At 39.7% G+C, this 230,686-nt stretch carries 207 protein-coding genes, 6 pseudogenes and 3 riboswitches (2 of these 216 running past the window's edge); of the genes and pseudogenes, 163 read left to right on the forward strand and 50 right to left on the reverse strand.

What is annotated here, in order from left to right; genetic code table 11:
* The 3 genes from NSQ41_RS06175 to NSQ41_RS06185 all read right to left on the reverse strand — a co-directional run.
* On the reverse strand, window positions 1-935 hold the 5' portion of the coding sequence (locus NSQ41_RS06175) for a cytochrome d ubiquinol oxidase subunit II (RefSeq protein WP_063386398.1). 85 nt of this gene lie to the left of the window's left edge; only the first 935 of its 1,020 coding nucleotides appear in the window; its start codon is at window positions 933-935; the stop codon falls past the left edge of the window.
* Window positions 932-2,272 (reverse strand): cytochrome ubiquinol oxidase subunit I, encoded by a 1,341-nt coding sequence (locus NSQ41_RS06180; protein ID WP_339211235.1) that lies wholly within the window; start codon window positions 2,270-2,272, stop codon window positions 932-934. The genes NSQ41_RS06175 and NSQ41_RS06180 overlap by 4 nt, the downstream gene beginning before the upstream one ends.
* 369 nt (window positions 2,273-2,641) lie before the next feature.
* Window positions 2,642-2,836, reverse strand: coding sequence for a hypothetical protein (locus NSQ41_RS06185; RefSeq protein WP_339211236.1), 195 nt, complete (start codon window positions 2,834-2,836; stop codon window positions 2,642-2,644).
* Between the two features lie 153 nt (window positions 2,837-2,989).
* On the opposite strand from NSQ41_RS06185, the gene NSQ41_RS06190 reads away from it, so the two are divergent.
* The 10 genes from NSQ41_RS06190 to NSQ41_RS06235 all read left to right on the forward strand — a co-directional run bounded on the left by NSQ41_RS06190 (window position 2,990) and on the right by NSQ41_RS06235 (window position 15,141).
* The gene (locus tag NSQ41_RS06190) at window positions 2,990-3,286 is read left to right on the forward strand and encodes a DUF3219 family protein (RefSeq protein WP_094245447.1); all 297 of its coding nucleotides are present in this window, start codon (window positions 2,990-2,992) and stop codon (window positions 3,284-3,286) included.
* A gap of 57 nt (window positions 3,287-3,343) precedes the next feature.
* Window positions 3,344-4,324, forward strand: coding sequence for an ATP-binding cassette domain-containing protein (locus NSQ41_RS06195; protein WP_311067090.1), 981 nt, complete (start codon window positions 3,344-3,346; stop codon window positions 4,322-4,324).
* Window positions 4,314-5,090, forward strand: a complete 777-nt coding sequence (locus NSQ41_RS06200) for an ABC-2 family transporter protein (protein ID WP_339211238.1) — start codon at window positions 4,314-4,316, stop codon at window positions 5,088-5,090. Before NSQ41_RS06195 ends, NSQ41_RS06200 begins: the two co-directional genes overlap by 11 nt.
* A 1-nt stretch (window position 5,091) precedes the next feature.
* Entirely contained in the window at window positions 5,092-5,880 is a 789-nt protein-coding gene (locus NSQ41_RS06205) for an ABC-2 family transporter protein (protein ID WP_327863096.1), read from the forward strand.
* A 402-nt stretch (window positions 5,881-6,282) separates the two neighbouring features.
* Window positions 6,283-7,071 (forward strand): formate dehydrogenase accessory sulfurtransferase FdhD, encoded by a 789-nt coding sequence (gene fdhD, locus NSQ41_RS06210; RefSeq protein WP_339194869.1) that lies wholly within the window; start codon window positions 6,283-6,285, stop codon window positions 7,069-7,071.
* 12 nt (window positions 7,072-7,083) lie between these two features.
* Window positions 7,084-10,029 carry a formate dehydrogenase subunit alpha gene (fdhF, locus tag NSQ41_RS06215; RefSeq protein WP_094245451.1) on the forward strand — a complete coding sequence of 982 codons (2,946 nt, stop codon included), beginning with the start codon at window positions 7,084-7,086 and terminating at the stop codon, window positions 10,027-10,029.
* Window positions 10,022-10,492 carry a DUF1641 domain-containing protein gene (locus NSQ41_RS06220; RefSeq protein ID WP_063386390.1) on the forward strand — a complete coding sequence of 157 codons (471 nt, stop codon included), beginning with the start codon at window positions 10,022-10,024 and terminating at the stop codon, window positions 10,490-10,492. The genes fdhF and NSQ41_RS06220 overlap by 8 nt, the downstream gene beginning before the upstream one ends.
* A 304-nt stretch (window positions 10,493-10,796) precedes the next feature.
* Complete coding sequence (gene htpG / locus NSQ41_RS06225; RefSeq protein ID WP_339211239.1) at window positions 10,797-12,671, forward strand: molecular chaperone HtpG; 1,875 nt, start codon at window positions 10,797-10,799, stop codon at window positions 12,669-12,671.
* Between the two features lie 404 nt (window positions 12,672-13,075).
* On the forward strand, window positions 13,076-13,891 hold the full coding sequence (locus tag NSQ41_RS06230) for a metallophosphoesterase (protein WP_339211241.1): 816 nt from the start codon (window positions 13,076-13,078) through the stop codon (window positions 13,889-13,891).
* A gap of 761 nt (window positions 13,892-14,652) precedes the next feature.
* A complete protein-coding gene (locus NSQ41_RS06235) occupies window positions 14,653-15,141 on the forward strand; it encodes a hypothetical protein (protein WP_311067093.1) in 489 nt (162 codons plus the stop codon).
* 247 nt (window positions 15,142-15,388) lie between these two features.
* On the opposite strand, the gene NSQ41_RS06240 is transcribed toward NSQ41_RS06235, so the two are convergent.
* Genes NSQ41_RS06240 through garR form a run of 3 tightly spaced genes read right to left on the reverse strand, consistent with a single transcriptional unit; the run spans window position 15,389 to window position 19,056 of the window.
* Window positions 15,389-16,738: a gluconate:H+ symporter gene (locus tag NSQ41_RS06240; protein WP_144597495.1), complete on the reverse strand. Its 1,350-nt coding sequence runs from the start codon at window positions 16,736-16,738 to the stop codon at window positions 15,389-15,391.
* Window positions 16,738-18,165 carry a four-carbon acid sugar kinase family protein gene (locus tag NSQ41_RS06245; RefSeq protein ID WP_339211243.1) on the reverse strand — a complete coding sequence of 476 codons (1,428 nt, stop codon included), beginning with the start codon at window positions 18,163-18,165 and terminating at the stop codon, window positions 16,738-16,740. The genes NSQ41_RS06240 and NSQ41_RS06245 overlap by 1 nt, the downstream gene beginning before the upstream one ends.
* Window positions 18,166-18,168: 3 nt before the next feature.
* Entirely contained in the window at window positions 18,169-19,056 is an 888-nt protein-coding gene (gene garR / locus NSQ41_RS06250) for a 2-hydroxy-3-oxopropionate reductase (RefSeq protein WP_130156769.1), read from the reverse strand.
* Between the two features lie 170 nt (window positions 19,057-19,226).
* On the opposite strand from garR, the gene NSQ41_RS06255 reads away from it, so the two are divergent.
* Window positions 19,227-19,844 (forward strand): GntR family transcriptional regulator, encoded by a 618-nt coding sequence (locus NSQ41_RS06255; protein ID WP_144597489.1) that lies wholly within the window; start codon window positions 19,227-19,229, stop codon window positions 19,842-19,844.
* Between the two features lie 98 nt (window positions 19,845-19,942).
* Here the strand turns inward: NSQ41_RS06255 and NSQ41_RS06260 are convergent, their stop codons facing one another.
* The 3 genes and pseudogenes from NSQ41_RS06260 to NSQ41_RS06270 form a co-directional block, all read right to left on the reverse strand.
* The gene (locus NSQ41_RS06260; RefSeq protein ID WP_063386464.1) at window positions 19,943-21,163 is read right to left on the reverse strand and encodes an MFS transporter; all 1,221 of its coding nucleotides are present in this window, start codon (window positions 21,161-21,163) and stop codon (window positions 19,943-19,945) included.
* Window positions 21,164-21,368: 205 nt separating this feature from the next.
* A complete protein-coding gene (locus NSQ41_RS06265) occupies window positions 21,369-22,559 on the reverse strand; it encodes an FAD-dependent monooxygenase (RefSeq protein WP_327874002.1) in 1,191 nt (396 codons plus the stop codon).
* A 16-nt stretch (window positions 22,560-22,575) separates the two neighbouring features.
* Window positions 22,576-22,936: pseudogene (locus tag NSQ41_RS06270) on the reverse strand (hypothetical protein); the annotation flags it as partial.
* Window positions 22,937-23,294: 358 nt separating this feature from the next.
* Here NSQ41_RS06270 and NSQ41_RS06275 point away from each other — a divergent pair.
* From NSQ41_RS06275 to NSQ41_RS06310, 8 genes are all read left to right on the forward strand, one after another.
* Complete coding sequence (locus NSQ41_RS06275) at window positions 23,295-24,068, forward strand: IclR family transcriptional regulator (RefSeq protein ID WP_339211245.1); 774 nt, start codon at window positions 23,295-23,297, stop codon at window positions 24,066-24,068.
* Between the two features lie 219 nt (window positions 24,069-24,287).
* A complete protein-coding gene (locus NSQ41_RS06280; protein ID WP_066251664.1) occupies window positions 24,288-25,313 on the forward strand; it encodes a TRAP transporter substrate-binding protein in 1,026 nt (341 codons plus the stop codon).
* A gap of 13 nt (window positions 25,314-25,326) precedes the next feature.
* Entirely contained in the window at window positions 25,327-25,818 is a 492-nt protein-coding gene (locus tag NSQ41_RS06285; protein WP_066251662.1) for a TRAP transporter small permease, read from the forward strand.
* Between the two features lies 1 nt (window position 25,819).
* Window positions 25,820-27,094: a TRAP transporter large permease gene (locus tag NSQ41_RS06290; RefSeq protein ID WP_066251657.1), complete on the forward strand. Its 1,275-nt coding sequence runs from the start codon at window positions 25,820-25,822 to the stop codon at window positions 27,092-27,094.
* Between the two features lie 766 nt (window positions 27,095-27,860).
* On the forward strand, window positions 27,861-28,976 hold the full coding sequence (locus NSQ41_RS06295; protein ID WP_066251654.1) for a cupin domain-containing protein: 1,116 nt from the start codon (window positions 27,861-27,863) through the stop codon (window positions 28,974-28,976).
* A gap of 46 nt (window positions 28,977-29,022) precedes the next feature.
* Window positions 29,023-29,871, forward strand: coding sequence for a fumarylacetoacetate hydrolase family protein (locus tag NSQ41_RS06300; RefSeq protein WP_066251651.1), 849 nt, complete (start codon window positions 29,023-29,025; stop codon window positions 29,869-29,871).
* A gap of 11 nt (window positions 29,872-29,882) precedes the next feature.
* A complete protein-coding gene (locus NSQ41_RS06305) occupies window positions 29,883-30,284 on the forward strand; it encodes a thioesterase family protein (protein WP_063386378.1) in 402 nt (133 codons plus the stop codon).
* A gap of 102 nt (window positions 30,285-30,386) precedes the next feature.
* Window positions 30,387-31,976 carry a class I adenylate-forming enzyme family protein gene (locus tag NSQ41_RS06310; RefSeq protein WP_261308806.1) on the forward strand — a complete coding sequence of 530 codons (1,590 nt, stop codon included), beginning with the start codon at window positions 30,387-30,389 and terminating at the stop codon, window positions 31,974-31,976.
* Window positions 31,977-32,205: 229 nt separating this feature from the next.
* Here the strand turns inward: NSQ41_RS06310 and NSQ41_RS06315 are convergent, their stop codons facing one another.
* A complete protein-coding gene (locus NSQ41_RS06315; protein WP_339211247.1) occupies window positions 32,206-32,655 on the reverse strand; it encodes a hypothetical protein in 450 nt (149 codons plus the stop codon).
* Complete coding sequence (locus tag NSQ41_RS06320; protein ID WP_339211249.1) at window positions 32,645-33,121, reverse strand: ATP-binding cassette domain-containing protein; 477 nt, start codon at window positions 33,119-33,121, stop codon at window positions 32,645-32,647. Before NSQ41_RS06320 ends, NSQ41_RS06315 begins: the two co-directional genes overlap by 11 nt.
* A gap of 632 nt (window positions 33,122-33,753) precedes the next feature.
* Here NSQ41_RS06320 and NSQ41_RS06325 point away from each other — a divergent pair.
* The 9 genes from NSQ41_RS06325 (at window position 33,754) to NSQ41_RS06365 (ending at window position 43,661) form a co-directional block, all read left to right on the forward strand.
* Window positions 33,754-33,915 carry a hypothetical protein gene (locus NSQ41_RS06325; RefSeq protein ID WP_161939838.1) on the forward strand — a complete coding sequence of 54 codons (162 nt, stop codon included), beginning with the start codon at window positions 33,754-33,756 and terminating at the stop codon, window positions 33,913-33,915.
* 269 nt (window positions 33,916-34,184) lie between these two features.
* Window positions 34,185-34,883 (forward strand): helix-turn-helix transcriptional regulator, encoded by a 699-nt coding sequence (locus NSQ41_RS06330; protein WP_339211251.1) that lies wholly within the window; start codon window positions 34,185-34,187, stop codon window positions 34,881-34,883.
* A 932-nt stretch (window positions 34,884-35,815) separates the two neighbouring features.
* Entirely contained in the window at window positions 35,816-36,568 is a 753-nt protein-coding gene (locus tag NSQ41_RS06335) for an IclR family transcriptional regulator (RefSeq protein ID WP_063389445.1), read from the forward strand.
* 172 nt (window positions 36,569-36,740) lie between these two features.
* On the forward strand, window positions 36,741-37,637 hold the full coding sequence (locus tag NSQ41_RS06340) for a hypothetical protein (RefSeq protein ID WP_339211253.1): 897 nt from the start codon (window positions 36,741-36,743) through the stop codon (window positions 37,635-37,637).
* The gene (locus NSQ41_RS06345) at window positions 37,625-38,332 is read left to right on the forward strand and encodes a hypothetical protein (protein WP_339211255.1); all 708 of its coding nucleotides are present in this window, start codon (window positions 37,625-37,627) and stop codon (window positions 38,330-38,332) included. The genes NSQ41_RS06340 and NSQ41_RS06345 overlap by 13 nt, the downstream gene beginning before the upstream one ends.
* Complete coding sequence (locus tag NSQ41_RS06350) at window positions 38,314-39,672, forward strand: FMN-binding glutamate synthase family protein (protein ID WP_063389442.1); 1,359 nt, start codon at window positions 38,314-38,316, stop codon at window positions 39,670-39,672. Before NSQ41_RS06345 ends, NSQ41_RS06350 begins: the two co-directional genes overlap by 19 nt.
* Window positions 39,673-39,695: 23 nt before the next feature.
* Complete coding sequence (gene glnT / locus NSQ41_RS06355; RefSeq protein ID WP_199757349.1) at window positions 39,696-41,054, forward strand: type III glutamate--ammonia ligase; 1,359 nt, start codon at window positions 39,696-39,698, stop codon at window positions 41,052-41,054.
* 35 nt (window positions 41,055-41,089) lie between these two features.
* The gene (gene solA, locus NSQ41_RS06360; RefSeq protein ID WP_063389441.1) at window positions 41,090-42,247 is read left to right on the forward strand and encodes an N-methyl-L-tryptophan oxidase; all 1,158 of its coding nucleotides are present in this window, start codon (window positions 41,090-41,092) and stop codon (window positions 42,245-42,247) included.
* A 31-nt stretch (window positions 42,248-42,278) separates the two neighbouring features.
* Window positions 42,279-43,661, forward strand: a complete 1,383-nt coding sequence (locus tag NSQ41_RS06365; RefSeq protein WP_066251084.1) for an ammonium transporter — start codon at window positions 42,279-42,281, stop codon at window positions 43,659-43,661.
* Window positions 43,662-44,093: 432 nt separating this feature from the next.
* On the opposite strand, the gene NSQ41_RS06370 is transcribed toward NSQ41_RS06365, so the two are convergent.
* Window positions 44,094-45,314, reverse strand: coding sequence for an acyl-CoA dehydrogenase family protein (locus tag NSQ41_RS06370; protein WP_339211256.1), 1,221 nt, complete (start codon window positions 45,312-45,314; stop codon window positions 44,094-44,096).
* 432 nt (window positions 45,315-45,746) lie between these two features.
* On the opposite strand from NSQ41_RS06370, the gene NSQ41_RS06375 reads away from it, so the two are divergent.
* The 8 genes from NSQ41_RS06375 (at window position 45,747) to NSQ41_RS06410 (ending at window position 53,297) form a co-directional block, all read left to right on the forward strand.
* Entirely contained in the window at window positions 45,747-46,976 is a 1,230-nt protein-coding gene (locus NSQ41_RS06375) for an IS110 family transposase (RefSeq protein WP_027725928.1), read from the forward strand.
* Window positions 46,977-47,592: 616 nt separating this feature from the next.
* Entirely contained in the window at window positions 47,593-48,009 is a 417-nt protein-coding gene (locus tag NSQ41_RS06380; RefSeq protein ID WP_066251087.1) for a hypothetical protein, read from the forward strand.
* 87 nt (window positions 48,010-48,096) lie between these two features.
* Window positions 48,097-49,071, forward strand: coding sequence for a DUF3445 domain-containing protein (locus NSQ41_RS06385; RefSeq protein WP_339211258.1), 975 nt, complete (start codon window positions 48,097-48,099; stop codon window positions 49,069-49,071).
* 71 nt (window positions 49,072-49,142) lie between these two features.
* Window positions 49,143-50,099, forward strand: coding sequence for a PDR/VanB family oxidoreductase (locus NSQ41_RS06390; RefSeq protein ID WP_339194919.1), 957 nt, complete (start codon window positions 49,143-49,145; stop codon window positions 50,097-50,099).
* A gap of 29 nt (window positions 50,100-50,128) precedes the next feature.
* A complete protein-coding gene (locus tag NSQ41_RS06395) occupies window positions 50,129-50,860 on the forward strand; it encodes a hypothetical protein (protein WP_339211259.1) in 732 nt (243 codons plus the stop codon).
* A 173-nt stretch (window positions 50,861-51,033) separates the two neighbouring features.
* Entirely contained in the window at window positions 51,034-51,621 is a 588-nt protein-coding gene (locus NSQ41_RS06400) for a dimethylamine monooxygenase subunit DmmA family protein (RefSeq protein WP_063389436.1), read from the forward strand.
* A 71-nt stretch (window positions 51,622-51,692) separates the two neighbouring features.
* Entirely contained in the window at window positions 51,693-53,012 is a 1,320-nt protein-coding gene (locus NSQ41_RS06405) for a hypothetical protein (RefSeq protein WP_339211261.1), read from the forward strand.
* A 33-nt stretch (window positions 53,013-53,045) separates the two neighbouring features.
* Complete coding sequence (locus tag NSQ41_RS06410) at window positions 53,046-53,297, forward strand: hypothetical protein (RefSeq protein ID WP_327847659.1); 252 nt, start codon at window positions 53,046-53,048, stop codon at window positions 53,295-53,297.
* A 216-nt stretch (window positions 53,298-53,513) separates the two neighbouring features.
* Here the strand turns inward: NSQ41_RS06410 and NSQ41_RS06415 are convergent, their stop codons facing one another.
* Together NSQ41_RS06415 and NSQ41_RS06420 are read right to left on the reverse strand one after the other, a co-directional pair.
* Window positions 53,514-54,641: an IS110 family transposase gene (locus NSQ41_RS06415; protein ID WP_339211600.1), complete on the reverse strand. Its 1,128-nt coding sequence runs from the start codon at window positions 54,639-54,641 to the stop codon at window positions 53,514-53,516.
* A 617-nt stretch (window positions 54,642-55,258) separates the two neighbouring features.
* Window positions 55,259-56,023: an IclR family transcriptional regulator gene (locus NSQ41_RS06420; RefSeq protein WP_094245469.1), complete on the reverse strand. Its 765-nt coding sequence runs from the start codon at window positions 56,021-56,023 to the stop codon at window positions 55,259-55,261.
* Between the two features lie 601 nt (window positions 56,024-56,624).
* Here NSQ41_RS06420 and NSQ41_RS06425 point away from each other — a divergent pair.
* From NSQ41_RS06425 to NSQ41_RS06510, 18 genes are all read left to right on the forward strand, one after another.
* On the forward strand, window positions 56,625-57,917 hold the full coding sequence (locus NSQ41_RS06425; protein WP_327873741.1) for a homocysteine synthase: 1,293 nt from the start codon (window positions 56,625-56,627) through the stop codon (window positions 57,915-57,917).
* A 723-nt stretch (window positions 57,918-58,640) separates the two neighbouring features.
* Window positions 58,641-59,498, forward strand: coding sequence for a 3-hydroxyacyl-CoA dehydrogenase NAD-binding domain-containing protein (locus NSQ41_RS06430; protein ID WP_130156789.1), 858 nt, complete (start codon window positions 58,641-58,643; stop codon window positions 59,496-59,498).
* Window positions 59,488-60,213, forward strand: a complete 726-nt coding sequence (locus tag NSQ41_RS06435; RefSeq protein WP_066251107.1) for a 3-hydroxyacyl-CoA dehydrogenase family protein — start codon at window positions 59,488-59,490, stop codon at window positions 60,211-60,213. The genes NSQ41_RS06430 and NSQ41_RS06435 overlap by 11 nt, the downstream gene beginning before the upstream one ends.
* 85 nt (window positions 60,214-60,298) lie before the next feature.
* Window positions 60,299-61,498: a thiolase family protein gene (locus NSQ41_RS06440; RefSeq protein ID WP_063389429.1), complete on the forward strand. Its 1,200-nt coding sequence runs from the start codon at window positions 60,299-60,301 to the stop codon at window positions 61,496-61,498.
* A gap of 6 nt (window positions 61,499-61,504) precedes the next feature.
* A complete protein-coding gene (locus tag NSQ41_RS06445; protein WP_339199467.1) occupies window positions 61,505-62,989 on the forward strand; it encodes an aldehyde dehydrogenase family protein in 1,485 nt (494 codons plus the stop codon).
* A 121-nt stretch (window positions 62,990-63,110) separates the two neighbouring features.
* On the forward strand, window positions 63,111-63,911 hold the full coding sequence (locus NSQ41_RS06450; protein WP_339199470.1) for an enoyl-CoA hydratase/isomerase family protein: 801 nt from the start codon (window positions 63,111-63,113) through the stop codon (window positions 63,909-63,911).
* A gap of 266 nt (window positions 63,912-64,177) precedes the next feature.
* Entirely contained in the window at window positions 64,178-65,053 is an 876-nt protein-coding gene (locus NSQ41_RS06455; protein ID WP_066251023.1) for a PaaX family transcriptional regulator C-terminal domain-containing protein, read from the forward strand.
* 22 nt (window positions 65,054-65,075) lie between these two features.
* Window positions 65,076-66,050 (forward strand): MBL fold metallo-hydrolase, encoded by a 975-nt coding sequence (locus tag NSQ41_RS06460; protein ID WP_311067109.1) that lies wholly within the window; start codon window positions 65,076-65,078, stop codon window positions 66,048-66,050.
* A 207-nt stretch (window positions 66,051-66,257) separates the two neighbouring features.
* A complete protein-coding gene (locus NSQ41_RS06465; protein WP_066251026.1) occupies window positions 66,258-67,193 on the forward strand; it encodes a Phenylacetic acid catabolic protein in 936 nt (311 codons plus the stop codon).
* Window positions 67,193-67,519 carry a metal-sulfur cluster assembly factor gene (locus tag NSQ41_RS06470; protein WP_066251029.1) on the forward strand — a complete coding sequence of 109 codons (327 nt, stop codon included), beginning with the start codon at window positions 67,193-67,195 and terminating at the stop codon, window positions 67,517-67,519. Before NSQ41_RS06465 ends, NSQ41_RS06470 begins: the two co-directional genes overlap by 1 nt.
* Window positions 67,516-67,746: a hypothetical protein gene (locus NSQ41_RS06475; RefSeq protein WP_063388948.1), complete on the forward strand. Its 231-nt coding sequence runs from the start codon at window positions 67,516-67,518 to the stop codon at window positions 67,744-67,746. The genes NSQ41_RS06470 and NSQ41_RS06475 overlap by 4 nt, the downstream gene beginning before the upstream one ends.
* Window positions 67,747-67,751: 5 nt before the next feature.
* Window positions 67,752-68,387, forward strand: a complete 636-nt coding sequence (locus NSQ41_RS06480) for a Phenylacetic acid catabolic protein (protein ID WP_066251115.1) — start codon at window positions 67,752-67,754, stop codon at window positions 68,385-68,387.
* A 9-nt stretch (window positions 68,388-68,396) separates the two neighbouring features.
* Window positions 68,397-69,182 carry an enoyl-CoA hydratase-related protein gene (locus NSQ41_RS06485; protein WP_066251031.1) on the forward strand — a complete coding sequence of 262 codons (786 nt, stop codon included), beginning with the start codon at window positions 68,397-68,399 and terminating at the stop codon, window positions 69,180-69,182.
* Window positions 69,183-69,199: 17 nt separating this feature from the next.
* Entirely contained in the window at window positions 69,200-70,000 is an 801-nt protein-coding gene (locus tag NSQ41_RS06490) for an enoyl-CoA hydratase/isomerase family protein (RefSeq protein WP_339199473.1), read from the forward strand.
* A gap of 109 nt (window positions 70,001-70,109) precedes the next feature.
* Window positions 70,110-71,693 (forward strand): benzoate-CoA ligase family protein, encoded by a 1,584-nt coding sequence (locus tag NSQ41_RS06495; protein ID WP_339199476.1) that lies wholly within the window; start codon window positions 70,110-70,112, stop codon window positions 71,691-71,693.
* A gap of 33 nt (window positions 71,694-71,726) precedes the next feature.
* Entirely contained in the window at window positions 71,727-72,176 is a 450-nt protein-coding gene (locus tag NSQ41_RS06500; protein ID WP_063389426.1) for a thioesterase family protein, read from the forward strand.
* Window positions 72,177-72,211: 35 nt separating this feature from the next.
* Complete coding sequence (locus tag NSQ41_RS06505; protein ID WP_339211263.1) at window positions 72,212-73,780, forward strand: long-chain-fatty-acid--CoA ligase; 1,569 nt, start codon at window positions 72,212-72,214, stop codon at window positions 73,778-73,780.
* A 143-nt stretch (window positions 73,781-73,923) separates the two neighbouring features.
* Entirely contained in the window at window positions 73,924-75,702 is a 1,779-nt protein-coding gene (locus NSQ41_RS06510) for an adenine deaminase C-terminal domain-containing protein (protein WP_066251041.1), read from the forward strand.
* Between the two features lie 460 nt (window positions 75,703-76,162).
* On the opposite strand, the pseudogene NSQ41_RS06515 reads toward NSQ41_RS06510, so the two are convergent.
* Window positions 76,163-76,390: pseudogene (locus NSQ41_RS06515) on the reverse strand (hypothetical protein); the annotation flags it as partial.
* Window positions 76,391-77,222: 832 nt separating this feature from the next.
* Here NSQ41_RS06515 and NSQ41_RS06520 point away from each other — a divergent pair.
* Genes NSQ41_RS06520 through NSQ41_RS06535 form a run of 4 tightly spaced genes read left to right on the forward strand, consistent with a single transcriptional unit; the run spans window position 77,223 to window position 80,961 of the window.
* The gene (locus NSQ41_RS06520) at window positions 77,223-77,612 is read left to right on the forward strand and encodes a GntR family transcriptional regulator (RefSeq protein ID WP_063389422.1); all 390 of its coding nucleotides are present in this window, start codon (window positions 77,223-77,225) and stop codon (window positions 77,610-77,612) included.
* The gene (locus NSQ41_RS06525; protein WP_063389421.1) at window positions 77,605-78,504 is read left to right on the forward strand and encodes an ATP-binding cassette domain-containing protein; all 900 of its coding nucleotides are present in this window, start codon (window positions 77,605-77,607) and stop codon (window positions 78,502-78,504) included. The genes NSQ41_RS06520 and NSQ41_RS06525 overlap by 8 nt, the downstream gene beginning before the upstream one ends.
* The gene (locus NSQ41_RS06530; RefSeq protein ID WP_339199482.1) at window positions 78,479-80,437 is read left to right on the forward strand and encodes a DUF6449 domain-containing protein; all 1,959 of its coding nucleotides are present in this window, start codon (window positions 78,479-78,481) and stop codon (window positions 80,435-80,437) included. Before NSQ41_RS06525 ends, NSQ41_RS06530 begins: the two co-directional genes overlap by 26 nt.
* Window positions 80,438-80,454: 17 nt before the next feature.
* A complete protein-coding gene (locus tag NSQ41_RS06535; protein ID WP_339199485.1) occupies window positions 80,455-80,961 on the forward strand; it encodes a sigma-70 family RNA polymerase sigma factor in 507 nt (168 codons plus the stop codon).
* Window positions 80,962-81,024: 63 nt separating this feature from the next.
* Here the strand turns inward: NSQ41_RS06535 and NSQ41_RS06540 are convergent, their stop codons facing one another.
* Window positions 81,025-81,390 (reverse strand): DUF4395 domain-containing protein, encoded by a 366-nt coding sequence (locus NSQ41_RS06540; protein ID WP_339199488.1) that lies wholly within the window; start codon window positions 81,388-81,390, stop codon window positions 81,025-81,027.
* A gap of 198 nt (window positions 81,391-81,588) precedes the next feature.
* Between NSQ41_RS06540 and dat the strand changes: the two genes are divergently transcribed.
* The 3 genes from dat (at window position 81,589) to NSQ41_RS06555 (ending at window position 84,494) form a co-directional block, all read left to right on the forward strand.
* Complete coding sequence (gene dat / locus NSQ41_RS06545) at window positions 81,589-82,428, forward strand: D-amino-acid transaminase (protein ID WP_339199491.1); 840 nt, start codon at window positions 81,589-81,591, stop codon at window positions 82,426-82,428.
* 78 nt (window positions 82,429-82,506) lie between these two features.
* On the forward strand, window positions 82,507-83,433 hold the full coding sequence (locus NSQ41_RS06550; RefSeq protein ID WP_066251054.1) for a dipeptidase: 927 nt from the start codon (window positions 82,507-82,509) through the stop codon (window positions 83,431-83,433).
* Between the two features lie 122 nt (window positions 83,434-83,555).
* Window positions 83,556-84,494, forward strand: coding sequence for an alpha/beta fold hydrolase (locus NSQ41_RS06555; RefSeq protein ID WP_339199495.1), 939 nt, complete (start codon window positions 83,556-83,558; stop codon window positions 84,492-84,494).
* A 572-nt stretch (window positions 84,495-85,066) separates the two neighbouring features.
* Here NSQ41_RS06555 and NSQ41_RS06560 read toward each other — a convergent pair.
* Entirely contained in the window at window positions 85,067-85,624 is a 558-nt protein-coding gene (locus tag NSQ41_RS06560) for a DUF420 domain-containing protein (RefSeq protein ID WP_339199498.1), read from the reverse strand.
* A gap of 171 nt (window positions 85,625-85,795) precedes the next feature.
* On the opposite strand from NSQ41_RS06560, the gene NSQ41_RS06565 reads away from it, so the two are divergent.
* Window positions 85,796-86,212, forward strand: a complete 417-nt coding sequence (locus NSQ41_RS06565; protein WP_339199501.1) for a universal stress protein — start codon at window positions 85,796-85,798, stop codon at window positions 86,210-86,212.
* 704 nt (window positions 86,213-86,916) lie between these two features.
* On the opposite strand, the gene NSQ41_RS06570 is transcribed toward NSQ41_RS06565, so the two are convergent.
* Entirely contained in the window at window positions 86,917-88,308 is a 1,392-nt protein-coding gene (locus NSQ41_RS06570; RefSeq protein ID WP_339199505.1) for a polysaccharide deacetylase family protein, read from the reverse strand.
* 996 nt (window positions 88,309-89,304) lie between these two features.
* Here NSQ41_RS06570 and NSQ41_RS06575 point away from each other — a divergent pair.
* Together NSQ41_RS06575 and NSQ41_RS06580 are read left to right on the forward strand one after the other, a co-directional pair.
* Window positions 89,305-89,868 (forward strand): FAD-dependent oxidoreductase, encoded by a 564-nt coding sequence (locus tag NSQ41_RS06575; RefSeq protein WP_339199508.1) that lies wholly within the window; start codon window positions 89,305-89,307, stop codon window positions 89,866-89,868.
* Between the two features lie 891 nt (window positions 89,869-90,759).
* Complete coding sequence (locus NSQ41_RS06580; RefSeq protein WP_311067116.1) at window positions 90,760-91,143, forward strand: DUF4183 domain-containing protein; 384 nt, start codon at window positions 90,760-90,762, stop codon at window positions 91,141-91,143.
* Between the two features lie 75 nt (window positions 91,144-91,218).
* Here the strand turns inward: NSQ41_RS06580 and NSQ41_RS06585 are convergent, their stop codons facing one another.
* Both NSQ41_RS06585 and splB read right to left on the reverse strand, forming a co-directional pair.
* Entirely contained in the window at window positions 91,219-91,581 is a 363-nt protein-coding gene (locus tag NSQ41_RS06585) for a DUF4183 domain-containing protein (protein WP_339199510.1), read from the reverse strand.
* 135 nt (window positions 91,582-91,716) lie between these two features.
* Window positions 91,717-92,733, reverse strand: coding sequence for a spore photoproduct lyase (splB, locus tag NSQ41_RS06590; RefSeq protein WP_339194957.1), 1,017 nt, complete (start codon window positions 92,731-92,733; stop codon window positions 91,717-91,719).
* Window positions 92,734-92,966: 233 nt separating this feature from the next.
* Here splB and NSQ41_RS06595 point away from each other — a divergent pair.
* Window positions 92,967-93,528 (forward strand): annotated as a pseudogene (locus NSQ41_RS06595) (FAD-dependent oxidoreductase).
* Window positions 93,529-94,266: 738 nt separating this feature from the next.
* Window positions 94,267-94,425 (forward strand): DUF1540 domain-containing protein, encoded by a 159-nt coding sequence (locus tag NSQ41_RS06600; RefSeq protein ID WP_339199517.1) that lies wholly within the window; start codon window positions 94,267-94,269, stop codon window positions 94,423-94,425.
* Window positions 94,426-94,507: 82 nt separating this feature from the next.
* On the opposite strand, the gene NSQ41_RS06605 is transcribed toward NSQ41_RS06600, so the two are convergent.
* Window positions 94,508-95,953 carry an N-acetylmuramoyl-L-alanine amidase gene (locus NSQ41_RS06605; protein ID WP_339199520.1) on the reverse strand — a complete coding sequence of 482 codons (1,446 nt, stop codon included), beginning with the start codon at window positions 95,951-95,953 and terminating at the stop codon, window positions 94,508-94,510.
* Between the two features lie 205 nt (window positions 95,954-96,158).
* Window positions 96,159-96,340: riboswitch (cobalamin riboswitch) on the forward strand.
* A gap of 103 nt (window positions 96,341-96,443) precedes the next feature.
* Here NSQ41_RS06605 and NSQ41_RS06610 point away from each other — a divergent pair.
* The 14 genes from NSQ41_RS06610 (at window position 96,444) to NSQ41_RS06675 (ending at window position 109,093) form a co-directional block, all read left to right on the forward strand.
* On the forward strand, window positions 96,444-97,418 hold the full coding sequence (locus NSQ41_RS06610) for an ABC transporter substrate-binding protein (RefSeq protein WP_339195713.1): 975 nt from the start codon (window positions 96,444-96,446) through the stop codon (window positions 97,416-97,418).
* Window positions 97,381-98,442, forward strand: a complete 1,062-nt coding sequence (locus tag NSQ41_RS06615) for an iron ABC transporter permease (RefSeq protein WP_339194959.1) — start codon at window positions 97,381-97,383, stop codon at window positions 98,440-98,442. The genes NSQ41_RS06610 and NSQ41_RS06615 overlap by 38 nt, the downstream gene beginning before the upstream one ends.
* Before the next feature lies 1 nt (window position 98,443).
* A complete protein-coding gene (locus tag NSQ41_RS06620; RefSeq protein WP_063389405.1) occupies window positions 98,444-99,907 on the forward strand; it encodes an adenosylcobinamide amidohydrolase in 1,464 nt (487 codons plus the stop codon).
* A complete protein-coding gene (gene cbiB, locus NSQ41_RS06625) occupies window positions 99,904-100,887 on the forward strand; it encodes an adenosylcobinamide-phosphate synthase CbiB (RefSeq protein ID WP_339199523.1) in 984 nt (327 codons plus the stop codon). The genes NSQ41_RS06620 and cbiB overlap by 4 nt, the downstream gene beginning before the upstream one ends.
* Window positions 100,847-101,926, forward strand: a complete 1,080-nt coding sequence (gene cobD / locus NSQ41_RS06630) for a threonine-phosphate decarboxylase CobD (RefSeq protein WP_339199526.1) — start codon at window positions 100,847-100,849, stop codon at window positions 101,924-101,926. The genes cbiB and cobD overlap by 41 nt, the downstream gene beginning before the upstream one ends.
* Window positions 101,920-102,489 (forward strand): bifunctional adenosylcobinamide kinase/adenosylcobinamide-phosphate guanylyltransferase, encoded by a 570-nt coding sequence (locus tag NSQ41_RS06635; protein WP_339199528.1) that lies wholly within the window; start codon window positions 101,920-101,922, stop codon window positions 102,487-102,489. The genes cobD and NSQ41_RS06635 overlap by 7 nt, the downstream gene beginning before the upstream one ends.
* Window positions 102,486-103,988, forward strand: coding sequence for a cobyric acid synthase (locus NSQ41_RS06640; protein ID WP_339199530.1), 1,503 nt, complete (start codon window positions 102,486-102,488; stop codon window positions 103,986-103,988). The genes NSQ41_RS06635 and NSQ41_RS06640 overlap by 4 nt, the downstream gene beginning before the upstream one ends.
* 1 nt (window position 103,989) lies before the next feature.
* A complete protein-coding gene (gene cobS / locus NSQ41_RS06645; protein WP_339199533.1) occupies window positions 103,990-104,787 on the forward strand; it encodes an adenosylcobinamide-GDP ribazoletransferase in 798 nt (265 codons plus the stop codon).
* Window positions 104,745-105,368, forward strand: coding sequence for a histidine phosphatase family protein (locus NSQ41_RS06650; protein ID WP_339199535.1), 624 nt, complete (start codon window positions 104,745-104,747; stop codon window positions 105,366-105,368). The genes cobS and NSQ41_RS06650 overlap by 43 nt, the downstream gene beginning before the upstream one ends.
* Window positions 105,320-105,754: a bifunctional adenosylcobinamide kinase/adenosylcobinamide-phosphate guanylyltransferase gene (locus tag NSQ41_RS06655; protein ID WP_311067123.1), complete on the forward strand. Its 435-nt coding sequence runs from the start codon at window positions 105,320-105,322 to the stop codon at window positions 105,752-105,754. Before NSQ41_RS06650 ends, NSQ41_RS06655 begins: the two co-directional genes overlap by 49 nt.
* Before the next feature lie 73 nt (window positions 105,755-105,827).
* Window positions 105,828-106,337: an ECF transporter S component gene (locus tag NSQ41_RS06660; protein ID WP_311067124.1), complete on the forward strand. Its 510-nt coding sequence runs from the start codon at window positions 105,828-105,830 to the stop codon at window positions 106,335-106,337.
* Window positions 106,303-107,022 (forward strand): AIR synthase related protein, encoded by a 720-nt coding sequence (locus NSQ41_RS06665; protein WP_063389397.1) that lies wholly within the window; start codon window positions 106,303-106,305, stop codon window positions 107,020-107,022. Before NSQ41_RS06660 ends, NSQ41_RS06665 begins: the two co-directional genes overlap by 35 nt.
* Before the next feature lie 329 nt (window positions 107,023-107,351).
* Complete coding sequence (locus NSQ41_RS06670) at window positions 107,352-107,711, forward strand: MerR family transcriptional regulator (RefSeq protein WP_311067331.1); 360 nt, start codon at window positions 107,352-107,354, stop codon at window positions 107,709-107,711.
* A gap of 86 nt (window positions 107,712-107,797) precedes the next feature.
* A complete protein-coding gene (locus NSQ41_RS06675; protein ID WP_311067126.1) occupies window positions 107,798-109,093 on the forward strand; it encodes a hemolysin family protein in 1,296 nt (431 codons plus the stop codon).
* Window positions 109,094-109,687: 594 nt separating this feature from the next.
* Here the strand turns inward: NSQ41_RS06675 and NSQ41_RS06680 are convergent.
* The 3 genes from NSQ41_RS06680 to NSQ41_RS06690 all read right to left on the reverse strand — a co-directional run bounded on the left by NSQ41_RS06680 (window position 109,688) and on the right by NSQ41_RS06690 (window position 114,543).
* Window positions 109,688-112,333: a DUF2309 domain-containing protein gene (locus NSQ41_RS06680; RefSeq protein WP_339211265.1), complete on the reverse strand. Its 2,646-nt coding sequence runs from the start codon at window positions 112,331-112,333 to the stop codon at window positions 109,688-109,690.
* Complete coding sequence (locus NSQ41_RS06685) at window positions 112,326-113,825, reverse strand: NADH dehydrogenase subunit 5 (RefSeq protein WP_339199980.1); 1,500 nt, start codon at window positions 113,823-113,825, stop codon at window positions 112,326-112,328. Before NSQ41_RS06685 ends, NSQ41_RS06680 begins: the two co-directional genes overlap by 8 nt.
* 349 nt (window positions 113,826-114,174) lie before the next feature.
* Window positions 114,175-114,543 carry a DUF2294 domain-containing protein gene (locus NSQ41_RS06690; protein WP_311067132.1) on the reverse strand — a complete coding sequence of 123 codons (369 nt, stop codon included), beginning with the start codon at window positions 114,541-114,543 and terminating at the stop codon, window positions 114,175-114,177.
* A 771-nt stretch (window positions 114,544-115,314) separates the two neighbouring features.
* Here NSQ41_RS06690 and NSQ41_RS06695 point away from each other — a divergent pair.
* The 4 genes from NSQ41_RS06695 (at window position 115,315) to NSQ41_RS06710 (ending at window position 121,876) form a co-directional block, all read left to right on the forward strand.
* Window positions 115,315-116,670, forward strand: coding sequence for an aspartate kinase (locus tag NSQ41_RS06695; RefSeq protein WP_339199543.1), 1,356 nt, complete (start codon window positions 115,315-115,317; stop codon window positions 116,668-116,670).
* A 419-nt stretch (window positions 116,671-117,089) separates the two neighbouring features.
* Window positions 117,090-118,817, forward strand: a complete 1,728-nt coding sequence (locus NSQ41_RS06700; RefSeq protein WP_339211266.1) for a methyl-accepting chemotaxis protein — start codon at window positions 117,090-117,092, stop codon at window positions 118,815-118,817.
* An 850-nt stretch (window positions 118,818-119,667) separates the two neighbouring features.
* Window positions 119,668-120,129 (forward strand): MarR family transcriptional regulator, encoded by a 462-nt coding sequence (locus NSQ41_RS06705; protein ID WP_063389390.1) that lies wholly within the window; start codon window positions 119,668-119,670, stop codon window positions 120,127-120,129.
* A 94-nt stretch (window positions 120,130-120,223) separates the two neighbouring features.
* Window positions 120,224-121,876, forward strand: coding sequence for a bifunctional diguanylate cyclase/phosphodiesterase (locus tag NSQ41_RS06710; RefSeq protein WP_339211269.1), 1,653 nt, complete (start codon window positions 120,224-120,226; stop codon window positions 121,874-121,876).
* Window positions 121,877-122,009: 133 nt separating this feature from the next.
* On the opposite strand, the gene NSQ41_RS06715 is transcribed toward NSQ41_RS06710, so the two are convergent.
* Window positions 122,010-122,108, reverse strand: coding sequence for a YjcZ family sporulation protein (locus NSQ41_RS06715; RefSeq protein WP_063389388.1), 99 nt, complete (start codon window positions 122,106-122,108; stop codon window positions 122,010-122,012).
* Window positions 122,109-122,183: 75 nt separating this feature from the next.
* Window positions 122,184-123,983 carry a DNA ligase D gene (locus NSQ41_RS06720; RefSeq protein ID WP_339211271.1) on the reverse strand — a complete coding sequence of 600 codons (1,800 nt, stop codon included), beginning with the start codon at window positions 123,981-123,983 and terminating at the stop codon, window positions 122,184-122,186.
* Between the two features lie 33 nt (window positions 123,984-124,016).
* Here NSQ41_RS06720 and NSQ41_RS06725 point away from each other — a divergent pair, with 33 nt between their 5' ends.
* Window positions 124,017-124,544 (forward strand): HAD family hydrolase, encoded by a 528-nt coding sequence (locus NSQ41_RS06725; protein WP_339211272.1) that lies wholly within the window; start codon window positions 124,017-124,019, stop codon window positions 124,542-124,544.
* Here NSQ41_RS06725 and NSQ41_RS06730 read toward each other — a convergent pair.
* The 3 genes from NSQ41_RS06730 to NSQ41_RS06740 form a co-directional block, all read right to left on the reverse strand.
* The gene (locus NSQ41_RS06730) at window positions 124,541-125,383 is read right to left on the reverse strand and encodes a Ku protein (protein WP_339211273.1); all 843 of its coding nucleotides are present in this window, start codon (window positions 125,381-125,383) and stop codon (window positions 124,541-124,543) included. The two genes, NSQ41_RS06725 and NSQ41_RS06730, sit on opposite strands and share 4 nt — an antisense overlap.
* 165 nt (window positions 125,384-125,548) lie before the next feature.
* The gene (locus NSQ41_RS06735) at window positions 125,549-125,716 is read right to left on the reverse strand and encodes a twin-arginine translocase TatA/TatE family subunit (RefSeq protein ID WP_063389384.1); all 168 of its coding nucleotides are present in this window, start codon (window positions 125,714-125,716) and stop codon (window positions 125,549-125,551) included.
* 175 nt (window positions 125,717-125,891) lie between these two features.
* Window positions 125,892-126,086: an alpha/beta-type small acid-soluble spore protein gene (locus tag NSQ41_RS06740; RefSeq protein ID WP_063389383.1), complete on the reverse strand. Its 195-nt coding sequence runs from the start codon at window positions 126,084-126,086 to the stop codon at window positions 125,892-125,894.
* Window positions 126,087-126,459: 373 nt separating this feature from the next.
* Between NSQ41_RS06740 and NSQ41_RS06745 the strand changes: the two genes are divergently transcribed.
* The 4 genes from NSQ41_RS06745 (at window position 126,460) to NSQ41_RS06760 (ending at window position 130,007) form a co-directional block, all read left to right on the forward strand.
* On the forward strand, window positions 126,460-127,662 hold the full coding sequence (locus tag NSQ41_RS06745) for a glycine betaine/L-proline ABC transporter ATP-binding protein (protein ID WP_339211275.1): 1,203 nt from the start codon (window positions 126,460-126,462) through the stop codon (window positions 127,660-127,662).
* Window positions 127,652-128,512, forward strand: a complete 861-nt coding sequence (locus NSQ41_RS06750) for a proline/glycine betaine ABC transporter permease (protein WP_339211276.1) — start codon at window positions 127,652-127,654, stop codon at window positions 128,510-128,512. The genes NSQ41_RS06745 and NSQ41_RS06750 overlap by 11 nt, the downstream gene beginning before the upstream one ends.
* Before the next feature lie 50 nt (window positions 128,513-128,562).
* Window positions 128,563-129,453: a glycine betaine ABC transporter substrate-binding protein gene (locus NSQ41_RS06755; RefSeq protein ID WP_339211277.1), complete on the forward strand. Its 891-nt coding sequence runs from the start codon at window positions 128,563-128,565 to the stop codon at window positions 129,451-129,453.
* A gap of 338 nt (window positions 129,454-129,791) precedes the next feature.
* A complete protein-coding gene (locus NSQ41_RS06760) occupies window positions 129,792-130,007 on the forward strand; it encodes a DUF6366 family protein (protein WP_339211279.1) in 216 nt (71 codons plus the stop codon).
* Here NSQ41_RS06760 and NSQ41_RS06765 read toward each other — a convergent pair.
* Window positions 129,999-130,505: pseudogene (locus NSQ41_RS06765) on the reverse strand (IS1595 family transposase); the annotation flags it as partial. The gene NSQ41_RS06760 and the pseudogene NSQ41_RS06765 overlap by 9 nt on opposite strands.
* 82 nt (window positions 130,506-130,587) lie before the next feature.
* Here NSQ41_RS06765 and NSQ41_RS06770 point away from each other — a divergent pair.
* Window positions 130,588-130,812 (forward strand): hypothetical protein, encoded by a 225-nt coding sequence (locus NSQ41_RS06770; RefSeq protein ID WP_339199559.1) that lies wholly within the window; start codon window positions 130,588-130,590, stop codon window positions 130,810-130,812.
* Between the two features lie 45 nt (window positions 130,813-130,857).
* Here NSQ41_RS06770 and NSQ41_RS06775 read toward each other — a convergent pair whose 3' ends face one another.
* Window positions 130,858-131,556, reverse strand: coding sequence for a DUF1836 domain-containing protein (locus NSQ41_RS06775; protein WP_339211281.1), 699 nt, complete (start codon window positions 131,554-131,556; stop codon window positions 130,858-130,860).
* A gap of 234 nt (window positions 131,557-131,790) precedes the next feature.
* Between NSQ41_RS06775 and NSQ41_RS06780 the strand changes: the two genes are divergently transcribed.
* The 4 genes from NSQ41_RS06780 to NSQ41_RS06795 all read left to right on the forward strand — a co-directional run bounded on the left by NSQ41_RS06780 (window position 131,791) and on the right by NSQ41_RS06795 (window position 135,863).
* Window positions 131,791-133,146 carry a TrkH family potassium uptake protein gene (locus NSQ41_RS06780; protein WP_339199565.1) on the forward strand — a complete coding sequence of 452 codons (1,356 nt, stop codon included), beginning with the start codon at window positions 131,791-131,793 and terminating at the stop codon, window positions 133,144-133,146.
* A 48-nt stretch (window positions 133,147-133,194) separates the two neighbouring features.
* On the forward strand, window positions 133,195-135,180 hold the full coding sequence (locus tag NSQ41_RS06785; RefSeq protein ID WP_339211601.1) for a penicillin-binding transpeptidase domain-containing protein: 1,986 nt from the start codon (window positions 133,195-133,197) through the stop codon (window positions 135,178-135,180).
* A 388-nt stretch (window positions 135,181-135,568) separates the two neighbouring features.
* The gene (locus NSQ41_RS06790) at window positions 135,569-135,724 is read left to right on the forward strand and encodes a hypothetical protein (protein ID WP_094245525.1); all 156 of its coding nucleotides are present in this window, start codon (window positions 135,569-135,571) and stop codon (window positions 135,722-135,724) included.
* Window positions 135,714-135,863, forward strand: a complete 150-nt coding sequence (locus tag NSQ41_RS06795; protein ID WP_165381907.1) for a hypothetical protein — start codon at window positions 135,714-135,716, stop codon at window positions 135,861-135,863. The genes NSQ41_RS06790 and NSQ41_RS06795 overlap by 11 nt, the downstream gene beginning before the upstream one ends.
* Here the strand turns inward: NSQ41_RS06795 and NSQ41_RS06800 are convergent.
* Window positions 135,860-137,629 carry a DUF4080 domain-containing protein gene (locus tag NSQ41_RS06800; protein ID WP_339211284.1) on the reverse strand — a complete coding sequence of 590 codons (1,770 nt, stop codon included), beginning with the start codon at window positions 137,627-137,629 and terminating at the stop codon, window positions 135,860-135,862. The two genes, NSQ41_RS06795 and NSQ41_RS06800, sit on opposite strands and share 4 nt — an antisense overlap.
* 491 nt (window positions 137,630-138,120) lie before the next feature.
* Between NSQ41_RS06800 and NSQ41_RS06805 the strand changes: the two genes are divergently transcribed.
* The 4 genes from NSQ41_RS06805 to NSQ41_RS06820 all read left to right on the forward strand — a co-directional run bounded on the left by NSQ41_RS06805 (window position 138,121) and on the right by NSQ41_RS06820 (window position 142,054).
* The gene (locus NSQ41_RS06805; protein WP_063389375.1) at window positions 138,121-138,867 is read left to right on the forward strand and encodes a FadR/GntR family transcriptional regulator; all 747 of its coding nucleotides are present in this window, start codon (window positions 138,121-138,123) and stop codon (window positions 138,865-138,867) included.
* Window positions 138,868-139,166: 299 nt separating this feature from the next.
* Complete coding sequence (locus NSQ41_RS06810) at window positions 139,167-139,886, forward strand: (Fe-S)-binding protein (RefSeq protein WP_063389374.1); 720 nt, start codon at window positions 139,167-139,169, stop codon at window positions 139,884-139,886.
* An 18-nt stretch (window positions 139,887-139,904) separates the two neighbouring features.
* Window positions 139,905-141,338 carry a LutB/LldF family L-lactate oxidation iron-sulfur protein gene (locus NSQ41_RS06815; RefSeq protein WP_063389373.1) on the forward strand — a complete coding sequence of 478 codons (1,434 nt, stop codon included), beginning with the start codon at window positions 139,905-139,907 and terminating at the stop codon, window positions 141,336-141,338.
* Window positions 141,335-142,054, forward strand: a complete 720-nt coding sequence (locus tag NSQ41_RS06820; protein ID WP_339199575.1) for a lactate utilization protein C — start codon at window positions 141,335-141,337, stop codon at window positions 142,052-142,054. Before NSQ41_RS06815 ends, NSQ41_RS06820 begins: the two co-directional genes overlap by 4 nt.
* 284 nt (window positions 142,055-142,338) lie before the next feature.
* On the opposite strand, the gene NSQ41_RS06825 is transcribed toward NSQ41_RS06820, so the two are convergent.
* The gene (locus tag NSQ41_RS06825; protein WP_066247926.1) at window positions 142,339-143,340 is read right to left on the reverse strand and encodes an acyltransferase family protein; all 1,002 of its coding nucleotides are present in this window, start codon (window positions 143,338-143,340) and stop codon (window positions 142,339-142,341) included.
* 174 nt (window positions 143,341-143,514) lie between these two features.
* Between NSQ41_RS06825 and NSQ41_RS06830 the strand changes: the two genes are divergently transcribed.
* The gene (locus tag NSQ41_RS06830; protein WP_339199578.1) at window positions 143,515-145,671 is read left to right on the forward strand and encodes a PAS domain S-box protein; all 2,157 of its coding nucleotides are present in this window, start codon (window positions 143,515-143,517) and stop codon (window positions 145,669-145,671) included.
* 1 nt (window position 145,672) lies between these two features.
* On the forward strand, window positions 145,673-146,167 hold the full coding sequence (locus tag NSQ41_RS06835; protein ID WP_339211286.1) for a methylated-DNA--[protein]-cysteine S-methyltransferase: 495 nt from the start codon (window positions 145,673-145,675) through the stop codon (window positions 146,165-146,167).
* A 180-nt stretch (window positions 146,168-146,347) separates the two neighbouring features.
* Here NSQ41_RS06835 and NSQ41_RS06840 read toward each other — a convergent pair whose 3' ends face one another.
* Together NSQ41_RS06840 and NSQ41_RS06845 are read right to left on the reverse strand one after the other, a co-directional pair.
* Window positions 146,348-147,508, reverse strand: coding sequence for a toxic anion resistance protein (locus tag NSQ41_RS06840; RefSeq protein WP_339199581.1), 1,161 nt, complete (start codon window positions 147,506-147,508; stop codon window positions 146,348-146,350).
* 5 nt (window positions 147,509-147,513) lie between these two features.
* On the reverse strand, window positions 147,514-148,140 hold the full coding sequence (locus NSQ41_RS06845; protein ID WP_339199583.1) for a 5-bromo-4-chloroindolyl phosphate hydrolysis family protein: 627 nt from the start codon (window positions 148,138-148,140) through the stop codon (window positions 147,514-147,516).
* Window positions 148,141-148,319: 179 nt separating this feature from the next.
* Between NSQ41_RS06845 and NSQ41_RS06850 the strand changes: the two genes are divergently transcribed.
* Together NSQ41_RS06850 and NSQ41_RS06855 are read left to right on the forward strand one after the other, a co-directional pair.
* Window positions 148,320-148,634: a YbjQ family protein gene (locus tag NSQ41_RS06850; RefSeq protein WP_094245531.1), complete on the forward strand. Its 315-nt coding sequence runs from the start codon at window positions 148,320-148,322 to the stop codon at window positions 148,632-148,634.
* 418 nt (window positions 148,635-149,052) lie between these two features.
* Complete coding sequence (locus NSQ41_RS06855; protein WP_063389366.1) at window positions 149,053-149,301, forward strand: aspartyl-phosphate phosphatase Spo0E family protein; 249 nt, start codon at window positions 149,053-149,055, stop codon at window positions 149,299-149,301.
* A gap of 22 nt (window positions 149,302-149,323) precedes the next feature.
* Here NSQ41_RS06855 and NSQ41_RS06860 read toward each other — a convergent pair whose 3' ends face one another.
* Window positions 149,324-150,055, reverse strand: a complete 732-nt coding sequence (locus NSQ41_RS06860) for a ZIP family metal transporter (protein WP_063389365.1) — start codon at window positions 150,053-150,055, stop codon at window positions 149,324-149,326.
* A gap of 88 nt (window positions 150,056-150,143) precedes the next feature.
* Between NSQ41_RS06860 and NSQ41_RS06865 the strand changes: the two genes are divergently transcribed.
* Window positions 150,144-150,596, forward strand: coding sequence for a hypothetical protein (locus NSQ41_RS06865; protein WP_339199589.1), 453 nt, complete (start codon window positions 150,144-150,146; stop codon window positions 150,594-150,596).
* A gap of 205 nt (window positions 150,597-150,801) precedes the next feature.
* On the opposite strand, the gene NSQ41_RS06870 is transcribed toward NSQ41_RS06865, so the two are convergent.
* The gene (locus NSQ41_RS06870; RefSeq protein WP_339211288.1) at window positions 150,802-152,289 is read right to left on the reverse strand and encodes an ATP-binding protein; all 1,488 of its coding nucleotides are present in this window, start codon (window positions 152,287-152,289) and stop codon (window positions 150,802-150,804) included.
* Between the two features lie 174 nt (window positions 152,290-152,463).
* Here NSQ41_RS06870 and NSQ41_RS06875 point away from each other — a divergent pair, with 174 nt between their 5' ends.
* Window positions 152,464-152,910: a MarR family transcriptional regulator gene (locus NSQ41_RS06875; protein ID WP_063389362.1), complete on the forward strand. Its 447-nt coding sequence runs from the start codon at window positions 152,464-152,466 to the stop codon at window positions 152,908-152,910.
* A 13-nt stretch (window positions 152,911-152,923) separates the two neighbouring features.
* On the opposite strand, the gene motB is transcribed toward NSQ41_RS06875, so the two are convergent.
* From motB to NSQ41_RS06890, 3 genes are all read right to left on the reverse strand, one after another.
* The gene (gene motB, locus NSQ41_RS06880; RefSeq protein WP_063389361.1) at window positions 152,924-153,703 is read right to left on the reverse strand and encodes a flagellar motor protein MotB; all 780 of its coding nucleotides are present in this window, start codon (window positions 153,701-153,703) and stop codon (window positions 152,924-152,926) included.
* A complete protein-coding gene (gene motA / locus NSQ41_RS06885) occupies window positions 153,696-154,490 on the reverse strand; it encodes a flagellar motor stator protein MotA (protein ID WP_063389457.1) in 795 nt (264 codons plus the stop codon). Before motA ends, motB begins: the two co-directional genes overlap by 8 nt.
* A gap of 162 nt (window positions 154,491-154,652) precedes the next feature.
* Window positions 154,653-156,773: an ATP-dependent Clp protease ATP-binding subunit gene (locus tag NSQ41_RS06890; protein WP_063389360.1), complete on the reverse strand. Its 2,121-nt coding sequence runs from the start codon at window positions 156,771-156,773 to the stop codon at window positions 154,653-154,655.
* 243 nt (window positions 156,774-157,016) lie between these two features.
* On the opposite strand from NSQ41_RS06890, the gene NSQ41_RS06895 reads away from it, so the two are divergent.
* The 7 genes and pseudogenes from NSQ41_RS06895 to queF all read left to right on the forward strand — a co-directional run.
* Window positions 157,017-158,051 (forward strand): hypothetical protein, encoded by a 1,035-nt coding sequence (locus NSQ41_RS06895; protein WP_066247941.1) that lies wholly within the window; start codon window positions 157,017-157,019, stop codon window positions 158,049-158,051.
* A 32-nt stretch (window positions 158,052-158,083) separates the two neighbouring features.
* The gene (locus tag NSQ41_RS06900; RefSeq protein ID WP_063389358.1) at window positions 158,084-158,821 is read left to right on the forward strand and encodes a metallophosphoesterase family protein; all 738 of its coding nucleotides are present in this window, start codon (window positions 158,084-158,086) and stop codon (window positions 158,819-158,821) included.
* 373 nt (window positions 158,822-159,194) lie between these two features.
* A riboswitch (PreQ1 riboswitch) is annotated at window positions 159,195-159,238 on the forward strand.
* A gap of 180 nt (window positions 159,239-159,418) precedes the next feature.
* Window positions 159,419-160,078, forward strand: coding sequence for a 7-cyano-7-deazaguanine synthase QueC (gene queC, locus NSQ41_RS06905; protein WP_339211290.1), 660 nt, complete (start codon window positions 159,419-159,421; stop codon window positions 160,076-160,078).
* A complete protein-coding gene (gene queD, locus NSQ41_RS06910) occupies window positions 160,078-160,515 on the forward strand; it encodes a 6-carboxytetrahydropterin synthase QueD (protein WP_063389356.1) in 438 nt (145 codons plus the stop codon). Before queC ends, queD begins: the two co-directional genes overlap by 1 nt.
* A complete protein-coding gene (gene queE / locus NSQ41_RS06915) occupies window positions 160,515-161,243 on the forward strand; it encodes a 7-carboxy-7-deazaguanine synthase QueE (protein WP_339211292.1) in 729 nt (242 codons plus the stop codon). Before queD ends, queE begins: the two co-directional genes overlap by 1 nt.
* A gap of 24 nt (window positions 161,244-161,267) precedes the next feature.
* Window positions 161,268-161,435: pseudogene (locus NSQ41_RS06920) on the forward strand (NADPH-dependent 7-cyano-7-deazaguanine reductase QueF); the annotation flags it as partial.
* Window positions 161,436-161,818: 383 nt separating this feature from the next.
* Window positions 161,819-162,142, forward strand: a pseudogene (gene queF, locus NSQ41_RS06925) (preQ(1) synthase); the annotation flags it as partial.
* A gap of 130 nt (window positions 162,143-162,272) precedes the next feature.
* Here the strand turns inward: queF and NSQ41_RS06930 are convergent.
* Window positions 162,273-162,452: a DUF2187 family protein gene (locus tag NSQ41_RS06930; RefSeq protein WP_063389354.1), complete on the reverse strand. Its 180-nt coding sequence runs from the start codon at window positions 162,450-162,452 to the stop codon at window positions 162,273-162,275.
* Between the two features lie 135 nt (window positions 162,453-162,587).
* On the opposite strand from NSQ41_RS06930, the gene NSQ41_RS06935 reads away from it, so the two are divergent.
* Window positions 162,588-162,791 (forward strand): hypothetical protein, encoded by a 204-nt coding sequence (locus NSQ41_RS06935; RefSeq protein WP_063389456.1) that lies wholly within the window; start codon window positions 162,588-162,590, stop codon window positions 162,789-162,791.
* 61 nt (window positions 162,792-162,852) lie between these two features.
* On the opposite strand, the gene NSQ41_RS06940 is transcribed toward NSQ41_RS06935, so the two are convergent.
* On the reverse strand, window positions 162,853-163,362 hold the full coding sequence (locus NSQ41_RS06940; protein WP_063389353.1) for a sigma-70 family RNA polymerase sigma factor: 510 nt from the start codon (window positions 163,360-163,362) through the stop codon (window positions 162,853-162,855).
* A gap of 273 nt (window positions 163,363-163,635) precedes the next feature.
* Between NSQ41_RS06940 and NSQ41_RS06945 the strand changes: the two genes are divergently transcribed.
* The 6 genes from NSQ41_RS06945 (at window position 163,636) to NSQ41_RS06970 (ending at window position 171,652) form a co-directional block, all read left to right on the forward strand.
* Entirely contained in the window at window positions 163,636-165,111 is a 1,476-nt protein-coding gene (locus tag NSQ41_RS06945; protein ID WP_066248007.1) for a spore germination protein, read from the forward strand.
* Between the two features lie 23 nt (window positions 165,112-165,134).
* Window positions 165,135-166,229 (forward strand): GerAB/ArcD/ProY family transporter, encoded by a 1,095-nt coding sequence (locus NSQ41_RS06950; protein ID WP_339199608.1) that lies wholly within the window; start codon window positions 165,135-165,137, stop codon window positions 166,227-166,229.
* Window positions 166,230-166,231: 2 nt separating this feature from the next.
* Window positions 166,232-167,299 carry a Ger(x)C family spore germination protein gene (locus NSQ41_RS06955; RefSeq protein ID WP_158640196.1) on the forward strand — a complete coding sequence of 356 codons (1,068 nt, stop codon included), beginning with the start codon at window positions 166,232-166,234 and terminating at the stop codon, window positions 167,297-167,299.
* A 147-nt stretch (window positions 167,300-167,446) separates the two neighbouring features.
* Window positions 167,447-168,772: an oligosaccharide flippase family protein gene (locus tag NSQ41_RS06960; RefSeq protein WP_066247952.1), complete on the forward strand. Its 1,326-nt coding sequence runs from the start codon at window positions 167,447-167,449 to the stop codon at window positions 168,770-168,772.
* Window positions 168,773-168,891: 119 nt separating this feature from the next.
* Window positions 168,892-169,440, forward strand: coding sequence for a TlpA disulfide reductase family protein (locus NSQ41_RS06965; RefSeq protein ID WP_339211294.1), 549 nt, complete (start codon window positions 168,892-168,894; stop codon window positions 169,438-169,440).
* A 313-nt stretch (window positions 169,441-169,753) separates the two neighbouring features.
* Complete coding sequence (locus NSQ41_RS06970) at window positions 169,754-171,652, forward strand: heavy metal translocating P-type ATPase (RefSeq protein ID WP_339211602.1); 1,899 nt, start codon at window positions 169,754-169,756, stop codon at window positions 171,650-171,652.
* A gap of 27 nt (window positions 171,653-171,679) precedes the next feature.
* On the opposite strand, the gene NSQ41_RS06975 is transcribed toward NSQ41_RS06970, so the two are convergent.
* Window positions 171,680-171,901 carry a hypothetical protein gene (locus NSQ41_RS06975; protein ID WP_082829436.1) on the reverse strand — a complete coding sequence of 74 codons (222 nt, stop codon included), beginning with the start codon at window positions 171,899-171,901 and terminating at the stop codon, window positions 171,680-171,682.
* A gap of 208 nt (window positions 171,902-172,109) precedes the next feature.
* Between NSQ41_RS06975 and NSQ41_RS06980 the strand changes: the two genes are divergently transcribed.
* The 15 genes from NSQ41_RS06980 (at window position 172,110) to NSQ41_RS07050 (ending at window position 190,120) form a co-directional block, all read left to right on the forward strand.
* Entirely contained in the window at window positions 172,110-172,805 is a 696-nt protein-coding gene (locus tag NSQ41_RS06980; RefSeq protein ID WP_063389346.1) for a thermonuclease family protein, read from the forward strand.
* Between the two features lie 96 nt (window positions 172,806-172,901).
* Window positions 172,902-173,861, forward strand: a complete 960-nt coding sequence (gene pfkA / locus NSQ41_RS06985) for a 6-phosphofructokinase (RefSeq protein WP_327863580.1) — start codon at window positions 172,902-172,904, stop codon at window positions 173,859-173,861.
* 360 nt (window positions 173,862-174,221) lie between these two features.
* Window positions 174,222-174,440 (forward strand): DUF1659 domain-containing protein, encoded by a 219-nt coding sequence (locus tag NSQ41_RS06990; RefSeq protein WP_063389344.1) that lies wholly within the window; start codon window positions 174,222-174,224, stop codon window positions 174,438-174,440.
* A gap of 19 nt (window positions 174,441-174,459) precedes the next feature.
* Window positions 174,460-174,678, forward strand: a complete 219-nt coding sequence (locus NSQ41_RS06995; protein ID WP_311067150.1) for a DUF2922 domain-containing protein — start codon at window positions 174,460-174,462, stop codon at window positions 174,676-174,678.
* Between the two features lie 66 nt (window positions 174,679-174,744).
* Window positions 174,745-174,891 carry a YvrJ family protein gene (locus NSQ41_RS07000; protein ID WP_063389342.1) on the forward strand — a complete coding sequence of 49 codons (147 nt, stop codon included), beginning with the start codon at window positions 174,745-174,747 and terminating at the stop codon, window positions 174,889-174,891.
* A gap of 252 nt (window positions 174,892-175,143) precedes the next feature.
* Window positions 175,144-176,019 carry a cation diffusion facilitator family transporter gene (locus NSQ41_RS07005; protein ID WP_063389341.1) on the forward strand — a complete coding sequence of 292 codons (876 nt, stop codon included), beginning with the start codon at window positions 175,144-175,146 and terminating at the stop codon, window positions 176,017-176,019.
* A 217-nt stretch (window positions 176,020-176,236) separates the two neighbouring features.
* Window positions 176,237-177,076, forward strand: coding sequence for a PRD domain-containing protein (locus tag NSQ41_RS07010; RefSeq protein ID WP_339211298.1), 840 nt, complete (start codon window positions 176,237-176,239; stop codon window positions 177,074-177,076).
* A 170-nt stretch (window positions 177,077-177,246) separates the two neighbouring features.
* Complete coding sequence (ptsG, locus tag NSQ41_RS07015; RefSeq protein WP_066247960.1) at window positions 177,247-179,316, forward strand: glucose-specific PTS transporter subunit IIBC; 2,070 nt, start codon at window positions 177,247-177,249, stop codon at window positions 179,314-179,316.
* Between the two features lie 127 nt (window positions 179,317-179,443).
* Complete coding sequence (locus NSQ41_RS07020) at window positions 179,444-179,710, forward strand: phosphocarrier protein HPr (RefSeq protein ID WP_063389338.1); 267 nt, start codon at window positions 179,444-179,446, stop codon at window positions 179,708-179,710.
* Complete coding sequence (gene ptsP / locus NSQ41_RS07025; protein WP_144598123.1) at window positions 179,710-181,425, forward strand: phosphoenolpyruvate--protein phosphotransferase; 1,716 nt, start codon at window positions 179,710-179,712, stop codon at window positions 181,423-181,425. The genes NSQ41_RS07020 and ptsP overlap by 1 nt, the downstream gene beginning before the upstream one ends.
* A gap of 594 nt (window positions 181,426-182,019) precedes the next feature.
* Window positions 182,020-183,279, forward strand: coding sequence for a group II intron reverse transcriptase/maturase (ltrA, locus tag NSQ41_RS07030; RefSeq protein WP_094245397.1), 1,260 nt, complete (start codon window positions 182,020-182,022; stop codon window positions 183,277-183,279).
* Window positions 183,280-183,944: 665 nt separating this feature from the next.
* Window positions 183,945-185,927, forward strand: a complete 1,983-nt coding sequence (locus NSQ41_RS07035; protein WP_066247963.1) for a methyl-accepting chemotaxis protein — start codon at window positions 183,945-183,947, stop codon at window positions 185,925-185,927.
* Between the two features lie 432 nt (window positions 185,928-186,359).
* The gene (locus NSQ41_RS07040) at window positions 186,360-187,145 is read left to right on the forward strand and encodes an SDR family oxidoreductase (protein ID WP_327848611.1); all 786 of its coding nucleotides are present in this window, start codon (window positions 186,360-186,362) and stop codon (window positions 187,143-187,145) included.
* A 95-nt stretch (window positions 187,146-187,240) separates the two neighbouring features.
* Complete coding sequence (locus NSQ41_RS07045; RefSeq protein WP_339211301.1) at window positions 187,241-188,110, forward strand: NAD(P)-dependent oxidoreductase; 870 nt, start codon at window positions 187,241-187,243, stop codon at window positions 188,108-188,110.
* Window positions 188,111-188,320: 210 nt separating this feature from the next.
* The gene (locus NSQ41_RS07050; RefSeq protein ID WP_339211303.1) at window positions 188,321-190,120 is read left to right on the forward strand and encodes an IS1182 family transposase; all 1,800 of its coding nucleotides are present in this window, start codon (window positions 188,321-188,323) and stop codon (window positions 190,118-190,120) included.
* Window positions 190,121-190,142: 22 nt separating this feature from the next.
* Here the strand turns inward: NSQ41_RS07050 and NSQ41_RS07055 are convergent, their stop codons facing one another.
* Window positions 190,143-190,928 (reverse strand): CAP domain-containing protein, encoded by a 786-nt coding sequence (locus NSQ41_RS07055; protein ID WP_066247968.1) that lies wholly within the window; start codon window positions 190,926-190,928, stop codon window positions 190,143-190,145.
* Between the two features lie 411 nt (window positions 190,929-191,339).
* Here NSQ41_RS07055 and NSQ41_RS07060 point away from each other — a divergent pair, with 411 nt between their 5' ends.
* Window positions 191,340-193,349 (forward strand): penicillin-binding protein 2, encoded by a 2,010-nt coding sequence (locus tag NSQ41_RS07060; RefSeq protein WP_339211603.1) that lies wholly within the window; start codon window positions 191,340-191,342, stop codon window positions 193,347-193,349.
* A gap of 567 nt (window positions 193,350-193,916) precedes the next feature.
* A complete protein-coding gene (locus tag NSQ41_RS07065) occupies window positions 193,917-195,701 on the forward strand; it encodes a PAS domain S-box protein (protein ID WP_339211305.1) in 1,785 nt (594 codons plus the stop codon).
* Window positions 195,702-195,716: 15 nt separating this feature from the next.
* Here NSQ41_RS07065 and NSQ41_RS07070 read toward each other — a convergent pair whose 3' ends face one another.
* The gene (locus tag NSQ41_RS07070) at window positions 195,717-196,871 is read right to left on the reverse strand and encodes an aminotransferase A (protein ID WP_339195054.1); all 1,155 of its coding nucleotides are present in this window, start codon (window positions 196,869-196,871) and stop codon (window positions 195,717-195,719) included.
* 109 nt (window positions 196,872-196,980) lie between these two features.
* Between NSQ41_RS07070 and corA the strand changes: the two genes are divergently transcribed.
* Window positions 196,981-197,949, forward strand: a complete 969-nt coding sequence (corA, locus tag NSQ41_RS07075; RefSeq protein WP_198318521.1) for a magnesium/cobalt transporter CorA — start codon at window positions 196,981-196,983, stop codon at window positions 197,947-197,949.
* Between the two features lie 351 nt (window positions 197,950-198,300).
* The gene (locus NSQ41_RS07080) at window positions 198,301-198,855 is read left to right on the forward strand and encodes a TIGR00725 family protein (RefSeq protein ID WP_339199623.1); all 555 of its coding nucleotides are present in this window, start codon (window positions 198,301-198,303) and stop codon (window positions 198,853-198,855) included.
* A 116-nt stretch (window positions 198,856-198,971) separates the two neighbouring features.
* On the opposite strand, the gene NSQ41_RS07085 is transcribed toward NSQ41_RS07080, so the two are convergent.
* Window positions 198,972-199,412, reverse strand: a complete 441-nt coding sequence (locus NSQ41_RS07085) for a transporter (RefSeq protein WP_311067156.1) — start codon at window positions 199,410-199,412, stop codon at window positions 198,972-198,974.
* Window positions 199,413-199,685: 273 nt separating this feature from the next.
* Here NSQ41_RS07085 and NSQ41_RS07090 point away from each other — a divergent pair, with 273 nt between their 5' ends.
* Window positions 199,686-200,627, forward strand: a complete 942-nt coding sequence (locus NSQ41_RS07090) for a chemotaxis protein (RefSeq protein WP_339199626.1) — start codon at window positions 199,686-199,688, stop codon at window positions 200,625-200,627.
* Between the two features lie 14 nt (window positions 200,628-200,641).
* Here NSQ41_RS07090 and NSQ41_RS07095 read toward each other — a convergent pair whose 3' ends face one another.
* Window positions 200,642-201,118, reverse strand: coding sequence for a YkyB family protein (locus NSQ41_RS07095; protein WP_066247978.1), 477 nt, complete (start codon window positions 201,116-201,118; stop codon window positions 200,642-200,644).
* Between the two features lie 140 nt (window positions 201,119-201,258).
* Between NSQ41_RS07095 and NSQ41_RS07100 the strand changes: the two genes are divergently transcribed.
* A complete protein-coding gene (locus tag NSQ41_RS07100) occupies window positions 201,259-201,573 on the forward strand; it encodes a metalloregulator ArsR/SmtB family transcription factor (protein ID WP_063389325.1) in 315 nt (104 codons plus the stop codon).
* A 504-nt stretch (window positions 201,574-202,077) separates the two neighbouring features.
* On the opposite strand, the gene NSQ41_RS07105 is transcribed toward NSQ41_RS07100, so the two are convergent.
* Window positions 202,078-203,349, reverse strand: a complete 1,272-nt coding sequence (locus NSQ41_RS07105) for an MFS transporter (RefSeq protein WP_327863573.1) — start codon at window positions 203,347-203,349, stop codon at window positions 202,078-202,080.
* 128 nt (window positions 203,350-203,477) lie between these two features.
* Window positions 203,478-204,335, reverse strand: coding sequence for a metallophosphoesterase (locus NSQ41_RS07110; RefSeq protein WP_094245553.1), 858 nt, complete (start codon window positions 204,333-204,335; stop codon window positions 203,478-203,480).
* A 1,254-nt stretch (window positions 204,336-205,589) separates the two neighbouring features.
* Between NSQ41_RS07110 and NSQ41_RS07115 the strand changes: the two genes are divergently transcribed.
* From NSQ41_RS07115 to NSQ41_RS07170, 12 genes are all read left to right on the forward strand, one after another.
* Window positions 205,590-206,813, forward strand: a complete 1,224-nt coding sequence (locus NSQ41_RS07115) for an EAL-associated domain-containing protein (protein ID WP_066247984.1) — start codon at window positions 205,590-205,592, stop codon at window positions 206,811-206,813.
* Between the two features lie 47 nt (window positions 206,814-206,860).
* On the forward strand, window positions 206,861-207,100 hold the full coding sequence (locus tag NSQ41_RS07120) for a hypothetical protein (RefSeq protein WP_094245557.1): 240 nt from the start codon (window positions 206,861-206,863) through the stop codon (window positions 207,098-207,100).
* Between the two features lie 968 nt (window positions 207,101-208,068).
* On the forward strand, window positions 208,069-208,914 hold the full coding sequence (locus NSQ41_RS07125) for an ABC transporter ATP-binding protein (protein ID WP_066247988.1): 846 nt from the start codon (window positions 208,069-208,071) through the stop codon (window positions 208,912-208,914).
* Window positions 208,865-209,782 carry an iron-hydroxamate ABC transporter substrate-binding protein gene (locus NSQ41_RS07130; RefSeq protein WP_066247990.1) on the forward strand — a complete coding sequence of 306 codons (918 nt, stop codon included), beginning with the start codon at window positions 208,865-208,867 and terminating at the stop codon, window positions 209,780-209,782. The genes NSQ41_RS07125 and NSQ41_RS07130 overlap by 50 nt, the downstream gene beginning before the upstream one ends.
* A gap of 83 nt (window positions 209,783-209,865) precedes the next feature.
* Window positions 209,866-210,870: an iron ABC transporter permease gene (locus NSQ41_RS07135; protein ID WP_144598346.1), complete on the forward strand. Its 1,005-nt coding sequence runs from the start codon at window positions 209,866-209,868 to the stop codon at window positions 210,868-210,870.
* The gene (locus NSQ41_RS07140) at window positions 210,870-211,883 is read left to right on the forward strand and encodes an iron ABC transporter permease (protein ID WP_339211604.1); all 1,014 of its coding nucleotides are present in this window, start codon (window positions 210,870-210,872) and stop codon (window positions 211,881-211,883) included. Before NSQ41_RS07135 ends, NSQ41_RS07140 begins: the two co-directional genes overlap by 1 nt.
* Before the next feature lie 1,043 nt (window positions 211,884-212,926).
* Window positions 212,927-213,118, forward strand: coding sequence for an antirepressor AbbA (abbA, locus tag NSQ41_RS07145; RefSeq protein WP_066247994.1), 192 nt, complete (start codon window positions 212,927-212,929; stop codon window positions 213,116-213,118).
* Between the two features lie 218 nt (window positions 213,119-213,336).
* Window positions 213,337-213,792: a cyclic-di-AMP-binding protein CbpB gene (cbpB, locus tag NSQ41_RS07150; protein WP_063386842.1), complete on the forward strand. Its 456-nt coding sequence runs from the start codon at window positions 213,337-213,339 to the stop codon at window positions 213,790-213,792.
* A gap of 182 nt (window positions 213,793-213,974) precedes the next feature.
* Window positions 213,975-215,480 carry an MDR family MFS transporter gene (locus tag NSQ41_RS07155; RefSeq protein ID WP_339199633.1) on the forward strand — a complete coding sequence of 502 codons (1,506 nt, stop codon included), beginning with the start codon at window positions 213,975-213,977 and terminating at the stop codon, window positions 215,478-215,480.
* Between the two features lie 90 nt (window positions 215,481-215,570).
* Window positions 215,571-216,443, forward strand: a complete 873-nt coding sequence (locus NSQ41_RS07160) for a LysR family transcriptional regulator (RefSeq protein WP_063386844.1) — start codon at window positions 215,571-215,573, stop codon at window positions 216,441-216,443.
* Between the two features lie 74 nt (window positions 216,444-216,517).
* Window positions 216,518-217,228, forward strand: a complete 711-nt coding sequence (gene dapD / locus NSQ41_RS07165) for a 2,3,4,5-tetrahydropyridine-2,6-dicarboxylate N-acetyltransferase (protein ID WP_063386845.1) — start codon at window positions 216,518-216,520, stop codon at window positions 217,226-217,228.
* A gap of 49 nt (window positions 217,229-217,277) precedes the next feature.
* The gene (locus NSQ41_RS07170; protein WP_339211308.1) at window positions 217,278-218,405 is read left to right on the forward strand and encodes an N-acetyldiaminopimelate deacetylase; all 1,128 of its coding nucleotides are present in this window, start codon (window positions 217,278-217,280) and stop codon (window positions 218,403-218,405) included.
* 97 nt (window positions 218,406-218,502) lie between these two features.
* Here the strand turns inward: NSQ41_RS07170 and NSQ41_RS07175 are convergent, their stop codons facing one another.
* Window positions 218,503-219,360, reverse strand: a complete 858-nt coding sequence (locus NSQ41_RS07175; protein ID WP_066248002.1) for a mechanosensitive ion channel family protein — start codon at window positions 219,358-219,360, stop codon at window positions 218,503-218,505.
* Between the two features lie 350 nt (window positions 219,361-219,710).
* Between NSQ41_RS07175 and NSQ41_RS07180 the strand changes: the two genes are divergently transcribed.
* The 12 genes from NSQ41_RS07180 to urtC form a co-directional block, all read left to right on the forward strand.
* Window positions 219,711-220,259, forward strand: coding sequence for a peroxiredoxin (locus NSQ41_RS07180; protein ID WP_063386848.1), 549 nt, complete (start codon window positions 219,711-219,713; stop codon window positions 220,257-220,259).
* Window positions 220,260-220,351: 92 nt separating this feature from the next.
* Window positions 220,352-220,807 carry a TlpA disulfide reductase family protein gene (locus NSQ41_RS07185; RefSeq protein WP_063386849.1) on the forward strand — a complete coding sequence of 152 codons (456 nt, stop codon included), beginning with the start codon at window positions 220,352-220,354 and terminating at the stop codon, window positions 220,805-220,807.
* A 231-nt stretch (window positions 220,808-221,038) separates the two neighbouring features.
* Complete coding sequence (locus tag NSQ41_RS07190) at window positions 221,039-221,707, forward strand: hypothetical protein (protein WP_339199637.1); 669 nt, start codon at window positions 221,039-221,041, stop codon at window positions 221,705-221,707.
* A 65-nt stretch (window positions 221,708-221,772) separates the two neighbouring features.
* A riboswitch (TPP riboswitch) is annotated at window positions 221,773-221,873 on the forward strand.
* 124 nt (window positions 221,874-221,997) lie between these two features.
* A complete protein-coding gene (locus NSQ41_RS07195) occupies window positions 221,998-223,263 on the forward strand; it encodes an acetylornithine deacetylase (protein WP_311067163.1) in 1,266 nt (421 codons plus the stop codon).
* Between the two features lie 32 nt (window positions 223,264-223,295).
* Complete coding sequence (tenA, locus tag NSQ41_RS07200) at window positions 223,296-223,973, forward strand: thiaminase II (RefSeq protein ID WP_063386916.1); 678 nt, start codon at window positions 223,296-223,298, stop codon at window positions 223,971-223,973.
* Between the two features lie 17 nt (window positions 223,974-223,990).
* Window positions 223,991-224,671 (forward strand): thiaminase II, encoded by a 681-nt coding sequence (gene tenA / locus NSQ41_RS07205; RefSeq protein ID WP_339199642.1) that lies wholly within the window; start codon window positions 223,991-223,993, stop codon window positions 224,669-224,671.
* Window positions 224,672-224,686: 15 nt separating this feature from the next.
* Window positions 224,687-225,262: an ECF transporter S component gene (locus NSQ41_RS07210; RefSeq protein ID WP_339211311.1), complete on the forward strand. Its 576-nt coding sequence runs from the start codon at window positions 224,687-224,689 to the stop codon at window positions 225,260-225,262.
* 11 nt (window positions 225,263-225,273) lie between these two features.
* Complete coding sequence (locus NSQ41_RS07215; RefSeq protein ID WP_339211313.1) at window positions 225,274-226,731, forward strand: ATP-binding cassette domain-containing protein; 1,458 nt, start codon at window positions 225,274-225,276, stop codon at window positions 226,729-226,731.
* Window positions 226,732-226,742: 11 nt separating this feature from the next.
* Window positions 226,743-227,540 carry an energy-coupling factor transporter transmembrane component T gene (locus tag NSQ41_RS07220; protein WP_094245563.1) on the forward strand — a complete coding sequence of 266 codons (798 nt, stop codon included), beginning with the start codon at window positions 226,743-226,745 and terminating at the stop codon, window positions 227,538-227,540.
* A 336-nt stretch (window positions 227,541-227,876) separates the two neighbouring features.
* Window positions 227,877-229,124: an urea ABC transporter substrate-binding protein gene (urtA, locus tag NSQ41_RS07225; RefSeq protein ID WP_117016831.1), complete on the forward strand. Its 1,248-nt coding sequence runs from the start codon at window positions 227,877-227,879 to the stop codon at window positions 229,122-229,124.
* A 24-nt stretch (window positions 229,125-229,148) separates the two neighbouring features.
* Entirely contained in the window at window positions 229,149-230,051 is a 903-nt protein-coding gene (gene urtB / locus NSQ41_RS07230; protein WP_063386857.1) for an urea ABC transporter permease subunit UrtB, read from the forward strand.
* Window positions 230,052-230,062: 11 nt separating this feature from the next.
* Window positions 230,063-230,686: the 5' portion of an urea ABC transporter permease subunit UrtC gene (gene urtC, locus NSQ41_RS07235; protein ID WP_339211315.1), read on the forward strand. It continues 441 nt past the right edge of the window; the window shows 624 of its 1,065 coding nt (coding positions 1-624); the start codon lies at window positions 230,063-230,065; the stop codon falls past the right edge of the window.

A 230,686-nucleotide genomic window follows, 5' to 3' on the forward strand; every position in this document is an offset into this window, starting at 1 on the left:
AATCCTAAAATAAAAACGATGATCAGGGAAATGGCCATAGCTTCGTTTGTAAAACTGTCATAAATGGACAAATATGGATAAAGCAAGTACGGATAATGGGAGATTCCATATCCAAAGAAAGCTAACAGAAATTGACCTACTAACAATCCGAATGCCAATCCATAATTTTTTCTTTTCCAAATGAGCCAGACAGTCCCGACATATAAAAGAAACGATAAAGCGAACATCCACCATAAATTAAGGATGCGTTCAAAATGCTCTTGGTTGTGATAGCTCAGTTCATAAATGATGCCGCAAGCTGTTATGATTAAAGGAAATGCCCAGAAAAGAGCATATTTTCTCATTAAATTCGTTGCGTCTGTATCACCAGTTTGATTCGCGTACCATGTAAGAAAAACAGCTGAAATATAAAGGACGGCCGTAATACTTAAAACGACGATGCTCCAAGATAATGGGCTTTTAAATAATGCTACGTAGTTTAAAACTGGATGCTCATCCACCATCGAGACAAATCCGCCTTCAGAAATGGCTAAGACGACAGATAATGATGCAGGGATCAATAATCCAGACAATCCATACATAAAGGCATACCCTTTATGCCCTTTTGATGAATACGTTTCAAATGCGTAATAAGACCCGCGAATGGCAAGCAAAATAATCGCAATGCTTCCCGGAACAAGGAGAGTTGTCCCATAATAAAATGCGGTTTTTGGGAAAAAACCGACAATCCCAACAAAGAAGAAAACGAAAAATACATTGGTTACCTCCCAAACTGGAGACAGGTAGCGTTGAATAATTTTGGACAATATATGCTGCTTGCCACTCAAAATGCTGTAAGCATTAAAGAATCCAGCGCCGTAATCAATGGATCCAACGATCACATAGCCGAACAAAAAGATCCAAAGGACGGATATCCCAATAATCTCCAAGCTCATGACTGCTCACCGCCTAATCGATTTTCAAGCTCTCTTTCCACCGGATTATTTTTAAACAACCGGCGAAGAATCACAATCGTGCCGATTCCTAAAATCAAATACAAAATGGCAAAAAGAATGAGCATAAGACCTACATGGCCGCTTGAAGTTGCTGCTTCACCCGTTGTCATAATTCCGCGAAGGATCCAAGGCTGACGGCCAAATTCAGTCAACCACCAGCCAGCCTCAATCGCGATAAAAGATAGAGGCCCTCCGAGCACAATGAGCATGCGGAACCATTTTTGGTTGATGAAAGCCCATCCGCGCTTCACCCCAACCCAATAGATAAGTGCTAATAAAATCATGAAAACGCCAATGGCTACCATAATATCAAAAAAATAATGAATATAAAGCGGAGGAGATTCAAAATTTGAAAATTGGTCTAGTCCGATAACTTCTGCATTTGGATCTCCATGCGCCAAAATACTGAGCAAATATGGGAATTTAAGTGCATATTTAATGTTTTGTTCGTCATCTAAAATACCAAACATGACTAGAGGAGCATTTCCTTCTGTTTCAAAATGCCATTCCGCAGCCGCCAATTTCTCTGGCTGGTACTCAGCTAAATATTTGCCGGAAAAATCTCCGATAACAGCTGTTGCAATGGAGAAAATCAGTCCTATTTTCATAGTTAAAAACAAGGCTTTTTTATGATAAACATGGTTGGAGCCTTTTAATAATTGGCATGCTGCAATAGATGCCAGCGTAAAGGCGGCTGTCATAAAGGCGGTTGCGACTACGTGTGCGACTTTTGTCGGCATGGCCGGGTTAAAAATCGCACCCAGCGGATTGACATTGATGAGTTCACCATTTACAATGTCAAACCCTTGCGGCGCATTCATAAAAGAGTTGACGATGGTAATAAAAAAGGCAGAAAAGGCGGCGCCAAGGGAGACAGGAATCAGAAAGAGCAGGTGCTTCCGCTGATTTTTAAATCGTTCCCAAGTGTACATATAAATTCCGAGAAAGATTGCTTCAAAGAAAAAAGCAAATACTTCCATAAAAAGCGGCAATGCGATCACATTTCCGGCAAGTTCCATAAAATTCGGCCAGAGCAATGACAGCTGGAGTCCAATCGCAGTTCCTGTTACAACGCCGACAGCTACGGTGATGACATACCCCCGCGCCCAACGTCTAGCCATTAAAAGATAATGTTCGTCATTTTTTTTGATCCCAACCCACTGGGCAATCATGATCATCAACGGAACGCCTACCCCAATGGTTGCGTAAATAGCGTGAAAAGAAAGTGTAAGGATAGTCAGCATTCGACTGCTGAATACGGGGTCTTCAAATAACAATTTTATTTCCTCCTTTTGAATGGGATAAATCTTTGAAACCGGTCATGAGTATATGATCAGGATGAACCAATACAATATGATTTCATTTTACTTTATAAAAATGTGCTCTTTGTCAATTCTCTTTGACAAATGTATATATAGAGAATGAAAAATATGTGAACATTGGCTCTTTTCGCTTAGTTTATGCCATATTATAGCATTTTAGGCAGCCTGTACCATTTGCAAAATCTGAAAAAATCAGCATTGCTCAACATATGTTTGTACAAATATTTAAAGAATATACATGATTTTCAAATCATATCGGATTATCTGCCGGGTTAAGAAAATATTGGGTTAAGTCCTGTGAAAAAAATCCATGTTTTCCCTAGCTTAAAAAGCCTGAAAGCAGCCAATAAGATTCTGTTTATGTTTGGCTGCAAAATTTGCAGAACGTTTGAATCCGTAATCGAACGGATTGTTGCTGCCGCCTCTAAATGTATATTTTTTTGGCAAACAAAAATACGGCTGCAGTTCATCTTGACTATATAAAATCAAAAATGTTACATAGTCCGTTCTAAATCGCACGGTTTTTTAGCTCCAGTTCATCCAGGCTAAATAGAGTCAAAAAAATGACAGCTTCGAATTTTTTGTTGTATATTCATAAGCATGCTAGTTTGTGGGCAGGAAGCATTCGTGCTATGATTTTTTGTAAACAGCTGCCAAGGAGGGATGGATCGTATGGTGAAGAAAGTAATATTGAATGGTGTAGAGATACAAGTTGAGGAGTATGAAGAGGAAGTGGTTCATCAACCAAACGGTGAGCCATTACATAAAATTCGTTTTGCTTTTAAGGTGAGAAGCGATGAATATCATGATATTACGACGCTGCTGTATCAGCAAACGTTTGATGTGTCAGTTCCTGAAAGAGACCTGAACTTTAGGGGGACGATACAAAATTATTCCACTTCTGTGACGAATTTGTATAAAAAAAATCAGGTTGGTGATTTTCGATTAGAATTAATTGAGACGATTTAACAATGATTGTTTCAATGGCGTAATCCCATGGTGTTCGAAGAAACAGAGGGAGGCACTATGTCAATTCATGTAGAGCATTTGTACAAGCAATTTCGAGTTCACGTTCGGCAAGCAGGGTGGACGGGGGCTGTACGCAGTTTGTTTAAGAGGGAAATTCGTACTGTGGAAGCGGTGCGAGACATTTCATTTACCATTCCTTCGGGAGAAATTGTCGCATTTTTAGGGCCGAACGGAGCGGGGAAAACAACGACAATTAAAATGCTGGCCGGTTTGCTTTATCCAAGCTCCGGGAGCATTCAAGTTGCCGGATATGTACCGTTTGAACAAAAAGCGGAATTTAAGAAGATCATGAGTTTAGTCATGGGACAGAAAAGCCAGCTCATATGGGATATTCCGCCAATGGAAACGTTTCTCGTCAATAAAGCGATATACGAAATAGAAGACCGTGCGTTTCGGCAAACGTTGGATGAGCTTGTCGAGCTGCTGGAGTTAGAAGAGCTCTTGACGAAACCAACGCGGAGTTTGTCTCTCGGACAGCGGATGAAATGCGAATTAGCAGCCGCGCTTTTGCATCGGCCGAAGGTTTTATTTTTGGATGAACCGACGATCGGCTTGGATGTCCATACGCAGGAAAAAGTCCGCCGCTTTATAGGACAATATAACCGCGAGCACCGAACGACAGTATTGTTGACATCGCATTACATGGGCGATGTGACAGCGCTGTGCGATCGGGTGCTCATTATTAATCATGGGAAGCTGTTGTATGATGGTGAATTGGACATGTTGACGGAAAAATTGACGCCGTATAAATTGCTAGAGGTTCAGCTTTCGTCCATTCCCGATATTTCATGGGATGCATACGGCGAATTAGTCGATGCAAAAGAGGGTAAAGTAACGCTTCGTGTGCCGAGGGAACGCATTCACGAGGTATCCTCCCGATTTTTGCAGCAGTTTGATGTTCGCGATTTAAATATAGAAGACCCGCCGATGGAAGAAGTGATAACGCTCGCGTTTCAGGAGGATGCACATGTTTCGTAAATACTCTGTTCTCCTTCGCATGAAATATGTGGAGATGTTTGCCTACCGGCTGGCGACGATCGTGTGGATGACAGGAGCCATGGTTCAGCCGCTGATCACGATGATGGTCTGGATGAATATTGATCCTGATCAGGAGAATGAGTTTATTTTTTACTTTGCGGCATTGATTTTTGTTGAACGCATGACAAGCGCTTGGGACGTTTGGGAATTGGAGCGGGAAATAAGGGAGGGAACCTTTTCTTATCAAATTGTCCGTCCGTTTCACCCGATACATTGGGCCATTGCTGAAAATATCGTGTATAAAGCGTTATTTTTCGTCATTTTAATTCCGGCATGGGGCCTATTGGCGGTCTTTATTCCGGCGCTGCGGCTGGATCAAATAAGTGCGGCGCAGTGGCTGTTATTCTTTTGTGCGCTTTTATTGGCAGCGGTCATTCGTTTTTTATTCAGCTACACATTTGGTCTGTTAGGTTTTTGGGTGACAAAAGTGACGGCTTTGTACGGCATGTTTGAAGCGGTGTCTCTCTTTTTGTCGGGCCGCATTGCACCGATGTCGCTCCTGCCGCCGCTTTTGAAAACGATCAGCTTTTATTTGCCTTTTCGATATATGGTCGGGTTTCCAATCGAAATTTTGACCGGAAGCGTCCAAGGGATGGATATTGTGTACGGATTTGGATGGGCTGCAGTTTGGTGCATGTTTTTTATGCTTGCAGTATTGTTGCTTTGGAAGGCTGGTCTAAGGAAAAACCAAGCTGTGGGGGGATAATGTGAAAAGACATTGGCGCATTTTTTGTGAATTTTTTCGGACTTGTTTAGTGGAGGAGCTCGAATATCGCAGCGAATTTTTAGGGAATTTCCTGTCGAGTTTGTTTGGCATTGGGATGGCTATTTTGACAATTCAAATATTTTTTTATCAAACAGATAACCTCGGCGGTTGGAAATATGCGGATGTTCTGCTGCTTCTTGGTATATTCAATACGCTGCAAGGATTGATTGATTTTGCCCTGCGGCCCAACATGTCCCGTCTGCTGCAGCATATTCGCATGGGGACGTTTGATTATGTATTGACAAAGCCGGTCGACAGCATGTTTTATGTCAGCTTCCGCCATTTAGTGTTTTGGCGCCTAATTGATGTGCTTCTTGGCATCGGCTTGATAATCTATGCGTTAATACAAAAACATTATATGCCGACAATAATGGATGCAGTGATGTTTTTCATTAGTATCGGATCTTCGCTTGTCCTGATTTACGCGCTGTGGATGATGCTGATGACCACCTCCTTTTGGGTTATTCGTATCGATGATCTATCGTTTGTTTTTAATTCATTTTTTGAAACAACACGGTTCCCAATCGGAATGTATAGAGGCTGGCTTCGCATCGTGCTCACATACATTTTGCCAGCTGCCTTTATTACAAGCACGCCGGCGTTGTCTTTGCTTGGAAAATGGAACGGGATGACAACAATCCTATCCGTTGTACTTGCCGGGCTGTTCTTATGGATATCGCGCCGGTTCTGGCGGTATGCGCTCCGATCGTACACAAGTGCAAGCAGTTAAATATTCCGTGCATTGAAAAATGGCAGCAGAGAATGTGAAAAATTTGCTAATAATTTTAAACGGTAGATGTTGGTTAAGGAATGACCGAATAGCTTATTAGATGGATAGATGAAAAAGCAGAGGGGTTACAGTTTTTCAGTTGCTTTTCCCCAGCTGTTTGGCACGATAAAAGACAATGATCAATGGATGATTTTTTCGAACAAGCAGTCTGCCAAAATCAGTCGATGTCGCTTGAAAGATATATATTTCTCCCCTCATTTTTCCCAGCCTGACCTCGCTTAGGTTTTCCAGTGAAACAGTTTCCTTGTATGGACAAATAGAGAAAAAAAGAAGAAAAGGATTTTTTCTGCTTCTGTCGAATATTTTATTTTAAAGGTGTGATTAAAAAGGAAGGTTCCCATTATGGAAAAAGAAATTATTTGTAAAAGAGAAATAATCAAAATTGATCATCAAAACAAGAAAGTGGTGATAGATGAAATTGCGATAGAGTATCCGTTAACAATTTTTGTGGACAATGAGGAATTCGCCACATTAGTATGCTCGCCGTCCCATGTAGAGGAGCTTGTATTGGGCTTTTTAGCTTCAGAAGGGATAATCCGCATAAAAGCAGATGTGAAAGCGCTTCAAATTGATGAGGATAAGGGGTTTGCCTATGTTCATTTGCATCAGCCGATAGGGGATAAGAAAGAGTTTGTTTCCAAACGCTTTATCGGCTCCTGCTGCGGAAAAAGCCGACAGTTTTATTTTTATAATGATGTGAAAACAGCGAAAACAATTTTGAGCAGCATGACGATTTCTGCCGCACAATGCTTTCAGTTAATGGAAATGTTACATGAAGCTTCATCGGCTTTTAAGCGTACTGGAGGCATTCATCATGCGGCATTATGTTCAAAAGAGGGATTGATTAAGACATTTTCTGACATTGGACGACATAATGCTTTAGATAAATTATATGGCTTCTGTCTAAACGAAAGCATTTCTTTAAATGATAAAATAATCGCTTTTAGCGGGCGGATTTCCTCAGAGGTAGTGCTGAAGGTTTCGAAAATTGGATGCGGTATACTTCTATCAAAATCGGCTCCAACAAATTTGGCACTTCAATTGGCAGAAGATTTAAACATTACGACTGTTGGGTTTATACGGGAAAATAAAATGAACATTTATACACATAGCAACAGAATAACAAAATAACAGGGGGAACGTATCGTGGGAAATGTAACGATTACGGTCAACGGGGGAGAAATAACCGCAAGGGAAAATCAATATCTTCTGCAGGCTTTGCTCGAACATGAAATGGATGTACCGCACGTTTGTTATCATGAAAGCTTGGGCGCAATTCAAACATGTGATACTTGTATGGTGGAAGTGAACGGGGAGCTTGTACGAGCCTGCAGCTACAAAGTCCAAGAAGGACTCGTTGTTGAAACAGAGACTTCTAAAGTAAAAGAATCTCAAAAATTAGCGATGGATCAAATTTTAAAAAATCATGAATTATATTGCACAGTTTGCGATAAAAACAATGGAGATTGTACAATTCATAATACGGTTAAAGCTTTAGGCATTGAACATCAAAGCATTCCGTTCCAACCAAAACCGTATGAAGTGGATTATTCAGGATCATTTTATCGATATGATCCAAATCAATGCATATTATGCGGACGCTGTGTAGAGGTGTGCCAAGATGTTCAAGTAAATGAAACATTGACGATTGATTGGAGCAGAGAGCAGCCTCGTGTGATCTGGGACAACGATGTGCCGATTGATCAGTCCAGCTGCGTAAATTGCGGCCAATGTGTAACTGTATGTCCGTGCAATGCCTTAATGGAAAAATCAATGTTAGGGGAAGCCGGCTTTTTAACAAATGTAGAACCTGGTACATTACGATCGATGATTAATTTGACGAAGGAAGTGGAAACAGGATACGGTTCGCTAATGGCCATCTCAGATACAGAAGCTGAGCTGCGCAAGGAAAGGATCAAGAAAACGAAAACAGTTTGCACATACTGCGGAGTTGGCTGTTCATTTTATATATGGACAAAAGACAGAAAAGTTTTAAAAGTTGAACCAACACCGGAATCGCCGGCAAACGGAATTTCCACTTGTGTAAAAGGGAAGTTCGGCTGGGATTATGTCAATAGTGAAGAACGGCTGACAAAACCGTTGATCCGGGAAGGCGACCATTTTAAAGAAGTTGAATGGGATGAGGCGATTCGATATGTTGCAAAACGGTTTAAAGAAATAAAAGATGCACATGGCCCTGATGCTTTAGGATTTATAGCTTCTTCCAAAGCAACGAATGAAGAATCGTATTTACTGCAAAAATTTGCCCGTCAAGTGATAGGAACGAATAATGTTGATAATTGCTCAAGATATTGTCAATCTCCAGCAACGGTTGGACTATTTCGTACTGTCGGCTATGGCGGTGATTCAGGATCTTTTTCTGACATAGCTTCCTCTGATCTTGTCATCATTATTGGCGCCAATACAGGGGAATCGCATCCGGTTTTGGCATCAAAAATCAAACGAGCGCAAAAACTTTATGGACAAAAGCTGCTCGTGTTTGACTTAAGAAAGCATGAAATGGCGGAGCGGGCCGATATGTTTATCAGGCCAAAGCCGGGAACGGATCTTGTTTGGCTGTCAGCTGTAACGAAATACATCATTGACCAAAATTGGCATGATGAAGAGTTTATCAAAGAACGAGTGAACGGCTTTGAACAATATAAAAGTAGCTTAGAGCCGTTTACGTTGGAATATGCGGAAGAAGTGACGGGAATTTCCAAGGACACGCTGATCAAGGTTGCTGAAACGATTCATCAATCTAAAACAATGGTCATTTGCTGGGCGATGGGAGTCACTCAACAGCAGCGCGGAAGTGATACGAGTACTGCCATTTCCAATTTGTTATTAGTGACAGGCAATTACGGCAAACCGGGCACTGGAGCCTATCCGCTGCGCGGCCATAACAATGTTCAAGGGTGCAGCGACTTTGGAAGCATGCCGAACTTTTTCCCGGGATATGAAAAGGTAGCGGATGAAAAAGTCCGCAGCCGTTATGAAAAAGCTTGGGGCGTGACATTGCCTAAAAATCCGGGAAAAGACAATCATCAAATGGTTAAAGCGATTCATGAAGGCGCTCTGAAGGCATTATATGTGACTGGCGAAGATATGGGGATTGTCGATGCCAATATCAATCAAGTCGGCGCCGCTTTTGAAAAGCTGGAATTTTTCGTTGTGCAGGACTTATTTTTAACAAAAACGGCCCAATATGCAGATGTTGTGCTGCCGGCCAGTCCAAGCTTAGAAAAAGAAGGAACTTTTACCAATACAGAACGCCGGATTCAGCGATTGTATGAAGCATTGCCGCCTCTTGGAGATTCGAAGCCTGATTGGCAAATTTATTGTATGCTGGCGAAAGCGCTGGGCTTCAATTGGGATTATCAGCACCCTGGAGAAATTATGGAAGAAGCGGCGTCGCTCGCACCGCTTTTTGCCGGTGTTTCCTATGACCGTTTAGAAGGATTTTCAAGCTTGCAATGGCCTGTTGAGAAAGATGGAACCGACTCGCCGCTTCTTTATGAAGATCAATTCCCGTTTGCCGATGGAAAGGCACAGCTTTATCCGCTTCAAGTCGATTATTTATATGATGTAGATGAAGAGTATGATCTTCACGTGAACAACGGGCGCTTGCTAGAACATTTCCATGAAGGGAACATGACGTATAAATCACAAGGAATCAGCCGGAAAACCCCGAACGCTTTTATAGAAATTTCGAAAGAATTGGCTGAAGAACGCCGTATTCAAGAAGGAGCCATTGTCAAGCTTATTTCCAAATACGGCTCTGTAAAAGGCCCTGTTCACATAACGGATCGCGTGCAAAAGCATGAAATCTTTATCCCATTGAATGATACGGGCGAATTGGCTATTAATCGTTTAACAGGCAATCATGCTGACCGCGATACGAACACACCGGCATATAAAGAAATTGCCGTAAAAATGGTCGTATTGAAGGAAAAAGGAGACTCCCCAATTCGTCCAAACAACCATCGAAACGGAAAAAGAAATCCGCAAATTGGGGTCAAAGTAGAGAAGAAATGGGAGCGCAGCGACTACACGTTTCCCGGAAGCAAGGTGAAAATACATGGCTAAACCAATTACAACCATCAAAAAAATCGAAGTGTCACAAGAAGAAAAAAGAAAGCAAAATTTATTAGAAATCGAGCAAGCGTTAGCAGACAATAAAGAGGCAGTTTTAGAAGGCATAGCATGTTTACGGAAGCTTCACGATGCAGGTGTTCTGGAAATCGCCAATGCCCTTTTAGCGCGGAAAGATCAAGTACTAGAAAACGTGGTTAAGGAAGTCAGCAGAAAACCGAACATTGATGTTTTAAAAAATATCGTCAATCTGTTGATGCTGCTGGGAACAATCGATCTCGAAAAGCTGCAGGTAATGACGACAAGAATGAATGCTGGAATACAAGAAGCTGCGGCAAGCGTCAATAAAGAAGAAACAACTTCTTTTTTCCAATTGCTATCGGCTTTAAAAGATCCTGACATCAACCGATCGATTACTATGCTTCTTCATTTTTTAAGAGGAATGGGGAAATCTTAAAGGATTGGCAATAAAAGTGAAGCTTGAAAGTTGCGAGGGAATGCTTTTGTGCCGAAAAACATCCTGATTGGTAAAGAAATTTGCAACCATTATGTGGAAAGACAAAGCCCTTCTCATTCGAAAACGACTGTTGCCTATCGTTCGTAAAGAAAAACTCAAGAAAAGTGCAAAGCGGTCAATCATTCGGAGTTGACATAAAATTAAATATTTGTTATTAAAAAAATGATGATTAGCACTCGATTGATTAGAGTGCTAATTTTTATCTTAATTTTGCACATACGCTTTTTAGAAAGGAGAGGCGGTCATGGAAAAAAAAGAGTTTCAAGCCGAGTCGAAAAGGTTATTAGAAATGATGATCAACTCCATTTATACAAAAAAGGAAGTTTTTTTGAGAGAGTTAATTTCAAATGCAAGCGATGCGATTGATAAAATTTATTACAAAGCACTGACTGATGATTCGTTAACCTTTCAAAAGGATCAATACTACATAAAAGTTATTCCAAATAAAGAAAAGCGGACGCTCACAATCGTTGATACAGGCATAGGCATGACAAAAGAGGAATTGGAAGAAAATCTTGGTACGATTGCAAAGAGCGGGTCGCTCGCCTTTAAAAAAGAAAACGAATTAAAAGACGGCTATGACATTATTGGACAGTTCGGCGTTGGCTTTTATGCCGCCTTTATGGTTGCGGATGTTGTCACTGTCATCAGTAAAGCGCTGGGCAGCGATCAAGCATATGAATGGGAATCAAAAGGCGCTGATGGTTTTACAATCGAACCATATGAGAAGGAAGAGGTCGGAACGGAGATCATACTAAAAATCAAAGAGAATACTGAAGATGACAACTATGACGAATTTCTTGACGAATATCGGTTAAAACAAATCATTAAAAAATATTCCGACTTCATCCGCTATCCGATCAAAATGGATGTCAAAGTACAAAAACCGAAAAATGAGAACGAGAACGAATTTGAAGAGGTTGTTGAAGAACAAACAATCAACAGCATGGTTCCGATTTGGCGGAAAAATAAAAGTGAACTGACAGATGAAGATTATGAAAACTTTTATGCCGAAAAGCATTATGGCTTTGACAAACCGTTAAAACATATTCATATTAGCGTAGATGGGACGGTTCGCTATCAGGCGATTTTATATATTCCGGAAAAAACGCCATTTAATTACTATACAGCAGAATATGAAAAAGGGCTTGAACTGTATTCCAACGGCGTGTTAATTATGAACAAGTGCCCGGATTTACTGCCTGACTACTTCAGCTTCGTTAAAGGAATGGTTGATTCTGAGGACCTATCGTTAAATATTTCAAGAGAGATGCTCCAGCATGACAAGCAATTGAAAATCATTGCGAAAAACATTCAAAACAAAATTAAACGCGAACTAGAAAACCTATTAAAAAATGAAAGAGAAAAATATGAAAAGTTTTATGAAGCATTTGGCAGACAATTAAAGTATGGCGTTTACAGCGATTTCGGCGCAAATAAAGAAACATTGCAAGACTTGCTTATGTTCTACTCTTCAAAGGAGAAAAAACTTGTCACCCTGCAAGAATATGTATCAAGAATGCCTGAGGAGCAAAAATATATTTATTATGCAACGGGCGATTCGTATGAACGAATTGAAAAGCTTCCGCAAACCGAGCTGGTTGCAGATAAAGGCTATGAAATTTTGTATTTGACAGAGGATATCGATGAATTTGCGATCAAAATGTTAATGACATATAAAGAGAAAGAATTTAAATCAGTCTCCAGCGGCGACTTAGGAATTAGCGAAGAAGAAAACAAAAAAGAAACTGAAAAAGAACATAAAGAGCTGTTCGAACAAATGAAAAGCATTTTGGGTGATAAAGTAAAGGATGTGCGAGCATCAAAACGGTTAAAAACACATCCTGTTTGTTTATCAACAGACGGCGAAATCACGATTGAAATGGAAAAAGTGTTAAATGCTATGCCGAACAGCCAAAACATTAAAGCGGAGAAAGTGCTTGAAATTAATACAGATCACGAAGTCTTTCAAACGCTAAAAGCAGCGTATGAAAACGATCAAGAGAAGCTGAAGCTGTTCACAAACATTTTGTATAATCAGGCTTTGCTAATTGAAGGCCTGCCAGTCCAAGATCCTGTTGAGTTTACAAATGACATTTGTAAAATTATGATTTCCTAAAAAAGCCGGAGGCATATGATGTGATTGGTCATTTAGGCTAGTGACAGAGCACAAGACAATTTGTCACTATAGCTAAAAATATTTAGGGCGATGAAGTGAAAAACAATTTTTATTTTGTAAAAAGAATATCGACGATTGTGAGGGCATTGGCAAACGAAAAATCATTGGGTACTACGGATCGATTTTGCAAACGGGGGAAAGTTCTCATACAGCTGAAAAAATTTAACATATGGACAGACGTAAATCAAATTCAGAAAGGCAAACCTACCTTTTCAAGGCGGAAGGCAGGTTTGTTAATAGTTTGAGCTCTTTTGCAGCTAAGAGTTTTTTTTTCAAATTCCTTTAACTCCCACTAGGATCGTTTGAGAAGGTTCGTTATACTTGGGGGAGAGAGGAGTTTGGTTATGCTATTTTTTGTTATATTATTTTTTCTTGGACTTTTCATATTCTTTTTAATAAAAGGAAATAAAAATACAAAGGATGTAGCTGTTAAGAAAATCACAGTTCGCTGCCCCGATAGGAAAGCTTCTGCAAAGAATATAAAAATACTCCATCTATCTGATTTACACCTAGAAAACTTATCGATCAGCCCAAAGGAATTAGATGAGCTGATTTCAGCAGAACCAATTGATCTTATTGCACTGACAGGTGATTTTCTCGACCGGAAGAGAAGCATCCCAAAACTTTCCGCATACTTGGAAGTATTGAGAAAAACAAATCCAACGTACGGCACGTATGCTGTGTTCGGCAATCACGATTATGTTTTAAAGGAAGAAGACTTTGAAACTTTGAAAAAAATGCTGCAGCATTACGGGATAAAGACATTACAAAATGAGCACGTGACCATTCAGCTTGAAGAAGAATGCTTGAATATTATTGGAATTGATGATTACACGACAAACCGCAGTTATGTTCAAAAAGCTTTTCACGGAGTAGAAGAAGGAATGCGATTAGTGCTGACCCATGATCCAAGCGTTATTCTTGAAATGGAAAACATTCCGTTTGATTACTTGCTGTCCGGTCATTTCCACGGCGGACAAATCAATTTGCCAAAGCCGTACCATCTTTTTTACAAAGGCAAGCTTCCAAGAATGAACATTATTAAAGGACTCCATTACCATAACGAGCGGCCGTTTTATATTAGCGAAGGCCTAGGACAAACAGGAGTGAACATCCGAATTGGCAGCCGCCCTGAAATTACGTTTCATCAATTTTCATAGTATTTTTAACATATCTCTAAAATTGTAATGTTAAGATTGTGAAGTTTTCCCTACTATGTTGAAGATGATTCAATAGCTAAAGCAGGATGAACTCCTGCTTTTTTCTTTTTGCAAAAAAGAGTTTATTTTCTTGTATCTTTAATAAAGTCAGCTTTCCGTTTATTTGTTATTTATAAAAGGTTAATCACAGAATCTACTAAGATCCACATTTGCTAATAACTAAAGTTAAATTTACGCTTTTCCTCTAATAGAAATGCATGAATCGATGAAAAAATATAAAGCAATCACACCTTTTGCTCCCATTGTAAAAATGAATAAACAATACTTGCTGCTTTTCCATTGTTCAGCGTGTTGATCAATCGGAATTTTCAACGATCTTGAGTTCACAAAGAATTTTTTGTGAGCGCTTATTAGTTTTTTAACTTCATCCTTTCACTCGTTTCTCCGTTTTTTTGTAGATGACTTTATTTCTGAACGCCTATAAACATGGTATACTCTTCCTATAAGGAGGCGGAGAAAAGATTTTTTTTCACGATTGGGGTATTTAATGGAGAAAAAGCAAAAAACTATTTCTAATCGCAAGTGTTAGCAGGAGCCTTAAAGGGAGAAAGTAAAGATTTCAAAAATATTTGCGGCTGCAACGTTCTTATTGCCGTTTCCCTTTGAATTGGCTGGTGATTAAGTTTGTCGCCTTCTTTTTACATAGCGACGCAGTCATTGAAGCGATGACAGAAGAAGTGATTTAGAAACGGAGGTTTTTTATGCTGCCAAAAACGATCGATCAATTGGATCAAATTCGGGAAGAATGCCGTAAATTAGTGAATAGACGTTCATCTGTTTCTGCTATTGCTGCAGCTGTTCCAATTCCGGGTATTGATGTGACGGTGGATGCTGCACTTGTGAAAGATCTGCTAAATGAGATTAATCAAAAGTTTGGTTTATCAAAAGAGCAAGTTGATCAATTGGATGCGAAAACAAAAGAGCTCATTATTGTTCTGGCAACTTCATTAGGAAATGAACTCATCGGAAGAAAAATTGGCAAAAAATTGGTGCTGAGCTTGGTGAAAAAAGCAGCAACCCGGATGGCGGCAAAACAGACGAGCAAACTTATTCCTCTCATTGGAATAGGGGTTTCGGCCGGGATCAGCTTTGCGACGATGAAATATTTAGGAAATAAGCATATTGATGATTGCTACAAATTAGTTAAGCAATATATCGAACAGGAGGCGTCATCAACAATTTTGTCATAACAAGACGGTTTTGTTTTTTCTTATCTAAATTAAATGGCTGAGAGGAAGGTTCAATATTCGCTCACGTCAACTGAGTTGAAAAAAATTCAATTGATATTTCTAAATGAAAACATTTTTATTTTATCGTATGGAAGAAGCTAAATTATTTTTAGTTGATACGTTCTAGCGTATTTAGTATGGATCATGATTTACGATTTTCACTCATTGAAAAAGGCTGGCTCGGATCCATGAGCCAACCTTAAAGTTTTTATATTCCAGGCAAAATTCCTGAAAACAGGCTGAGTATATAAACCATGGTGAGGGATGTTAAGCCTGCCAAAAATCCTCCGATCGTCCATGCTTTTAAAGTTTGGACTATCGTAAGTTTTCCGAATTTGTTCACGACCCAAAAACCAGAATCGTTCGGAAGTGAAAGGCCGATTGCTCCTGAGCATATGGCTAAACCAAGCAGGATGGGTGAGACCCCAAGATCTCCCGCGGCAGGTCCTAAAATGCTGGAAGTCGTCACTAAAGCAACAGTAGCAGAACCTAACGATGCGCGCAAAATTTGTGAAAAAATAAAAGCTAATAAAAGTACCGGAATGCTCCAGCTTTGCATCGTTTCGATTAGATGGTCTCCTATCCCGCTTTCATTAATAACAGCTCCAAAAGCTCCTCCGGCACCGGTTATTAAAATAATAATACCTGCCGAATTAATGGCTTGTGAATACAGTTGCTGATAAGGTATAGAAATATATGGCTTAAGGATGATAATAGCTGCTAATACACTTATTAGTAAAGCAACATTTTTTTCGCCGATAAACCCTAAAACGGCTGAAATTGGTGTATTTGGAAATAATAATTGTGAAAGGGTATTCAATAAAATTAAAATGATTGGAAGAGCCAGCATGAATAAGGATAAACCTGTGCTGATCTCTTTTTTCGGCTTTGGATTATTTTCATCGGTTCCTGCATTTTCGTCAAAATCGCCTGAAGGATTGACTCGTTTTCCGATGAACAATCCGTATAAGTAGCCGCCAACCAGTGTTGCAGGAATCGCGCAAATGATGGCATATAAAATGAACAGCCCTAGATCAGCATTAGTATTTTCCGTTACAACGAGCGGACCTGGTGTCGGCGGCACCATGCTGTGGGAAACGATTAATCCAATTCCTAAAGCGGTTACAAAAGATACAACAGATATTCCTGTTTTTTTCGATAAACTTTTGATCAAACCGCTTAGTATGACAAATGCTGCATCAAAAAATACGGGAATTGACACAACAGTTCCAGTTAATCCTAATCCTGCAACAGATCGGCGGTTTCCGAAGCCCTTTAAAACAGCTTGTGCTATTTTTTCAATGGCACCTGATGCAGCCAAAAATTCTCCAAAAATAACGCCTAGACCGATTAAGATTCCGACGCCCATTAAAGTATTTCCGAAACCGCCTGAAACAATTCCAGCAACTTCATTCAATTTGAACCCCATTATAAGTGCGGTTATAATAGCAATGGTAATGAGTGATAAAAACGGGTCAACTTTCAGTTTTAAAATAAGGAAAAACAAGAATGCCAATGCGAATATGAATACTAAAATTAACATATTTCCAGTAAGCATTATTCTTTCACTCCTTCCAATTTTGTTACAATATCTTTCAGTGTGGAGGGAGCACCGACATTCCCTGGAAAAATAATATAAGGTAAATTAGGGAATTTGCTTTCAGTGCCAATCTGCCACACAGGTATACCAGGTGCGATTTGGCCGGCAATGTTTGCACGTTTTACTCCCAATCCTTTTGTACCGATGTCGCTTGATGTGATACCGCCTTTGGCAATAATATATTTAGGCCTTATAGCAAAATTAGAAACGATGCTGGTTACTCCATCAGATATTTTGACAGCAAGTTGTAATTCTTCTTCCGCATCCTCTCCTAATTTCAGAAGTTCTCTTCTCGTGTAGATGACGGTGGTGATACCGTTTTTTACTTTTTGTTCTGCTTCCAAGCGGACACGATCGATTTCTTTTTTGAATTTTTCTTGATTCAACACGAGATGACTATCAAGCTCAATAAAATGAAGAGTTGACAATTTTTTTAATTGGTTTAGCTGTTCAGTCGTTTTTTTTACGTGTGAACCAATCAAAATAAGGCCGCCATTGCTATGATTTTCCTCAATTAATTCTTCTTTTGTAAGTAGTGGACGGGACTTTACATTTCCAATGATTTTTGTAAAGGAGGCTGCCGTCCGAAACAAAAACTGTTTACCGTTTTGAATTGCTTTGATCAGGGCGGATGCAAAAACGGAAACGTCTTCTTCTGCTAAAGCGTTAACGACAACTTTGTTAAAATTTGATACGGACATTAATTGGCGGTATATTTTATCAATATTTATTGCGCGAATATCATCTAATGAAATATAGGTAACAGAATCTTTCGTATATTCACCTTTTGTTTTTTCTTCAATCCATTCGCCTAAATGGCTTGAACAATAACCAAATGTCCGGTCGTTTGCAAATTCTGTCTCCCCAACGGGAATGAGAACCCCATCTTGGTCAACATAGTGAGTGTTTTGGACTGTTAATCTGCCTCCTTCTCTAAAAAACGGTATTAAAACTTCTCCATCTATTTTTCGTCCTGCTTTTTGCTCAATTGTTTCGCGGAGTACTTTAGTTTCCAGAGGATAGTGACCTCTTAAAGTTGAATCTCCTCTGCTGATTAAAATATAGGGACGTTTGTATTTTTGAGAAATCTCTTCAATTGTCACGGCAATCTCTTGATGAACTTGCTTGGTTTTTTCCTCAGTAAACGCTCTAGAGTTTGTTAAAATAAAAAACATTTGATTGTCTTCTTGAAATCCTTGTTCGATTGCTTTATATGACCAGTCCGTGTAAACGGGAATGCTGTGAACGGTCTGTACTCCAGTAGGATCATCATCAAGCACAATAATTTTGTGATTGAATTTCGAATTATATTGAGACCACTCGTTTTGAATCATGTCGAGATCGACTGTAGGGTAGGAGGAAATCACTTCCGTCGTCTTGAGCATAGCTTACACTCCCTTTTTCACTTCAAAATTTGCCAATTTCTCATAATATTGAATTAAACCTGCATGATCATCACCAGCTTTTCCATCTATCTTTAATGCATGAAACATTTCTAATACTTGGGAGGTTAGAGGGATGGGCGTGCCAATAGAACGTGCTGCTTCCACAACATTTGTTAAATCTTTTAAGTTAATATCGATTCTTCCGCCCGGAGTGAAATTGCGTTCTAAAATGAGCGGCACTTTTGCGTCTAACACAGCGCTTCCTGCAAGCCCCCCTCGAATCGCTCGATACATTTTTTCAATATCGATGCCTGCTTTTGCAGCTAAAATTAAAGCTTCAGACATTGCTGCGATATTGACGTTGACCATAATTTGATTTGCAAGTTTAGCAGTTGTGCCAGCCCCATTTTCTCCGACTAAAGTTATGTCTTGCCCCATGCATTTAAATAAATCTAAAACTTTTTTAAAAACTTCTTCTTTTCCTCCAACCATAATCGCCAAAGTGCCATCGATTGCTTTCGGTTCTCCTCCGCTCACTGGTGCATCCAACATATCAATCTCTTTTTCTTGTAAAATTTGCGCCAGTTCTTTTGAAACAACAGGAGAGATCGAGCTCATATCCACGACTATCGTACCTTTGGAAGCGCCTTCCACAATGCCGTTTTCACCTAGAATGACGCTTTTTACATGTTCAGAATTGGGCAGCATAGTAAAAATGATGTTACTTTTTTGCGCCACTTCTTTTGGAGAGGCAGATGATATTGCACCTTCCTGCACCAACTGTTGAACGGCTTCCTCGTTAATATCATAAACCGTGACTTCATAGCCTTTTTTCATAAGGTTTCTAACCATTGGTTTTCCCATGATGCCGATACCGATGAATCCAATCATTGAAGTAACCCCCCAGTAGTAAGCGTTTTCTTTCGAGTCTAATTGTACACAATTTAATTAAATTTGTATACAAAAAAATTAAAAATGAATACAAAAAACTTGTGTACTTTTAATATTGTTAATGACAATTTATACTATTCATTAGAGATTATTCAGAGGAGACGATTGCTTTGACAAAAAAGACACCGAAACATGCATACATTAAATCTTATGAATATATAAGAGATAAAATATTAAATGGGGAGTTGCCAAGAGGAACAAAGCTGACAGAAGAAAGAATTGCGGAAGAATTGGGTGTGAGCAGAACGCCTGTAAGAGAAGCGATTCGCAAGTTGGAGCAAGAAGGGCTGATTTTGCAAAAAAAAGTAGTAAATCCAACGGACAGTGACTTGCGAAACATTTTTCAAGTCAGAATTTTGCTTGAAGGATATGCGGCTCGCTATTCTGCAACTTATATGAGTGAAGAAAGTTTAGAAGAATTATGGAAATGCATAGTCACAGCAAGAACCGGAACGACTGAAGAAATCATGGAAGCAAATGAAAAATTTCATAATATTATTGTTCAAACAAGCAACAACCCGTTTATGATTGATATCATTGATCGGATGCAATCCATAATCTATTTATTTAGGAAGACTGTTGTTTATTATAAAAGGCCTTTTTTGATTGATGAACATGAACAAATCTATAAAGCCATATATCATCATGATGGAGATGAGGCGGAAAGATTAATGAAAGAGCATTTGCAGAAAGATTTAGACTTTTGTTTGCATTATTTTCAGCAGTGAGGAAATATTTATTTCGAACAAAATTTAAATATACATGAAAAAATATTATCGTTGCAATGTGTTGAAAGAAGATGATATAGCCCCCATAGCTGAGGGGGCTACTGTTGAAGAGAAGATTTTCGATCGTGCTCCAAACTTTTCGGCTTTCTGGCAAAACGATGCTGTACAAAGAGGCAATATAAAACTAAACCTACCAACACATAAAGCGAAGTGTAAAAATATAAAGATGTAAATCCAGTAAACACAACAACTGCTCCAGTTAAAAACGATCCGAGGCCGATGCCGATGTCGAAGATCGATAAAAAGGTGCTGAGAGAAGCCGCTCTTCTCTGTGGAGGGACAATTTGTATAGCCATTGTTTGGAAGCTTGGAAACAAGGTTCCCCATCCAAGACCGATAAATACTGCACTTAACAAATAGATGAAGGATGTATTTGCCATGCTCAATATAAATAATCCGAAGGCAAATGAAACGATACATGGGATAACAATGACATTTGCGCCGTATCGGTCAAACCACCTTCCGGTAAACGGCCGGGAAATGAGCAAAACGATTGCATACACGACGAAGAATAAATTCGAACCGGCGCCAAGATTCATTTTTTCCGCAAAAACGGAGACGAACGATAATACAGTCGAATAAGCAAAAGCTAAAAAGGCAGCAATCAACGCAATGCGGAATGCTGATACCTCTACAAGTTTTTCAAAGCTGAAATTCACTTTGAAAAGTTCTCTTTTATTTAGTTTCGGCTTCATTTCATGCAGGTTAACTATTCCCCCGGTCAAAAGCGCCCCAACGGAACAAATAAGGGCAATGACGAGCATGACAAAAGAACCCCAATGATCTAACGAGGTAAGCCCTAAAAACGGTCCAATCACCATGGCGACATTGGAAGATAAAATAAAATATCCCATTCCTTCTCCTTTTTTCGATTCCGGCACGATATCTGCCACAATCGCCCCTGTTGCGGTTGTCGCGATCCCGAAACCGATTCCATGAAGAAAACGAATGATCAATAATAAGACAATTGAACTGACAAATAAATAAGAAATAGAGGCGATCAGGAAAATGACCAAGGAAATAATCAACATTTTTTGTTTTCCAAGCTTCTCCATAAATTGGTCGACGAACGGGCGAGTCACGATCGCAGCAAATAAATAAACCATTGCTATTAAGCCAGCCTCAGCTTCGCTGCTTTTTAAATCTTGAATGACAAAGATCGGCAAGGTGACCAGCAAATAATAATAGTTCATAAAAAGAAAAAAATTACAAATTGAAATACTAAAAAAATTTTTCGTCCATAATTTTGCTTCTTCCATATTTGTCCCTTCTTTGAAAAAAATCATTTTTTCAGACTTTTTAAACAACAAACTAATTGTACACCTTTTTTTAAAAAAATAAAAGAATCGTGCACATGGTATGAAGAAAGCGGTGAAACGAAGGCTATCCCTTGTTTTTCACCGCTTTCTATTAAAATATTTTTTATAAGTTCAAATTTTTACGTCAGGCTTCTCTATTCATATATTAATTGATTTGTTTAGTCGTTTTGTCATAGCTATAAAGGAAATCGGCCACTTCATAGTCTTGCGGAGTTCTTTGTTCAAAAATAGTGTTTCTGAGCAGTGTTGCAACAGGATCTTCAGTATGAAGAATTTCACCCCATGTCCGAGCGCTCGTTTGTACTTTTGCTGTACGCGGCAGCCGCTCTTTCTGAAAATCGGCGAATGCTTGCTCATAGCTGTCCGGATATTTTTTGAGCATATCTGCAAGATAAGAAGCATCTTCAAGCGCTTGGCAGCCTCCTTGAGCTAAATATTGCAGCATAGGATGAGCTGCATCGCCAAGCAATGTTACCTTTCCTTTTGTCCAATTGTTAATTGGCAGCCTGTCATACATCGGCCAGCGAATTTGCCTTTGTATAAATGTTAAGGCATTTTTCACATCCGGATGGCATCCTTTAAATCGTCTGTCCATTTCTTCAGGTGTGCCCCAATCATCGGAATTTGCCTTATAATTGTAAGATTTAAACACGACCACTTGATTATAAAGCTCTCCGCGTCTTACTGGATATTGTACTAAATGCAAATAAGGGCCGATCCACATGACGACATCGTCTAAGTTTGCGTTTGAAATTTCGGAAATCGGTATGGTTCCTCTGTAAGCAACATATTCAGAGCAAATGGGTTCGTCATCAACGAAATATTTTCTAAGCTTTGACCAAAGTCCGTCTGCTCCGATGACGGCATCAGCCGTGAACATTTCTCCGCTTTGGCTGTAAACAGAAACAACGTCATGTTCTTGCTTGACAGTCTCAATTGTTTGGTTGTTTTTGAAGCGGACCATACCTGTTTTCTTGCAAGCTTCAAGCAAAATTCGGTGGAGATCCGAACGGTGCAAAACGAGATACGGATGTTTGTATCGGGCTTTGAATGCTTCGCCAAGGTCCATTGCTGACAACTCTTTTGCCGTATAAACATCTTTTAGCACAAGACGTTTTGGAAATACAGCAACTTTTGAAATTTCCTCCATGACTCCAAATCGTTTCAGCACAGCGGTTGCATTTGGCCCCAATTGAATGCCTGCTCCGACTTCACCAAACTGAGGAGCTCTTTCCAAAACTAATGAAGTTTTTCCGGCTTCCGCTGCCGCTAGAGCAGCCGAAAGACCGCCTATCCCCCCGCCGACAATGATTAAATCTGTTTGACTGTTTTTCATATATTGATCCCCCTTATTAGAATGAAAAATGAAATGAATCGACAATTGCTTCAAGTTCACTTTTTACAAAATTCAATTTATAAGGCTGGTGTAAACTATCTTTTACTTCTTGATAACCGTTTTGACTGCTCAAACGTTTCAATCCGAATTTTTCAAGTATTGGCAAATCATTTGTTGAGAATAAATAGCTTTCCTCTTCTGCAACGTGTTCATGCCACGACCAGTTCGGGACAACGGAAAAATCTCCTTTTTCCCAGTTAAATCGAGTGCCGTCAATGATCGTATAACGGAGCATGATAAATCGATGTGTGCATATGTCTATGGGCGTTCGAATGGAACCCTTTCGGAAGCTTTTGCATCCATGCAGCAATAGTCGGGAAAATTGTATGGCCTAAAAGCATTCCTTAGGCAATACATTTTGCTTAAATTTTTAACGGCGCCTACTCTTGATCTGTGTAATTAGAAAACGTGACTAACGAAAAAGTTGGAAGCGCATTCAATGTTTTGAAAAATGGTAGTGTTAGCCTTTCACTTTTGGATCATAAAATCCATTATTAGATAACATTGTTATTTAATAATAAAAATAAATAAATATTTTAAAATTGTCAACTTTAATAAAATAAAAATTTTTCAGTTATTTTATTGTGTTTGATTTTTTCAAAGTTCCTTGTTACATTCATGTTTATAAAAGAATTTGGATATTGGGTTAAAAAATGGATTAAAAGGGGAAGAGAAATGCAGCAGCAAAAAAACGTACAAATCATTCAATCGTTGCAAACTGGCGTGCAAATTTTAGAGATTATTGCAAACAATGATCATCCGTTAAAATTTACGGAAATTCAGGAGTTGTCCGGCATTACAAAAAGCAACCTCTATAAATATTTGAACACATTGACGCAGCTTGGATTGTTGTATCGGGATAAAAGATATGGAACATATTCATTGGGAGGAAAATTTATTGAATACTGTTCAGCTGCAATTGGAAGCAAAGATGTGATCGGCAGGGTGACGCCATATTTAAGAGATATCAGCCGCTACACAGCCCAAACATCGCTGCTTACAGTTTGGACGCATGAAGGCCCTGTTATCGCAAATATTTGGAATGCCAACTACGGTCTAAATATCGGAGCGCAAATAGGAACACGGCTGCCGCTTATGTCTGCCACAGGGAAAATTTTCGCTGTTTTCAACAAAACGCCTGAGATTGAGATTAAAGAATGGAAGTTAAAAGAGTTAAGCAAATTGACGGAAGAGCAAAGAAAGGAATTTGAAAAGGAGCAAGCTGAAATTGAAAAAACGTACTTCGCTTACGCAGCAGAGCCTTTAGTGGAGCACGTTTCGTCTTTTAGTGTACCGATCTTAGATTTTAATCATGATCTTGTAGCTTCTATAACAGTGGTAGGCTTCACGAAGATGATCCCGCATAAGCCGACGGATGAAGTAAGTCAGTACGTCATGAAGTGCGCTTTTGAAATATCCGAATCGTTCGGATTTAAATGCGAGAAGTAGCTTTCTAGCAGGAAAGCTTCTTTTTTTATTTTTAATTATTAGAAAATAATAAATGTTAAAAATAGTTTGACATAGGGAGAGAATGAATTATAATATAAATGAAATGAATTCACTATTTCAATAATAAATGTTTTTTAATGTTTATTATTGAAAGCGTTTCATTTTTGTACCTGCAAACTTTAATTAACAAAATTTGATTTAAAAAAGGGGGATTTTTACATGAAGAAAATGAGAATTATGAGGTTGCTTGTCATGCTGTCCATTTTAGTCATCATTCTTTCAGCATGCAGCGGCAACAACGCAAACGGGGATGAGAAAAGCTCTGAAAAAGGCGGTGACGTATACACTTTTAAAGTAAGCCATGTGACACAAGAATCTCACGTCTGGCATCAAACTGCTTTGAAATTCGGGGAAGAGCTGGAAAAGCTTTCAGACGGAAGAATGAAACTGGAAATTTACCCTGCTTCTCAGCTCGGACTGGAAAAAGATATGGTACAGCAGCTTGAAACTGGCTCATTAGATTTTGGTTTTCTGACAAACGCCTATATGAGTACGCGCCAAGATTCATTAAACGCTTGGTTTATGCCATTCACGTTTAAAAATTTAGAAGAAGCGGTGAAAATGAGAGAATCTGAAGCTGCAAAGCAAATGTTGGAGGATCTGAATTCACAAGGGCTTGTCGGACTTGATTTTATTTTTGCCGGAAACCGCCACATTTTGATGAAAAACGGGCATGTCTCTTCTCCGCAAGACTTGAAAGGGAAAAAAATTCGCATTATTGGCAGCCCGGCTATTCAGGAATTTTGGGAAAAAGTCGGCGCTGGTCCAACCGCAATGCCGCTTTCTGAAGTATATACTTCTTTGCAAACAGGTGTCATCGATGGAATTGACATTGATTTAGATGCGTTAGTAACGGAAAAATATTATGAAAATGCTGAAAATTTAACGTTGACAAACCATATAACGTTTCCATCTGTTATTGTGATGAGTCAAAAAACATATGACAAGCTAACGCCTGAAGATCAAGAAATTGTGAAAAAAGCATTAAAAGCAGCAGCAGATTGGGGTGTTCAACAAGCAATTCAACGAGAGAATAAGAACTTGGAGGAATTAAAAAAGCATGGAGTTAAAGTAAAAGAACTTACCGATACCTCTGCTTTTGATTCGATCGCAAAAGAAGTGAAGGACAAATATGCTGAAAAATCACCGGTTATTAAAAAGTTTTTAGAGGAAGCGAAACAATAACGGAGGAGTTTTTATGAAGTTTATCCATAGTCTGAGTGAAATCTTACACAGTATTGAAAAAATTTTGGCGATCATTTTATGCATTTTAATGCTCGTTTCATTATCTTTAGGTGTTTTCTATCGCTATGTCTTAAGCTCTCCTTTAAACTGGTCAGACGAAACCGCCATTTTTTCGTTAGCATGGTTAACTTTTATTGGGGGAAGCATGAGTATTAAACGGCAGAATTCTGCTGCCGTTACTCTTTTTATGGATAAAATGACTGGAAAAACAAAAAAAGTTTTGTTTGGCATCAGTTTGCTTTCCGTCCTTCTTTTCGCCTTGTATATTTTCTATTTATCTGTCATGTGGCTGTCATCATCTAATATAATGATTCAACGCTCCAATTCGATGCAATTGCCGATGATTATTCCATATTTGAGCGTACCTGTTAGTTTTTTCTTTATTAGCATTCATTCGCTCGATTTGATTTTAAAAAATTTCCAAGGCAAAAAGGAGGCATTGTAATATGGCTATCGCACTGTTAATCTTTATTATTCTCCTCCTTTTACAAGTACCGATTGCTTTTGTACTTGGAATCACGACGATTCTCTATATATTGTTAACTGGAAATACGGGTTTGTTATCAACAGCGCCCCAACGGTTATATTCAGGCCTTGAAAGTTACGGTCTACTTGCGATTCCGCTGTTTATGATGGCAGGGGAGTTAATGAATTCCGGCGGCATAACAAAGCGTTTAATTCGCTTTGCTACGACTCTTGTTGGGCATTTTAAAGGTGGATTGGCATATGTGAATGTCGTTTCGAATATGCTACTTGCATCCATTATAGGGTCAGCTACAGCTCAAATTGCTATGATGAGCAAAATTATGGTGCCTTCAATGGAAAAGGAAGGATATTCAAGGGAATTTAGCGCCTCCACGACAGCAGCCGCAGGTCTTTTAGGTCCCATTATTCCGCCAAGCATGCTGTTTATTATCTATGGCGTTTCGTCAGGAGCATCGATCGGTTCAATGTTTTTGGCAGGAATTATGCCTGGAGTTTTATTGGGGATTGCCTTTATATTACTAATTGCATACACAGGCTACAAGCAGAAGTGGCAGACGCATGAACGCGCTAAAATATCCGTCATGTTCAAATCTTTCTTGAATGTGATTCCTGCACTGTTAGTACCGTTTATAATTATTGTCGGTATTTTAAGCGGTGTTTTTACTCCTACGGAATCAGCAGCGTTTGCATGTGTTGTAGCGTTAGTTATCGGTTTTTTTATTTATAAAGAACTGAAAATTAAAGATCTTCCAACTATTATGATTAATACAGCTATTTCAAGTGCTATCATTACTATGCTCATCGCAATGGCAAATTTATTTGGTTGGATGCTTTCATTTGAGAGAATTCCTCAAACAATTGCATCCTGGATGACTTCTTTAACTGAAAATCCGTTCCTGTTTCTTCTATTAGTTAATATTTTTCTATTAATTGTAGGAATGTTTATGGACGGAATCGCTGCATTGATTATACTTGTACCGATATTTACGCCAATCATTGCAAACTATGGAATTGATCCAATTCATTTCGGAGTAATTATTTGTATAAATTTAACAATTGGTCTCCTTACACCTCCAGTTGGAGCGGGGCTTTACCTTGCTTCTTCGTTGGGAAATGTCAAGCTGGAAGCCTTAACGAAAGCCATTTTGCCATTTTTGGTCGTGTCCATTATTGCACTGTTCATCATTACTTATTGGCCGCAGATGGTTCTTTGGCTTCCGAATATAATCAAATAATTGCCCATTAGCTCTAGTTTCAAAGATTTCTGGACATTTCGATAAACGTTTGATTTTGGGACAAACCCGTATTCAAGAAAGAGCGGGTTTGTTTTTGTTTATTGGAAAGACAAAAAGCTGGAAGTATTAGAGAGTTTTTCTTTAAAGATGCATTTTCCTTTGTGCAGAAAAATAGATGCAGCGAGGAATATCGGTTTTTCTTGAAACTGCTAAACAGTTTGCACAAATTGAAGGAAAAACCATTCCTATATTTGTCGTGTATGAGGTTCATTCACAAGATTAAAAGCGCTTTTTACCAATCATTTGCAAAGGGGTAGAGGAAAATCTAAATTTCGAGCCGTCTCATATTATGACAACTATCAAGCATCCATCACATTATGCAGGTCATATGCAGAAGCTGGCGTTGATGGAAAGGATCGGTCAGAGAAGAAATTTGGAAAAGATTATAATCAAAACAAATGAGGCTTGCATGAAAGTTTAATAGAACGAAACTTTCTGTAAGCCTTTTTTTAGCGTGATGACAAATATTGAGCAGATGAATTGAAATGAGGAAAGAATGCACAGGCACTGCTGAGTGAGGTATCCGCCCGGTTTTTAGAAAATAAATTCTGACTATTGACAATATTAATTTTCTTTTTTAATATCGAATTAAGTAATTAAGTTCCCTATATCAGGAACAAATAAAAATTTTTATTTTTTAGGATTGATGGAAACGCATACATGATCATTAGTTTTGGATCAATTTTATTTTTCGGGAGGGTTTCCTATGAGCAAAAAAGAAGTCATCACGGACACAGAATTAAAAGAATATTACGATGGGATGAAAAATAGTTATTTAGGTCCGCTATGGTATGATTTAGGACACATGGTGACAAAAGAGCCTGTTCATGATGTGGAGCCATATTTATGGAAGTGGAAAACGATCCGCGATTATGTTATGAAGGCGGGAGAAATTTTAGAACCTGGAAAAGATGCTGAGCGGCGCGTTGTTTATTTGCAAAATCCTAATCTATTAAAACATGGATTAGTCGGATATGGGACACATACGTTGTATGCCGGAATCCAGCTATTGCTGCCGGGGGAATTTGCTCCTTCGCACCACCATTCTCAAGGAGCGATCCGTTTTATTATTGAAGGTTCTGGAGCTTATACAGCTGTGAATGGGGAAAAAGTGTACATGGAACGGGGAGATATGATTCTTACTCCTGCATGGACATGGCATGAACATAAACATGAAGGAACTGAACCGATGATTTGGCTAGACGGTTTGGATGTAGGACTTGTGAAAAATTTGGCTGCTTCTTTCTTCGAACCTTATGAAAATGGATTTTACCCTGAACAGCCGCCTGAAAATTATTCAACTGAAAAATTTGCAAAAGGTGCGTTCGTTCCGAAAGGCAAAAAAGAAAAGCCTGGGTACCCTTCTCCTATTATTGGCTACAAATGGGAGCGCGCCAAATATGTTTTAGAGCAAATGAGTAAATCGCCAAAGGAAAACGAAGATCCGTATGATGGTTATGCGATTGAATACATCAATCCGACAACAGGAGGATCGGCAGATGAAAGAATCGGTTCGATGATGCAAAGATTGCTGCCGAACCAGCATACGAAAGCGCATCGCCATGTTCACAGCGCCATTTACCATGTTCTTGAAGGAAAAGGATATACAGTCATTAACGGACAAAAATTTGAATGGGAAAGAGGAGACTTCTTCATTCTGCCGCCGTGGAGCTGGCATGAGCATGTCAATGAAGGATCGGAGGACGCCTATTTGTTCTCATTCAATGATAAGCCGGTTATGGACATTCTTGGATTAGAATATGAAGAGGCCCATCCGGAAGGGCATCAAAAAATTGAAAAAGTATTTACTCCAGGCCCGTAAATAGATTAAAAATTGTGCAGAAGCGATTTAAGTGAGGAGTGTGCCTATGAAAATTGCCATTTTTAATGATAATCGATTAGGAATCGTAACAGGCCAAAAAGTTTCAGATGTAACAACTACCGCTGACTGGGATCAAACAAAGCCGCATGAATCATTAGTAAGGCTGATGGAAAATTTTGATTCATTGAAAGATACACTGGAAAAGGCAGCTCAAGAAGGAAAACAGTACGATCTTGAAGAAGTAGTTTTTAGAGCGCCTGTCCCTTCACCAAGCAAAATATGGGCTGCTCCTGTTAACTATAAAAAGCACCAAGAGGAGATGAACAAACAATTTAACAACGCTCCGAGAACGATTGAAGAACTTGCGCTGTTCTTAAAAGCTCCGTCATCTGTTTCAGGTCCGTCCGATCCGATTTTGCTTCCATTTAAAGACAGAAGAACAGATCATGAAGCAGAACTCGGATATGTCATCGGCAAAAAAGCGAAAAATGTTAAATATGAAGATGCAAAAGATTATATTTTCGGCTATTTCGCCTTATTGGACATTTCCATCCGGGGAAATGAAGAGAGAACATGGAGAAAATCTTTTGATACATTCACACCGATCGGTCCATGGATCGTGACGGCTGATGAGATTGAAAATCCAAATGATCTTTCATTGAAGCTCTGGGTCAATGAAGAATTGCGCCAGGACGGAAGCACGAAGCATTTAATTTATGATTGCTACAAATGTTTGGAAGTCGCATCGACTTATTCGACATTAAACCCTGGGGATATTATCGCAACCGGAACTCCTGAAGGTGTCGGACCGATCCGTGATGGAGATGTCGTCCGCATTCAAGTTGGAAGTGTGGGGGAATTTTCCGTAAACGTAAAATTTGCAGATGAGAATTAGAAGGTGGAAACATGAAAAATATTTATACGTTTAGAGTAGTGTGGGGAGATACAGACGCTGCTGGCATCGTGTTTTACCCGAATTTTTACCGGTGGATGGATCAAGCCTCGCATGAATTGCTGCGCTCCGCAGGCTTTCCTGTGGCGAAGCTGCAATCGGATGAAAAGATCATTACACCGCTTTTGGAAGCATTTTGCCAGTTTAAATCACCTCTTCTTTATGATGATGAGGTAGCTGTCCATTCTGAAGTAGTAGAAGTTAACAACAAAGTTTTCAAAATCAAGCATACGTTTAAAAAAGGGGATCAAGTTGTAGCAGAAGGCCATGAAGTGAGAGCATGGACATCTGTCGCAGAAGATCGGCCAAAAGCAGTGCCTGTTCCTGAACATGTCAAAAACATCCTTTTGTCTTAATTTTAAGCTGAAGGCAAAGGTTGTTTTTGACAAACTCAATCGGAAAACCGCCATTTATGTAAGAAGGCGGTTTTCCGTCTACTTTTGATGGGAGGGATTTGAATGGCAGCAAACCGGATGACTGAAAATGTGCTGATTCATGAATTGATTGAGGAATCGGCAAAAAAATTTAAAGACCGTGTTGCTTTTGCAGAAGGAAACAATTTCTATACTTTTGAAGACTTGAATCAATTGTCATTAAGATTGGCGAGGCATTTTATACAGCTAGGTTTGAAGAAAGGCGATGCCATCTCTGCACAGCTGCCCAATTGCTGGGAGTTTGTTGTCGTACATCTTGCTGCATCGAGAATTGGGTTAGTGTTTAATCCGCTCAGTCCTAACTACCGGAAAAAAGAGCTGCAATATATGCTTTCACATTGTGAAGCGAAAGCGTTTGTAACAATTGACAATTGGAAGGGATTCAATCATGAACAACTTGCTCATGAATTGAAGGCTCAGCTTCCTCATTTACAGCATGTTTTGGTGGCAGGGGAAAAGAAGAATGACCGCAGCATAAGTATCACAGCTTTGCTTGAATCAGAACCAGATTCCGTTTCTGATCAAGACATACATGAAAACTTACCGGCTTTTGATGATCCGTGCATCATATTATTTACATCAGGTACAGAGTCCAATCCGAAAGGAGTTCTTCATACATTCCGGACATTTGTTCCGTGCCATCTGCTAAATGGCAAGGAGTATCAAATAACGGACAATGATACCATTTTATGCTTAACTCCATTATGCCACATGTTTTCACTGCCGATGATTATCATTAGCCTTCGATATGGAGCGAAGCATTTACTTTATCCAGAATATAAATCAAATGAAATTATCGACTTATTGAAAAAAGAAAAAGTATCTTTTTTGACTGCTGCACCCGCACATTTAATTGACTTATTAAGACAGTGCGAACAGCAAAATGTAAGCGGTTTAAATCCTCGACTTATTTTAACTGGGGGAACAAAAATACCGGCGAAAATGGTTCAAGATCTTAGGGCTACATTAAACTGCGATGTAGCTGCTCAGTGGGGCATGAGTGAAATTTGTGCAGGAACCTTTACTCGTCCGGGCGATGAAGCTTCATTAACATGGGAAACAGTTGGCAGACCGGCACCGGTCGGGGAAGTCATCATTGTAGATGAGCGGCACAAACCGCTTCCGACGGGCGAGATAGGAGAAATCGCTTTTAAAGGAGAAAGCTTATTTATTGAATATTATAAAAATCCGCAAGTAACCGCCCAGTCGTTTACGGAAGACGGCTATTTTTTAACAGGGGATCAAGGCTGGCTTGATGAAAAAGGATACCTCCATTTCGTCGGACGGACGAAAGATACGATTAACCGCGGCGGATTAAAATATCATGCTTCAGAAATTGAAGAAGCATTGCAAATGCATCCGAAAATAAAACAAGTGGCAATCGTCAGTGTTCCAGATCCTCGTCTAGGCGAACGGGGCTGCGCCTTCGTCTCTTTGCGAGAAAATGAAACGATTGATCTGGAGGAAATTAAAGAATATTTGCAGGAAAAAGGATTTGCAAAGTATAAGTTTCCAGAATATTTAGTGATTAAAGATGAACTGCCGACCACTCCGTCCGGCAAAATTTCAAAAGGGCTTGTCAGAGCAGAAGCAGCATCCTTATCTGAAAATTAAGCATGTATCAAGGCAGACAACGAACAAAGGCTGTCTGCCTGTTTTAAACGACATGCTTCGGTCAAACGTTAGCAGAACTCACAAAAGATCAATAAAAGTCTGAGAAACCTTTTTTAAAAGTCTGCCCCGATGTTTGCACCAGCAGATCTTATTTTCTGAACAAAAACGCATAAGGGTTACTTTTAATAGGTGCTAGTTCATGTTTTGTGAGCTAGTTCTCTTTTTCATTTTAAAAGTTTAAACCCCATTCTTTTTCTGCCACGGATTTTATTTCGTTAATAGCATTTTGCTTTTTTTGAAGAATATGTTTATATTTTTCATCATCTGTTTGGAGATGGTCATTTACTTCAATTTGATAAGTTGCGATATTTTCATCATCTTTTACAATAAGGCCATATGATAATTCCTTACTATAAAGAGGAACCCAAACAATTAAATCCACTTTTTCTTTGCTATTACTTACTGATAAATTGGTATATGTATGGAAAAGGGGAGCTTCATATACTGTAAGAACCATATCTGATTCGTTTTTCGCATAATCACCTAATGGGTTTTGTTCGAATCCTTTCGCATATGTTTTCATCAATTGGCCATTGGCATAAGTGTGGATGCCAAAATATAAAGCAAATATGCCAACAATTCCAATCATTATTTTAAAAATAACTTTTTTATAATTCAATGATAACATCTCCCATCTTTTTTAATTCCTCATCATGTGTAACCAATATAATGGTCTTTCCTAATCTATTAAGTTCTTTTACATGTTCCATCACTAGATTGGCGTTATATTTATCCAAGCTTCCTGTCGGTTCATCTGCCAATATAATACTGCATTTTTTCATAAACAGACGCGCAATGGCTACTCTTTGCTGTTCTCCACCGGACAAAGTATATATTTTTCTTTTTTCGTAACCATTCAATCCAACTTTTTCTAATGCTGCTGAAACAGTGGTATTGTTTCTATATTTCTTGTCGATCATCAGAATGTTTTCTTCAACAGTCTTATTTTCTACTAATGCAAAGTTTTGAAAAAGAAATCCGAGCTTCTCTCTATATGCCTTAAGAATATCATCGTTTTTCGAAAGATCTAAGCCGTCGATAAATACTTTCCCTGCATCTACCTTTTCAATCCTTTCTATGATCATTCTGTTTCCCTATGCCGAATTTTGGTAGAATGAAAGGGAGTCATAACTATATTGAGGATTAGAATTCGTTATGAGATGTTGATTCAAAAATCTATTGCTGATTAACTATGTCCTGGTGCTATCTCCGAAAGATTTTCATGTATAACGAGGACGGAGAAACGCAGCAGGAGCTTTTATCATCCTTAAAGCTTCATATCGACCAGATTGTTCAGGAGATTAAGCCTGCTCATCATGTTGTAAAACCAAACTGTGGACAAATAAAAGAACCAAGTTCCTCAATTCATGCCAGTACTAGCTCTATTTAGAGACTATCTATATTTCGGAGAATTTAATGCAGATGGTATTAAAAAACAGTGAAGCATTTCCATTTGTATATCTTCAACTGATTGATGTAGTTGGGAACAAGTTGTTTTCTCGATACCTCAAATTGGCAATTTTTAAAGGACATATGATTCAACAGTTTATGTATGAATTTGAATGTATTTATACAACAACTCAAAGAATTATTTTAGATAGCAAAACTCTGCTTGATGACTTCGAATGGGTATAGCAGCCTTTGATTGAGCTCGTCTATTTCTTTCATTGTTAAGATCAATAATCAGAAGGCTTTCCGGGCATAAAGAACATTTGATATGCTGCATTTTTCAGTCAGCACGCTGTACCTGTTTCATCCAAAGCATCTGCACCGGAACAACAGCTTGCTCATTCCAATCATTGGATTGCATGATATTGTTGCTGCAATGATTCAACTGCTAGTTCAGTTTCAAGGCTGCAAAAGCGGTTGTGATGATTAATATAGAGCGCGCTGATTATTCAAACGGATATATAGTCCATCGGTAACCTTCATGAAATGACCTATGACGGTTCTTTTGGACCAATGGACTAGGAAACTTACGCAGATTGTCGAACTTTTACATCTATTTACACTTTATTTTTGTTTGACAAGGTAATCGGTTACCACTTTTGATTACATTATATATTCCTATAAGACGAAAATCAACAAAATTTTCCTTTAGGACTAAAAATGTTTCTTTTAGGAAGATTATAGAGAGGTTGACAGAAAATGAGCGATTTCAAAAAGGAATTGGGCAGTCGGGTAAGACGAATTCGTAAAGAAAAAGGTTTGACACTTGAGGAAATGGCAAAAGCTACTGGTATTACGAATAGCGCACTAAGCAAAATTGAAAGAGGAGCAGTTTCAGTTTCTGCTGAGAATCTATCATTAATAAGCAGAGTTTTAGGAGTGAGTAATGATTACTTGCTATACGGCGAGGCTTATTTGACTAGTGTTCCGATTTCTGAAACTAATGATAAATTTACGTCAAATTCTTGTTTACAAGAAATGACTGACCGTGCTTCAGTTGAAGACGATAAAATTAAAAAATCTCCATTGTTTAAAAGATTTCAGGATTTGACCATAAAATGTTTGATAGGCGAAAACAGTTCGGTCAGCTTAGATCCTGAAGCACTAATGAATCTATTTAAAGCTTCAGCTGCTCTTTTTGCCGATCCATCTATAAAAGTTAGTGAAAACGAAATGATCGATCAACAAAATGACAAAAACGAACTTTCACCAGAAGAGCAGGAACTAATCGAAATCCTCCGTCAATTGGATGACGGCGACAAATTTGAAATTATGACTATTGCCAGAATGAAAAGAGACATAACTAAAAGGTATGGCAAACGAAAAAAGGGGATGTCATCTACATCGATTTCCGAAGGGGCTGCCGCATCTGAAAAACGTTATGATAAGTTTGCTTAATTTTATATTCCAAAATGGTAAGTATGTTACCATTTTTAAAAATTGAGCAGGTCTCGTATTTTCCCTTAACAGGTAGACAGTTAAATGTAATGATTTTATGCTCCTAACCGTCTACATGGGAGGGGATTTTTTTAAAGCAAAGAAAGGATAAACGTTTCAATTTTTATCAAAGCATTTATTTTATAATGAAGGTTTGGATTTATTTAGGCATTTTGTAACTGAAAGACAATATTATACAAAACCGACAATTTAAATATGTAAGTGAATTTCGAAACGGATTGACCTTATCCTAAGCGGAATTTGTTGTCAATACGAACTTTTCACGAAAGTGCAATCGAGTACACTAAAACCATTCAACTAAAGAAGAACTATTAAGGGCATCCTGGCTAGTGTACTATTCGTTTTGGCTGGTATTTTCATTACGACACGAGAGAGACATGAGACATGGGGCTGTCCAGAAAATCAAATCCCATTAAAAACAAAAATCATAAACATCGATATATCAACGTTTCTAAAACATTAAAGGGGCGTCAATAAGCCGTAAAAACGACTTATTAGACACCCCCATTTTATGAGACCTTCAGAACTAGCTGCAATTTGCGCTTTTTCAACAAGTGCATCCAAATGACGGATTATTTTGTCGTATATTGCTTGGATAATAAATTCGCAAATTGTTACATGATCCGATATACATCCCCAGTTCGCCTCTAGAGAACCACAAAAAATAGAGAAGAGAAAAATTAACTCAACTTGCTCGTTTATTAAATTCCCCCTCAACCTCTTCCGGTAAAAAATCTCATTATATGGGAAAAAATATAAAAAGTATGTTGGCCGATCTAACAAAACAACGTTGTATCATTTTTTATTTCGTTAATATAAAAGCAAACATTCCATTCTCATTATGTAAATTTTTTTACATAGGAGGGGTTTAGATGTCAGAGGTGATTCGGAAAACGATTTTATTATTGCAAACTATTCAGCCGAACGAAAATAAAGAAGAGTGGAGTACTACGGAAATCAGTAAAAAGCTCGGTATTCCCGTTCAAACGGTGCACCGATTGCTGACTTGTTTAGAAGAGTATGGATTTGTGTATAAAAACAAACAAACGAGAAAATTCCGTCTAGGCCTTACATTGCTTCAATTAGGTCTTTCCATACGAGACAATCTATCGGTTCGTAATGCTGCAGTACCAATTATGGAAAAGCTGGCCCAAAAAACAAAGGAAAGTGTGTACTTGACCGTACCGGAAGGATGTGAAGGCGTGTTTATTGATTGTGTTGATTCGCCGCATTGGCTTAGAATTGTCGAACCGATTGGAATGCGTCTTCCATTATGCGTAGGTGCTTCGAAAAAAGTGATTTTAGCATACTTGGAAGAGAAAACAAGAAGCCAAGTGATTAAAGATCTTGTAAAAAATGGAAGGATAAAAGACGTGGATCATCTTCACCGACATTTAATGTTAATTCGAAAGCATGGATATTGTATTTCTTTCGGGGAAACAACAGAAGGAACCGCCAGTGTGGCAGCTCCTATTTTCTCTTGGGAAAATAAAGTGATCGCCTCTTTAAGTGTTGCCGGACCGGAAACGCGTTTTACGAAAGATGAGTTAGCCGGTTTAATATCTACCACAATCAGAGCCGCAAATGAAATTTCCGAAGAACTAGGCTGGGTACCAAACAGATGACCAAAGGATGAAAAAGTCCATCCTATGGAAGAAAAGGTAACATAGTTTTCGTAATTTTCCCAATATTCGATAAAACGAGCTTTTTTTTGGGAAAAAATTATGGAATATTGTATATAACCACAACCTCTCACAAAAAGTTCCAAAAATTTTTCAACGACTGGAGGGAAAAAAGATGTGCGGGATCGGTGGTGTCATCTTTAAAAATCCAAATCACAAAAGGAAAACAGGCGAAGTTATATTGGCAATGCTGGACAGTTTGTTTCGAAGAGGTCCTGATTCAACAGGAGTTGCCATACTACATCCAAAGGAAGAGAACGTCTTATATGTTGATGTGAATTATGAAACAAGGGGCAACGGGGAGAAAATCATTTCCTTCTTAAAAGATAAAGCAGATGTGCTGTATTCATCTGATCATGGCAATTACGTCAGAACAAAAATTGTCCATTCAGGAGATATCCAACATATTGTACAAGGAATCAGTCAGTTGGACGAAGACATTTCAGTCGCAAACATCGGAGAATCGATTGAAGTGTTGAAATCTTTAGGGGGAGCTCATCTTTTAGATGCGCAATTTAAACTTTCCGTATATGACGGGCAAGTTGCTGTAGGCCATACAAGAATGGCGACAGAAAGCAAAGTCGATATTTCCCATTCGCAGCCGCTCTGCTGCAATACTTTCAAAGATTTAACGATTATTCACAATGGCCATGTGACAAACTACATTAAATTGAGAGCATACTACGAAAAGAAAGGCTATCAATTTATAACCGGAAATGATTCGGAAGTGATTGCCGTTTATTTAGTAGATGAAATGAAGAAAGGAGCCAGCTTAAAAGAAGCAATGACAGCATCTGTTCATGATTTAGACGGCTCTTTTAGCTATATTGCTGTTACGCCGACAGCAGTCGGTTTAGCAAAAGAACCTTTTAGTATGAAGCCGATTGTGCTTGCGGAAACTGATGATTTCATCGCTTTTGCTTCTGAAAGCTTAGCAATTACAAATGGCTTTGGGGAAAGCTTGCCAGTAAGAGAACCAGGGGCAGAGGAGGTATTGGTATGGAATCTGTGAAAGAAAGTATAGTAATTGATTGCAAGAGTGAAACGGTGACTTCAATCAACCAAATGATTCGGGATTTTGCGAAAAATAATATAGAGGAGGTCATCATCGAAAACCCTCTCGCACGCCATAATCTTGGAGTATGCATAACAGATCCGATTCATCTCATTTATAACGGAGATGTCGGCTACTATGCAGTGAGTTTATGTGATAAGGTGACAGCGACCATAAACGGGAATTGCGGCTGGGCAGTTGGTGAAAATTTAATGAGCGGAGAAATTGTCGTAAATGGAAATGCAGCGTCTTCCTGTGCAGCTTCGCTGAGAGGCGGTATCGTAGTTGTCAAAGGAGAGGCAGGCGCCAGGGCGGGAATCAGCATGAAGGGAGGGACTTTAATTATTGGCGGTAATACCGGATATATGACCGGTTTTATGATGCAAAAAGGAAAAATGATTATTTGTGGAGATGCTGGGAAAGCGCTGGGAGATTCCATGTATGATGGAGTGATCTATGTTGGCGGGAAAATTGCGGAGCTGGGGAATGGAACAAAGGTAGAGGAAGTGTCGGAAGAGGAAAAAGATGAGATAAAGAGTTTGCTTGATTTCTATCAAATAGAACCGCCGCCCTCTTTTCAAAAAATTGTTCCTAACGGCTTGCTTCATCATTTTAATAAAAAGGAGTTTCGCGTATGGAAAGAAATCTTATAAGAAAAAGCAAGGTGTGGAGTCCGGAAAAAATTGAAGAAATTCAAGAAAAAGCTCAGATTGGACGATATCGCATCCGCGGCCAAGCTACAAAAAGAATGGACTTACCTTCCTTTGACGATCTCGTCTTTACTCCGGCAGGACTGTCAAGGGTACCGCTGGAAGGGTATCGGGAGCGATGCGATACAAAAGTTGTTATAGGAGAAGGAAAGGTGAAACGTCCCCTCGTACTCGAAACACCGATCATGATTGCAGGGATGAGTTTTGGGGCGATTAATGCTCATTCTAAAAAAGCGCTTGGCATTGCAGCGACTAGATGCGGCATCAGTACATGTACGGGCGATGGGGGCATGCATCCGATAGAACGTGAATATTCGGAGAAATTGGTCTACCAATTGCTTCCGAGCCGCTACGGTTTAAATCCTTATGATTTGAAAAAAGCCGATGCGGTAGAAATTGTCGTGAGCCAAGGTGCCAAACCAGGTACGGGCGGAACGCTTCTTGGACATAAAGTTTCTGAAGAAGTGGCAAAAATGCGGGATCTTCCTGCAGGAGTCGATCAACGAAGCCCGTGCCGGCACCCCGATTGGATGGGGCCAGATGATTTAGGGGTAAAAGTAGAGCAAATTCGGGAAGCGACTGATTATGAAGTGCCGATCTTTATTAAAATTGGGGCCGGACGCGTTTATGATGATGTAAAGCTGGCGGCAAAGGTTGGGGTGGAAGCAGTCGTCATTGATGGAATGGAAGGAGGAACCGCTGCCTCACCGGAAATCCAATTGGATCATACAGGGATTCCGACCATTTCCGCTGTAGTTGAAGCAGCTCAAGCACTTTACGATATCGGTATGAAGCACGAAGTAAAGCTAATTATCGGCGGCGGAATCAGCAATGGCGCTGATGCAGCGAAAGCCATCGCACTAGGTGCGGATGTCGTTTATATGGGTTCAGCAATGTTAATTGCCCTTAATTGCCAGCGGCCAATTTATATAGAAGACTACCATGCCTTAGGGACAGAACCTGGTGCATGCCATCATTGCCATACGGGTAAATGCCCGGTCGGTATTGCGACACAAGATCCTGAGTTAATGGCGAGATTAGATCCTACAGCTGCCGCTGAAAGAGTGGAGAATTATATCAATTCGATCACGATGGAAATGCAAATTTTTGCAAGATCGTGCGGAAAAAGCAGAGTCAGTGATTTAGATCCTACCGATTTGCGCTCGTTAACATTAGTCACCTCCTATATTACAGGAGTTCCTCTAGTAGGATTAGGGGGCAAAAAACCGTATTTTGCAAGCCTTGACCATGGGAGTTCATTTAAAGATCTTTTAAAAGTGTAAAAAATAAGGGATGGTGATGATCATTGATCGGTATAGTGGAAAGCAATAACAAGGTGTTGGAGGAGACGTTAAAATATATCGAAGGTAAAAAGATCAAATTGGCGTTAGCCTCCTTTTCGGATTTGAACGGTTCTTTACGTGCGAAATTAATTCCTTCCTCCCGTTTACAGTCAGTCTGCCAATCAGGGGCTGGATTCGCCGGTTTTGCTGTAGGCGATCTCGGCCACGGACCGCATGATCCCGATATATTGTGCATCCCTGATTTGCGTTCTATGACTATATTACCGTGGAATAAAGAGATTGCTTGGTTTGCCGGAACTTTAACGGAAGATGGAACTCCTTGGCCGTTTTGTACGAGAACGATTTTGTTAAATGTGCTGACGCAAGCAAAAAGCATGGGATATACGATGAAAACGGGAGTGGAACCGGAATTTTTCCTTGTGAAACAGGGAGAAGACGGGAAAATTGCCCCGTTTGATGAACAGGATAAAGAATTGAAACCATGTTACCAACAGCAGGCGCTTATGAGAAATATCGAATTTTTAGGCACTTTGATTGAGTATATGAATGAATTGAAATGGAATGTCACACAAGCAGATCATGAAGATGCCAATGGACAATTTGAAATCAATTTTGATTTTTCAGATGCGGTGACGTCTGCTGATCGGCATACATTTTTTAAATATATGATTAGAACCATGGCAGAGGAACGAGGACTAATCGCCACGTTTATGCCGAAGCCATTTTCCAATCTGACCGGGAATGGCTGCCATATGCACTTAAGCTTATGGGATGAGCGGGAAGAACGAAATGTATTTGAAGATGCTCATGATCCAAAAGGCTTTGGATTGTCTGCAGTCGCGTATCATTTTATTGCAGGTATTCTCAATCATGCAAAAGCCTTGGCTGCTATTGTCTGTCCAACTGTCAACTCTTACAAGCGGCTAGGAGCGTTAAATTCCTCATCTGGATCTACATGGGCTCCTAATTTTATTTCTTATGGAGGGAATAACCGCACACAGCTTATTCGCATTCCTGATGCTGGAAGGATTGAGTTTCGGGCCATGGACGGTTCCTGTAATCCGTACCTGGCGACTGCTGCGATTTTAGCAGCGGGATTGGACGGCATCGAAAAGCGGATGGATCCAGGAGATCCATTTAACGGAAATTTATACATGTTCCATTCGATAGAAAATGAATTTGACAAATTGCCTTCTACATTGAATGAAGCGATTGAAGCATTAGAAAGCGATGAAGTGTTAGTCAAGGCACTAGGGGAAACATTTATGGAGACCTTTATTAAACGAAAAAAGGCTGAATGGAAAGAATATCATGACTATGTCAGCGAATGGGAAGTTGAAAAATATTTAAAAGGCTACTAAAAACAAATCGTATTGATTTATATGGAGGAATTCGTATGAATTATGACGGGATGTACGATGTGATTGTTATTGGAGCAGGTTCTGCAGGAAGTGCTGCAGCCTATTATTTAGCCCAAAATGGTCAAAGCGTGTTGATGATTGATCAATTTTCTGTTCCAAATTCCTTTGCAAGCCACGCCGGGGAAACAAGAATGCTGCGATTTGGTTATGGCCAAGGGGAAAAATATGTTGATTTAGTTAAAGAAGCATACCGGTTATGGATGGAACTGCAAGAGCAAACAGGAAAAACGTTATTTTATCAAACAGGCACTTTAGTTGTCGGCGAACGCGATTCATCTTTTGTCAATGAAACGATTCAAAGCTCTATTCATCACAACCTCCCAATTGAAATGTTCACAGCAAGCATGGTGATGAACAAATGGCAAGGCATTCAAATTCCCGAAGATTTTACTGCATGTTTTGATCCCCAAGCAGGATTTTTGTTATGTGAAGTATGTATTCAAACTTATAAAGAAGAAGCTTTAAAACTGGGAGCCAAACTGTTGGAAAACAATCCTGTCTTAAAGCTGTCCATTCAATCGGATATGTCGGAGGTCATTACGGAGAAGGGACGTTTTCAAGCAGCCAATTTAGTGATCACAGCTGGTGCATGGATTCCGAAATTATTGCCGGAACTCGATTTTCCGATCCAAGTGATCCGAAAACCTGTTGCATGGTTTGCACCGTTGGAGGATGGACTATATGATTTTGGTCAATTTCCTGCTTTTGTCTTTGACACAAAAGAAGGTCATTATTATGGTTTTCCGAATTTTCGGAAAACAGGTGTAAAAATAGGACGTCATGACATGGGGATTGAAAGTGATCCAGATTCCGTGAACAGACTATTTGGTTCTTACTGCGAAGATGAACGTGATGTACGAAGCTTTCTTGAAAAATATATGCCGCAGGCTGCCGGCGAGCTGACCGATGGTAAAATTTGTTTATATTCACTTACTCCTGATAGCGACTTTATTATCGATTTTCATCCAAACTTCAGCAATGTGTTGTTAGCCGGTGGATTTTCCGGACATGGGTTTAAGTTTGCCAGCATCGTTGGGAGCATTTTAGCAGATTTAGTCACGCTTGGGAAAACAAAACATGATATTTCCTTTTTTCGATTAAATCGTTTTGAACAAATCGCTACCGAAAGCTAGAGTAATGAAAAAAGTAAGGAGGAGGATTCCTATGGATGGTTTCGTAAAGAAAAGAGCTTCAATATTTTTCGTTTTTCTTCTTTATCTTTTATTCCTTTTTCCGATTTCAGCCTTTGCGCAAGAGAACGAGCCGGTGGTTGATACGGGGGATACAACTTGGTTGCTCGTAGCAGCGGCTATCGTTATTTTTATGCATGTACCTGGTTTGGCTCTCTTTTATGGAGGGCTTGTAAGTGAACGGAATGTTGTATCAACGATGATGCACAGCTTTGTCAGTCTTTTAACTGTGACCATTGTTTGGGTGCTATGGGGATACAGCCTCAGCTTTGGACAGGATGTAGGGGGAATCATTGGAAAACTGGACTACCTGGCATTTAACGGAGTAGGAGGAGAGGCTGCTTTTGGTTCATTAACCATCCCTCATTATATATTTGCCATTTTTCAAGGTGCATTTGCTGCTATAACGGTTGCGATTATTTCCGGAGGAATTGCAGGGCGTATTTCTTTTCCTGCATGGGTAATGTTTTCGGTTTTATGGATCACCTTTGTTTATGCACCAATGGCTCATTGGGTATGGGGAGGCGGATGGCTTTTTGCCATGGGCGAACTTGATTTTGCTGGAGGTACGGTTGTTCATATACTTTCCGGTGTTAGCGCATTAACAGCTGCACTCGTAATTGGGCCGAGATATGAACATATGAAGAAAAATGATGCTCCTCATAATATTGTTTTATTTCTTATTGGAGCGGCCACTCTTTGGTTTGGCTGGTTCGGTTTTAACGCAGGAAGTGCACTTAGTGCAAATGGTATTACCGCTCTTGCCTTTGCCAATACACAAGTTGCCGCAGCAGCCGGGGGCTTGGGATGGCTGATCATAGAATGGATGGTTCGCAAGCGCCCGACGCTAGTAGGAACTGCCACTGGGGCAATAGGCGGTCTTGTTGGCATAACTCCAGCAGCAGGATTTGTCACAATCCCTTCAGCTTTGATTATTGGACTTGCATCCGCCCCTATCTGCTATTTTGCTATCCATTTTGTGAAAGCACGTCTAAAATATGATGATACGTTAGATGCTTTTGGAGTACATGGCATCTGCGGAATATGGGGATCCATTGCAACAGGACTTTTTGCTACTAAGTCAGTGAATCCGGCAGGGAATAACGGTTTGTTTTATGGAAATCCTGAACAGCTGTTCCATCAGGTTATAGGAGTGATTGTGGCTGTTTTGCTTGCGGCAGTAGGAACATATATTGTTTTGAAAATTGTTTCGCTGTTTACACCGTTGCGTGTGAAAAAAGAAGACGAGCTGCTTGGCCTTGATTTAAGCTTTCATCAAGAACCGGCTTATTCAGATGTTGATCAGTCGATAGAAGAGAAGGGTAAATCAAACGATATTGCTTCTCAAATGTCCTAGCATGGCAATGTATTTTTCATTGGTTGTCAAAACGGCAAAGCTATGACCAATTCAATTGTATACGCATAAAAGAATCCTCACCTGATAAACAGTGTGAGGATTCATGTTTGTTTTGATGAATTTGTAAAAACACAACAAGTAGATTTCGACAAAGAAAAACAGCCGATTATTGTTAATTTTTTATACTGTAAAGAAAAAGATTAAAAATCTGTCGTCATGTGATCGTTTTGTTCTCTTATTTCTTTAAAACTATTTTAAGCAAAAAATATACAAAAGGGTGTGGAGCTTGTTTCTGAAATATCTTTCGACTAATCGGAAGGCAGGGCTCCCTCCTCTCGTAAGGCGATTTATTCGGCTAACGATTCTCTTTTTTTGCATTTCAGAAACAAGTTATTGGCACAAACAGTTATATTTCAGATCAAGTGATACAAATTATTCAAACCAAGGAACACCAATTAACGTGCGGCCAATCCATTCGCGCAATATTTCGTTTGTGGGTCCCATGACTGCACCTGCTCGACCGTCACGTAAAAATTTTTCCACTTGCCCGGTTAGATATCCTCTTCCTCCAGAAACTTGTAATGCTTGATTTGTAACTTGTATGACTATATCTGCTGCATGAGTTTTGAGTTCCCAAAGCGGGTATAAGCATTCTGACAATTCTTTTCCACTATTTAAACATTGATCCATCCCTTCAGCTGTACGATAAAGCATGCTTCTTGCACTATCGATTAAAATTTGCGCTTTTGCCAATTCGTGGCGAATGACTTGGTAGCCGGCAACTGATTTTCCTGTATCTTTATGGACTTTTTTCTTTGCCTGGTCAATTGCTGCATTCAAGGCTCCTTGAGCAATACCAACCCAGCAAGCACTTGTGCCTAATAAAAAGAGCGGATCAATGACGTTTTCATTATAAACATTCATTCCGCCTTCAGTCCCAAGACGATTTTCAATAGGGACAAAGACATCTTTAAACTTCATCGGTCCGCTTGAATTTCCGCGAAGCCCCATAGCTGAAAAAGGAAAATATTCGATTCCCTTCTGATTATGATCTACAATTAAAAACATTAATGGATCGTCTTCTATGCTATTTGGATAATTGGTGCAAACAATATACCAATCCGCCTCGCCCGCACTGGTGACAAATGATTTTTCCGCATTTAACAAATATCCGTTTCCTTTGCGGGGAGCCGAACTAACAACATTCCAGAAGTGGCTTCCAGTCGCTGGTTCACTAAAGGCTAATGCGCCAATCTTTCCCTTTAGCACCCCAGGAATATAACGCTGCAGCTGCTCTCTAGTTCCAGCTGTATAAAGCGTTTGGACGGCAGCAGTGTGCATAACCCAACACATAGTAGTGGAAGCGCAATATTGAGAAAAACTTTCGGCTAACAAAGCAAATCCAGTTAGTCCAGCGCCAAGGCCTCCGTCGTCAACAGGGATTGTAACTGCTCCAAATCCAGCATCCGCAATTGCTTGTAAGCTTTCCCGAGGATAACGGCACTCCTTGTCTGAAATAGAAGCACGGGGCAGCAGCTCCTTTTTGCCTAATTCATGTGCTTTTTCAATTAGTTTTTCGAATCCTTCTGGGTAAGACCACCATTTTGGAATTTGCATAATTTCTTCCTGCAGTTCTGTCTGATTGACTACCATTGACATCACTCCTCGTATACTAAGTTTCAGAAAGTTTTTTTATCGAATTTCCAGTCCGATACGCTCCTTGACAATCGCATATCTTGGGTGGTTGCCTTTGTGGGAGGGGCGCGCCCCTCCCACAAAGGGTTGAGCGTACCGGGGTTGGACTTTTCGCAATGTTCCTGGATAATGGTCTTAGGATCATCGGGGATACTCTTCTCACTCCTGTAGCTTTGACTACTTGTAAAGTCTGTCTCCTCGGCCCCTGTTTGGACGTCTAACCCGCAGGCTGTTCCCGTTGGTTTTCCCCATGCTGGAAGGAGCAGCTTCCAGGGCAGCCCATGGTCCAACGTGAGTTCTCATATGCGAGGGTGACTGGTCAACAGGCGCGATCCGGGGGCATCCCGAAGAGTCCTACCCCTCGATCCTACAACAATAGGAGGTGATCTCATGAAACTCTACGTCGGGATCGACGTGAGCTCACGCGACTTAGCCACCTGCATTATGGATCATGAAGGAAATACGTGCGCACGCTTCAAAGTGGATAATCATCTTCTGGGCGCCACCTTCCTTCGGGATCAAATCCTCCTGTGGGCTAACAAGCGAAAGCCAACCGAAATTCTGATCGGGATGGAAGCCACCTCGGTCTACAGTTGGCATCCAGCTATGTTTTTCCACCAGCAGGAGGCCTTGCAGGCTTGGAACGTCAAGGTGTTTACGATCAATCCAAAGCTCATTCGCAAGTTTAAAGAAGCCTATGTCGACTTGGAGAAAACGGATGACATCGATGCTTGGATCATTGCGGATCGGCTTCGCTTCGGCCGTCTGAAGATGACGGCTGTCCTCAAGGAGCAGTTTCTCGCGCTTCAGCGACTGACACGCATGCGATATCATCTCGTCCACCAGTTAACCCGTGAGAAACAGTATTTTCTCCAGCACTTGTTTTACAAATGCAGTTCCTTTACCCAAGAGGTGGACAGTTCGATCTTCGGACATGCCATTCTCGAACTGCTGCTTGAGTCGTGGAGCCTCGATGACATCTGCCAAATGGATGTCAAGCAGTTGGCCGACTTCCTGCGCCAAAAAGGGCGCAATCGCTTTGCCGATCCGGAATGCATCGCCAAGTCGATTCAAAAGGCGGCCCGTTCGTCGTATCGGTTGTCCAAGTGTGTCGAGGATTCCATCGACTTGCTGTTAGGGCTGTCGATTCAATCAATCCGCAGCCTGCAATCGCAGCTCAAAGAGCTCGATAAAGCCATTACCCGCCATCTTGAAGGCATTCCGAACACACTGCAAACCATCCCAGGCATCGGACCGGTTTATACCGCAGGCATCCTGGCCGAAATCGGGCAAATCGAGCGGTTTCACAACCAGGCCGCCTTGGCAAAATATGCCGGCTTGACATGGTCCAAGCACCAATCGGGCCGTTTTCAAGCCGAGGACACCTCCCTCATTCGTTCCGGCAATCGCTATCTCCGTTACTACCTAGTGGAGGCTGCCAACTCGGTGCAACGGCATGATGCGACGTTTCGTGCGTACTACCGGAAGAAGTATGAGGAAGTGCCCAAACACCAACATAAACGAGCCCTCGTCCTCACCGCTAGAAAACTCGTGCGTGTGATCGATGCGCTGCTACGCAACGGTCAAATCTACACGCCAAGAAAGGGGGAAGATCGATAAGAGGATCGATCTGGTATACCAATATCAACCTTTAGACCCAGTTTATTACATGTACCAATACTGGGTTTCTTCAGTATTGCCTTTTTTCGGATCATCGGACAAGGGAATTTCCAATTTCTATGATTTTTCACCTTGACATATTACCGCAGGACTTTTTAAAGGTTACTGTTAAGAATGTTAACAAAAATTACAATATTATGAATATTGTGCTTTTATTTTTACATAGACGATTCTTTCAAAGAAACAGAGATTTCCTAAATAGTGGGAATAAATCAAAAACCTTGTCATTACATTTTACAATGATTCGGTACTCTCCCTGTCTCCTTTCCGTGTAAAACATCGTTGCTGATCTCATTATTGGCGCTAATAATGTTAAGTTCTCAAAGAAATAAAATTTCATTGCCTGCTCATGTTGAATGATCCGAAAGGAAAAGCTCTAATTGTCAGAACATTTTACAGATTTTTGCGAATATTCCCGCCATTTGAGAAAAAACGGTTGTGAGAACGTTACGGTTGTTATTATGATAGGATCATCAGAGTTATAAAATAATACATTTTTTGTTACAAAACATAACATAACTCTGATTATAAAAATTGAAAAAGGAGAGTGGAAAGAATGAGTGAATCAGCGGTAACAGCTATGGATCATCAATTTTTAAGTCAAAAGCCAGGAATTCAGCTAATAAAAGCTGGAACGTATGAAAAAATTGAGTTGAACAATGTTTTGAGTATACCGGCTTTGAAAAGTCAAATTATTGACGTTCCGATTAGCCCATTAGAGAAGCCTTTAACAATTGGATATTTCTCTATGCAAAAGTCGGAAGAGTTTGAATTTTTGTATACTTACTTAGAAGTAAAGGTAATTATAAAGGGGCAAATCATCGTCAGAGATGAACAAGGAAACAAATATGTAGGGGAAGCGGGAGATGTTTTTATCTTTACCCCTGAAACGAAAGTGATCTTTGATGCTGAAAGCGATGGAGATGCGATTTATACGGCACATCGATTGCCGGAGCCAACATTTTTAAATTAAACAAATGAAAGAATTTCCCCTTGTCGTAACGCGGCTTCATGGGGAGGTTCTTTCATCCAGTTTTGATCGTGAGGAGGAGAGAGGGCAGTGAGTGTAAAAACGACTAACCAACATATGATCAAAGAAATTCCGCTTATTAAAAGGTTCCCATTTCCATTTCAAAAGGACTCTTACAGGTATTCTAATAATTTGAGGCCTCTAGAATCCGGGAAACTTGCAGATATTACTCCCGAATATTTTGAAGAAATAGATAAAAAGCGTCAAATACTATTAAACCACCATGAACGTGCTTTTCAATCTTTAGAACATTCAATCGATGGACAGTGGGAAGTGCTGGAATTTTTAATAGATGAACTTGCCATTATTTACCCTGAGTATTTCTCGGTTATAAAAAATGGTCATGAATGGACGTTTGAAAATAAGCTTTTGGATGAGAAACATACATTTACTTTTGGCGATCTATCGACATTGCCCTACGAGCCTTTAGATTTTATCGGCAGACACGTTCAAGAGGATCTCATTTTTATGGGGCAAAGAGACGGTGATTTATATATGGATGCAGGACAATTGTGTTTTCCTGCCAATTGGTCGATTGCCTTTGATATTGGCATGACTTACACCGAGTTCCATTCTCCTGTACCGGTTTTTTTCGACAGCGGTTTAGCGAAAAAAGTCCTCAATTTTCTTTTGAGAATCGAGGCAGGGAAACCGTGGACACGGTTAAACTGGACTTTAACAGTGGAGCCAATCCTTGACACGTTCCCTGAGAATTTTGATGAATGGGGTCCAAAAAAGGAAAAGGTAACTTCAGAAAATGCCGGTCAGCTTGTGCACTTAAGAGTGGAGGATCAAAGGCTATTTCGTATGCCGCGAAGCAATGGGATTTTATTTAGTATTCATACTCATTTAATATCACTTGATGAGCTGAAAAAAAATGAAGATTGGTTGAAACGTTTTTTTCGAGTTTTAAAGGATTTACCTGACTATATGGCTGAATATAAAGGATTTAGTTTATACAAAGGAGAAATCATTCGCTATTTAGAAAAAAGCTTGACAGATTGAAATTGGGAAAATTGGAAGAAAATAGCGTGTGAAGAAGCTGTTTTTAAAAAACATGAAAGGAGGAGGATTACATGATGGCGCGAACACTTGAAGTGATTGTAGAACAAATTACGCATGAAACAGCTGCGATTAAAAGTTTTAAGCTAGTGTCAGCAGACCGTTCGCCATTGCCTCGTTTTAGTGGGGGTTCTCATATTACGACTTATTTGCAAACTGAAACAGGCTTAATCGAACGCCACTATTCTCTTACAAGTGATCCGGACAATACAGGCTACTATCGAATCGCCGTTCGCCGCAATGAGGATTCAAATGGAGGATCAATTTATTGGCACGATCATGTGAAAGAAGGGGATAAGATCTCCATTAGTTATCCGAAAAATTATTTTCCGCTAAGCTTTCAAGCAAAACGCCATTTGTTTTTTGCAGCTGGGATTGGCATTACACCTTTTCTTTCGATGGCGAAGGAATTAAAAAAGAAGAAGGCTCCATTTGAAATACATTATGCCGCTCCTTCAAAGGAATTATGTGCCTTTTATCGCCATCTCTCCACTTTTTTTTCAGAGGAAACTCATTTTTATTTTTCAAAGGAAAACAAGAAAATGTCAGCAAAGTTAATGGAAAATCAACCGATAGGAACCCATGTTTATTTCTGCGGTCCAGAGGCCATGATCAAAGAATTTGCCGATGCTGCCAAAGTCATTGGTTATTCTGAAAAAAGCATCCACTTTGAGCTCTTTACACCGCCAAAATCAGGACCGATGCAGCCATTCCGGGTAAAACTCAATAAAAGCAACAAAGTGATTGAGGTGCCTGAAGGGAAAAGCTTGCTGGACACTTTATTACAGCATCATATTGATGCGCCATATTCATGTAAAATCGGGGGATGCGGCAGCTGTCAGCTGCATGTTTTAAAAGGAGAAATTGACCACCGAGACTTTTTTCTTACCGAAATGGAGAAAAAAGAAAGCAATGTCATTTTAACATGTGTTTCAAGGGCAAAATCCGGCAGTCTTGTTTTAGATCTTTAAGAGCATACAAGAAAGGAGCAAATGGAATTGTGCACACAACAAAGGTTATCGGAATCGATGATTTTGAATTCAAGATAAACGACGTGAAATGTTCTTTTGAGGAGTTGCTGCCGGGATTTCATCAATATGATCGAATAGGAATAGTCGTACGGGAACCGGCAGGAAGTGCTGGTGCTAGCGCCTTGCTTATGGCAGCTGTCACCAGATTTTATGATTTTTATCGTCAGGATTTAACAGATGAGGAGGGCGGACTTCGAATTTATCCTGATTATTTCATTTTCCATGTCGGAAAACAGCACTTAGATCATTATTGGATGGATATATGGCCGCCCCATAAAGAGGTTATCGTAGAGGATGACCCTGAACAAATTTTAGAAGCGATTAACGATCGGGGCATCACCCGGCTGATTGTGGAAGATATCAAACCCGCTCATGCGACTTTTTTACAAGAAACCATCAGCAGTGCGCAGCAACGAATCGTCAGTGCGATAGCATATTCACCGTCAGGACGGGTTCATTTCGGCGATGTGAGTATTGCAAGCTGTCCAGCAGCAGAACGCTTCGTTTTTGACTCGTTTAATAGATCTAAGAAACTTTTTCAACAAACGGCTGCCCAATTAAAACAAAAACGGGAGAATCTATTTGTCAATGGGCGTGTTATTGAAACTTATCGCCGGATTCCTTTAACAGATGCTCTTTATATGCTTACTCGCTCGAACGGTCCGGGCTTCACAACTAGCCGTTATCTTTCTATGTTGTAATTTGATAGAAATCAAGTTACGGCAATGCTTTGTTTGCTTAATATTGATTCGAACTAGCTGCAGCTTATCGTTGGAGAATATCCTGATATTCGAAAAATTCGAATTGAGAAAATTACAAATTGCTTATTCGATTCGACCATGTTGAAAAACAAACAAGGAGGGAGGTTGAAAAAATGACTAAAACAGCAGATGGGAAAACAAGCGCTTCTGAAGCAGATGAATTTTTTGCGCAAAATCAGCAAGCTGGTAATCTATTTCAATTCATCACTGGGAAACAATTTTTGTTTATCATTGATGAACCGATGATTTTGCCAACGTTGATGTTTATTAAAAAAATTCCAGAACAGACGAAGAAACAAATCTATATATTGAAGAAAAATGATAGCAGCCTTCATTCGTATAAGGGGACAGAATTTTTTCCGAATGAAGCGACTGTCCTTTCATCAACATCCAGTGAGGAAATTTACAAAATATTTGAAAGTCAATTTATCGGTACAAAGCTATTTCTTTCAGTTCAATGGTCAATGTTAAAAGAGCTGAAAAAACTGGCATTGCGGGCTGGTTTTAATGAAGATGAGATCCAGGCACAAGGATGGGGGGAGAAAGAGGAAAGGGTATTTTGTGTAAAGTGTTATCATCTGAACAAGCTGACAGCACAAAAACAAGTAACGTGTGAAAAGTGTCATGCATCGTTAGAGGTTTCAAGACACTATTCTAGGCTCCATGATGCATATTTAGGTTATTTAAAAATAATTTCATGAAACAGAAGAAGGAGGGCCTGAAAAATGGTAGGTTAAAGGCTTTGAAATCTTTAGAATAAGGGGATGATCATGTGGAGGGATTTGAACAGTTTGCCGCAATCCAAATAGAAGTATTCTATTGGTGGTGCATTGCAATCATGCTGCAGATCCATGCGGGGTTTTTGACTCTTGAAGTCGGCATCTCCCGTGTAAAAAACGTATTGGCGACGGCTTTGAAAAATATTATGACGTTAGCAGTCGTGTTACCTGCTTTCTATTTTGTTGGCTGGTGGATATACAATGCGTTTCCAGACGGTTTGATTCCGAGAATGAGTGAAGCGGCATTAGCTGCATTGCCTTGGAGTGAAAATATGGGTCCGAATATAACGGATCATGCGAGTGGAGTTTTCTGGGGTGCTTTTGCGCTGTTTGCTGCTACGACAGCTTCCATCTTATCCGGCGTGCTGATCGAACGGGTTCGATTAAGTGGATTTCTTATTCTTGCCGCTATTCTTGGATCAGTTATTTGGAATTTAGCTGCTTCTTGGGGCTGGCACGGAGAAGGATGGTTTTTAACGCAATTTGGTTATCATGATGTTGCCGCTGCAGGCGTTATTCATGCAATAGCTGGGTTTTTTGCATTAGGAGTCGTGATCAATTTAGGACCTAGAATCGGCAAATATACAGGGGATGGGAAAATTGTTAATATTCTGCCGCATAATCTTCCGTCCACTTTATTAGGGCTGATGCTCATTTATGTTGGTTTTTTCGGCTTCCTCGGAGGCTGTATAATCGCTGTTACAAATGGGGAATGGATGACGATTTACGGTACTCCTACCAATTTATCGGCTTTTGTATTCAATGCTTTAATGGGATTAGCGGGAGGTTTAATAGGGGCATATTTAGGTTCAAAAGGGGAACCGTTTTGGGTCGCTTCAGGCGGGCTGGCCGGGGTTATTTCAGTAGGTTCGGGTTTAGATTTATATCATCCAGCGCTTGCATTTGTTATAGCTGTCATTGGAGGATTGATGTGTCCATTCATTGGAAATTTTCTCGAAAGGAAGGGGATTGATGATCCTGTAGGTGCTATTACCGTCCACGGATTTATCGGGATCTGGTCAGTCCTTGCAGTCGGGATATTTGCCTCCGGCTATCCCAATATAAACGGCCCGGAAATCTCTTTTATTGGACAACTCGTATGTGCAGCGGTTGTGATCCTTCTAGGATTTCTCCCAGGCTACTGGACATCACTGCTTTTGAAAAAGCTTAGTATGTTGAGAATACCAAAGCAAGCAGAGATGCTTGGTATTGATTTAACTGAAATACCTGCAACAGCTTTTCCGGAAGGAATTCCATCTACTCAAGAAAATGGAAGATTAAAAATGATCATGTCAAAGAGCAAAACTAGTTAATAAAAGGATAAAAATGTAAAGGAGGAATAGTAAATGAATACAAGTCCAATAACAAATTGGGAGCATGTCGGTGCTTATTTTACCTTTGGCCCGCATTCTATAGGAGTTGTGTTATCGATTATAGCTGCGATCGGCATCTGTGTTGCGTTGATTTACGCAATGTTTCGACATGAGAATCAAGCTTTTTCGGAAGTAAATCTATTAGCTTCGAAAGCAGTTGATGAAAAATTGGATTTTCCGAAAGAGGGTACGTACGCAGATCCATTAATGGAAAATGTAAACTAGTATAAGAGCAGGTTGCTGTCCTGATTTATCAAAATAGGAGTTTTCATACTCAAACTCTTTTTTCTGTGAAAATCAATTAACCATGGCTGAAGCGGTATACCCCACAATCAAATTGGATACCCTATTAACGACCAAAAAAAGGAAATAGGAAAGCAGAGCTACCTTATTTTTAGGTATCTCGTATATTTCTGAACCTTTTTGGTTATACTAATTTATTTACTGCTCTCGAAACGGTTCTTTTCGAGAAATGATGCAGTAAATGATGGTAAGCATTCGGTGCGCGATCGCAACGAGTGCTTTTTTCTTTCCCCTGCGTGCCGCCAATGACCAATATTTCGCTGCCAAACGTTGATTCCTACATCGAGACAAAGCCCAAGCCGCCTCACATAACGCCGATTTGATATGCGGATTCCCCTTCGTCGTTCGGGTACTTTTTCGTTTTCCAGCACTTTCATGATTTCCCGGCGCGACTCCCGCCCATGAAGCGAGGTGTTGAGACGTTGGAAATTGTCCCATATCGACTCCGATTTCAGCGATAATCACGGCAGCGGTTTCCTTCTTGACCCCCGGTATGGTCACAAGAAGCTCCATCTCTTGTTTGTATACTTGTAAGAGTTGGTCGATTCGTTCTTCGATGTCTCGAAGTAAACTTTCCAACGATTCGATGTGCTTCCACGATTGGCGAATCATGAACAGTTGATGGTTGGTCAATGTACCAAAGAGAGAATCCTGAATTTGTTGTTTTTTCCTCTTCATACTCCTGTGAATGCAAGCATCGACTTCGGTTTCTTCGATGTATCCCTGTTTCATTAAACGTTCCAGTAGCTTTCGCCCAGATACACCAAATACATCCGAAATCACGGAACTTAACTTGATATTGGAACATTCCAACACTTTTTGAATGCGGTTTTTCTCCGCGGTTAACTGCCCGATCCATTTTTTGCGCAAGCGAGTTAAATCCCGTAATTCTCGAATGTTCTCAGGAGGTACGAAACTCTTCTCGATCAATCCGTAACGCAACAATTTGGCGATCCATTCTGCATCGGAAACATCGGTTTTTCTCCCCGGTACATTTTTGATTCGCTGAGCGTTGGCAAGTGTAATGTCAAAGTAATCTTCCAAAATATTGAACACAGGTTTCCAGTAAACGCCCGTACTCTCCATCGCAATATGAGTGACACCACGATCTTCTAACCATTTCAGAAGACGAAACAAGTCTTTCGTGAAAGTAGGAAATGTTTCAACTTCCTTTTGAACGTGTTCTTCCTCTCCAAGAAGAGCACAAACGACAATTGTTTCGGCATGGACATCTAATCCTGCACAACGATGATAAAGAACATCCATGATTCTTACTCCTTCCATCGATAAATTCGCAAACAGGGAGTCCATTTGCACGTTAGGCATTTTTCTGTTCGTAGTCACCTTTTCACACGAAAAGGGCTGACAATGGGTGGAACACCAAATGGACTCAAACAGTTTTTATTACAGGGTCGAACCACCATTAAAGAGAACGTCTTTCAAAACTGTTTGCGTTCATATCCATTATGGGAAGGAATGATGGATTTTCATGCATGGGTGGGGAGTAAAATTACTCATGGATGTTTTTATTTTAAATTTAACAATAAGAGAGTATTAAGTTTTGTGTCAGCCACAGCCTTGAAAGCTGTGGGATTCTGAAATGAGGAGATTAATCAATTATTATTGGGAGAATAGTACCGACAAGATGATAGCAGAATTTTCTGTTATCAATAAAAGAGGGTTTTGTATGTACACAAAAGAACCGGGCGTTGATTTTTTAACGCTCGGTTTTTCATATAAGGATAAAAATAACATCTGACCTTATAAATGACAAGAAGGCGAACACCGTCTTTTTTACTGAAACATATGAAATAGTAAAAATCAATTCCTATTTTTTAAATTCCATCTCACTTCTACTTTAAAAGGGTGCAAAAAGCTCTTTTTTATTCTTCTTTCCATCCGAAAACGGCGGAAATTTCTTTTCCTTTTATAAGCAAATATTCGCTTAGCTCATGTTCGATAGTGTCTGGAATCGATTTTTCAAAGCCGACAACAATAATAGACCCTAAAATTTCCCGCTCAAAATTAAAAATCGGAATGGCGGCAGAAGCGATGCTTGGCGCTAAAGCTTCCTGCGCAAACGATATTTTTTGATCGGCAATAAGCTGAAACTCTGTCATTAGCTCGTCTTTCGCCTGTTTGCTTAGCTTTGACAACTCCGATTCCTTCCAAACGTTTACACTTGGATCGTTTTTAAATGCCGCAAAAAGTTTTCCGGCTGCCGAGGAGATCGGAAGGATTGTTCCGACCTGTCCGCCTAAGTTAAGCCCTAAATGACTATGGATCATTTTGACGATCATTGGGCCGTTTGTTGTCCATACGGCAAGGAGAGTCGTTTCTTTCGATTTGGCATTAATTTCATGCAAAAATGGCGTGATTTTGCCGATGAGGTCCTCTTGATTGACAGCTGCCATTCCATATTGAATGAGCGTGCTCCCTAAAGAGTATAAGCCGCTTCCTTTATCCCGATGAAGGACACCGAGATTCGTAAGGGTATTTAAATATTTATATAAATTGCTTTTTGCTATATTAGTATAATGATGAATGTCGTTAAATTTCATCGGACTGCCGTTTTTGGCAATCAGGTCAATAATTGAGAATCCTACAAGCAAAGACTGAATTTGTGCATGTTTTTTATTTTCTGTCATTGCTAAAACCATCCTTCAACTGATAGGCATACTTCATCTTATTTTACCACTTCAACAAAATTTTTTCTATATTTTCAAAAAACTACTAAGACTTTGTCAATGAAAATATAAACTAGCAATAGATGAAGTGTGAAAGGATAAAAAATTTGTCCGGGATGCGAGAAAAATCCTCTCAAAAAAGTCTGAAGAGAAAAATGAAGTTCCTCGCCATTTGCTTAATGATGGCAAACTGTTTTTTTATTGCATCAATTTAAGAAATTTCATTTTCGGACTGCTCTCAGTATATTCTTTATTCCTTTTACTCATCCTGCATTCCCTTTAAAAAAGAATAAGTAGATTGGAAAATTATTATCAAATGAAAATACGAGGAAAGGTTACTTATAAAGCATTCCATTACATGAAATGATATCCAAAAAGTTTATCTTCCAATTGAGATTTTATGCTATACTGAAGAAGTCTAAAAAATTTTTGAAAGTTTTGATAAGTAATTGACATCCGGCTGAACAAGCAGTACATTTTATTTATATATAATTAAACCTATTATTTTAGTAGGTTTAATTTTGCGAATATATAAGTTTAGAATTGAAGGGAGAAATAAACTATGTCAAACGAAAGAAAACTTCAGCCCGAAACGCTAGCTGTGCATGCAGGACAGGTGCCTGATCCGACGACTTTGTCGAGAGCTGTTCCGATCTACCAAACGACTTCGTATGTATTTGAAGACAGTCAGCATGGGGCAGATTTATTCAGTTTAAAGAAAGAAGGAAATATTTACACAAGGATCATGAATCCAACGACTGATGTATTTGAAAAGCGTGTAGCTGCGCTTGAAGGCGGAATTGGGGCGCTGGCGCTTTCATCTGGACAAGCTGCTGTTTTTTATTCGATTTTGAATATTGCTGGAAGCGGCGATGAAATTGTTTCTTCATTTAGCTTATATGGCGGAACCTATAATTTGTTCACACATACTTTGCCGAAGTTTGGCATCACGGTAAAATTTGCCGATACGACGGATCCGCAAAATCTTGAAGCAGCGATTACTGAAAAAACAAAAGCAATATTTGCCGAGACGATCGGAAACCCAAGAGGGGATGTGCTTGATATTGAAGCGGTGGCAGCAATCGCTCATAAACATTCAATTCCGCTTATCGTTGACAATACAATTCCAAGCCCTTACTTGCTCCGTCCGATTGAATTCGGCGCAGATATAGTTGTTCATTCGGCTACGAAATTTATTGGAGGACACGGAAATTCAATCGGAGGCGTCATTGTCGACAGCGGCAAGTTTGATTGGAAAGGAAGCGGCAAATTCCCTGAGTTCACCGAGCCGGACCCAAGCTATCATGGTCTCATTTATGCTGATGACATTGGTGAAGCTGCTTATATTACGAAAGCGCGCATTCAGCTGTTGAGAGACCTTGGAGCTTCACTTTCTCCATTCAATTCATTTTTATTCTTGCAAGGGCTTGAAACGCTTCATTTGCGAATGCAGCGCCATAGTGAAAATGCGCTTGCAGTTGCGAATTATTTACTTGAGCATGAAGCGGTCGAATCTGTCAGCTATCCAGGCTTGAAAAATCACCCTTCATTCGAACTTGCACAAAAATATTTGCCGAAAGGTCAGGGAGCCATTTTGACATTCGAAATTAAAGGCGGCGTTGATGCAGGAAGAAAACTGATCGATTCGGTTCAATTATTTTCAAACCTTGCCAACATCGGCGATTCGAAATCGTTGATTATTCATCCTGCCAGCACGACTCATCAGCAATTAACGAGCGAAGAGCAGCTGGCAACAGGTGTTACACCTGGTCTTGTCCGGTTATCAGTCGGTACGGAATCGGTTGATGACATTATTTACGATCTGGAACAAGCGATTCGAGCAAGCCAAGCTTAAGATCGTATCGCCAGTTAAAAATTTTGCAGGGATTGCGGCATAAGCCCACTTCACACTGAAAAGCAGCAGGCAACCTTCAGCTGCTTTCATATCGAAAGAAGTAGAGGAAAACGACTGTTTTTCTCTACTTTTATTTTATGGACTTATGGACATACTCTGCATATTACCGTTTCCCGAAACCAGCGCTCATAGCAGTATGAAGCTAGAAAGAAAACTGCCGCGGTTTAGCTGTCGTCAAAACCCCTCGCTGTAAAATTCTCTCGTTTCATTTATAGGTAAAAATGAATAAATGTTACATATGTTGATTATAGGGGGCTGTCCAGAAAGTCAAAATCCATTGAAAACGAAACATCATAAAATCAACATTTCTAAAACATTAAAGGGACGTCTATAAGCCGGAAAATCGACTTATTAGACAGCCCCTTTTTTATTTTAATTTCCAGAAAATAAATAACATTTTAATTTTTTCATTGACAGAACCTGTTGTTTTTATTAATATTTTGTTAAATAAACGATAGTAAAAAAAACGTAATATAACAGAGAGGTGACACCGGTGTCCGACAAATATGTGGTGCATTGTTCCTTTTGCGATTCTACAAATGTTAAGAAAATAGCTGTTTTCGGCACTGCTCAGCTCGTTTCTCAATATTACTGCAACCAATGTAAAAGCGTTTTTGAATTTATAAGATGGCAAAATGATTTGAACAAAGGGGTGTAGTCTGTTTGACGATCCAAACGGTTGGAGTTGTAGGAAGCGGAACGATGGGCTCTGGCATTGCCCAAACGTGTGTGCAGCATGGATTTCGTGTATTGCTTTATGATTTAAATGATGCGATCGTTCAGAAAGCATTTACTCAAATTAAAAAACGCCTTAACAGATTAGTAGAAAAGGGAAAAATGGAGGAACAAACGTTTCAAGATTCAATATCACGAATTGAGACTTGCACCGATTTATCACTGATGAAAGCGTGTGATCTTGTGATTGAAGCAGTTCCGGAAAAAATCAATATTAAAAAAGACATTTTCCAAGCGCTGGATGAACATTGTCCAGAACAAACCATTTTAACCACCAACACATCATCGTTTTCTGTCACTGAAATTGCAAGCGTTACCAAAACAGGGGAAAGAGTGGCAGGTCTTCATTTTTTTAATCCGGTTCCGCTAATGCCTTTAGTAGAAGTCGTAAGAGGGGTGAAAACATCTGAGGACACGTTGAAAAAGCTTGCACAATTTGTCTCTTCTCTTCATAAAGATCCGGTTGTTTGCGAAGACACACCGGGATTTATTGTAAACAGAATTGCCCGTCCTTTTTACAATGAAGCATTGAAAATTGCAGGTGAACGTTTGGCGAAGCCCGAACAGATTGACAGGATCATGAAAAAGGCTGGACGTTTTAAAATGGGTCCTTTTGAACTGCAAGATTTAATTGGTATTGATGTGAATTTTTCCACAACGGAAACCGTCTACAATAGTTTTTTCGGAGAGGAAAGATTTCGTCCGCATTATTTGCAGCAGCGCATGGTTCAGTCAGGTAAGCTTGGCAGAAAGGCCGGTGAAGGATATTATCGCTATGAAAACTAAATCATTCACTGTAAAAGTAGCTGGAGAAGGCTCTTTAGCCGATTCGATCATAGCGCAATTGCGCGAAACAGGCCATCAGCTCGAAGATCAATCGGCTGTTCATTCAAATTTTGATATTGTGATCGAAACGACAAATCTCGACATCGACCAAAAGAAAAAACTGTTGGTCGAAATCGAAAAAACATTGCCAAAGGAAACGGTCATTTTGTCTACATGTCTTGGTGTAACAGCAACAGAAACCGCTTCTTGGCTCCAACATCCTGAACGATTAGTCGGATTTGCCGCATTTTTCCCTTGGGAAGATTGTGAACTTGTCGAACTTGCACCGGCTTTGCAAACCGAAAAAGAAAATGTTGAGAAAGCTAAGCAGTTTTTTGAAGAAGTTGGAAAAGAGGTCGAAGTAGTGGAAGACGGCGTAGGATTAGTATTTCCTAGAATTTTATCATTAATTATTAATGAAGCTGCTTTTGCTTTAACAGAAGGTGTTGCAAGTGCAGAGGACATAGACAAAGCAATGATGAAAGGAACGAATTACCCGATGGGCCCCCTTCGCTGGGCGGATCATATCGGTATTGATGATGTTTATGCTGTTTTAGCCGGACTGTTTAAAGAAACAGGGGAGGACCGCTACCGGCCTGCTCCATTTATCAAAAAGATGGTGTATGCCAAATGGTTCGGAAAGAAAACGGGAAGAGGCTTTTATCAATATGATTAAAAATTCCGGTTGATGATGGTAACTTCGGGAAAAGTTCAAAATGAATCAAAATGCCTGAAAAAACGGTCAAAATGGGGGTAAGAAAATGAAAGAAGCTGTGATTGTTGATGCTGTCCGAACCCCGATCGGCAGGTTCAACGGGGCATTAAGAGAGGTCCGCCCGGACGATTTGGCAGCTCACGTCGTAAGAGAGCTGCTCAAGCGAAATCCGATTGATCCTTCCGATGTGGAGGATGTAATTTTTGGCTGCGCTAATCAAGCCGGAGAAGATAATCGCAATGTGGCAAGAATGGCCGTGCTTCTTGCGGGTTTGCCTGAAACGGTTCCAGGCGTGACCGTCAACCGTTTATGCGGATCGGGTCTGGAAGCAATTAATCAAGCAGCGCTGGCGATTCAAGGCGGATTGGGAGACGTCTATATTGCAGGCGGAACCGAAAGCATGACAAGAGCTCCATATGTCATGATGAAGCCGCAGCTTTCTGGAATGAGGGACACGCCAACATTTTATGATACAACTCTCGGCTGGCGGCTTGTCAATGATAAATTAGCGGAAATGTATCCGCCGATCAGTCTTGGCGAGACGGCTGAAAATGTAGCTGCGCGCTATCAAATTTCGAGGCAGGAGCAAGATGAATTTGCGTTGGAAAGCCATAAAAAAGCCGGAAAAGCGATACAAGAAGGGCGTTTTCAAGATGAAATTGTTCCGGTGACAATAACAGGGAAAAAAGGGGAAGAAACGATAGTAGATGCAGATGAGCATCCGAGGCCTGATACGACTTTGGAAAAGCTGAATAAATTAAAGCCTGCTTTTGTTCAAGACGGAACAGTGACCGCTGGAAATTCCTCTGGAATCAATGACGGCGCTTCCGCACTTTTAATCATGGAGAGATCGATAGCAGAAAGACTTGGCTTTAAGCCGCTGGCACGGATTGTCGGCTCCGCTGTCGCTGGGGTGAATCCATCTTATATGGGGATTGGCCCGATTCCAGCAACGAAAAAAGTGCTGCAAAGAACTGGTTTATCTATCAGCCAACTGGATTTAATCGAGATTAATGAAGCATTCGCATCCCAATCCATTGCCTGCATTAAGGAGCTGGGATTTGATATGGAAAAGGTGAATGTCAACGGTGGAGCAATTGCTTTAGGTCATCCTCTCGGCTGCAGCGGGGCGAGAATTGTTACCACTCTCGTTCATGAAATGAAAAGAAGAGACGTTAGATATGGACTCGCGACGATGTGCATAGGCGTCGGGCAAGGAATCGCCACGATTGTCGAAAAAATATAGAAAGGAATGAAAAATATGAAAAAACACTATCAGCTTTTTATTAATGGACAATATGTAGACAGCTCAAACGGAGAAGTATTCGAAACGCATAATCCTGCAACCGGCGAAGTCATAGCAACGGTAGCCAAAGCAACAAAGAAGGATGTTGACAAAGCGGTGGAGGCAGCCCGTGCTGCATTTGAGTCGGGCAAATGGCCGAGAATGACGGCAGCGAAAAGAGCTCGCCTGTTAAACCGTATAGCGGAAATGATGAGAGAGCGATTTGAAGAATTGGTTCGCGTTGAAGTATTAAACAGCGGAAAGACCGTTGCTGCTGCCAAGGGTCAAATTATGCAGGCGATTGAAGATTTTGAATTTTATGCCGCTGCATGCTTAACTCTCCAAGGTGATGTCAATCAAGTTCCAAACGGCTTTTTTAACTATACTCTTAAAGAGCCAGTCGGGGTATGCGGTCAAATTATTCCTTGGAATTATCCGCTCATGATGGCCGCTTGGAAAGTGGCGCCTGCATTGGCTGCCGGCTGCACTGTTGTCTTGAAGCCTGCTAGCTACACTCCAATTACAGCCTATATGCTTGCGGAAATATGCCATGAAGCAGGTGTTCCGGCAGGAGTCCTGAACGTTATTACAGGCAGCGGGTCTGAAATCGGACCATATATGACGGAGCATCCTGGAATCGACAAAGTTGCGTTTACAGGCGAAACGGAAACCGGAAAGGACATTATGAAGCGCGCTTCTGAAACGTTAAAACGGGTAACTTTGGAATTAGGAGGAAAATCGCCGAACATCGTCTTTGACGATTGTGATCTGGAAGGAGCCGTAAACGGTTCGCTTTATGGAATTTTTTACAACACAGGACAATCTTGTGAAGCAAGATCCCGCTTGTTTGTTCATGAAAACATTTATGATGAATTTATGGAAAAATTTCTCGAAAAAGCTTCCCGTATACGAGTAGGAAATCCGTTTGATGAAGGCGTGCATATGGGGGCCGTCATTTCCAAAAGTCATCAGCAAACAATTGATCATTACGTGAAATTAGCGGTGGAAGAGGGCGGAAAAATTTTATACGGCGGCAAAATACCGGAAGGCGGAGAGTATGAAAAAGGGTATTGGTATTTGCCGACGGTTATCGGGGATGTCACAAATGATATGAGAGTTGCACAAGAGGAAATTTTTGGGCCTGTCGTAGTTGTTATGAAATTCAGCGACGAGCAAGATGTGATCCGACAAGCAAATGATTCCATTTTTGGATTAGGTTCGGCTATATGGACGAACGATCATGGAAAGGCACACCGTGTTGCGGCACAAATAAAGACAGGAATTGTTATGGTGAATTCGCCAATTTCTGCATTTCCTGGAACACCTTTTGGAGGCTATAAGCAATCGGGATTTGGCCGGGAGCTGGCATTGGAAACATTGAATTTGTACACGGAAACGAAAAGCGTCGTTTCTTATATCGGCAGCAAACCATTAAATCTCTTTGGACTCTAATTATATGTATAAAAAAAGATCGTTTAAAAAAATATAATTTCTATTGAATTATTAGAATATTTAGTATATTATGTTTATGAAACGATAAAATATTAAACGTATAAATAAAGGAGGAATTGCAATGTCAGATACAGTAGCAATAGAAAAGAAAAATTTAACGGTGGTCAAAAACAGCGGAGTGGCGGAAATCCATCTTCACATCAATAAAACGAATGCCTATGGGCTGGAGTTTTACCAAGAATTCAACGCAGCGATCGATGAGCTTCGCTTCGATCCAAACATAAAAGTGGTCGTGCTGATGAGTGATGTGCCGAAATTTTTCTCGGCAGGAGCGGATATCAATTTCTTAAAAGCAGCGGATCCGCGCTATAAAACACAGTTTTGCCTGTTCTGTAATGAAACGCTGGATAAAATCGCCCGTTCGCCGCAAGTATATATCGCCTGTTTGGAAGGGCATACAGTCGGCGGAGGATTGGAAATGGCGCTAGGCTGCGATCTGCGTTTTATGGGAGATGAAGCAGGAAAAATCGGCTTGCCGGAAGTATCGCTTGGGGTGCTGGCTGGAACGGGAGGAACGCAGCGGCTCGCGCGGTTGATCGGGTATTCGAGAGCGCTGGATATGAACATAACTGGGGAAACACTGACACCGCAGGAAGCGCTGGACATTGGTCTCGTCAACAAAGTGTTCCCGCAGGCGGAAACGAGAGAGCGGACGCTCGAGTATGCGAGAAAGATAGCTGAAAGCGCAAGCTATGCGGTTTCCAACATCAAGCTGTCGATCATGAACGGAAAGGAAATGCCATTGAACGTAGCCATCCGCTACGAAGGAGAGCTGCAAAACTTGTTGTTCCGCTCAGAGGATGCAAAAGAAGGATTAAGTGCATTTTTAGAAAAGAGAAAACCAAATTGGAAAGGGATATAAAAAAGAAGGACGAAGCATATCGGCCATAAACGGCCGGTATTTTTTCATCCAGAAAATAATGCGGAAATTTAAAGACAAGTCATATGCCTTCCTCAAGGAGGAGGCAGTTTTTTTTCTGATCGGCAGAGTCGATTTAAACAGCTTCAGACTTATAAAAAAATAGATTAAAAGGCTCCCTATCTTGAAGAAAAAACTTGTAAAAATGGAATTCCATCCAGCATAATAAAAATAAAAGCAAAATTCAGGAAAAAGACGGGTGTAAGAAAATGAAGCCAAGATCATTAATGTTTACACTATTCGGTGAGTACATTCAGCATTACAGCACAGAAGTTTGGATTGGCAGCTTAATTCAAATGATGTCCCATTTCGGCATTTCTGAATCTTCGATACGGGGAGCCACGTTAAGAATGGTTCAGCAAGGCTTTTTTAAAGTTCGCAAAATTGGCAATAAAAGCTATTATTCTCTTACAAATAAAGGGAAGAGAACGATGATGGACGGGTTTGCCCGCGTTTATTCAATGAGAAATTACAAATGGGATGGGAATTGGAGAATTTTGACCTATTCGGTCCCGGAAGAAAAAAGGGAGCTTCGCAATCAAATTCGAAAAGAGCTGAGCCTCATGGGATTCGGCTTGATTTCGCACGGTACGTGGGCAAGTCCAAACCCTATTGAAGATCGGGTGATGGAGTTTATAAAAGATTACCATCTCGAGCCGTATGTGATTTTATTTACTTCCAGTTCAGTAGTATCCCATGATAATCATGAGTTGATTCATAGAGGATGGAATTTTGACGAAATTGCCAAAGAGTATGAATCATTCATTGATCAATATCGGCAAAAGTATGATGATTTTAAGGAACGCATTTGGAATAATGAATTATCAGATCAAGAATGTTTTATTGAGAGAACGAAGCTTGTTCATGAATATCGCAGCTTTTTCTTTATCGACCCGGGGTTTCCGAACGACCTGCTGCCTGCTGACTGGAGCGGCTTAAAAGCTAGAGAGCTATTTTTCAATGTACATCAGCTTTTGTCTGTACCTGCTATTCGATATTTTGAAACTTTATTTGAAAAAGCTCCCGATTGTGAATTGGAAGCGAATCGGGACAGAGCGATCAACCCTTTTATGGACATTGTTTAAAATAAAAGCAAGTAGGTGCATAATGGTGGTCAATATTGAACAAATCGGGAAAAATATATATCGCATTCCGGTTCCAATCCCTTTTCCGATGAAATACATCTATTGTTATATGGTGCGCGATGCAGACGGATGGAGCCTTGTTGATGCAGGATTTCATAATACCGAAGCGATTGAAGCTTGGAAGCAAGTATTGAAACAAATGAATGTTCGTTATGAACAGATTCATTCGATTTATTTCACTCATTTTCATCCTGATCACTTCGGGTTGGCAGGGTGGATGCAGGAAAGAACAGGGGCAAAAGCTTATATAAGCAAAGAAGATTTTGCCATGGCGCAGCGTGTTTGGGGAAAAAACAGCAGCCAGGCGGAGCAAATTGGTGAAATGTGCAGAAAAAACGGTACACCGGAAGATCTTGCGGATGAAATTGAAGAAAGTATGAGAAGTTTGGCAAAGCATGTAACGTTTCCGGAATTGACGATTCTAGAGGATGACGAGGTCATTCTAGGCGAAAGAAAATGGGAAGTTATACCGACACCTGGTCACAGTGATGGACACATTTGCTTTTATCAAAGAGAAGAAAGACTGCTGCTTGCAGCCGATCATATTTTGGATAAAATTACTCCGAACATTAGCATATGGCCCGGTTCAAGCAAAAATCCGCTTGGAAACTACATATCTTCGCTTGAAAAAATACAGCAATTGAAGGTAGACCTGGCGCTTCCTGCCCATGGGGCATTGATCGAACGAGTTGACGACAGAATATCAGAAATCATCCAGCATCATCAAAAGCGCTTGGATCAAATATTTCGACTTGCGAAGGATGGCCGTACCGCCTATGACATTGCCCAAGATTTATTCCAGCACAAAAGCTTGAATTCGCATCAATGGCGGTTTGCGATCGCAGAAACTTTGTCGCACTTGGAGTATTTAGTTTTCACAGGGCAAATTAAAAAAGAGAATCGTAACGATATTGCCTTTTATAAACAAAATAAATAATGGATAAGTGCATAGCAAAAAGCTATGCGCTTTTTTTTGCGGTCGTAAAAACGACAAGAACGAAAGAAAGGAGAAAAACCTTTTATTTTTTAAATTAACAAAAAAATTTGATTTTTCTATTTTTTCTTGACAAAAGAGGCGTTTGTAAAATAATATTATGTTAAACAGACGAAATAAATAAAAACGTAATATAAAAGAGGTGAAAAAATGGATCAGGCAGCCCTTTTAAAAGAAAAAATTCAAAACGGTTTTATTGTTGAAGGCGTCGGTGACATGAATGAGGAATATTTAAAGGCATTAAAACAGACGTTGATTATTGTCGGAGATACAGAATTGTTAAGTGTGCCGCCGCTCCTTACTGTTTATGATCAAGCGCCCACTTTAAATAACAAAATTACAGCACTCGCCATTATGCAGGATGAAATCGGTCATGCACATATTGCTTTCAGGCTACTGAAAGATTTGGGCGAAGATACAGACGAATTATTGTACAATCGAGCCCCAAATAAATGGAAAAACCCTTATGCCTTTGACTTTGAACTGTCAAATTGGATTGAGCTTGGAGTGTTTAATGCGTTCTTTGACCGCGCCGGCTACACACTGCTTGGGGATGCGTTTGAGCATACATCTTACGGGCCATGGAAACGCGCATTAGTGAAAGTTGATAAAGAAGAATTGTTCCATCTTAGAAATGGTGAAATCATTATGAGAACAGCCATGAATGATCCGAAATTGCAAGAGGAAGTTCAAAAAGCGGTTGATTGGATGTTTTTAATGGCGCTTGAATTTTTTGGTGTAGAAGACCGTTTAAAATCCAGATCCGCACAGCTTGAATACCGCTTAAAAGGAAGAACAAACGATGAGCTCCGTCAAAAATGGCTGTCGACAGCAGTTCCATTCTGTGAATCAATTGGAGTAAAAGTTCCAGCTCATTATGATGAAGAACAAGGAAAATATGTGCTCGATGTCCCATTCCCTTGTAAATTTGATCCAGTCAATAAAAAATGGCTGTTCGACCAGCCGGACACATGGGAAAACGTCATTAAACGATTTAAACAAAGAGGGCCGCAAAATGAAAGGTTTGTAGGAAGAATTCAAAAAGGGGCAAAAGAATTAGAACAGCTGAGAAAAGAGGTGGTATGATGCAAAAACAAGCTGTGGATACGAAAAAATATTGGGAGGCGCTGAAAGAGGTGATGGATCCTGAATTCCCAATAAGCGTTGTCGATATGGGGCTCATTTACGACATTCAAATGAATGACGGGGAAGTGCATGTGACGATGACATACACAGCCGTTTCCTGCGCCTGCATGGAATGGATTGAAAGCGATATAAAAAATCGGCTTCTTGCAGAAGAAGAAGTAAAGGAAGTACACATAAATGTCGTATGGGATCCTCCATGGACGGTCGACCGTCTTAGCCCAGAGGGAAGGGAAAAATTAAAGTATTGGGGTGTAAGTGCAAAATGATCGCAGAAAAAATAACCTATGATATTTTTGCCCGCATTAATCGGGGAGACAACTTAATGCATATAGGCACGGTAGAAGCAGAAAACAGCGAGCTGGCAAAAGTGTATGCAACGTTTACGTACGACGAAGAGGATTGGACCGAAATGGTTGTCGTGGAACGAAACAAGCTGAATTGGGTGAAAAAACCTGATTGGCTATTTTCAGAGAAAGGAGCTGAAGCATTGTGAGCGTAATGGAACAAGGAACGCATTCTTTGATTGAATTGCTGGAGACAATAGCGGATAACAAATATGTGCTTGGCGACCGTTTAGTGGAAGTTGGTGTAAGCGGTCCGAATTTGGAAGCGACCTTGTCTGCTATAGCTATGGCTCAAGGAGAACTGGGGCATGCAAGACTTTTGTACAATTGGTGTTTTGATTTAAAAGGGGTAAAAGGCAAGAAGCCTGACATTCAAGCACAAACAGGAAAAGCTTTTCAAACAGCTGTAAACGTTCAAAACTGGATTTCTCTCATTGCTTCGCTATATGCAATCAATGCCGCAATCGATATCGTCTTTCAAACGGTGTTAAAAACAAGTCATTCCAAGGTTGCTTCACGGATTCAAAAGCTTGTCCGCGAACAACACGATCATATCATCTATGCAGAAAATTGGGCAAAACAACTTCTTCTTGATCAAGGAGCTGTCCCCTACAGATTTCAAGAAGCATTAAGGGAGGCGGCAGAGGAAGCAAAGGCTTGGCTTGCAAAAGTTGAAAAAAGTGAAGAATTGAAAAAGGAAGGTTATTTCCCGGAAACTCCTTCGTTCACGGAAAAATTTGAAAAACGGCTGCAGCAATTAAATGCGGAACAGCTTGTTCAAGCAAAGTGAGTGATGCTCATGTCAGAATCAGGCGTTCTTTTAGAAATTCAAAACAAAGTGGCTATCATTCAATTAAATAACGCAAAACGTGCCAACGCATTAAGCAAATTTTTAGTAAAAGATCTTTCTTATGCGATAAACACGATAAAAGATCATTCGAATGTAAGCGCAGTTATTTTTACGGGAGGTGAAAGCAAAGCGTTTTGTGCAGGGGCGGATTTAAAAGAAAGGCAGTCCATGAGCGAACGAGAAGTGGAAGAATATGTCGCATTGCTCAGGAAAACATTTACAAATATCTCATCTTTGCCAATGCCGACGATTGCGGCTGTAAAAGGATTGGCTCTTGGAGGGGGATGTGAACTTGCTCTTGCCTGTGACATTCGTGTCATGGAAAAAGGGGCGCTCATCGGGTTGACGGAAGTTTCTTGGGGAATAATCCCGGGAGCCGGCGGCACTCAACGGCTGGCGCAATTAGTAGGAATCGGCAGGGCCAAGCAGCTTATTTTTACAGCTGAAAAAATAAATGGCGAAAAAGCTTATGAAATAGGACTTGTCGAGTATATTTGTGAAGCTGGCGAGGCTGAATTGAAAGCGCTTAACATAGCGGAAAAAATCTCGGAAAATTCAATTCATTCTGTCCGTTTAGCGAAGCAGGCTGTCGACAGTTTTGCTCGAGAACTAATGGAAAAGGGTCTGATAGCGGAATGGGATTGTTATCAAAAAACGATTTATCATCCGGATCGTTTAGAAGGATTGGCGGCTTTTCAAGAAAAACGCAAACCTGATTTTTCAAATAATAAATGAACAATGGAAGGAGAATAATGATGACAGTTGAAACAACTGCTAACAAAAATTTAACGGTGGTCAAAAACAGCGGAGTGGCGGAAATCCATCTTCACATCAATAAAACGAATGCCTATGGGCTGGAGTTTTACCAAGAATTCAACGCAGCGATCGATGAGCTTCGCTTCGATCCAAACATAAAAGTGGTCGTGCTGATGAGCGATGTGCCGAAATTTTTCTCGGCAGGAGCGGATATCAACTTCTTAAAAGCAGCGGATCCGCGCTATAAAACACAGTTTTGCCTGTTCTGTAATGAAACGCTGGATAAAATCGCCCGTTCGCCGCAAGTATATATCGCCTGTTTGGAAGGGCATACAGTCGGCGGAGGATTGGAAATGGCGCTAGGCTGCGATCTGCGATTCATGGGAGATGAAGCAGGAAAAATCGGCTTGCCGGAAGTATCGCTTGGGGTGCTGGCTGGAACGGGAGGAACGCAGCGGCTCGCGCGGTTGATCGGGTATTCGAGAGCGCTGGATATGAACATAACTGGGGAAACGCTGGCACCGCAGGAAGCGCTGGACATTGGTCTCGTCAACAAAGTGTTCCCGCAGGCGGAAACGAGAGAGCGGACGCTCGAGTATGCGAGAAAGATAGCTGAAAGCGCAAGCTATGCGGTTTCAAACATCAAGCTGTCGATCATGAACGGAAAGGAAATGCCATTGAACGTGGCCATCCGCTACGAAGGAGAGCTGCAAAACTTGTTGTTCCGCTCAGAGGATGCAAAAGAAGGATTAAGCGCATTTTTAGAAAAGAGAAAACCAAATTGGAAAGGGATATAAACGTTAGCTTTTCATATATATTGTGAAGCCTCCTGAATATATATCTTCTTCAGGCGGCTTCAATGCCGCTTCATCTATTCAAAAAATTGATATATAGGATGGTGAAAAAATGGATCTCCGCGGATTAGGTTTGCTTTACAATGCGGCAGTGCGGTTCATTGATGAAAGTGTAGAGAAAGGTTTGGGCGATAAAATAGCCATTTGTTATCGCGATGAGCGCATACACTATAATGAATTGCAGGAGAAAGTCAATCAGACAGGCAACATGCTCCGTGAGCTCGGTTATAAATTGGAAGACCGCCTTTTAATGGTTTGCCACGATACACCCGAATTTATTTATTCATTTTTTGGCGCCATAAAAATTGGTGCTGTCCCCATTCCGGTCAACACCATGATGAAGCCATCCGATTATGAATATTTTTTAAACAACAGCCGGGCAAAGGGCTTAATCATCCATGAAGATATTTGGGAAAAGATTGAAGTTTACAAAGAACGGTTTTGCTTTTTGAAGGATATCATTATCATTCCGGACAGTGAAAGCGAACAATCAGGCACACATTTAAATTTCCTCCAACTGATGAATAGGGCAAGCAAAAAGCTTGATGCAGCCATGACGAACAAGGATGATCAAGCCTTTTGGCTGTTCAGCTCCGGAAGCACCGGTAATCCAAAGGGCGTCATCCATTTGCAGCATGATATGGAATATGCTTTCAGCACATATGCGAAAAAAATATTGCATATAAGTGAAGAAGACCGATGCTTGTCCGCATCTAAACTGTTTTTCGCCTATGGCCTTGGCGGAGGAATGTACTTTCCTTTAGGAGCAGGAGCTTCAACTGTATTAGTGAAAGAACGCGCAACTCCGGAAGCAATGTTTCAGGCGATTGAAACGTACAAACCGACCATTTTCTTTGGGGTTCCGACTTTATATGGAGCGATGATTGATTATGTGTCGCGAACGGGAAAACAATTCGATTTGAGCTCGCTCAGAGTTTGTGTATCGGCTGGAGAAGCGCTTCCGAAAGCATTTTACCGCAAATGGAAAGAAATGTACAATGTCGATATTTTAGACGGAATTGGTTCAACAGAGGCTCTCCACATATTTTTATCCAATCGGATTGGAGATGTAAAGGAAGGAAGCTCCGGAAAAGTCGTTCCTGGTTATGAAGCAAAAATTGTCGACGAAATGGGCAGGGAATTGCCTCCAAATGAAATGGGAGATTTGTTGATTCGCGGAGACAGCATCGCACATGGATATTGGAACCTTCATGAGCAAAACAAGAAAAAATTCGTCGGAGATTGGCTTCATACAGGTGACAAATATTATAAAGACGAAGAAGGATATTTTTGGTATTGCGGGCGCTCCGACGATATGCTGAAGGTTGGCGGGATTTGGGTATCGCCTGTAGAAGTCGAAAATTGCCTTCTTCAACATGAAAATGTACTGGAAGCTGCAGTTGTCAGCGTGCAAAATGAAAATAATCTTGTCATTCCAAAAGCATATGTTGTTTTGAAAGATAGAACGCCCTCCAAAGAAATGGAAGATGAATTAAAAAACTTCGTGAAGCAGCAGCTGGCCCACTACAAATACCCGCGAATTATAGAATTTATTGACGAACTTCCGAAAACAGCAACAGGAAAAATTCAGCGTTTTAAACTTCGGGAATTATTAAAATCGAATTCAGCTCAATAGTTTAAGACATAGCATTGAAAGGAGTACGTACATTTGAAAAGAAACGAATTTCAGCTCAGGGTGAACTTTGGAGATACGGATGCAGCCGGCATTGTATACTATCCGAATTATTTTAAATGGTTTGATATTGCAGGGCATCAATTTTTTAGAAGTATCGGCCTTGCTCCGGCTAAACTCATCAAAGAATACAGCATCATTCTTCCGCTGCTTGATGTCCGCTGTACGTTTGAGCAGCCGTTATATTATGACGACATTATCACTATTAAAACAGAAGTAATGGAAGTGAACCGGAAAACAATAAAACTGAAGCATGAAGTATATCGTGAAGATACAAGAACCGGGCACGGATATGAGCTCAGGGGGTGGGTGAAAGAAGAAAACGGAAAAAAATTTGCAGTGCCCATACCTGAAGAGGTGAAAAAATTGCTTCAAGAAGACGGGTTTGGTGAACAGGCTCAGATCAATCCATGGCTCAGCGCATAAATGAACATTGAAAAAATGTAATGGAGGAGAGTAGCGTGGATCTTAACGTATCCATTCATGATGTGTTTGAAAAAGCATATAAGCGCTATCCTGATAAAGAATTCATTTACGATGGCTATAAACGTTTAACTTACAAAGATATCAAACAAATGTCCGATTCCATCGCCTCCGCTTTCCACCAGCTCGGTATAGGGAAAGGAGACCGCATCATTGCATGCCTGCCGAACTGGCATGAGTTTCTTGCCATATATTTTGCAATTGCAAAAATAGGCGCCATATTAGTTCCATGCAATACGCGATATCGTGTTGAAGAATTGTCTTATATAGTGGCCAATTCTGGTGCAAAAGCAATTTTTGTGGTAGAAGAGCATGGCCATTTCCATACGGTAAAATCTTTAATGGAAAGTAATGAAAGCGCTTTGGAAATGGTGTTTACGGTGCGGTTTCAAGAAGATGGTCACCATTCCTTTGAAGATTTGCTGAAAATAGGACAGTCGAAGCTGCCGCCGGAAGTGTCCATCGATCCGAAAGAAGATGTGTTTTCCATTTTATATACTTCAGGAACAACAGGACTTCCGAAAGGTGCCATGCTCACGCATTTAAATTTTGTCCATAATGCCGCATGTACAGTGGAGGCGCTTCAATGCGACGAAAATGACGTATTTTTAGTGGTCGTTCCTGTCTTTCACGTGTTTGGCATGGTTCCAAGCATACTGGCAGCTGTGACTGCCTGTGCCAAAATGGTGTTTATGGAGCAATTTAAAGCGGAAGCTGTATTAAAAATGATTGAACAAGAAAAGATTACGATACACCATGGAGTTCCGACAATGTTTATATTGGAATTAAATCACCCTCAATTCAAATCCTATGACTTATCTTCGTTAAGAACAGGTATTATTGCGGCAGCACCATGCCCTGTCGAAGTCGTGAAAAAAATTAGAAATGAGATGGGATGCAATATAACTATTTCCTATGGTCAAACGGAAACATCTCCAGTTGTGACAATTACAAGCTTTACAGACAGTGACATCATTCGTTCAGAAACGGTCGGCAGAACGATTCCAGGAGTTGAAATTAAAGTTGTTGATGTGAATCGCCAAACTTTACCGACTGGAGAAATTGGCGAACTTGCTGTGCGCGGGTTAAATGTCATGAAAGGCTACTTTAACATGCCTGAAAAAACGAAAGAAGCCATTGATCAAGATGGCTGGCTTTATACAGGTGACTTAGTGACGCTTGATGAACAAGGTTATGTCCGCATCGTTGGACGGAAGAAGGAAATGATCATCCGCGGCGGCTACAACATTTATCCTCGAGAAATTGAAGAAATTCTTTATAAGCATCCGAATGTAGTAGAAGTAGCCATTATCGGGCTGCCTGACACTGTTTTAGGAGAGATTTCATGTGCGGCGGTAAAATTAAAAGACGGAGCTTTGGAAACGGAAGAATCGATGAAAAATTATTTAAAAGGAAAAATTGCTGACTACAAAATACCGGATAAAGTTGTTTTTGTCGATGAGCTGCCGATGACGCCGAGCGGAAAAATTAAAAAAGTAGAACTTCAGCAAAAATTAAAAGAAGATTTGCAAACAGAATTGCGATAATTTCATGCAAGGAAGATCAAACGGTAGACATATGTTTGATCTTCCTTCATCATAAAGTTAATCAACCTTCTGGAAAATTTGACATCCGATTGATGACCTACGGCTTCTTCATAACATTTTTTAAAAGAGTAGGAGTGAAACTGTTGAGACAAAAAGCGTCAAGATCGGAATTAATTGAAGTGGCTCAAGGACGGAGGCCCGCAGATTTAATTATCAAAAATGGTACGGTGATCAACGTCTATTCAGGAGAATTGTTGAAGCAAAATGTCGCTGTTTATCAAGACTCCATTGCATATGTCGGCGAACGGGATGTCCTTTCCGATGAACATACAAAAATTATTGATGCAGAAGGGATGTATGTTTCACCAGGTTTTATTGAACCGCATGCACATCCGTGGGTCATCTACAATCCTGTTAGTATGACTAGGAAAGTTCTTCCCCTTGGAACAACGACAACGGTAAATGACAATTTGTTTTTTTATTTGCATATGGGAGCTGCTGGATTTAAAAAAATGGTCAAAGACTTGAAAGACCTTCCGGGCAATTTTCTTTGGCTTGTCCGGCTTGTCTCGCAAGCGAATTTCAAAGGAGAAAGGGAATGGTTTAATCAAAAGGATGTCCAAGAGCTTTTAGAATTAGAAGAAGTTGTCGGAACAGCGGAGGTCACAAGATGGCCGCTTTTGTATCAGGCTGATTCCTTTTTGCTTGATACAATTGAAGTGGCAAAACAGAAAGGGAAAGTCGTGGACGGTCATACAGCGGGCTGTTCATATGAAAAATTGATTTCCATTGCTGCGAGCGGAGTCAGCGCTTGTCATGAAGCAATAACGGCAAAAGAGGCGCTGGACAGGCTGCGGTTGGGAATGTGGACGACTTTACGCAACAGCTCGCTTCGCCCTGATTTCCCTGAAGTTATAAAAATGATTACAGAAGGGAAAGTCAGTACACATCGAATTACGATGACAACCGACGGTCCACACCCTGGGTTTATCGAAAAAGAAGGCTTTGTCGATGGATTGATCAGAAGAGCTGTAGAATTAGGAGTGCCGGTCATAAACGCGTTGCAAATGGCTACGATCAATGCAGCCGTTTATTTGCGATTAGATGATTATATCGGCGGGATTGCTCCAGGAAAATTGGCAGACATTTTACTTCTTCCAGATTTGAAATATTTTCGGCCGGATATCGTCATTTCAAGAGGTGAAGTCGTAGCCGAGCAAGGAAATTTGCTTGTGTCGACACCAAAACTAAATTGGAATCAATATGTTGTCCGGGAGCCATTTGCGTTTTCGAAGCAACTTTTGGACGATTTAAACTTGTACCGTTACCCATATTCAAGTACTGAACAAACTGTTCCGGTCGCTTATTTTAAAAGCAATGTCATTACGCAGCGAAAAGATGTTAAGCTTCCAGAAGCAGAGGGATTCGCAGATATTTCCGGTGAAGAAGGCTTATTGTATGCATCGTTAATTGACCGGAACGGAAAGTGGGTGTCGAAAGCGATATTAGAACGATTTGCCGTTCATCTAGATGGGATGGCGTCAACTTACAATACTACAACAGAATTGCTTGTGATCGGAAGAAATCCAAAAGCGATGGCCCAGGCGGCTAAAAGAGTGCATGAACTAGGAGGAGGAATCGTCATTGTTGATGGCGAGGACATTGTGGTTGAAATACCTCTTCCATTTACCGGCATGATGACGGACGATTCATCATTTGATCAAGCTGTTCGATATCATGATGAGCTGTTAGCAGCCGTGCAGCAAAGAGGATTCCCATTCCATGACATTTTATATACGCTATTGTTTTTAACTTGTGATTTCTTGCCCGGTCTTCGTCTTATTCCATTTGGTTTGTATGATGTTAAGAAAAATGAAATGCTGCTTAAAGCGGAACCAATAAAAGATCAAATCGCGAAGTAAAACTAGAAAAAGAGAGCTGAGCCGTTTCCTCCAGGGGGGCAGCCCAAAAAGTCAGAGTTAACTGACTTTTTGAAGCCCCTTCATTTTAGGAACTTATCGGACAGGCCATTTTTCCAATCTTGTTTATATCCTTCAGAAGTCTTATGAAGGACTTTTCTTATGCTCTCTTTCTGAATTCGGTTCTTCAAAAGTTTTTCAGCATATACAATTGCTTCTTGTTGGACCTCATTGCCTCTATGAAGGCCATTTACAAATTTTATTCGATTATTTTTGTCCTTCACAGCAGTATTTCTCCAAAATCCTTCATTTTAGGAACTCAACGGAGAGCCCCTTCTTACAATTAGTCAAGAGTTTTTCGTAACTATTTGTTTCAGTGGATTTATTTAGGAGGCAGTGGTACCCCTTCCTCCTAAATAAATTTACGCATGCCTAATAGATCTAACGATTTTTGTTTTTTTCACTAGATCAAATATGTTATATTTTTCCTGAACAATTGCGAAGTTGCTGATGCGATTTCGTAATTGTACGTTAAAATGTGTGTATTAAGATGGAAGAGACACTTCAATAACTTATTCACACAAGCGATGGACGCAACTTTATGACATTTGTTATAAGGTTGCGTTTTTAATTTGTCGTAATATTCTACAAAATGATTGTTTCCAATGCGTCGTTGGCGTTAACGATTCCTTTTTCTTATCCACGATCTCATGGATTCAACATATTAAACCTGATCTTATAAGGTCCGTGAAGTAGGCCAGTTATTTCAATGCGAACCTATCGTTCTTTAGGCTGTCACGACCTTTTCTCCACTTCTACTAAAAAAATAGCAGCACAGACATTGGTCGTGGTCTGTGCTACTAATCTTAATATGTTTTTTTCGGGTTTCACATTGTTGAAGCCTCATTTGAGAGCAACAAGGATAAATACATGCTGAATCTCCTACTATTTGTTTTTTTATATAGTAAACTCCTTTTCTGGTGCACTTTAATCAATCGGGAAGCAGGCTGGATGGACGAAAATGGACAAGAAACATTCTGGGAATGTCGGTACAGTTTGGAAAAGATGTACTTATCGTTTGTTCCAACATTTGAAAATCGGCAGGAAGAATCGTTTAAAAAATAGCAGATGCGGAAAACTCAGTTCATCATTATCTTACGGTTCGTTTCAAAAGAAAAAATTTCCTGGGAAAAGCTTGAAAACTATAATCCAATTTTTCGGTTGAAGGCGGTGCTTCTCATCGTCTGTCCATTGGTTGGCGAACAAATAAAAGTTTTGAACATCTGCCAGTTACAAACAGACAGAAAATAGTTTAGAAGAGATGTACTCACTGTTTTAAATAGCACAATCATATAAATCAAACTTTGAAAAAGGACAACAGTCTTTCACAGCGTAAAAAGCTGTGCTTTTTTGACGCAAAAAAATTTTTCCAGAAAGTATTGTCATTTTTTTCATAATAAAGTATGATTTATCTGTATTAAGAATTATAATACAGTTAATACAGATGTGGGGGCTGCGGGAAAATGCTTGATATAGATTTTCGAAGCCGAAAACCGATCTATGAACAGCTTGTCGATCAAATAAAAGAGATGATTGTAAGCGGAGTGCTGAAAGGGGGAGAACAACTTCCCTCCGTCAGAGTGCTTGCACAGCAATTGACGGTGAATCCAAATACAATTCAAAAAGCTTACCGTGAGCTGGAGAGGATCGGATATATTTACTCGATTCAGGGAAAAGGAAATTTTGTTTCGGAGAAGATTGAGGCATCTAATCAGGAAGAGCTGAAAATGGTTAAAGAAAATTTGCAAAAATTAGCACAACAAGCATTATTTTTAGGGATGCAATCTGATGAGCTCCTGCAGATCATGGAGGAAATTATCAAAGATCATCAAGGGGGAAAAAGAGATGATTGAAGTCAAAAAGGTATATAAAACATTTCAAAATGCGACTGTGTTATCTAACATCGATTTACAAATTGAAAAAGGATCCATCTTCGGGCTTCTAGGTTCAAACGGCGCTGGAAAAACGACGCTGTTGAAGCTGATCGCAGGTTTGTATAAACAAGATAGGGGAGACATTTTAATTGATAAAAAACCTGTATTTGAAAATGAAGACATTAAGCAAAGATTCATATTCCTTACAGATATTCCTTATTTTTTCCCTCATTATACGATCAAACAGATGGCGAATTTTTATGAAAACATATATCCATCCTTCAGCAGAGAACGATTTCAAACATTGCAGGATGTATTTGATCTAGATCTTAAGCAAAAAATTTATCGCCTGTCAAAAGGAGTTCAGCGTCAAGTGGCATTTTGGCTCGCTTTTTCCGCAATGCCTGAACTGCTCATTTTAGACGAGCCGTTTGACGGTTTAGATCCGGTCATGAGGAAAAAAATGAAAAATATAATCATCCAAGATGTGGCAGCGAGAGAAATGACTGTGATCGTCTCTTCCCACAACTTGCAGGAAGTAGAGGATATAAGCGACCATATCGGCATTTTGCATAAAGGTGAACTGCTAATAAAACGGAATTTGGATGACCTAAAGTCGAATATACACAAAGTGCAAATTGCCTTTCAAGGAAGCGTTCCTTCGGAAATGCTGCAGCAGCTTCAAATTGTCTATCAGGAACAAAGAGGCAGCGTGCATTTATTCATTGTAAAAGGAAATGCTGATGAATTTTCCAGCTATATAAAAAGCTTTAAGCCTCTTTTATTCGATTTGCTCCCGCTTACATTGGAGGAAATTTTTATTTATGAAATGGGGGAAAAAGGATATGCAATCGAAAACATCCTTATTTAAAAAAGAGCTGTTAATTCAAAATTTCCGTTCTGTCGGTTGGGTAGGACTTACGTTTTTGATCGGTCTAATTCTATCAGTACCGATGGAAATTGCGGTGTTGTTTTCCGGGAGAGAGAATTATAATGAAGAGAACATATATGAAAGTTTGTTTTCCATTGCACAAGAACTTCAATTACTCATGTTAATCGTGATACCTGTGCTTATGTCCATTTTTTTGTTTCGGTTCCTGCATGTAAAGCAATCCAGCGATTTTCTTCATAGTCTTCCGATAAATCGGAAAATGCTTTTTTGGCATCATTGGCTGACGGGTGTTGTGTTTTTAATCGTACCTGTCATGATTACTTCTCTAATATTGGCCGTTTTAATACAGGTGTTTGATTTGTCGAGTTATTTTCGTGATTTGAACCTTGTTAGATGGTTTTGTACTTATTTAGCATATACGTTATTATTGTTTTCTATCGGCACCTTCTCTGCCATGCTGACAGGAATTAGCACGATTCAAGCTGTATTGACATTGATTATTTTATTGTTTCCTTTCGGGGTTTATCAACTTATAGTGTACAATTTGCAATACATTTTGTTTGGATTTCCGAGCGGCTATTATTTGAATAATAATCTTTGGATCGAATTTTTTTCACCGCTTACGAGGCTGATTTCTCTCGAATTCCAGCCTTTCTCTTGGTGGGAAATCGCCGTTTATTTATTGCTAGCAGCCTTGTTTTGCTGTATTTCCTTGCTTCTGTACACACGGCGGCCAGTCGAATATGTGTCACAAGCCGTTATTTACTGGAAGCTTAAACCAGTTTTTAAATATGGCGCCACTTTTTGTACGATGCTGCTCGGTGGGATGTATTTTGGCATTATTGACTATAGCGGAAGCTTATTATGGATTTGTACCGGATATGTAGTTGGTACACTCATCGGTTATTTTATAGCTGAAATGATCTTGCAGCAGACGTGGCGAATCAAGCCTAATTTCAAAGGATTGTTTATTTATTCTATTACAGTGATACTTGTATTCATTTTGACCGGTTCTGGTGCGGGAGGATATGAGAAAAAGGTTCCGAGAGTTGCAGAAATACAATCGGTATTTTTCAGCAATTATTGGTATTACGAGGACGAGATGATTAAAAAGTTTATCTACCAGGAACCGGAAATAATCGAAGCAATTCAAAAGCTGCATACAGAAATCGTTGCCGAAAATAGATCCAAAGATGTTTCCGAACCTGAATCGTTGTTTATCGTCTATTATTTAAAAAATGGAAGCAAATCGATCCGCCAATATGAAGTTGATCGGAAATCGTTCGAACGATATTTGAAGGAGATTTATGAATCGAAGGAATATAAAAAAGCAAACTATGAAGTTCTAGACGTAAACGATCAAGATGTTGAACAAATAGTATTTCATTCTAACTATTCAAACTACTATGTTGAAAAAGTGGATATTGCCAATAATTCTGATCAACTTGCAAAAGCATTAAAAGCATTAAAAAATGACATCGCGAATCTTACATATGAAGATATGATCGATGAAAGAAAAGACTGGGGAGAAATTGAAATCACTTTAAAAAATAATAAGCAATTATTCATTCCATGGAAAAAAAGCTTTAAAGAGTTCGATGAGTGGATGAAGAATAACGGAACGGTTAAAAACGCAAGAGTGACAGCTGATGATGTCCAATATGTACTCATAACGGAGAATAACATCAATCACGATTTGGATTATAAAAATATGCTGAAAGAAATTGAACAAGATCCGCAAACGGTCAAAATTGTAGATAAACAGTTGATTGAGCAATGCTTGCAAGATGAAACAGAATCGACTTCAGGAAAAAATATTATGTTCATTGTTTATAAAAATGGAAATTATGAGGTTGGCAGCTTTGTTCATCCAGAAATAGCTGAATCGATCAAGAAACAGGCAAAAAAATAAAAAAGGATTGGAGAATTATGAATGATATAATATCCGCTCAAGAGAGCTTTCAAGACATCTATTGTATGTTTTATAAAAAAGTGTACCGGATTGCTTTTTCCATAACGAAAGATGTACATTTGGCAGAAGACGTATTGCAGGAAACATTTTTGAAATTTTATCAAAAGGCTGAACAAATTGAGGATATGGAAAAAATCTCTGGTTGGCTCAGTACAGTAGCAGCGAGAACTGCGATTGATTTTCTTCGGAAGGAACAGAAAACGCCGTGCCCCCTAGACGAATTATTGATCAGTCAAGGGGGCAATGTGGAACAAACAGCAGAATATGAATGGCTGAAAGAGACCATTTCTCAAGAAATTCGGAAACTAAAACCGAAATACCGTGAAATTTTAGAATTGAAATTGTATTATGATTTAAAAGAACAGGAACTAGCTCAACAGCTAAAGCTTTCGAAAGGAACAGTTAAAACTAGGCTTCACAGGGCAAGACGCACGCTGAAAGTGTCGCTGAAAGATGCGATGTAAAGTTCGGGTGCTCTTGCCCCTTTTTTACGTCTTTTCCCAGATTTTTAAAATCAGGGGAGAAGCTTATGAATTTTTCGCTTTTCGATATTGATACTGTTTCCATTGGAACCGGATAAAGCAGCCGATGCAAAATCCTAAAATCGCAATGAAAGCCGCTGAAAAAACTAAAATCGAAAAAATATATCCTAAAACATCAATATGAAAAGAAAATCCGATAAATGCTAGCAGCAAGCAAGTGCAGGCAATGATTTGATTGAATTGCTGATCAGATCTATCTTCTAAATGATAGGACGAATGCGGTTTTCGCAAAAACGTTTTAGCGGCCGCCATAATCGGATTGACGCCAAAAATAAGTCCAATCAAACCAGCAATAAGCGGAATAAGAAGAAAAAGCGGCTCGTTTGTGATCCAAGTGATCAAAACAGACAAAACAATTGTCCATTGATTCGTTCAAACTAGAGGACGAGGGATGCCGTCCATGGAAATCCCACCTTTCCATATATGTTTTATGATATTTATATCATAAATGTGCAGGCATTGCATCTTTTTTGATTTTGATCAAGCCTCCATTCATATAATTATGTTACAATGGTTGGTAGATATTATGGAAATTAGGGGGATATGAAAATGTCAATCGGTTATGTAAATGGTCGCTTTGTTGACCTCAATGAACCGGTGATCCCGATTGATGAAAGAGGACACCAGTTTGGAGACGGAGTGTATGAGGTGATCCGCGTTTATAACAAAAAGCCGTTTATGCTGCGCGAGCATTTAGAGCGGTTACAGACAAGTGCTGAAGCGATTAAATTAAAACTCGATCAAACATTGGAGCAATATGAACAGCTGATAAAAGAAGCAATTGAAAAATCAGCATTAACAGATTGCGACGTCTATTTGCAAATTACGCGCGGAGTGGCCGTTCGAAATCATTTGTTTCCAGATGTTTCTGTTTCAACAACGATGACCGTAAGACCTGCAAAGCAATTGCCCCGTCATTTGCGGGAGAACGGCGTTTCTGCTATATTCCATGACGATGAGCGGTGGGCCAATTGCTATATTAAATCGCTTAACTTATTGCCGAATATTTTAGCTAAACAAACCGCCCATGAAAAAGGAAGCTATGAAGCGATTTTAGTCCGTGATGAATATGTGACGGAAGGATCGAGCTCCAACGTATTCATCGTCAAAAACGGAACAATTTATACGACGCCGCTATCAAAGCATATATTGTCAGGAATTACAAGAATGGCGGTAAAATCGATCATTGAAACAGAAGGTTTAACATTAGTAGAAGAAAAGTTTACGAAAGAGGATGTACTTGAAAGCGATGAAGTCTTCATTACGAGCACAACTTCTGAAATTTTACCAATCGTGACCGTAGACGGGCAAAAAATTGGCACGGGAAAACCGGGTGAGATCGCGACAACACTTTATCAAAAATTCCAAGAAAACATCGCAAACGAATAACGAGCCTATTGATCGTATAAGCCTGCAAGAAATCTTTCCTGCCAGGCTTTTTTTTATCATAAAAAACAGGGGGAAAACATGAATATTATTGATCTTCATTGTGATGCGCTGATGAAGCTGGCGAATGCTAAAGGAAAGCTGAAGTTTGCTAACGCCTCGTATTTGGATACGAATAAACAAAGATTGATCAAAGGTAAAATTAAGGTTCAATGCTTTGCCGTCTTTATCGATCAAAAAATAAAAACTGAATACAAATTCCAAGCGGCGCTTGAACAAATCGATCTGTTTTTTACAGAAGTGCTTGGAAACAATCCGGAAATGAAGCAAATAAAGGATTGGTCTGATTTTTATAAGCTTGAGGAACATGAAATTGGGGCGATGCTGACTCTCGAAGGTGTTGATGCGATTGGAGGAGATCTCTACAAACTTCGACTTCTTTATCAGCTGGGAGTTCGATCGGTTGGATTGACATGGAATTATGCCAATCTGGCAGCTGATGGAGCACTTGAAGAACGAGGCGCTGGTGTAACAGCATTTGGCAAGGAAATCATAAAAGCAAACAATGAGCATCGAGTTTTCACTGATGTCTCCCATTTATGCGAGCGTGCGTTTTGGGATGTAATCGAGCTTGCGGATTATCCGATTGCGACCCATTCAAACGCCCGCGCCTTATGTGATCATCAGCGCAATTTAACCGATGAACAGGCAAGGGCAATGTTTCAAAAAGGCGGTACCATTCACATCGTGTACGCCCCCCAATTTTTAACAACTAATGATCAGGCAGCAATCAAAGATGTAATCAAACATATCGACCATTTTTGCATGCTAGGTGGAGTGAAACAAATCGGACTTGGCTCTGATTTTGACGGAATTGAGCAAAAAGTAATAGGATTGGAAGATGCGGCAAAAACACAAAACTTGATCAATGAACTGCTGAAATATTATAATGAGGACGAAGTGAAAGGATTTGCGTATCAAAATTTTCTCAATCATTTACCGAAATAGGTGCAAAAGCAAACTGTTAAGATTGCTTTTTTTTTGAGTTTAAATCCCCAAAAACATACTTGACTTATCGGAATTATAAACATTATAATAAAAAAAACGAACGATTAAAGGTGGTTAATTTTATGGAAAAAATGTACTATATTCCGAGCCAACAGGCATCGTTAGCTGCCACATTGCATATACCGAACGCTCCATCTAAAAACGAAAAATTTCCGGTTGTTGTTATTTGTCACGGTTTTGTAGGAAGCCGAATAGGTGTCAACCGATTGTTCGTCAAAGCAGCCAACCATTTTGCTTCGCTCGGCTTTGCCGTTTTGCGGTTTGATTACGAAGGCTGCGGCGAAAGCAGCGGTATTTACGGAACTTATGGCCTCGACCGCTTTATTGAACAAACGATTCATGTTATCGATTTTGTTGAAAAGCTTCCTTTCATTGACAAACATGAATTATATTTGCTTGGCCATAGTTTAGGAGGAGCAGTGGCGACACTCACAGCTGTACGGGATGACCGCGTGAAAAATTTGGCGATTTGGGGAGCGGTCGGTCGGCCATTTGAAGATATAGCGGCCATAGTTGGAAAGGAAGGTTTAGAAGAAGCAGAATCAAGCCAATATGTTGATTATGAAGGCTATTCCTTAACGAAAACATTTTTCCGCTCGCTTGAACAGTACACACCTTTACAAGAGGCAAAATCGTTTACAGGTGACGTATTCGTTGCCCACGGAACAGAAGATGAAGTCATTTCTCCTTCTTATGCTTGCCTGTATGAAAAAAGCTTCAAAAAAAGGGCTAACAGCGTTGAAAAATCACTCATTATCGGCGGAAACCATACATTTTCGTCTATTTGTCATTCAACCGAATTGTTTCAACAAACAGGAGAATGGCTTGAACGGCAAAGAAAGTTAAACGATGATCGAAAAAAAAGATTATTTAATGAAAGAGTTTCTAAACGAAAAAGAAGGTTGACCGGACAGCTCGGTCAACCTTCTTTTTGTGCGCCCGGCATGGGTGTAATCTATAGGGTGAAAGTCCCGAGCTGCGAAGGCAGAAGTAGCAGTTAGCTTAACGCAAGGGTGTCCGTGGTGACGCGGAATCTGAAGGAAGCGAGCGGCAAACTTCCGGTCTGAGGAACACGAACTTCATATGAGGCTAGGTATCACTGGGTGAGTTTGCAAGACAAAACAAAGCCCTTTCTGCCGAAGGTGATACAGAGTAAATGAAGCAGATGGATGGAAGGAAAGATTACACTCTTACCCGGGGAGGTCTGGCGGATATGTGAAGTACGCTTCATAACCTACTTAGTGATAAGTAGCTGAACCGTCAGAAGTCAGCAGAGGTCATAGTATTAGTTGGTCTAGAACAACTAAGAAGGACCGAACAATTAAGAGAGAATAGCCCTTGGCATTCAGTGAGTCATGATGAACACAGAAAACGTAGTACCTCACTTGAGGGAGGAAGCGGTGAATCCCGTGGGAGATCTCTTGGAGGGTGGAGTGACCACTGGCATAAAGAGAACAGCTATTCACGGAAGTTATAAAGACTTGCGTCAATTATCTTAATTGAACCGCCGTATACGGAACCGTACGTACGGTGGTGTGAGAGGACGGGAGTTAATCGCTCCCTCCTACTCGATTTAATAATAAGGAGAAATCAAGATGTATACAAGAACACCAGTAAATGAGACGTATAGCCAAATCGGCATCGCCCAGCGAACAATTTTCCGGTGTTTTTCTACCTGTCTTGACATTCCCCAGAAAAAGGCAAACAATGCAAGCGGAACAATGACGGCTGCTAATATGCTATGGGAAGTTAGAATAAATAAATAAAATGTTTTCATAAATCCTTCACCGCCATAACGGGTCGGTTCAGATTGCAAAAAATGATAGGTTAAATAAGAAATACAAAATAAGGTGGTCGTTGTAAACGCTGCGATGATAAAGTTCCGGTGTACTTTAATATTTTTCTTTTTAATTGCATAAAGAGCAGCGAGCAGAAAGACGAACGTAAAGCTGTTAAAAATCGCATTAAGTCTTGGGAAAATCGTCAAATCAAAATGGACTTCGCCTCGATATCCGATTGGAGAGAAAAATAACAGTAAAATAATGGCATTTATAATAACTGACAGTGTCACAACAATGCCGGTGTAATTTTTTTTGTTGTGAGGCTGTTCATAGTTTTGGATGGAGTCCATTTTTTTCCTCCTAACATAAATTTTCTCATTGTATATTTTATCATTTTAAAATGGATTTAAAAGTGACAAAGTGGTGAAAATCGAAATTTTGACAAATCTCTACTTAAATTATAGAAAAATTTTGATAAAATGGAAATAAAGAAAAAAATAGTTCTTTTGGAGGGGATGAGGATGTACAAAAAAATATTAGTTCCAATGGATGGGTCTGCCCATTCTACACGCGCGCTTGAGCATGCTGTAAAACTTGCCAAAACAGTTGGGTCTGAAAAAATCACGATTTTGCATGTCAATAATTTAAGATTTACAGAACAGTATTATTTTGTTGATATTTCCAAATTAATTGATGAAGAAAACGAAGCGATTTTAAAACCAGCGATTGATTTCCTTACTGAAAGCAACGTACCGCATGAAACACATATTTTCCAAGGGGAACCAGCAACAATTATTACGGATTATGCAAAAGAACATGACTATTCCATCATTGTAATGGGAAGTGCCGGAAAAGGCGCACTGAAAGCAACGTTGTTGGGAAGCGTCAGCCGAAAAGTAGCCCAAGAGGCTCAATGTCCAGTCTTAATCATTAAATAAAAATAAGAAATTTGTCCATTTTAGTTTACATACGAGCTAAAATGGGCTTTTTTTGTTTGCTATAAAGTGAAAGGGAAAAATTGTTCAAAGCTTTTGATCATTACTGGATAGGATGAAATGAAGAGGGGATGGGCTCTAAAGAGAATAACAATATGCCTTGCATTACAGCAGAAGCTGTTTGGGGAATACTTTACAATTGCTGCAGCAAGAAAGGCGGTTTGCGGCATGCACTGCCCATGAATAACAGCAATATAAACGTATTTGTGCATTAAATGAAAAACGTAGAGCAGCGACGTCTGGTTTATAAGCAATCAACTTTCTGCAAGGAAAAGCAAATCAATTGCTCTATTGTGTACATCAATCGGCACCAGCTGTTACGGCTTGATAAAAGAAAGGGACCCAAAATGCTGACCTTTTTGGATCCCTGCTTTTATGGCCAAAAATGAGTGCAAACGTTAAAATACTGGAACATCTTTTTATGGGAATCGCTTTAAAATCCCTTTTCCTTTTCACACATTTCCACTGCAAAGCTTCTTTAGCAGGACAGACCATTTTTTTCATTAAAATAGGCATCAAACGTTTCAGCTTTCAAAATTTCTGTTGAACGTTTCCATAGATTTGGGAAGAGGATCGCATTCAACACTATAAGAATAGCCATTGTATGCATTTCATATTTCGGTCGCCAACTGCATGTGACGAGGATTTCATTTTTTTGATATCTCTGATACAGTTACAAACTCATAACCTTGTTGTTTTAAATATGGCAAGATTAGCTTCAATGCCTCTACTGTGGATGAATGAATATCGTGCATTAAAATGATGGAACCGTTTTTTGTCTTGGCTTGAACGATTTTAAGTACTTTTTTTGGGTCATCCGTTTTCCAATCTAATGTATCTACAGTCCATAGAATGATAGGCTTTTCAATAGCTGATCTGACCTTTTGATTAACAGCCCCATATGGAGGGCGGACGCAATTCGCTTTTAAGCCCGATGCCTTGAAAATTTCTTGATCGGTCATATTTATTTCTTCAAGTATTTTCTCTTTTTTTATAGTTGTAAAATCTTTATGGCTAAAGCTGTGGTTGCAAATTTCATGTCCTTCCGAACCTATTCTTTTTACAATATTAGGATAAAAATTAACTCTTTGACCAATCACAAAAAAAGTGGCTTTTGCATGATACGATTTTAATAAATCCAAAATTTCTGTTGTATATTTTGGGTGAGGGCCGTCATCAAATGTTAGAGCAACTATTTTTTTGCTTTTGATCGGCTCGTCTTTTTGGATGGGAGGTTTTTTCGGCAATGGTTCTGCTTTTTTTGGTTTGTTTTCTTCCATCCATAATCGCTTTCGCCACTCCTCTGTCAATAACTCTTTTCCTTTCGTTAAAGGAATGGAAATTTCAGGACTTTCAGCACCTTCTGTTACTTCATTGCTATGAAACTTGAAAACAATGAATTTGTTTGTCAAATAAATATTGGAAAAATCGTTATATGGGTGATTGAGCCACTTGTTAAGCTTCTTTTTGCTAAAGCTTTTTTTATATTTTTTTGATTGAAGAAACTGGTCCGTCAATTGAACATGCAGCTTTTCTTTTGTTTTTTCATCGATTTCAAGAATGTCTTGGCTGTTTATAAAACGTTCTGCTGCCAAATCGACTATGAAGATTTTAAAGTCTTTACTTTCTTTTTCCCCATCTGAATGGCTTTCCGAAGTAAAAACAAAAGAATAGACGCTGTCTGTGACCGGATAGAGGCGAAAAGTCAGAGAAAAATTCGACGAATCTTTAAACAAGCGCCATTTTTGGGATTGAATTTGTTCGTGAAACCGTCTTTTCTCTTCTTTGACGTAAGACTGGATGGATGCATTCAGTTTGCTGCTTTGAAATCTCGGATAGTGTATGGCGGAATGGAATTCTTTTTTATCCTCAATATCTGAAATTAAGTCAACTCCATCATATTGCGATTTTTCTATTTGTTTGCTTCCATTTGCTGGGACAGACTGTACCCTTAATGTTTTGTAATAAAAAGACATTAAAAAAATGAAAATGATCGAAATGAAAACGATGCCGCTTATTTTCCATACAAACGATTTCACTAATGTTCACTGCCTTCTTTAAATAAATGCCGTATGTAAAATGTCAACGAATATAGAGTACTATCAGGATGAAAAGATGTCAAAGCCGTTTTCCATTTTTAATAAATTTTTTTAAAATTGGCTTTTATATCCATACATTTCTGCGATCCTTATGAAATTCGAAATATCATCATAAATATATTGTTTCAGTCCGTTTTCTTGAGCTTGATTCATATACTTGATGATTCTTTATCTTCTTGTCATTTCATTCATTGCTTCGGTTTGGATATGCGCTTCACCAATCTTTTTTGAAAGCTTCGTAAAGAGGTATGGATCTAGTGTAAATGTTAGTTGTCGTTCGAAACCTTTATCTCAACCTGTTTCGTGACGATCTAGCGGTGAATAAAGAAGCCGAGAGAATGCGTAAAATATTTATCAAATATTCAAGATGTTGAATGGTCGAGTTGCTGCTATCAGAGCCGTTGTAATGTTCATTTCATAAATAAATTTTTTGTTGTTAAACGAAAGCTTCCCTATTTTTTTCAAGTAAATGATGATTTATTCCATTAAAGTTTCAAACTAATATATTTAGACGCTCTTTCTTTAATATATGGTTCAGTCTGCTAAAAAAATTCACCTGAATTTGCATAATATGGATTATGACTAAGTTTCGTTTGTAATGCCAATCGCCAAAGGAGTGTCATATACTGACTTTAATGTTTTTCTTACTCCGGCGAACTTATGTAGCAGTTTTGTGGAACATTGCACATTGGGTTGTCGGAAGCCGCATAGCGAATTTTAATAGCGTTTTTTACTGTATGCTTAAAATAGATCAACAGGGGAATAAGCGGTTTTACTTCGGGATCTCCAGCCTACAAAGGTTTTATATTCAGCTGGAGAAGGGAGATCATATATGGATTTTTTAATTTTCAGAATTGGTAAGCAAGTTTCTTTACATTTGTTTTCGATTGCGTTTACAATGAAATTATAAACATTTTTGGCAAAGGAGGAGTTAAGATGTACGATGTGATTATTGTTGGTGCCGGTCCTGCAGGGGCAAGTGCTGCACTGTTTACAGCGAAGGCTGGAAAGAAAACATTAGTTTTAGATCACGATAAGTCAATGACGAAAAGGGCATGGATCGAAAACCACTATGGTGTTTTGGAAATTACAGGTCCTGATTTAATTGATATTGGGAAAAAGCAAGCTGAAAAGTTTGGGGCAGAAATAAAAAACGAGCAAGTGGAAACAGTTGAAACAAAACAGGATGGACTTATCGTCAAAACCGATGGCGGTTCGTATGAAGCGAAGCATGTTATTTTGGCGACAGGAGTATTGACGGATTTAGCCGAGAAAATCGGATTAAAAACAAAAGACGGAACAGAGCCTCGCATCAAAACAATATTCGATGTGGATTCAAATGGAAAAACAAATATTGACGGAATTTGGGCAGCAGGTACAGCTGCTGGCGTAAGCGTACATACAATTATTACCGCCGGTGACGGTGCAAAAGTGGCCATCAATGTCATCAGCGAGCTGAATGGCGAACGGTACGTCGATCATGATTTATTGAAAAATTAACTTCAAAAAAGACAGGACATTCATTTGTCTTGTCTTTTTTTATGTGCGCCCGGCATGGGTGTAATCTCTAGGGTGAAAGTCCCGAGCCACGAAGGCAGAAGTAGTGGTTAGCCTAACGCAAGGGTGTCCGTGGTGACGCGGAATCTGAAGGAAGCGAGCGGCGAACTTTGGGTCTCTCGGAACACGAACTTCATATGAGGCTAGGTATCACTGGGTGAGTTTGCACAACAAAACAAAGCCCTTTCTGCCGAAGGTGATACAGAGTAAATGAAGCAGATGGATGGAAGGAAAGATTACACTCTTACCCGGGGAGGTCTGGCTGGCACGCCAAGTAACCTTGGTAACCTATCGAGTAATCGATAGCTGAACAGTCAGAAGTCAGCAGAGGTCATAGTACTCTTTCGAACTCGAGACGAAAGAGGAAGGACTGAACAATTAGGGAGAACGAAACACTAGGCGTTCATCTTCTGTGTGGAAGCAGACAATCCGACAGGACTTACTTGAAGGAGGAAGTGGTGAGTCCCACGGGGGACTTCAAGAGGGGGGAGCAGAAAATGGCACAAATAGAAGAATTCGTTCACGTGGAGAGGATATCTATGTTGATGGACATGATTTTGTCACGGGAGAATCTCCTGGCGTTTTATTTTATATGAAGAAAAGTTCGGAAAAAGTGACAATGTTTTGACGAATCTAAAACTGAAATATTTTGCTGCTTTATAATCACTATTGCCATTCGCTGAAGCAAGAGCAATTAATAAAAAAGCCCTTGAATTTTCCATTGGAGCCCTTAAAAATAGGGAATCGGCTATACATAGAATTTATGTATTTGTCTATAGCTTCCGCCGCATTTTTACATACGATGAAATAGATCGTATGAAGGGAGGGGTTTGATTGGCTCTGCAATTAATGAAATTGGTTGTCACTGCGTCCACAACAACGAATGTCGTTCCTCAAGATCAAAGATTTTTCTACGTCACGACTGCAGAGACTGCTCCGGGAAGTACGCTCACCATTGATGCAGCCAGCTTTTTTCAAGATGATGGTTCAGCTGTTACAGAATTGCCTGCACTGGCAGCTAACAACAGTTATTATAATGTTTATGTCAACGGAGTGCTTCAAATGGGCGGACTAAGTACGTATACGCCGGGAGCAACGACGGTCGGTTCGCTTGCGATCAATGTGCCTGCAGGTGGAGATCCAATTTTAGCTGACACGCCAATTGTACTGGAAGTGGTCAATTATTCACCTCAATCGACAACTGTTGTGTCAGCTTAACAAAATCAGGATCCGAAAGTCCTTCTTTTGGATCCTGATTTTTTTATCCCGTGCAGGCATCACCTATTTCCTCAATTATAAATATATGGAAATAAATTCCAAAATAATAGGAACACCTTTTTGCGGGACATCGCTTGATTTTAATCTTAACATTCCTTTTTTCACTTCATAAATGTTCGGCGGTTGTAAAACACCGTTAATGAAAAGCCGGATATAGGATACATCTTTTGGATCCAAGATCCCTTTATTCGTAAATTCTTTGATTTGATCGGCGTCCGTATAAACGGTCTTTTTTCCATCAGCTAAAGCATAATAGTAAAATGTTTCAGCTTTTAAAGGCTTTTGTTTCATATGAAGCCGAACGTTCATGTGGAGGCGGGAGGCGGAACGGACCCAATCATATAAAACGGGAACATCGATTGTGTGATTTTCCTTCATATTTGTATCACCTCGTAAACTGTTTGTTTTATCATATGTTCGTTCAAGAAAAGGTGAGCTAGCAAAAGAAAATGTTTTTGTTGAATTAACCATTTCTGACCGTCGATTTAAAAAAGGTTTGTATTCCTTACAGTTTTACGTAAAGTATTCGATGATGGCGTTAGGAAAATAATAGTGAATATATTGTTCCATCGTCTCTTTCAGCTCCCTTTCCTCTTCTGTTTGATAAACATATTTGCCAATTCCATACCGCCCCCACTTGTATTTTCTTTTTTTCTCATCCATTTCCAGTTTCGTTTTTGGATACCTTGCTTCGATAACTTTTTTGGCAGGTTTCGTGAATCTGTGTTGAATCAATTCAAATGTTAAGTTATCGTCTTCGATTACGTCACCCAGTTTTTTGAATAATTTTCTATATCCTTCTTTCCATCCATCATGCCGATATAGCGGAGCAACAACAAAACCGATAGGATATCCTGCTTTTGCGACTTTCAAAGCGGCGCTGATTCTTTCATCCAATCTTGATGTTCCCGGCTCCAGATGACGAATGACCCAATCGCTGTTGATGCTGAATCGGAAGCGGGTGTTGCCGTTATGTTTGGCATCCAATAAATGGTCTACGTAATGATATTTCGTTGTAAACCGCAATCTCCCCAGCTTTGTTTCTCCAATAAATTCGATCGCTTTTTTGAGTGAATGTGTTAAATGATCTATCCCGACGATATCAGACGTACACGAAGCTTCAAATCTGGTTATTTCTGGAACTCTCTCTTCTATATACTGTTTAGCTTGCTGAAAAATTTCCTCTAAATTTACATAAACGCGAATGTAGGGTTTGCTTCCTAACGTTGTTTGCAAATAGCAGTAATGGCAATGCCCCATGCAACCGGTTGCCAGTGGAATGGCGTATTCGGCAGAAGGCTTGCTCGTATCAAATTTCAATGTTTTTCGAACCCCGATGACTAAAGTCGACTTCGCATTGCGGTATTTCTGGAGAGGTGTTTCTCCGGGGATATTACGCACTTGATTGTGGGAAGTTGTATAGCGAATGTCGATTCCCATTTTTTCGAATTTTTCTTTCCATTCCACTCCAAGCGGGTATTCAAGGGCTCTTGGTTCAATGTATACGAGTTGTGGAATAAACGGCTTCATGATCAATCACCTCTATGTTATTATGCCGATATTCCTTCCGTTTTATTGATTTTCATGAGATTTTATCCCGTCCTCTTTTCAAACTGCTTGCGGAAATAATAAAATGTTGAGAGGACGATTCCTACAAAAGCGGTTCCCCTTGCAAGGAAAAGGCAGATGAAGATCTTTACAATTCGTTTTAATTGCGCTTACGATGGAAGTACAATAGTTTTCCTAAAAGGGGGAATTGCAACATGTATGATGTAGTCATTGTCGGGGCTGGTCCGGCGGGTGCAAGCGCCGCTTTGTTCACGGCAAAAGCCGGTAAAAAAACGCTTGTGTTGGACAACGATAAATCCGTGACGAAACGAGCTTGGATTGAAAACCATATGGGTTATGGAAATTTCTGGGTCTGATTTAATTGAAACAGGGAAAAACAAGCGGAAAAATTCGGCGCGGAGATTGTGGCAGAAAATGTGGAGACAATTGAAAAACAAGCGGAAGGGCTTGTATTCAAGACGGATAAAGGATCCTATGAAACAAAACACGTCATATTAGCTACAGGAGTTCTGACAGATTTGGCCGACAAAGTCGGATTAAAGACAAAAGACGGGACTGAACCCCGCATTAAAACAATATTTGATGTCGATGCACTAGGAAAGACAAACGTTTACGGAAATTTGGGCTGCGGGTACAGCTGCAGGTGTCAGCGTACATACGATCATCACTGCCGGCGACGGCGCCAAAGTTGCGATCAATGTTATTAGTGAGCTGAACGGCGAGCGTTACGTCGACCATGATGTTTTGAAAAAATGAATAAAAAGGAATGAGGACAAGGCATCAAGCGACTATGTCCTTTTTTATTTCATTGCAAAAGCGAACTTACCTACCAAAGCGATTCTTCTTTCTCAACAAAAGAACAAACAAATGGATACAACAGCCAACCAGCGAAGAAAGCAGCAAAAATAAGGAAATTGTGTACTGAAAAGGGAGCCCGAATGCTTGCAGCAAAAGCGGAGGCGGCACAATTGCCAAATTGATGAAACCTGTTTTTTGCCTCGATTTTCTTGAAAAATAGAGCTTTCTGCTGCATGATGGACAGAAGACGGATTGTCGAAAAGATAATAAAGCTTTATGGATCTTGCCAAATGGAATCGTTTTCCGGCAAAAACAACATGTAGTGATCGGTAATCACATTTTTGCAAAATAAAAGAAAGCCGCCGCAAATGGCGGCTTTTGTCATTCCAAATCACTAAATGAATGTTGCGGATGAATGAAATTGCATGGCGAATGGAGGACTGAGGCGTTACAAATGTTTGCATTTTCTTTTTCTGAGGCACCTTTTGGTATGGAGCAGATCACCTTGCTTGTCCATCGACAAAATAAATCGAATTTTGGCTTAAAATGACATGATAATCATGAATTCATTAAACAGCCAACAAAACATGCAAAAACGATTGTCTTTGCGGTTCGAAATATTGCCATGGACATTTCACAACCAACAAGTATCAAATCACTTTCCAAAGGAAAATATATAACTGGGAGGTGACAAACATGGCGCAGGACGTTTTGTGTGAGGTAAATAACTGCAAATATTGGGCGGAAGGGAATAAATGTGCAGCTGATGCCATTTATGTCGTAAGTCATTCAGGAAAAACGGCAAAAAATCAAAAGGAAACTGATTGCAAGACGTTTGAACCAGAAACATTTTAATAAAATAGAGAGCCGGAAGTTGGCTCTCTTTGTATTTTTGATAATCTTTTCATTTTTATACAACATCTTTTTGGAATTCAGATTATATTTGTTTGCTTATGGCTGATTGAGCAGCGTTCAATTGTTGAATTGCAAACTGCAAAATGGATAGGTAAATGGATAAAATCATTTCTCCGTAACGGCTGCCGGGAACGGCCCACTTCCCATTTAAATCTTTCCAGGTCGGGGCAGAACCTCGTTCCACATAAATAAATCTGGGATCGACAAGGGGGAACCCGGCTGGAAGAGGCTTCGTTGTGGCGTATGCATATAAATGTTGAAGATGGGCCAGAACCCCTTCTCTCGGAGTAGAAAAGCTTGCTCCTGTAACATTTGGACCGGTAGCTCCGATTCCGGCAAAATTGTTTTGATTGCGATTGACTACTCCCGTAAAACGGAAATAGTTCGTTTCATGAATTGCTTGTGCAAATGCGATGTCGCCGCGAATTCCGTAGGATTTGCTTAATTGTTCATACAAATCGCCCAGCTGAGGTGCGCTAGGATTTGTTTTTCCTACATATAAATCCAAGATTGTTCCCGATACGAGCGTTTCTCCTAAAATAGGGATATCCCTTGAATCGGGAGAAGGGGTTTTCGGTTGAAGTGTTGATGAACGAGATGAATCTGTCTTTTGGCCTGATTGTGCCGTTCCTTGTTCTGCAGGAGTTAATATAAATGCATCCTTGTATCCTAATTGAACAAGCCTTGCCAACTGGTCTTTTGCATTTTGCAAATTTTTAAATGCCCCTGTTTGAACGCGGAAATAACTTGTTCCGTCCACCATCGCAGCGGAAAGGAAACTATCAACATTTTTTCCTTTCAGTTCATTTATCAGCTTTTCTGCATTTTCTCGGTTTTTAAAGGAACCGGCAATGACTTTGTACATCCTGCTGCCTGCAGCTGGCGATGGCTGCGGAGTTGGGGTGGTGCGTGTCGACTTTTTGGGCAAATTAAGCGCTTTTCCGATTCCATCGGCTAAGCTTGCTGCATAGTCGCTCATAAAGTCAGACGATGTTAAAAGTTTGATGTCATTCGAATGGTCAATAAACAATGTTTCCAAAAGAACCGCAGGCATTTTTGTTTCTCTTAACACGTGAAAATTGGCGCTTTTTTTGCCCCGATCCTTTACGCTATATTTCGGACCGATAACGCTCATAATTTGATCATGGATGACGGACCGGTATTGGATCGTTCTTGGAGAGGCCCCTCCGTTATAAACATAGCTTTCAAAACCTGTTCCTCCGCCGGCATTAATATGAATGGAACAGAAAAAATCAACATTCTCTCGGTTAGCCATGGATGATCTTTCTGACAAACCGACTGTTCGATCGTCTGTGCGCGTCATGAGAACGTTGACTTGGTAATGTTCAAGTAAATGTTGTCTTGCCAAGAGGGCAATAGTCAACGTAAAATCTTCTTCCTCATAATTTCTATAGGTTGCGCCGGGATCGCTTCCTCCGTGGCCAGGGTCTAAAAGAACGGTTGTCACTGCAATATCCTCCTTCGTTTTCAAACATCCAATTCGCTTGTCTACAAATATTTTATTCAAGTAATGGAAAGGAAGTTCAAAAAAATTTTATTTTTAGCGAAAACTGTATCGAAATCCAAAACATTTAGGTCAATTTGTCGATTTTTTTCATTTTCTTCCTACCAGAATTCAATCAAATCATGTATAATACATTTCGTCATAACATTATACCGAAAAGCAAACAGGTGCCGGCACATAGCTGCCAGCTTAAAAGGGAAGTTTGGTGAAAATCCAACGCGGTCCCGCCACTGTGAATGGGAGCAACCTGGGAAAACCACTGTTTCAACGGGAAGGTCCAGGAAGCGATGACCATGAGCCAGGAGACCTGCCTGTTTGAGCACACCTAAAACCCTACGCGGATAGGGAGGTGTTTGAAAACAATACATATGTACGTTTTCAGACATCTTCTTATCGAATTCAAGAAGATGTTTTTTATTGGAGGAGGAAAATGATGAAAAAATTATCTGCACTATTTTTAGCCTTATTACTTCTATTTGGAATTGCGGCTGGATGCGGCCAACAAAATACATCAGAGCCGTCTGAAAACAAAAGCAATCAAAAGACGGAAGAGACGGCTTCACAATTTCCGGTGAAGGTCAAGGACGGTTTAGGAAATGAGGTGACGGTAAGCGAAAAACCGGAGCGGATTGTTTCGCTAATTCCAAGCAATACTGAAATTGCCTATGCTTTAGGGTTGGGTGAACAAATTGTCGGTGTAAGTGATAATGACAACTATCCGGAAGATGTTCAAAACAAAGAAAAGGTTGGCGGGATGGAATTTAATGTTGAAAAAATTATTTCTTTAAAACCGGATCTTGTTTTAGCGCATGCTTCCAGCGCCCATAACTCGCAGGAAGGGCTGAAGCAGCTGAAAGATGCGGGAATAAATGTTTTTGTAGTCGAAGATGCCCAATCATTTGATAAAGTGTATGACTCCATCCAAACAATCGGCAAAATTACAGGGACAAGTGACAAAGCCGAAGATATTGTGGCTGAGATGAAAACGAAACTGGCGGATATTCAAGAAAAAGGAAAAACGATTCCGGATGATCAAAAAGTGTCTGTTTTTGTCGAAGTGAATCCCGCACCACAAATCTATACGACGGGAAAAGGAACGTTTATGGATGAAATGCTAACGATCATTGGAGCAAAAAATGCAGCGGGCGATCAAGAAGGCTGGCCGCAAATGACGGAAGAAGCCGTTGTAAAACTGAACCCAGACGTCATTGTGACGACATACGGCTATTACGTCGATAAAGCTGTTGACCAGGTGTTGGCACGCAAAGGATGGGAAAATGTATCAGCGGTGAAAAATAAACGGGTTTACGATGTGCATTCCGACTTGGTGAGCCGCCCAGGCCCAAGATTGGTTGAAGGAGTAGAAGAACTTGCGAAAGCAATTTATCCGGATGTCTACAAAAAATAAACATGTGGTCGCCTATACGGCGACCGCTTGTTTTCTTATTTTTTCCGTCTTTTTAGGAATTTCTATCGGAACGTTTCACATCACGTTTAAGGATATTTTCCAAATAATTTTCAATCAACTGTTCTATACCGGTTTGGCGCCGGACATTGATGAAAGCATGAAAAGCATTGTGCTTGATATTCGACTTCCTCGTGTCGTTTTAGCCGGACTTGTCGGAGCCTCGCTTGCAATGGCGGGGGCTTGTTATCAAGGGCTTTTGCAAAACCCTTTGGCAGATCCTTATACGCTCGGTGTTTCATCAGGTTCTTCTTTAGGTGCTGTACTTGTTCTTTTTTTCGGCATTCAAATTCCTTTTTTCGGCTCATTCACTTTGCCGGTTGTCAGCATTTTTACGGGTTTTTTAACGATTTTGGCTGTGATTTTGTTCGCCAATTTCATTGAAAAAACGATGAGGATTGAAACGATTGTGCTGACCGGAATTATTTTAAGTTCCTTTTTAAGTGCTTTCATTTCATTAATGATTGCCCTGACAGGCGAAGAATTGCGACAAATTGTCAACTGGTTGTTAGGAAGCGTTGCGATGCGCGGCTGGGGATACGTATTGATGCTTTTGCCGTTTTTTTTAATCGGGTCCATTTTGATTTTTGTAAACGGAACAGAATTAAACGCTCTGTCCTTTGGCGAAGAAAAGGCGAAGCAGCTTGGGGTCCATGTAAAAAGGAGAAAGCTGTTTATTTTAGCATCATCCTCTTGTTTAGCCGGTGCGGCCGTTGCCATCAGCGGAACGATTGGGTTTGTCGGTCTTGTCATCCCGCATGTAAACAGGCTGCTTTGGGGAAGTGATTATCGCCATCTTCTCCCTCTGTCCGCCATTTTTGGCGCCGCTTTTTTAATTTTGGCGGATCTCGTTTCAAGAACGATCGTGTCGCCGACAGAACTTCCGATCGGTGTGATCACGGCTTTAATCGGCGCTCCCAGCTTTGCCTTTATTTTAATGAAACAAAGAATGGAAAGAAGAGGGTAACATGCTGCAAGTCAAGAACATTTCGGGAGGCTATCAAGAGCGAAAGATTATCGAAAACCTTTCCTTCTCAGTAAAAAAAGGGGAAATATTTGGCATTTTGGGGCCAAACGGGAGTGGAAAGACGACACTATTAAAAATGATCAGCGGGATTCTTCCGGTTAAAAGCGGCACGATCGAGCTTGCCGGCAAACCTCTTTCTGCTTATTCTCCGAAAAAATTGGCGCAAAACATCGCTTCATTGCCGCAAATCCCAACGCAAATGTTTGATTATACCGTTTGGGAGACAGTGGCGCTCGGCCGTTATCCTTTTCAAACGGGTTTCTTCAAGCGGTTGACGGGAGAAGATGAACAAATCATCCAAAAGACCATGGAGCAGACGAATATTTCCCACTTAAAAAATAAAGCGATCAATGAATTAAGCGGCGGGGAAAAACAGAGGGTTTTTTTAGCGCAGGCTCTTGCACAAAACCCCGTTTTGCTTTTATTAGATGAACCCACGAACCATCTTGATATTTCCCATCAAAAAATCATGCTTGATCAGTTGAAAAATTGGACACAATCAAATGGATTAACGGTTGTCTCAATTTTTCATGATTTGAATTTAGCAAGCCTTTATTGTGACAAACTGCTGTTATTAAAAGATGGAAAAGCGGTTGCCGTTGATAATCCATCTGTCGTGATGAACGAAAAAACGATTGAACAGGTGTATGGTGTTTCGATTGTCAAACAATCACATCCGGAGCTTGCCCGCCCGCAAATGCTGCTTATACCCGAACAGAAACAGGAAGAAACATATAAAGTGACAAAAAGGGACATTGTTCAGACGAAGGAACTCATCTATTTAAAAGCGGCATCGCCGCTCAAAACCCTTTCATCTGCCATTATTGGCGGAGGATTTGGCTGGCACAGCACTTTTGTCAACCGTCATGTCGATAAAAGCTACAATTGTCAAGACAGCCGTTCGGAAATGGCCGATTTTCTGCAGAAAAACGGGTTTGATCAACATGCAACAGTCGCCATGATGACCGCGGCTTGTTTGGAAGATGGGGTAGTCAGCGAGCTTGAAGCAGAAGGAGTCTCCGTTGTCATTGTTGTGACAGCAGGACTTTCCAATGCAGTGGATGCAGCAAATAGTATAAAACGGAATGGCATAGCTTCAGGGACGATCAATACATGGATTTTGATAAACGGACGGTTATCTGATCAAGCATTTATTGAAAGTGTGATGACGGCAACAGAAGCCAAAACGAAGGCGCTGGCTGATGAAAAAGTGTTGGATCCTGTCTCCAATACGATTGCAACAGGTACTTCCACAGACAGCATATTGGTGGCTGCCACGCAAAAGGGCATTTTTCATCAGCACGCTGGCACGATCACAACACTTGGAAGATTGGTCGGCAGGGGGGTATATGAGAGTACAATTCAAGCGATTCAGCTAAATAAAAAAAGAAGGGGAAGGACATGACAGAACATGTAATTGCGATCATGCTGGCGTTTGTAATCGATCAAGTCATCGGGGATCCGAAAAATGCCCCCCATCCCGTCCGCTTGTTTGGCTGGTCTATTGCGTTTTGCGAACGGCGCCTCAACAAAGGGCGCTTTAAGAAAGAAAAAGGTATGGCGATGATCATGCTGGTCGGTTTATTTTTTATGCTGGCCGCTTTTTCAATTGTGTCATTTTTCTCTAGGCTTCACCCAGCAGCGGGCATTTTTGCGGAAGCGGTGATCATTTCTTTTATGATAGCGGAAAAAAGTTTGCGGGAAGCAGCTTTGGCAGTTTATGAACCGCTTTGCCAAAAAAATCTCGTTTCGGCAAGAGAAAAGCTGTCATGGATTGTCGGCCGCGATACGGCAGATTTGCCAGAATCGGAAATCGTTCGGGGAACGGTGGAAACGGTAGCGGAAAATACGAGCGATGGCATTACCGCACCGCTTTTTTGGGCGCTGTTCGGCGGAGCTCCTTTTGCGGTTTTGTACAGGGTCGTCAATACTGCGGATTCGATGGTAGGCTATCAAAACGAGAAGTTCGCTGAATTCGGGTTTGCTTCCGCCAAGCTGGACGATTTGTTGAATTACCTTCCGAGCCGTCTGACAGCTTTCATCATGGTACTTGTCAATCATCCGGCAAAAGGGATTCAAAAGCGGGAATGCTTTTCCATTCTGAAAAGGGATGCGCGCAAACACCCCAGCCCCAACAGCGGATTTCTTGAAAGCGCCATGGCTGCTTTGCTGGGTGTATCATTAGGGGGAATCAACCGTTATCAAGGGAAAATTTCTAATCGCCCTAAATTGGGAGACGGGGTTTATTCGCTAGAAGCAAAACATATTCCGGAGGCCATTGATATTATGAAGAAAACAGACAGGTTTTTCTTGCTATTTTTCATGATCGGAGGTGTATGCTTCGATGCTGCCATCACATGGAGCCAATCCATCTTATCTTTATAAATCATTGAACATCCGGATGCCGGAAAACATCATCGATTTCAGCGTCAACATCAATCCTTTCGGCCCGCCTGAATGCATCCGCAAAAATTGGCATCGCTTTTTTTCATTTGTTTCCGATTATCCAGACCCTGATATAAGGGAATTGCGAGCGGTAATTGCCGGAAAGGAAAATGTTTCGCCTGAAAATATATTAATTGGAAACGGTGCCGCAGAACTTATTTTTATCATTGCAGCCGCCTTGCTGCAAAATGAAGACGTTTTGATCGTGGAACCGGCATTTTCAGAATACCGAAAAGCATGCGAACCGTTCTCAAAGAGGATTTCATCCTATGTTTTAAAAGAGGAAGAGAATTGGGAGTTGAACGTTGAGGAGCTAAAAACGGCTCTTTCCGGGAAAAAAGCGGTTTTCCTCTGCCACCCCAACAATCCGACAGGCAAAGTATTTAACCGGGAAGCATTATTGGAAATCATTCAAGATGCCAAAAAGAAGCATGCGTTTGTGGTTCTGGACGAAGCATTCTATGATTTCGCCTTGGAAAACGTATCAATTCTGAATTGTTTATCATCTTTTTCCAATGTGATCATTTTGCGTTCTTTGACCAAAATGTATGCCATTGCAGGTTTAAGACTCGGCTTTTTGTTTGCCGATGAGACGGTCATCCAGAGACTAAAAAAATTTCAGGTGCATTGGAGCGTCAACGCCATTGGACAGAGGGCGGGAATAGAAGCATTAAAGGACGAAGACTATGTTAAAAAAACAAAAAGAATGATCTCTCAAGAACGGAAGCGAATGTTTGAACATCTCCATGAACTTGGTTTTGTGGTGGCGGACAGCTCTGTCAATTTTTATTTGTTAAGAGAGCAGCCAAAAAAAGATATGCTGCCTTTGATCCGCTTTTTATTGGAAAGAGGTATAGTACCTAGACATACATACAATTTCAACGGGCTGTCCGGCAAATACATTCGTTTGGCGGTTAAGAGAAAAGAAGAAAACGACCGGCTTCTTTCAGCGCTTAAGGAGTGGAAGGACAAGTGTTAATCTTTGTGACCGGCGGGGTGAGAAGCGGGAAAAGTTCGTGGGCAGAACATTATTTGACGGCTAAAAAGAATCAGGCCAACCGCCTTGTTTATATTGCAACCTCTTTTCCATCAGACGAAGAAATGACAAAACGAATATTGCAACACCAGCTAAAAAGAGCCCAAGGCAAAGAAAAATGGCTGGCAATTGAACAGACAAATGATGTCGGCAAGTTATCGAAAAAACTGCAAAAAAATGATTTTGTGCTGCTAGACTGTTTAACAACGTTGTTGACGAACGAACTTTTTTTTCATGAACAACATGGTGAACGATGGCAGGCCGCTTCTTTTCGCCAATATGTGTTGGAAAAAATCATCCGTGATCTATCTGAGCTGCAAAAAAGCTGCGAGCTATTTTGCATCGTCTCCAATGAGGTCAACTGGGAATTTCCAGCGCGGTCAAATGCAGTGTTCCAATATGTTCGCCTTCTCGGCCATCTCCATCAACAAATCGTTGAACGTGCGGATTTGGTGGTCAGAATGGAATTCGGCATTCCAGTTGCTATGAAGGGAGAACTACAATGAAAGGGATCATGATTCAGGGAACGGCTTCTGATGTTGGCAAAAGTTTCATTGCAACGGCATTTTGTGCTATTTTTCACAAACTTGGCTACAAGGTTGCTCCGTTTAAATCACAAAATATGTCAAACAACTCATATGTCACATTGGATGGAAGGGAGATCGGCAGGGCTCAAGGAATTCAGGCAGAAGCCGCCGGCACGGCGGCCTCCGTCTATATGAACCCGATTTTATTGAAACCGAAAAGCGATTGCACTTCGGAAATCGTCTTGCTTGGCAAAAGCTATGAAACATTAGGCGGTCAAGCTTACCGCGAAAAATTTTATCTAAAAGGGCTGGAAGCGATTCAGCTTTCACTGGAAAAGCTGTCGGAACAATATGATTTTCTCGTGATGGAAGGGGCAGGAAGTCCTGTTGAAATCAACTTGAAAGACAGGGAACTTGTCAACATGAAAGTGGCCGAACTGGCCGACGTTCCGGTGATACTGGTGGCAGATATCGATCGGGGCGGCGTGTTTGCCAGCATTATCGGGACGCTTGAACTTTTTTCCGAAGAAGAACGTAGCCGGGTAAAGGGGATTATCATCAACAAATTCCGAGGAGATCTCAGCTTGTTTCAACCCGGTGTGCAATGGCTGGAGGAACGGACGGGCATCAAAGTATTAGGGGTGGTCCCTTATGTTTCAGGACATATGATCGAAGGCGAAGATTCTTTGTCGCTTGCCAAACGATTTGCCAACCAAAACAGGAGAGAAATTGACATTGCGGTGGTAAAGCTCCCCTATATATCCAATTATACGGACGTTGAGCCGTTTTTATTTGAAGAAGATGTTTCCATTCGACTTGTGTACGGCCCGGATGAATTCGACGAACCGGATGCCCTCTTGATTCCGGGAACGAGAAGCACGATTCACGATCTGCAACAATTGAAAAATAGCGGCTTGGCTCAAAAGATTAAAGCATACAACGAAACGGGCGGAACGATCATCGGCATTTGCGGCGGTTATCAAATGCTTTCAAGATACTTGTATGATAAAGCCGGATCGGATACAGGGGTGAAAGGACGTTATGAAGAAGGATTCAACATCCTCCCAGTGGGCACAACCTTTTATCATGAGAAAAAAACGGTGCGGAACAAAGGAATTATTCATCCGCAATCAGGTTTTCCCCAGTTTTTCGTGGAAGGGTATGAAATTCATTTAGGCGTAACCGAACCGATTGTTCCGCAAGCAGTGCGGCCTTTTATCAAGCTTTCGGACGGGACGGATGGTGCGGTGATCGACTCTGGAAGGGTTATTGGCACATATTTCCACCATATTTTTTTCAATGACGAATTCCGCACGGAATGGCTCAACAGGATTCGAGAACGGAAAGGACTTGAAAAAAAGCAAGTAAAATGGTTGAAAAAGGAAAAAACAAAAAAGTATGAACAGATTGCCCGACATGTCCAAAACCATATTCATATGGATGATTTGCTCAACATCATTCAATCGTGGGGGAAATGAAATGAGAACGGCCAGACAAATAATGGAGGGTTTTTTTCTTGCGCTCCAGTTTTTCACAATCATTCCGGTTCAAAAGGAGTTTGCAATAGATGAGAAACGGATCAAATTCGCGGTGTTAAGTTTGCCGATGATCGGGTTTTTCATCGGTTTGACAGGGAGTTTGATCATCTATATGGCAAAATCTTGGACACCGCTGTCCAATTGGGCTTGCGCTCTTTTTCTTTTATTCTATTTTGTGGCGATAACGGGCGGTATTCATCTTGACGGTTTTACAGATACAGCGGATGCCTATTTTTCTTATCGCGACAAGGAAAAAAGGCTGAAGATTATGGAAGATCCCAGAGTGGGAACGTTTGGGGTGTTGGCGCTGCTGTTTTTGTCAGCTTTTCGCTTTTTGTTTATGGCGGAAATCATCGGTGCAATCGACAATTTTTGGTTTGCTGTGTTCATTCCGTTTTTTTCCCGTCTCATCGTTTGCGCTCTAATGATTGATGGTCCGGGAATGGCGAAACGGGAAGGGCTTGGGTACTTGTTTGCTAAAACGCTTGCCAAAAAAGATTTCGCCGTTCTGATCGGTTATTTGTTATGTTTTTTCATCGCCGTCCCCATGATCCCGGGTTTACCAGCCGTTTATCTTTTGATGGCCTTCTCGTCTATTTTCCTTTATTTGTACGCCCGCCGGTTTTTCCTTCAATCGTTCGGCGGCTTAACAGGAGATTCCTTTGGAGCAGTGATTGAAGGGAGTGAGACAGTTTTATGGATGGTAACGTGGTTGTTACTCTTATACGTCATGGGTTGACAGAAGCAAATAGACAAAAACGCTATATCGGCTGGACGGATGAAGCGCTGTGTGAAGAAGGAAAAAAAGCTTTGGAAAAAAGCCATTATCCAAAAGCTCCTGATCTGATAATAGCAAGCGATTTGCAACGCGCCGCAGAAACGGCCGGCATCATTTACCCAAAACAAAAATTCGTTGCCTTAAAAGAACTCAGGGAAATGAATTTCGGCGATTGGGAACAGAAAACCTATTCCGAACTGAAAGGAGATGCCCGCTATCAAAGCTGGCTTCGCGATATGCTGCATCTTGAAGTGCCAAACGGAGAATCGTATCCAACCTTTTCAGAAAGGGTCAAAAGAGGCTGGGAAAAGACGGTCACCTATTTTTTTGATGAAACCATTTCCCACATTGCAATGATCACTCATGGCGGCGTCATTCGCGAGATCCTTTATCGGTATGGACCCGAAGGATCATCATATTGGCAATGGCGCTTGGATCATGGAGCGTATTGTTCATTGACAGGAAAGCGAACAGATGTAAGGAGGGGAAAGCGGTGCATGTTGTTGTCGGCGGAGCGTTCAACGGAAAAAGAAAATGGGTGAAAGAGCATTACCGGCTGCAATCCGGCGCTTGCAAATGGTTTTGCGGCTACGTAAAGAAAACCAAAGTGTCTGAAATTTATGAGACGGAGCATTTTCAAAAAATAACGGTCATTGAAGGAATTGAACAATATATTTTTCATCTGATCGATCAATCGTCGGACTGGCAAAAAAAGTGGGAAAAGATGATTTTCAACTGGCATGAGTGGGAAGTAAAAAAGAGAGGAACAGTCATTATTATTGCCAATGATATTACAAAAGGCGTTGTTCCAATTGACCCATTGGAACGCAAGTGGCGGGATGCATGCGGGAGCTGCCTCCAACAATTGATTGCGAAAGCAGGACGCGTTGATATCATTTGGTATGGAATCAGTGAAAGATTAAAATAAAAGTACGGTTAAACTTCTTTCATTCGTTATATTAATGGGAAGATTGCGCAATTAAAAAGAAAGAGGGAACAGAATGAAACAATATGCGTATTTGATAATGTTTATTGCACTTTCCGTTGTCGGAGCATTTATTAAAATCCCCGCGTATATTTCGAGTGTTGCCCTTGATTCATTTCCAGCCCTTGTGGCCGCTGTCGTATTAGGGCCGGTTGCGGGAGCAGTTGCGGCTTTCTTTGGTCATATCATGTCAAGCTATCTCGCTGGTTCTCCGTTAGGAGCGTTTCATGCAATGATTGCAGTCGAAATGTTTTTGCTCGTTTGGGCATTTGGGGTGATTTACAGAAAAAACAAATACGCAGCAGCCGTTTTCTTTTTTATCGCCAATGGTTTTTTAGCTGCCGTTCCTTTTTCCTTTCTGATCGGGAAAGGCTTTTATTTCGGGTTGCTGCCGGGATTGGTCATCGGTACAGCCATCAATTTAATGATTGGTCATATCGTAACCATAAAACTTGTTCCTATTTTAGAAAAACAAAAAGGGGTTCACCGCCATGAGAGACGTTATCATGATTCCGATATCAAATGATGAAGATCTTGTGATTGCCGCTGACAATTCCGGCGGTGTGGGACAAAAATTGTTCGATTACGTCAAAGTTGATTATGAAACGGTCGCTTATTATGGTTTAAGAGTAGCTTTATCCGAATGTTTAACAGTGGGGGCAAAGCCGCTTGCTATCGTCATGCAAAACCTCATCGGTGAAGAAGAATGGTCTCATTTGCAAAAAGGCTGTCAAACCCTTTTCTCGGAACTTAAGTGCGAACCGATTCCCATAACCGGAAGCACAGAAAGCAATTTCAAGATGGTTCAGTCCGCTTTTGCGATCATGGTCATCGGGAAGGTGAGAAGAGCAGACATCAAGGTTCGGAAAACGCCAAGCCATGCGAAATTTGCCTGCATCGGAAAACCGCTGTGCGGAGGCGAAGTAATCGAAAAAAAACATGAAATCGGGCCTCTGCCAATCATAAAAAAACTATTGGAATTGCCGTATGTATTTGAAATCGTTCCGATCGGCTCAAAAGGAGTTCAATATGAATGGAAAAAGCTTTGTGAAGAAAACAAGTTAGATTATTGCCAAATCACTTCAACAGAAATTGATATAACAAAATCGGCCGGACCTGCCACATGTTTTTTAATCTCGTTTCATCCAGACCGAACCGAAGACATTGCCAAAGCGGCAGGCGGGCATTTTTTCCAACTTAATACAAAATGAGGGTTCGAAAATCATGAGCCCAAACTATTAACTTGTTTCCTGTATTTTGCCAAAAGGAGAAAGTGACTTTCATTTTGCTAACCAATTTTTTTACAAAATGAAATTTATTTTTGAAACAGTTCCTAAATAGGCCTTGAACTAAAAATCAAACTGTGAAAGTAAGTTAGACATAAATGAAAAGTTTTTTGCTTGTTTTCCAAAACTAAAACGTTGACTGTACGGTTAATTTTTTGTAAATTAAAAATAATTCTATAAGCAGGGGTGAATGTATTGGGAAGTATTATAGAATTGGAGAGTTAGCCGAGAGAACGAACGTTTCAAAACGAACGATCGATTATTATACGAAGATCGGCTTATTGCACCCAAGGCGCTCTGATTCCAATTATCGCCTGTATGATGAAGAAGCGGTTGAAGCGATTGAATTGGTGAAGCGGTATAAAAAAATGAACTGTCCGCTTTATGAAATTAAAGATATCATTGATATGTTGCAATCAAAAACACTATCAAATCAAAGCTTGGAAATGCATGTCGACCATATTGCCCAACTTATGCAAAATCTTGAAAAAGAAATAAAAGACATGCAGCAATTGATGGATCATATGAACAGGGAACAGCGCACCATCATAATGGAAAAATTGTCTAAGCAAAGTGCCAATTTGGTGAAGGCGTTGCTGGCAACTTATTATTAATCATATTCCCTTTTAAGAAAATACTAAATAAAAGTAAGATTACAGGAGGTGTATTCCTTACTGTTTAGAAGCGGTAAGGGAGATATTTGGAAATTTTCAATTTGCTTATAGTGGCTTTTTTAATCGCCCTCTCAGGTTTTTTTGTGGCATCGGAATTCGCTATTGTCAAAGTCCGAACTTCAAGAATCGATCAGCTTATTTCGGAAGGAAATAAACAAGCGATTGCAGCCAAGAAGGTTATATCCAATTTAGATGAATATTTGTCAGCTTGTCAGCTTGGAATTACCATCACCTCTTTAGGATTGGGCTGGATTGGTGAATCTACGATTGAGCATTTATTGCACCCTGTGTTTGTTTATTTTCAGCTTCCAGCCTCGGTTACAACCATTTTATCTTTTGTAATCGCCTTTTCCGTTGTGACGTTTTTGCATGTTGTTGTCGGCGAATTGGCGCCGAAAACATTCGCCATACAAAAAGCGGAACATATCACGCTACTTTTTGCCCGTCCGCTCATTTTGTTCGACAAAGTCATGAAACCGTTTATTAAGATTTTAAACGGCGCTGCGAGGCTTTTGACGGGTTTGTTTGGCCTCAAGCCGGCACAAGAGCATGAAATTGCCCATTCGGAAGAAGAATTGCGCATTATTTTGTCTGAAAGCTATAAAAGCGGGGAAATCAACCAGTCGGAATATAAATATGTCAACAACATTTTTGAGTTTGACAACCGTATTGCAAAAGAAATCATGGTTCCAAGAACAGAAATTGTTGCTTTTGATAAAGACATGAAATTAAAAGACTGCATTGAGATTGTCATGGAGGAGCATTATACGCGCTATCCCGTATTTAACGGCGATAAAGATAATATGATCGGAATCGTAAACATGAAGGAGGTGCTCACCGACTATGTCAAAGGAATCCAAGGAGAAAAAACGGTGGGCGAATATGTGCGGCCAGTCATTCATGTCATTGAAACGATTCCGATCCATGACCTGTTGGTTAAGATGCAAATGGAACGCATTCATATGGCCATTTTAATTGACGAATACGGCGGGACGGCAGGTCTAGTGACAGTCGAAGATATTTTGGAAGAAATTGTCGGGGAAATTCGCGATGAATTCGATGCGGATGAAACTCCGCAAATTAAGAAAATTACTGATTCGAAAACGGTTGTCGATGGAAAAGTTTTGATAGAAGAAGTCAATGATATTTTTGGCCTCCAGATTAAAGAGTCCGATGTTGATACTATCGGCGGATGGATTTTAACCCAAAAGATGGATGCGAAAGTCGGAGATGAAATTGATTTTGACCAATATTCGTTTAAAATTTTAGACATGGACGGGTTTCATGTCAAAACGGTTGAAATTGCTGAAAGAGAATCATGAAATTAACGAAGATGTTACTAAAGATTTTCTTTTTTGAAGGACAATAAAAAAACAATAAGATCAATTTAAGATCCACCGCTATCATTGCGGCAGAGATTCTTTACTTTTCTTTTATATATAAAAGAAAATCTTGTTTTTGCAGAAGAGATTTTCAGAAACAAGCTCTTCCATACAAGCCATTTGTTCTTTATTCGTCATTAACATGGTTATCAACTTCAACTTAAGCGATGAATAAATAAAGATTCTAACTAACGGTAAAGGCTGTCGGGAAACACTCCGACAGCCTGATTTTCACTTCACCAACTTTTTGAAAACGTCATGTTTTGCTTTGACATTTACAAAAAAGAATGGAGAGTAGACGGCTTTCTCTTACATAGTGATTACGGGTTCATCAAGTCAATATAACTGCAAAATGAACCCAAGATTATTTTAGAAAAATATGGAAAACTCCTCCGGAGAATTTAAGGAAAAGTGTTTCAATCTGTACTTTTTTCGATCAGGGTTCCTGTACGACAAATATGTCAACTTGACAACCATCAACGGTTTAATACCGCTTCAATCGCTTTTTAGTCTTGCTACTTCACAAGGGTCACTTCAAATTGGCTCGGTATAAAACTCGCCATGAATCCTATCAAACCTCCATTTCAGCCAAGCCCCTGTTTCAGGTTCAATGGAAGAAAGACGGAGCCATCCGTTTTTCACTTTTTGACGGAAAAAGGGATTGTCCCGGAGCAGCCGCTCGATATAAAAACTCGGTGCTTCAATGATCAAGAGTAAACGAAGGGGGGAATGGAACAGCTCCCCGTCGGAAGAAGCAACCGACTGCCACGGAAGACCGGAAAGCAAGTCGCTCCCATTCCCTTGCATCACCCCGAATCCACCTGTAACCGTCTGCGTCGTTTTGCTGCCGCTTCCGTAATAATGCGGTGCAACGGTTGATGCGTAATATTGCAAATTGATCCATTGCCCGACCGTAGCAGGACCGGAGATGATATTTTCAAGTGCTTCGCCGGATTGGTCTTTTCGCCAGTCATAGCTGTGTAAAAACACTTTCCCGTCTAAATGGCAATGTTTTGTAAGCGTCCTGCGGCCGATAATAAAGGCTGCGTTTCCAGCCAATCCCCATTCAGGACGGATTTCGCTCCAATCGACGGAACGGCGGCTCGCCTCAGTCACCGGATTTTTCGACTTGCCGGTGCAAGGGAGATTCGCCAGCCGTTCGGCGTTTGCTTTCCGTTTCACTTCTTCTAGCTTTCCTTTTAGTAAACGGAGTGACTGCTCTGCCTTTTTCGATAAGGTTGGCAAATCGAGTAAGTAGAGTTCGTCGACCGTTGTGATATGTTCCGCTGCCACAAATACGGTTTCATCTGGAATGAAGATCCCTTCCTTCACCAGTCCTTCTCTTACTTCCTGCAAGTTACATAGGCTTGCAAACACGCGGGCATTAAAAGCTCCGGCTGTTCCGCCGCACGCCCCGCAATCAAGGGAGGAGGCATACGGGTTATTCGTTGTCATACTTTCGTGACCGCAGACAACGACAAGGGGGGCAAAAGACGATGTTAACCCGATATTTGTTAACAATTGTTTTACGTACTGAACTTGTTCTTCTGTTGTAAACCCGATGGGCAAACCGGATGATGAACAAGACACTTCATGATGCAATGACAAGTTTGTCGGCGGCTTCCGTTCAGCTGTTTTTTCAGCTTGCTGGAGAAAATGGCCCGCCCATCTAGGGGCAATGCTTCTGGCGATTGTATGCAAACCAAGCCATGGGCCGCTCATTTCTGGAAGCAATAAACTCGCTAATGCATCTTTTTTCATTTTTTTAAAGGTGCCCCCGATGAACTGAAATACATTGAGCCGGCGACGGTATTTTGCAGCATCATCTTGTGCAGATTCGTAAATTTCATGCTTCGGCTCAATGATCGCAGGACAAGAAGGATGGGTATGGTCGCTGTCAAGTTCACGCGTTCGGATCGGCAAACCGAAAAATCCTGCGCAACCGTACGTTTCAAATGGACCGGATTCCTCTAAATGACGGCGAAAAGGCTCGGAACGGACATCAATGCAGAAAAGAAACTGGACGGCGGCCTGCTCTTTTTGTCCAATGTATGGACGGGATGCAATTTTTTCTTGCAGCCGGGATTCGTACGTCTCTTCCCACGCCTCGAGCCAAAGGTGATAACGATTGATCCGCCAAAACCGGTCGGCAAACAATAAACAGGATGTCATTTCATCCTTCGACAATTGCCTCCACTCATCCACAGATATTCCTCCCCAATGGATCCATGCGGCCAAAAGGGGAAGTAAACTTGAAACGTCAGCCTTTTTCTCCTGTTCCAGCGGCAAGTAAGGGGAGACAAATGCCCATTCTAACGAAAGACGAATGGCCAAATAATCAACTAACAGTTGGAGGCCTTCTCCACTTTGCTGAGAACGCCACTTTAACATGCCGGCCCATCCCGGCAATGCAAGAAGATGCGATTCTAAATAGTCTTTCGCCTTTTCATCGTCTATATCAAGCAGCGACAGCGAAAACAACAGTGCTGTTTCCGCATCTTCCGGCCAGTCAGCTAGGCGTTTTCTCTCATTTTTTGAAAGAGCCGGATCGTTTTGGATAAGTTTTTGCCAAGCAGGATAAAATCCCTGTTCCCGGAAGGGCATTGCCCATGCAGCTTGATTATCATCCAAATATAGTTTGCACCATTTGATCATTTGTTGATCAAGCCGTTCGTCTAGCTTGTAAATGCGGGTACAAATCGGCTTCACCACCGCTGCGTTTGTGGAACCGATCCACTCGGCTATTTCCTCCGCCAGCTCGTTCAGTTCTGATGAATCTAACCATTCATGTGGTACGGTTTCGTTCCACAAAAGTGCATGGCACAACTGTTCCGCTTTGTGGCGATGAACGGGTAGAGACTGCTCGGAAAGCCAGTTCTCCAGCTGTTTTTCAACGAAGGAGGGATTGATCTCGCCTCTAGCGAGAGCTTTGCGTACAACCGCCATTGTCGGATACAGGTGAACATGCTGGGTTTGTTGAAAATGCTCGGCTACTTCGGTAAACGGCATATGTTCAAGTTCCATCCACGGATGCCGTGCAATGAACGTTGAAATCGGCCAAAGGGGAGCAATTGCATCGCATGCCTGTTCCACGAGCTGAAGAATAGAGCGGGACACATCTTTCTTATTTCGTTTACTTTGCTCTTCAGGACGTTCAAGTGAAATCACTGTTTTACTCATGGGTCATCTCCTCCTTCATATATGCATGCAAATAAAGGGGATGCCGTTCAACCGCAGACAGACTGGGCTCGCCAAAATGAACAAGCCGCATATAAAATCGGGCAGCAATACCGGAAGAACGTTGTTTAAAGAGCTGTGCCAACGCCAATGCGGAAACAATAAACAAAATGAAAGTAAGCCATTCAAGGACAAGCGGAGGTGCAAAGTGAGAAGCCTCTGCTTTATGCAGCATGGCCATTAGTCCGCTGCGCACTTCTTCTGAAATAAATGCCAGTATCGCTGCTAGTGCCAACCCAAGCCATCGACCTTCTCGGAAAAGCGCAAATCTGCTCCATGCAATCGTCATGGACGAACCAAGGAGCAAAGCGCTCAATAGGCGCGCCGGCTCTTCCGGCGAAACGGCCCAGAAGCCGAATCCAAGTGCCAAGCCAAGCATCGTGCCGACAAACCTATGTCCTTTTTTGTGCACCAATGTTCGTGCCGAATGTCCCGGACGGGGAACAGCCGATCCGGACTGTAAAAATAAAGTCGCTTTAAATAAGCCGTGCAAAATAAGATGAATGACTGCCGCCTCGTAAGCGCCTAATGCACATTGAATAAGCATCATACCCATTTGTGCCATCGTTGAGGCGACTAGTTGCCGTTTATAATCTACTTGAACGAAACTGACGCCGGTACCGATCATGACGGAAATAAACGCGATTAGAAGAAGGAGAGCGTGTGTGACTGTGTCCGTAAACAACGGTGAGAAATGCCAAAGCAAAAGTCCTCCGGCATTGACAAGACCGGCGTGCATCACAGCCGAAACCGGCGTCGGCGTTACCGCAGATTCAAGCAGCCAACGGTGGAAAGGCCATTGCCCGGCAGGAATGATGGCCGCCAAAATAAGCAGCAAGCTTATTCCGGCTGTCTCCCACCATTTAAGATGAGACAACTTATCCGTTGATAAAGCGCCCGATAACTTCCACTCCCCAGTCGCATGAAACAGCCAGACAGACACTGCACATACCGCAAGGGAAGAAACAAAAAACATTGTTCCCATTTGCACCGCTTCAGCTTTTGCCGGCCGCCATTCTTTTTTTAAAGCCGTCAAAAAGACAAGACCGAAAAGAGGCATCGCCCAGCAAATGCTAAACAGGCGTAGATCATCAGTCATCCAAGTGCTGGCGGAAGAGCCGGTTGTCCATGTCAAGAATAGAAAATATAGCCGGTAGACTCGATCCCCATGCAAATATCGAATGGAAAACCGCTGGATGATAAAGCCGAGTGTTGAAATATAGACCGCCATCATCCAGCTAATCGTGTCGAGCCGCCATGGTCCGGCTTTTATTTCCGCGCCAGAATAAATCCACCCGAAGAATGCCGAAGCAATCGGCAAAAGAAGCAGGCCGACGTGAACATGTACATACCAGTCGGGCACACGAGGATGCAGATAAATCAATGCGCTTATGAGCACAATCATCAATGCTGCCAGCCATCCGAAAACCAACATTTCTTGCAAATTTCGTTCCTCCTCTGGTGTGACCTTTTTGAAAGAAAAAAACCGGCTATGTCATTCTAAGCAAAACAGCCTTTTTTAAGAAAATGACTGTCTTTTGCCTAAAAATGACGATAGCCGGTTTACCTTAAACCAATTTCGATTGGCTTAGATCTCCCGTTTCAGTTTTCCCATTGTCGGTTTACCTTCAACGAACCTACTAATAGATTCCGTAGGTTTTTTGAAGGTCTGCCGACTTTGGCAATTCTCTCGTATTTTTTCAAAAAAAGTTGTTTTCATTATACATCATCGTTTTCAAGATTGCACGTATTTTTTTAGAGATTTATAGAAAAAGCGTTTACGTTTATTTAAGGAGTTTCTTTTCCAAATTTTGAAACAATTTAAACACCATAATTCGCTCCCCGGTTTGAGTACTAAGGTCCGTATGGAAACTTTTTACTTGCTCTTCTGTAATTTGAAAAATCATCTCTTTCAGCTCATCAACCCCGGATTCGACTAAACTGGAGCGGATTTGTTTCACAGACAACATCCCTTCTTTAGACTCACAGAGGGCATATTCCGCTGGGGTTAGAATACCTTGCAGCGATACAATAATCATATCCCGCAAAATATCCGTTTTGACGGACACAGATCCGCGTCCAAGAAAATCTTTTTCCCATTTTGTTAATGCTTTGCTGATTTCAGCCTCGATACTGCCTTTCGATTGATTCATGATGTTTCACCTCTCTAACAGGTACATGACAAGGAATTAAAGTTCGAAAATGATAAAACGACTGATACATTCGTATTCCCTTTTTTGATCAATAATCATTATTATAATCATTATCGGCTTTGGCTGCTAGAAAAAAATCATTCTTTGTTTGAATCAATCATTTTGAAATGGCAATTCCATCATCAATTTAGGAATCCAAAAGAGATTGTAAAGCATGGATAAGAACACCGTTTACCCGAGGCCCAGTCGTCACTCATCTTTTAAGGTTTCTAGAGCGTAAAAGGGAGCGCGTCCCCAGTTGTCGAAAAAAGCAGTAGCCATTAACCATCGAACGATAACAATTTTCAACATCCGAGATGTAACCTGTTCAGCGTTTTATCATTGACAAAGATACAGGTTTTCGCTGCAAAAAATATCGGAAAATGTTCCAACCAAACAAAGCTGTACGGCGAGATGTATTCTTTGAGCGCTAAAACAGCGTATTTCAACCATAAAGGATCTGGTGAAACGATTGAAACATGATCTAATTTTTCTTCTTGGGTGATATACTAGAAGATATGAAAGACTTGATTCTTCTTCAAGTCATAGAAGAAGGTTGTTGATGAGGAAAACGCACCGTGAACGCAACTAATTAAAAACCGAGAGTTTAGCTGTAATGATCATTTAGGCACTGAAAAAACTATTGCAACAATCAGCATGAAAAGAGATAATAAGATTTATATGGAATTTTATAAAATATTGCTAAAATTATTGGTAGGGGATGTAGTAAATATGAAAGTTGTAAAGTTTGGTGGAACGTCCGTTGCATCTGGGCAACAAATTCAAAAAGTGTTCGATATCGTCACATCTGATCCGAAAAGAAAAATTGTCGTTGTTTCGGCTCCTGGCAAAAGATTTAAAGAAGATGTGAAAGTGACCGACTTATTAATAAAGTGCGGGGAAGAATATTTGAACAATGGCAGCGTAAAGGAAACATATGAAGCTGTTGTGAACAGATATGTTGAAATTGCTAAAGAATTAGGATTATCTAATGATATTATTGATCGAATTTCTGCTGATTTGCAAGAAATTTTACATGGGGACAAATCAAATCCTGCCCGTTTTATGGATGCGGTGAAGGCCAGCGGTGAAGATAATAATGCAAAACTGATCACTGCGTATTTTCAATCGCGCGGAGTTGAAGCCCATTATGTGAATCCTAAAGAAGCAGGGCTTATTGTGAGCGATGAACCAGGCAATGCACAAGTGCTGCCGGAAGCCTATGAAAATTTAAAAAAGCTTCGTGATCGCTCAGGAATTCTGATTTTTCCTGGATTTTTCGGCTATTCAAAAGACGGAAAGCTCGTCACCTTTTCACGTGGCGGTTCCGATATAACCGGTTCTATTTTGGCCAACGGGGTCGGAGCGGAAATATATGAAAACTTTACGGACGTAGATGCGGTCTATTCCGTAAATCCAAATTTTGTTGAAAATCCAAAAGAAATTCGGGAGCTTACATATAAAGAAATGCGTGAGTTATCTTACGCTGGCTTTGCAGTATTTCATGACGAAGCACTTATTCCGGCATTCCGTGCAGGAATCCCGGTAAATATTAAAAACACCAATAATCCATCGGCTCCTGGTACAAAAATTGTACATGAACGAACAGATTCTAACGGCCCTGTCGTGGGCATCGCCAGTGATACCGGTTTTTGCAGCATTTATGTCAATAAATATTTAATGAACAGAGAAATCGGTTTTGGCCGAAGATTGCTGCAAATTTTAGAAGATTTTGGGCTGTCATATGAACATACACCTTCTGGAATTGATGACATTTCTGTCATTTTGCGCCAGGACCAGTTTGATTCGGAAACAGAACGGAAAGTTGTAGAGCGGATCAAAAAGGAACTGGAAGTCGATAATATAGAAGTTGCTTATGATTTAGCGGTAATCATGATTGTTGGCGAAGGAATGCGGAAAAATGTCGGAACGATGGCCAGAGCTGCAACAGCGCTTGCAAACAGCGGTGTGAACCTTGAAATGATCAATCAAGGGTCATCAGAAGTGAGCATGATGTTTGGCGTAAAAGGAACGGATGAAAAGAAAGCCGTAAAAGCGTTATATGAAGAGTTTTTTGGGACTAAATAACTTAATCAAAATTGTCCACGCCTGCAGACAAAATGTATTTTCTGTCTGCAGGCTGTTTTTTTGTTGGAACAGATAAGATATTTATGGAGATCCGGTACTTTTTTTCTGATGAATGAGTGGCTTTTTCTTTGAAAATAGCAAGTTCATTCTCCATTTCAAAAACGAGCGATTTTACTTTTTGCTTTCTAAAAGGGCAGTCTATTTATTGAAAAACATATGGCGACTTTACATATGCGATTTCAAGCGGATTAAAAAAGATTTTGCAGAAAAAGTTATGGTAAACGGTCGTATGCCTCTTAAAAAGCTAGTCGTCTGAAGCATTGATGATGAAACTGGGTCGATTTTACTATTCTTTAAAAATGATGAATTTTGCACCGATATAAATAAAAAAGAGGTTTGGGAAGGGGATCGTAGATCATATGAAAAAGAATAAAACAGTGACAAGGATCACTACTTCCAAAAAGCAAGGCGGATTGAGAAGAAGGCTGCTCAGAAGCTTTGGAATATTAATGCTGCTAACATGTTTAATGGCCGTTATTAATTTTGGGGTAATAAAAAATTTAACAAATCATACGGAAAGCATCATGAAGGAAGATGTAGAAGGACTGATCCAAAACGAGAAAATGCGATACAATATTGCAGAACGCATTTCATTAATAAACCAGTTTCTTCTATATGGGGACCGAGACATTCGTCAAAAATACGAAGAATTGGCAAAACAGAGCAGCGAGATTCAAAAGCAGTTATTGAAATTGAATTCTTCACAGCAAATGAAGGATTTAGTTGCGAAATGCCACCAATGGGAATTGCTTGTCCGACACGAGGTTTTATTTGACTATGATATGGGGAAAAAGAATGATGCTTTAAAGCAAATGAAAGAAAGTGTACAACCGCTTGGGGAAACGATTATTCAAGAATTTGAAAAAGTGACGTCGGATCGACAAAACGATGTAATCAAAAGCGGAAATAATATGATTCAACTTAGCAATCTATCTATCATCATCATATTAGCTGTTTTGGCCTCCATACTTTTAATCGGTTTCATCATGTCCTTTAAAATGGCTCGTTCCATTACGAATCCTTTGATCAAAATCGCCGGCCAAATGGAGCAAATATCTAAGGGAAATCTAATGTTGGAACCGTTATCAATAAAGTCGAAGGATGAAATCGGCGAATTGATGGAAGCTGTCAACGAAATGGGGAATCAGCTTCGAAAGATCGTGCAAGACATTCATCATGCTTCAGATACTATGTCAAAACAAAGCAGCGATTTGCTTTCTTCCTCTAAAGAGCTAAAAGAAGGAAGCAACCAAATCGCTGCGACAATGCAAGAGCTGTCGGCTGGAGCAGAATCGCAAGCTAATTCTGCCTCAGAGCTTTCTGAAGCAATGGGTATGTACATGGATAAGATTTATCAAATACATAGGAATGGAAAAGAAATGTTTGATAAATCGAGAGAAGTGCTGGAGTTGACGGACAATGGCAGCAAGCTGATGAATCAATCGAAAAAACTTTTTGATTATATGTTTACAGGCATGCAAAGCAATATGAAAAAAATTAAAAAACTTGATGAACGCTCAAAACAAATTTCCAAACTCGTTGAAGTTATTCAATCTATAGCTGATCAAACAAATTTGCTCGCGCTAAATGCAGCGATTGAAGCGGCTCGAGCGGGGGAACATGGAAAAGGATTTGCAGTAGTTGCAGACGAGGTCAGAAAATTGGCTGAACAAGTTTCCAGTTCCGTTGTGGATATTCAAAAAATCGTGGAAGAAGTCCATAGCGAGACGAATAAAGTGACGAAAAGCTTTGAATTAGGATTTCAACAAGTAGAATCGGAAATGGATTCAATGAACGAAACGAGTGCCGCATTTCAACAAATTAAAGAAACGATTAAAGAAATTTCCGAAAGAATCAACAATGCTCAAAATGATTTAACTGACATGTTATCAACGAGCGAATCGATTAATGATTCGATTTCCAACATCGCATCGATTTCGGAAGAGGCGGCTGCAGGTATTGAACAAACATCAGCTTCAGCAGCAACGGCAAATGAGTCAGCGGCAACTATTGCTTCACATGCCGAATCCATGTCAAATCTGGCTGGAGATTTGCAATCTTTAGTGAAAAGGTTTCAAGTTCAATAATCAATTTTTACGAACCGTATGACAAAATAAAAGGATGAATGGACTGTAAAGCGTGCAAGCATCTTGCTGCACGCTTTTATTTGTGCGCCCGGCATGTATATGAACTATAGGGTGTAAGTCCCGAACCCCGAAGACAGAAGTAGAGGTTAGCCAAGAGCAAGGGTGTCCGTGGTGACGCGGAATCTGAAGGAAGCTGGAGGCAAAACACCGGTCCGAGGAACACGAACCTCATATAAGGCTAGGTATGATTGAGTGAGTTTGCAAAACAAAACAAAGCTCTTTCTGTCGAAGGTCATATCGAGTAAATGAGGCGGATAGATGGTGTGAAAGTGCATGTACTTACCCGGGGAGGTCTGGTGGATATGTGAAGTACGCTTCATAACCTACTTAGTGATAAGTAGCTGAACCGTCAGAAGTCAGCAGAGGTCATAGTATTAGTTGGTCTAGAACAACTAAGAAGGACCGAACAATTAAGAGAGAATAGCCCTTGGCATTCAGTGAGTCATGATGAACACAGAAAACGTAGTACCTCACTTGAGGGAGGAAGCGGTGAATCCCGTGGGAGACCTCTTGGAGGGTGGAGTGACCACTGGCATAAAGAGAACAGCTATTCACGGAAGTTATGAAAACTTGCGTCAATTATCTTAATTGAACCGCCGTATACGGAACCGTACGTACGGTGGTGTGAGAGGACGGGAGTTAATCGCTCCCTCCTACTCGATTTTTCGATAAGAAAAGATTTTGACTGACTGTTTGGTAGAGCGCACTTTTAAAATGACAGCGTTTACATAAACTGTTTTTTCCATTAAAATGAGCATTATAAAATAAAAAAAGGAAAAGGGGATTGGAAATGTTTTTTTCCTATACTCAAGAAGAAATGGAGAGGGCTTTAAACTTGTTTCATACGCTTGCAAAAGCGTATAAAAACGTTTCGGATCACGCCAATCGAGACAGCAAGGAGCATGGTTTGAATCCAACCGAATATGCTGTATTGGAGCTTCTGTACATAAAGGGTCCGCAAAAACTTCAGCAAATCGGGTCAAAACTATTGCTTGTCAGCGGTAATGTAACTTATGTTATTGACAAGCTTGAAAAAAACGGGTGGATTTATCGGGAAAAAAATCCGAAAGATAAACGGTCAGTTTATGCAAATTTATCGGAGAAGGGGCGCCAATATTTTGATGAAATATATCCGATCCGCGCCTTAAGGATGGCGAGAGTTTTTTCCGGCCTATCCGAAGAAGAACAAGTGCAATTGATCGAACTGTTAAAAAAAGCTGCAGACTCCAGCAATAGTGTGCTGTTTCGATAATTTTTATGAATGAAATTCTATGTAATTATTGAATAAAGCTATGTTTATACCGATATAAAAAATGAGAACCCATAGTTGAGGAAGTGTTAAAATAATGGATCGCCTTTTTCAACAATTTTATGACCTCATTTTTCAATTTCACCCTGATATGATCGTTTTTTGTGATCCAAGCGGATTGGTCAAGGAAGGCAACAGAATGGCTGCGCATTTTTTGCAAAAGAAAGGTTCGATTTATCATTTTTTTCATTCTTCATCCAGAAAAGAGATTCAGCATCTTTTTGAACAGGTGAGGATAACCGGCGAACCTGCAACTTTTGAGGCAGTTGTTGAGGAAACGCCTTCGTCCATCTTATGCCTTCCTTTATATAGCAATAATTTTTTTTATGGTTATGCGCTGATTATAAGAGATATTTCAAAAGTAAAGGAAGCGGATGAAAAGATTCAATATTTAACGCAATTTGACGATTTGACAAAGCTGCCAAATGAACAAGCTACTTTCAACCGTTTAGAGTATTTATGCCAAACAGAAAAAAATCCTGCTGCAGTTGTGAAGTTTCAAATTAACCGCTATAAATACATAAACGAAATTTTTGGGAAAGATATTAGTAATGAAGTGATTAAGTCATTTGCAAGGCAGTTGAGAAATATTTTTCCCGATACATACTTTATAGGTCGATTGTCAAATGACGAGTTTTTAGTTATTGTTTACAATGTTGTAAATAAAGATGAGATGATTCGTGATATTGTGCATCGTATCAATAAGCTGGAAGATATACTTGTCATCAACGATTTGGAAATTTATTACGACTACAGCATTGGCATCGTGTTTTACCCGATTCATGGAAGAACGCCGAAAACTTTAATTAAAAATAGTGAAATTGCTATCAAAATGGGGAAAGAAAAAAACGAGCGCATTGCCCAATTTAATAATCATAACAGCAAATCGATCGAACGAAGAATTTTTATAGAAAATGAGCTTTACAAAGCTGTGAAAAAAAGAGAATTATGTTTATATTATCAACCGATCGTCGATACAAAAGAAAAAAAAATTACCGGCTTTGAAATGCTGCTCAGATGGAAACATAAAGAGCTTGGGATGATTCCCCCTTCAGAATTTATACCGATTGCGGAAGATACAGGGCTTATCGTAGAAATCGGCAAATGGAGCATGGAAAAAGCTTGCCAGCAATTAAAGGAATGGAGAGATAAGGGCTTCCGTGACTTGAAAATCAGTGTCAATTTATCTATTAAACAATTTTACCAGCATGATGTTGTGAAAATGATTACGGATTACTTGACGATGTATGAAATTCCGCCTGAATGCTTTGAGCTTGAATTTACCGAAACCGTCCCAATGTACAATTTTGAATGGTTTTTGGAAATCATCCGTAAGTTAAAGAAACTAAATATAGGTCTGAGCATCGATGATTTCGGAACAGGCTATAGTTCGCTCAGCTATTTAACGAAGCTGAAGCTGGATAAAATTAAAATTGACCGTTCTTTTATTCAAAACATTTATTTAGAGCACGACCACAATGTCGTTGTAAAAACGATCATTGCTCTAGCACAAAATTTGAAGCTTTCCATCGTAGCGGAAGGCGTCGAAAAAAAAGAACAAGTATTTTTTCTGAATCGCCACCATTGTTTTCAAATGCAAGGTTTTTATTTCAGCAAGCCTGTTTCATCTGATGAAGCATTCCAACTTTTGCAAAATTGGCCTGAAAAGAAAAATCAATTGTTCATTTGAAAATCTTGATCGTCGGATTTAGATTGATTACTCTTAAAAAAATATTCTGCTTTTAACAGGTGAAACCGGCAATTTTGCCGGTTTCAACGAGAGAATAAGCTCTGGCATTTTTGAAAAAGTCAAAATGCAATATTTACCATCCCCACCAAGATGCACCAACAATAATGAGAAGGATGAACAGAACGACGATTAACGCAAAGCCTCCGCCGTATCCTCCAGATACTCCAGACATATGAAAACCTCCCTGTGAAATGTTTTATTACAGTTATAAACTATGCTGAAGAAGCTCAAGTTGTATAGGCGGTTTTCATAATAAATGCTCGACAATGGCCTTAATTTTTTCATGCTGATCGATGGAAAAATAATGTTTCATTGGACAAATACCTGATTTTACCCTGTTGATGCAGTAGTCCATTGTAAAAGATTCAGCGTCAAGCTGTTCATTGACTTCATTCCAATGAAGCGGAGCGGCAACCGTTCCATTTTCGACTCCTCTGACGGAATAAGGTGAAATGATCGTTTTTCCCTCTGCATGCTGTAAAAAGTCAATATAAAGGCGGCTGCCCCGGTTTTTCTTCAAGCGTTCAATCGTAAATTCGTTCGGATGCTGTTCGGCTAAATAATTAGCGAAAAAAGACGTAAACTGCCTCGTTTCCTCATATGAGAAAATGTTGGTGCCGATCGGAATATGAACTTGAATTCCTTTGTTTCCGGAAAGCTTTGGAAAGGAGGCAATCTCAAACCGATCTAAACATTCCTTCAGCTTGTTTGCAGCATAAACAGCCAAATGAAATTCGTTTTTCGACGGCGGATCTAAATCAAATACAATTTCTGCCGGCTGTTTCTCCTTCCACGTATTAAAGGGGATATGAAATTCAATTGCGAGCTGGTTGCCAAGCCACATAAGCGTTTTTTTGTCATTGCAAATGATATAATGAATCCCGTCGATTGTTTTTGTCTGAATAAATTCCGGGGCATAATCAGGACAATTTTTTTGAAAAAATGCTTCTCCCAACAAACCGTGCGGATAGCGGATCACCGTTAAGGGGCGGTCTTTTAAAAATGGAAGCATGTAATCGGAAATTTCCAATAAATAAAGCAAAAAATCTTGTTTTTGTATATCATGTTTCGGCCAAAGAGGTTTTTCAATATGTGTGACAGCCACATCTTTGACATTGGCTGCAGCCATTTTCAGCTGCAAAAAAGTGCAGTCTGTCCAATCATGTTCCAATGCAAAGGAATGGAAAGAAGGTTCTCTTAAACTGCCGCTGTCAATGGAAAGAAACCGTACTTTCATGCAAATGGCCGGCTCTATAGTATATAGGTGGTTTTCCTTTTTTCCTTTCTTTTTTATAATCTCCAACAACGCTTGTTTTTGGTTGTCAGGCATACCGTGAGAAAAAACGCCGGCTTGCACAATTGTTCCTTTATGATGAACAGAAATATGCATGTAGCCGTTGTTTGAATCAAATCCAGTGACAAAAAAGAGCGCTTCTTTAAAGTTTTTGATTTTCAGCCATTGTGATGTTCTTTTCTTGTTCTCATATGTGCTTAACATATGTTTGCAAACAACGCCTTCTCCATCATGCTGGACAATTTTTTCCCATAATTGGGAAAACTGATGATATGCTTGAATCATTTGGATCGGGACCGGATTCTCTGGACTAACATGCAGCGGTAAACCGAGTTGTTGAAATAAGGAGGATAGTAGTTCTTTTCGGCTGGAAAGGGGTTTTTTTGTTATATCCTCTCCTTGCAGCAAAAGTATATCGAAAACGAGAAGCTGATATGCTTCGGTCGTTTCATCGCTTTTTCTTTTCCATTTTCTTTTTAAAGAGGCAATATCAGCGGAAAAAGCTGTTTTGAGCATAACAAGCTCTCCGTCCAAAACAAGCGGAAAAAAAGGACGCCATTTTTCTATATGTCTTTCGATAAAATGTTTAATTTCCGGGAACGATGGGGATAAATCGTTTCCATTTCGGCTCATGAGAGAAATACGGTCTTCGTCCGCTTGCAATATCGTGCGAAAACCATCATATTTTGGCTCATATAGCCATTGCTCCCCTTCCGGAATATGGAAAGATAATGTCGGCATCATCGGTTGCATAGTGTTCACCCTTAAAGATTGGAGGATAGATTTGTGAAAAATGCAGTTTTTTTAGACAGAGACGGCGTTGTAAATGAAGTGATGACCAATCGTGTCCGTTTCGTAAATAAGCCTGAAGATTTTTATTTGTTAAAAGGAGCAGCTGAAGCTGTTGCGCTTTTGAACAGATCCAATTTTGATGTTTTCGTTGTCACAAATCAGGGCGGAGTCGGATTAGGATACATGTCAGAAAAAATGCTCCACAAAATCCATGAAAAAATGGTTCGTGAAATTGAAAAAAAAGGCGGAACGATTAAAGAGGTTGCCTATTGTCCCCACGCACCTAAAGAAGGCTGCGCCTGCCGTAAGCCAGAGCCGAAGATGATTGTTGATTTGGCAAAGAAATATAACATCAATATAGAGAACAGTTATATGATTGGCGATCGTGAAGTAGATATCGCTGCCGGAAAGGCTGCAGGAGCTAAAACGATATTAGTAGGCAGCCGCCATCAAGAAAAAATAGCTGATTTTCATTTTCCGGATTTGCTGTCGGCCGCCCGCTTTATTGTCCGGCAAAGCTAAGCTTTTTTGCGGGTCGTTTTCGTTTTTTTGCCTGCTGCACCGCTTTTTTCTTCTCCCTTTTTATTTAATGATTTTGAGCGTTCGATGCTTGCCTCAAGCGCACTCATTAAATCGACTATGTTCTTTTTTGGAGACGGTTCAGCCGTTTTTGTTTCGTTTTGCTGTACTTTTTGTTCAATTTTTTCTTGAATCCGCAAACGGTATTCATCTTGATATTTCTCCGGTTTGAACGTTGTTGTCAGCTGATCGATAAGCAGCATGGCAGCGTCCAGCTCTTTTTTTTCAATATTGGTATTTTGAGGAACCCCGGGAACGTCACGGGCGTTTCGCACTTCATCTGGATAATGAATCGTTTCCATTAAAATGACGTCCTCATATGTCCGGATGACAGCCAATTGTTGTTTCGAGCGCATTGAAATCTTTCCAATTCCAATCTTCCCTGATTGTTTCAATGCTTCACGAAGCAATGCATACACTTTTTGTCCGTTTTCGCCTGGACCGATATAATATGACCGGTTAAAATAAATCGGATCAATTTCCGGCAAATTCACGAAATCGACGATTTCAACCGTTTTGTCTTCATTTTCTTCCTTCAGAGCTGCTAATTCCTCATCTGTTAAAATAATGAATTTGCCTTGTACATATTCGAACCCTTTCACAATGTCATCGTTGCCAACTTCTTCGTCGCAGTTTGGACAACGTTTTGCGTATTGAATTGGGGTATGGCATTTTTTGTGAAGCTGACGAAATTTCATATCCTTGTCTTCTGTAGCAGAAAACAGTTTGACCGGGATGTTGACGAGCCCGAAGGATATGGAACCTTTCCACATTGTATGCATATTCATTCCGCCTTTCCGTAAGTTACCTTTTCTTTCTCTTTATTTTTAGCGAAAGGATCAGAATGATTTGTGTTAAAAAATGTAAGTTACATACTCGAAAACCGGTTCATACAAATTCCGAAAAAAGAAAAAATCGGCAATTTGCCGATTTTACGGTTGAACCAATTATTTTTTTTCATTTTTTTCTTCTTCGTCAAGAATTCCTTTTGTAGCCAGTTTGAATTCCCGCAGCGTTTTTCCTGCTGCTTTTCCAAGCTCCGGAAGCTTGCTCGGTCCAAAAAGCAAAAGTGCAACGAAAATGATTAAAATAAATTCTGTCCAACCAATTCCCATGTTCTATTCCTCCTAAAAAATGTTCCATTTCATGCCGTTATGCAATCGGAACATGAACAAATAAAACTTATGAAACATCATCCAACATCATTTTACCCTAAACAATATGAAAAATGAAGCATTTGGACGAACATGGGAAAGGATAAAATGTTTGTATTATTTACAAAAGTCTATTTTAAGGCTGTTTTCCGCTAAAATCAGCCTGAGCTTGTGCAATTAAACGCTTTGTCATTTCTCCTCCAACAGATCCGTTTGCGCGTGAGGTAGTATTTGAACCAAGGTGGACACCAAACTCTTGCGCGATTTCCATTTTAAATTGTTCGAGAGCTTGTTCAACTCCTGGAACAATTAATTGATTTCGCCTTGCCATTCGAATTCAACTCCTTTTTGCCTGTTTACGCATAGTTTGCAAAAAAGAAGTGATCTGATGTGTGGAACTTGTTGGTTAAAAATAAACAATGTAGTTGACCGTAAAATGTTGATATTGGTATGAATTTACCAGCATATAAAAGGAAATGTAAGAAAACTATATAAAAAAACTATTCAGTACAAACTGACCATTAAATATAAGAGATATCCGCTATATACCGCGTTTGTGTCCATCAAGAAAAATTAGTTATACTTATAAAGCAACGAATCGTTCGGGTTTACATATTTTTATTATGAGCTATTAAAGCTTAGTATGACAATTTTATCGGCGTATTATTTTGAAAATATTGAATTTTATAAAAAGGGGTGGAAAAATGCCGATCATTGAGGTAAAAAATTTAACAAAAATTTTTGGTAAAAACCCCGCTCAAGCATTGAAGCTATTAGATGAAGGATTTTCAAAGCATGAAATTTTACAAAAAACCGGACATACAGTGGGAGTGAATCGCGCTTCCTTTTCCGTTGAGGCTGGAGAAATTTTCGTCATTATGGGGTTGTCTGGAAGCGGCAAATCCACATTGATAAGATTGCTCAACCGGTTGATTGAACCGACTAAAGGAAGCATTTTTATCGATGGGGACAATTTATCAAAAATGGATAAAAAATCATTGCGAGAGGTGCGGAGAAAAAAAATCAGCATGGTTTTTCAACGATTTGCCCTATTTCCGCACCGAACGGTTTTAGAAAATGCAGAATTCGGACTTGAAATTCAAAAGGTCCCAAAAGAAGAACGAAGGGAGAAGGCAATCAAAGCGCTTGAAATGGTCGGATTAGGACAATATTTGGAGCAAAAGCCTAATCAGCTGTCAGGCGGAATGCAGCAGCGCGTAGGACTTGCGAGAGCATTGGCAAATGATCCTGAAGTGCTGTTGATGGATGAGGCCTTTTCAGCCTTGGATCCGCTTATCCGAAAAGAAATGCAGGATGAATTGCTCGATCTTCAAGGGACGATGAAGAAAACCATTATATTTATTACACATGATTTAGATGAAGCTTTGCGGCTTGGAGACCGGATTGCCTTAATGAAAGACGGATCGATTGTGCAAATCGGTACGCCCGAAGAGATTTTAATGAATCCGGCAAACGACTATGTTGAAAAATTCGTTGAAGATGTAGACAGATCGAAAATATTGACGGCGCAACATATTATGAAACGGCCCGAAACGATCAATATTGAAAAGCATGGACCGCGTGTTGCATTGGAAAGAATGAGAGAAGAAGGGATATCCACCATTTTCGTTGTTGACAGCAAACGGAATCTAAAAGGTTATGTAACAGCTGATGATGCATCAGAAGCAAGAAAAAAAGATGTTCGTGATATTGAAGAAATATTGCGGACAAATGTTCCGAAGGTTGAAAAGGACACTCCAATGCATGATATTTTTACGGTCATCCACGACTCGCCGATACCAGTAGCAGTAGTCGAAAAGGAAAAATTAATAGGGATCATCGTTCGCGGGTCAGTCATCGCGGCTCTTGCAGGTGAAAGCGAGGTGAGCACAAACAGTGCTGAATAATGTGTTGGATTTTGTTCCGAAAATTCCAGTTGCGGAAAAGATCAAACAATTTACGGACTGGGTGACAAATTCTTTTTCGTTTTTGTTTGATCCGTTAAAAAAATATTTTGAGGATTTAATGGAATATGTGGCGGATTTGTTGGGGGCTGTGCCGCCTGTTTTAGTCATATTGATCGTTGCCATTATTGCCTTTTTTATAAGTGGAAAAAAGTTTGGCCTGCCGGCATTTTCCATCGTCGGCCTTTGGTTTATTTACAACCAAGAGCTTTGGGATCATTTAATAAGTACATTTACTTTAGTTTTGATGGCAAGTTTATTATCCGTCATCATCGGTATTCCAATAGGTATTTTAATGTCTAAAAGCAGAACAGCGGAAGCAATGATTACTCCTATCTTGGATTTTATGCAAACGATGCCTGCATTTGTCTACTTAATACCTGCCGTTGCTTTTTTTGGCATCGGCATGGTGCCGGGAGTGTTTGCATCATTAATTTTCGCGACACCTCCTACCGTTCGTTTTACGAATTTAGGAATTCGCCAGGTGCCGAAAGAATTGATTGAAGCTTCTGATGCATTCGGTAGCACAGCAGTTCAAAAACTATTTAAAGTAGAACTGCCGATGGCGAGAGCCACAATTATGGCCGGAATCAATCAAACCGTCATGCTGGCATTATCAATGGTTGTCATTGCCTCGATGATTGGAGCGCCGGGTCTTGGAAGAAACGTGTTATCCGCTTTGCAGCGCGCTCAAATTGGTCCCGGATTTGTTGCAGGTATCGGTATTGTCATATTAGCCATCATTATCGACCGCTTCACTCAAAGCATGAACAAGAAGCATGATCATGTATAGCAAGTTGGTCTTTTTTCGAATTGAAAAATTAAAAAGGAGTTTTGATATTTATGTTTAAACGAATTTGGAAACGCCTAGGACTTGTTGCCGGAATTTCCTTGTCGCTTTTAGTGGCTGGCTGCGGATCAAACGGGGGATCTCAAGGCGGGGCGGCAGATGAAGGAAAAATAAAATTGGTTTACGTGGAATGGGATACGGAAGTCGCCTCCGCCCATGTCATCAAAAAAGTTTTAGAAGATCAAGGATTCGATGTGGACATTACACCTGTTGATAATGCTGTTATGTGGGAATCTGTTGCAAAAGGTGAGGCAGACGGCATGGTTGCCGCCTGGCTGCCGGCTACTCACGGAGATTTATATGAAGAATATAAAGATCAGCTGGAGGATTTAGGTCCAAACTTGGAGGGTGCGAAAATCGGGCTCGTCGTTCCGAAATATATGGACATTCAATCAATTGAAGAGCTCGATCAATATGCTGGCAAATTAAACAAAACGATTACAGGCATTGAACCTGGAGCGGGCGTTGTAAAATCAGCGGAAAACGCTGTTAAAACATATGAAAGCCTAAAAGGCTGGCAAGTCCAAACATCTTCAAGCGGAGCTATGGCAACGGCTTTAGGGGAAGCTTATAAAAATAAAGAACCAATTGTCGTTACAGGCTGGTCCCCGCATTGGAAATTTGCTGCATATGACTTAAAATTTTTGGAAGATCCGAAAGGCTCCTTTGGGAAAGAAGAACATATATCCACAATCGTTCGAAAGGGATTAAAAGAAGATATGCCGAAAGCATATAAAATTTTGGATCAATTCTCATGGACTGCTGAAGATATTGAACAAGTCATGTTGGAAATTTCAGAAGGCAGTGATCCTGCTAAAGCAGCAGAAGATTGGGTCGAAGCAAATCAAGGTAAAGTGGCAGAATGGACAAAAGGTGTGGAATGATCTATTTTAAGAGGGGCTGTACAGAAAGTCAAATCGCCATTGAAAACAAAAAATCATAAACACCGATATATCTAACACATTAATGGGGGCGTCAATAAGCCGTAAAAACGACTTATTAGACACCCCCTTTTATCATTTTTACATGGTCCGGAGCGTCTTTAGTTTTGATCATTTCAATTGTTTATTTTTAGTAAAGGCTGTTCTCTAAAAGATTTTTTTATATGAAAATTTGTTAAATTACCATAATGTGTTAAAATTATGTTATAAACCTTAAGGTAAGATTTATGTAAAGAGTATGAAGAACATATGTTAGCATTACAGAAAATGGGGGTGTGATAATGAGCGAAGACAAAGAAACACCTGGAAGAAGAAGAGAAAGACTAAGACGAGAAGAATTAATACGAAACCCAACTGGAAATATAAGCGATGCGTTTAATAGAGCTGAAACTGGAAACCTTGCTGATTTAGTAGGTAGTTTAGGTTGGAAGGGTACTGGAATACTTATTCTTGCGATCATAATAGGTTTTATAGCCGCATCAATATTCTTAAAGTAAGGAGAGCGCTTTGAGGTCTTTTATTATGCACTTCTTAGTTGTATAATTTGATTTTTGACAAGCTGAAATAACACGTTTATCAAATGTTAAATCCTTTCTTTATTAATCAACGGAACTAATAAAGGCAGTGATCCAAATAACGAGTTCCAACCCTTTAGAACCTTTCCACCCAACCTTTCAAACGATTGTGGAAATTGTTAACGTGTTGAATATGATAAATTCCTTCCTTAACACGTTGCATTTGGCGTTCATTGACCAACACCCCCTTCAATTTGGCAAACTTCTTATAATTCGTTGCTGTATCAGTGCATAGCAAAGCGGAAGGGTGAATAAACTCACTTATCACAGTTCAATTTCTTCGGCTTTCACACGCCCTGTTCCTGTTTTTCGAGCAATCATATTGCCATTTCTATCTTGTGCTACGACAACTGCGATTGTAAAATTAGAAATCCCTCTTTTCTTGTCTTTCTTGCCACATTTCTTAACTTTTCTATGTGATTTCACGCTTCCTTAAAAATGTTGCCCTTTGCTGTTTCTTTGTTATTATATAGGTATTGGTCGCTATAAGGAGGGGACTTATTTGAATCATCAAAAAAATGATGTTTATCTTAACATGATGGAAAATAGCTTACAAAGAATTTCAAGCCATTTTCATGAAATGGTCAAGATGATGGAAGAAAAAATGGATTTTACATACGAACGTTATACAGCTTTTGAACGAATGAAAAAGGAATTACTTGAAGACATGAGGGCGCTCGAATTTTACATAAAAGGTTCGGCTAAAAGTAGTCAAGCCCGAAAATAACTTCGGGAATTGCACAACCGCAATTCCCGATCTAAAAGTTAGTTATTATCTATTTTTTGTCGATTCGCTTTCTTTATCAATGAACGCTTTTGCCCTTGTTTGAAAATGATACGTTAAAACAGCCAATACCGCAGCAACCGTCACATGGCAAATGCTGTCGATTTGAGCTTCCGATAAAGAAGTTTGCTTTTGAAGAAGCCTTTTTGTTTGTACGAAAAGTTTTTTTTCAAACTGCCGGTTGTTGTCGATCTCGACATTTTTTACTTGTTCCAACACATCTGTATATAATTTATAAAACATTAACGGACTGATTAAATCATCATTCCGGTCGGAAATCGTATTAAAAACTTTCATCAATAAGGAACGGACAGTTTCAAAGTCGAATATGGTTTTTAAATCTTTTACAATTAACAATAAAGCAGCTTGTTCGACCGAATATTTTTTTCCAAGTTCAGGAGGACCGATGATTTCTTTTATATCACGCTTGACCCAATTTTGAACGGAAGTTGATTTCAAGGAAGTTAGTTCGCAAAAATTTCCTAAGATGACGATTTCATTCGTTGACAGTCCAAGCTCTCCTTTGTCTCTTTGTTTGCTCAATTTTTTGATGAAGCCAGGTATTTGGTTTGTTTGATCAGAGGGCAATTGTTGTTTCATCACTTCTTCAGGGGATAATTCGTGTATTCCTTTTAAAGATAGTAATAATTGAACCATAACGGAACGGCGCAATTGAATTTTTCCCATAACATCCCCCTTTATTAAACAGCCTACCCTTATTTTTAATAAAAAGATATAAAAAAACAAGTATTTTATATGGAATTAATAAGTTCAGATAAATTTTTCTTGAGTATGAATTTGTAGAAATTGACACAATAACAAATTTTTCAGTTTCGATGATCAAAATTGGAAAAACCTCTTTAAAAAAACTTGTACTTTCTTTATGATAGTATGAGCAGTAAAAAAAAGGATTGAACAAGGATGCTAGTAAATATTCGTAATCGATTAGTTTCACTATCACCAGCTCAGATGCTTGCTATTTTTTATTTTTTAGCTATCACAGTTGCGGTCATTTTGCTCAGTTTGCCGTTTGTTCACAAACCGGATGCCGAATGGACGTTTTTGGATGCATTGTTTACTGCTGTTAGTGCAGTAAGTGTAACAGGGCTGACAACTGTTTCAATTATTGATACGTTTACCGTTCCGGGGATTTTTATTTTAATGATTGTTCTCCAAATTGGCGGCATCGGCATCATGACGTTGGGCACATTGTTTTGGCTCGTTTTAGGCAAAAAAATAGGCTTAAGGGAACGTCAGTTGATTATGGTTGATCAAAATCAATTGAATTTGTCCGGCATTGTAAATTTAATGAGGCAAATTATGTTGATGATTTTGATTATTGAACTGATCGGCACCATCATATTAGGCACATATTATTTAAAATATTTTCCGGAATGGAAGGAAGCTTATTTGCATGGCATGTTTTCTGCCATCAGCGCCACAACGAATGCCGGCTTTGATATAAGCGGTTCGTCGCTCGTACCTTTTGCACATGATTATTTTGTCCAAATGGTTCATATTATTTTAATGACGCTGGGAGCTATCGGATTTCCAGTTTTGATTGAGACAAAAAACTTTATTTTGACAATTGGAACAAAAAGGACATACCGGTTTTCCTTGTACACAAAATTGACAACTGTGACATTTTTCGCATTGGTCGTTATTGGAACAATCCTGATCTATCTAATAGAATCAAGCAATTATTTATCTGATAAAAGTTTTCTCGAATCTTTCTTCTATGCTCTGTTTCAATCAGCTACCACAAGGAGCACAGGGCTTTATACAATGGATGTCAGCATGTTCAGCGAGACGACTTTGCTGATTATGTCCATATTTATGTTTATAGGTGCTTCGCCAAGCTCTGTGGGTGGCGGTGTCAGAACGACTACCGTTGCAGTCATTTTGCTAGTTGCCTTTCATTTTGCGAAAGGTTCCAGCACGGTGAAAGTATTTAAACGGGAAATACACCCAGATGATATAAAAAAATCAATTGCCGTTATGACAGTTTCTGTTATTTTGTGCTTAACTTCGATTGTCATATTATCTGCAACAGAACGGTTTACGTTAATGGAAATTATCTTTGAAGTTTGTTCAGCCTTTGGAACAACAGGGCTTTCGCTTGGCATTACACCTGAACTTAGTCCGATCGGAAAAATCATAATCATGATCATGATGTTTATTGGTCGGATCGGCATTTTATCGTTTATCTTTTTAATTGGAAAACAGAGGAAGGAAGCCAATTATCATTATCCGAAAGAACGGGTAATTATTGGATAAAAAAGAATTGTGATAAAATCATAGGGGAGAGGGGGAATTTTTGTGCGGATTCGAAAGCTTTTTTTTAGTGTTTTTGTCGTGCTGGTGCTTTTTTCGGGATGTTCTAAAGATCCAAAGCCGGAGGATCGTTTTGCAGACTTTGTTGCCAATTGGAGAGACCAAAATTTTTCGGAAATGTATGACCAATTGACTGCCAATGTGAAAAAAAATATCAAAAAAGACGAATTTGTTTCCCGCTATGAAAAAATTTATCAAGATTCAGGTGTGAAACAGCTGAAAATCGACTTTAAGAAACCGAAAGAAGAAATAAAGCCTGATAAAAACGGAAATATTACATTCCCATTTGCTGTTTCAATGGAAACATTAGCGGGGAAAATAAGCTTTGAAAACAAAGCCGTTTTAAAAAAAGAAGAAACAGATAATGGAAACGATTGGCGAATTGAATGGAATCCTTCCTTTATTTTTCCTCAGCTTGATGAAGGAGAAGAAATTTCCATCCAGCCGATCGCGCCGGAAAGAGGGGAGATTTTTGACCGAAATGGAAAAGGACTTGCCATCAATGGCCTGTTGTTTGAAATCGGTGTAGTACCGGGAGAAATGAAGGAGCAAAAAGAAACCATTTTGGAACAAACAGCGAAGCTTCTTGAAGTTTCCAAGGAGGAAATTGAGAAAAAATTATCCCAAGGCTGGGTGAAGGAGGACTCATTCGTCCCGCTGAAAATCGTAAATCCGGCTGATACAGAGCTTGTCAACAAACTTTTAGCCATTCCTTCCGTTAAGAAAAAAAATGTAACGGGAAGAATGTATCCTTTTGGCGAGAGCGCTGCCCACTTGACTGGCTATTTGCGGTCAATGTATAAAGAAGAGCTTGAGAAATATGAGGAAAAAGGGTACAGCTCTTCTGAGCAAATTGGCGCAGCTGGATTGGAGCAAGTTTTTGAAGATGAGCTGCACGGAACGACAGGCTGGATCATCAAAGTAAAAGGAACAGATGAAGTGATCGCCAAAAAAGAAGCTGAGAACGGAAACGATATTTACCTTACAATTGATGCTGATCTTCAGCAAAATATTTACAAAGAATTATCAACTGATTCCGGTGCAAGTGTCGCAATCAATCCAAAAACCGGAGAAACTCTGGCTATGGTCAGTGCGCCGTCCTATGATCCGAACGATTTTTTGACGGAATACAAGAAGAAAAAAGATGATCCGAATAAACCGTTTATGGCTAAGTTCAAAAATTTGTATACACCTGGTTCTGTTTTAAAGCCGCTCACAGCAGCGATTGGGCTCAATACCGGAACGATTGATCCGAATAAAAAGATTTCCATTCCAAAAGATACTTGGCAAAAAGACGGGAGCTGGGGCAATTATTATATTAAGCGGGTTCCATCCCCTGCAACACAAGTTGATTTGCGCGCTGCTCTTGCCTATTCAGATAATATTTACTTCGCTCAGGCTGCTTTAAATATTGGAGCCGAAAAATTTATAAAAGGACTAGAGTCCTTTGCATTTAATGAAAAAATTGATTTTCCGTTTCCTGTTGAAACATCGAAAATTGCAAATAACGGTATGGATAATGAAGTGCTTTTAGCCGATTCTGGATATGGACAGGGACAAATTCAAATCACTCCTCTTCATTTATCATACACCTTTACAGTATTTATCAATGGCGGAAACATGATTAAGCCCGTATTAATAAAAGAAGAAGAGAAGACACCATCCAATTGGAAAAGCCATGTTGTTTCAAAGGAACATGCGAATTTGATTTTTCAAGATTTGATTCAAGTGGTGGAGGATCCGAACGGAACGGCGTATAAACCTCGAACTCCAGGATTGAAGCTGGCTGGAAAAACAGGAACGGCAGAGCTGAAAGCGGCAAAAGGAGAAAAAGGTCAGGAAAACGGTTGGTTTGTTGCTGTTGATGCGGATAAAAAAGATCTTTTAATAACGATGATGATTGAACGTGTTGAAGATCGCGGAGGAAGCCATTACGTGGTTTCGAAAGTAAAAAATATTTTCAAAGCTAGAAAGTAAAAAAGGTCAACCATCCATTGCGAAGATGAATAGAATAAACGAATTTCAGTGTTGTCATGAATCGCTTCTTTCATTGTTTGGCAGTTTTACGAAATTACGCCAAATAAGAGCGGTTCTTTTTTTATGCAAACAAAGTGCTAAATCATCACTTTTTTTAGCTGCAAAACAGAAAACGGTCCAAAATTGCCGAATAGCTTGAAGTATAAAGCATCAAAATTGCCGCTTAACCTGTTATAAAAGAAGCACAAAATACCCTTGCGGAGCAAGAAAAAACTTAAGCATTGACGATCGGGCATCCATATGGAAGCACATCCCTTTTTCCATCTTTTATAGAAACAGCTGAATAAATGGTTTGTTTCTGAAAAAGATAAAAAAGAAAGGATGCAGATTGAAGAGGAAACAAGCATATAATCAAGCAGAAAAAACGAGCAAAACACCAACAGAAAGCCTTCCTGAAAAAGAATTTTCAGCATCCTATACAGATGAAGACCCGATGAAAGGGGCTAACCGAAATTCAAAAAAGGGGAAAGCACATGGATCATAATAAAAACGTAAAGAACAAAAAAGATGTGAAACAAGATTTGGAATTTGGCAATGAACTGGGAGATTTTAATGCTGCGAAAATTTACGATATTTTAGAAGAAAACAAAAGAAAAACAAAAACAAAAGGTGAGGGATGTTAAGCTTCCCTCACCTTTTTCAGCGAAGTATACGGAAAAGAAAACATATGCGGCTGGTGATCGCTATAGTTGTAATAAACTAACAAAATTGCCGGCTCTTTTACTAATATCTTTTTTTGCAAATACAGCTCAGGATTAAATGGAAGAATTTCTAAAACCGTATGCTTATATAAATCTTTTTCCGAAAGAGACAGATTTAAAAAGGTTTTTCCAAGCATTTCAGGATTGGACAGGACAAATTGATAGATTGCTGATTGCTCCTGTTTTTTAAGCTTTTCATCCCACCATGGCTTTCGCGGCTTTTGCTTCTGATTGCGCAAATAATCGTATTTCAGAAACCCTTCAACAATTGGCAAATGTTCTCGTTTGCGTTCTTGAATAAACGAAAATAATCTTCGAAACAAATCTTCGAGCTGATGACCAATTCTTGCCCATCCGCGTTCATCCCAGTAGGCGCCAAATTCTTGAAAGAAATCAAAAGGCGTCTCAAACACTTCTTCTACTAAATATTCCACTGTCGCGTCCATTCGATGGTCGTTCCAAAATTTCTCAAGAACATCTTCCACCTGTTTAATTTTGAGAATATCTTCAAAAGAGAGAACGTTGTTGCTTAAAATTTCGTATGGCGGTTCATCCATATACACGTAGCCAAAATGTTTAGCTCCAATTCGAAGACCAGTCCCTCTGAGCAATTTTAAAAAACCAAGCTGCAGTTCTTCAGGTCTTAATGCAAACACATCGTTAAAAGTTTTGCGAAAAGAGTTGTAGTCTTCTTCAGGAAGTCCGGCAATTAAATCAAGGTGCTGATCTATTTTTCCGCCTTGTTTGATCATCGTCACCGTTCTGGACAGTTTTGCGAAGTTTTGCTTCCGTTTCACTAATTCGTTTGTGAAATCGTTTGTTGATTGAACGCCGATCTCGAATCGGAAAAGTCCTTTCGGTGCGTTGTCATTTAAAAATTGAATCACTTCCGGGCGCATAATGTCGCCAGTTATTTCGAACTGGAACACGACGCCCGGAACATGTTCATCAATTAAAAATTGAAACATGTCCATCGCATATTTCCGGCTGATGTTAAACGTTCGGTCGACAAATTTAATTGTTTTCGCACCGTTTTTCATTAAATAGCGAATATCTTCCTTGATTTTCTCCCGATCAAAATAACGAACCCCAACCTCAATGGAAGATAAGCAAAATTGGCAGTTGAAGGGGCAGCCGCGGCTCGTTTCAATATAAACAATCCGTTTGCTAAGATGTGGCACATCTTCTTCAAATCGAAAAGGCGACGGCATCATTCGCAGATCAATTTTGTTCCTCTGCGGATTTACAATGACTGCTCCGTCTTTTCGAAAAGCTAAACCGCTCACGTTTTCCCATTCTTGGTTTCCATGTGCTTCCCGCAAAAACTGCTTAAACGTTTCTTCCCCTTCTCCTACGATAATAAAATCAATCTCTGGGATTTTTTCAAGCCATTCTTTCGTATCATAGGATACTTCAGGCCCACCAAAGACAATGATGGTTTCCGGCTTTATTTTTTTCAGTATTTTCGCCACTTTGATTGTTTCTGCAATGTTCCATATGTAACAGCTAAAACCGATTATGTCCGGTTTTTTTCGAAACAAATCTGTTACAATGTTCATCGCGGGATCTTTTATCGTATATTCTGCCATTTGAACTTGAAATTCAGGCTCGGCATATGCTTTTAAATAACGTATAGCCAAGTTCATATGAATGTATTTGGCATTTAATGAACTGACAATGATGTTCATATTTCCACACCTTTTTCATAATGGATATTGAGAAGTTGCGATTTTCTACATTATTGTAACATATTCTTTTCAAATAAGAAGAAGCAGGGATTCACCCTTTTGATAAGTTTTTCGTACGCGTTCTTTTCCGTTTCTATCAATCACCTTAACAAGTCTACGGCTATAAAGCATATTCGTCGAGTGTTTTTGTCATTTTAACTGGTACAGTAAAAGTGAGTTACATATTAGACGTTCGTAACGGATGAAGCATTGTTTAAGAGTTTAGACAAATTTCTCTTTTTTTATGATGAAGTTTCATTCAGTCATTTGCGCGATTTCGGAGACACAGGTCTATGATTCCTTCCAAAAAAGTTGTCAAAAAAGAAAAAGTTTATGGTTAGACGCTGTTATTTTTTCGCCAACACTTTGATTTTTATAAGTCTTTTCCAGTAAAATAAATGTACCGATATTTTGGACTTCATTTTGTTTAGTTGAACTTTGGGGTGAAGCAAATGGAATATAAACAAATCAAACCGAGAAAGCTTTATGAAGAAGTGGCGGAAGCCCTTTTAGATATGATTAAAAAAGGAGAAATAAAACCTGGAGAAAAATTGGAATCCGTTCATCAGCTTGCTGAAAATTTTCAAGTCGGCCGTGCAGCGATTCGTGAAGCATTAAGCGCATTAAGAGCAATGGGGATTGTTGAAATGAAACAAGGGGAAGGAACGTTTGTAAAAGAGTTTGATCCCATGTCATTCACGTTTTCTCTTTCGACAGCGGCGTTAATGAATATGAAAGATATTGAACATTTATTAGAGGTTAGAAAAATATTAGAAGTCGGTGCTGCATTTACTGCTGCAGCAAAGCGGACGGAGCAAAATCTCCATGATATGAAAGCTGCGCTTGACGAAATGCTTATCCATATAAACGATGAAGAATTAGGAGAAAAAGCGGATTGGAAGTTTCATAAAGCGATCGCAGCCGCTACGCAAAACCCCATTTTATTAAGCTTAATGAACAATGTAGCCGACATGATTGTTGAAACGATGCGGGAAACACGAAAAATTTGGCTTTATTCAGAGCAAGTAACCGCAGAACGAATTTTTCAAGAGCATAAAGCCATCTTTACAGCAATTGAACAACAAAACGCGGAAGAAGCACAGCATTTAATGCTCGCACACCTGACAAATGTTGAAAAGGTTTTGAAAAAACATCATAAAGCCCATATAAAAACAGGGGCTAAAACAGAGTCTTTTTAACTAGGAATTGACATATGATGCAAGCGTTTTTACACATGCCGTCTCTGACTTGAACTGACAAAAGAACTGTTGTTTTTTGCGGCAATAAAAAATTTTTCGGGAGAAACCCGTTTGGCCCGCTTCGACAAAGGATAGCTGCTGACATCTCAAAGATGTTGGCGGCTTTTTTTATGAATAAAGCAAGCATATTCCTTTCTAGTCATCAGATGACCTGTTGACTAAAGATAAAAAAAGCGATAAAGTGAAAAGAAAAGGGTTACATCTTAGTTGAAACTGTTTCACAAGGCGGGGGGAGCAAATTGAAAGTTTCATTATTTGTCACATGTTTAGTGGATGTATTTAACGGTTCAGTAGGCAAAGCAACAGTTGAGCTTTTAGAAAGACTTGGATGCGAAGTAGAATTTCCGGAAAGCCAAATTTGCTGCGGACAGCCTGCCTATAACAGCGGATATGTTCAAGCGGCAAAAGAAGCGATGAAAAATATGATTCTCACCTTTGAACATGCCGATTATGTTGTCACACCTTCCGGATCATGTGCCACGATGTTTAAGGAATATCCGCACATTTTTGATGAAGATCCGGTTTGGAAAGAAAAGGCGCAAAAGCTTGCAAATAAGACGTATGAATTAACACAGTTTATTGTAGATGTTTTAAATTTGGAAGATGTGGGCGCAACATTAAAAGGAAAAGCAACCTATCATACATCATGTCATATGACCCGTCTTCTTGGAGTTCAGGAGGCACCATTTAAATTGCTGGCAAACGTGAAGGGGCTTGAATTGGTTCCGCTTCCAAATGCATATGATTGCTGCGGCTTTGGCGGAACGTTTTCCGTCAAAATGGAACAAATATCTGAACAAATGGTTGATGAAAAAGTTCGGCATATTGAGGAAACCGATGCCGACTATTTAATCGGGGCAGACTGCGGCTGCTTAATGAATATTGGGGGGAGAATAAGCAGGAAAAATAAACAAGTGAAGGTCATGCACATTGCTGAGGTGTTAAACAGTATCGAATAATGGAGGGGGGAAAGCAGGATGGCAATGAAAATTTCGGATCAGCCGTTTGATCAAAGGGTGCAAAAAAATATTGAAAACGATTTTATGAGAAATGCAGTCCAAGATGCTCAAGAAAGGCTGAGAAAAAGACGTCTGGAAGCTGCTGAAGAGCTTGGCAATTGGGAAGAATGGAGATCGCTCGGTGAACAAATCAGAAAGCATACATTGGAAAATTTGGACTATTATTTACACCAGTTAAGCGAAAATGTTGCAAAAAGGGGCGGACATGTTTTTTTTGCTCAAACAGCGGAGGAAGCGAACGATTACATCCAAAGCGTTATCAAGAAAAAAAAGGCTCGCAAAATTGTCAAATCGAAATCGATGGTGACGGAAGAAATTCATATGAATCAATGTTTGGAGGAAGCGGGCTGTGAAGTTATTGAAACGGATCTAGGCGAATATATATTGCAGATTGATGATCATGATCCGCCTTCGCACATTGTAGCCCCAGCCCTGCATAAAAATAAGGAACAAATTCGAGATGTGTTTCAGCGAAAACTTGGGTATGAGAAAACAGAAAAGCCTGAGGAGCTTGCACTCCATGCTAGAAAAATGCTTAGGGAGGAATTTTTAACAGCGGATGTCGGCATCACAGGATGCAATTTTGCCATTGCCGAGTCCGGATCGTTTTGTTTAGTGACAAATGAGGGAAATGCCCGCATGGTGACGACCATTCCGAAAACACAAATAACTGTCATGGGGATGGAAAGAATAGTTCCAACATTCGAAGAACTTGATGTGCTTGTCAGTCTTTTGACAAGGAGTGCAGTCGGTCAAAAATTAACGAGCTATATAACGGTTTTAACTGGTCCGAAACAAAAAGAGGATGTTGACGGACCGGAAGAATTCCATTTGGTGATTGTTGATAACGGACGAAGCAAAATTTTAGGAACTGAATTCCAGCCTGTTCTTCAATGCATTCGTTGTGCAGCGTGCATTAACGTCTGTCCTGTATATCGGCATATAGGCGGCCACTCGTACGGATCGATTTACCCAGGTCCGATTGGCGCTGTATTGACGCCGCTTTTTGGTGGTTATGATGATTTTAAGGAATTGCCTTATGCTTCCACACTATGTGCCGCTTGTACGGAAGCATGCCCCGTAAAAATTCCGCTTCATGAACTTCTCCATAAGCATCGGCAAGTAATTGTCGAGCGGGAAGGACGAGCGCCAATAAGCGAGAAGCTGGCGATGAAGGCATTTGGAATAGGAGCATCGAATCAAAAACTGTATCAGTGGGGAACAAAACTGGCGCCAGCAGCCCTCAAACCGTTTTCGAAAGACGGGAAAATTTCCAATGGACCAGGTCCTTTGAAAAATTGGACGTCCATACGTGATTTCCCGGCACCGGAAAAAAACAGCTTTCGCGAATGGTTTCACAATCGTAAAAAAGAAAGTGGTGATCGTTCATGAACGGAACGATTCAAAATCGAGATTCGTTTTTGCAGATGATAGCTCAAAGGTTAGGACGAAATCCCCGGAAGGAAGGGGTGGAACGGCCCAGCTGGTCATTTCACCCTCAAGAAAAAACACTTGCTGGTTATTCTTCCGACGAACTGGTTGATGCATTTATAAAACAATGTAAAAATGTTCATGTCGATGTATACAGAACGACTTCCAAATCATTGAAAAATACGCTGAAAGAGGTGATTGCTTTTTATGGAGGCGGTCCGATTGTGACGTGGGACGATCATCGGTTTGAAGCATTCGGGCTGATGCCTTTTTTATTGGAGGAATTGCCAAACGAAGGAACAGACGTGCATATATGGGATCCTGAGCTTGGAAAAGAAAATATTCAAATTGCGGAAAGAGCAAATATCGGAATTACGTTCAGCGATTATACACTGGCTGAATCCGGAACGGTTGTCTTGTTGAATGGGGGAGGGAAAGGAAGGGCGGTCAGCCTTTTGCCGACAACGTATATTTCCATTATTCCGAAAAGCACGATCCTCCCTAGAATGACACAGGCCGCCAGAAAATTTCATCAAATGGTGGAAAAAGGCGAAACGATTTCTTCCTGCATTAATTTTATTACAGGACCGAGCAATTCAGCGGATATTGAAATGAACTTAGTGGTTGGCGTACATGGGCCAATTAAAACAGCCTATCTCATTATTGAAGATTGCTGAATGGATTGACTAAAAAATTGAACATCTGGCGAAGTCCATCGAGGGGCCTCGCCAGATTTTTTTGGCAAATGTTCGAATTTTCCATACCCCGCTAGGACCTCTGACTTATGACTTGTTTTTAAAGTTAGAAAGTTTAGGAACTGCGACGCCTTTGAAGTTATTTCTCTAACTACTCTAGATTGTTGTTTCAGCATCTCGGACTGTAGAAAAGACCTATTTCTGAAAAGCTATTAGAAGCCGTTCTATTTATGTGATGTGACTGTCTGTGTGCGTCAGCCCCGGTCTTATAAGCCTTTTACTATTTTTTTTAGCATTGTCGCTCGAAGTTCAATGATTGGCTGTGCGATCGTTTTGACAAAGCGGCTCGACAGCAAGAATGTAACGACAATTGAAACAATGGCGAATACCGTGATGCTTTCTATTTCTGTAAGCCAGCTTTCAAGTTCGCTGTCTCTGAACGATTGAATGATAAATCCGTGCAATAAATAAACGTAAAAAGTTCTTGTGCCCCATTCAGTGAAAAATTGACGCTTTTTCGGTATTAACGAGAAAAATCCGAACGTCGTAATCAAAGTAAGAAAATAAAATCCGAGCCGCACCAGCCCTGAAAAGATATCCGTTTCGCCAAAAGCTGAATAAGGCATGGAACCGAACAGCCACTCATACTCAAAAGGCAAATAGAAATACGTCACAAATGTAAGCAACAGAGCACTTGCCCCTAAAGATCTTGCAGGCAGCTTCGTCATCATGGCAAAATGTTCTTTCTTTAAATAAAAACCTATTAAAAAAATAGGAAAAAAGACTAGTGTACGTGACAAGCTCAAATAGTTGCTGATGAAATCAAAATATCCAGCTGCAATACCGATAAAGAACGAAAGTCCTAAAGCGACCAATTTATTCAATTTAGAAAACGGGATCAGCATGACGTTCCAGAAAAACAAACTTATTAAAAACCAGAGGGACCAGTGCGGATTCAAAGGATCAATTGAATGGAGCAGATTGTCGCCTTTAATCAAAACATAATAAACTGTATAGATGCCATGAAAAATGAAATATGGCAAAATGAGTTTTTTGGCTATTTTTTTAACGTATCCCTGTTTGTTAAACCCTTTGGCAAAAAAGCCGGAAATTAAAATGAACGCAGGCATATGAAACGTGTAAATAAATTTGTATATGTTCATCATAATGTAATTGTCTTCAATCATCGATCGAATAAAATGGCCGAACACGACAAGAAGAATTAATATAAACTTGGCGTTATCAAAGTAGCTGTTCCTCTCATTCATGTTATCACCTTCAAAAAAAGTTTCGATTTAAAATATAAGACAAATTCAACATTTTGTAAACAGTCGTACTGAAAGGTACATCGAATTGACTAAATTGACAGTGCATGAAGGATTCTAACGTAATTTGTAGAAAATGTAAATATATTGAGAGTGTTAAAATGAGAGGTGGGAAGTTTGAAGCAAAACATTGCAGCCATTGAAGAAGATTTGTTGGCAAAGCGTTTAAAAAAAGCGCAACAAGAAAATGAAAAATTAAAAAAATATTACGAAATTTTCGATCGATCAGTAGATGCTATGGTGCTTTTAGATCATCACGGCAAGTTTTTTCAAGTAAATCAGTCAGCATGCCGCCTTTTTGAAATGGAAAAAGAAGTCATACTAGAGAAGTCGATAGATGATTTTGTAGCAGCTCTGCCAGGAAACGAATTTATAAAAAATTTTTCTGATCATGAAAAACAGCAATATGCGGAACTCATGTTAAAACTGGAAAACGGCCGAATCAAATATGTTGAATACAGCATCATTGAGAACATTTACGGCACATACAATCTTGCTATTTTTCGGGATGTTTCTTCGAAAAAAATTCTTGAACAGGAACGATCGATCAATGAACAGCTGTTTCCGGATTTATTTGACCGTGCTGTTGACGGCATTGTCATTTTTGATTACGAAGGATTTATTATAGATGCCAATCAATCATTTTGTACAAGCTTTTGCATTCCGAGTGATGAACTCAAAAACTATAAATTTTCAGATTTTATCGAAGATGAGAAAATGAAAAAATATTTTTATGAAGTATTGTTTGAAAAAGGAAAAATGAAAGGAGAAATGCCTGTCCGATTAAAAGACGGAACGCGAAAAATTTTTGAATTTACGACCACGTCAAACATTTTACACGGATTTTACATGTCGATATTGCGCGATATTACAGAGAAGAGGCTTATGGAACAGCAAATTTTGAAGAGTGAAGAAAGGTTTAGAGAAATTTTTGAAAATGCTCTTGATGCCATCCTTATTTGGGATCATTTTGGAAATATTATACGCGCGAATCAATGGGCTTGCCGCATATTTGAACTCCCCTTTGATGAACTGTTGAAAAGCAATTTAATGCGATTTATCAATGCAAATGATCCAAAGTTTTTGCAGGTGAAAGATGAATATTTAAAATCTGGTGCCATCCGGGAAGAATTAATGTTTTACATGCCGAACGGACAAAAGAAGCAGCTCGAATTCACATCAAAATACAACCCGAAGGAAAAAACCCATATGACCATATTGCGAAATATCAGCGACCGGAAACGAATGGAAAAAGAATTGCGTGAAAGTGAACAAAAATTTCGGAATGTGTTTAACGGAGCGATGGACGGCATCCTTCTGTTTAATGATGATTGGGTGATTGTTGATGCCAATCCTGCTGCAATGCAAATTTTAGGATTAACACAAGACCAAATTGGACGTGATTGCATATTCCGATTTTTTCCCATTCATTTTAAAAGTGATTGGAAAATGGATGGGTTGACGAAAGAATTTGCGATTACGGTGAAAAATAAGCAGGAAAGAATTCTCGAATGTTCATTTAAACGCCACATTATTGAAAATATGAATTTAGTTATATTTCGCGATATCACCGAAAGAAAAGAAATCGAAGAGCGGCTGAGAAAATCGGACACTCTCAATATTGTTGGGGAATTGGCAGCCGGAATAGCCCATGAAATCCGCAATCCAATGACAGCGTTAAAAGGATTTATCCAGCTGCTGCAAGGAAGCATAAAAGAAGATTATTCCATGTATTTCAATGTCATTACTTCTGAGCTGAAGCGAATTGAATCAATCATTGATGAATTTCTTATTTTGGCGAAGCCTCAAGCTGTTCGATTTGAACAAAAAAATATTGTGAAAATCATGAAAGATACGATAGAATTATTAAATGCACAGGCTATTCTAGTAAATGTGCAAATTCATTTAGACTACGGGGAAGTGCCGGATATATTTTGCGAACCCAATCAATTAAAACAAGTTTTTATTAACATATTAAAAAATGCAATCGAAGTGATGCCAAATGGAGGAAATATTTATGTTTCGATCACAAAAGAAGATGATCACCGGGTTCAAATTTCCATTCAAGATGAAGGGCCAGGCATTCCAAAAAATAAACTGAAGCGGCTTGGGGAGCCGTTTTATACAACGAAAGAGCGGGGAACAGGCCTAGGTCTTATGGTAAGCTACAAAATAATTAAAGAGCACAATGGGAAAATTGATGTCAAAAGCAAAGTAGGGTATGGAACGACATTTTATATTTCGCTCCCTATCAATGGTCAAGAAGGTGTGTAGGATGTACTTTTTGCATACAATGAACAGCCCTATTGGTACGATCGGGATTATAGAGGAAAAGAATCGAATTGTCTCTTTGTTGATGGACGAGCAGGAGCTTACAGAGCTTCTGGCATCTTCAAAAGTTGTGGAACATAAAACGGATCTATTGGAAGAGGCTGCGAAACAGCTTAAGGAATATTTTCAAAGGAAACGAAAAATATTTTCCCTTCCCATTTTTCCAAAAGGCACTTCATTTCAGCAAAAAGTATGGAAAGAGTTGATGAACATTCCATACGGTGAAGCTAGAAGCTATCAATATGTTGCAGATGGGATCGGAAATCCGAAAGCTGTTCGGGCAGTTGGCCAAGCCAATAAAGCGAATTCTATCCCGATCATAATTCCTTGCCATCGGGTGATTGGCAAAAACGGAGCGCTTGTAGGCTATGCAGGCAATCAAACGGATAAAAAAGCTTTTTTGCTGCAATTAGAGCAGTGCAAAAATTGGGCATCATAGAACCTTTCAAAATGAAAAACTCTGCGATGCCTGCGCAGAGTTTTTAAAAAATTTGCTGTTTTTACGATGTAAATGCCGTGCCGGTTCTGCATGAGCATTTAAAAAAGCTTGGACGAATCACTCAACAGCTGTATATGTGTAAAATCTTTCCTCTATAAAAATCATCCCGGTTTGTCTTTTTTATTCTTGTTTAAATTGCAATAGTCTCGTTTTTAAGTCTTTCTCGAGCTGCATTAGTTCTTGCTCAGCCTGCTGCCTTTTTAGACGTCCTTCCTGTTGGATCCTGAGCGTTTCTTCGATTGTTGAAATTAGGTCGTCCTGTGTTTTTTTCAACGTTTCAATATCGACGATGCCTCGTTCATTTTCCCGGGCTGTTTCAATTGTGTTTGCTTTCAGCATTTCTGCATTTTTCAAAAGCAGCTCGTTCGTTGTTTTCGTCACTTGCTTTTGGGCCTCCAGTGCTCCTTTTTGCCGATATAAGGTGAGAGCGATCGCAATTTGGTTTTTCCATAAAGGAATGGACGTCAAAATGGAGGATTGGATTTTTTCCGCTAATGTTTGATTCATATTTTGAATCATCCGGATTTGCGGAGCCGTTTGGATTGTAATTTGCCTAGATAGCTTTAAATCATGGATCCGTTTTTCCAACCGATCAGCAAATTGAAGCATGTCGTTTACTTCTTGAACCGCCATTTGATCTCCAGTTGCTTCCGCTTTTTTTTGCAATTCCGGTATTACTTTTGTATGGAGCTCCTCCAATTTTAATTCACCAGCAGCGATGTAAATGTTTAGCGCGTGAAAGTATTCCTTATTATGCTCATATAAACGATCGAGCAATTGAATATCGGACATCAGCGCTTTTTTTGAATTTTCCAGCCGGACTGTAATGCGTTCAATTTGTGCCCCGATTTTTTGGTATTTGGATAAAATTTCATTGATCGAACTAGATATTTTCTTGAAAAGACGAGAGAAGAAGCTTCGTTTTTCCGGTTTTAATTCTTCCGGGTTTACTTGTTCGAGTTTGCTCATCAGCTCTTTTAAAATATCGCCTATAGGCCCGATATCCTTTTTTTGAACATAGTCCAGCATTTCGTGGGAAAAACTGGAGAGCTTTTGCTGAGCGGAAGCCCCAAATTGGACGATCGAATGCCGGTTTTTGTAATCAATTTGAGCTGCCAGCTGTGCAGCCTTTGCTTTATGCTCCTGTGAGAGCATGTCGATAAATTTTTTCGGCTGTTCTTCTTCGCCGACTGCTAAAGGTGATGCGGGCTTATCTTCTTTTTCTCCAAATGGGTCCTTTAATAGATCATCTAATAGATCCAACTCTTTCTTTTCTTCCAACGTAATCACCTATCTTTCCATTTCGTTGTTTGTTTTTTCGCAACATTTAATTCAAATTGAAGATGTTCGATATCATTCGATAAAACGGTGATTAAATCTTTCTCCAATGATTCGCAAATTTGATTCAACATCTGTTTCGTTTCTTCCAATGATGATTTAACGTTCTGATCGCGGATCGGCTGGGCGGAAAGAAACGTATACTTTTCTGCAAGCTCCACGCAAGAATCTAAATGATAGAAAAAGAATGATTCGCCTTGATAGAAGCGTTTCGGCTCCTTTTCAACGACATGATATATACGTTTGGAAAGCCTGATTGCTTCGACAAGCTGCTGAATCGTTCCGAGCGATCGGGCTCTAAATAAGGTGCGCTGCAGTCGGGCAATTTTTTGTCTTGCTTCCTTTAAATTTTCCTGTACATATTTGTATTCACTGGCTGTCAATCCGTTTTGCTTCAGCCAATTTCTTTTTTGCAGCCATTTGGTGATATAATAGACGATAATACCGCCTGCAACAGCATACAAAGACGATTGAATGAAAGCTTGGTCAAATCCTAAAAACAAGGCAAACCAAAGAACAGACATCGAACAAACAGCAATAAAACTTCTTATTAAAAACAAGAATATCGATTTCATGATCCTACCCCTGTCAGCATTGTTTAATAAATTTACGAACAAACGGAAAGCAAGGTTTCGCTTTTTACTACAATTTTACTACAATTTAGAGAAAAAGTAGAATGATTTGTGAATCGGAATGGAACGAAACGTTTTTTCAAACGTAATAAAGTAAAAAAATAAATAATGGAGGGAAATCCATGATTATTACAACAACCAATTCTTTGCAAGGAAAGGAAATTGAAGAATACTTGGGGATTGTCAGCGGTACAACCATTCTTGGGGCAAACATTGTCCGCGATTTTTTGGCAGGCATTACGGATATTGTCGGCGGCAGGAGCGGCGCATATGAAAGCAAGCTTTCAGAAGGAAGGGAAGTAGCTATTGAAGAAATGACAGCGAAAGCTAAAAATCTGGGCGCCAATGCTGTGATTGGAGTGGATCTTGACTTTGAAACATTACGAGATGGGATGATGATGGTTGTAGCAACTGGAACAGCTGTAAAAATCCGATAAAATTGCGCTGTTTTTTAGGCTTGTCATTGTGATGATAGAAATAAGCGCAGCTTTTCTTAATGAAAGGAAAGAAATTTCCGACAATATTTTAAATAGAAATCAAGCATCTTATCATTGCTCAAATATTGTCCTTCGACCTATAAAACGGCAGCGGTTATTGAGGCAATAAGCTTTGGTCTGTTGTCAGCGAGTAAAAAAGAAGTCGAATTTTTTCTTTTAAAAAGGCTTTTGGATAAGCTTTTTATGACTGTATGAATGTTTTGACAATCCTCCTTACGTAAATATTAAAGAGGATTGTCAAATACTTGTGTAAAAATATTGTCTAAATTTGCGAATCTATTTACAAAAATAGTAGAATCTGTAATAATAACCGAGTGCGTGTCTTTAGACCGCGAGATTTGGAAGGAGGATATGAGAAATGGCAACGGAAGAAGAGCTGCGCAAAGAAAAGCTGTTCATAGAAATCATAATAAAAAGGCAAAAAATGATTGAGATGGCTCAAGTAAACGGGATGAACAGCAAAGAGACGATTGAGCTGAGCCAAGAACTGGACAAGCTTTTAAACAAATACCAGCAAATGGTAAGCAGCGATGAGAAAAATCAATCGATTTTCCACCCTATGAAATGGACATTAACAAATCCTTTTGTTGCAACGGTTGAAAAATAAAGAAAACACATATTTGACAAGCTTAAAAAAGTTCAGTCAGCACAATCATAAATAAAATTCCGAAAATAAAAGAATATGTCGAAGTCAATTCATGACCATCGCCGTGGCTTTCCGGAATCAATTCTTTATAAATGATAAAAAGCATTGCTCCTGCAGCAAAAGCAAGACCGTAAGAAACTAAAGATTCAACAAATGTTGTTAAATAAAACCCTATTAGAGATGTGACAATCTCGATCGCTCCTGTCAACGTTGCAATGAAAAAGGCTTTGATGCGGGAAATGTTCTGATTGATTAAAAAAAGCGCAACTAATAAGCCTTCTGGTGCATTTTGCAGCCCGATTGCAAGAGCAATTAGATGACCTAAATCTTGTTTCTCTGAGGCATAACTTACTCCGACAGATAGACCCTCGGGGAGATTATGTAAGGTGATCGCCGAGATAATGAGCAATGCTTTTTCGTCAAATTGTATTCCTTCTTTCGTATGCTCCAGTTCAATGTGAGGAATATTTTTCTCTAAAATTGTTAATATAAGCACTCCAAGTATTAATCCGATGCACATTTTCATTATATTTCCGTTTGCTAATGCTTCAGGTATCAACCCCCTCATGGAAGCAGCCATCATAATCCCAGCGCTGAATGCTAATAATAAATCTCTTCCTCTATGTTTAATCGTTTTTTGCAAAAAAAGAATCGGGACAGCCCCTAAACCTGTAGACATTGCTGATAAAAAACTCCCAATATATACGTCGTACATAAAATCGTACCCCTTTTCAGAAAAAATAAATTTTGATAATAATGTTTTATAATAGATTTGTTATTTTATCAATAGAAGGAGATTTTATATGAAAGAAACGCTCTTGTTCATTGTAGAACTGATTAATGATTTTCATGACAATATTATCCATTTGGTAGAAATGGCTGGTTTTCAATTAACAGATAAACAGCTGCATTTTTGGATCATCGGCATTTTCGGCATGGTTATCTTTTTCATTACACATGTGGTATTTAAATATATAGCAAAATTCGGCATTTTATGTATATCGTTTATTTATACAATGACCGTACTAGTTGTCATAGTGTTTGCCATTGAGATTCAACAAAAAATAACGAATAGAGGAAATATGGAATTTGAAGATATTGTGCAAGGACTATGGGGATTTCTCGCTCTGTTCTTCGCTTTTTTGAGCATTTATATCGTTTATAAAGGTGCAGTAAAAATAATGGGAAAAACACGTTCTCAAAAAGGAAGAAAAGGAAAAAGCGGAAGCCGCATGTCAAGATATCATTCATCATAAGAAAATGATTGGCTACGACTCAGCATTTTTTAGCCCCGATCCTCTAATCGGTTTTTGATTCAAAAATAGATAAAAGAAGGTAGAAACCGTCGCTTTCATCGGTTTCTACCAATCCTGCATCAAATGCATCATCAGGCATTTTTAGATGCGGCTTACATTAGAACAAGAAGGCTATTTTTCGCCTAGTTCAGAATCACATCGAGCTTCAGCTTTTATTTGATAGCGGCAGCTTTATCGTCACGGTTGTGCCGACATTCAATTTGCTTTCAATCTCAATGGTGCCGTCATACATATCGACAATGCGTTTGCATATTGCCAGTCCAAGTCCGGTGCCGCTGTCTTTCATCGTAAAAAATGGGTCAAAAATTTTTTCCATCATTTTTTCAGGAATCCCCTTCCCTGTATCGATCACTTTGATAACTGCAAGATTTGCTTCTTTTTTGACAATCAATTCTAATGATCCGTTCATGTCCATTGCTTCTAAAGCATTTTTCGTTAAATTTAACAAAACTTGTTTAATATGATTTTTTGTACAATAAATCCGAATAGGATTATGCCGATCCATATGAACTTGAAAATTTGTTCGATGGAGATTGATTTCCGATTTAATGATCGGCATGACTTCGTCGATAATCTGATTTAAGTCGTACAGTTTGTGTTTATGAGCGGTTGGTTTTCCGAGAACGAGAAATTCGCTCACAATTTCATTGATTCGGTCGATCTCTTTTTCTATGACGGAAAAATAATGCTGATCTTCTTCTGACTGATATTTTTTCTTTAACAGTTGAATAAAACCGCTAATTCCAGTTAAAGGATTTCGGATTTCATGCGCTGTGCTGGCAGCGAGAGTACCGACCAGTTCAAGCTTTTGCGCTTTAATTTTTTCTTCTTCCAATCTTGCTTTACGTTTCAGCAAATAATATTGGATCAACAAAAAAATAATATTAAAAAAAATGTATACAATGGCGGCATAAGTTAAAACAACTTGAGAGATTTCCAACGGCTTGACCGGAGCGACCGACGCTTTCAGCACCCATGGAAGCTGGGTAATATCAGTTTGAACAGATTTTTCGGAAGCGTCCTTTTCTTTTTCGCCTGCACTGAAAAGAAAGTTGTTCTTCGTGTCACTCACCACGATATATAAATCTGGGCTCAGTACGTTCATAATATTTTGTATATAGTTTATGCTTAATGTGGCGTATAAAACGCCATTTACATCCTTTTGCTGATTTACAATCGGGGTGCAGATCGTGATAAGCTTTTTATCGTGAACTTCTGAAATAGCAGTCTTTTTTGTTGCGAGCGCAGATTGAAAACATTTTTCCGAAGAGATGTCATGATGTAATGGAACGGGTTGAGTGCCGATTTTTATTGTCCCGTCTGCATTTGCGATATAAAGGCCGGTAAAGCGGGGTTCTTGTTGTAGGGTTTCTTTTAGAGCTCTTTGAATTTGGTTTGGATTATTTTCTTGATCTATGAATAACGCCATTGTTTCCATTCTCGTTTTTGTTTCCGAGATTAAGCGGTCAATTTGACTTTGATGAATGTCTAGCATATATACGGCTTCTTTTTCATGTTTCGAAAAGAGGATATTTTTTTGTTTTTCCCATATGATAAACGAAATCAGAAAAGTGGGCAGGATCACGATCAAAATGTAAAGCAAAACCTTATGGCGATGTGTTAAGTCCAGCATTTCTTTAAACTCCTTCTTTTTCATCAACCTTTTTATTATAGCATGATCTTTTGAAAGAAGATCGGGGTTAAAAAAAGTTTTTTTATTCTGAAATTTTCTATGCAGTGATTGACAATAATGAGAAGTTTCACTATTATAATTCAAGACATTGAAATACTAAAGGAATGATGAAAGTTGGCTAAGGAAAACAGCAGTATTGAAAAATCTCTAAAATTTTTTATCGTTCTTTCACGTGCTTATCGCGCAATGAATGATCAAGTTAGCAAGCACATTCAATCATATGGATTAAACTTAACGGAATTTGCCGTTTTAGAGCTTTTGTATCATAAAGGAGATCAGCCACTTCAACAAATCGGCGGAAAAATTCTTTTAGCTAGCGGCAGCATTACGTATGTTATTGATAAATTAGAGCAAAAAGGGCTGTTAGTTCGAAAAGCATGCCCTAAAGACCGCCGTGTCACATATGCAGCAATAACGGAAAAGGGGAGAAAATGGATTGAAGAAATCTTTCCTTCTCATCAAGAGATGATTGATTCGATCGTGAATATTTTGACAGAAGATGAGAAGGAAACAGCGATTAATCTATTAAAAAAAGTAGGGTACCATGCGAAAGAAAAATGAAAGCGGAACCGGCTTAATTCGGCTCCGCTTTTTTATTGTTTGGAAGAATTAGAATTTCCACCCGTCTGTTTTTTTGTCTTCCTTCTGCTGTATCATTGGAAGCAACGGGTTTGTATTCGCCGTATCCTTTCGCACTGAACTTGCTTGGGTCGAGATTTTTGTTTTCTAAAATAATTTTCATCACATTTACGGCTCTCATAACACTTAAATGCCAGTTTGAATCAAAGTTTGAATTATGAATCGGTACATTGTCTGTATGTCCGCTGATAACCACGTTGCGGGCACTGCCCATGGCGAGCATTTTGGCAATGTCAGTAGCCAAAATTTCATCTTTTTTTCTCACTTTGGCGCTGCCCGAATCAAACAATATATCGTCCCGAATCGTGATTAACAAACCCTCTTCGTTTAGTGATGTTTTAATATTGTTTTTCAAGTTGTTTTCTTCAATGTATTGATTAAACCGATTTTGAACTTCCGCTAATTCCTCTTGATCGCTGTTTCCCGATTCATCATTGTCATGAGGCTCATTTTGCACTTTTCCATTTTGTTTGTTTTCTTCGATGTTTTCCATTTCTTGTTGTGGTAGAGGGCTCGGATATTCTAAAACGCTTATGCCTCCGTCAAAATTGGAATTGAAAGCTCTTGCCAAACGTTCAAATTTTTGGGCATCTATCGAACTGAGAGCAAATAGGACGATAAAGAGCGCAAGCAAAAGGGTTAAAATATCGGCATAGGGAATAAGCCAGCTTTCATCTGTATGATGGTCATTGCGGTTTTTTTTTCGACTACGCATCGGACGCAACACTTCCTTCATCAGAAATCTTTGCCCGCTCTTTTTCAGGAAGATAAAATGCCAATTTTTGCTGAATCGTCCGCGGTGCCTGTCCTTCTAAAATGGAAAGAATGCCTTCGATCATCACCTGGCGGACGAGCACCTCCTGCTGGGATTTCCTTTTCAGCTTGTTCGCAAACGGGTGCCATAAAACATATCCTGTAAAAATTCCGAGCAAAGTAGCAACGAACGCGGCGCTGATCGAATGTCCGAGCTCCTCAATATTTTCCAAATTGGCTAGTGCGGCAATCAAACCTAATACAGCTCCTAATACGCCAAGAGTCGGAGCATACGTGCCGGCCTGAGAAAAAATAGCGGCGCCTGCTTCATGCCGCTCTTCCATTGCATTGATTTCTTCTGTCATAACATCTCGGATGAACTCGGCAGACTGACCGTCCACAGCCATGCTTAAACCGGTCTTTAAAAATGGGTCATCTATTTCCTGAAGCTTAGCTTCCAGTGCCAACAATCCTTCTTTCCTTGCGATTTGCGCCCATTCAGAGAAAAGGACAATCAACTCTTGAATCGTATAAGTTTGTGTGTCTTTAAATAAGACGCGGAATAATTTCGGTACTCTTTTAATTTCATTTGTCGGAAAGGCAATAACGACCGCAGCAATCGTTCCGATGATAATAATGACGATAGCTGCCGGATTGATTAAGACGGAAAGACTGACACCTTTTAAAACCATGCCGACAATAATTGCCATAATTCCTAAAAAAATGCCGATAATTGATGTTTTGTCCATGTTCATCAAATCCTTCTTCTTTCTATATTCAATTATTATATCGACAAAGAAAGACGAAAATTTTATATTTGATAAAAAAAATAAACGACACATTCATCGGAATCGATTTTTGCGATGCTGTTCCCCAAAAAAAACTGTCCTAATGGACTGTTAGGGCAGCTGTTATGAACGAATAACGATTTCTTCATTTTCCACGTCGGCGATTAAATGATTGTGCACTTCACCGTCTAACAGGATGTCTGCAATTTTGTCTTCAATATGTTCTTGAATGACGCGGCGAAGCGGACGAGCGCCGAAGGATGGATGATAGCCGATTTCTACCAATTTTTCTTTTGCTTTTTCTGTTACGTCCAATGAAATGTTTTGTTCTTTCAACGTGTTCCGAACTTCTTCAAGCATCAAATCAACTATTTTCAAATAATCTTCTTTATCAAGCGGTTTAAATTCAATAATGGCATCGAAACGGTTTAAAAATTCAGGCTTAAAGAATGAACCGAGAGATTCAAGGATGCTTGATTCTTTTTCCACCGTGCTGTTAAAACCGACGTGAACTTGTTTTGCACCTGCTCCAGCGTTAGAGGTCATAATAATGACCGTATCTTTGAAGCTGACGGTGCGGCCTTGGCTGTCTGTCAAGCGTCCGTCTTCTAATATTTGCAAGAAAATGTGCTGTACATCTGGATGAGCTTTTTCAATTTCATCCAGCAGGATAATGCAGTAAGGATTGCGACGAACCTTTTCCGTTAATTGTCCTGCTTCTTCATGTCCGACATAGCCTGGAGGCGAGCCGATTAATTTTGAAACAGAATGTTTTTCCATATATTCACTCATATCCAAGCGAATCATGGCATCTTTTGAACCGAACAGCTCCAAAGCTAATGTTTTCGACAATTCCGTTTTTCCAACGCCAGTCGGGCCGACGAACAGGAAGGATCCGATCGGTCGGTTTTTTGCTTTCAATCCAGCGCGGCTGCGGCGAATGGCTTTTGCCACTTTCCGGACAGCATCCTCTTGGCCGATAATTTTTTTCGCCAAGTTTTCTTCTAAATGTTTCATTTTTGCTTGCTCATCCTCTTGCAGCTTGCCGACTGGTATGCCGGTTTTTTCTTCGATGATTTTTTGAATGTCTTCTACTTGAACGATTGCTTGCTGTTTGTCCTTTCCTTGTTCAAGCTGCTTTTCAAGGGCAGCTTCTTCGTCGCGAAGCTTAGCTGCAAGTTCGTATCGTTCTTCTTTTAGCGCTTTTTCTTTTTCATGGGCAATTTGTTTAAGCCGCTCGTGGATGTCTGCTTCATTAGCCGGCTCGGCTTTTAAGTTTAATCTTGAACCAGCTTCATCCATTAAATCGATGGCTTTGTCAGGCAAAAAGCGGTCTTGAATATATCGATGAGATAGTGTGACGCAAGCTTTAATCGCATCTTCTGAATATTTGACTTGATGGTATTGTTCATATTTTTCTTGAATTCCTTTTAAAATGCTGATCGCTTCTTCAATGGAAGGTTCTTTCACAATAACCGGCTGGAAGCGTCGTTCAAGGGCTGCATCTTTTTCGATTTGCCGGTATTCTTTTAGAGTTGTTGCTCCGACAACTTGAAGCTCACCGCGGGCGAGCGCTGGCTTTAATATGTTGCCGGCATCCATAGAACCTTCCGCAGAACCAGCGCCGACTAAAAGATGAATTTCATCGATAAACAGGATAATGTTTTTCCGGGCCTGCAATTCTTGAATTAGCTGCTTCATCCGCTGTTCAAATTGTCCGCGAATTCCCGTGTTGGCGACAAGTGATGAAACATCCAGCAAATAAACTTCTTTATTTTTTAATTTTTGCGGAACGTCTCCTTGAGAAATTTTTAAGGCTAGTCCTTCCACAATAGCTGTTTTCCCTACGCCTGGTTCTCCGATTAAAACCGGGTTATTTTTGTTGCGTCGATTTAAAATTTCAATCACTCGTCTTACCTCATCATCGCGGCCGATGACAGGATCAATCAACCCAGCTTTTGCAGCATCCGTTAAATTTCGGCCGAATTGATCGAGGAAGCCGTTCTGTTTTCCGCCCCCTGATTTCGGTTGTGCTTGAACAGCTTGGTCAAAGCTCTCAAAAGAGTTTGGCATAAATGATTGAAATAATTCATCGAAACCGCTGAATCCGTAAAAACCACTTGGGATTTTTTGTTTATATTGTTGATAGCATTCTTGACAGAGACGCATTTCTTGTTTGTTGTGATTGATTTGTACATTTAATAAAACATTGGCTTTTCTTGCTTGGCAATTTTCACACAACATATAACATTCCTCCTTTTTGACTTTGATTAACTTTGACCAAAAGAAGAAACTTTTTTGACTTTCTTTGACCTTTTGGAATCAAAGAAACAATCTCAATCATTCAATAGTTAGATTCACTGTTTGACCTTTTCTGACTTTATTATACTTTGACCTTTTTTGACTTTCAAGTCTTTTTTACAAATTTTTTTCGTCTTTTTTTCCCTTCTTGTCCATATATTGTTGATAAAGTAAGGTGGGTGAAACATGAGCAATAAATGGGTATTGGCACTTCAAATAGCTTCTGTCTATATCGGCACTGTCATCGGTGCAGGGTTTGCAACGGGAAAAGAGATCGTTGAGTTTTTTTCAAAATACGGCGCTGGAGGAATTGTTGGAATTATTTGTTCTGCCGTTTTATTTGTTTGGCTGGGAACGAAAATGATGTTGATCGGAAGACGCATTAATGCATCTTCGTATTTGCAGTTGAACCAATTTTTGTTTGGGACGTTGTCAGCTTATGTAGTCAACGGCTTGATGTTTATGATGCTGATTGGCATCACATCGGTCATGCTGTCGGGGGCGGGGGCGATTTTTGAAGAGCAACTGTCGCTTTCAAAGCAATTTGGAATTTTTTTAACGATTGTGCTTTCCATTGCTGTGATTTCGTTTGGAGTCAAAGGGCTGTCTTCCGTCAATCTATTGGTTGTTCCGCTTTTTATTTTGTTTAGCCTGATCATCTCCATTGAAGCCATCATTAGGGGTGATTTTATCGATTTATCGTTGGATGGAGTGTTTCAACCAGTCAAATCAAGCTTTTTATATGTTTCTTTTAATCTCTCTCTTGCTCAGGCTGTACTTGTTCCGCTCGCAAACGCAATAAAGGATGAAAGCGCCATTAAATTGGGCGGAGTTGTAGGCGGTCTCGGATTAAGCTTCATTTTATTTTCCAGCTATTTCTCTCTTCTGCATTTGCCGGACGCCGGGCTTTTTGAAATCCCAATGGCTGAAATTGTCAAGCAGCTGTTTTCAGGCTTTTATTACATATACATCCTTGTTATTTTTGGAGAAATATTTTCATCGTTGATCGGTAATCTGTATGGTTTGGAACGGCAATTATCATCGGAAAAGCCTTTGGCAAAAATCGCTGGTGTCATTTTCATCCTATTATTATGTTATTTAGTCAGCCTGATAGGATACGGAAAGCTTATTTCCACGCTTTATCCGCTGTTCGGGTATATGAGCATTGCCTTTTTCATATTATTAATGTTCAAAAAAATTCCAGACGATAACAAATCATGATAAAATAGTAGGGAAATGAAGGAGGAGTTTATTTGGATAAAATCGCGGTCATTTCTGATATACATGGGAATATTCCAGCGTTGTCGTCTGTATTGAAAGATATAAGCTTGCGAAATGTAGATCGAATTTTTTGTTTAGGAGATCTTGTCGGAAAAGGACCTGAATCAAAAGAAGCGATCGATATCGTCCGCAGCTCCTGCGATTTTGTTTTAAAAGGAAACTGGGACGAGCTGATTACAAGGGAAGATGTAAACGATGTCGTTCGCTGGCATCAAAATCAGTTGTCGCAAGAAGACATAGAATATTTGCGTAGCCTCCCGTTTTCCATTGATTTTTATATGAGCGGCCGCCGGCTGCGGCTTTTTCATGCATCCCCTTTCAGCGTCTGGATAAGGGTACAGCCTTGGGATTCGATTGAAAAAAGATTGTCCATGTTTGAAAACAGCGTTGAAACCGGTTTGGGAACGAAGGAGCCGGATGTTGTCGGATACGGTGATGTTCATAATGCCTTTATACAGCATTTATCCGGCAAAACGCTTTTTAATGCAGGCAGTGTCGGTAATCCGCTGGACCTGCCCGAAGCATCCTACTGCATTTTGGAAGGCATGTTCAACTCGGAGAAAAGGGCTCCTTTTTCGATTCAGCACATACGTGTTCCATATGATATTGACCTTGCCATTCAATTAGCTAGAAAAAAAGAAATGCCGGAACTAAAAGAGTATATTCAGGAATTAACGACCTCACGCTACAGAGGCTTGGAAAAGGCATGATGCGGAGGTAAAAGTAAAATTATTGTAGGCAAAAATTAGCGCCTTCATTTAATGAGAACTCTGATTGCTCATTAAATGAAAGGGAAAGTGTGGCAGTAATATGAGAAAGTGCGGCTGCTCCTGGTAGAATGATCATGGACTACATTTAGATAAAAAATTGCCCACAAACGCTCGGCTCAATCCTGTTTTTTGAAAAAAGAAGATTTTTTTTACCAAGAGAGTACCCTGAAAAAAGTGATTTCGCTATCAAAAATAGCGATTAAAAAAGTTGCCCACAAAGTCTTGAGTGACTCCAGTCGGAGCATGCCGTTTGCATAACCAATTCTGTATGATATAATAAGATACAACTTGAATAAAAATCCGTTTCGAAAGAACGGGAGAGGTTCTAGCACACCCTCTATAAAAAACTAAGGAAAACTATATCCTTGGGATATAGTTTTTTCAATGTTTGCGAAAGGTTTAGAAGTTGAATAGATTTATGATGATTTCGAAAGGCTTCTGAACAGCTTGCTTCCGCCACTGTAGCAGAAAAAGTCAGTTTCTGTTTAAGCTAGGCAGTGTGAATGGCTTTCTTTTTTCAGAAAGGAGCGTTTTCAAATGGATAATAAGAAAGCGGTCGTTGTGTTTAGCGGAGGACAAGACAGTACAACTTGTTTGTTTTGGGCGAAGAAACAATTTGATGAGGTGACCGCTGTCACGTTTCATTATAATCAGCGGCATGCACAGGAAATTGAAGCAGCGAAAAACATTGCGAACGAAGCCGGCATACCTCATTATGTGCTGGACATGTCCTTATTAAATCAAATGGCGCCGAATGCATTAACGCGTTCAAATATGGAAATTGAACAAAAGGAAGGAGAGCTTCCCAACACTTTTGTTCCGGGGAGGAATTTAGTTTTTTTGACATTTGCCGCCATTTTGGCGAAACAACTGGGAGCGAAACATATTGTGACAGGTGTATGTGAAACGGATTTCAGCGGCTATCCTGACTGCCGGGACGTGTTCGTAAAATCCTGCAATGTAACGATTAATTTAGCGATGGAAGAGGAGTTTGTGATTCACACGCCGCTTATGTGGATCAATAAAGCGGAAACGTGGAAGTTTGCCGATGAATTAGGGGTGTTCGATATCATTCGCGAAAAAACGTTGACGTGCTATAACGGCATTATTGGCGACGGATGCGGCGAATGTCCTGCTTGCTTATTGAGAAAAAGGGGATTGGAACAATATTTGGCTGAAAAAGGAGCTAATACGTGATGCTTCATCAATTTTATCCGCAAGTTTTTCATAGTTATAGTTATGAGCTGAATAAAGATATGCAAATATCTGCTGCACACTACATCCCGCATGAAAAAGCGGGGAAATGCGCCCGTGTACATGGCCACACGTATTTCGTCAATCTCACTATTTGCGGTGATCAGCTTGATGATTCAGGATTCCTTGTGAATTTTCAGCATTTAAAAAAATGGGTTCATGATCGATTTGACCATACGCTGCTCAATGACCATACGGATGTATTCAATGGTCAAAACAGCGAAGACTTTCCAACGACAGAAGTGGTTGCGCGGAAAATTTGGGAAATTGTCCAGGATCATTTAAATGTACTCCCGAATAAACCGAAATGCTTGCAGGTGTTTGTCAGAGAAACGCCGACAAGCTATGTTGTGTACCGCCCGAAAAGGGAGATGAAATAATGAAAAAAATACCGGTCATCGAGATTTTTGGACCAACCATTCAAGGGGAAGGAATGGTGATCGGACAAAAAACAATGTTTGTCCGAACGGCCGGTTGCGACTATTCATGCAGCTGGTGTGATTCAGCTTTTACGTGGAACGGTTCAGCAAACGATGAAATTAAACAAATGACAGCAGCGGAAATTTTGGACGATCTTATTGAGCTTGGCGGCGATCGCTTCAATCACGTCACCATTTCGGGCGGAAATCCGGCATTGATTAGAGGATTGGATGAATTGATTATCCTTTTAAGGGAGCAAGGATTTCGCACTGCACTGGAGACACAGGGAAGTCGTTATCAAGATTGGTTTTTACTAATCGATGATTTAACTCTTTCTCCCAAGCCTCCTAGTTCAGGGATGAAAACGAACTTTACTGTGCTTGATGACATTATGAAGCGGCTGATCGATGGCGGACGGAAAGACAATGTTAGTCTAAAAGTTGTTGTTTTTAATGAGGAAGATTTTGATTACGCGAAAAACGTCCACCTTCGCTATCCAAATATTTCATTTTATTTGCAGCCTGGAAATGATCAAGTAAACGAACAAAATGATCACATCCTGAGAAATCAGCTTTTAGAAAAATTAGAATGGCTGATCGAATTGACTGTTCAATCAAAAGAAATGAACGATGCTCGAGTTTTGCCGCAGCTTCATGCACTTGTTTGGGGAAACAAGCGCGGAGTGTAAATGAATAGGAAAGGATGAAAAAAGATGGCTGGAAGAAAAGATGATGAATTGAAAGATCTGACGCTGTTAGGCAACAAAAATACAAAATATTTATTTGAATACAGCCCAGAAGTGTTGGAAGTATTCGATAATAAACATCCAGACCGCGATTATTTCGTGAAGTTCAATTGTCCGGAGTTTACCAGCTTGTGTCAATAAGGGCACACTTCAGTGGCGACACTGTCGGATAAACCTTGTGAATTCAGGGGAAGAGGATAATGGAGTAAAAAGCGGAAATGGCAATTGTGATCGAATAAAAGAAAAACATGTTCTTGTCTCTTATTCCCATTATCTTTCCAACCCTGAGCCAAGCCTCAAATTTAAGGGAATCTTCTTCTTAAATTTGAGGAAGGTGCAGAGACTATCGAAATCACTCCAGCATGAAGCGAGTAAGAGTAGTGTTGGAGGAAGAGAGTAGAGTACACCAAGATGACAGCATATATTATCTTGGTGGAAGCGCAAGGGTTCTTATTCAATATCGCAGTTGAATAAGAATATGATATAGTCCACCTGTTTGTGAAAAACAGAGGCCAATCACCGGACAACCGGACTTCGCGACCATTTATATCAGCTATATTCCAGACAAAAAATGTGTGGAAAGCAAGTCGCTGAAGCTTTATTTGTTCAGCTTCCGCAACCACGGCGATTTCCATGAGGACTGTGTTAATATTATCATGAATGATTTAATCAAGATCATGGAGCCCCGCTACATCGAAGTATGGGGAAAATTTACGCCGCGCGGCGGTATTTCTATTGATCCTTATGTCAATTGGGGACGTCCTGGAACAAAATACGAGAAAATGGCGGAGTATCGTATGATGAACCATGATTTGTACCCGGAAAAAGTGGACAACCGATAAAGCAAGTCGCTTGAGGAGTTTTTTTGATAAAAGAACCTGCCGAAACTTGCGTTAATTGTAAAAAATTCTTGAAATGGCACTAAACTCTTTGATATAAGAAAAAGTAAAACGGAGCATTCAATTCTCCGTTTTACTTTCCGACAATTTTATAGTTTTTATGATTAACTACTGTTTTTTGTTCCAGATCCATTTCCCGAAAGTTTTCCATGTACGTAAGATCGACGATGACGGAATTTTCATTTACTTTTTCGACAATTCCTTTGAGACCGTCTTTAAATTCAATAACATCTCCAACTTCAGCAATTTTCATTTGTTCTCTCCTTTTTTATGGATTTTCAAATATTTTGCATGATTTCTTTAGAATTGTAAAGTTTTTTTGGACAATCGCAAAAAAATAGGTAAAAAGTTTCCATTGCTCGGTAGACTGTTTTTCATAGAAAAGGAGATGGTCGAGTTGACAAATCAAGAGATACAAGACATTTTAAACAAGCTTCGTGATGGAGAACTGGAAGAATATTGTGTATCAAAGGAAGATTTTATGGCGTTTCGCAAAGTGCTGATCGAAAGGGAAGATTTTAAACATTTTCATGGAACAGCAAAACGCGGTGGCAGCATTGTTTACCGATATACAAAAGATCCAAGAAGCTGACCGATGTCAGCTTCTTAATTTTTGGCACATCTTCCCCTTAAAAACTGCTATTAAAGACTGTTCACTGTTCTTCCCGTGCCTTTACGGCATATTTCTTCAATTTTTTTAATGCTCCTTTTCTCCAATTTTTTACTTTGTTGACTGTGACATTTAGCTCCTCTGCAATTTCCTTCTGAGTTTTTCCTTCAAAAAAATACATGGTAAACCAAATTCGTTGAGCATCTGATAAAGCGGGGGCAATCCGTTCATATAAATCTCTTGCTTCAATGTCTGTATATGGAAAAAATTCCAATTTAGCAGCTATTATGTCATTCGCATGAAGAACATGCCTTTCTTTATATGTTTGTTTTTTCCTTAATTCTGTCATGAGCGAGCCTTTTATCGTTGCATAAGCATAAGTGGCAAACCGTCCTTTCTGTTCGTCATAATTGATGCTTGCTTTCCAGAGGGCGATCGCTGCTATTTGAAAAAACTCGTCTTGGTCTGTATAAATATTTAAAGTTTTCATAATGTGAAAAATTAAAGGGCGAAAAGCAGTTAGCATCTCCTCAAATGATTGATTCTTTTCCACGTGTGCGCATCCTTTCAAAGAGCGCGCTCTTTTTTTTTCCGCGGTAATACAATCGTAAACGGTGTAAATCATTTGAGCGAATCATCATGATTTAGATGATACGCGTCCAATTGTCTGGGAAATTCAATTTTCTATATAGGAAAATACAATTATTTCGTTTCAGCCTCCTCCGTTTTCACCATTTTCCTCCTTATTTCTATAGAAGAAATTTAATTGAATAAATAAAAAGATGGCTTGAAAAAATAATGGAAAGAGGTGGGATGAATGAGCCGAATGTATAAGCAAAATTGGAAAAGAAAAGATTCAATTGAAAAATTGTTTGCTGTCTTCCGCAGTTCTACTGATTTTATTCAATATGACGTCAATACAAGCCATATCAAATATTGGATTTCATATTTTGAAACGTTAGTGGATGTAAATATATTAAATGAAAACATTTTAAAGCCGATTCACTCAAAATATTGGCAGTCATTAGAAGAACTAAAAAACATTTTACCGGTCAAAGATATTTTTTTAACCATTGATACGGATTTAATGAAGGAAAAGCTTTTGGAAGGCTTTGTTATGATTTCGCTAAGCGAATATGGATCTCCGTGCTTGCTCGTTAATGCAAAATTAAACAAAGCTAGAGAAGTTACACTCCCGGAAGTGGAATTTACGGTCATCGGTCCGAAAGAGGCGTTTGTTGAGTCCATTGAATCCAATATTAATTTAATTCGAAAACGATTGCCGATTGAAGAGCTGCGCATTCGGACTTTAAAAATTGGCAGGCTGACGCAAACGAGATTAGCGATCATCTATATAGAAGGCATAGCGGATGAGGAAAATGTATTTACGGTTTGGCAAAGAATTTCTAATATCCAAATTGATCAAGTGAATGATAGTTCGTACATTACGGAAATGATCTCTGACAATCATAATTCTCCCTTTCCTCAGCTGTTGGATACGGAAAGACCGGACCGTGTAGTTTCCATTTTGGCGGAAGGGAAAATAGCGGTCATTGTGGACGGCTCTCCCCATGTATTAATCGGTCCGACAACTCTTGTCGAATTTTTCGCATCGTTTGAAGATTATTTTTTAAATTGGATTTTGTCTTCCTTTTTCCGTATTATCCGCCTGTTTGCTGTCTCCTTTTCCATATTGGCAACACCGATTTATGTAGCTGTTTTAAATTATCATTATGAGTTAATTCCAACTGATTTACTAAACAATTTTGTCACATCCAGAAGGGAGGTCCCAGTTCCGCCTTTTTTAGAGGCGCTGTTTTTGGAAGGAACGATCGAATTGCTGCGTGAGGCGGGCGCCCGGCTGCCGACAAAGGTTGGACAAACGATCGGCATCGTCGGGGGGATTGTAATCGGAACAGCTAGTGTGGAAGCAGGTTTAACAAGCAATATTTTGCTCATCATTGTAGCGCTTGCTGCATTAGCATCATTTACAACACCTGTCTATAAAATGGGCAATACGATCAGGCTTTTGCGTTTTCCATTTCTCATGTTTGCCGAAATGTACGGTCTTTTAGGAATCGTTTTATGCTTTTGTTTTTTAGCGACCCATCTTTTACGATTAACTTCTCTCGGACGTCCTTTTTTGGAACCAATCTATCCTCCGAGAATTTCCGATTTAAAGGATGCATTCCTGCGTATGCCGTTTTCAATGATGAATGAACGTCCGAAACAGCTGCGGACGGAGCAGCCGAAGCGAATGGATGAAGAGAAATCGAGGGAAAATAAAGATATTGATGAATAACAGCGGAAGAGGAGGAATCCAACTTGGCGCAAATAGCAGAACGTCATAAAGTTTCCGCACCGCTCGTTTTTTATTTAGTGCACAGCACTCAATTCGGCATCGGTGTATTAGGTTTTCAAAAAAATGTCGTCAAGTATGCGGGACATGATTCATGGATTTCAGTTATTTTGATCGGTCTTATTGTTCATCTGTACATTTGGATGATCTATCAAATTTTGAAACGTTCAAGCGGAAGCTTAATGACACTGCAGCACGATTTGTTTGGAAAATGGGTCGGCAATGGATTGAACATTGTCTGGATCATCTATTTTTTTCTTGGAAGCTGCGCCATATTAATAGGATATATTGAAATTTTGAAGGTGTGGATGTTTGAAGATTTAAATATTTGGATTTATACCGCGATTTTTATGGGATTGCTTTATTACATTTTTAACGGTGGATTTCGGGTAGTAACCGGATTTGCTTTTTTTGGAGTGGTTCTGCCGCTTTGGATTTTTCTTACATTTTTAATTTTCCCGACTCGTTTTGCAGATCTTCAGCACCTCTTGCTAATTATGGATCATTCACCTCAGGAAATTTTCATGGGAACGATGCAGATGGTCATAACTGTTATTGGGTTTGAAACTCTTTTTTTGTATTACCCCTTTGTCAAAAATATTGACAAATCCCAAAAATGGGCTCATATTGGAAGTTTATTTACAACCTGTTCCTATATCATCATCATGATTGTTTCGATCGTTTATTATTCTGCGGAAGAAGAAATATTGCGCAATAAATGGGCGACGCTAGCGATGTGGAAAATTGTTGAACTTCCTTTTGTTGAAAGATTCGAATATATCGGTATTGCTTCCTGGTCTCTCGTCATCTTGCCGAATATTTGCGTCATGTTGTGGAGCGCCAAAAGAGGTATAACAGAAATTTTTGGAATAACAGAAAAGAAGGCAATCATTTCTGTTCTGGTCGTCATGTTTTTTATAGTCAATGTCATTGTTGATAAAGAAGATATTCAATTATTAAATAAGATCATCAATACGTATGCTCTTGGTATTGTATTTTGCTATATTCCGGTTTTATACCTCATTACGTTTGTACGGGATTTATGGAAAAGGAGAACATAAACATGTGGAAAATTCTCTCCTTCATTATGTTGTTCATGCTGATGCTTTATGGATGTCTGGATAAAGAAATTATTGATGATGTCAATTTAGTGATGGTTATTGGATACGATGTCGGCGAAGGCAATAAAATTAAAGGAACCATTGTTGCTCCTGAATATAAAAAGGAGCAGCCGGTCGACAGCAAGGTGATGACGGTCGAATCAGATTTAAGCAGGGATCTGATTTCCGATTTGCAAAAGGAGTCGCCAGCCCCTCTAGTTTATGGAAAATTGCAATTTGCTCTTTACAGTGAAGACGTAGCAAAACAGGGAATTGAAAAATATGTCGACTCGCTTGAACGAGATGCAAGCGTCGGTTCAAAGGTTATTTTAGCGGTCTGCAAAGGTGAAGCGAAAAATTTGCTGGAAGGAAAATATGGACAACAGGGGACTGCCACGTACTTTCGTAATTTAGTGGAGCATAATATGCACCGGGAAAATTTGCCGATTATCAATTTACACACATATTTGCGCAACTTTCGCATGAAAGGAAAAGACCCTTCTTTACCTTTATTAGAAAAGAAAAACGACCATGTCAAAATAACTGGACTTGCCTTGTTTCAAAAGGACAAAATGGTTGGCGAAATCGAAAATGATCAGCTTTTTTATTTTAAGCTTCTTTCCGATCGATATGTTAAAGGAATTCATACGATCACAATGGATGATGGAAATAAAGCATCTATAGAAAGCATCCGTTCGAAAAGAAGAGCGAACATCGATGAAAAAAATCCGTTCCATTTAACGATAGAGCTGGAAATTGAAGGGTATCTACGCGAATATTCGGAAGGGACTGTTCGTCCGGAAATCTTAAAAAAAGCTGAAAAAGCGTTTGAAAAGGAAATTGTGAAGAACAGTATGGAGATGATCGATATGTTTAAAGAGAAAAACATTGATCCGGTTGGATTAGGAGAAGAAATTTTAAGCCATGCGAGAGGTTTAAGAAAAGTGAAAAATTGGAGGGATATTTATTCAAAGATGGAAGTCGATGTGCATGCGGATGTAAAAATTACTGAAACTGGTGTGGTGCAATAATTCTAAATATTTGATTGCTTCGTTTTGCCAATGAAACGAGAAACCGAAATAACAAAGGCTGACTAAAAATTTTCCTCCCTCTTCCGATCCTCTGTCATGTTTTTGAACTTGTCTCATATGCATGAAATAAGAAAAGAGGGAGGAAAAATGAAAACTTTTTTTAAGGGAGCTCTGCTTTTAATCGTTGCTTCGTTTCTAGGGGAATGCTTTGATTTTATGATTAACATGGTATTGACGCGGGAACTTGGTGAAGAAGGCATCGGCCACTATATGTCGATCATGCCTATTATGTTTTTCATTATCGTGTTAGCAAGCTTTGAATTGCCGATATCTATTTCAAAATATGTGGCGGAAACTGAAAAGCCGTACCATTGGCCAATGTTGAAATATGCTTTTCGCCTAACTTTGTGGATCAGCATTTGCTTCAGCTTAATTGTTTTTTTGCTGTTTCCTGCTCTTCCGCCGCTAAAAAGCTATCATCCTTCCGTTACGGTTTTATTTGTACTGCTTGTTCCGATGATTTCTTTTTCCTCTATTGCTAGAGGCTATTTAATGGGCACGCAGCAAATGGGGAAAATTGCATTTGCAAATGGATTTCGCAAGCTTGTTCAGCTTATTCTGCTCATTTTGCTGTTCAACCTGTTTGAATTTTCTCCTGAAATGTCTGTCATTGCAGGGTTAAGCTCATTTATTGCAAGCGAAGCCGTTATTGTTCTTTATTTGCTTACCGTTTATGTCTATCAGGCGCAAGAACTAAAAAAAAGCACGCTCGCTTCATCCAAAACAGCTTTGATCCGGCGGAGTTTATTTCGTGTCTCTGTTCCAACGACAATTTTGCGCATTTTTCATTCTATGACACATGCGATTCAGCCGTTTTTAATCAAATATGCATTAATGGCAGCAGGTGTTTCGGAGGTTGGAGCGACAGAACAGTTCGGTCTGCTTTCCGGAGTTGCGATGACGATCGGCTTTTTTCCAGCGTTTATCGCTCATGCACTGTTAACGATTTTGATCCCAACTGTATCAGAAGCGTTTGCTAAAGGAAACCAGGAACTTTTAAAGAAGCTTTTGCAGCAATCGCTCGGAATGACAATGCTTTACGGAATACCTGCGATTGTGATTATGTTTGCTTTTGCTGAGCCGCTTACAAGTTTGTTTGTCAACGGAACTACTGCAACACTTTTTTTAAAGCTTTTATGGCCGTACTTTTTTACCCACTTTTTGATCATTCCGCTGCAAGCGTATTTGATCGGTCTGAATTTAATAAAGGATGCTTTGTTTCATACGGTTTGGGCGCATTTTATCTCGTTTGTCGTCATCTTTTTGCTTGGATCGCAGCCAGAATGGCAAATGTCAGGAGTTATTATCGGGCTCAATGCAGGAGGATTGCTGCAATTGTTAATGCATTATATGACAATATGCCAAAAAATCGGCATTGGCTATTGGTCGCTGAAGGAAAAACGTGTTCATTAAGATTTTCCGGGTTGTCTCTACTGTGATCTATCGCAGCAATAAATTATGAAATAGCGAAAGTCATCATTTTTCCATCATTGAATGGAAAAAAATAGTGCTCTCATGAAGGGGGAAGCGTTTTGAAAAAAACAGCTGCCTTGCTTTTTCATTTTCTGCTTATATCATGTGTGTTTTTTGGATGTCAAGAGAGCGATTTGAAACAAGAAAATGCACCGAGCAAAACAACCATGAAAGAAATAATAACGAAAGAAAAATCGAAAGTGTCCGCTAACAATTTTGTTTTGCCAACAACTGACGGCAAGATGGTAAAACTTTCGGATTTTAAAGGGAAAAAGGTCGTGATCAATTTTTGGACGACGTGGTGCCCTCCATGTAAGGAAGAATTGCCTGAGCTTCAACGTTTTTATGAACAAGCGGATTCTGAGCACGTCGCGTTTTTAGGAATTAACATTACTTCAGAAGAAGGGGGAAAAGAAGAAGTAAAGTCTTTTTTATCAAAGAGCGGATTTAGTTTTCCTGTGCTTTTTGATGAAAAAGGCGAAGTCATGAAATTATACAAGGTTATGGTCATTCCCACTACTTTTATAATCGATGAACAAGGACAGGTGTTTAAAAAAATCATTGGTCCCGTAACAACCGAACAATTAAAACGTTTAACCGATTTGTAAAGCACAGCGAAGCTTCTGTGCTTTTTCTTTTTTAAAAAATAGAATTTTAATGCTTAACATATGAATCGACCGATTTTCCAACCTGCGTTTTTGATCTGTAAAAAACCGTGATTGAGAATGATAATAATTATTAATATTAATTATTAATTTAAAATTAATATAATTATTACTTGAAAAAAATAATTGTTGATATATAATATACATATAGATATTGATATTTTAATAGTTTTTTTACTAGTCGCCAAGAATAGCATATGGAATTCAATAGAAGTGAAGCTGAATTTTATTCTCAGTTAGGAGGTTGTAAGTGAGAATGGAAGCAAAGATGTTTCATAATACGGAATTATTTCAAGGGTTGAAACAGCATGTTGAAATGATTGCGGCCATTGTGTCAGGTGTTCTCATTTTTTTCGCTTGGCTGCTTAGCATAGATGATTTCAACATCATATCAACGATTTTATTTATTTTCGCATTCGTTATTGGGGGATTTGCCAAAGCTAAAGAGGGAATTGAAGAAACGATCCGCGAAGGCAAGTTGAATGTAGAGCTGCTGATGGTTTTTGCTGCTATCGGTTCGGCAATCATCGGCCATTGGCTTGAAGGAGCGATTTTAATTTTTATTTTTGCCCTAAGCGGCGCATTAGAAACGTATACAATGAACAAAACAAACAAGGAGATCTCTTCATTGATGGAATTGCAGCCTGAAGAAGCGCTGCTTTTAGTAGATGGACGGGAAGAAAAAGTGCATGTTTCCACTTTATCGATTGGAGATTTGATCATTGTGAAGCCCGGGGACCGCATTCCGGTGGATGGCCAACTCATAAATGGTCATACGACAGTGGATGAATCAGCTATAACGGGCGAATCCATCCCGGTTGAGAAAGAGCCTGGAAGTGAAGTGTATGCAGGGACTGTAAACGTAAATGGATCGATCACCGTTCGCGTAACGAAAAAAGCATCGGAAACGCTTTTTCAAAAAATTATTGAACTGGTGCAAAACGCCCAATCTGAAAAATCTCCGTCCCAGCAATTTATTGAAAAATTTGAAGGAACGTATGTAAAAGGTGTGCTTATTGCAGTGGCTGTTTTGATGTTTGCTCCTCCATTTTTATTAGGCTGGAGCTTTCAGGAAACTTTTTACAGATCGATGGTGTTTATGGTAGTGGCTTCCCCGTGCGCGCTCGTCGCCTCGATCATGCCGGCGACGTTATCCGCTATTTCTAACGGGGCAAGAAACGGCATTTTGTTTAAAGGGGGCGTACATTTAGAGCGTCTTAATAAAATTCGGGCGGTCGCGTTTGATAAAACGGGAACTTTGACAAAAGGCGAGCCGATCGTCACGGACGTAATCGTACGCCCAGACATCGATAAAACAGAGCTGCTACAAGCAGTTTATAATATTGAGCGGCAATCCTCCCATCCTCTTGCCAAAGCTATTACAGCTTATATTCAGGAAAATGTAAAAGGACTGAAAGATGAATGGGTATCAGTGGATGAACATTCAGGGTTTGGAGTTTCTGCTTCTTGGAACGGGCAGAAAATATTCGTTGGGAAAGCTGCGTTTGTCGGAAAAGAAGAGGCTGAACAATTTCAAAACTCTGTTTCCAAGAAATTATACAAACAAGGGAAAACGGTTGTTTATGTTAAAGACGAAAAAGGAATTGCCGCAAGCATCGCTTTAAAAGATGTACTTAGACCTGATATGAAAAATTTGATGGATGAATTGAAAAGCAAAGGCATCTATACGGTGATGCTGACGGGCGATACGAAAGCGTCAGCTGAAGCCATTGCTAAAGAGGCATCCGTTGATGAATTTCACGGTGAATGTCTGCCTGAAAGCAAAGTTGACCGAATAAAGCAGTTGAATAAACAATTCGGCGTAACGGCGATGATCGGCGACGGTATCAATGACGCACCAGCTTTAAAAACAGCATCTGTCGGTATAGCAATGGGGGAGGGAACGGATGTTGCTTTGGAAACAGCAGATGTTGTATTAATGAAAAACGATTTAACGAAATTGATCAAAGCGATCGAATTGTCGCAAAAAATGAACAAAATTGTGAAACAAAATATTGCCTTTTCTCTATCGGTCATCGCCCTTCTCATATGTGCTAATTTCCTTCAAGTCATTGACTTGCCGTTCGGAGTCATTGGCCATGAAGGAAGCACCATACTTGTCATTTTAAATGGATTGCGGCTATTAAGATCATAAATAAGAAGAATAACAAGGCGGATTAAGCTATATGATCCGCCTTTTATTTTCTTTTAAAAAGTCATTTGGTTCAGAGTCATCGGGTCGTTTCGTTACAATTATGTATGCAGCTACAATAAAAATGAATCCAACCACCCACCCGATTACCGAACTGTAATAATACACATCAATTAACATCATGCCGATTATGGGTGACGAAAATGCCGCCAAGCAGAGGATCGGGACGATATTTCTTTTGATAAATGTCACAAAAAATACACTCCTTAACTCCCCCGATTGCTTTACCATTATTATTATACTAGAATGGTTTTATTTATAAAATATTCCGAGAAAAATGTAAACAACATTTAAAATAACTTTGAAGGTGAAAAATCCTCCACATTTCTTATTGATATGAATGTTCTTTTCGCTTAAAATGATATTTCATTGAATGGACACAATAGAGAGGAAGAACATCATGTGGAGAAAATGGATTGTTTTATTTTTTGGTTTGCTTGCATTATTTTTCGGATGGGAGCTTTGGCAAAAAGATGATTCAGCCGTAAACAATCGGTTGGAAGCCAAAGTAATTGATGTCGTCGATGGTGATACGATGAAAGTCATCGTCAACAATAAAAAAGAAACAATCCGACTTCTTCTTGTCGATACTCCTGAATCTGTACACCCAACGAAGCCTGTGCAGCCATTTGCAATCGAAGCAAGCAATTTTGCAAAAGAAATGCTGTCAGACAAAAAAGTTGAATTAGAGCTTGGCGTTAGAGAACGTGACAAGTATGGAAGATTACTTGTTTATTTATATATAAACGGACAAATGTTTAATGAAATGCTGCTTGAAAACGGGCTAGCCCGCGTCGCATACGTTCATCAGCCAAATACAAAATATGTAGACCGTTTTTTAGATGTTCAAAAAAAAGCCCAGCACAAAGAAATCGGAATCTGGAGTATAGAAAACTATGTTACAAACGATGGATTTAATGATAAGATTGGACAAGACGACAAAAAAGAGGGCTGCGACATAAAAGGAAACATTAATTCAAAAGGTGAAAAAATATACCATATGCCTGGCAGCAGGCACTATTATATAACAAAACCAGAAATGATGTTTTGTACAGAGGAGGAAGCAAAAGAAGCCGGATTTCGAAAAGCTGAATAACGAGAAAATCATTTAAGCGGGAAAATTTTTTGATATAATACATTTTATAAAACATGAGATGGCAGCAATTATTGAACTGCATAATGAGGTGATGGAATGAAACGAATAGCTGTATTAACGTCTGGCGGAGATTCTCCGGGGATGAATGCTGCAATACGTGCAGTTGTAAGAAAAGGGATATTTCATGGGTTGGAAGTTTATGGAGTATACCATGGATATCAAGGATTAATTAACGGTGACATAAAAAAATTAGAGCTTGGCTCTGTAGGGGACATTATTCACCGCGGCGGCACGATTCTCCAATCGTCGCGCTCTGAACAATTTAAAACAGAAGAAGGACAGCTTCTTGCGATTCAACAATTAAAATCATTTGAAATTGAAGGTCTTGTTGTAATTGGCGGAGACGGGTCATACCGAGGGGCTTTGAAGCTGACGGAAAAAGGCTTCCCTTGCATTGGATTGCCTGGAACGATCGATAACGATATTCCAGGAACAGATTTCACGATCGGATTTGATACAGCTCTGAATACGGTTGTAAGGGCAATGGACCAAATTAGGGACACAGCGCAATCCCATGAGCGGATTTTTATAATCGAAGTGATGGGGCGGCATGCTGGTGATATAGCGCTTTGGGCAGGAGTAGCTGGAGGCGCTGAAACGATCTTAATCCCTGAAAGATCGTTTGACTTAGATGATATTGTCAAGCGGTTGGAGCATGGTGTTGAACGCGGGAAAAAACATTCCATTATTGCGTTAGCTGAAGGAGTTATGAGCGCATCAAAACTTGCCGATATTTTAAAGGAAAAATACGGCATTGAGACGCGAGTATCGGTATTAGGGCATATTCAGCGCGGCGGCTCTCCAACTGGATTTGATAGAGTTCTTGCTTCCAGAATGGGAGCGAGAGCAGTTGAGCTTCTGTTAGAAGGAAAAGGCGGAAGAGCAGTCGGAATACAGAAAAACCAAATCGTTGATCATGATATTGAAGAGATATTGAAAGAAAAGAGCGAACCAATCGGAGAATTATATACGTTGTCAAAACAGCTTTCTATTTAAAAAGAGCGGACACCGCTCTTTTATTTTTTCATCCGTTCCGTTTTGTGATACACAATAGTTTTGCATTTACGAAGTCTCCTTTTTTAATGGGGTTTGACCACTTTCATAATAAAAGAGAGCACTTCGTAAATGCTTTTTTAATTTTGATGAAATTCATTACTCTAAAATTTAGTTTTATCCAAATAAAATATTGACGAAACCAAAGAGATTCCGTTTATTGGAAATGGTCAAAACGGCATCAACAGCCGTTGTCTGCAGCGACAGGGCTCCGTTTTCATTTCTTTTTTCACCTTTTTACATATTTGCTGCCCCTTTTTTTTCATTTCTTTATATAAAGAAGGTGAAAGGAGGTGCGAGCAAATGGCTGAGGTTCAACCGGTCAAATCACAATTGCGTCTTGTTTTTGAAGAAGGTTTTGATCATTCCGGCAAGCCGCTGTATCGCTATAAAAATTACAGCAATATTAAAACGTCAGCTAGTGCAGATGATTTGCTTAGAGCAGCCCAAGCAATTGCCAGTCTTCAAAAAATGCCGCTTGCCAAAGTGGAACGAAACGATACGCATCAAATTAATGCATAAGTAATCTGGGGGTGAAAAAATGTCTAAATCGCTCGATCTTCTTTTTGCCAATATGGAAGGAAAGACAGTCAGAATTAATGTTGATGAACCTAAGGATTCATTAACAGCAGAGCAAATTGGTCAAGCTATGGAAACAATCATTCAATCAAATGTTTTTACTTCTTCTGGGGGTTCGCTCGTTTCAAAAAAAGGAGCCAGAATTATTGAGCAAACGGTGACAGAATATACGATGAGCTGACGGAAGCGGCCTGTTTCCGGTTCGGGAACAGGCCGGATTTCAGATGCCATAAAGGGAGGGATTGGTTTGCACGATTGGCTGTCGTTTATCAGCGATGTCGGTTTTCCTATTGTTGTGACGCTCTATTTGCTTCACCGGATTGAAGGCAAGCTTGATGACCTAAACCATTCGATTCAAATGATCCCGGTTTATTTGACACAAAAAGAAAATTAATCTCTCTCGATTGATAGCAATCAAACTGTAAAAAGTTTGGTTGCTATATTTTTTTAATGTAATGTAAAAAAAATGAAATAATTTATATTTTTCCTTGTTTTACTAATCTCCATATTGGAATGATCGCTTTGATTTCAGAAAAACCTTTTGATATTAAACCTTTTGTAACAAGGAAATAATCTGTATGTATAGACCTTTACATGTTTTTTTGATAGTATAAATGGCAGACTAAACGAATGGAGTTAGTGGAAGGTGGAAGTTTATCAAAATTTAAAAAAGGGTGAACGGGGAGCATGGATTAGCATTGCAGCCTATATTTTGTTGACCGTTGTAAAGATAGCGGTCGGATATTTTTTTCATTCGGAAGCTTTAATGGCTGACGGACTGAACAACGGGACTGATGTAATTGCTTCGATCGCGGTTTTAGTCGGATTAAAAATATCGCAGCGTCCTCCTGACCAAGATCATCACTATGGACATTTTCGGGCAGAAACCATTGCGTCTTTAATTGCATCATTGATTATGGTCATGGTTGGTTTTGAAGTTCTTACTGAAGGAGCAAAATCAATCATAAACCCGAAAACAGAATCACCTGATTTGATCGCGGCATGGACGGCTATCGGCTCAGCAATCGTCATGTTTTCCGTTTATTTATTTAATGTAAGACTTGCGAAAAAAATAAAAAGTCAAGCGCTCATGGCAGCAGCTATGGACAATCGATCCGATGCATATGTCAGTGTCGGAACATTCCTAGGGATTTTGGCGGCGCAATTTCATATCGCATGGATGGACACAGTTGTTGCGATGATCATCGGAGTGCTTATTTGCAAAACTGCTTGGGATATCTTCAAAGAAGCGGTTCATTCCTTAACGGACGGATTTTCAGAGAAGGAGTTAGACAAATATAAAGAAACAATTAACAATATACCCGGGGTTCAATCGCTTGAAGATATTAAAGCCAGATATGTCGGAAGCACCGTATATGTTGATGTTGTCATTAAAGTTCATTCTAATTTAAATGTCGTTGAAAGCCATGCGATTTGTGATGAAGTGGAAAGAAGGCTGACGGAAGAATTTAATATTACGAACGTACATGTGCATATAGAACCTTTAAAAGGCGACAGTTGAAAAAAACGGACTCTTCATTTTTGGAAAGGAAAGTATGAACTGCCGAGAAAGATGAAAAAACTAAATTTTCTATTTCCATTTTAGATGCCTCACCCCCAGTCTTAGGTGTTCGATTGTAAATTTTTTCTTGCTTTTGCTGAGTGCAAAATGCATTGACCTCCCCGTTCTTTTTTTGTACGATTATATAGATTTCTGGTAAAGGAGCGTCTTTTTAAACATGGGGTCCTTTAAAGTAAAAAAGGTGTTGAATAATAATGTATTAATAGCTGGCCACGACACCTTTCAGGAAGTCGTCTTGATTGGAAAAGGAATCGGTTTCGAAAAAAAAAGGGGGGAGCTGATTTCCAACGAAACAGTTGAAAAGATATTTGTGCTGAAAAACGAACAAGAACAGGAACAATATAAAAAACTTCTTCCTTATACAAACGAGAAGATGATAGAAGTTGTTTCAGACTGTATTGCCCACATTTCAAAGAAAGTCGGACTTCCTCTGAATGAACATATTCATATAGCTTTAACAGACCATATTACGTTCGCAATTAAGAGGATCGAGCAGGGGATGGACATCAAAAACCCTTTTTTATCAGAGACTGAAGTGCTTTATCCGAAAGAATATAATATTGCTAGTGAAGTGGTGTCCATTATTGAAGATAAGCTGAAAATCAAGCTGCCCAAAGGTGAGATCGGTTTCATCGCTCTCCACATTCACAGCGCCATAACGCATAAATCAATTTCTGAAGTGAACCGCCATTCTCAGCTTATTGCTCAGTTAATCGAAGTTGCAGAAGATTCCTTAAACATCCAGCTTGATAAAGAAAGCTTTAATTATTTGCGGCTTGTAAGGCATCTTCAGGCAACAATTGAAAGGGTTCTCAAAGAGGAAAAAACGGAAGAACCAGAAGAATTAGCTTTATTGTTGAAAAAAAAATGTCCTCTATGCTATAATGTTGCATGGAAAATGATTAAAATGATGCAGCAAGTATTGAAAAAACAAATTGATGAAGCAGAAGCTGTTTATTTAACGATGCATTTATATCGAATAGCAAAAAAAGAATAAATTTTGCGCACGTGTTACTGATTCGATCAGGCATGAGTGAGCAAGGTGTACTGTATAGGGATTTGTTTTCGTACAGTTGACGCCTTGTTTCACCATGCCTTTTTTGTTTTTTCTAAACATCGATTATTCTTGCTGCATTTGTCAAATGATAATTATAAGGAGGTCATGTTATGTTTAAATCAATTTTCGGTGTTTTACAAAAAATAGGACGCGCGCTTATGCTGCCGGTAGCGCTTCTTCCTGCAGCAGGTATTTTGCTTGCATTTGGTAATGCTATGCAAAATCCGGATTTAACAGATAGAATTCCTGCTTTAACGAACGACTGGATCGTGCTTATCGCAAGCGTCATGGAGCAAGCTGGGCAAATTGTATTCACCAACCTGCCGTTGTTATTTGCAGTCGGCGTTGCGATCGGTCTTGCAAACGGCGATGGAGTTGCAGGGATTGCAGCAGTCATCGGCTACTTAATTATGAATGTTACAATGAACGGTATTTTAACAGGTTTGGGTCAAATGCCTAAAGATATTAGTTCTGATCCAGCGTTTGCAAACGTTCTCGGAATTGAGACTTTGCAAACAGGTGTGTTTGGCGGGATCATAGTAGGTATCATAGCTGCTTATATGTACAACAAATATTATAAAATTGAGCTTCCGCAATATTTAGGATTTTTTGCCGGAAAGCGGTTTGTTCCAATTGTGACAGCTGCGTCCGCTGTTCTATTAGGGATTGCGATGTACTTTATTTGGCCGCCGATCCAAGGGGCATTAAACCAGTTTTCTCAAGGAATACTTGAGACGAACAAAACGCTCGCCGCTTTTATTTTCGGTGTGATTGAACGTTCATTGATTCCGTTTGGATTACATCATATTTTCTATGCTCCTTTTTGGTATGAATTTGGTTCTTATGTAAACGAAGCAGGGCACGTTGTTCGCGGCGATCAGGCCATTTTCTTTGCCCAAATCAAGGACGGTGTGGAATTGACAGCTGGAACGTTTATGACAGGTAAATTTCCGTTTATGATGTTCGGTCTCCCTGCCGCAGCACTCGCTATTTATCACGAAGCCAAACCCGAGAATAAAAAAGTGGTCGCAGGGATTATGGGTTCTGCCGCGTTGACATCGTTTTTAACAGGAATTACAGAACCGATTGAATTCAGCTTTTTGTTTGTAGCACCGCTTTTGTTTGCGATTCATGCGATATTTGCAGGACTATCCTTTATGGTCATGCATATTTTACATGTTAAAATTGGAATGACTTTTTCAGGCGGAGTGATCGACTTTATATTATTTGGCGTCCTTCCGAATCGAACAGCTTGGTGGCTCGTTATCCCAGTTGGGCTTGTATTTGCGGTCATTTACTATTTCGGTTTCCGATTTGCCATCCGAAAATTCAACCTGAAAACTCCTGGACGGGAAGATGCAAGTGTTGAAACGTCTGATGATGAGCAGGAGAGCGAAAAAGCCGGAGATCTTCCATATAACATTTTAGAGGCGCTTGGCGGAAATGAAAATATTCAGCACCTTGATGCATGTATCACAAGGCTGCGCGTATCTGTTCATGATCAAAAGAAAGTTGATAAAGAACGCTTGAAAAAGCTCGGCGCTTCAGGTGTTTTAGAAGTGGGCAACAACATCCAGGCAATTTTTGGCCCTAAATCGGACAATTTAAAAACTCAAATACAAGACATCATGAATGGAAGAACTCCAAGAGCAGAAAAAGTTCATTCTCCAGAGCAGGAAGTTAAAGAACAAGTGGAAAATGTTATGCCGGAAGAATTACAAAGCGAAAGCTTAACATTTTCATCGCCTATGACAGGTACTCTTCATCCGATTACAGAAGTACCGGATCAAGTATTCTCTGGAAAAATGATGGGAGATGGGATTGCTATTGTACCTGAAGAAGGTATCGTCGTCTCTCCTGTTAACGGTAAAGTGTTAAATGTATTTCCAACGAAACATGCTATTAGCTTGCAGTCTGATTCTGGCCATGAAATATTGATCCATTTTGGTATTGATACAGTAAAATTGAAAGGAAAAGGATTTGACATTTTCGTTTCAGAAGGCGATACTGTAAAATTGGGTGACAAACTTCTTGAAGTGGATCTTGAATATGTTAAAAATCATTCTCCTTCTATTATGACGCCGATTGTCTTCACTAATTTAAAAGAAGGTGAAGCAATTGAATTGAAAAAAGTAGGCAAAGTAAACAAGGGCGAAGAAAACATTATTGCCATTCGGTAGCAGTTAGTAAACCGGCCTTGTTTAAATCGGACAAGGCTGGTTTCACAAATAATTGATTATCAGCTTGCACAACTCGACATGCACTGATAAAATTTTTAAAGAAAATAGCAGAAAGGATTTGATGCAAATGGCTGAAAAAACATTCAACATTACCGCTGACACAGGAATTCACGCAAGACCTGCGACTATATTAGTGCAAACGGCAAGCAAATTTGAAGCCGACATTAATTTGGAATACAATGGAAAAACAGTAAACTTAAAATCTATTATGGGAGTTATGTCATTAGGTATTCCAAAAGGAGCAACCATTAAAGTTACAGCATCAGGTGCTGATGAAAATGATGCACTTCAAGCGATTGAAGAGACAATCAAAAAAGAAGGGTTAGGCGAATAATGATACAGCTATCTGGGATTGCAGCATCAAACGGTATCGCTATTGCGAAGGCATACCGTCTAGAAGAGCCGGATTTAACCGTATCAAAAAAAGAAATACAAAATATTCGAGCAGAAATTGAGCGTTTTGAACAATCTGTCGAAAGCGCCAAAGCAGAGCTCGAGGTAATTAAAAACAGCACAGAAGAAAGGCTTGGTGCGGATAAAGCAGCGATTTTTGAAGCGCATTTGCTCGTTTTGAACGATCCTGAGCTGTTAAATCCAGTCAAAGAGAAAATCGAAAACGAAGCTGTAAACGCTGAATTTGCAATGAGGGAAACAGCTGATCAATTTATTGCGATGTTCGAAGCGATGGAAAATGAGTATATGCGCGAGCGAGCAGCGGATATTCGGGATGTCACGAAAAGGGTTATAGCCCATTTATTAGGCGTTCAAATCCCAAATCCAAGTTTAATTAATGAAGAAGTCATTATTGTTGCAGAAGATTTAACACCCTCTGATACTGCGCAATTAAACAAAAATTTTGTTAAAGCATTTACAACTGATATTGGAGGAAGAACATCCCATTCTGCGATCATGGCTCGTTCTATGGAAATCCCTGCTGTTGTCGGAACAAAGGAAGCTACCGCCAAAATTGAAAGCGGTGCTTTAGTCATTGTTGATGGGATTGAAGGACAAGTAATCATAAATCCAAGTGAAGATTGTATTGCCGAATATGAAAAGAAAAGAGAAAAATATGAAGAGCAAAAAGCGGAATGGGCTAAATTAAAAGACGAGCCGACGTTGTCGAAGGATGGACATCGTGTCGAGCTTGCCGCTAATATTGGCACGCCTAATGACGTACAAGGTGTTCTTGACAACGGCGGTGAAGGAATAGGTCTCTACCGTACGGAATTTTTATACATGGGACGAGACCAAATGCCTACAGAAGAAGAACAATTTGAAGCATATAAAACAGTTCTTGAGAGAATGGAAGGAAAACCTGTTGTTGTCCGTACATTGGATATCGGCGGGGACAAAGAGCTTCCTTACTTGAATCTTCCAAAGGAGCTGAATCCTTTTCTTGGATTCCGCGCCATCCGCCTTTGTTTAGAAAAGCAAGATATTTTTCGGACACAGCTTAAAGCGCTGCTTCGCGCAAGCAAATATGGAAACTTAAAAATCATGTTTCCAATGATTGCGACAATCGATGAATTCCATCAAGCGAAAGCTATTCTGCTCGAAGAAAAAGAAAAACTTGTTCAAGCAGGTATTGAAGTAGCTGATGATATCGAAGTTGGAATAATGGTTGAAATTCCATCAACTGCTGTTATGGCGGATCAATTTGCCAAAGTGGTTGATTTCTTCAGCATTGGAACAAATGATTTAATTCAATATACAATGGCAGCAGACCGGATGAATGAACGGGTTTCATATTTGTATCAACCGTATAATCCGGCCATCCTCCGATTAATTTCCATTGTGATCGATGCAGCTCATAAAGAAGGAAAATGGGTTGGAATGTGCGGAGAAATGGCAGGAGACCCGATTGCTATACCGCTTCTGCTTGGACTTGGATTAGATGAATTTTCCATGAGCGCAACATCTATTTTACCTGCGCGTTCACAAATTAAAAAGCTTTCAAAACAGGAAGCAGAAAGCTTTAAAGAAAAAGTTCTTTCTATGCAAACAACGGAAGAAGTCGTTTCTTTTGTTAAAAAAACGTTCCAAATATAAAAGGTACGGAGCCGATCAGTTTCATCTGAATCGGCTCCTTTTGTGCGCCCGGCATGTACATGAACTATAGGGTGTAAGTCCCGAACCCCGAAGACAGAAGTAGAGGTTAGCCAAGAGCAAGGGTGTCCGTGGTGACGCGGAATCTGAAGGAAGCTGGAGGCAAAACACCGGTCCGAGGAACACGAACCTCATATAAGGCTAGGTATGATTGAGTGAGTTTGCGAAACAAAACAAAGCTCTTTCTGTCGAAGGTCATATCGAGTAAATGAGGCGGATAGATGGTGTGAAAGTGCATGTACTTACCCGGGGAGATCTGGCTGGCACGCCAAGTAACCTTGGTAACCTATCTAGTGATAGATAACTGAACAGTCAGAAGTCAGCAGAAGTCATAGTACTCTTTCAAGCTCGAGATGGAAGAGGAAGGACTGAACAATTAAGGAGAACGAATCGCTAGGCGTTCACCTTCTGTGTGGAAGCAGACAATCCGATAGGACTTACTTGAAGGAGGAAGTGGTGAATCCCACGGGGGACTTCAAGAGGGTGGAGCAGAAGATGGCACAAATAGAAGAATTCGTTCACGTGGAGAGGATATCAATGTTGATGGAAATGATTTTGTCACGGGAAAATCTCCTGGCGGCACTGAAACGAGTCGAACAGAATAAAGGAGGTCACGGAGTAGATGGCATGTCCGTAAAAGACCTACGAAGACACCTCTACGAAAATTGGGACTCCATTCGACAGTCGTTGAGAGAAGGAACCTACAAGCCCTTACCCGTCCGTCGAGTCGAAATCCCGAAACCGAACGGTGGAGTAAGACTTCTAGGGATCCCTACCGTGACGGATCGTTTCATCCAACAAGCGATTGCCCAAGTGTTGACGAAAATCTTTGATCCGACCTTCTCGAACCATAGCTATGGTTTCCGACCAGGTAGAAGGGGACATGATGCGGTTAGGGAAGCAAAGGGTTATATCAAAGAAGGATATCGTTGGGTAGTCGATATAGACCTAGAGAAATTCTTTGACAAGGTGAATCACGACAAACTGATGGGGATCTTGGCGAAAACGATCAAAGATCGAATTCTACTGAAGGTAATTCGCCGGTATCTTCAATCAGGCGTGATGATCAATGGAGTGGTAATGGAAACGGACATGGGAACGCCTCAAGGCGGCCCGCTTAGTCCACTTTTATCAAACATCATGCTTCATGAATTGGATAAAGAGCTTGAGAAACGTGGACATAAGTTTGTTCGGTATGCGGATGACTGTAACATCTATGTGAAAACAAAGAAAGCAGGAATTCGTGTCATGAACTCCATTACGAACTTTATAGAGAAGGAGTTAAAGCTCAAGGTAAATAAAGAGAAATCGGCGGTAGACCGTCCTTGGAAACGGAAGTTTCTCGGTTTCAGCTTCACACTCAATAAGACTCCAAAGGTACGGATTGCGAACGAAAGTGTGAAACGTTTGAAGAACAAGATCCGTGAAATTACATCAAGGTCGAAACCGTATCCAATGGAGAAAAGGATTGAGAAACTGAATAAGTATTTAATGGGATGGTGCGGATATTTTGCCTTGGCAGAAACACCAAGTAAGTTCAAAGAATTTGATGAATGGATTAGACGAAGGCTTCGGATGTGTTTGTGGAAAGAATGGAAAACCCCGAAAACAAGAATTCGGAAACTCAGAGGATTAGAAGTTCCAAGCCATAAAGCATTCGAATGGGGCAATACACGCAAGAAATATTGGCGGATTGCCTGCAGTCCCATCCTACACAAAACCCTCGACAACTCCTATTGGAAGCGTCGAGGGTTAAGAAGTCTATTCGAAAGATATCAAGCACTACGTCATACTTAATTGAACCGCCGTATACCGAACGGTACGTACGGTGGTGTGAGAGGTCGGGGGTTAGTCACCCCCTCCTACTCGATTTTGATGAGCCGATTTATTTACGGAAGGTGAATATAAAAGAATTTCGGCTCTAAGTAAAATGGAATATGAAAAACGCAGAGCATCAGCATTTTTTGATTTTACATCCGCTTTATTATCCCGATAAAGTCCATCAAAATATAAAAATGATTTGCAGCGAGCGTATAGCTAATTTGATGCAAACGATAGAAAGCAAAACACAGCAGCTGCAGTTCATAAAAAGCTTTTTGTAGTTTGAGCAACTAAAACGACGGGGTATCACGATATAAATTAGGAAAGTTTGCAAATGCAAAAATTTGAAGCCCTCGATATCCGAATCTCTTCTTGTTACTTTCCTCCAATTTGCTAAAACTTTTTTTCTTTTTCACAGCCGGCACCGCTACGGCGGTATCTTTTTTTAGAAGAAACACATGCAGCCTATGCTTTTTTTATGCAAGATCGCTCCCAAAAACAAAGCCAATTGGAAATATGAAAAAGATAATTAGTTTCATTTTGTAAAAAGATAAATCAGATTGCCGATATATACATTAGAAAACGTATAAGTTTTCTTAATTATTTTTATTAAATAAAGATTTATGTAGGAGATGGAACAAATGTTTAAAAAGCTTCAGTGGAAATTGACAGCGCTCATCACCATATTGTTAATTTTTTCACTTTTGGTTGTTTTTTTCACGTCTGATTATTTTGTTCAAAAGAACATTAAATCAGATGCGTTTCATACGGGGCAATCGATTGTTAAGCAAGCGAAAAAGAACCTGCTTTTACAGATGCAGGAATATGAAAGAATTTTGCTGCTTTTCAGCAATGAACCGGAAATCGCACAGTTGCTTGAAAAAAATGACGATCAATCTTTACAGTCCGTAAAGGAAACGTTTCAATCATTTTTAAGCGCTAATCAATTGGTCCGGTCTGTCTATGTAGCCAACACTAAGACTCTTGTTGCTGCAGAACCTGAGTTAAACTTAAAGGAAGATTTGATAATCAATTCACGACCTTGGTATAAAAGCGCTGTAACAAGTCCAAACTTTGTTTCGTGGTCAGAGCCTTATCGTGATGGGGAAAAAGGAGAATATGTTGTTACCGCCTCAAAGGCCATTACAAAGGATGGGGTGTTGCTTGGCGTTATTGGAATTGATATTAATTTAACAACGTTTAATGAATTTGTTAAGCAAGTGGAAGCTGGCTTTGGAGGGTATACATTCCTGCTTGATAGAAATGGAGTTGCCATCGCTCATCCGAAAATGACCGGAAAAAATTTATATAAAAACAACGGTCTTATGGCAGCGATTAAAAACCAAAAACGTGGTATAGCTTCTATAAAAGAAAATGGAAAAGATTCAACCATTATTTTTGAAACGATCACGGAACTAAATTGGAAAATCGGTGTAGTCTATTCGGATGCAAATCTGGAGCAAACAGCCCGCACAATCCGGAGCATTAACGTTTCCATTATTATTGCTGCATTGATTGTGGCATTTTTCATCACTAGTTTTGTTTCGAGAAGCATTTCAAAGCCGATTTTGCTTTTGGCTAAAAACGCCGACAAAATGGCTGAAGGGGATTTATCCGGAACATTAACAGTGAAAAATAAAGATGAAATCGGGAAATTGGCTAATAGCTTTACGAAGATGACCGATAACATCCGACAAATTCTCCTCGATCTGGACGGATCCGTGAAGGAGCTGCAGCAATCTGCTCAAACATTAAACGTGGTTTCGGAAGAAGCTACTGCGTCAAGTGAGGAAATTTCCGTTGCAATTGAGGAAATTGCAAAAGGCTCAGGTGAGCAGGCAAACAGTACGGAAATTATAAACGGACAAATCAAACAATTAGAAGATTGTATTCAACAAGTAAACAATGATGTAAAAAATGTCGAAAATTTATCTTACGAATCACAAAATGCCAGCTATAATGGTTTAGAAAAGCTAAATGAGCTTCAAATAAAATCAAATGAGGCTGACAAAGAATCTGAGATGGTCCAATCCGTACTACAAAATCTTGTAGATCGAGTTGAAAAAATTTCTGATATCGTGTCGACCATTTCCAAAATTTCAGATCAGACGAACTTGCTCGCTTTAAATGCAAGTATTGAAGCAGCAAGAGCAGGTGAATCAGGTAAAGGATTTGCCGTTGTCGCTGAGGAAGTAAGAAACCTTGCTGAACAATCGGCAAAAGCGACAGAAAACATTAAAAATATGATTGAAGGAATCCAAATTGAAACGAAAAATGCCTACGATGCAATGAGTCGTTCGAAGAAAATTCATGAAGAACAAAACAAAGCTGTTCAAGTGACGGGCAATGCGTTTCATGAAATTGCAATTAAAATGGAAGATTTGCTTAATGCCATTAAATCAACATTAAATGCGATCGATCGGATGAATGAGCAAAAAGAAACAGTCGTCGAATCGATTGAAAATATTTCTGCAGTAACCCAGCAGCTAGCTGCCTCTGCGGAAGAAGTCAGTGCAACAACGAACGAGCAAGTCAAAGCATTCTCAATGGTTGCGGAAAAAGCGGAATCGTTAAGCGAAGAAAGCAACCGCTTAAAAGGCTTAGTAGAACGCTTTAAGTTATAAAAAATATGCAGGGGGTGTCTAATAAGTCGTTTTTACGGCTTATTGACGCCCCCATTAATGTTTTAGAACGTTGATATATCGGTGTTTATGATTTTTTGTTTTCAATAGGGATTTGACTTTCTGGACAGCTCCTTCTTCATTTTTGATTTGAATGCAATTCACCTAGATGAGCAGGCAGATAAGAAAATCATAACAGTTGATGTCAAGAAAAAGCATGGGTTTAAAGCTCCCTTTGAAATTTGAATTTTGGACATACTACTGCGTGAAAGAAGACAAGCTTAAACGCACCTTCGCAAGCCGCCTTTGACAGTGTTGAGCAAACAAAAGAAGCTCTATGCCGTTTAAAAATTCAGAATGGGAGTAAAACGAAAGTTCCCACATTTTGATAAGATCATGATAAGATGAAAGAAAAGGTGAAAGGATGGAATGTCAATGGATTTCGGTTTCAAAGGTAAAACAGCACTTGTTTTGGCATCAAGTCAAGGATTAGGTAAAGCGATTGCAACAAGGCTTGTGGAAGAAGGAGCCGACGTGATGATCACAAGCCGAAATGAAGAAAAGCTAATAGACGTGGCAAATCAATTAAATGCGCTTGGAAAAGGAAAAGCAGCCTTTATTAAAACAGACATTACTTCAAAAGAGGAAATTAGCAGGCTAGTTAATCAGACAATAAAAGAGTTTGGCAAAATTGATTTACTCGTTAACAACGCTGGCGGTCCCCCTGCAGGAGGATTTGAGCAAATGACTGATGAAGATTGGCAAAATGCTTTTGAATTAAACTTGCTCAGCTATATCCGTACCATTCGCGAGATTCTTCCGCATATGAAACAAAGAGGAGGGAAAATCGTAAATATTGCCTCTTCTTCCGTGAAGGAGCCGATCCCGGGTTTAATTTTATCCAACACGTTTCGCTTAGGAATTGTGGGGCTGACGAAAACGTTAGCAACAGAATTTGCAAAGTACAATATTTTAATTAACACGGCGTCACCCGGCAGAATTGCAACAGAACGGATTGATCAATTGGAAGAATGGAATGCAGCGAAGCTCGGTATTCCGAAAGAAGAGATCAAGAACAAATATTTGGAAGCGATTCCTCTCAATCGCTACGGAGAACCGAATGAATTTGCGAACTATGTGCTGTTTCTTCTGTCTGACTTGAATACATATATGACTGGACAAACCTTTTTGATTGACGGCGGTTTAGTAAAGTCCATTTAATCGGGTGTGCACTGAAAGCTGAAATGCAAGCGTTTCATAGCAGAACAGTTTCATTACTAAGCCGTATACACTGAAATGGGGAAAGGGTGAACAATATGTCAAAAAAAACAATCGGTTTTATTGGGCTTGGAGTAATGGGAAAAAGCATGGCACGTCATTTGCTTGAAGCGGGTTATCCGCTTACGGTTTATACCCGGACAAAAGAAAAGGCCGAAGATTTGATCAATCAAGGTGCTGCTTGGAAAGAATCGATCAAAGATCTCGCAAAAGATGCGAATGTTATTATCACGATGGTTGGTTTCCCGAAAGATGTTGAAGAAGTTTATTTTAGTGAACATGGAATTTTAGCCAATGCCTATCCAGGAGCCATATGTATTGACATGACAACGACAAAACCATCGCTTGCCGAAAAAATATACGAAAAATCAAAGGAAAAAGGCATTTCCTTTTTAGATGCACCTGTTTCAGGAGGAGATGTCGGCGCAAAAAATGGAACGCTATCGATTATGGTCGGAGGAGATCAAGAGACGTTCGATGAATGTTTTGAAATTTTTGAGAAAATGGGAAAAAATATTGTTTATCAAGGAAAAGCTGGTGCGGGGCAGCATACAAAAATGTGCAACCAAATTGCGATTGCTGCCGGCATCATTAGTGTTTGTGAATCGCTTGCCTACGCTGTTCGGGCGGGGCTGGATCCAGATAAGGTGTTGAAAAGCATTTCCTCCGGGGCTGCTGGAAGCTGGTCTTTGTCGAACTATGCGCCGAGAATGCTTTCGAATCAATTTGAGCCTGGATTTTATGTCAAGCACTTTATAAAAGATATGGACATTGCTTTAGAGGAAGCAAGAAGAATGGAATTAGACGTACCAGGGCTTGAGCTTGCGAGAAGCTTGTATGAAAAACTGGCTGAAATGGGAGAAGAAAATAGCGGAATACATGCATTATATAAGCTGTGGAAAAAATAAAAACGCACATCATTCTTTCAAGTCACACAATTTTAGTCAGCTTCTTCTTTTTCAGCCAATTTATTTTCAAAAAAAGGGGCTGTCCAAAAAGTCAGGGTAACTGACTTTTTGGAGCCCCTCATTTTTCACTTTTAAAAAAAATGCACAAAAAAATCGTCCTTTCTAGTAAAATGAAGTTACCACACAACATTACAGAAAGGACGATTTTTTATGAGCAATCAAATGATTACTCGTGAAAATTATAACACACAAATGACACTTCCTCTAGATGGAAAAGAAGAAAAAACTCCTGCCAAAAGAAATTTAGCCCCTACTTTCAAACCATATGACAACCGTCAAGTTCAAATGATTTATGATATTGAATCTCTTATACCCGAACATCACGTGGCACGTGTCGTGGACGAAATGGTGGAGGCGATACCAGATAAACAATTGTTTTCTCATTATAAAGGCGGCGGCAGAAGTTCCTATCATCCCAAAATGATGCTGAAAATCATTCTGTATGCTTATTCTCAAAAGGTTTATTCCTGCCGAGGAATCGAAAAACTCGTTAAAGAAAATATTCCTGCCATGTGGCTTTCAGCGATGCAACAACCAGATTTTCGCACCATTAATGAGTTCCGAGGGGAACGGATGAAAGCTTTCATGGATGAGCTCTTTGAAGTCATGATTCTCAAATTGATAAAAGAACATTACATCACGATGGAAAACTACTTTTTGGATGGCACTAAGATCGAAGCCAATGCCAATAAGTATTCTTTTGTGTGGAAAAAATCCACTTTGAAATTCGAAGAGAAATTAAAAGAAAAAATCCAAGAAACACTAAAGCACATTCATGAATTAACCCAATTAGAAGCCGGAACAGGGCAAAAGGAAAGCGATCAACATACAGAGATCACCGAACAAAACCTGGAGGAAACCGCAAAAGAAATAGAAGAAAAAGTTGAAACGCTAACGGAAGAAATCGAAAAGGAGACCGATACATCCATTCGGAAAGAGAAGCGAAAAAAACGCAGTCAATTAAAGAAATCGGTGAAACAAATTCGGGAAGATTTCCTGCCCCGAATGGCAAGATACAAAGAACAAAAGGAAATGTTCGGTGACCGTAACAGCTACTCGAAAACAGACAAAGACGCAACCTTCATGCGCATGAAAGAAGACCATATGAAAAACGGTCAGCTCAAGCCCGGATACAACGTGCAAATGGGGACAGAGAATCAGTTTATCTTGTTTTATACTATTCATCAACGACCGACCGATACACGTTGCTTTATCCCACATATGGAGAAGCTAGCCTCCAGTTCATTACCGATGCCCCAAACAGTTATTGCGGATGCAGGCTATGGTAGTGAAGAAAACTATGTATATGCAGTTGGTGATGAGAAAGAGCCCCGTTTTGAGTTTCTAATTCCTTATGGGAGCTATGTAAAAGAACAAACACGTACATACAAAAAAGACATTAAAAATGCCAAAAACTGGACCTATTGTGAAGAGGATGATTGTTTTATTTGCCCGAATGGAAGGAGAGTAACGTTTAAAAAATACCAAAACAAAAAGAATCCATCTGGCTATGAACAAAGCTTCAAAATATACGAATGTGAAGATTGTACCGATTGCCCATTGAAAGCGAAATGCACAAAAGCGAAAGGCAACCGACAAGTTCACTGGAATCCCATCTTCGAAGAAATGAAAGCAAAGGCCAAAACAGCCCTTGAATGTGAAGAGAAAGCCGCTATCTACGCTCGACGCAAAGTCGAGGCAGAAAGTGTGTTCGGTCACATCAAGGGCAATCGGTCGTTCCGCAGATTTTCTTTGCGGGGCCTCGACAAGGTACATGTTGAGTTTGGGATTGTGGCATTAGCCCACAACATACTGAAAGTAGCCGGCATCCGCCAGCTACTTTCAGATAAAAATCGAAAAAATATAAAAGCAAGTGGAGAGAAACGAATTGTTTTTCTCCACTTGCTTCATTTTAGGGACTTATCGGACAGCCCCCTTTTGAACAGTTGAAATGAGTGAACTGTCCAATCTATTATTTTCCAATAAACATTTGTGTCCAGTAATTTCCATTTTCTACGTAACCAACGCCGATATGAGTAAAGTTAGGATTTAAAATGTTTTGTCTGTGGCCAGAGCTGTTCATCCAAGCATTAACAACTTCTTCAGGAGTACGCTGCCCCATTGCAATATTTTCCCCTGCTGTTCTGAAGGAAATGCCGAACTTTTTCATCATGTCAAATGGAGATCCGTAAGTCGGGCTTGTGTGGGAAAAATATTTGTTTCTTTGCATATCTAAAGATTTTTCACGAGCTACCTTGCTTAAAGCTTCATCTAAAACAAGAGGCTTTAAACCTTGTTTTTGCCGCTCAGCATTTGTTAGTTCAACTACTTTTTTCTCAAATGCATTTACGGATGAAGCGGTTTGTGATTGTTTTGGTGTTTGGTTGTTGGTTGCTTTGTCATTGGCAGATGGTGCTGGCTGAGTTGTTTTTTGAGTAGTTTGGGCTGGTTTTTTCACAGCTTGCTTGTTCGCAGGCTGGTTTGTGTTTCTTTTAATTGCTTCTTTTATAGCATTATTTGCTTCTATGCTTGGATTTTGTAAACAGTTGTTTAATAGATTTTGCAATTCTTTTGAATCAGCTGATTGAATGAGCTGTTTCAATTGATCTTCGTTTATATGATAAGGTCCGAAAGTTTGTACGTAGCTTTTGATTTGAACTGGTTGGTTTTGAATTTCAGCTGCATTGGCATTTGTGCCGGCGCCTGCAGTGAAAATGGCGGCAGCTGCTGCAATAGAAGCAATAATAGATTTCTTCATGCGTTTTCTACCTCCTTGAAATTTGTTCATGTAATTTACGAAACTATCATAACATGCGTTTTTTGTCATATTTTTGTCTATTCCTTCCATTGACAAATAATAGATTTTAAGTTTATAAACATTATCATGTAATTGTTGAAATTATAGGGTTCCAACCGAGGGAATATATGATATACTTCCTTCAAGAAGTGACAAAATTAAGCAAAATGTCTATAAATTGATAAGAATTAGGGGTTGACAATCTGTATAGAAAACAAAACTTTGTAATGTATGTTACAATATATTTACAAGTTCATGAGTCGACTGAAACATGATTTATATTAGAAAAGAAAGGAAGATTCCTTCGTGAAAAAAGAAGCGGAAACAACTCCTTCTGAGACAAAACGGCAAAGGAAAGCGAGAATTTTTCGTATCAATTTTTTCTTTTTTATCGTTTTTCTTTTATTTGCCGCACTTGTCGTCCGCCTTGGCATCGTTCAAATTGTTCAGGGTGAAGAATATGCGAAAGAAGTCAGCCGGACAGAAGTGAATGTTGCGCAATATCCTGCACCAAGAGGAAAAATGTTTGACCGAAACGGGAGAATCGTTGTAGACAACAAAAATGTTCCTGCTGTGACCTATACGGTGGAGAAGACGACCAAAACGAAAGACAAGCTGGAAACAGCAAAAAAATTAGCACAGCTGATTGATCTCGACACATCTTTTCTAAGAGAAAGAGATTTGCGGGATTATTGGATAGCCAAAAATCCAAAAAAGGCAGAAAACTTATTGACGGAAAAAGAGAAAAAATTAGAACCTAAGGAAACATATCCACTTCAGGTTGAACGGGTTCCGGAAGAAGAAATTAAAAAAATCGAGAAGGATCCAAAAGAATTGGAGCTTGCCGCTCTATATACGAAATTTTCATCCGGATATACGTATGAGCCGCAGATTGTCGCAACGAACTTAAGCCAAGAAGAAGTTTCAAGGGTTGCGGAACAGCTGGAAAATCTTCCGGGTGTCGATGTCATCACAGATTGGGAAAGGGTGTACCCTTATGATGACGTATTTAAAACGATTTTAGGGAAAATCTCATCTCCAAAAGAAGGGATACCAGAAGACAATAAATCATTTTTTGTAGCTCGAGGCTATGCCCGAAATGAACGAGTTGGAAAAAGCTATTTGGAGCAGCAATATGAGGATTATCTAAACCCAAGAAAAGCAAAAGTTCAATATATATCTGATAAAGATGGAAATACGATTTCACAAAAGGAAATTGATGACGGCAGAAGAGGATTCGATTTAAAACTTTCCATCGATATCGAACTGCAAAAAAGAATTGAAAAAATTGTTGATCAGCAGATTAAAGCAGCAAGAGGACGTGGAAATTATTTAGTTGACCGCGCTTTCGTTGTCATGATGGATCCGTATAAAGGAGACGTTTTGGCGATGGTCGGACGAATGTACGATTCAGGAGAGATGTTGAACTTTGATTACGGTGCATTTGGGACGCAATATGAAATGGGTTCTACCGTTAAAGGTGCGACAGTTTTAGCAGGATATCAATTTGGTCTGAGACACGGAACCGTCTTTTATGACGCACCAATTCGTTTAAAAGGGACTCCGGAAAAATCTTCTTATCAAAATATGGGGGCTGTATCTGACCTAACAGCGTTGCAAAGAAGTTCAAACGTTTATATGTTCCATATCGCTATGAAAATTGCTGGTATACAATATTATCCGGGAAGAAGTTTTCCAGCTAAAGATGAAGATTTTCAAAAGATGCGGAATTACTATGCCCAATTTGGTTTAGGGGTTCCGACAGGGATTGATCTCCCGCAGGAGTCTGCAGGGCAGCAATCTGATCCTGGAATTGACAGAGGGAAATTGCTTGACCTTGCCATTGGTCAGTTTGATACGTACACACCGCTGCAAATGGCCCAATATGTTTCAACGATTGCAAATGGCGGATACCGTGTTAAGCCGCGGCTTGTAACAGAAATTCTTGAACCGACTGACGATGGGCTCGGACCGATTGCTCAAGAAATGCCGGTAAAAGTGTTAAACCGAATAAACAATACGGAAGAGGATATTCAACGCGTCCAACAAGGCTTTTATCTAGTGACGAATACTCGACGCGGAACAGCTTACGCTCAGTTACATGGATTAAATGTTGCGGGCAAAACCGGAACAGCGGAAACGACTTATTATGGTACGAAGCGCCAATACTGGGGGACAGACGTTTATAATTTAACATTTATCGGCTATTATCCTGCTAAAGATCCGCAGGTTGCTTTCAGTGTTGTCGTCCCTTGGACAAAAAGAACCGGAAGCGAAGATGTGAATAAACGTATAGCGAGAGATATTGTAAAAGCATACATCGATTTACAGGAAGAATACGCCGGAAATTCCAATGCAAAATCAAATGATGACGAGCAATAAAAAAATAAATTATATAGAAGGGCCGTTGCTTTTTAATGAGCGATGGCTTTTCTATTAGTTATCGAAAACCATTCATATAAATTGAACGATGCCGCATTCGCATAAAGATTTTTCGATAAATTGTTCGAAATTCGCACATGCCGCAAAAACCGCAAACTTTTGTCCTATCTGCATATCTCCGAATGGTGTGAAACCAGAAGGAAGCGCAAAAACCGCGCATGGCCGCAAAATCGGTAAAGCTCATACCACCTCTTGCATACCTCCGGTGCGTTGTTAAATCCAAAGAAAGCGCAAAGTCCGCAAAATAACCGAAAAATCCGCATAAGACAAAAAAAACTAGCCCTTTTTTGGCCAGTATTTTTTAAAATGTTGATACATACATATTTTTTATAGGGAAGGAAATGCAGTGGAAAAAGTCGAAAAAACATTTTAAATAGTAAGATTGACACATTTTTAGATGTTTAATTTGTAAAACTATATTAAAATTTTAGGTGGACAAAAAGTAGCAGGTCAATGAACAAGATAGACTTTTTCTTTCTGGAAAGGGTAGTAATAGGGGGGCCAGGGATGAGTCAACAAATACAAAAGGGTGTGCACAATCAAACAGAAATCATTTATTCGGTTATTTCTAATGAAGGCTATTTTGAATACATCTCCTCAAATTGTTTGAAAGTGCTCGGATATAAACAAAAAGAACTAATCGGTTCCAATCTTTCAGAATACTTGCATGTAGAAGATATAAATATATTTGAAAGCTTTTTATATCATGGAGATGCTTGTTCCTTCCGTTTTTTGCAGAAAAATGGATCCTATATTTGGATGAAAACGTCAGTTGATGTTATATACAATCATTTGAACAAGGATCAAAGAGAATTTGTCTTAAAGTTTGCTGTCACTTCGGCGGATGACAAGATAGATGAAGTTCCCAAAGAAGTAAATCCGATACGTGCTGACGGTGCTCTTGATTTTGTGCACGAGCTTCCGTGCCCGCTTATAATTTCAAAAAAAGGGAAAGTTCAATATGCTAATACGGCTGCTGTTAAGCTGCTTGTGGCGACTAGCAGTGAAGATATTGTTGGAAAAATGGTTTTCCAATTTATTGACAAAATGTTTCACGAATCTGTCCATGAAACGATTGAAAATCTTCACAAAGGAATTGATAGCGGAATTTTAGAACAAATTTGGACATCTTTGGACGGGAACAAGATCTATGTTGAGTTGAAGAGCGTGCTTATATCATATAAAGGCGAACAAGCAGAACTGCTTGTCATTACCGATATTTCATCCAAAAAAATATACCAAAGCATTTTGCAGCAAAGCAGGGAAAAGTATCAAAGGCTGATTCAAAATTCCATCGATACAATCGCAGTGATTCATAATGATAAATGGGTTTTTATGAATGAGTCGGGGATCAAACTTTTCGGTGCGCAAGATTATCCGGACGTATTGGGCAAAAGCATCTATCATTTTTTACACCCGGAATATCATCAGCATGTCAAAGATCAATTAGATGACATAACGAACGGAAGAACGGAAACAATCGTGACCAAGCAAAGCTGGTATACATATTCGAAAAAAATTGTCCATACCGAAATGGTTTGCATTCCGACAACATATTTTGGCGAACCGGCGGTACAAATCATTTTACGAGATTTGTCTGAACATAAACAAGCGGAGGAATTAATGATTCGCTCTGAAAAGCTTTCTGTTGCAGGGCAGCTGGCAGCAGGTATCGCCCACGAAATACGCAATCCGTTAACAGCAATAAAAGGTTTTTTACAGCTGATGCATGGTGAAATCGAAAAAGATAATCAATATTTTGAAATCATTTTTTCAGAGCTGAATCGAATTGAAATGATTTTGAGTGAATTGCTGATGCTTGCGAAACCGCAAGAAACGGTTTTTGAAAAAGCAAATGTCAAAACGATTTTACTCGAAGTTGTTACACTGCTGGAAACGGAAGCAATATTAAGAAATATTGTGATTGAGAAAAAATTTTCTGATGAGAATCAAGAAGTTGTTTGCGATAAAAACCAATTGAAGCAAGTTTTTATTAATCTCATTAAGAATGCAATTGAAGCAATGCCAAATGGAGGAACAGTGACAATTTCTACTAAATCGGAAAATTTTTCCATTGTGATTGAAATAAAAGATGAAGGAGAGGGGATACCGAAAGAGCTGCTAGAAAGATTAGGGGAGCCTTTTTTAACGACAAAAGAAAAAGGAACAGGTCTAGGATTAATGATCACATATAAAATTGTTGAAAATCATAAAGGCACGATCGATGTGTCGAGCAGCGAAAAAGGCACCGTTTTCACAATTAAGTTGCCAAAACAAAAAACAGTGCTTTAAAAGCGCACTGTTTTTCTATTTTCTTTTCAGTTGCACAAAATGCTCAAGCCTGTCCAAAGCTTTTTCCAGCTCTTTTGTCGAGTAAGCGTAAGAGATGCGGATAAACCCTTCTCCAAATTTGGAAAAAGCGCTCCCCGGGACGACCGCTACACCAGCCTTCTCAACCAGCTCCAAAGCAAAATCAAAAGAGCTTTGTCCAAATGATTGAATCGAAGGAAACAAATAAAAGGCTCCGCTTGGTTTAACAACCTCAAATCCCATTGCAACGAGACGACCGTATACGTACTCCAATCTTTTTTCATATTCTTTTTTCATTATTTGACCATCATGAAACCCTTCCGTTAAAGCGTTGTAAGCAGCTTTTTGAGAGATCGACGAAGCGCATGAAACATTATATTGATGCACTTTTAACATATGTTTTGTGATATCTTTCGGCGCAAAAAGAAATCCGATCCGCCATCCAGTCATGCTATGCGATTTGGAAAGTCCATTGACGACGATCGTCTGCTCCCGCAAAAAAGAAGCGATCGAGGTATGAGGTGCATCATACGTTAATTCACTGTAAATTTCATCCGCTAAAATAAAAATATCCTTCCCGCGAACGGCATCGGCAATCTCTATCAGCTCCTCTGCAGTGAATGTAACGCCTGTCGGATTGGACGGGTAAGGCAAAATTATGCATCGGGTTTTTTCTGTTATATTTTGTTTAATCAAATCCGCAGTTAATTTAAATTTGTTTTTTGTCGTATCAACATAAACGGGTATTGCTCCGCACAATTGAATAATTGGCTCATACCCCGGATAAACAGGACCTGGCAGCATTACCTCCGTCCCGGGCTCCAAAATCGTTCGAAGCGCTATATCAATCGCCTGGCTGGCCCCGATTGTAACAATCACTTCCGAACCAGGATCATAGGAGAGATGATATTTTTTATGTACAAATTGGCATGCTGCTTCTCTTACATCGATCAATCCTGCATTATGCGTATACGTTGTATAGTTGTCATCAATTGCCTGTTTTGCCGCTTCTTTTATATGTGAAGGCGTTGGGAAGTCAGGCTGGCCAATCGTTAGCGAAACGACATCGTCATAGTTGGAAACGATGTTAAAAAAAGCTCGAATGCCGGAAATCGCAATGTTTTTTACATTTTGGTTAATCAAATGTTCCATACAAATCACCTGCTTTAATAAGTGTCGTCTTATATTTTATCATGTTTGTCCCAAGCTTTTATTGGTAAACTAAATTTATGTCCAAAAAAATTTAGAAAGTGTGATGTCTATGATACGAACATTAGTCATTACAACTGATTTGGAAGCTAAATATGATGTGGCATTAAAAGAGATTCGAAAAAAGGAAGTTCTTTGGTACTGGGTCGATTTTTACAAGGCGACGGAAGATGAAATTAGATTGCTAGGGAAATTTTTTCATTTTCATCCTTTGTCCATTGAGGATTGTGTCGAAAATGTTGAACGGCCGAAAATAGATTTTTATGACTCTTATATGTTTGTTGTGTTGCACGGAATTCATCAACAGACGCTGGAACCGGAAGAGCTTGACTTATTTGTAAACGAAAAAGGAATCGTCACATTTCACAAAAATGCCATTCGAGATCTAAACAACATTTGGCTGAGAATCAAAAAAGACGATTCTTTAAAAAAAGGGCCTATGAAAATCATGCATCAATTGACTGATAAGCTCGTTGATGATTTTTTTCCGCCCGTGTACCATTTGGAAGATTTATTAAATCAAATTGAGGAAAACAATAAAAACAAATCGATCAATGAGTTAATGAAAGAGCTTTTTTCCATCAGGTCTCAATTATCAAAAATAAGAAGAACAATCATTCCGATGCGGGATTTGATGTACCGGATCATCTCGTCCAACAGGCTGAACGAAATGAAGGAGGAAGATTTGTATTTTTATGATGTTTATGACCATTTACTCAAGCTTGTCGAGATGACGGAGGCAAATCGGGAGCTTGCGGCTGATATAAGGGACAGCTATTTATCTTACAACTCAAACCGGATGAATACGATTATGATGACATTGACGGTTATTTCGTCTATTTTTATGCCTCTTACGTTTATCGCAGGAATTTATGGAATGAATTTTGAATATATGCCCGAGCTGAAAATGAAGTATGGCTATTATATTGTATTAGGAGTCATGGCTCTCATCGGAACAGGAATGCTTTATATTTTTTATAAAATGGGTTGGTTCCGGTTTCATAAAGGTCCAAAATTGTAGCGGGCAAAAAATGCGGCCTGCTTCGTAAAAAATAGGATGGGTAAGTTTTTGCACATTATAAAAAAGAAACTTGAAGAGTGCAAAATTTAACAATGAAAGGCGGAAAATTGCTCTTTCAATTTATCGATACAGCGTCTTTGAAAGACTTGACAAGCATACATAGAAGCTAAAAAAGAAAACAAAGGCGAGAGTAAGAAAAAATTCAGTATGCGCCCCCTCAAATTCTTTTGTAAGGTAAACAATCAAAAGGAACTCTTTTTATAAAAGGCTAAACAGTGACAGCAATACAAGCTGTTCACAAGCTTCGTTCTATAATATAAAACAGCAAAAAATTTGAAATGGAGGCTTATGATGGAGAGAATTGCAGTAATTGGTCAATCCGGCTTGATTCCGGAGCATGTCCGCCTCCTGGCTGAAGAAATCGGTTCAGAAATTGCTAAAAGAGGAGCTGTTCTTTTGACAGGCGGCGGAAGCGGAGTGATGGAGGCAGTTTCACGAGGGGCCAAACAAGCAAACGGCCTTGTCGTAGGTATTTTGGCTGGAGACGACAAACAGGCAGCAAACGAATTTATTGATATTCCGATTAATACTGGATTAGGTTTTGATTACAGAAGCGTTTTGCTTGTTCATTCCGCAGATGCCATCATTATGATTGGAGGAGGAAATGGAACGCTTGGAGAATTGTCTGCCGCATATATGAACAAAAAACGTGTCATCATCGTTGAAAATTCAGGAGGGTGGTCGAACAACGTGAAGCAAATCGCCTTTGAAGGCTGTTATTTAGATGAGCGGAGAACAGTCGAAATTCAGTTCGCTAAAACGGCTAAATCAGCTGTAGATCTTGCTTTTCAATCCATTTACAACCCTGTTGATCCCGATAAAAATACCGGTTTAATAGGTGACTAGCATGCGGATGTTTAAAAGTCCAATCTGTTGAAAACAATATATCAACGTTTCTAAAAAAGTAAAGGGGAGTCCATAAGCCAAAAACGACTTATTAGACAGCCCCGAGTGTCAATTCCTTAAAAACAAGAGAAGGAAGAGATTCTGTTTAAATCAATGCCGAAATATTCCCATCGATTTTGACGAGGTCTCCAGCGCCACCCGGCAATGGACCTTTGTCCTACAAACACAGGGAAATACCAGAAGCTTCTGCCGTTTGTTAATCGGATAAATGTAAAACGATGTAAACATCTTCTAATGCCTCCGGGATCAACTGCAAATGTTCCGACTCCGGGTGATTCTTGAGGAATAAAACTTGGAGGCGGTCCTGAAGGCGGTCCTTGCTGTTGTCCAAAACCGTCACTTGGACTTCCGCCGATTCCAGGAGGGCCGAATGGAGGGAAACCGGGACCAGTCCCCGTAGGAGGAAACGAAGGAAATCCTCCACCCATCCCTGGAAATCCCGGAAAAAATTCTGGCTGTTGAACTCCCGGGAGGATTTGTCGATAGAATGGATACACGTAAATGCTCCTTTCACTTTTCAGTTGTTCACCATAACATATGCAATTTCACTTTTAAGGTGTTTGACCTACATAAAAGTTTTTTATAAAAAAAGGAAATCAAGTCGTCTTTGTCGAAATGAAATGTATCATTTACATTTTTGTGAGTAACGCTGTTCAGACTTATTTCCCACCGATTTGTAGCGAAAGAAGTATTAAATGAACAAAGAATAAAACCGATATAAAAAAGTGAAAAAGAAACGTTCGCAAATATTAGACGGAAGGAAGAAAGATATGAACGAAAAGGGAATTTTGCTTGAAAGCGGTACGAACGAGTTGGAATTTGTAGAGTTTCTCGTCGGCTCGAATAAATTCGGTATAAATGTGATGAAAGTAAAAGAAATCATTCAGCCTCTTCCTGTAACGAGCGTGCCTCACGTCCATCCATACGTTGAAGGAATTATTGAATTAAGAGGAGAAGTGCTCCCGGTAGTTAACGTACCGAAGGCGATCGGCGATCCGAATTGCGAGCCCAGCGAAAAAGATAAGCTGATTGTAACGGAATTTAACAAACAAAAAGTTGTGTTTCGCGTCCATCAAGTAACCCAAATTCATCGTGTGTCTTGGTCGCAAATTGAAAAGCCTTCTGAAATGTATCAAGGATTGGAAACTCAAATTACCGGCGTTGTCAAAATGGGAGACGAAATGATTTTAATGCTTGATTTTGAAAAAATCGTTGTTGAAATTAATCCTGAGTCCGGAATCCAGCAGGAAAAAGCGAAAAAACTGGAAAAGAGGGACAGATCTGATAAAAAAATTGTCGTTGCCGAGGATTCCCCGCTGTTGCGCAGATTGTTGAACGACACATTGACGGAGGCGGGATTTCAACAGATTGAGTTTTTTGAAAACGGCAAGGATGCACTGGACTATTTAGAGAATATTGTAAATGAAGGCGAACCGGTTAAGGAGCGTGTTGATTTAGTCATTACGGACATCGAAATGCCGCAGCTTGACGGATTGCATTTGACGAAGCGAATTAAGGAAAATCCAGAGCTGGATCATATTCCGGTTGTGATTTTTTCCTCATTGATTACGAATGATTTAAAACATAAAGGACAACAGGTAGGTGCAAATGCCCAAATTAGCAAACCTGAGGTCCATCACTTGATTGAGCAAATCGATGAATTGTTATTTAAAAATGAAGAAGATGATGAATTAAAAGACGAGGCTGAATAAGCCTCTCTTTTTACTCAATCATACCGTTCGCCTAATCGTTTAAACACCGGTTTTTGATATGTATGACGATGGAACCGTTTGGGAGAAGAAAGCGGTCGATTCGCTTTATCCATACCGATATAATACTCCAATAAATTTTTTGCCTTTGACAATGATAGATTTGTTTTCGGGTTTCGGTATGAATTATTTAAGGAACCTAAGTGAGGAAGGTTTTGGAAGTCTTCTTTTGTAGGAGGCATATGAAAATAATAATTTCCTGCCGACACCAGAACATCTGACTGCTGTTTGCTTAATTTTGGATTTTTTGAGTAATGCAGTCCTTTCTTTGTTGCTTTTCCTTCAGCGATCAGCTTTTGCAGCGCCTTCTTTTTTAAATAATATAAATATTTAGGATTTGGCGCTGTTTTTGCATGCCGATTGACAACATAGATGGCTCGTGCTATATTTTCCGGCGTCTCATCCCGTAGCTTATAATGACTGATATCGTCCATGATGTCTCTCCTTTTTCATTATTTTCCGTAATCTTTATTTACATTATACTTTCATGAATAGAAAATGCAACCAGTTTTTACAGTCTATTAATTATGCCTATAATAGTTATTATGAAATATTTTAGAAAGCAGGGTGGGTCATGAGCGGAAAAGAGGAATTTCTAGATATAGACGAAGAAACGCTTTTTATCGTGTCGCAAACGTTTAAAGCGTTATCGGATCCGACTAGAATTCGGATTTTACATTTACTTGCGGAAAAACAAGAATGTTCTGTGAATGAAATAGCTGCCGAGCTTGAGCTTTTGCAATCAACCGTGTCCCATCAATTGAGGTTTCTAAAAAATTTGCGTTTAGTCAAATTTAGAAGGGAAGGAACGACCGTTTACTATTCACATGATGATGAGCATGTAAAAAAAATACTAGAGCAAACCATTGACCATGCTCGGCATAATTAAAATGGGCGTCGAGTGGGCAGTTTGATCAGGGGACTAAACGGTTAAGAGATGATCTCGGTATGGAGCCGGGGTCATCTTTTGTAATTTATTGGAAGCGGGGCTGATTTCATTCATTTATTTATTTATTTCACATTCTGTAAAAGATTCGAATTTCTTTCGGAGCATGATAGGGAGGGGGTGTCCAGAAAGTCAAATCGCCATTGAAAACAAAAAATCATAAACACCGATATATCAACGTTTCTAAAACATTCATGGGGGCGTCAATAAGCCGTAAAAACGACTTATTAGACACTCCCTTTTTTGCTTGTTATACGTTTAGTAGAAGTTTTCTTGAGGGTAGAAGCAAAACTAATGATGAATTTTTTCGGTAAAGTTTATTATTATCCCTTTCCTTCAAACGAATATCACAAAAAAACTCCCAATCAATGCGGTTGTAGGGTGAATTCTCATCCACTATGATCCACATTATTGGGAGTATGAGTCTGGCTGTCAAACACATTTTTGTTATAAAACCGATTTGATTGTGTTTTTACCTAGCCGATGCCGTTTTTCGTTTAAATATTTCGGCATCAAGATCATATAAAAGAAAAAGACGAAAAGAATGATAAGAGCCATACCGTAATAAAGTAAATCGATGTTTCGAATGATGTTTGGAAACAATAGTGCAATACATAAAAGCGTAGCAGACTGCGCAAACATCATTAACGGGTCGATCCATCCGCTGACACGTCCCATTAGCTTTGGATGAACGATATTCGGAATCCAACCGCCAATTGCTACGTTCACAGGACCGATGCACATGCCGATCAAAAAAATAATCGACAAGTAAAATTCTACTTCATCCACAAAACCAAGGAGAAAAACAAAAATGCTTGTCAAAAATATCGGTGTAACAAACATTGGAAACGGTTTTATTTTTTTAGCAAAAAATGTTGAAACTGTGCTGCCGACTAAAAGGCCCGCACCGAGAAAAATGGCAAATAAGGATGAATACATTTCATAAGAATTCGGTGCCAGCTCATATTTCATTGTAAATAACGGAAGAACGGCAAAACTTCCTTGAACAAAGCCGAAAATGAAAAAACCAAAAATAATGAGCGATAAAAGCCGATTATGTAAAATGTACCGAATACCTTCCAAAAAGTCGGAAACAGCGGATGATATATGTAAACCTTTCCATGACACTCGACCGTTTGGTAGCCTTGCTGATTTAGGGATTTTACACGAGCGAATGAGCAAGGCGGAAAGAACGAAGCTTATTAAATCAACCAATACGGCCCCATGAATTCCAACTGTTCGATAAGCCAATGCCCCTAATCCGACGCCAAACACTAAAAAAATGCTGAAAAGTATTTGATTCAAACCTGAAGCTTGCGCATATTGATCTTTTCGCAAAATAGCTTGTACTAAACTGGATTCGGCTGGATAAAAAAATTTCGTGACAGCACTCCGCAAAAACAAGATGAAAAAAATGAGCGGAATCGAATTTGTAAATAAGGCGAAAAACAAACATGCAGTCATAATTGCACGAATCCAGTCGCAGTTCTCTGCCACCTTTTTTCGATCGAAGCGGTCTGCTACTACACCGACAATGACAAAAACAAATACAGTCGGCAAAGAATACATCAGCTCAGCAATAGTTGCGTAATAAGGTTTGCTGCTAAAATGCTCCAACAAATAAAAAGCAAACGCCATATTGCCAACTGTTGAACCCATTTGTGAAGCAAGCGCTGCAAAAAACAATTTGACAAAATTGCGGTTTTTAAAAATATCCATTGCGATTCCCCTTAACTGACACTTACAGTAGCTATTATAATTTACCTAATTCAATATGAACATCTTTTTTTCATATTTTGGTTAGAGAAATGAAAGCCAAGTACTTTTAAGCCGGTTAAAAGAGAGGATTATTTGGAATATAATGTAAACAAGGTGATTTCTGGAACTGCCAAAAAACGAAAGGGCAGTCTAGTTGTGCCCAACCCGCGATTGACATAAAGCTTCGTATGATCAACAGTATAAAAGCCCTCCGAAAAGGATTTTGCATAAGGAGGCGTGTAAAGCGGACCTATAAAAGGGATTTTTACTTGTCCTCCATGGCTGTGTCCAGATAATTGGAGATCAACATTGTAATTTTTTGCTTGAAGCACTGTATCAGGTTCATGGGCTAAAAGAATAGTAAAATAGTTTTTGTCAATATTGCCCATTGTTTGATGAAAATCAGGTCTTCCAAGCATGACATCATCAAGGCCGGCGACAATCAATTTGCTTCCGTCAATCAGCTGTATCTCTTTTTTTTCATTTTGCAGTAAATGAAACTCTGCATTTTGTAATATATTGCGATAAACATCAGTGCCGTATCCGCCGTGATCATGATTTCCATAAATTGCAAATTTTCCGAAGTCGGCACGGAGGCGTTTTAAAATCGGGGCAATCTGATGCACAGCGGGATAACTGTTCGGCTCATCGATTAAATCACCAGTAAAAACAATTATATCCGGGTTTAGACGATTGATTTGATTGACGATCCGTTCCAGATTTGCAATTGTAAAGTCGTTATTTAGATGTGTGTCGCTGAATTGAACAATTTTCAAACCATCAAAACCTTTTGGTATTTTTGGATGAGAAACATTTATTTTTTTTATTTCTAGTCTTCCCGGTTCAATATATCTTGAGTAGATGTATAAACCGCTGCTCGCGAATAAACTGCACGCAGCCGTCCAGAAAAAATGCTTTAAAAATTGTCTTCTTGTCAACTTATTCATTCTTACCAACCATTTCAGTTTTTATAGCGATCGAAAAAATTATAACATAAAACTTTCAACATCTTGTTTAATGTTTTTTGACAAATCTTCACATGCACGTTTTTTCTGATTAACTTTTTTGTTATCATCTATGGACGACATTAAAACAATCATTTGGAAAATATGATGAAAAAGGTTTAACTCTTCTGCAGGAGCGAGAAAGTCTTTAGGAATTGAGAAATGAATGGTGTAATTTTCATAAAACATAAAGGGCAGCTATGTAATGATTTAAATTTCTAGTAAAATTGCTATTAAGGAAGGAGGATTAAAATGGTGTCACTTTAAGGGAAAAACCTATTGTAAGAGGAAATGATGCAAGAAGATTTATTAATAAAGCAAAAATTAATAACAGAAATTTGAAAGATAGAGCAAAAATAGAATGAAAAATTTGCAAAGAGAAGGTATTAGTAATGACAAATATCTTCATAAAACCTATTGAATGAAAAGATATGGAAAATAATAATGCGTCAATGATTTTTAATGAAATGAATGATACTGATTTATTTAAAACCAATAAAAATCAACAGTCTAGTTTTGAAATTGATAAAAAGAAAAAGTAAATTCGTTTATGTTGAATAACTAATTCAAATAATTTTAGAGGACACCTCAAACTCCCCTATTCGAATCAGCAAGAGAAAAACTCCATCTTTTTGAATATATTTTCTGCTTAGACGATTTTCTCCGTGTAGAAAAAAGTCATTTTGATGAATATTTTTATCTGGACCCGTCATACTTATGGAAGCAATCACTTCATTTGCAAAGTCGTAGATCGGAGCAGCAGTGCTGAAGCCTTGATGAAACTCGTTCAAACAGATTGTAAATTGTTGAGATTAATGCCGTTAATTGTTTTTCGTTCATTCCTGTATATCTCTATCGGTATTTTAGCCAGAACACTCAAATTACTTTGTTTTCCTTCGGTCCGATGATTTTCGGCTATTTTTCATTTGCAAACGGAATGTTTCTGCTCTCTGTTCTTTTATTGCTCGGTTTTCTGCTTGTATGGTCATTGAAAAAACAAACTACTTTGTTGATTGTGGAAGCGGGCGCAAAACATAAAATCAATTGAGAGGCCAACCGTTGCATCCAGGATGGGCCTCATTCCAATTATGTAAAAATGGGAATGTAGCAAATGCGCAAAAACGGTTCTTCATCATTTTCTAATGTACCAAATAATGCTATAATCATGTATCATATGAGAGTACAAGAAGCGGGGAGATGCCCATGGATCCACTAGATGTCATAACCAATACCGAAAAAATTGTGCCTTATTATCAGGCGATTTTTAGCGCAGATGAACAAAAGGTGATTGGCTACGAAATTTTAGGCAGAATTCATATGGAAGGGGAATACAAAAGCTTAGGCTTTTTTTTCCATGATGATTCGATCCCTGAAGAATACCGAATGGAAGTAGATGATACAGTCGTCAAAAAAGCATTGGAGGAAATGAAAGAACTGGATGATGATCTTCTCATTTTTATAAACAGGGATCCAAATCTGCTTATGATCGATCACGGCGAAAGCTTTTTAAATTTGCTGCTGGAAGAAAAAGAGAAAGGACTTGATTTAAACCGGATTGTTCTGGAAATTACGGAACACAATTATTTAGGAGATATCGAACAGCTCCATCATTTGCTCACTTATTACCGGACTTACGGAATCAAAATTGCGATTGACAATATTGGGAAAGAATCGAGCAATTTGGACCGCATTGGGTTATTATCTCCTGATATTTTGAAAATCGATTTGCAGCCATTAAAATTAGCTTCACCCAGCCAATCGTATTTCGATGTTTTATTTTCGATTTCACTACTTGCGCGCAAAATCGGTGCGACGCTTTTATATGAAGACATCGAGGCAAACTTTCAATTGCAATATGCGTGGAAAAATGGCGGAAGATATTATCAAGGATATTATCTTCATTATCCGGAAAGAGAATTTATTGATCGATGTGTTCTAAAAGAAAGACTGCAGCAGGAATTCAACCATTTCATTCAATTTGAAAAGAAAAAGCTTGAAACACTTTATTCATATTCCGACCAGTTTCATCAGCGGGTGTCACAACTAGTGAACAAATATAAAAAAGCTGTCAGCCAATTTGACGAATTAATTACCCATTTAGCAGAAGAGCTTGGCGACATGAGCTTTCGTATTTATATTTGTGATGAAAACGGGTTTCAAAAGTCAGGAAATATTTTCCGAAAAGAAGACCGATGGATTTTTCAAAAAGAATATTATATGAAAAATTGGAGCTGGCGCCCGTACTTTTTAGAAAATATTATTCGCATGCGCGTCAACAAAAAAGGGTTTTTAAGTGATTTGTATAGTGATATCGAAACAGGGGAGACGATCCGCACGTTTTCCTATCCGCTTGATGACGATCATTATTTGTTTATCGATATTCCATATTCTTATTTATATGAACAAGACGGTCTCCTTTGAATAAACCCCCCTTTTTTCTCAAATAATAGAGAAAAAGGGGGGTTTTTATGCAATTTACGAATTTGATCTTCGGCGGTGTTTTTTTGTTAGTTTTGCTTGTTGGCCTGTTTTATACGTTACAAGTGGGCAGCCAGATGGAAAAAAGGCAAAGTGAGTATGATACAGAAGTAAGCGAAAAAGTTGAAAAGCGCCCGTATATTCGAAATCCGATTTTTATTGCTTATATCGTGCTGATTGCATTCGCGCTTTTTTATATTTTTTATATTAGCTTTTCAACTACTTGGTAGCCATAACTTCGCGTTATGGTTTTTTCTATTAAAGGAAATTTTGTTTTGAAAAATTTTTTTATAAAAAGTGTTGACATCGATATTGATAATCATTATCATTATAAATGTAAGACGAAGTAGTTCACAGACGTCTTGAAGTGAAACATCGCGGCTAAACCCCCGCTCCCCCTTTGTTACACATTCGGACGAGAAACCCGGCTTTGGAGGCCGGGTTTCTTCTTGTGCGCCCGGCATGGGTGTAATCTATAGGGTGAAAGTCCCGAGCTGCGAAGGCAGAAGTAGCAGTTAGCTTAACGCAAGGGTGTCCGTGGTGACGCGGAATCTGAAGGAAGCGAGCGGCAAACTTTAAGGTCTCTCGGAACACGAACTTCATATGAGGCTAGGTATCACTGGGTGAGTTTGCAAGACAAAACAAAGCCCTTTCTGCCGAAGGTGATACAGAGTAAATGAAGCAGATGGATGGAAGGAAAGATTACACTCTTACCCGGGGAGGTCTGGCTGGCACGCCAAGTAACCTTGGTAACCTATCTAGTGATAGATAGCTGAACAGTCAGAAGTCAGCAGAGGTCATAGTATTAGTTGGTCTAGAACAACTAAGAAGGACCGAACAATTAAGAGAGAATAGCCCTTGGCATTCAGTGAGTCATGATGAACACAGAAAACGTAGTACCTCACTTGAGGGAGGAAGCGGTGAATCCCGTGGGAGATCTCTTGGAGGGTGGAGTGACCACTGGCATAAAGAGAACAGCTATTCACGGAAGTTATAAAGACTTGCGTCAATTATCTTAATTGAACCGCCGTATACGGAACCGTACGTACGGTGGTGTGAGAGGACGGGAGTTAATCGCTCCCTCCTACTCGATTCTCTTAAAAAAATGATAATTGACAAGGAGAAAGGGTGGTATTATATTATATTTGTACAAGAAAATGATAATCATTATCAATTTGGAATAAATTGGAGGTTTTCCATGATCCGCCTATACACAGATCGTTTACAAATTTCCTATGGCAATCGACTGATTGTGAAAGATATGAAAATTGAAATTCCAGATAAAAAAATTACAACGATAATCGGTTCCAACGGCTGTGGAAAATCCACTTTGTTGAAAGCGATAACTCGGATTATTCCGCACCAATCCGGTCGAATTATTCTTGATGGCGAGAGTATTTTAAAGCAGGATACGAAAGAACTGGCGAAAAAAATGGCCATACTTCCTCAATCACCAGAAAGTCCAGCCGGCCTTACCGTTGGAGAGCTTGTATCTTACGGCCGCTACCCATATCAAAAAGGCTTCGGCAGATTAACAAAAAAAGATCTTGAGGTCATAAACTGGGCTTTAGAAGTTACGAAAACGGCCGATTTTAAACACCAGCCAGTCAATGCGCTGTCAGGCGGTCAAAGACAGCGTGTCTGGATAGCGATGGCGCTTGCTCAAGAAACGGACATCATCTTTTTGGATGAACCGACCACTTATTTAGATATGGCGCATCAGCTTGAAGTACTAGAGCTTCTACAGCAGTTAAACAAAGAGCAGGGGCGGACAATCGTCATGGTGCTTCATGATATCAATCAAGCAGCTCGTTTTGCCGATTATATTATAGCGTTGAAAGACGGACAAATTATCAAAGCCGGGACGAGTGACGAAGTAATCGACTGCAACGTGCTGAAAGAAGTATTTCAAATTGATGCTGTAATAGGACGGGATCCCCGAACAGATAAACCAATATGCATCACGTACAATCTAATAAAAGGAGAAGAAAAACATGAAAAAACGTCTTATTCCAATTCTGTTCTTGTTGGTTCTCATAGTTAGCGCTTGTGGTAATAAAAAGGAAGACAGCGCTGAAAAGAAAGAAGAAAAACCTGAAACGATTACATATCAATCGGAAAACGGTCCTGTTGAAGTCCCGGCTAATCCTAAAAGAGTCGTTGTTCTCTCGTCATTTGCCGGAGATGTGATGTCTTTAGGAGTAAATCTCGTTGGTGTTGATTCATGGTCAAAAATGAATCCGCGCTGGAAAGACAAATTGAAAGATGTTGCAGAAGTATCTGATGAAGATTTAGAAAAAATCATTGAACTAAATCCGGATTTAATCATCGGATTATCGACGATTAAAAATGTAGATAAACTGAAAAAGATAGCGCCTACTGTTACGTTTACTTATGGAAAAGTCGATTATTTAACACAGCATATAGAAATCGGCAAGCTTTTAAATAAGGAAAAAGAAGCAAGAGAGTGGGTCGAGGATTTCAAAAAAAGAGCTGAAGAAACAGGAGAAGAAATTCGCGCGAAAATTGGGGAAGATGCAACTGTTTCAGTCATTGAAAGTTTTGATAAGCAATTATATGTGTTTGGGAACAACTGGGGAAGAGGAACAGAAATTTTATACCAAGCCATGAAGCTAAAAATGCCTAAAAAAGTGGAAGAGAAAGCTTTAAAACAAGGTTATTATGCTTTATCGACTGAAGTGCTTCCGGATTTTGCAGGGGATTATTTGATCGTCAGTAAGTATTCGGATGCTGATAACTCTTTCCAAGAAACAGATACTTATAAAAACATACCGGCTGTCAAAAACAATCGCGTGTTTGAAGTAAATGCTAATGAATTTTATTTCAATGATCGACTGACATTGGAATATCAGCTTGAATTCTTTCGAGAAAAATTTCTTGGAAAAAAATAAGTAATAAGAAGAAGCGAAATTCAGCAGGCATGAATTTCTCTTCTTTCCATCTATAAAATAGAAAAATAGAAGAGATGAGATGTATGCTAAAAAACGATTCCGCTTCATTTTTCTTTAAATTCATATTCGCAGTCATTTTGCTGATTGGTTCGTTTTTTTTAGCGATGGTGTTTGGAGCGGCAGACACAAGTGTAAAAGATGTTTGGCTGGCGCTAACGACAAATGAGGCTGGTAAGACGATTGATATGATTCGGGAAATTCGTCTTCCGCGCGAAGTCGGCGCTATTTTTGTCGGCGCTTCTTTATCAGTAGCTGGAGCAATCATGCAAGGATTGACTCGCAATCCATTAGCAGATCCAGGATTATTAGGGCTGACAGCCGGAGCAAATGCTGCACTCGCTTTGACAATTGCCCTTTTTCCGAACGCAAATTACTTTAGTATGACCATTGCGTGCTTTATTGGAGCAGCAGCTGGCGCCTTTTTAGTTTTTGGAATCGGTGCGGTAAAAAAAGGAAGGATTTCTCCTTTTCAAATCGTTTTAGCGGGGGCTGCTGTGTCTGCTTTTCTTTTTGCCGTCGCGGAAGGAATCAGCTTATATTTTAATATTTACAAAAATGTTTCGATGTGGACAGCTGGAGGACTTGTCGGTGCAACATGGAAACAGCTCAAGATCCTCATACCGATTGCTCTCGTTGGGATCACCATTTCTCTTTTTTTCTCAAGGCAGCTGACCATTGTAAGTTTAAATGAAGAAGTGGCAGTCGGGTTAGGTCAAAAAACGGCACAAATAAAAATGGTGCTGTTTATCATCATTATATTGCTTACTGGTGCATCTGTCGCCCTTGTTGGGAATATGGCATTTATCGGTTTAATGGTTCCGCATATCGTCCGTTCGGTCGTAGGGGCCGATTATCGTTATATTCTCCCAATGTCTGCGATATTCGGCGCCTGCTTTTTATTAATCGCTGATACGCTTGCCAGAACGATTAATGCTCCTTACGAAACACCAGTGGCGGCCATTGTTTCCTTTTTAGGTTTGCCTTTCTTCCTGTTCATTGTGCAAAAAAGGGGGAAAGCTATCACATGATCATACATCCGGCAATTGTAAAAAAGCAGCGGCTGATCATACTTGTTCTGATTCTTTTAATTGCTGCAACGGCCATCATCGGAATGGGATTAGGCACCTCCTCCGTCTCGATGAATCGTTTGCTTCCAACTATTCTCGGCCACGGGACGTTTAAAGAGGAGTTCGTTTTATTTTCCGTCCGCTTGCCGCGGATCATTGTGACCTTATTGGCAGGAATGGCTTTGGCGGTTTCCGGGGCGATCTTTCAAGATATTACAAGAAACGATTTGGCTGAGCCGGGGATCATTGGGATTAATGCCGGAGCAGGAGTAGCTATTGCAGTGTTCTTTTTATTTTTTCCAATTGATGTCGGCTCATTTGTGTATTTACTGCCAGTCGCAGCTTTTATCGGCGCTCTTTTAACGGCAGGGGCTATTTACGTTTTTTCTTATGATCGAAATGCCGGTTTAAACCCCGTTCGATTAGTCCTTATCGGTGTCGGCTTCGCCATGGCTTTATCAGGAACCATGATCGTCATTATTTCTTCTGCAGAACGGCAAAAAGTTGATTTTATCGCCAAATGGCTGGCAGGGAACGTTTGGGGGGCAGATTGGCCGTTTATTTTGGCAATTTTACCTTGGATTGTCATTTTGATTTCGTTTATTGCTTCCAGAGCTCAACAATTAAATTTATTAAGTTTAAACGATCCTTCTGCTGTCGGGGTTGGCTTGAAGATTGAAAGGGAGCGAATTACGCTTCTATTGGCTGCTGTCGGGCTTGCCGCAGCTGCGGTTTCTGTTACGGGAGGTGTAGCGTTTATCGGTCTTTTGGCACCCCATTTAGCACGGTCACTGATTGGTCCCCGCAATCAACTTTATCTTCCGATTGCGATTTTGTTGGGAGGATGGCTTCTACTACTAGCCGATACAATCGGGCGAAACATCGCACTTCCGGACGGCATCCCAGCGGGCATTATGACAGCTTTAATCGGGGCGCCCTACTTTATCTATATTTTATTGAAAAAATCATCATAATCGAGGCACATTTCGTTTAGAAAAGAATGAGGAAAGGAATAAAATAGCTGATAGTAATTTAGAAATCTTCCATTACTCCTATGTGTCGGCTGGCTGTTCATCCTTTTTTAGCTAGACGGCATCTATTTGCTTACATGATACTCGTAATACATCTGGCTGGAAGTAAGACAAATTGATGCCTTATTTAATAAAAATTGGGCGGCAGGAGGGCTGAAATCTCCCTCCGCCGTTCCTGCCTTTGTCAGTGTGAAAAAGTTTGCCTCATAGACTCTCTTCAAATGCTCATTTTTTAGCAGAATTCAAGAAGTTTGGCAGTTGATCGAACATTTTACTGAAGGTAATGACAGCTTCTTTTTCTTCTTCGTTTTATGTGCAGCCTTTCATAAAGAGTATTTTTGTCTACAAAAGCTTCAACCGTGATGATTTAAAATTGAACATTTTTCCCACCTAATGACGCATTGATTAGCATCTTTCAACTCTTTGTCCTAATTCGAGCTGTCTGACGTACAGAATGAACGGAAATACAGCTCTACATGATCTTTTGCTCTAGTTCAACTATTTTTGAGAAAGTTTGGCTGGCTTCATTGTTCGCTTCCGCCTCAAAGATTATTGAGCAATGGGTCCATGTTTCCCATTTCATTTCAATCAAATCTTTTCATATAACAGAGAGAGCATACGGTTTCAAAGGGGAGCAGCCCTCGCATCATTTCCAACACTTTAATTGGCGAATTTGATAACGTGCAACGTATCTATCATTTAGAATCAGTGTAAATAAATACAATTGCCGGAGCCAGAGGAACTGAATGCAGCGGTTCGAACGGTGATGTCATTTAATCGACTTGGTTAAATAAACAAAAAACAATCTGCACATACTCCAGCTTCGGGGTTCTGATTCGATTTCCGGCTTCTTGTAATTGAAAGCTGCGAAAAAAGGAATATTATTTTTCATGATGTAAGCAAATTTCGACATAATTTTAAAGCTGCTCATTATATGTTATGGTTAGGATGTTTTTTAAAATGAAGTCACTGGAGGATGAATAACGATGCGAGCTGTTCAACCGGTATTGTCTCTAGAAGAAAAGCAATTGCTTGTCGCAATTTTGTTTCGCAACCATTTTGCGATTGAATTGGTTGTGAGCGAAATCAATGATATTGAATGCGGAAAAAAAGAGTTTGATTTATGTACATACAAAAAATTAGTGGAGCTTTATGACAAAATCCGTTCGCATACGTAACCTGTATCCTTGTGAGGACCAGTTTTTGAGTGTGAGAGGCATCTGAACGATGCTCTTTGCAAGAGCATCGCTTTTCGCAGAAATGTAAGTTTATCGCGTGATAAAACGCTTACATAATGATATCATAAAATAGGAAGTTTCTTTTTGGTAAATGGAACACATTTTCCAGATCATATGTTATGATTAAAATGAAATGTCAAAGTGAGAGGAAGAAACGAATGACAAAAGTTTTTTCTGAAGAATTTACAAATATTTCGATTAAAGATTTGATGATACCTGCAGACAAAGTGGCTCATGTCCAAATGGGAAATAACTTAGAGCATGCATTATTAGTGTTGACGAAAACAGGCTATACAGCTGTTCCGGTTTTGGATGCTCAATATCGCTTGCACGGGCTGATTACGACGAATTTGATCATGGATTCAATTTTAGGATTGGAACGAATCGAATTTGAGCGTTTGCAAAATATGAAAGTAGAAGAAGTAATGAACAAAGATGTTTCCAGATTGAATGTATCGGATGATTGGATGAAGGCGCTGAAGCTCGTTATTAATCATACGTTTGTATGTATAACGAATGAGGACGGTGTTTTAGAGGGGATTTTTACAAGAAGGGTCATCTTAAAAAAGCTCCATAAACAACTAATGATATTAAATTCCAGGTTTCCCAAATAAAAACGCCCTTGCCGGCGTTTTTATTTCATATTGGCTCAATAGTTTCGAATCCATCCAACCTTCAAATAATGAAAATATAGATATTGTTTTTTTGGAAAGCAATTGAACGAATGCGAATGCTATGGCAAAATGAATTCATGCTTACAAACGATTGAAAGTGATTTTCAAATGAGGTGATCGTGATGAAAGAGGCGCTTATTGAAAAAGATAGGGGGAAACTAGACCATAAAGAAACAAAGCGTCCGTTCGTTTTAGCTGCCGTCATGCTGGCGATGTTTATGGCTGCAGTTGAGGCAACGATCGTTTCCACAGCAATGCCTGCCATTGTCGCAGAAATTGGCGGTTTTTCAAAATATAGCTGGATTTTTTCTTCCTATTTATTAATGAATTCCGTAACGATTTTAATATATGGTAAATTGGCGGATTTGTTTGGAAGAAAACCGATTTTTGCTTTTGGCATCATTATTTTTTTAATTGGCTCTGTGCTTTGCGGTCTCGCCGATTCGATGGAAACTTTAATTATATACCGTTTTATACAAGGGATTGGAGCCGGAGCTGTGATGCCAGTCGCCACAACAATTGTCGGCGATATTTATACAGTAGAAGAAAGAGCCAAAATACAAGGATATTTGTCCAGTGTATGGGGAATTTCTGCAATAATCGGTCCCGTTTTAGGTGGCTTGTTCGTTGAGTACATAAGCTGGAAGTTTGTATTTTGGGTGAATGTTCCTTTAGGCATTTTATCAATGGCAGGAATCGGTCTGTTTTTGAATGAACGCATTGATAAGAAAAAGTCGAGCATTGATTATGCAGGCGCCATGTTCATGCTTATTGCGATCAGCTTGTTGATGGTCGTCCTTGTCGAAGGAGGAGTCCGCTGGTCTTGGACTTCCTGGGAGGTTGCGGCGTTATTAGCTGTTGCATGCTGCTTCTTTATATTGTTTATTTTTCAGGAAAATCGGGCCGATGATCCGATGATGCCGCTTTCGCTTTGGAAAAATCGCTCCATTTTGCTTGCGAATGTAACGTCCTTGACGACCGGGATGATGCTTATGGGCATTTCCACCTTTTTGCCGACATTTGTGCAAGGTGTTATGGGAAAATCGGCAATGGTGGCTGGATTCACGCTGACAACGATGTCAATCGGATGGCCGATTGCTTCAACAGTAGCGGGGAGGATTTATTTAAAAGCCGGCTTTCGTGCCACATCAATTTTAGGAGGCATTTTTTTATTGGCCGGCAGTCTTGTCTTTGTTATGCTTTCAGCAGATGACGGACCTGTTCATGCTATGATCGGCTCTTTTTTACTCGGCGTCGGAATGGGGCTGACATCGACCTCGTTCATTGTATCGATTCAATCGGCAGTTGATTGGAAAGAACGCGGAATTGCCACCGCCACCAATATGTTTATGCGAAATCTCGGCAACACCGTCGGCGCCGCTTTGCTCGGCGGGATTTTAAACAGCAAGCTGCAAACATATTTGGAGGAGCATAGTGCTGGAAAAAACTTAAACATTGATTCGGCCAACAACCTATTGAATCCAGAATCAGATCTTTCCGGTCCTATAAAAGAGGTTCTTGAGTCTGGTTTGAGCATTGCTCTTCACCATGTTTATTTCGTCGTCTTTTTATTAGCAATTTTGAGCGTTCTTTTTATTTTCTTTCTTCCGAAGAGAGAATTAAAATGAATGTTTTTTGCTAAACTTGTTATGACGGAAAAGCAAAAATATTTTATAATGTTTTTGAACTATTGAATCCACTAAGGAAAGGGTTTAGCGATGCAAATTTCGGAATTGCAAATCCTTGTGACTTTGTCTGAAGAAAAAAATATGAGAAAAGCGGCTGACCGACTTTTTGTTTCCCAGCCTGCTTTGTCGCAGCGTCTTCAGTCGATCGAAAAAGCATGGGGATTTAAAATTTTTTTGCGCTCACAAAAGGGATTGACTCTTACACCGGCAGGAGAAAAAGTTGTCCAGTTTGCAAAAGAAATGATTGAAAAGGAAGAGAAGGTAAGAGAGGAAATCTCTGTTTTGGAAGGAGAAGTGTACGGGACGTTAAAGCTTGCAGTGGCATCCATAATCGGCCAGCACTGGCTTCCAAAAGTTTTGAAAAAATATGTACAAAAATACCCTCAGGCGGAAATTTCACTTATAACCGGGTGGTCAAGCGAAATATTAAAATGTTTATATGAAGATGATATTCATATCGGAATCATACGCGGAAACCCTGATTGGAAAGGGTTTAAACAGCATTTGCTGGAAGATACTTTGTATTTAGTTGACACAGAAATTCAAAGCATCGATGATTTAGTACACACAGAGCGGCCTTTTATTCAATTTAAAAGTGATTCTACATACTATCAAGAAATACAAGAATGGTGGCACAGGCAATTTAAAAACCCGCCAAAAAGGACAATTGTCGTTGATCAGATCGAGACGTGCAAGCAAATGGCGTATCATGGTATCGGCTTTGCGATTTTGCCTTCTGTCAGCATTGATGAAAAGGATGGTTCGATCTTTCGACTGCCGCTCATTGATCATGAAGGAAAGCCGATTAAAAGGGATACTTGGTTGATCGGGCATGAATCATCGTTAAAGCTTAAACAAGTGCAGGCGTTTATGGAAATCGTCCATCAATTTATTAATGAATGATAAATTTGCTTGTCAATTGATTCTTTTCTTTGATACAGTAATGGGGGTACAGAAAAACAGAGAGGAGTATTACGATGAAAATGATGGATGCAAACGAAATTATTTCATTTATACAAAACAGTAAAAAAACGACTCCTGTAAAAGTTTATGTAAAAGGTCAATTAGAAGGAATCAACTTTGGAGAACAGTCCAAAACATTTATTACTGGAAACACAGGCATCATCTTTGGAGAATGGTCTGAAATTGAACAAGCACTAGCAGAAAACAAAGATAAAATTGAAGACTATGTTGTTGAAAATGACCGCCGGAACTCAGCGATCCCGCTTCTTGATTTAAAAGGCGTAAAAGCGAGAATTGAACCAGGTGCAATCATCCGTGATCAAGTGGAAATCGGAGATAATGCGGTCATCATGATGGGGGCAGTGATCAATATCGGCGCCGTCATTGGTGAAGGAACGATGATTGACATGAATGCAACATTGGGCGGTCGTGCAACGGTTGGTAAAAACTGCCACATTGGTGCCGGAGCGGTTTTAGCTGGTGTAATTGAGCCGCCTTCTGCAAAACCTGTCGTAATCGAAGATGATGTTTTGATCGGAGCAAACGCCGTCATTTTAGAAGGTGTAAGGGTAGGAAAAGGCGCGGTTGTTGCAGCTGGTGCTGTTGTAGTGGAAGATGTTGAACCGTACACAGTTGTTGCAGGTGTTCCTGCGAAAAAAATTAAAGATATTGACGAAAAAACGAAAGCGAAAATTGAAATTAAGCAAGAATTGCGGCAGCTCTAAATTCGAAGCGTGGACAGCGTCCACGCTTATCCTTTAGGAGGGGACTCATATGAATAAGGATGCGCTTATTGCCATTCGCCGTGATTTGCATAAAATACCTGAACTCGGATTTCAAGAACATAAAACACAAAAATATTTATTAGATTATATTCATTCGCTGTCGAACGAAAGGCTTGAAGTGAAAACATGGAGAACAGGTATTTTCGTGAAGGTCCATGGAACAAATCCTCGAAAAATGATAGCCTACCGGACAGATATTGACGGATTGCCGATTGAAGAAAAAACGGGGCTTTCATTTCAATCAGAACATCCAGGCTTGATGCATGCTTGCGGTCACGACTTTCATATGACGATCGCTTTGGGGGTTTTAACTCATTTCGCCTATCATCCGATTCAAGATGATCTGCTATTCATCTTTCAGCCGGCAGAAGAAGGGCCTGGCGGTGCAGAGCCGATGCTAAACAGCGAGATTATGCAACAATGGATGCCGGATATGATCACTGCGCTTCATATTGCTCCGGAGCTTCCGGTTGGAACTATCGGAATGAAGCCTGGACTACTTTTTGCTAATACGTCCGAGTTGTTTATCGATTTAACCGGGAAGGGAGGCCATGCCGCTTTTCCGCACACGACACATGATATGGTCGTCGCTGCTTGCTCCCTTGTCACCCAGCTGCAATCCATCGTTAGCCGCAATATAGATCCTTTGGATAGTGCTGTAATTACCATTGGAAAAATTGCAAGCGGCACGATACAAAATATAATTGCGGATCACGCCAGATTGGAAGGAACGATTCGCACATTTTCTGTCGAATCGATGGAAAAAGTGAAAAAGCGGATTGAAGACATGGTCAAAGGTATAGAAATCGGCTACCAATGCAAAGCAGAAATTGACTGGGGTTCGATGTATTATCAAGTGTGGAATGATGAAGCGTTATCAAAAGAATTTATGGAGTTTGTCCAGAATGAAACAGAAGTTCAACTCCACGTATGCAAAGAAGCGATGACTGGGGAAGATTTCGGCTATATGCTGGCGAAAATTCCGGGATTTATGTTTTGGCTTGGAGTTGATTCTCCTTACGGCCTTCATCATGCGAAGCTTTCACCAAATGAACAAGCAATCTTTAAAGCGGTCGATCTTATTTGTCAATATTTTGAATGGAAAGGCAATAAATAGAAGATTCATAGCCTCCTGCATAAAGCAAGAGAAAAAAATTAGAAATACGTTCTATACAAACACGAAGTCATAATTAAAAAGGAAAGGGGATGAGAGATCATCCTCTTTCCTTTTGCTGCTCGTTCTTATGAATCATCACTTGATGAGGGAACGGAATTTCGATGCCGTTTTCATCAAGCACTTCTTTCAGCCGTTTCCGGAGCTTTCTTTCAACAGCCCACTGCTCCATGTTTTTCGTTTTGGCGATGATGCGGATAATCACATCAGACGTGCCGAAATTTTGCACGCCTAAAACGTCCGGACCCTCCACAACCTCTTCAGTTTCTTTTGCAAATTGGTCGCAAGCTTCTTGAAGAATGGACATGACCCGATTTAAGTCTTCATTATACGATATGCTGATATCAACGAGGGCTTGCATATTTCCTCTAGAATGATTGGAAAGGCCGACAATCTGCCTGTTTGGAACATAATGCAATGTGCCGTCAAAGCCTCGGATTTGCGTCGTTCGTAAACCGACAGCTTCCACAATGCCTGAATAATTGCCTGTAGTGACATAATCTCCAACATCAAGTTGTTTTTCTAGGAGAAGGAAAAATCCTGTCACAACATCGCTGACGAGCCCTTGAGCTCCAAAGCCGATCGCAAGACCAACAACCCCAGCCCCGGCTAAAAGCGCTGTGACATTGTAGCCAAACACTTGAAAAACGGTAACAATAAAAATGAAAAACAGGGCATAATGAAAGAAATTCAAAACTAATGTTTGCAGCGTTTTAGCCCGCGTGGTGGAAATTTCCTTCCGATTCTCAAGCCCCTCAAACATTTTGTGAATAATTTTATTGCCGATTGATTTGACGATAATATATGCAATGTAAATTCCAATAAGCTTGGCCAAAACTTCTCCTGATTTTAAAGCCAGATCAGCCCAATCAATAGATTCAAAAAAGTTCAAAACCATTTCCCCTTTCTTTTCAAGCCAATCATTTGGTTATTTGACGGGATCGTGTTAAACTGAATGTACAGTTGAAAGTTTAGCATAGAAAAAGGAATTTTCAATGATTGTTACATTTTTTTAATGATAGCGGCGAAAATTGGAAATAGTATTATTGTTCTCTTCACCGCAATGAAAATGTAAAACAAATTATTTAAATTAATTATTACTTAAAATTGACTAAAATTTTGTTGTTATATATAATAGTAATCGGAGGAAGGATATTGAGAAAATACTCAATTCATTCTCATTTGTTTTTGAAGGAAACGATCAAAAAGTTTCCTTTAAAATAAAATTTTAAAATGGAGGGTTACATAATGGCAGAGCGTTTGGTTGGTAAACAAGCTCCACGTTTTGAAATGGATGCCGTTTTGCCAAACAAAGAGTTTGGTAAAGTAAGCTTGGAAGAAATCATGAAACAAGGAAAATGGACAGTTCTTTTCTTTTATCCAATGGACTTCACTTTCGTTTGTCCAACTGAAATCACAGCTATTTCTGACCGTTATGAAGAATTTGAAGATCTTGATGCAGAAGTGATTGGTGTATCAACTGACACAATTCACACACACTTAGCTTGGATTAAAACTCCTCGCGAAGAGAACGGTTTAGGCGATATTAAATATCCGCTTGCAGCAGATACAAATCATCAAGTATCAAGAGACTACGGCGTTTTAATCGAAGAAGAAGGAGTTGCTCTTCGCGGATTGTTCATCATCAATCCAGAAGGCGAACTTCAATATCAAACAGTATTCCATAACAACATTGGCCGCGATGTTGATGAAACATTGCGTGTACTTCAAGCGCTTCAAACTGGCGGACTTTGCCCAGCAAACTGGAAGCCTGGTCAAGAAACGCTTAAAGTATAATGAAGCTTTTCATTCAAAGGGCCTAGCAGTACGTTAGGCCTTTTTTCAAACGATTATTTTTTTGATATTCATTCTTCAAGGAGGAAGCGGAAATGAAATTACGTGAGCCAATGCCTGAATTAGTCGGAGCAACAACTTGGCTGAATGGCGAAGTAACGAAAGAGCAATTAATCGGTGAAAAACCAACATTAATCCATTTTTGGTCAATCAGCTGCCATTTGTGTAAAGAAGCAATGCCGAAAGTAAATGAGTTCCGCGATCAATATAAAGATAAACTGAACGTAGTAGCTGTTCATATGCCTCGCTCCGAAAAGGATTTAGATATTGATGATATTAAAAAAGTAGCGGAAGAACACGGGATTACGCAACCGATCTTTGTTGACAACGAACATAAATTAACCGATGCTTTTGAAAATCAATATGTACCTGCATATTATGTTTTTGACAAAAACGGCATTCTTCGCCACTTCCAAGCAGGAGGAAGCGGAATGAAAATGCTGGAAAAACGTGTTAATCGGGTGTTAGCGGAAACAGAAAACGCTGAATGATTCAACCATCTGCAAAACATTGCAGGTGGTTTTTCATTTTAGAAAAATACCTTTCCGGCTTTGAAAGGACTTGTTTTTATTGCTTCGAAGCTTTCAAAAGATAAGCATCTCCATTTACCATTCATCTGACATCCTTTTTCCAGCTCTCAATCCTAAAGAAATGATTCACATTCCAAATCACAACATGCTATAATAAATGATGCTAGTTTGAACAAAAAGGAGCATAGGTGGATGGCAAAACAATCACAAACTTTTTCCATTATGAATCTATTAAAGGTGCTTTTGGCTGTCATCGTTATCCTTTTCCTATTTTATTTGCTTGCATTTAACGACGTCGTCGTGCGTTTTATATCTCTGCTATTAAATGGATGTTTAGTTGTTCTCGCCTTCCTTGTCTATCGGAAAATAGACTATATGATAAAGATGAAAGAAGAACGAAAAGAGCCTATTCAAAACGAAAAGCTGCCTGATGAAACAGAAATGGCGCGAAAAGAACAGCAATTAAATAAACTGGAGCTTGATAAAACGCAATTGTTGGAGGAGCTATTAACAAAAGCCGGTATCGAAGAGGAAGAAAAACAAAAGTACCGAGCCAAAATTAGAGAAAAAGAGGATGAAGCTTCAAAGCTTCAACAAGAGCTAGCATTCATGAAAGGCCGGATTGCCAACTTGATTTTAAAAAGAGATCCTGAGATCGAGCGGATTGTCCTGCTGCTTGATGCAGATTTTATATTAAATCATTCGTTAGTGGAAATTAATCAAAGGTTTCAGGAAATTAGCGGCAGTTTTTCTGAACAATCGATCGAGCATTTGAAAAAGGCTAATTATATTGATCAACATTTGCAATTTACTCGAATTGGTTATCGTGAATTATTAAAGACAGCAAAAAGAATCAATTAACCGTTAGCTTGTATTTTTCTATATTTTATGATTTAATGAAATTAAATGAAAATTTCATAATATTAACATACCACTAGGGGAGCCGAAAGGCTGAGAAAGGCGTGTGCCTTGACCCTTTGAACCTGATCTAGATCATACTAGCGTAGGGAAGTGGTGCAGTAATATCGAAACCTGTCTATGGGTTTTGTATATACTTGCCCGTTCCCTTATATTGGGAACGGGCTTTTTGCATTACAAGGCTGGTTGGCAAACCATTTTTCAAAACAAAATGTTAAGAAAGGGGAGACAACGTGTTACAAACGCTATTTCAGCAAATTGATGAAAGGGAAGAAGAACTTCTGAATCTTCTAAAAACACTCGTATCGTTTGAAACGCCGAGCCCTCCGGCAAGAAATGCAAAAGAGGCTCAAAAGTATGTCGCCTCATATTTGGAAGACATCGGCTTTTCCATTGATCAATGGGATTTATATGAACAAGATCCAGTCGTAGTAGGAACGAAAAAAGGAAAAGATCCAGAAAATTACCACAGTTTAATTATTAACGGGCATATTGATGTCGCTTCAATCGAAGAGGGAGAAGAATGGCTAACGCCTCCTTTTGAGGCAACGGTTAAAGGGGATTACATATATGGACGCGGTGTAGCGGATATGAAAGGGGGAATGGCTGCCAGTCTGTTTGCATTAAAGCTGCTGCAAGAAAACGGCATTGAGCCGGGAGGGGATATCATTTTTCAGTCCGTCGTCGGTGAAGAAGTAGGCGAAGCAGGAACAAAATCGTGCTGCGACCGGGGATATCGAGCTGATTTTGCCATCGTTGTCGATTCAAGCAACTGTGAAATACAAGGGCAGGGCGGGGTGATCACGGGCTGGATTACGATTGAAAGCCCCGAGACATTTCACGATGGCACGAGAAGACAAATGATTCATGCCGGCGGGAAGCTTTTTGGGGCAAGCGCGATTGAAAAAATGATGAAAATTATTGAAGGACTGCGAGAGCTTGAACAGCATTGGGCAGTGATGAAAACGAGCAAAGGCTTTCCGCCTGGTTCTGCCACAATTAATCCTGCAGTGATTGAAGGTGGAAGGCACGCCGCTTTTGTGGCCGATAAATGTTCCCTTTGGATTACCGTTCACTATTACCCGGAAGAGCATTATGTAGAGGTGATCCGGGAAATTGAAGAACATATCCATCATGTTGCAATGGCTGATCCATGGCTTCGGAAATATCCTCCGAAATTTAAATGGGGCGGCACATCGATGATTGAAGATCGAGGAGAAATTTTCCCAGCTTTTTCATATGACGAACATTCACTCGGAGTGAAAACATTACAAAAAGCACATAAACTGGCATTTAATGAGGAAGCAAAGCTGACGATGTCCCCTACTGTGACAGACGGCGGCTGGCTGAGTGAAGCGGGAATTCCCGTCGTTTTATATGGACCGGGCACGCTTGAAGATGCACACTCGGTGAATGAAAAGCTGTCCATCCCCCAATTAAAAACATTTACAAAATCGCTGATCGCGTTTTTATTTGATTGGTATCAGAAAAAACGATGACAATTACAAAAGCTGCGAAAGGGGTAATTCAAATGTTTACAGACCGATTGTATAAAACTGCAAAACCGATTTGGGAAGCGAGTTACCATCATCCGTTTGTTCAAGGAATCGGCAATGGGACGCTGGATATCGACAAATTTCGCTTTTTTATGGAGCAGGATTATCTTTATTTAATCGAATACTGCCGCCTGTTTGCCCTTGGAAGCTTAAAGGCTCACAATCTTCAAACAATGACAGTTTTTGCTGATCTTCTACATTCGACGTTAAAAGTGGAAATGGATTTGCATCGTCAATACGCTGAAAGAATAGGAATAGAGAAGGAAAAATTAGAACAAGTTCAGCCTGCTGCTACAACCGTTGCATATACGAGCTATATGTTAAATGTGTCGCAGCGAGGATCATTGGCAGAACTGGTTGCCGCAGTCCTTCCATGTACATGGAGCTATTATGAAATCGGCACACGCTTACATGAGATTCCTGGTGCCAGTGAACATGAGTTTTACGGCGAGTGGGTAAAAATGTACGCATCAACAGAATTCGGTGAATTGGCAAAATGGCTGAAAGATTTAATGAATGAGCTTGCAGAAGGAAAACGGGAAGAAGAATTGAAATGGCTGGAAGATATTTTTGTCACAACGAGCAAATACGAATATATGTTTTGGGAAATGTCTGAACGAAAAGAAATGTGGCCAATCGAAATCAATTCTTAATATAGGAGAGAATGAACATGAAATTTACTGAAAAAATTCGAACAAAAGCAGATCCGATATGGCAGGCCAGCTTCGATCATCCATTTGTAAAAGGTATTGCCGAAGGGAGTTTGCCGCTTGAATGTTTTCGTTATTACGTTTTACAAGATTCGTATTATTTAAGCCATTTTGCAAAAGTGCAATCGTATGGAGCGGCAAAAGCAAACGATTTATATACGACATCGCGAATGGCTCAGCATGCACAAGGAACATTTGAAGCGGAATTATCTCTTCATGAAACATTTGCCAAACAGCTGGGAATCACAGAGGAGGAGAAGGCGAATTTTAAGCCGGCCCCAACGGCGTACGCCTATACTTCCCATTTATATCGAGCGGCGATCAACGGTCACTTAGGCGATATTATTGCTGCAATACTTCCGTGCTATTGGCTATATTACGAAATTGGCGAAAAATTAAAAGATGCGAAGCCAAAAGAACCGATTTATCACCAATGGATTGCGGCTTATGGGGGCGATTGGTTTAAGCAGCTTGTCGAAGAACAAATTGACAGGCTGGATGAAATCGCACAACAAACGATAGAAGCCGATCTAAAAAGAATGGAAGAGCATTTTATCATCAGCAGTCAATATGAATTAGCGTTTTGGGAAATGGCTTACCGTTTAGAAAAATGGGAAGTGGAACCAAAAATCAGTCAATAAAGGAGTTTGATCATAATGAAAGGATTAAAACTGACAGACATTCTAGTAACAATTGTTATTTCGATCGTTTTTGGAATTGTTTATAAACTATGGGGACCGCTTTACTATGCGGTCAAGCCGATCGGGCTGCATGTCGACCAGCTCATATACGGTATGTGGTTTATTGCTGCGACGGTCGCCTTTCTTATTATTCGCAAGCCCGGAGTAGCGCTGATAGCGGAAACAGCAGCGGCATCTGCAGAATTTATAACCGGCTCTGAATTCGGCATAGAGGTTCTTCTATACGGAATCGTCCAAGGACTATTTGCAGAGATCATTTTTGCGATATTTCGATATAAAAAGTTTAATATCGGTGTTGTCATGCTGGCTGCAGCCGCTTCAGCAGCTGGTTCGCTAATTATGGATTTTTATAAAGGCTATATAGATGACTTAGTATTTTGGAACTTGCTATTATTCATTGGAGCTCGATTGATTGGCTCAATCATTATTGCCGGCGCGTTTGCCTATTATCTAGTGAAATCTTTGGAAGCAACAGGAGTGACTAATTTAGTAAGACCTGCGTCGCATGAAGATTATGACGCACTGAACTAGAGGTGGCAAACATGGATCTAGTATGCGAAGTGAAAAATTTACGATTAAAATATCCTGGAGAGGAATCCTTGCTTTTTAAGGATGTATCCTCTTCTTTCTATAAGGGAGAAAAAGTCTTGCTTCTTGGTCCTTCCGGCTGTGGGAAATCGACGTTTTTGCAAGTGTTAAGCGGTTTAATTCCAAAATCTATTGAAGTGCCGATGAAAGCAGAAAAAATCTTGACCCCGTCATCTTGGGGATATGTGTTTCAAGATCCTGACACGCAATTTTGCATGCCGTATGTAGATGAAGAAATGGCTTTTGTTTTGGAAAATTTGCAAGTGCAAAGAGAACAAATGCATGAAAAAATGCGAGTTTACCTGGAAATGGTCGGCCTTCATTTTGATGATCTTCATATCAGTATTCAATCATTATCAGGCGGCATGAAGCAACGGCTGGCGATCGCCACTGTTTTAGCATTGCATCCAGACGTGTTATTTTTGGACGAGCCGACTGCAATGCTGGATCCGGAAGGGACAAAAGCGGTATGGGACACGATGAAACAAGCAGCTCAAGATAAAACAGTTATCATCGTTGAACATAAAATTGATCATGTTCTTGACTTTGTCGACCGCATACTTTTATTTAATCAAAAAGGACAAATCGTCGCAGACGGTCCGAAAGAACAAATTTTTTCTCGGTATCGGAAAGAAATTCGCGAAGACGGCATTTGGTATCCCGGTGTATGGGAGGATTATCTTCGTGATAAGCAGGGGTATTACAAAAAAACCCCTTTAAAAGAACAGGTCGTGATTGAGCTTGAGCAATTTAAAGGATATCGAAAGAAGGAAGTCAAAATCGATGTACCATATGGAAAGGTTCATGCAGGTGAATGGATTGCGATAGTGGGGAAAAACGGCGCCGGAAAGAGCACTTTGTTACATTCATTGATGCAGTTTATACAAACGACCGGCACTTATTTGCTGTTAGAAAAAGAAGCAAAGAAAATAAAAAAGCTTTCCAACATGCTGTCGTTCGTTTTTCAAAATCCGGAATTTCAATTTGTCACCAATTCAGTTTACGATGAAATTGCTTATTCGTTGAGGATTGAACGGATGAAAGAAGAAGAAATTCGAACAAAAGTAGAAGAAATGCTCGAATTATTTCATTTACAGAAGCACCGCCATCAACACCCTTATCAGCTTTCAATGGGACAAAAAAGAAGATTGAGTGTTGCCGCTTTAATCATTAAAAAACAGCCGATCATGCTTTTAGATGAACCGACTTTTGGGCAAGACTCATCAAATACGTTTCAGCTCTTGGAGCTTTTAGAACATTATCGCAAACAAGGGTCTACCATTTTGATGGTGACACATGATGAACAAATAGCAAAGCATATGGCGACAAGAGTTTGGCGGATCGAAGGCGGGAAGCTCGTAGAGGATGAAATTCATTCTTGTGAGGATGAGCAGATGTATGTTCAGATATAGGGGGATCTACAATGGATTTTGACATAAAAGAAACATGGCTGCATAAAATCAACCCGAGCTTAAAGCTATTGTTTCTGATCGTTTTATTTATTAGTGTTCTGTTTATTCACAACATTAATTTTTTAATCAACTACACAGTTGCCGCCTTTCTTTTATTTGCTTTTTTTACCGGTCATCCGATGAAGCGCATACTTTTATTGCTGATTCCATTCGTGCTTATTTTTGTGTCGACTGCTACCTCCATGATCTTTTTTGGAAAAGGTGAGACAACATGGTGGAAATGGGGGCTGATCCATATTACAGAAGAAAGCTTTTATCGCGGTCTTCATTTAGGATTTCGTGCCCTTATCTTCGCTCTGCTTGGGTTAATGTTTTCGTTAACGACAAGACCGGTTTTTTTATTTTATTCGTTAATGCAGCAATTAAAGTTGAAGCCTAAATATGCTTACAGCTTTATGGCAGGCATTCGTTTAATCCCTATTATGATCGAAGAGTTTCAAACAATACGGCAAGCGATGATTGTAAGAGGTGTTGAACAAAGAAAAGGCTTAGCGAATTTTTTTCATAAATTGAAAGCATACTCGATTCCGCTGCTATCGCAAAGCATTCGCAGAGCGCACAGAATTGCTGTAGCGATGGAGGCGAAAAGATTTTCGAATGACACAAAAAGAACGTTTTACTACGAAATCGGGTTTTCCAAATACGATCTTTGCTTTGTCCTTTATTTTATAATCGCTATTTTGTTAAGCTACTATGCAGCTAAGATGCTTCCGTTTTTCCCGGTTACAGATGTAAGGTATATTGAATAAATGGCAGCCGGCTGCAAAATGCTTTTTCATAATCGCTGCATGGTAGATTTAAATGATTGAATAGTCCCGAAAGCATCCAAGTAAAGTGATTGTCCCAACTTACGAAACGATGGACAGTGTCAAACAATTTTTTCTGAAAAGGAACAAGAAGTAAACCATTTTGAAGCAAAAAGTGAATGAGTTTGTTTGATGAAAAAGAGCCTCTAGGGGAAACACCTAGAGGTATTTTTTTTGAAAAATCATGTTAACATTTTTTCCGTACTTGTTGTATGAAGGAAAGAGAATCGGTATTTTTGTTATATAAAATTACATAAAGTGTTAAAAAGGGGGACAATAATGAAAAAAATTTTTTTATTTCTAACGGTTTTCTCTGTAATTTTCGCAAGTGGATGTGCCATGTCTTCTGCTTTAGAGGAAAAGGAATCAAGCGATGGACAGAATAGCGAACAAAATGAAACGGATGTTGTGAAAGTCGGTATTCTCCATTCATTAAGCGGCACGATGGCGATCAGTGAAGTTTCTTTAAAGGACGCAGAATTAATGGCGATTGAAGAAATTAACAACTCAGGCGGGCTTTTAGGAAAGAAAATTGAACCGGTTATTGAAGACGGCGCATCTGACTGGCCGACCTTTGCTGAGAAAGCAAAGAAATTACTGCAACAGGATAAGGTAGCGACGATTTTTGGCGGCTGGACTTCCGCAAGCAGAAAGGCCATGCTGCCGGTAGTCGAACAAAATAAAGGCTTGCTTTGGTACCCCGTTCAATATGAAGGAATGGAATCTTCTCCGAACATTTTTTATACGGGGGCGACCACCAATCAACAAATTGTGCCTGCTGTCAGCTGGCTGTTAAACAATAAAGGAAAGAAGTTTTTTTTAATTGGCTCGGATTATGTGTTTCCGCGCACGGCAAACAGTATTATTAAAGCACAATTAAAAGCTGAAGGCGGAGAGGTAGTTGTCGAAGAATATACACCTTTAGGACATACTGATTACAGCACGGTCATCAATAAAATGAAAAAAGTGAAACCTGACGTAGTCTTTAATACATTAAATGGAGACAGCAATGTCGCCTTTTTCAAACAATTGAAGGATGCCGGAATCACATCGAAGGATGTTACTGTGATGTCGGTCAGCATTGCTGAAGAAGAAATTCGAGGAATCGGCGGTGAAGTATTAGCTGGCCACTTAGCGGTATGGAATTATTTCCAGACAACGGATACACCAGAAAACAAAGCGTTTGTTGAAAAATATAAAGAAGCTTATGGTGAAGAGCGTGTAACGGATGATCCGATTGAGGCGGCTTACATAGCTGTTCATTTATGGGCAGAAGCAGTAAAAAAAGCGGGATCTTTTGAGGTTGAAAAGGTCAAGGAAGCTGCGAAGGGAATCGAGTACAAAGCTCCGGGCGGCACGGTAAAAATAGAAGGTGAGAATCAGCATCTGTGGAAAACAGTAAGAATCGGCGAAATTCAACCGGACGGCCAATTTAAAGAAATTTGGAATTCTGGTGAGCCGGTGAAGCCGGATCCGTATTTAAAAAGCTATTCTTGGGCGGAGAAATTATCTAAAAATAATGAATAATCTAAATTGATAGGAGTGAACAGCTTGTCAATTTTCATCAGTCAACTGTTTAACGGGTTGAGCCTTGGATCGATCATGTTATTGATCGCCCTTGGCTTAGCTATAACGTTTGGCTTAATGAATGTCATCAACATGGCCCACGGTGAATTAATTATGGTCGGTGCGTATGCAACCTATGTAATGCAGCTCATTTTTTCTAAATATTTGCCGGAAAGCTTGTTTAATTATTACTACTTTATTGCTATACCGATTTCATTTCTCGTTGCTTCGTTTATCGGTTATCTGCTTGAAAAAGGAATCATTCGTTTTCTATATAATCGACCAACAGACAGTCTTTTGGCCACTTGGGGAATTAGTTTGATTTTGCAGCAGATTGCCAGATCCATATTTGGCGCTCCGAATGTTGCGGTTGTTGCACCTGCTTGGATGGATGGAGGCTGGCAAATATTTGGCATTACATTGCCTTATAAAAGGTTGTTAATTTTATCTCTGTCAATCGTTTGTATCGCTTTGCTTTATTATTATTTAAACAAAACGTCTACCGGTTTGAGAATAAGAGCGGTCACGATGAATAGAAATATGGCCTCTTGTTTAGGAATTTTTACAAGAAAAATAGATTCTCTAGGCTTTGCTCTCGGAGCTGGATTAGCCGGAATCGCTGGCTGTAGCTTAACTTTATTAGGACCGATCGGCCCTACAATTGGAACGTACTATATTGTCGATGCGTTTATGGTTGTCATTTTAGGAGGAATTGGCGGATTGAAAGGGACGATTATCGGCGCATTTGGCATTGGAATGCTTAGCACTGTTGTTGAATATTCCTTCGGCGCCACGATGGCAAAAGTCATTGTATTTGCAGTGATCATTTTATTTTTGCAGTGGAAACCGTTAGGTATTTTCTCTTATCGCACAAGGGCATTGGATTAGGAGGACGGATTATGCGCAGAAAACAAATGATTTATCTGTTATTTTTCCTGATTTTACTTCTGGCCCCGTTTTATTTAACCGAATTCCGCTTAGCGTTGCTCGGAAAATTTCTTTGCTATGCGATCATTGCAGTAGGAATCTGTCTTATTTGGGGGTACACCGGGATATTAAGCTTAGGTCACGGCGTGTATTTTGGGATTGGAGCTTATTGCATGGCGATGTATTTAAAATTGGAGGCTTCAAAAGGAGCGTTGCCGGATTTTATGGAATGGAACGGAGTGCAGGAGCTCCCGTGGTTTTGGAAGCCCTTCTTTAATCCTTTCTTTTCCATAATGGCAGCAATTTTCATACCAGCTATGCTGGCAGCGGTTTTGGGCATGCTTACGTTTAAAAACCGGATCAAAGGCGTCTATTTTTCTCTTTTGTCACAGGCAGTCGTTGTTGTCGTCGTCACACTTTTAATTGCCAAACAGGATTTGACAGGCGGTACAAACGGATTAACCAATTTTAGCACCGTTTTTGGGTTTTCTTTATCCTCACCAATGGTACAAATTGTTTTATATGCTATTACCGTTTTCGCTTTGTTTGCCATTTTTATGTTATCTGTTTGGATTACCAAAAGCAGACTTGGCCAT

Source organism: Aeribacillus sp. FSL K6-8210 (assembly GCF_037963925.1).
GTDB lineage: Bacteria > Bacillota > Bacilli > Bacillales > Aeribacillaceae > Aeribacillus > Aeribacillus composti.

Excerpts from the sequence above, each read along its gene's own strand:
- NSQ41_RS06190 (WP_094245447.1), top strand. The coding sequence starts at position 2,990 with ATGGTGAAGAAAGTAATATTGAATGGTGTAGAGATACAAGTTGAGGAG.
- NSQ41_RS06195 (WP_311067090.1), top strand. The coding sequence starts at position 3,344 with ATGTCAATTCATGTAGAGCATTTGTACAAGCAATTTCGAGTTCACGTT.
- NSQ41_RS06200 (WP_339211238.1), top strand. The coding sequence starts at position 4,314 with ATGTTTCGTAAATACTCTGTTCTCCTTCGCATGAAATATGTGGAGATG.
- fdhD (WP_339194869.1), top strand. The coding sequence starts at position 6,283 with ATGGAAAAAGAAATTATTTGTAAAAGAGAAATAATCAAAATTGATCAT.
- NSQ41_RS06220 (WP_063386390.1), top strand. The coding sequence starts at position 10,022 with ATGGCTAAACCAATTACAACCATCAAAAAAATCGAAGTGTCACAAGAA.
- htpG (WP_339211239.1), top strand. The coding sequence starts at position 10,797 with ATGGAAAAAAAAGAGTTTCAAGCCGAGTCGAAAAGGTTATTAGAAATG.
- NSQ41_RS06230 (WP_339211241.1), top strand. The coding sequence starts at position 13,076 with ATGCTATTTTTTGTTATATTATTTTTTCTTGGACTTTTCATATTCTTT.
- NSQ41_RS06235 (WP_311067093.1), top strand. The coding sequence starts at position 14,653 with ATGCTGCCAAAAACGATCGATCAATTGGATCAAATTCGGGAAGAATGC.
- NSQ41_RS06240 (WP_144597495.1), bottom strand. The coding sequence starts at position 16,738 with ATGCTTACTGGAAATATGTTAATTTTAGTATTCATATTCGCATTGGCA.
- NSQ41_RS06245 (WP_339211243.1), bottom strand. The coding sequence starts at position 18,165 with ATGCTCAAGACGACGGAAGTGATTTCCTCCTACCCTACAGTCGATCTC.
- garR (WP_130156769.1), bottom strand. The coding sequence starts at position 19,056 with ATGATTGGATTCATCGGTATCGGCATCATGGGAAAACCAATGGTTAGA.
- NSQ41_RS06260 (WP_063386464.1), bottom strand. The coding sequence starts at position 21,163 with ATGGAAGAAGCAAAATTATGGACGAAAAATTTTTTTAGTATTTCAATT.
- NSQ41_RS06265 (WP_327874002.1), bottom strand. The coding sequence starts at position 22,559 with ATGAAAAACAGTCAAACAGATTTAATCATTGTCGGCGGGGGGATAGGC.
- NSQ41_RS06275 (WP_339211245.1), top strand. The coding sequence starts at position 23,295 with ATGCAGCAGCAAAAAAACGTACAAATCATTCAATCGTTGCAAACTGGC.
- NSQ41_RS06280 (WP_066251664.1), top strand. The coding sequence starts at position 24,288 with ATGAAGAAAATGAGAATTATGAGGTTGCTTGTCATGCTGTCCATTTTA.
- NSQ41_RS06285 (WP_066251662.1), top strand. The coding sequence starts at position 25,327 with ATGAAGTTTATCCATAGTCTGAGTGAAATCTTACACAGTATTGAAAAA.
- NSQ41_RS06290 (WP_066251657.1), top strand. The coding sequence starts at position 25,820 with ATGGCTATCGCACTGTTAATCTTTATTATTCTCCTCCTTTTACAAGTA.
- NSQ41_RS06295 (WP_066251654.1), top strand. The coding sequence starts at position 27,861 with ATGAGCAAAAAAGAAGTCATCACGGACACAGAATTAAAAGAATATTAC.
- NSQ41_RS06300 (WP_066251651.1), top strand. The coding sequence starts at position 29,023 with ATGAAAATTGCCATTTTTAATGATAATCGATTAGGAATCGTAACAGGC.
- NSQ41_RS06305 (WP_063386378.1), top strand. The coding sequence starts at position 29,883 with ATGAAAAATATTTATACGTTTAGAGTAGTGTGGGGAGATACAGACGCT.
- NSQ41_RS06310 (WP_261308806.1), top strand. The coding sequence starts at position 30,387 with ATGGCAGCAAACCGGATGACTGAAAATGTGCTGATTCATGAATTGATT.
- NSQ41_RS06320 (WP_339211249.1), bottom strand. The coding sequence starts at position 33,121 with ATGATCATAGAAAGGATTGAAAAGGTAGATGCAGGGAAAGTATTTATC.
- NSQ41_RS06325 (WP_161939838.1), top strand. The coding sequence starts at position 33,754 with ATGCTGCATTTTTCAGTCAGCACGCTGTACCTGTTTCATCCAAAGCAT.
- NSQ41_RS06330 (WP_339211251.1), top strand. The coding sequence starts at position 34,185 with ATGAGCGATTTCAAAAAGGAATTGGGCAGTCGGGTAAGACGAATTCGT.
- NSQ41_RS06335 (WP_063389445.1), top strand. The coding sequence starts at position 35,816 with ATGTCAGAGGTGATTCGGAAAACGATTTTATTATTGCAAACTATTCAG.
- NSQ41_RS06340 (WP_339211253.1), top strand. The coding sequence starts at position 36,741 with ATGTGCGGGATCGGTGGTGTCATCTTTAAAAATCCAAATCACAAAAGG.
- NSQ41_RS06345 (WP_339211255.1), top strand. The coding sequence starts at position 37,625 with ATGGAATCTGTGAAAGAAAGTATAGTAATTGATTGCAAGAGTGAAACG.
- NSQ41_RS06350 (WP_063389442.1), top strand. The coding sequence starts at position 38,314 with ATGGAAAGAAATCTTATAAGAAAAAGCAAGGTGTGGAGTCCGGAAAAA.
- solA (WP_063389441.1), top strand. The coding sequence starts at position 41,090 with ATGAATTATGACGGGATGTACGATGTGATTGTTATTGGAGCAGGTTCT.
- NSQ41_RS06365 (WP_066251084.1), top strand. The coding sequence starts at position 42,279 with ATGGATGGTTTCGTAAAGAAAAGAGCTTCAATATTTTTCGTTTTTCTT.
- NSQ41_RS06370 (WP_339211256.1), bottom strand. The coding sequence starts at position 45,314 with ATGGTAGTCAATCAGACAGAACTGCAGGAAGAAATTATGCAAATTCCA.
- NSQ41_RS06375 (WP_027725928.1), top strand. The coding sequence starts at position 45,747 with ATGAAACTCTACGTCGGGATCGACGTGAGCTCACGCGACTTAGCCACC.
- NSQ41_RS06380 (WP_066251087.1), top strand. The coding sequence starts at position 47,593 with ATGAGTGAATCAGCGGTAACAGCTATGGATCATCAATTTTTAAGTCAA.
- NSQ41_RS06390 (WP_339194919.1), top strand. The coding sequence starts at position 49,143 with ATGATGGCGCGAACACTTGAAGTGATTGTAGAACAAATTACGCATGAA.
- NSQ41_RS06400 (WP_063389436.1), top strand. The coding sequence starts at position 51,034 with ATGACTAAAACAGCAGATGGGAAAACAAGCGCTTCTGAAGCAGATGAA.
- NSQ41_RS06410 (WP_327847659.1), top strand. The coding sequence starts at position 53,046 with ATGAATACAAGTCCAATAACAAATTGGGAGCATGTCGGTGCTTATTTT.
- NSQ41_RS06415 (WP_339211600.1), bottom strand. The coding sequence starts at position 54,641 with ATGGATGTTCTTTATCATCGTTGTGCAGGATTAGATGTCCATGCCGAA.
- NSQ41_RS06420 (WP_094245469.1), bottom strand. The coding sequence starts at position 56,023 with ATGACAGAAAATAAAAAACATGCACAAATTCAGTCTTTGCTTGTAGGA.
- NSQ41_RS06425 (WP_327873741.1), top strand. The coding sequence starts at position 56,625 with ATGTCAAACGAAAGAAAACTTCAGCCCGAAACGCTAGCTGTGCATGCA.
- NSQ41_RS06435 (WP_066251107.1), top strand. The coding sequence starts at position 59,488 with ATGAAAACTAAATCATTCACTGTAAAAGTAGCTGGAGAAGGCTCTTTA.
- NSQ41_RS06440 (WP_063389429.1), top strand. The coding sequence starts at position 60,299 with ATGAAAGAAGCTGTGATTGTTGATGCTGTCCGAACCCCGATCGGCAGG.
- NSQ41_RS06445 (WP_339199467.1), top strand. The coding sequence starts at position 61,505 with ATGAAAAATATGAAAAAACACTATCAGCTTTTTATTAATGGACAATAT.
- NSQ41_RS06450 (WP_339199470.1), top strand. The coding sequence starts at position 63,111 with ATGTCAGATACAGTAGCAATAGAAAAGAAAAATTTAACGGTGGTCAAA.
- NSQ41_RS06455 (WP_066251023.1), top strand. The coding sequence starts at position 64,178 with ATGAAGCCAAGATCATTAATGTTTACACTATTCGGTGAGTACATTCAG.
- NSQ41_RS06460 (WP_311067109.1), top strand. The coding sequence starts at position 65,076 with ATGGTGGTCAATATTGAACAAATCGGGAAAAATATATATCGCATTCCG.
- NSQ41_RS06465 (WP_066251026.1), top strand. The coding sequence starts at position 66,258 with ATGGATCAGGCAGCCCTTTTAAAAGAAAAAATTCAAAACGGTTTTATT.
- NSQ41_RS06470 (WP_066251029.1), top strand. The coding sequence starts at position 67,193 with ATGCAAAAACAAGCTGTGGATACGAAAAAATATTGGGAGGCGCTGAAA.
- NSQ41_RS06475 (WP_063388948.1), top strand. The coding sequence starts at position 67,516 with ATGATCGCAGAAAAAATAACCTATGATATTTTTGCCCGCATTAATCGG.
- NSQ41_RS06480 (WP_066251115.1), top strand. The coding sequence starts at position 67,752 with ATGGAACAAGGAACGCATTCTTTGATTGAATTGCTGGAGACAATAGCG.
- NSQ41_RS06485 (WP_066251031.1), top strand. The coding sequence starts at position 68,397 with ATGTCAGAATCAGGCGTTCTTTTAGAAATTCAAAACAAAGTGGCTATC.
- NSQ41_RS06490 (WP_339199473.1), top strand. The coding sequence starts at position 69,200 with ATGATGACAGTTGAAACAACTGCTAACAAAAATTTAACGGTGGTCAAA.
- NSQ41_RS06495 (WP_339199476.1), top strand. The coding sequence starts at position 70,110 with ATGGATCTCCGCGGATTAGGTTTGCTTTACAATGCGGCAGTGCGGTTC.
- NSQ41_RS06520 (WP_063389422.1), top strand. The coding sequence starts at position 77,223 with ATGCTTGATATAGATTTTCGAAGCCGAAAACCGATCTATGAACAGCTT.
- NSQ41_RS06525 (WP_063389421.1), top strand. The coding sequence starts at position 77,605 with ATGATTGAAGTCAAAAAGGTATATAAAACATTTCAAAATGCGACTGTG.
- NSQ41_RS06530 (WP_339199482.1), top strand. The coding sequence starts at position 78,479 with ATGCAATCGAAAACATCCTTATTTAAAAAAGAGCTGTTAATTCAAAAT.
- NSQ41_RS06535 (WP_339199485.1), top strand. The coding sequence starts at position 80,455 with ATGAATGATATAATATCCGCTCAAGAGAGCTTTCAAGACATCTATTGT.
- dat (WP_339199491.1), top strand. The coding sequence starts at position 81,589 with ATGTCAATCGGTTATGTAAATGGTCGCTTTGTTGACCTCAATGAACCG.
- NSQ41_RS06550 (WP_066251054.1), top strand. The coding sequence starts at position 82,507 with ATGAATATTATTGATCTTCATTGTGATGCGCTGATGAAGCTGGCGAAT.
- NSQ41_RS06555 (WP_339199495.1), top strand. The coding sequence starts at position 83,556 with ATGGAAAAAATGTACTATATTCCGAGCCAACAGGCATCGTTAGCTGCC.
- NSQ41_RS06560 (WP_339199498.1), bottom strand. The coding sequence starts at position 85,624 with ATGGACTCCATCCAAAACTATGAACAGCCTCACAACAAAAAAAATTAC.
- NSQ41_RS06565 (WP_339199501.1), top strand. The coding sequence starts at position 85,796 with ATGTACAAAAAAATATTAGTTCCAATGGATGGGTCTGCCCATTCTACA.
- NSQ41_RS06575 (WP_339199508.1), top strand. The coding sequence starts at position 89,305 with ATGTACGATGTGATTATTGTTGGTGCCGGTCCTGCAGGGGCAAGTGCT.
- NSQ41_RS06585 (WP_339199510.1), bottom strand. The coding sequence starts at position 91,581 with ATGAAGGAAAATCACACAATCGATGTTCCCGTTTTATATGATTGGGTC.
- splB (WP_339194957.1), bottom strand. The coding sequence starts at position 92,733 with ATGAAGCCGTTTATTCCACAACTCGTATACATTGAACCAAGAGCCCTT.
- NSQ41_RS06600 (WP_339199517.1), top strand. The coding sequence starts at position 94,267 with ATGGCGCAGGACGTTTTGTGTGAGGTAAATAACTGCAAATATTGGGCG.
- NSQ41_RS06610 (WP_339195713.1), top strand. The coding sequence starts at position 96,444 with ATGAAAAAATTATCTGCACTATTTTTAGCCTTATTACTTCTATTTGGA.
- NSQ41_RS06620 (WP_063389405.1), top strand. The coding sequence starts at position 98,444 with ATGCTGCAAGTCAAGAACATTTCGGGAGGCTATCAAGAGCGAAAGATT.
- cbiB (WP_339199523.1), top strand. The coding sequence starts at position 99,904 with ATGACAGAACATGTAATTGCGATCATGCTGGCGTTTGTAATCGATCAA.
- cobD (WP_339199526.1), top strand. The coding sequence starts at position 100,847 with ATGCTGCCATCACATGGAGCCAATCCATCTTATCTTTATAAATCATTG.
- NSQ41_RS06640 (WP_339199530.1), top strand. The coding sequence starts at position 102,486 with ATGAAAGGGATCATGATTCAGGGAACGGCTTCTGATGTTGGCAAAAGT.
- cobS (WP_339199533.1), top strand. The coding sequence starts at position 103,990 with ATGAGAACGGCCAGACAAATAATGGAGGGTTTTTTTCTTGCGCTCCAG.
- NSQ41_RS06650 (WP_339199535.1), top strand. The coding sequence starts at position 104,745 with ATGGATGGTAACGTGGTTGTTACTCTTATACGTCATGGGTTGACAGAA.
- NSQ41_RS06660 (WP_311067124.1), top strand. The coding sequence starts at position 105,828 with ATGAAACAATATGCGTATTTGATAATGTTTATTGCACTTTCCGTTGTC.
- NSQ41_RS06665 (WP_063389397.1), top strand. The coding sequence starts at position 106,303 with ATGAGAGACGTTATCATGATTCCGATATCAAATGATGAAGATCTTGTG.
- NSQ41_RS06680 (WP_339211265.1), bottom strand. The coding sequence starts at position 112,333 with ATGAGTAAAACAGTGATTTCACTTGAACGTCCTGAAGAGCAAAGTAAA.
- NSQ41_RS06685 (WP_339199980.1), bottom strand. The coding sequence starts at position 113,825 with ATGTTGGTTTTCGGATGGCTGGCAGCATTGATGATTGTGCTCATAAGC.
- NSQ41_RS06690 (WP_311067132.1), bottom strand. The coding sequence starts at position 114,543 with ATGAATCAATCGAAAGGCAGTATCGAGGCTGAAATCAGCAAAGCATTA.
- NSQ41_RS06695 (WP_339199543.1), top strand. The coding sequence starts at position 115,315 with ATGAAAGTTGTAAAGTTTGGTGGAACGTCCGTTGCATCTGGGCAACAA.
- NSQ41_RS06700 (WP_339211266.1), top strand. The coding sequence starts at position 117,090 with ATGAAAAAGAATAAAACAGTGACAAGGATCACTACTTCCAAAAAGCAA.
- NSQ41_RS06705 (WP_063389390.1), top strand. The coding sequence starts at position 119,668 with ATGTTTTTTTCCTATACTCAAGAAGAAATGGAGAGGGCTTTAAACTTG.
- NSQ41_RS06710 (WP_339211269.1), top strand. The coding sequence starts at position 120,224 with ATGGATCGCCTTTTTCAACAATTTTATGACCTCATTTTTCAATTTCAC.
- NSQ41_RS06715 (WP_063389388.1), bottom strand. The coding sequence starts at position 122,108 with ATGTCTGGAGTATCTGGAGGATACGGCGGAGGCTTTGCGTTAATCGTC.
- NSQ41_RS06720 (WP_339211271.1), bottom strand. The coding sequence starts at position 123,983 with ATGCAACCGATGATGCCGACATTATCTTTCCATATTCCGGAAGGGGAG.
- NSQ41_RS06730 (WP_339211273.1), bottom strand. The coding sequence starts at position 125,383 with ATGCATACAATGTGGAAAGGTTCCATATCCTTCGGGCTCGTCAACATC.
- NSQ41_RS06735 (WP_063389384.1), bottom strand. The coding sequence starts at position 125,716 with ATGGGAATTGGTTGGACAGAATTTATTTTAATCATTTTCGTTGCACTT.
- NSQ41_RS06740 (WP_063389383.1), bottom strand. The coding sequence starts at position 126,086 with ATGGCAAGGCGAAATCAATTAATTGTTCCAGGAGTTGAACAAGCTCTC.
- NSQ41_RS06745 (WP_339211275.1), top strand. The coding sequence starts at position 126,460 with ATGCCGATCATTGAGGTAAAAAATTTAACAAAAATTTTTGGTAAAAAC.
- NSQ41_RS06755 (WP_339211277.1), top strand. The coding sequence starts at position 128,563 with ATGTTTAAACGAATTTGGAAACGCCTAGGACTTGTTGCCGGAATTTCC.
- NSQ41_RS06760 (WP_339211279.1), top strand. The coding sequence starts at position 129,792 with ATGAGCGAAGACAAAGAAACACCTGGAAGAAGAAGAGAAAGACTAAGA.
- NSQ41_RS06775 (WP_339211281.1), bottom strand. The coding sequence starts at position 131,556 with ATGGGAAAAATTCAATTGCGCCGTTCCGTTATGGTTCAATTATTACTA.
- NSQ41_RS06780 (WP_339199565.1), top strand. The coding sequence starts at position 131,791 with ATGCTAGTAAATATTCGTAATCGATTAGTTTCACTATCACCAGCTCAG.
- NSQ41_RS06795 (WP_165381907.1), top strand. The coding sequence starts at position 135,714 with ATGGATCATAATAAAAACGTAAAGAACAAAAAAGATGTGAAACAAGAT.
- NSQ41_RS06800 (WP_339211284.1), bottom strand. The coding sequence starts at position 137,629 with ATGAACATCATTGTCAGTTCATTAAATGCCAAATACATTCATATGAAC.
- NSQ41_RS06805 (WP_063389375.1), top strand. The coding sequence starts at position 138,121 with ATGGAATATAAACAAATCAAACCGAGAAAGCTTTATGAAGAAGTGGCG.
- NSQ41_RS06815 (WP_063389373.1), top strand. The coding sequence starts at position 139,905 with ATGGCAATGAAAATTTCGGATCAGCCGTTTGATCAAAGGGTGCAAAAA.
- NSQ41_RS06820 (WP_339199575.1), top strand. The coding sequence starts at position 141,335 with ATGAACGGAACGATTCAAAATCGAGATTCGTTTTTGCAGATGATAGCT.
- NSQ41_RS06825 (WP_066247926.1), bottom strand. The coding sequence starts at position 143,340 with ATGAATGAGAGGAACAGCTACTTTGATAACGCCAAGTTTATATTAATT.
- NSQ41_RS06835 (WP_339211286.1), top strand. The coding sequence starts at position 145,673 with ATGTACTTTTTGCATACAATGAACAGCCCTATTGGTACGATCGGGATT.
- NSQ41_RS06845 (WP_339199583.1), bottom strand. The coding sequence starts at position 148,140 with ATGAAATCGATATTCTTGTTTTTAATAAGAAGTTTTATTGCTGTTTGT.
- NSQ41_RS06850 (WP_094245531.1), top strand. The coding sequence starts at position 148,320 with ATGATTATTACAACAACCAATTCTTTGCAAGGAAAGGAAATTGAAGAA.
- NSQ41_RS06855 (WP_063389366.1), top strand. The coding sequence starts at position 149,053 with ATGGCAACGGAAGAAGAGCTGCGCAAAGAAAAGCTGTTCATAGAAATC.
- NSQ41_RS06860 (WP_063389365.1), bottom strand. The coding sequence starts at position 150,055 with ATGTACGACGTATATATTGGGAGTTTTTTATCAGCAATGTCTACAGGT.
- NSQ41_RS06865 (WP_339199589.1), top strand. The coding sequence starts at position 150,144 with ATGAAAGAAACGCTCTTGTTCATTGTAGAACTGATTAATGATTTTCAT.
- NSQ41_RS06870 (WP_339211288.1), bottom strand. The coding sequence starts at position 152,289 with ATGCTGGACTTAACACATCGCCATAAGGTTTTGCTTTACATTTTGATC.
- motB (WP_063389361.1), bottom strand. The coding sequence starts at position 153,703 with ATGCGTAGTCGAAAAAAAAACCGCAATGACCATCATACAGATGAAAGC.
- motA (WP_063389457.1), bottom strand. The coding sequence starts at position 154,490 with ATGGACAAAACATCAATTATCGGCATTTTTTTAGGAATTATGGCAATT.
- NSQ41_RS06890 (WP_063389360.1), bottom strand. The coding sequence starts at position 156,773 with ATGTTGTGTGAAAATTGCCAAGCAAGAAAAGCCAATGTTTTATTAAAT.
- NSQ41_RS06895 (WP_066247941.1), top strand. The coding sequence starts at position 157,017 with ATGAGCAATAAATGGGTATTGGCACTTCAAATAGCTTCTGTCTATATC.
- queC (WP_339211290.1), top strand. The coding sequence starts at position 159,419 with ATGGATAATAAGAAAGCGGTCGTTGTGTTTAGCGGAGGACAAGACAGT.
- queD (WP_063389356.1), top strand. The coding sequence starts at position 160,078 with ATGCTTCATCAATTTTATCCGCAAGTTTTTCATAGTTATAGTTATGAG.
- queE (WP_339211292.1), top strand. The coding sequence starts at position 160,515 with ATGAAAAAAATACCGGTCATCGAGATTTTTGGACCAACCATTCAAGGG.
- NSQ41_RS06930 (WP_063389354.1), bottom strand. The coding sequence starts at position 162,452 with ATGAAAATTGCTGAAGTTGGAGATGTTATTGAATTTAAAGACGGTCTC.
- NSQ41_RS06935 (WP_063389456.1), top strand. The coding sequence starts at position 162,588 with ATGGTCGAGTTGACAAATCAAGAGATACAAGACATTTTAAACAAGCTT.
- NSQ41_RS06945 (WP_066248007.1), top strand. The coding sequence starts at position 163,636 with ATGTATAAGCAAAATTGGAAAAGAAAAGATTCAATTGAAAAATTGTTT.
- NSQ41_RS06955 (WP_158640196.1), top strand. The coding sequence starts at position 166,232 with ATGTGGAAAATTCTCTCCTTCATTATGTTGTTCATGCTGATGCTTTAT.
- NSQ41_RS06960 (WP_066247952.1), top strand. The coding sequence starts at position 167,447 with ATGAAAACTTTTTTTAAGGGAGCTCTGCTTTTAATCGTTGCTTCGTTT.
- NSQ41_RS06970 (WP_339211602.1), top strand. The coding sequence starts at position 169,754 with ATGGAAGCAAAGATGTTTCATAATACGGAATTATTTCAAGGGTTGAAA.
- NSQ41_RS06980 (WP_063389346.1), top strand. The coding sequence starts at position 172,110 with ATGTGGAGAAAATGGATTGTTTTATTTTTTGGTTTGCTTGCATTATTT.
- pfkA (WP_327863580.1), top strand. The coding sequence starts at position 172,902 with ATGAAACGAATAGCTGTATTAACGTCTGGCGGAGATTCTCCGGGGATG.
- NSQ41_RS06990 (WP_063389344.1), top strand. The coding sequence starts at position 174,222 with ATGGCTGAGGTTCAACCGGTCAAATCACAATTGCGTCTTGTTTTTGAA.
- NSQ41_RS06995 (WP_311067150.1), top strand. The coding sequence starts at position 174,460 with ATGTCTAAATCGCTCGATCTTCTTTTTGCCAATATGGAAGGAAAGACA.
- NSQ41_RS07010 (WP_339211298.1), top strand. The coding sequence starts at position 176,237 with ATGGGGTCCTTTAAAGTAAAAAAGGTGTTGAATAATAATGTATTAATA.
- ptsG (WP_066247960.1), top strand. The coding sequence starts at position 177,247 with ATGTTTAAATCAATTTTCGGTGTTTTACAAAAAATAGGACGCGCGCTT.
- NSQ41_RS07020 (WP_063389338.1), top strand. The coding sequence starts at position 179,444 with ATGGCTGAAAAAACATTCAACATTACCGCTGACACAGGAATTCACGCA.
- ptsP (WP_144598123.1), top strand. The coding sequence starts at position 179,710 with ATGATACAGCTATCTGGGATTGCAGCATCAAACGGTATCGCTATTGCG.
- ltrA (WP_094245397.1), top strand. The coding sequence starts at position 182,020 with ATGTTGATGGAAATGATTTTGTCACGGGAAAATCTCCTGGCGGCACTG.
- NSQ41_RS07035 (WP_066247963.1), top strand. The coding sequence starts at position 183,945 with ATGTTTAAAAAGCTTCAGTGGAAATTGACAGCGCTCATCACCATATTG.
- NSQ41_RS07040 (WP_327848611.1), top strand. The coding sequence starts at position 186,360 with ATGGATTTCGGTTTCAAAGGTAAAACAGCACTTGTTTTGGCATCAAGT.
- NSQ41_RS07045 (WP_339211301.1), top strand. The coding sequence starts at position 187,241 with ATGTCAAAAAAAACAATCGGTTTTATTGGGCTTGGAGTAATGGGAAAA.
- NSQ41_RS07050 (WP_339211303.1), top strand. The coding sequence starts at position 188,321 with ATGAGCAATCAAATGATTACTCGTGAAAATTATAACACACAAATGACA.
- NSQ41_RS07055 (WP_066247968.1), bottom strand. The coding sequence starts at position 190,928 with ATGAAGAAATCTATTATTGCTTCTATTGCAGCAGCTGCCGCCATTTTC.
- NSQ41_RS07065 (WP_339211305.1), top strand. The coding sequence starts at position 193,917 with ATGAGTCAACAAATACAAAAGGGTGTGCACAATCAAACAGAAATCATT.
- NSQ41_RS07070 (WP_339195054.1), bottom strand. The coding sequence starts at position 196,871 with ATGGAACATTTGATTAACCAAAATGTAAAAAACATTGCGATTTCCGGC.
- corA (WP_198318521.1), top strand. The coding sequence starts at position 196,981 with ATGATACGAACATTAGTCATTACAACTGATTTGGAAGCTAAATATGAT.
- NSQ41_RS07080 (WP_339199623.1), top strand. The coding sequence starts at position 198,301 with ATGGAGAGAATTGCAGTAATTGGTCAATCCGGCTTGATTCCGGAGCAT.
- NSQ41_RS07090 (WP_339199626.1), top strand. The coding sequence starts at position 199,686 with ATGAACGAAAAGGGAATTTTGCTTGAAAGCGGTACGAACGAGTTGGAA.
- NSQ41_RS07095 (WP_066247978.1), bottom strand. The coding sequence starts at position 201,118 with ATGGACGATATCAGTCATTATAAGCTACGGGATGAGACGCCGGAAAAT.
- NSQ41_RS07100 (WP_063389325.1), top strand. The coding sequence starts at position 201,259 with ATGAGCGGAAAAGAGGAATTTCTAGATATAGACGAAGAAACGCTTTTT.
- NSQ41_RS07105 (WP_327863573.1), bottom strand. The coding sequence starts at position 203,349 with ATGGATATTTTTAAAAACCGCAATTTTGTCAAATTGTTTTTTGCAGCG.
- NSQ41_RS07110 (WP_094245553.1), bottom strand. The coding sequence starts at position 204,335 with ATGAATAAGTTGACAAGAAGACAATTTTTAAAGCATTTTTTCTGGACG.
- NSQ41_RS07115 (WP_066247984.1), top strand. The coding sequence starts at position 205,590 with ATGCCCATGGATCCACTAGATGTCATAACCAATACCGAAAAAATTGTG.
- NSQ41_RS07120 (WP_094245557.1), top strand. The coding sequence starts at position 206,861 with ATGCAATTTACGAATTTGATCTTCGGCGGTGTTTTTTTGTTAGTTTTG.
- NSQ41_RS07125 (WP_066247988.1), top strand. The coding sequence starts at position 208,069 with ATGATCCGCCTATACACAGATCGTTTACAAATTTCCTATGGCAATCGA.
- NSQ41_RS07130 (WP_066247990.1), top strand. The coding sequence starts at position 208,865 with ATGAAAAAACGTCTTATTCCAATTCTGTTCTTGTTGGTTCTCATAGTT.
- NSQ41_RS07135 (WP_144598346.1), top strand. The coding sequence starts at position 209,866 with ATGCTAAAAAACGATTCCGCTTCATTTTTCTTTAAATTCATATTCGCA.
- abbA (WP_066247994.1), top strand. The coding sequence starts at position 212,927 with ATGCGAGCTGTTCAACCGGTATTGTCTCTAGAAGAAAAGCAATTGCTT.
- cbpB (WP_063386842.1), top strand. The coding sequence starts at position 213,337 with ATGACAAAAGTTTTTTCTGAAGAATTTACAAATATTTCGATTAAAGAT.
- NSQ41_RS07155 (WP_339199633.1), top strand. The coding sequence starts at position 213,975 with ATGAAAGAGGCGCTTATTGAAAAAGATAGGGGGAAACTAGACCATAAA.
- NSQ41_RS07160 (WP_063386844.1), top strand. The coding sequence starts at position 215,571 with ATGCAAATTTCGGAATTGCAAATCCTTGTGACTTTGTCTGAAGAAAAA.
- dapD (WP_063386845.1), top strand. The coding sequence starts at position 216,518 with ATGAAAATGATGGATGCAAACGAAATTATTTCATTTATACAAAACAGT.
- NSQ41_RS07170 (WP_339211308.1), top strand. The coding sequence starts at position 217,278 with ATGAATAAGGATGCGCTTATTGCCATTCGCCGTGATTTGCATAAAATA.
- NSQ41_RS07175 (WP_066248002.1), bottom strand. The coding sequence starts at position 219,360 with ATGGTTTTGAACTTTTTTGAATCTATTGATTGGGCTGATCTGGCTTTA.
- NSQ41_RS07180 (WP_063386848.1), top strand. The coding sequence starts at position 219,711 with ATGGCAGAGCGTTTGGTTGGTAAACAAGCTCCACGTTTTGAAATGGAT.
- NSQ41_RS07185 (WP_063386849.1), top strand. The coding sequence starts at position 220,352 with ATGAAATTACGTGAGCCAATGCCTGAATTAGTCGGAGCAACAACTTGG.
- NSQ41_RS07190 (WP_339199637.1), top strand. The coding sequence starts at position 221,039 with ATGGCAAAACAATCACAAACTTTTTCCATTATGAATCTATTAAAGGTG.
- tenA (WP_063386916.1), top strand. The coding sequence starts at position 223,296 with ATGTTTACAGACCGATTGTATAAAACTGCAAAACCGATTTGGGAAGCG.
- tenA (WP_339199642.1), top strand. The coding sequence starts at position 223,991 with ATGAAATTTACTGAAAAAATTCGAACAAAAGCAGATCCGATATGGCAG.
- NSQ41_RS07210 (WP_339211311.1), top strand. The coding sequence starts at position 224,687 with ATGAAAGGATTAAAACTGACAGACATTCTAGTAACAATTGTTATTTCG.
- NSQ41_RS07215 (WP_339211313.1), top strand. The coding sequence starts at position 225,274 with ATGGATCTAGTATGCGAAGTGAAAAATTTACGATTAAAATATCCTGGA.
- NSQ41_RS07220 (WP_094245563.1), top strand. The coding sequence starts at position 226,743 with ATGGATTTTGACATAAAAGAAACATGGCTGCATAAAATCAACCCGAGC.
- urtA (WP_117016831.1), top strand. The coding sequence starts at position 227,877 with ATGAAAAAAATTTTTTTATTTCTAACGGTTTTCTCTGTAATTTTCGCA.